The organism is Erysipelothrix sp. HDW6B (assembly GCF_011301115.1).
GTDB classification, from domain to species: domain Bacteria; phylum Bacillota_I; class Bacilli_A; order Erysipelotrichales; family Erysipelotrichaceae; genus Erysipelothrix; species Erysipelothrix anatis.
This window is the reverse complement of sequence record NZ_CP049860.1, coordinates 230,686-461,371: the sequence shown is the minus strand read 5'-3', so window position 1 is coordinate 461,371 and position 230,686 is coordinate 230,686. Positions and strand designations below refer to the sequence as shown.

At 38.3% G+C, this 230,686-nt stretch carries 209 protein-coding genes, 1 tRNA gene, 1 other RNA gene, 1 pseudogene, 1 riboswitch and 2 other annotated features (1 of these 215 cut by a window edge); of the genes and pseudogenes, 59 read left to right on the top strand and 153 right to left on the bottom strand.

All coding sequences use genetic code 11. The annotated features are described in order from the left end of the window. Positions 1–103 precede the first annotated feature (103 nt). From G7061_RS02135 to G7061_RS02095, 9 genes are all read right to left on the bottom strand, one after another. Entirely contained in the window at positions 104–808 is a 705-nt protein-coding gene (locus tag G7061_RS02135; protein ID WP_240914424.1) for a metallophosphoesterase, read from the bottom strand. Positions 809–885: 77 nt separating this feature from the next. Next, on the bottom strand, positions 886–1,461 hold the full coding sequence (locus tag G7061_RS02130) for an ECF transporter S component (protein ID WP_166118309.1): 576 nt from the start codon (positions 1,459–1,461) through the stop codon (positions 886–888). Continuing rightward, positions 1,458–2,210: a type III pantothenate kinase gene (locus G7061_RS02125; protein WP_166083518.1), complete on the bottom strand. Its 753-nt coding sequence runs from the start codon at positions 2,208–2,210 to the stop codon at positions 1,458–1,460. The genes G7061_RS02130 and G7061_RS02125 overlap by 4 nt, the downstream gene beginning before the upstream one ends. Positions 2,211–2,295: 85 nt before the next feature. Then, positions 2,296–2,631: a hypothetical protein gene (locus G7061_RS02120; protein ID WP_159639649.1), complete on the bottom strand. Its 336-nt coding sequence runs from the start codon at positions 2,629–2,631 to the stop codon at positions 2,296–2,298. Next, a complete protein-coding gene (locus G7061_RS02115) occupies positions 2,628–2,774 on the bottom strand; it encodes a hypothetical protein (protein WP_166083462.1) in 147 nt (48 codons plus the stop codon). The genes G7061_RS02120 and G7061_RS02115 overlap by 4 nt, the downstream gene beginning before the upstream one ends. After that, positions 2,771–3,475 carry a hypothetical protein gene (locus tag G7061_RS02110; protein ID WP_166118306.1) on the bottom strand — a complete coding sequence of 235 codons (705 nt, stop codon included), beginning with the start codon at positions 3,473–3,475 and terminating at the stop codon, positions 2,771–2,773. Before G7061_RS02110 ends, G7061_RS02115 begins: the two co-directional genes overlap by 4 nt. Next, positions 3,465–3,914 carry a hypothetical protein gene (locus G7061_RS02105; RefSeq protein WP_159645543.1) on the bottom strand — a complete coding sequence of 150 codons (450 nt, stop codon included), beginning with the start codon at positions 3,912–3,914 and terminating at the stop codon, positions 3,465–3,467. Before G7061_RS02105 ends, G7061_RS02110 begins: the two co-directional genes overlap by 11 nt. A 230-nt stretch (positions 3,915–4,144) precedes the next feature. Then, the gene (locus G7061_RS02100) at positions 4,145–5,131 is read right to left on the bottom strand and encodes a CpaF/VirB11 family protein (protein WP_166118303.1); all 987 of its coding nucleotides are present in this window, start codon (positions 5,129–5,131) and stop codon (positions 4,145–4,147) included. Next, positions 5,121–5,456 (bottom strand): hypothetical protein, encoded by a 336-nt coding sequence (locus tag G7061_RS02095; protein WP_166118300.1) that lies wholly within the window; start codon positions 5,454–5,456, stop codon positions 5,121–5,123. The genes G7061_RS02100 and G7061_RS02095 overlap by 11 nt, the downstream gene beginning before the upstream one ends. 141 nt (positions 5,457–5,597) lie before the next feature. Here G7061_RS02095 and G7061_RS02090 point away from each other — a divergent pair, with 141 nt between their 5' ends. Continuing rightward, positions 5,598–6,710 carry an FAD:protein FMN transferase gene (locus G7061_RS02090; protein ID WP_166118297.1) on the top strand — a complete coding sequence of 371 codons (1,113 nt, stop codon included), beginning with the start codon at positions 5,598–5,600 and terminating at the stop codon, positions 6,708–6,710. Positions 6,711–6,785: 75 nt separating this feature from the next. Here the strand turns inward: G7061_RS02090 and G7061_RS02085 are convergent, their stop codons facing one another. From G7061_RS02085 to G7061_RS02065, 5 genes are all read right to left on the bottom strand, one after another. Further along, positions 6,786–7,682: a UbiA family prenyltransferase gene (locus tag G7061_RS02085; protein WP_159639655.1), complete on the bottom strand. Its 897-nt coding sequence runs from the start codon at positions 7,680–7,682 to the stop codon at positions 6,786–6,788. A gap of 3 nt (positions 7,683–7,685) precedes the next feature. Continuing rightward, positions 7,686–8,624 (bottom strand): polyprenyl synthetase family protein, encoded by a 939-nt coding sequence (locus G7061_RS02080; protein ID WP_166083523.1) that lies wholly within the window; start codon positions 8,622–8,624, stop codon positions 7,686–7,688. A 12-nt stretch (positions 8,625–8,636) separates the two neighbouring features. Continuing rightward, on the bottom strand, positions 8,637–10,733 hold the full coding sequence (locus G7061_RS02075) for an FAD-dependent oxidoreductase (protein WP_159636119.1): 2,097 nt from the start codon (positions 10,731–10,733) through the stop codon (positions 8,637–8,639). Between the two features lie 173 nt (positions 10,734–10,906). Continuing rightward, positions 10,907–13,309, bottom strand: coding sequence for a leucine--tRNA ligase (gene leuS / locus G7061_RS02070; protein WP_166118294.1), 2,403 nt, complete (start codon positions 13,307–13,309; stop codon positions 10,907–10,909). A 33-nt stretch (positions 13,310–13,342) separates the two neighbouring features. After that, positions 13,343–13,553, bottom strand: a binding site (T-box leader). A 101-nt stretch (positions 13,554–13,654) separates the two neighbouring features. Continuing rightward, entirely contained in the window at positions 13,655–14,464 is an 810-nt protein-coding gene (locus G7061_RS02065) for a putative RNA methyltransferase (protein WP_159639658.1), read from the bottom strand. A gap of 104 nt (positions 14,465–14,568) precedes the next feature. Between G7061_RS02065 and G7061_RS02060 the strand changes: the two genes are divergently transcribed. Further along, on the top strand, positions 14,569–15,096 hold the full coding sequence (locus G7061_RS02060) for a thioredoxin (RefSeq protein WP_159636127.1): 528 nt from the start codon (positions 14,569–14,571) through the stop codon (positions 15,094–15,096). A 65-nt stretch (positions 15,097–15,161) separates the two neighbouring features. On the opposite strand, the gene G7061_RS02055 is transcribed toward G7061_RS02060, so the two are convergent. From G7061_RS02055 to G7061_RS02040, 4 genes are all read right to left on the bottom strand, one after another. Next, positions 15,162–15,569, bottom strand: a complete 408-nt coding sequence (locus tag G7061_RS02055) for a GNAT family N-acetyltransferase (RefSeq protein ID WP_159636130.1) — start codon at positions 15,567–15,569, stop codon at positions 15,162–15,164. A gap of 38 nt (positions 15,570–15,607) precedes the next feature. Continuing rightward, entirely contained in the window at positions 15,608–16,222 is a 615-nt protein-coding gene (locus tag G7061_RS02050) for a LytTR family DNA-binding domain-containing protein (protein WP_159639660.1), read from the bottom strand. A 164-nt stretch (positions 16,223–16,386) separates the two neighbouring features. Continuing rightward, on the bottom strand, positions 16,387–16,989 hold the full coding sequence (locus G7061_RS02045) for a LytTR family DNA-binding domain-containing protein (RefSeq protein ID WP_159639661.1): 603 nt from the start codon (positions 16,987–16,989) through the stop codon (positions 16,387–16,389). A 159-nt stretch (positions 16,990–17,148) separates the two neighbouring features. Next, positions 17,149–19,221: a copper-translocating P-type ATPase gene (locus G7061_RS02040; protein WP_370456904.1), complete on the bottom strand. Its 2,073-nt coding sequence runs from the start codon at positions 19,219–19,221 to the stop codon at positions 17,149–17,151. Positions 19,222–19,710: 489 nt separating this feature from the next. Here G7061_RS02040 and G7061_RS02035 point away from each other — a divergent pair, with 489 nt between their 5' ends. Further along, positions 19,711–20,175, top strand: coding sequence for a CopY/TcrY family copper transport repressor (locus G7061_RS02035; protein WP_159636139.1), 465 nt, complete (start codon positions 19,711–19,713; stop codon positions 20,173–20,175). 77 nt (positions 20,176–20,252) lie between these two features. On the opposite strand, the gene G7061_RS02030 is transcribed toward G7061_RS02035, so the two are convergent. Then, the gene (locus G7061_RS02030) at positions 20,253–20,756 is read right to left on the bottom strand and encodes a hypothetical protein (protein WP_159639662.1); all 504 of its coding nucleotides are present in this window, start codon (positions 20,754–20,756) and stop codon (positions 20,253–20,255) included. A gap of 107 nt (positions 20,757–20,863) precedes the next feature. Here G7061_RS02030 and G7061_RS02025 point away from each other — a divergent pair, with 107 nt between their 5' ends. Both G7061_RS02025 and G7061_RS02020 read left to right on the top strand, forming a co-directional pair. Beyond that, positions 20,864–21,745, top strand: coding sequence for an RluA family pseudouridine synthase (locus G7061_RS02025; RefSeq protein WP_159639663.1), 882 nt, complete (start codon positions 20,864–20,866; stop codon positions 21,743–21,745). 13 nt (positions 21,746–21,758) lie between these two features. Then, the gene (locus G7061_RS02020; protein WP_159639664.1) at positions 21,759–23,537 is read left to right on the top strand and encodes a glycerophosphodiester phosphodiesterase; all 1,779 of its coding nucleotides are present in this window, start codon (positions 21,759–21,761) and stop codon (positions 23,535–23,537) included. A gap of 36 nt (positions 23,538–23,573) precedes the next feature. Here G7061_RS02020 and G7061_RS02015 read toward each other — a convergent pair whose 3' ends face one another. From G7061_RS02015 to G7061_RS02005, 3 genes are all read right to left on the bottom strand, one after another. Beyond that, complete coding sequence (locus G7061_RS02015; protein ID WP_166118291.1) at positions 23,574–24,512, bottom strand: IS30 family transposase; 939 nt, start codon at positions 24,510–24,512, stop codon at positions 23,574–23,576. Positions 24,513–24,627: 115 nt separating this feature from the next. Next, positions 24,628–25,482, bottom strand: a complete 855-nt coding sequence (locus G7061_RS02010; RefSeq protein WP_159639665.1) for a Cof-type HAD-IIB family hydrolase — start codon at positions 25,480–25,482, stop codon at positions 24,628–24,630. A 55-nt stretch (positions 25,483–25,537) separates the two neighbouring features. Further along, the gene (locus tag G7061_RS02005; RefSeq protein WP_159639666.1) at positions 25,538–25,924 is read right to left on the bottom strand and encodes an HAD family hydrolase; all 387 of its coding nucleotides are present in this window, start codon (positions 25,922–25,924) and stop codon (positions 25,538–25,540) included. Between the two features lie 190 nt (positions 25,925–26,114). Between G7061_RS02005 and G7061_RS02000 the strand changes: the two genes are divergently transcribed. Beyond that, positions 26,115–28,034: a heavy metal translocating P-type ATPase gene (locus G7061_RS02000; RefSeq protein WP_166118288.1), complete on the top strand. Its 1,920-nt coding sequence runs from the start codon at positions 26,115–26,117 to the stop codon at positions 28,032–28,034. A 42-nt stretch (positions 28,035–28,076) separates the two neighbouring features. Here the strand turns inward: G7061_RS02000 and G7061_RS01995 are convergent, their stop codons facing one another. The 16 genes from G7061_RS01995 to G7061_RS01920 all read right to left on the bottom strand — a co-directional run bounded on the left by G7061_RS01995 (position 28,077) and on the right by G7061_RS01920 (position 44,872). Further along, on the bottom strand, positions 28,077–28,430 hold the full coding sequence (locus tag G7061_RS01995; RefSeq protein WP_166118285.1) for an MmcQ/YjbR family DNA-binding protein: 354 nt from the start codon (positions 28,428–28,430) through the stop codon (positions 28,077–28,079). Continuing rightward, positions 28,427–28,804: a VOC family protein gene (locus G7061_RS01990; RefSeq protein WP_159645576.1), complete on the bottom strand. Its 378-nt coding sequence runs from the start codon at positions 28,802–28,804 to the stop codon at positions 28,427–28,429. Before G7061_RS01990 ends, G7061_RS01995 begins: the two co-directional genes overlap by 4 nt. A 43-nt stretch (positions 28,805–28,847) precedes the next feature. Further along, entirely contained in the window at positions 28,848–29,642 is a 795-nt protein-coding gene (locus G7061_RS01985) for a helix-turn-helix domain-containing protein (RefSeq protein ID WP_370456899.1), read from the bottom strand. A 1-nt stretch (position 29,643) separates the two neighbouring features. Beyond that, positions 29,644–31,095, bottom strand: a complete 1,452-nt coding sequence (locus G7061_RS01980; RefSeq protein WP_159639671.1) for a DEAD/DEAH box helicase — start codon at positions 31,093–31,095, stop codon at positions 29,644–29,646. Between the two features lie 94 nt (positions 31,096–31,189). Further along, positions 31,190–32,206, bottom strand: a complete 1,017-nt coding sequence (locus tag G7061_RS01975) for an acetamidase/formamidase family protein (RefSeq protein WP_166118278.1) — start codon at positions 32,204–32,206, stop codon at positions 31,190–31,192. A gap of 196 nt (positions 32,207–32,402) precedes the next feature. Continuing rightward, positions 32,403–33,077 carry a DNA alkylation repair protein gene (locus tag G7061_RS01970; protein WP_166118275.1) on the bottom strand — a complete coding sequence of 225 codons (675 nt, stop codon included), beginning with the start codon at positions 33,075–33,077 and terminating at the stop codon, positions 32,403–32,405. Between the two features lie 90 nt (positions 33,078–33,167). Continuing rightward, entirely contained in the window at positions 33,168–34,289 is a 1,122-nt protein-coding gene (locus G7061_RS10820; RefSeq protein WP_205700105.1) for a MucBP domain-containing protein, read from the bottom strand. 126 nt (positions 34,290–34,415) lie between these two features. Further along, positions 34,416–35,387, bottom strand: a complete 972-nt coding sequence (locus G7061_RS01960) for a tRNA-dihydrouridine synthase (protein ID WP_166118272.1) — start codon at positions 35,385–35,387, stop codon at positions 34,416–34,418. Between the two features lie 152 nt (positions 35,388–35,539). Then, positions 35,540–35,737: a YwbE family protein gene (locus G7061_RS01955; RefSeq protein ID WP_159634224.1), complete on the bottom strand. Its 198-nt coding sequence runs from the start codon at positions 35,735–35,737 to the stop codon at positions 35,540–35,542. Next, positions 35,737–37,275, bottom strand: coding sequence for a DEAD/DEAH box helicase (locus tag G7061_RS01950; protein WP_166083261.1), 1,539 nt, complete (start codon positions 37,273–37,275; stop codon positions 35,737–35,739). The genes G7061_RS01955 and G7061_RS01950 overlap by 1 nt, the downstream gene beginning before the upstream one ends. A 228-nt stretch (positions 37,276–37,503) precedes the next feature. Further along, positions 37,504–38,913 carry a 23S rRNA (uracil(1939)-C(5))-methyltransferase RlmD gene (rlmD, locus tag G7061_RS01945; protein WP_166118269.1) on the bottom strand — a complete coding sequence of 470 codons (1,410 nt, stop codon included), beginning with the start codon at positions 38,911–38,913 and terminating at the stop codon, positions 37,504–37,506. 159 nt (positions 38,914–39,072) lie between these two features. Further along, entirely contained in the window at positions 39,073–39,273 is a 201-nt protein-coding gene (locus tag G7061_RS01940) for a hypothetical protein (protein ID WP_166083200.1), read from the bottom strand. 446 nt (positions 39,274–39,719) lie between these two features. Further along, positions 39,720–41,216, bottom strand: a complete 1,497-nt coding sequence (locus G7061_RS01935) for a hypothetical protein (protein ID WP_166118266.1) — start codon at positions 41,214–41,216, stop codon at positions 39,720–39,722. Further along, positions 41,209–42,069, bottom strand: coding sequence for a hypothetical protein (locus tag G7061_RS01930; protein WP_166118263.1), 861 nt, complete (start codon positions 42,067–42,069; stop codon positions 41,209–41,211). Before G7061_RS01930 ends, G7061_RS01935 begins: the two co-directional genes overlap by 8 nt. Before the next feature lie 88 nt (positions 42,070–42,157). Continuing rightward, positions 42,158–43,876, bottom strand: coding sequence for a DUF262 domain-containing protein (locus G7061_RS01925; RefSeq protein ID WP_166118260.1), 1,719 nt, complete (start codon positions 43,874–43,876; stop codon positions 42,158–42,160). A 21-nt stretch (positions 43,877–43,897) separates the two neighbouring features. Beyond that, positions 43,898–44,872 carry a PD-(D/E)XK nuclease family protein gene (locus G7061_RS01920; protein WP_205700104.1) on the bottom strand — a complete coding sequence of 325 codons (975 nt, stop codon included), beginning with the start codon at positions 44,870–44,872 and terminating at the stop codon, positions 43,898–43,900. 630 nt (positions 44,873–45,502) lie between these two features. Between G7061_RS01920 and G7061_RS10980 the strand changes: the two genes are divergently transcribed. Further along, on the top strand, positions 45,503–45,853 hold the full coding sequence (locus tag G7061_RS10980) for a DDE-type integrase/transposase/recombinase (RefSeq protein ID WP_370456903.1): 351 nt from the start codon (positions 45,503–45,505) through the stop codon (positions 45,851–45,853). 304 nt (positions 45,854–46,157) lie between these two features. Here G7061_RS10980 and G7061_RS01915 read toward each other — a convergent pair whose 3' ends face one another. The 3 genes from G7061_RS01915 to G7061_RS01905 form a co-directional block, all read right to left on the bottom strand. Then, entirely contained in the window at positions 46,158–49,184 is a 3,027-nt protein-coding gene (locus G7061_RS01915; protein WP_166118257.1) for an ATP-binding protein, read from the bottom strand. Positions 49,185–49,267: 83 nt separating this feature from the next. After that, positions 49,268–50,632 (bottom strand): 23S rRNA (uracil(1939)-C(5))-methyltransferase RlmD, encoded by a 1,365-nt coding sequence (rlmD, locus tag G7061_RS01910; protein WP_166118254.1) that lies wholly within the window; start codon positions 50,630–50,632, stop codon positions 49,268–49,270. A 5-nt stretch (positions 50,633–50,637) separates the two neighbouring features. Then, a complete protein-coding gene (locus tag G7061_RS01905; RefSeq protein WP_166118251.1) occupies positions 50,638–51,153 on the bottom strand; it encodes an HNH endonuclease in 516 nt (171 codons plus the stop codon). A gap of 164 nt (positions 51,154–51,317) precedes the next feature. Here G7061_RS01905 and tpx point away from each other — a divergent pair, with 164 nt between their 5' ends. After that, positions 51,318–51,800 carry a thiol peroxidase gene (tpx, locus tag G7061_RS01900; RefSeq protein ID WP_159639681.1) on the top strand — a complete coding sequence of 161 codons (483 nt, stop codon included), beginning with the start codon at positions 51,318–51,320 and terminating at the stop codon, positions 51,798–51,800. A 68-nt stretch (positions 51,801–51,868) separates the two neighbouring features. Here tpx and G7061_RS01895 read toward each other — a convergent pair whose 3' ends face one another. The 5 genes from G7061_RS01895 to G7061_RS01875 form a co-directional block, all read right to left on the bottom strand. After that, entirely contained in the window at positions 51,869–52,015 is a 147-nt protein-coding gene (locus G7061_RS01895; RefSeq protein WP_159639682.1) for a hypothetical protein, read from the bottom strand. 141 nt (positions 52,016–52,156) lie between these two features. After that, positions 52,157–52,630, bottom strand: a complete 474-nt coding sequence (locus tag G7061_RS01890; protein ID WP_159639683.1) for a hypothetical protein — start codon at positions 52,628–52,630, stop codon at positions 52,157–52,159. Between the two features lie 195 nt (positions 52,631–52,825). After that, positions 52,826–53,116 carry a hypothetical protein gene (locus tag G7061_RS01885; RefSeq protein ID WP_159634260.1) on the bottom strand — a complete coding sequence of 97 codons (291 nt, stop codon included), beginning with the start codon at positions 53,114–53,116 and terminating at the stop codon, positions 52,826–52,828. A 102-nt stretch (positions 53,117–53,218) separates the two neighbouring features. Further along, a complete protein-coding gene (locus tag G7061_RS01880; protein WP_159634263.1) occupies positions 53,219–53,758 on the bottom strand; it encodes an NADPH-dependent FMN reductase in 540 nt (179 codons plus the stop codon). A 93-nt stretch (positions 53,759–53,851) separates the two neighbouring features. After that, a complete protein-coding gene (locus G7061_RS01875) occupies positions 53,852–54,394 on the bottom strand; it encodes an NADPH-dependent FMN reductase (RefSeq protein WP_159639684.1) in 543 nt (180 codons plus the stop codon). 147 nt (positions 54,395–54,541) lie between these two features. On the opposite strand from G7061_RS01875, the gene G7061_RS01870 reads away from it, so the two are divergent. Next, on the top strand, positions 54,542–55,936 hold the full coding sequence (locus tag G7061_RS01870; protein ID WP_166118248.1) for an MATE family efflux transporter: 1,395 nt from the start codon (positions 54,542–54,544) through the stop codon (positions 55,934–55,936). 47 nt (positions 55,937–55,983) lie between these two features. On the opposite strand, the gene G7061_RS01865 is transcribed toward G7061_RS01870, so the two are convergent. From G7061_RS01865 to G7061_RS01855, 3 genes are all read right to left on the bottom strand, one after another. Next, entirely contained in the window at positions 55,984–57,039 is a 1,056-nt protein-coding gene (locus tag G7061_RS01865) for a chromate transporter (protein WP_240914432.1), read from the bottom strand. A 130-nt stretch (positions 57,040–57,169) separates the two neighbouring features. Continuing rightward, positions 57,170–58,762 carry a hypothetical protein gene (locus G7061_RS01860; RefSeq protein WP_159639686.1) on the bottom strand — a complete coding sequence of 531 codons (1,593 nt, stop codon included), beginning with the start codon at positions 58,760–58,762 and terminating at the stop codon, positions 57,170–57,172. Positions 58,763–58,853: 91 nt separating this feature from the next. Continuing rightward, a complete protein-coding gene (locus G7061_RS01855; protein ID WP_159639687.1) occupies positions 58,854–59,552 on the bottom strand; it encodes a DsbA family oxidoreductase in 699 nt (232 codons plus the stop codon). 99 nt (positions 59,553–59,651) lie between these two features. On the opposite strand from G7061_RS01855, the gene G7061_RS01850 reads away from it, so the two are divergent. From G7061_RS01850 to G7061_RS01840, 3 genes are read left to right on the top strand one after another with little or no spacing between them, the layout of a single operon-like run. After that, positions 59,652–60,398 (top strand): NADPH-dependent oxidoreductase, encoded by a 747-nt coding sequence (locus G7061_RS01850; RefSeq protein WP_166118242.1) that lies wholly within the window; start codon positions 59,652–59,654, stop codon positions 60,396–60,398. 9 nt (positions 60,399–60,407) lie between these two features. Then, on the top strand, positions 60,408–60,710 hold the full coding sequence (locus G7061_RS01845; protein ID WP_159639689.1) for a hypothetical protein: 303 nt from the start codon (positions 60,408–60,410) through the stop codon (positions 60,708–60,710). Position 60,711: 1 nt separating this feature from the next. Next, positions 60,712–60,987, top strand: a complete 276-nt coding sequence (locus G7061_RS01840; RefSeq protein ID WP_159639690.1) for a hypothetical protein — start codon at positions 60,712–60,714, stop codon at positions 60,985–60,987. Between the two features lie 176 nt (positions 60,988–61,163). Here the strand turns inward: G7061_RS01840 and G7061_RS01835 are convergent, their stop codons facing one another. The 10 genes from G7061_RS01835 to G7061_RS01790 form a co-directional block, all read right to left on the bottom strand. After that, on the bottom strand, positions 61,164–61,979 hold the full coding sequence (locus tag G7061_RS01835) for an alpha/beta hydrolase (RefSeq protein WP_166118239.1): 816 nt from the start codon (positions 61,977–61,979) through the stop codon (positions 61,164–61,166). An 11-nt stretch (positions 61,980–61,990) separates the two neighbouring features. Beyond that, entirely contained in the window at positions 61,991–62,761 is a 771-nt protein-coding gene (locus G7061_RS01830) for an inositol monophosphatase family protein (RefSeq protein WP_166118236.1), read from the bottom strand. Continuing rightward, positions 62,758–63,525 (bottom strand): inositol monophosphatase family protein, encoded by a 768-nt coding sequence (locus G7061_RS01825; protein ID WP_159639693.1) that lies wholly within the window; start codon positions 63,523–63,525, stop codon positions 62,758–62,760. Before G7061_RS01825 ends, G7061_RS01830 begins: the two co-directional genes overlap by 4 nt. 126 nt (positions 63,526–63,651) lie before the next feature. Beyond that, positions 63,652–64,668, bottom strand: a complete 1,017-nt coding sequence (locus tag G7061_RS01820; protein ID WP_159639694.1) for a LacI family DNA-binding transcriptional regulator — start codon at positions 64,666–64,668, stop codon at positions 63,652–63,654. Positions 64,669–64,765: 97 nt separating this feature from the next. Then, complete coding sequence (locus G7061_RS01815; RefSeq protein ID WP_166118233.1) at positions 64,766–65,785, bottom strand: LacI family DNA-binding transcriptional regulator; 1,020 nt, start codon at positions 65,783–65,785, stop codon at positions 64,766–64,768. A gap of 8 nt (positions 65,786–65,793) precedes the next feature. After that, entirely contained in the window at positions 65,794–67,647 is a 1,854-nt protein-coding gene (locus G7061_RS01810; RefSeq protein ID WP_166118230.1) for an alginate lyase family protein, read from the bottom strand. Positions 67,648–67,695: 48 nt separating this feature from the next. Beyond that, a complete protein-coding gene (locus G7061_RS01805) occupies positions 67,696–68,514 on the bottom strand; it encodes a PTS system mannose/fructose/sorbose family transporter subunit IID (protein WP_159634303.1) in 819 nt (272 codons plus the stop codon). Beyond that, the gene (locus G7061_RS01800; RefSeq protein WP_159639698.1) at positions 68,501–69,280 is read right to left on the bottom strand and encodes a PTS mannose/fructose/sorbose/N-acetylgalactosamine transporter subunit IIC; all 780 of its coding nucleotides are present in this window, start codon (positions 69,278–69,280) and stop codon (positions 68,501–68,503) included. The genes G7061_RS01805 and G7061_RS01800 overlap by 14 nt, the downstream gene beginning before the upstream one ends. 14 nt (positions 69,281–69,294) lie before the next feature. Beyond that, positions 69,295–69,786 carry a PTS sugar transporter subunit IIB gene (locus G7061_RS01795; RefSeq protein ID WP_159634307.1) on the bottom strand — a complete coding sequence of 164 codons (492 nt, stop codon included), beginning with the start codon at positions 69,784–69,786 and terminating at the stop codon, positions 69,295–69,297. Positions 69,787–69,802: 16 nt separating this feature from the next. After that, positions 69,803–70,999 carry a glycoside hydrolase family 88 protein gene (locus G7061_RS01790; RefSeq protein ID WP_166118227.1) on the bottom strand — a complete coding sequence of 399 codons (1,197 nt, stop codon included), beginning with the start codon at positions 70,997–70,999 and terminating at the stop codon, positions 69,803–69,805. 283 nt (positions 71,000–71,282) lie between these two features. Between G7061_RS01790 and G7061_RS01785 the strand changes: the two genes are divergently transcribed. The 5 genes from G7061_RS01785 to G7061_RS01765 are packed head-to-tail and all read left to right on the top strand — an operon-like array spanning position 71,283 to position 75,459. Then, on the top strand, positions 71,283–72,248 hold the full coding sequence (locus tag G7061_RS01785; RefSeq protein ID WP_166118224.1) for a bifunctional 4-hydroxy-2-oxoglutarate aldolase/2-dehydro-3-deoxy-phosphogluconate aldolase: 966 nt from the start codon (positions 71,283–71,285) through the stop codon (positions 72,246–72,248). A 14-nt stretch (positions 72,249–72,262) separates the two neighbouring features. After that, positions 72,263–73,285: a sugar kinase gene (locus G7061_RS01780; protein ID WP_166118221.1), complete on the top strand. Its 1,023-nt coding sequence runs from the start codon at positions 72,263–72,265 to the stop codon at positions 73,283–73,285. Between the two features lie 19 nt (positions 73,286–73,304). After that, complete coding sequence (locus G7061_RS01775; protein ID WP_159639701.1) at positions 73,305–74,099, top strand: gluconate 5-dehydrogenase; 795 nt, start codon at positions 73,305–73,307, stop codon at positions 74,097–74,099. 31 nt (positions 74,100–74,130) lie between these two features. Beyond that, positions 74,131–74,769, top strand: coding sequence for an RpiB/LacA/LacB family sugar-phosphate isomerase (locus tag G7061_RS01770; protein WP_159639702.1), 639 nt, complete (start codon positions 74,131–74,133; stop codon positions 74,767–74,769). Between the two features lie 18 nt (positions 74,770–74,787). After that, positions 74,788–75,459, top strand: a complete 672-nt coding sequence (locus tag G7061_RS01765; RefSeq protein WP_159634324.1) for a DUF6198 family protein — start codon at positions 74,788–74,790, stop codon at positions 75,457–75,459. 102 nt (positions 75,460–75,561) lie between these two features. On the opposite strand, the gene G7061_RS01760 is transcribed toward G7061_RS01765, so the two are convergent. From G7061_RS01760 to G7061_RS01725, 8 genes are all read right to left on the bottom strand, one after another. Next, positions 75,562–78,630, bottom strand: a complete 3,069-nt coding sequence (locus G7061_RS01760) for a polysaccharide lyase family 8 super-sandwich domain-containing protein (RefSeq protein WP_166118218.1) — start codon at positions 78,628–78,630, stop codon at positions 75,562–75,564. A 187-nt stretch (positions 78,631–78,817) separates the two neighbouring features. Continuing rightward, positions 78,818–82,594: a DNA-directed RNA polymerase subunit beta' gene (rpoC, locus tag G7061_RS01755; RefSeq protein ID WP_159634330.1), complete on the bottom strand. Its 3,777-nt coding sequence runs from the start codon at positions 82,592–82,594 to the stop codon at positions 78,818–78,820. A 14-nt stretch (positions 82,595–82,608) separates the two neighbouring features. Then, positions 82,609–86,742 (bottom strand): DNA-directed RNA polymerase subunit beta, encoded by a 4,134-nt coding sequence (locus tag G7061_RS01750; protein WP_166118215.1) that lies wholly within the window; start codon positions 86,740–86,742, stop codon positions 82,609–82,611. Positions 86,743–86,839: 97 nt separating this feature from the next. Next, positions 86,840–87,421 carry a class I SAM-dependent methyltransferase gene (locus G7061_RS01745; RefSeq protein WP_159634336.1) on the bottom strand — a complete coding sequence of 194 codons (582 nt, stop codon included), beginning with the start codon at positions 87,419–87,421 and terminating at the stop codon, positions 86,840–86,842. A gap of 24 nt (positions 87,422–87,445) precedes the next feature. Then, positions 87,446–87,817, bottom strand: coding sequence for a 50S ribosomal protein L7/L12 (gene rplL, locus G7061_RS01740; RefSeq protein WP_159634339.1), 372 nt, complete (start codon positions 87,815–87,817; stop codon positions 87,446–87,448). A 20-nt stretch (positions 87,818–87,837) separates the two neighbouring features. Next, a complete protein-coding gene (rplJ, locus tag G7061_RS01735; RefSeq protein ID WP_159634342.1) occupies positions 87,838–88,431 on the bottom strand; it encodes a 50S ribosomal protein L10 in 594 nt (197 codons plus the stop codon). A 38-nt stretch (positions 88,432–88,469) separates the two neighbouring features. Continuing rightward, positions 88,470–88,587, bottom strand: a sequence feature (ribosomal protein L10 leader region). Between the two features lie 95 nt (positions 88,588–88,682). Next, a complete protein-coding gene (locus tag G7061_RS01730) occupies positions 88,683–89,537 on the bottom strand; it encodes a metallophosphoesterase (protein ID WP_166118212.1) in 855 nt (284 codons plus the stop codon). A 79-nt stretch (positions 89,538–89,616) separates the two neighbouring features. Next, on the bottom strand, positions 89,617–90,006 hold the full coding sequence (locus G7061_RS01725; protein WP_159634350.1) for a helix-turn-helix domain-containing protein: 390 nt from the start codon (positions 90,004–90,006) through the stop codon (positions 89,617–89,619). A 141-nt stretch (positions 90,007–90,147) separates the two neighbouring features. On the opposite strand from G7061_RS01725, the gene G7061_RS01720 reads away from it, so the two are divergent. The 3 genes from G7061_RS01720 (at position 90,148) to G7061_RS01710 (ending at position 94,718) form a co-directional block, all read left to right on the top strand. Continuing rightward, positions 90,148–91,293, top strand: a complete 1,146-nt coding sequence (locus G7061_RS01720; protein WP_166083181.1) for a TraB/GumN family protein — start codon at positions 90,148–90,150, stop codon at positions 91,291–91,293. 70 nt (positions 91,294–91,363) lie between these two features. Beyond that, positions 91,364–92,203 carry an aldo/keto reductase gene (locus G7061_RS01715; protein WP_166118209.1) on the top strand — a complete coding sequence of 280 codons (840 nt, stop codon included), beginning with the start codon at positions 91,364–91,366 and terminating at the stop codon, positions 92,201–92,203. Positions 92,204–92,378: 175 nt separating this feature from the next. Then, the gene (locus G7061_RS01710; protein ID WP_166083179.1) at positions 92,379–94,718 is read left to right on the top strand and encodes a pullulanase; all 2,340 of its coding nucleotides are present in this window, start codon (positions 92,379–92,381) and stop codon (positions 94,716–94,718) included. Positions 94,719–94,752: 34 nt separating this feature from the next. Here the strand turns inward: G7061_RS01710 and G7061_RS01705 are convergent, their stop codons facing one another. Continuing rightward, a complete protein-coding gene (locus G7061_RS01705; protein ID WP_166118206.1) occupies positions 94,753–95,952 on the bottom strand; it encodes an MFS transporter in 1,200 nt (399 codons plus the stop codon). Positions 95,953–96,016: 64 nt separating this feature from the next. Beyond that, the gene (locus G7061_RS01700) at positions 96,017–96,916 is read right to left on the bottom strand and encodes a sugar phosphate nucleotidyltransferase (RefSeq protein ID WP_159639711.1); all 900 of its coding nucleotides are present in this window, start codon (positions 96,914–96,916) and stop codon (positions 96,017–96,019) included. A gap of 172 nt (positions 96,917–97,088) precedes the next feature. Here G7061_RS01700 and G7061_RS01695 point away from each other — a divergent pair. After that, positions 97,089–97,162, top strand: a tRNA-Thr gene (locus G7061_RS01695). A gap of 368 nt (positions 97,163–97,530) precedes the next feature. Here G7061_RS01695 and G7061_RS01690 read toward each other — a convergent pair. Continuing rightward, positions 97,531–98,289, bottom strand: coding sequence for a hypothetical protein (locus G7061_RS01690; protein WP_159639712.1), 759 nt, complete (start codon positions 98,287–98,289; stop codon positions 97,531–97,533). Positions 98,290–98,983: 694 nt separating this feature from the next. Between G7061_RS01690 and G7061_RS01685 the strand changes: the two genes are divergently transcribed. The 3 genes from G7061_RS01685 to G7061_RS01675 all read left to right on the top strand — a co-directional run bounded on the left by G7061_RS01685 (position 98,984) and on the right by G7061_RS01675 (position 101,159). Further along, positions 98,984–99,721, top strand: coding sequence for a recombinase family protein (locus G7061_RS01685; RefSeq protein WP_166118203.1), 738 nt, complete (start codon positions 98,984–98,986; stop codon positions 99,719–99,721). A gap of 198 nt (positions 99,722–99,919) precedes the next feature. After that, a complete protein-coding gene (locus G7061_RS01680; RefSeq protein WP_159639715.1) occupies positions 99,920–100,699 on the top strand; it encodes a hypothetical protein in 780 nt (259 codons plus the stop codon). 13 nt (positions 100,700–100,712) lie between these two features. Further along, positions 100,713–101,159 (top strand): hypothetical protein, encoded by a 447-nt coding sequence (locus G7061_RS01675; protein WP_166118200.1) that lies wholly within the window; start codon positions 100,713–100,715, stop codon positions 101,157–101,159. A 636-nt stretch (positions 101,160–101,795) separates the two neighbouring features. On the opposite strand, the gene G7061_RS01670 is transcribed toward G7061_RS01675, so the two are convergent. Further along, positions 101,796–102,317 carry a hypothetical protein gene (locus G7061_RS01670; RefSeq protein ID WP_159647031.1) on the bottom strand — a complete coding sequence of 174 codons (522 nt, stop codon included), beginning with the start codon at positions 102,315–102,317 and terminating at the stop codon, positions 101,796–101,798. A gap of 220 nt (positions 102,318–102,537) precedes the next feature. Here G7061_RS01670 and G7061_RS01665 point away from each other — a divergent pair, with 220 nt between their 5' ends. Then, entirely contained in the window at positions 102,538–103,092 is a 555-nt protein-coding gene (locus G7061_RS01665) for a hypothetical protein (RefSeq protein WP_166118197.1), read from the top strand. A 290-nt stretch (positions 103,093–103,382) separates the two neighbouring features. Continuing rightward, positions 103,383–103,586: a cold-shock protein gene (locus G7061_RS01660; RefSeq protein WP_159634380.1), complete on the top strand. Its 204-nt coding sequence runs from the start codon at positions 103,383–103,385 to the stop codon at positions 103,584–103,586. 72 nt (positions 103,587–103,658) lie between these two features. On the opposite strand, the gene G7061_RS01655 is transcribed toward G7061_RS01660, so the two are convergent. From G7061_RS01655 to G7061_RS01605, 11 genes are all read right to left on the bottom strand, one after another. Beyond that, positions 103,659–104,273 carry a V-type ATP synthase subunit D gene (locus G7061_RS01655; protein WP_166118194.1) on the bottom strand — a complete coding sequence of 205 codons (615 nt, stop codon included), beginning with the start codon at positions 104,271–104,273 and terminating at the stop codon, positions 103,659–103,661. Position 104,274: 1 nt separating this feature from the next. Next, a complete protein-coding gene (locus G7061_RS01650; protein WP_255466695.1) occupies positions 104,275–105,648 on the bottom strand; it encodes a V-type ATP synthase subunit B in 1,374 nt (457 codons plus the stop codon). Then, positions 105,635–107,401 carry a V-type ATP synthase subunit A gene (locus tag G7061_RS01645; protein ID WP_159639720.1) on the bottom strand — a complete coding sequence of 589 codons (1,767 nt, stop codon included), beginning with the start codon at positions 107,399–107,401 and terminating at the stop codon, positions 105,635–105,637. Before G7061_RS01645 ends, G7061_RS01650 begins: the two co-directional genes overlap by 14 nt. A gap of 11 nt (positions 107,402–107,412) precedes the next feature. Further along, positions 107,413–107,724 (bottom strand): V-type ATP synthase subunit F, encoded by a 312-nt coding sequence (locus tag G7061_RS01640; protein WP_166082677.1) that lies wholly within the window; start codon positions 107,722–107,724, stop codon positions 107,413–107,415. Further along, complete coding sequence (locus G7061_RS01635; RefSeq protein ID WP_166118191.1) at positions 107,714–108,379, bottom strand: hypothetical protein; 666 nt, start codon at positions 108,377–108,379, stop codon at positions 107,714–107,716. The genes G7061_RS01640 and G7061_RS01635 overlap by 11 nt, the downstream gene beginning before the upstream one ends. After that, entirely contained in the window at positions 108,369–108,944 is a 576-nt protein-coding gene (locus G7061_RS01630; protein WP_159647019.1) for a hypothetical protein, read from the bottom strand. Before G7061_RS01630 ends, G7061_RS01635 begins: the two co-directional genes overlap by 11 nt. Continuing rightward, positions 108,944–109,423, bottom strand: coding sequence for a V-type ATP synthase subunit K (locus tag G7061_RS01625; RefSeq protein ID WP_159634392.1), 480 nt, complete (start codon positions 109,421–109,423; stop codon positions 108,944–108,946). Before G7061_RS01625 ends, G7061_RS01630 begins: the two co-directional genes overlap by 1 nt. Before the next feature lies 1 nt (position 109,424). Next, positions 109,425–111,350: a V-type ATP synthase subunit I gene (locus G7061_RS01620; protein ID WP_166118188.1), complete on the bottom strand. Its 1,926-nt coding sequence runs from the start codon at positions 111,348–111,350 to the stop codon at positions 109,425–109,427. After that, positions 111,337–111,657 (bottom strand): hypothetical protein, encoded by a 321-nt coding sequence (locus tag G7061_RS01615; protein WP_166118185.1) that lies wholly within the window; start codon positions 111,655–111,657, stop codon positions 111,337–111,339. Before G7061_RS01615 ends, G7061_RS01620 begins: the two co-directional genes overlap by 14 nt. A 16-nt stretch (positions 111,658–111,673) precedes the next feature. Further along, positions 111,674–112,279 (bottom strand): TetR/AcrR family transcriptional regulator, encoded by a 606-nt coding sequence (locus tag G7061_RS01610; RefSeq protein ID WP_159634398.1) that lies wholly within the window; start codon positions 112,277–112,279, stop codon positions 111,674–111,676. 337 nt (positions 112,280–112,616) lie between these two features. After that, positions 112,617–113,771, bottom strand: a complete 1,155-nt coding sequence (locus tag G7061_RS01605) for a hypothetical protein (RefSeq protein ID WP_166118182.1) — start codon at positions 113,769–113,771, stop codon at positions 112,617–112,619. Between the two features lie 266 nt (positions 113,772–114,037). Here G7061_RS01605 and G7061_RS01600 point away from each other — a divergent pair, with 266 nt between their 5' ends. Then, positions 114,038–114,751: an ankyrin repeat domain-containing protein gene (locus tag G7061_RS01600; RefSeq protein WP_205700103.1), complete on the top strand. Its 714-nt coding sequence runs from the start codon at positions 114,038–114,040 to the stop codon at positions 114,749–114,751. Positions 114,752–114,967: 216 nt separating this feature from the next. On the opposite strand, the gene G7061_RS01595 is transcribed toward G7061_RS01600, so the two are convergent. The 14 genes from G7061_RS01595 to secG form a co-directional block, all read right to left on the bottom strand. Then, complete coding sequence (locus tag G7061_RS01595; protein WP_166082671.1) at positions 114,968–115,531, bottom strand: nucleoside triphosphate pyrophosphatase; 564 nt, start codon at positions 115,529–115,531, stop codon at positions 114,968–114,970. A 30-nt stretch (positions 115,532–115,561) separates the two neighbouring features. Beyond that, a complete protein-coding gene (locus G7061_RS01590; RefSeq protein WP_159634407.1) occupies positions 115,562–116,284 on the bottom strand; it encodes an NYN domain-containing protein in 723 nt (240 codons plus the stop codon). A gap of 5 nt (positions 116,285–116,289) precedes the next feature. Then, positions 116,290–117,573 (bottom strand): cell wall metabolism sensor histidine kinase WalK, encoded by a 1,284-nt coding sequence (locus G7061_RS01585; protein ID WP_236262174.1) that lies wholly within the window; start codon positions 117,571–117,573, stop codon positions 116,290–116,292. Positions 117,574–117,608: 35 nt separating this feature from the next. Continuing rightward, positions 117,609–118,265: a response regulator transcription factor gene (locus tag G7061_RS01580; protein ID WP_159634410.1), complete on the bottom strand. Its 657-nt coding sequence runs from the start codon at positions 118,263–118,265 to the stop codon at positions 117,609–117,611. 10 nt (positions 118,266–118,275) lie between these two features. Further along, complete coding sequence (gene glmM / locus G7061_RS01575) at positions 118,276–119,598, bottom strand: phosphoglucosamine mutase (protein WP_159647009.1); 1,323 nt, start codon at positions 119,596–119,598, stop codon at positions 118,276–118,278. Positions 119,599–119,627: 29 nt separating this feature from the next. Further along, on the bottom strand, positions 119,628–121,019 hold the full coding sequence (locus G7061_RS01570) for a YbbR-like domain-containing protein (protein WP_159639729.1): 1,392 nt from the start codon (positions 121,017–121,019) through the stop codon (positions 119,628–119,630). Further along, positions 121,012–122,445, bottom strand: a complete 1,434-nt coding sequence (gene cdaA, locus G7061_RS01565) for a diadenylate cyclase CdaA (protein WP_159639730.1) — start codon at positions 122,443–122,445, stop codon at positions 121,012–121,014. The genes G7061_RS01570 and cdaA overlap by 8 nt, the downstream gene beginning before the upstream one ends. A 109-nt stretch (positions 122,446–122,554) precedes the next feature. Further along, the gene (locus G7061_RS01560) at positions 122,555–124,243 is read right to left on the bottom strand and encodes an ABC transporter ATP-binding protein (RefSeq protein ID WP_166118179.1); all 1,689 of its coding nucleotides are present in this window, start codon (positions 124,241–124,243) and stop codon (positions 122,555–122,557) included. Continuing rightward, positions 124,212–125,927, bottom strand: a complete 1,716-nt coding sequence (locus G7061_RS01555) for an ABC transporter ATP-binding protein (RefSeq protein WP_166118176.1) — start codon at positions 125,925–125,927, stop codon at positions 124,212–124,214. The genes G7061_RS01560 and G7061_RS01555 overlap by 32 nt, the downstream gene beginning before the upstream one ends. Positions 125,928–126,004: 77 nt before the next feature. Then, complete coding sequence (locus G7061_RS10815; protein WP_205700102.1) at positions 126,005–127,879, bottom strand: DUF2207 domain-containing protein; 1,875 nt, start codon at positions 127,877–127,879, stop codon at positions 126,005–126,007. 43 nt (positions 127,880–127,922) lie between these two features. After that, entirely contained in the window at positions 127,923–128,477 is a 555-nt protein-coding gene (locus tag G7061_RS01545; RefSeq protein ID WP_159634431.1) for a LemA family protein, read from the bottom strand. A gap of 83 nt (positions 128,478–128,560) precedes the next feature. Continuing rightward, positions 128,561–129,007, bottom strand: a complete 447-nt coding sequence (gene smpB / locus G7061_RS01540) for an SsrA-binding protein SmpB (RefSeq protein ID WP_166118173.1) — start codon at positions 129,005–129,007, stop codon at positions 128,561–128,563. Continuing rightward, complete coding sequence (gene rnr / locus G7061_RS01535) at positions 128,970–131,084, bottom strand: ribonuclease R (protein WP_159646999.1); 2,115 nt, start codon at positions 131,082–131,084, stop codon at positions 128,970–128,972. The genes smpB and rnr overlap by 38 nt, the downstream gene beginning before the upstream one ends. Before the next feature lie 40 nt (positions 131,085–131,124). Continuing rightward, a complete protein-coding gene (gene secG, locus G7061_RS01530) occupies positions 131,125–131,349 on the bottom strand; it encodes a preprotein translocase subunit SecG (protein WP_159634440.1) in 225 nt (74 codons plus the stop codon). A 172-nt stretch (positions 131,350–131,521) separates the two neighbouring features. Here secG and G7061_RS01525 point away from each other — a divergent pair, with 172 nt between their 5' ends. Both G7061_RS01525 and G7061_RS01520 read left to right on the top strand, forming a co-directional pair. Next, a complete protein-coding gene (locus G7061_RS01525) occupies positions 131,522–131,908 on the top strand; it encodes a MerR family transcriptional regulator (RefSeq protein WP_159639735.1) in 387 nt (128 codons plus the stop codon). Continuing rightward, positions 131,905–132,201 (top strand): hypothetical protein, encoded by a 297-nt coding sequence (locus G7061_RS01520; protein ID WP_166118170.1) that lies wholly within the window; start codon positions 131,905–131,907, stop codon positions 132,199–132,201. The genes G7061_RS01525 and G7061_RS01520 overlap by 4 nt, the downstream gene beginning before the upstream one ends. An 11-nt stretch (positions 132,202–132,212) precedes the next feature. Here G7061_RS01520 and G7061_RS01515 read toward each other — a convergent pair whose 3' ends face one another. Then, entirely contained in the window at positions 132,213–132,599 is a 387-nt protein-coding gene (locus tag G7061_RS01515) for a VOC family protein (protein ID WP_159646995.1), read from the bottom strand. Positions 132,600–132,706: 107 nt separating this feature from the next. On the opposite strand from G7061_RS01515, the gene G7061_RS01510 reads away from it, so the two are divergent. Further along, positions 132,707–133,867 (top strand): MalY/PatB family protein, encoded by a 1,161-nt coding sequence (locus tag G7061_RS01510; protein WP_166118167.1) that lies wholly within the window; start codon positions 132,707–132,709, stop codon positions 133,865–133,867. On the opposite strand, the gene G7061_RS01505 is transcribed toward G7061_RS01510, so the two are convergent. Next, a complete protein-coding gene (locus tag G7061_RS01505; protein ID WP_236261678.1) occupies positions 133,844–134,050 on the bottom strand; it encodes a helix-turn-helix transcriptional regulator in 207 nt (68 codons plus the stop codon). The genes G7061_RS01510 and G7061_RS01505 overlap by 24 nt on opposite strands. A 165-nt stretch (positions 134,051–134,215) precedes the next feature. On the opposite strand from G7061_RS01505, the gene G7061_RS01500 reads away from it, so the two are divergent. Then, a complete protein-coding gene (locus G7061_RS01500) occupies positions 134,216–136,543 on the top strand; it encodes an anaerobic ribonucleoside triphosphate reductase (RefSeq protein WP_159639739.1) in 2,328 nt (775 codons plus the stop codon). Continuing rightward, a complete protein-coding gene (gene nrdG, locus G7061_RS01495) occupies positions 136,540–137,085 on the top strand; it encodes an anaerobic ribonucleoside-triphosphate reductase activating protein (protein ID WP_159634458.1) in 546 nt (181 codons plus the stop codon). The genes G7061_RS01500 and nrdG overlap by 4 nt, the downstream gene beginning before the upstream one ends. 50 nt (positions 137,086–137,135) lie before the next feature. Here nrdG and G7061_RS01490 read toward each other — a convergent pair whose 3' ends face one another. Next, positions 137,136–137,873, bottom strand: coding sequence for a tyrosine-protein phosphatase (locus G7061_RS01490; RefSeq protein WP_159639740.1), 738 nt, complete (start codon positions 137,871–137,873; stop codon positions 137,136–137,138). 273 nt (positions 137,874–138,146) lie between these two features. On the opposite strand from G7061_RS01490, the gene msrA reads away from it, so the two are divergent. Beyond that, positions 138,147–138,671, top strand: coding sequence for a peptide-methionine (S)-S-oxide reductase MsrA (msrA, locus tag G7061_RS01485; RefSeq protein ID WP_328597886.1), 525 nt, complete (start codon positions 138,147–138,149; stop codon positions 138,669–138,671). A gap of 379 nt (positions 138,672–139,050) precedes the next feature. On the opposite strand, the gene G7061_RS01480 is transcribed toward msrA, so the two are convergent. Together G7061_RS01480 and G7061_RS10860 are read right to left on the bottom strand one after the other, a co-directional pair. After that, positions 139,051–140,322, bottom strand: a complete 1,272-nt coding sequence (locus G7061_RS01480; RefSeq protein ID WP_236261685.1) for a glucose-6-phosphate isomerase — start codon at positions 140,320–140,322, stop codon at positions 139,051–139,053. A gap of 192 nt (positions 140,323–140,514) precedes the next feature. Continuing rightward, positions 140,515–140,685, bottom strand: a pseudogene (locus tag G7061_RS10860) (S1 RNA-binding domain-containing protein); the annotation flags it as partial. Positions 140,686–140,760: 75 nt separating this feature from the next. Between G7061_RS10860 and G7061_RS01475 the strand changes: the two are divergent. Next, complete coding sequence (locus tag G7061_RS01475; protein WP_159634470.1) at positions 140,761–141,219, top strand: divergent PAP2 family protein; 459 nt, start codon at positions 140,761–140,763, stop codon at positions 141,217–141,219. A gap of 5 nt (positions 141,220–141,224) precedes the next feature. Continuing rightward, positions 141,225–141,464, top strand: coding sequence for a NifU family protein (locus tag G7061_RS01470; RefSeq protein WP_159634473.1), 240 nt, complete (start codon positions 141,225–141,227; stop codon positions 141,462–141,464). Positions 141,465–141,585: 121 nt separating this feature from the next. Here G7061_RS01470 and G7061_RS01465 read toward each other — a convergent pair whose 3' ends face one another. The 20 genes from G7061_RS01465 to G7061_RS01370 form a co-directional block, all read right to left on the bottom strand. Then, positions 141,586–141,816, bottom strand: coding sequence for a hypothetical protein (locus G7061_RS01465; RefSeq protein WP_159639743.1), 231 nt, complete (start codon positions 141,814–141,816; stop codon positions 141,586–141,588). Between the two features lie 110 nt (positions 141,817–141,926). Continuing rightward, complete coding sequence (locus tag G7061_RS01460) at positions 141,927–143,600, bottom strand: AAA family ATPase (RefSeq protein WP_166118164.1); 1,674 nt, start codon at positions 143,598–143,600, stop codon at positions 141,927–141,929. A 31-nt stretch (positions 143,601–143,631) separates the two neighbouring features. Next, positions 143,632–143,838 (bottom strand): hypothetical protein, encoded by a 207-nt coding sequence (locus tag G7061_RS01455; protein WP_159634482.1) that lies wholly within the window; start codon positions 143,836–143,838, stop codon positions 143,632–143,634. An 8-nt stretch (positions 143,839–143,846) separates the two neighbouring features. Then, on the bottom strand, positions 143,847–144,530 hold the full coding sequence (locus G7061_RS01450) for a YjjG family noncanonical pyrimidine nucleotidase (protein WP_166082664.1): 684 nt from the start codon (positions 144,528–144,530) through the stop codon (positions 143,847–143,849). 103 nt (positions 144,531–144,633) lie between these two features. Beyond that, a complete protein-coding gene (locus G7061_RS01445) occupies positions 144,634–146,436 on the bottom strand; it encodes an ABC transporter ATP-binding protein (protein WP_159647391.1) in 1,803 nt (600 codons plus the stop codon). Next, complete coding sequence (locus tag G7061_RS01440) at positions 146,423–148,579, bottom strand: ABC transporter ATP-binding protein (RefSeq protein ID WP_166118161.1); 2,157 nt, start codon at positions 148,577–148,579, stop codon at positions 146,423–146,425. The genes G7061_RS01445 and G7061_RS01440 overlap by 14 nt, the downstream gene beginning before the upstream one ends. A gap of 277 nt (positions 148,580–148,856) precedes the next feature. Further along, positions 148,857–149,573 carry a CAP domain-containing protein gene (locus G7061_RS01435; protein WP_159639748.1) on the bottom strand — a complete coding sequence of 239 codons (717 nt, stop codon included), beginning with the start codon at positions 149,571–149,573 and terminating at the stop codon, positions 148,857–148,859. A gap of 266 nt (positions 149,574–149,839) precedes the next feature. Next, a complete protein-coding gene (gene nadE, locus G7061_RS01430) occupies positions 149,840–151,594 on the bottom strand; it encodes an NAD(+) synthase (RefSeq protein ID WP_166118158.1) in 1,755 nt (584 codons plus the stop codon). Next, entirely contained in the window at positions 151,591–152,304 is a 714-nt protein-coding gene (locus G7061_RS01425) for an RNA methyltransferase (RefSeq protein ID WP_159639750.1), read from the bottom strand. The genes nadE and G7061_RS01425 overlap by 4 nt, the downstream gene beginning before the upstream one ends. Continuing rightward, the gene (locus G7061_RS01420; protein WP_166118154.1) at positions 152,301–152,897 is read right to left on the bottom strand and encodes a hypothetical protein; all 597 of its coding nucleotides are present in this window, start codon (positions 152,895–152,897) and stop codon (positions 152,301–152,303) included. The genes G7061_RS01425 and G7061_RS01420 overlap by 4 nt, the downstream gene beginning before the upstream one ends. A 63-nt stretch (positions 152,898–152,960) precedes the next feature. After that, positions 152,961–153,299, bottom strand: a complete 339-nt coding sequence (locus G7061_RS01415) for a hypothetical protein (protein WP_159634506.1) — start codon at positions 153,297–153,299, stop codon at positions 152,961–152,963. Continuing rightward, positions 153,296–153,802 (bottom strand): hypothetical protein, encoded by a 507-nt coding sequence (locus G7061_RS01410; protein ID WP_159634509.1) that lies wholly within the window; start codon positions 153,800–153,802, stop codon positions 153,296–153,298. Before G7061_RS01410 ends, G7061_RS01415 begins: the two co-directional genes overlap by 4 nt. 12 nt (positions 153,803–153,814) lie before the next feature. After that, positions 153,815–154,840, bottom strand: coding sequence for a tRNA preQ1(34) S-adenosylmethionine ribosyltransferase-isomerase QueA (gene queA, locus G7061_RS01405; RefSeq protein WP_166118152.1), 1,026 nt, complete (start codon positions 154,838–154,840; stop codon positions 153,815–153,817). 25 nt (positions 154,841–154,865) lie between these two features. Continuing rightward, entirely contained in the window at positions 154,866–155,336 is a 471-nt protein-coding gene (locus G7061_RS01400) for an NUDIX hydrolase (protein WP_166118149.1), read from the bottom strand. 60 nt (positions 155,337–155,396) lie between these two features. Next, complete coding sequence (locus G7061_RS01395; protein ID WP_159634518.1) at positions 155,397–155,876, bottom strand: PTS glucose transporter subunit IIA; 480 nt, start codon at positions 155,874–155,876, stop codon at positions 155,397–155,399. Positions 155,877–156,038: 162 nt separating this feature from the next. After that, complete coding sequence (locus G7061_RS01390) at positions 156,039–157,664, bottom strand: alpha,alpha-phosphotrehalase (RefSeq protein ID WP_166118147.1); 1,626 nt, start codon at positions 157,662–157,664, stop codon at positions 156,039–156,041. After that, positions 157,654–159,063: a PTS system trehalose-specific EIIBC component gene (gene treP, locus G7061_RS01385; RefSeq protein ID WP_159639757.1), complete on the bottom strand. Its 1,410-nt coding sequence runs from the start codon at positions 159,061–159,063 to the stop codon at positions 157,654–157,656. Before treP ends, G7061_RS01390 begins: the two co-directional genes overlap by 11 nt. Before the next feature lie 109 nt (positions 159,064–159,172). Then, entirely contained in the window at positions 159,173–160,018 is an 846-nt protein-coding gene (locus G7061_RS01380) for a PRD domain-containing protein (RefSeq protein ID WP_166118144.1), read from the bottom strand. 98 nt (positions 160,019–160,116) lie between these two features. Next, on the bottom strand, positions 160,117–160,560 hold the full coding sequence (locus tag G7061_RS01375) for a hypothetical protein (protein ID WP_159634530.1): 444 nt from the start codon (positions 160,558–160,560) through the stop codon (positions 160,117–160,119). Positions 160,561–160,636: 76 nt separating this feature from the next. After that, complete coding sequence (locus G7061_RS01370; RefSeq protein WP_159639761.1) at positions 160,637–161,263, bottom strand: YitT family protein; 627 nt, start codon at positions 161,261–161,263, stop codon at positions 160,637–160,639. Between the two features lie 83 nt (positions 161,264–161,346). Between G7061_RS01370 and G7061_RS01365 the strand changes: the two genes are divergently transcribed. Continuing rightward, positions 161,347–162,165 (top strand): MerR family transcriptional regulator, encoded by an 819-nt coding sequence (locus tag G7061_RS01365; protein ID WP_166118141.1) that lies wholly within the window; start codon positions 161,347–161,349, stop codon positions 162,163–162,165. Between the two features lie 10 nt (positions 162,166–162,175). Here G7061_RS01365 and G7061_RS01360 read toward each other — a convergent pair whose 3' ends face one another. The 4 genes from G7061_RS01360 to G7061_RS01345 all read right to left on the bottom strand — a co-directional run bounded on the left by G7061_RS01360 (position 162,176) and on the right by G7061_RS01345 (position 167,770). Then, entirely contained in the window at positions 162,176–163,483 is a 1,308-nt protein-coding gene (locus tag G7061_RS01360; protein ID WP_166118138.1) for a PTS sugar transporter subunit IIC, read from the bottom strand. A 143-nt stretch (positions 163,484–163,626) separates the two neighbouring features. Then, complete coding sequence (tgt, locus tag G7061_RS01355; RefSeq protein ID WP_159634539.1) at positions 163,627–164,781, bottom strand: tRNA guanosine(34) transglycosylase Tgt; 1,155 nt, start codon at positions 164,779–164,781, stop codon at positions 163,627–163,629. A 22-nt stretch (positions 164,782–164,803) separates the two neighbouring features. Then, complete coding sequence (gene typA / locus G7061_RS01350) at positions 164,804–166,615, bottom strand: translational GTPase TypA (protein ID WP_159639763.1); 1,812 nt, start codon at positions 166,613–166,615, stop codon at positions 164,804–164,806. 213 nt (positions 166,616–166,828) lie between these two features. Continuing rightward, the gene (locus G7061_RS01345; RefSeq protein WP_159634545.1) at positions 166,829–167,770 is read right to left on the bottom strand and encodes an L-lactate dehydrogenase; all 942 of its coding nucleotides are present in this window, start codon (positions 167,768–167,770) and stop codon (positions 166,829–166,831) included. Positions 167,771–167,881: 111 nt separating this feature from the next. Here G7061_RS01345 and G7061_RS01340 point away from each other — a divergent pair, with 111 nt between their 5' ends. Beyond that, positions 167,882–169,126, top strand: a complete 1,245-nt coding sequence (locus G7061_RS01340) for a hydroxymethylglutaryl-CoA reductase, degradative (protein ID WP_166118135.1) — start codon at positions 167,882–167,884, stop codon at positions 169,124–169,126. 63 nt (positions 169,127–169,189) lie between these two features. Beyond that, the gene (locus G7061_RS10975) at positions 169,190–169,819 is read left to right on the top strand and encodes a prepilin peptidase (protein WP_159639765.1); all 630 of its coding nucleotides are present in this window, start codon (positions 169,190–169,192) and stop codon (positions 169,817–169,819) included. Between the two features lie 10 nt (positions 169,820–169,829). On the opposite strand, the gene G7061_RS01330 is transcribed toward G7061_RS10975, so the two are convergent. Further along, positions 169,830–171,080, bottom strand: a complete 1,251-nt coding sequence (locus G7061_RS01330) for a hypothetical protein (protein WP_159639766.1) — start codon at positions 171,078–171,080, stop codon at positions 169,830–169,832. 172 nt (positions 171,081–171,252) lie between these two features. On the opposite strand from G7061_RS01330, the gene G7061_RS01325 reads away from it, so the two are divergent. Beyond that, positions 171,253–171,633 (top strand): DUF805 domain-containing protein, encoded by a 381-nt coding sequence (locus G7061_RS01325; protein WP_159639767.1) that lies wholly within the window; start codon positions 171,253–171,255, stop codon positions 171,631–171,633. A 39-nt stretch (positions 171,634–171,672) separates the two neighbouring features. Here the strand turns inward: G7061_RS01325 and G7061_RS01320 are convergent, their stop codons facing one another. Beyond that, entirely contained in the window at positions 171,673–173,013 is a 1,341-nt protein-coding gene (locus G7061_RS01320) for a polysaccharide deacetylase family protein (protein ID WP_166118132.1), read from the bottom strand. Positions 173,014–173,412: 399 nt separating this feature from the next. Between G7061_RS01320 and mutY the strand changes: the two genes are divergently transcribed. After that, positions 173,413–174,417, top strand: coding sequence for an A/G-specific adenine glycosylase (gene mutY / locus G7061_RS01315; protein ID WP_240914423.1), 1,005 nt, complete (start codon positions 173,413–173,415; stop codon positions 174,415–174,417). Positions 174,418–174,445: 28 nt separating this feature from the next. Here mutY and G7061_RS01310 read toward each other — a convergent pair whose 3' ends face one another. Both G7061_RS01310 and G7061_RS01305 read right to left on the bottom strand, forming a co-directional pair. Further along, positions 174,446–175,258: a Cof-type HAD-IIB family hydrolase gene (locus G7061_RS01310; RefSeq protein WP_159639773.1), complete on the bottom strand. Its 813-nt coding sequence runs from the start codon at positions 175,256–175,258 to the stop codon at positions 174,446–174,448. A 67-nt stretch (positions 175,259–175,325) separates the two neighbouring features. Further along, positions 175,326–175,778: a hypothetical protein gene (locus tag G7061_RS01305; protein WP_159639775.1), complete on the bottom strand. Its 453-nt coding sequence runs from the start codon at positions 175,776–175,778 to the stop codon at positions 175,326–175,328. A 172-nt stretch (positions 175,779–175,950) separates the two neighbouring features. Between G7061_RS01305 and G7061_RS01300 the strand changes: the two genes are divergently transcribed. The 3 genes from G7061_RS01300 to G7061_RS01290 are packed head-to-tail and all read left to right on the top strand — an operon-like array spanning position 175,951 to position 177,862. Further along, positions 175,951–177,126, top strand: a complete 1,176-nt coding sequence (locus tag G7061_RS01300) for an SIS domain-containing protein (RefSeq protein ID WP_159639777.1) — start codon at positions 175,951–175,953, stop codon at positions 177,124–177,126. After that, positions 177,126–177,560: a PTS galactosamine/N-acetylgalactosamine transporter subunit IIA gene (agaF, locus tag G7061_RS01295; protein ID WP_159634575.1), complete on the top strand. Its 435-nt coding sequence runs from the start codon at positions 177,126–177,128 to the stop codon at positions 177,558–177,560. Before G7061_RS01300 ends, agaF begins: the two co-directional genes overlap by 1 nt. A gap of 11 nt (positions 177,561–177,571) precedes the next feature. Continuing rightward, positions 177,572–177,862 (top strand): preprotein translocase subunit YajC, encoded by a 291-nt coding sequence (locus G7061_RS01290; protein WP_159634578.1) that lies wholly within the window; start codon positions 177,572–177,574, stop codon positions 177,860–177,862. A gap of 25 nt (positions 177,863–177,887) precedes the next feature. Here G7061_RS01290 and G7061_RS01285 read toward each other — a convergent pair whose 3' ends face one another. Then, on the bottom strand, positions 177,888–179,111 hold the full coding sequence (locus G7061_RS01285; RefSeq protein ID WP_159639779.1) for an AraC family transcriptional regulator: 1,224 nt from the start codon (positions 179,109–179,111) through the stop codon (positions 177,888–177,890). A 193-nt stretch (positions 179,112–179,304) separates the two neighbouring features. Between G7061_RS01285 and agaV the strand changes: the two genes are divergently transcribed. The 3 genes from agaV to G7061_RS01270 are packed head-to-tail and all read left to right on the top strand — an operon-like array spanning position 179,305 to position 181,530. Then, a complete protein-coding gene (agaV, locus tag G7061_RS01280; RefSeq protein ID WP_159634584.1) occupies positions 179,305–179,781 on the top strand; it encodes a PTS N-acetylgalactosamine transporter subunit IIB in 477 nt (158 codons plus the stop codon). A 20-nt stretch (positions 179,782–179,801) separates the two neighbouring features. Beyond that, positions 179,802–180,614: a PTS sugar transporter subunit IIC gene (locus G7061_RS01275; RefSeq protein WP_159634587.1), complete on the top strand. Its 813-nt coding sequence runs from the start codon at positions 179,802–179,804 to the stop codon at positions 180,612–180,614. Beyond that, a complete protein-coding gene (locus G7061_RS01270; RefSeq protein WP_159634590.1) occupies positions 180,604–181,530 on the top strand; it encodes a PTS system mannose/fructose/sorbose family transporter subunit IID in 927 nt (308 codons plus the stop codon). Before G7061_RS01275 ends, G7061_RS01270 begins: the two co-directional genes overlap by 11 nt. Before the next feature lie 88 nt (positions 181,531–181,618). Here the strand turns inward: G7061_RS01270 and G7061_RS01265 are convergent, their stop codons facing one another. From G7061_RS01265 to G7061_RS01250, 4 genes are all read right to left on the bottom strand, one after another. Further along, positions 181,619–182,305 carry a WxL domain-containing protein gene (locus G7061_RS01265; protein WP_159639781.1) on the bottom strand — a complete coding sequence of 229 codons (687 nt, stop codon included), beginning with the start codon at positions 182,303–182,305 and terminating at the stop codon, positions 181,619–181,621. A gap of 141 nt (positions 182,306–182,446) precedes the next feature. After that, positions 182,447–185,050 (bottom strand): hypothetical protein, encoded by a 2,604-nt coding sequence (locus G7061_RS01260; RefSeq protein ID WP_166118129.1) that lies wholly within the window; start codon positions 185,048–185,050, stop codon positions 182,447–182,449. Between the two features lie 25 nt (positions 185,051–185,075). Next, on the bottom strand, positions 185,076–186,107 hold the full coding sequence (locus tag G7061_RS01255; RefSeq protein ID WP_159647313.1) for a DUF916 and DUF3324 domain-containing protein: 1,032 nt from the start codon (positions 186,105–186,107) through the stop codon (positions 185,076–185,078). Between the two features lie 256 nt (positions 186,108–186,363). Further along, positions 186,364–187,665: a class II D-tagatose-bisphosphate aldolase, non-catalytic subunit gene (locus tag G7061_RS01250; protein ID WP_166118126.1), complete on the bottom strand. Its 1,302-nt coding sequence runs from the start codon at positions 187,663–187,665 to the stop codon at positions 186,364–186,366. A gap of 195 nt (positions 187,666–187,860) precedes the next feature. Here G7061_RS01250 and G7061_RS01245 point away from each other — a divergent pair, with 195 nt between their 5' ends. Beyond that, on the top strand, positions 187,861–189,075 hold the full coding sequence (locus G7061_RS01245) for an amidohydrolase (RefSeq protein ID WP_166118123.1): 1,215 nt from the start codon (positions 187,861–187,863) through the stop codon (positions 189,073–189,075). Between the two features lie 131 nt (positions 189,076–189,206). On the opposite strand, the gene G7061_RS01240 is transcribed toward G7061_RS01245, so the two are convergent. From G7061_RS01240 to G7061_RS01210, 7 genes are all read right to left on the bottom strand, one after another. Beyond that, positions 189,207–190,568, bottom strand: a complete 1,362-nt coding sequence (locus G7061_RS01240) for an NCS2 family permease (RefSeq protein WP_159647319.1) — start codon at positions 190,566–190,568, stop codon at positions 189,207–189,209. Between the two features lie 65 nt (positions 190,569–190,633). Then, positions 190,634–190,736: riboswitch (purine riboswitch) on the bottom strand. 68 nt (positions 190,737–190,804) lie between these two features. Beyond that, a complete protein-coding gene (locus G7061_RS01235; protein WP_159634604.1) occupies positions 190,805–191,218 on the bottom strand; it encodes a GNAT family N-acetyltransferase in 414 nt (137 codons plus the stop codon). Between the two features lie 117 nt (positions 191,219–191,335). Next, positions 191,336–192,328, bottom strand: a complete 993-nt coding sequence (locus tag G7061_RS01230) for a 2-hydroxyacid dehydrogenase (RefSeq protein ID WP_159634607.1) — start codon at positions 192,326–192,328, stop codon at positions 191,336–191,338. A gap of 18 nt (positions 192,329–192,346) precedes the next feature. Continuing rightward, complete coding sequence (locus tag G7061_RS01225; RefSeq protein ID WP_159634610.1) at positions 192,347–193,390, bottom strand: AEC family transporter; 1,044 nt, start codon at positions 193,388–193,390, stop codon at positions 192,347–192,349. A gap of 213 nt (positions 193,391–193,603) precedes the next feature. Beyond that, positions 193,604–195,436 carry a heavy metal translocating P-type ATPase gene (locus G7061_RS01220; protein WP_166118120.1) on the bottom strand — a complete coding sequence of 611 codons (1,833 nt, stop codon included), beginning with the start codon at positions 195,434–195,436 and terminating at the stop codon, positions 193,604–193,606. 241 nt (positions 195,437–195,677) lie between these two features. After that, positions 195,678–196,484, bottom strand: coding sequence for an aldo/keto reductase (locus G7061_RS01215; protein WP_166118117.1), 807 nt, complete (start codon positions 196,482–196,484; stop codon positions 195,678–195,680). Positions 196,485–196,490: 6 nt separating this feature from the next. After that, a complete protein-coding gene (locus tag G7061_RS01210; RefSeq protein WP_159639797.1) occupies positions 196,491–197,387 on the bottom strand; it encodes a patatin-like phospholipase family protein in 897 nt (298 codons plus the stop codon). 67 nt (positions 197,388–197,454) lie between these two features. Between G7061_RS01210 and G7061_RS01205 the strand changes: the two genes are divergently transcribed. Continuing rightward, positions 197,455–198,609, top strand: coding sequence for a DNA recombination protein RmuC (locus G7061_RS01205; protein ID WP_205700101.1), 1,155 nt, complete (start codon positions 197,455–197,457; stop codon positions 198,607–198,609). A 39-nt stretch (positions 198,610–198,648) separates the two neighbouring features. Here G7061_RS01205 and G7061_RS01200 read toward each other — a convergent pair whose 3' ends face one another. The 5 genes from G7061_RS01200 to G7061_RS01180 form a co-directional block, all read right to left on the bottom strand. Further along, complete coding sequence (locus tag G7061_RS01200; RefSeq protein WP_159634622.1) at positions 198,649–198,861, bottom strand: hypothetical protein; 213 nt, start codon at positions 198,859–198,861, stop codon at positions 198,649–198,651. 16 nt (positions 198,862–198,877) lie between these two features. Continuing rightward, positions 198,878–199,774: a CPBP family intramembrane glutamic endopeptidase gene (locus G7061_RS01195; protein ID WP_159639799.1), complete on the bottom strand. Its 897-nt coding sequence runs from the start codon at positions 199,772–199,774 to the stop codon at positions 198,878–198,880. Positions 199,775–199,844: 70 nt separating this feature from the next. Continuing rightward, entirely contained in the window at positions 199,845–200,909 is a 1,065-nt protein-coding gene (gene alr, locus G7061_RS01190; RefSeq protein ID WP_166118114.1) for an alanine racemase, read from the bottom strand. After that, positions 200,909–201,319, bottom strand: a complete 411-nt coding sequence (locus G7061_RS01185) for a hypothetical protein (protein WP_159639803.1) — start codon at positions 201,317–201,319, stop codon at positions 200,909–200,911. The genes alr and G7061_RS01185 overlap by 1 nt, the downstream gene beginning before the upstream one ends. Positions 201,320–201,378: 59 nt before the next feature. Further along, the gene (locus tag G7061_RS01180) at positions 201,379–201,882 is read right to left on the bottom strand and encodes a GNAT family N-acetyltransferase (RefSeq protein ID WP_166118111.1); all 504 of its coding nucleotides are present in this window, start codon (positions 201,880–201,882) and stop codon (positions 201,379–201,381) included. Between the two features lie 50 nt (positions 201,883–201,932). Here G7061_RS01180 and G7061_RS01175 point away from each other — a divergent pair, with 50 nt between their 5' ends. The 10 genes from G7061_RS01175 (at position 201,933) to ssrA (ending at position 216,351) form a co-directional block, all read left to right on the top strand. After that, a complete protein-coding gene (locus G7061_RS01175) occupies positions 201,933–202,787 on the top strand; it encodes a YitT family protein (protein WP_159634634.1) in 855 nt (284 codons plus the stop codon). A gap of 14 nt (positions 202,788–202,801) precedes the next feature. Then, the gene (locus G7061_RS01170) at positions 202,802–203,455 is read left to right on the top strand and encodes a hydrolase (protein ID WP_159639807.1); all 654 of its coding nucleotides are present in this window, start codon (positions 202,802–202,804) and stop codon (positions 203,453–203,455) included. Positions 203,456–203,531: 76 nt separating this feature from the next. Beyond that, complete coding sequence (locus G7061_RS01165; RefSeq protein WP_159634638.1) at positions 203,532–203,816, top strand: HesB/YadR/YfhF family protein; 285 nt, start codon at positions 203,532–203,534, stop codon at positions 203,814–203,816. 61 nt (positions 203,817–203,877) lie between these two features. Beyond that, complete coding sequence (locus G7061_RS01160; protein WP_159639809.1) at positions 203,878–204,570, top strand: GTP pyrophosphokinase family protein; 693 nt, start codon at positions 203,878–203,880, stop codon at positions 204,568–204,570. A 134-nt stretch (positions 204,571–204,704) separates the two neighbouring features. Then, a complete protein-coding gene (locus G7061_RS01155) occupies positions 204,705–205,976 on the top strand; it encodes a DUF1576 domain-containing protein (RefSeq protein WP_159634642.1) in 1,272 nt (423 codons plus the stop codon). 64 nt (positions 205,977–206,040) lie between these two features. Then, positions 206,041–207,342, top strand: a complete 1,302-nt coding sequence (locus G7061_RS01150; RefSeq protein WP_159634644.1) for an AAA family ATPase — start codon at positions 206,041–206,043, stop codon at positions 207,340–207,342. A gap of 319 nt (positions 207,343–207,661) precedes the next feature. Further along, complete coding sequence (locus tag G7061_RS01145) at positions 207,662–214,411, top strand: SpaA isopeptide-forming pilin-related protein (RefSeq protein WP_166118108.1); 6,750 nt, start codon at positions 207,662–207,664, stop codon at positions 214,409–214,411. Positions 214,412–214,653: 242 nt separating this feature from the next. Continuing rightward, positions 214,654–215,424, top strand: coding sequence for a pyrroline-5-carboxylate reductase (gene proC, locus G7061_RS01140; protein WP_159639815.1), 771 nt, complete (start codon positions 214,654–214,656; stop codon positions 215,422–215,424). 100 nt (positions 215,425–215,524) lie between these two features. Next, a complete protein-coding gene (locus G7061_RS01135; RefSeq protein ID WP_166118105.1) occupies positions 215,525–215,935 on the top strand; it encodes an SRPBCC family protein in 411 nt (136 codons plus the stop codon). 65 nt (positions 215,936–216,000) lie between these two features. Beyond that, positions 216,001–216,351: a transfer-messenger RNA gene (ssrA, locus tag G7061_RS01130) on the top strand. 384 nt (positions 216,352–216,735) lie between these two features. On the opposite strand, the gene G7061_RS01125 is transcribed toward ssrA, so the two are convergent. The 4 genes from G7061_RS01125 to G7061_RS01110 form a co-directional block, all read right to left on the bottom strand. Next, positions 216,736–217,296, bottom strand: coding sequence for a hypothetical protein (locus G7061_RS01125; protein WP_166118102.1), 561 nt, complete (start codon positions 217,294–217,296; stop codon positions 216,736–216,738). A gap of 12 nt (positions 217,297–217,308) precedes the next feature. Beyond that, positions 217,309–217,608, bottom strand: a complete 300-nt coding sequence (locus G7061_RS01120; protein WP_166118099.1) for a ribonuclease domain-containing protein — start codon at positions 217,606–217,608, stop codon at positions 217,309–217,311. 44 nt (positions 217,609–217,652) lie between these two features. Beyond that, entirely contained in the window at positions 217,653–217,952 is a 300-nt protein-coding gene (locus G7061_RS01115) for a hypothetical protein (RefSeq protein WP_159639821.1), read from the bottom strand. Positions 217,953–218,247: 295 nt separating this feature from the next. Further along, a complete protein-coding gene (locus G7061_RS01110) occupies positions 218,248–219,834 on the bottom strand; it encodes an ABC transporter ATP-binding protein (protein WP_166118097.1) in 1,587 nt (528 codons plus the stop codon). A gap of 2,279 nt (positions 219,835–222,113) precedes the next feature. Between G7061_RS01110 and G7061_RS01105 the strand changes: the two genes are divergently transcribed. Continuing rightward, positions 222,114–223,598: a MucBP domain-containing protein gene (locus tag G7061_RS01105; RefSeq protein ID WP_166118095.1), complete on the top strand. Its 1,485-nt coding sequence runs from the start codon at positions 222,114–222,116 to the stop codon at positions 223,596–223,598. 68 nt (positions 223,599–223,666) lie between these two features. On the opposite strand, the gene G7061_RS01100 is transcribed toward G7061_RS01105, so the two are convergent. The 3 genes from G7061_RS01100 to G7061_RS01090 all read right to left on the bottom strand — a co-directional run. Beyond that, complete coding sequence (locus G7061_RS01100) at positions 223,667–223,894, bottom strand: hypothetical protein (protein WP_166118093.1); 228 nt, start codon at positions 223,892–223,894, stop codon at positions 223,667–223,669. Between the two features lie 207 nt (positions 223,895–224,101). Continuing rightward, positions 224,102–228,466 carry a hypothetical protein gene (locus G7061_RS01095; protein WP_166118091.1) on the bottom strand — a complete coding sequence of 1,455 codons (4,365 nt, stop codon included), beginning with the start codon at positions 228,464–228,466 and terminating at the stop codon, positions 224,102–224,104. Positions 228,467–228,516: 50 nt separating this feature from the next. Then, positions 228,517–230,686: the 3' portion of an SdrD B-like domain-containing protein gene (locus G7061_RS01090; RefSeq protein ID WP_166118089.1), read on the bottom strand. Its footprint extends 11,840 nt past the window's final position; the window shows 2,170 of its 14,010 coding nt (coding positions 11,841–14,010); its start codon lies beyond the right edge, outside the window; the stop codon is at positions 228,517–228,519.

The window sequence follows — 230,686 nt, the reverse complement described above, 5'->3', positions numbered from 1 at the left end:
GATGGGAAGAATGTCATTAAGCATAGCATTTATGTCACGAATATAAACTTTTTATTAAACTATGAATAATAATTAACAAATAAAAAGGATACGTTGTATCCTTTTAGAAATCTAAAATTACAATTTCTGGACGAGCAAAGAATCGGATAGGCAACATTCCCACAGTTCCTCCCACGCCCGACGATACGTACATTGAACCCTGTGGTCGACGAATCATTCCATGAACGAGTGTTTGGTCAAATTCAGAATTTGTAATTGGCGCATATAAGCCAAATAGTGTTACCTGTCCCGCATGGAGATGACCAGCTAATGCCATATCGACGTAAGTGGACTTCGGTAATTTTTCAAAGTAATCCGGATTATGCGTTAGTAAAATTGATAAATTGTCTTCGTGAATTGGAAACACTGGGACACCCTTTATGGCATCATCAACCCCAATAATATCGAGACCGTGATAATTATAAATTTCATTAATGAGTACTGTTACACCAATATCTTGTAGCATCGTAACCGATTTTTCATATTCTCGATAATCATGATTTCCGAGAACTGCAACCTTGGGTGCATTGATACTATTTATGTATTCAAAGATAGGGGTATTCTGTTTTCCTTCTTGATGGATATAATCTCCACCTAATAGCACCAAATCCGGTTTGAGAGCATTTACTCTTCGAACAAGATTTCGGGCAGCTCCATGCAAAAATGGTCGTCTCTTGTGATCAAACTGTAAATCGGAAATAAAAATAATTCGTTTTCCCTTTAATCCATCTGGAATCTTATGTTTTGTATCAAAATCTATGGGTTTCAAATATACATTCTTTAGCCAACGGTATTCGATAAACGAATAAATGAATATTCCCAGTAACGCAATTAGCAGATATTTAATCAATGGTTTTTGACCTTATTCAGGGCAACTGAAGTCGGTACTGCAATAACCACGCTGGCAATGATTTCGAATATACCATTTGACAAGAGAACAGATCCAATCAATACAAGTGCGCTTGTCGGTGCTGCAGCTAAAATTTCTGGGCTTGTAGAACCTGTTGCCGCAATAAACATCGCAAGCAATACTGCGACCGTATGAACAAGAGTAGCTACGACTGAGGTAACAGAAGCTACCACGACAAAGTTTTTTGTGATCCGCTTCATCAAACCAGCCACCACTACGATACTAAGTCCAAAGATAATTCGCGGTAGTACTGACACTAAAGGATTCACGAACAAAACATCGAAGACGCCTACTGGTCGTGTTGCAGCAATAAACATCGCAGCAACACCAAATGCAGTTGCGTTAATTAACGCCGCTTTTGCTCCGAGTACAAGCCCGGCAATAATTACTGGAATATGCATGATCGTTATCGAAACAAAACCAATATTGATCATTCCTAGACCTGGCACTAATGCCAAGATAAGTGTGATTGCAATGAACATTGCGTTCATTGTTATGTCTCTAACTTTCATCGTTTAAATGCTCCTTTCTGATAGATCTCGTAGAGTCCATCATTTAGTAAAAATTCATCATATATAAACGCTTCTGTTGCTCCATGAATAATTGAAGCATAGCCACCTGTTATAATTTTTGTACAAGAAGTTCCCAGTTCTTTTTCCATTCGCATCGCCAATCCTTCGATTTGCGATACAAGTCCATACAAGGCTCCCGATTGAATTGCATCAATAGTCCCAGAGCCAATCACTGTTTTTGGAAATTCTAATGCAACTTCTGGTAGGTGGGGAATATAATCCGCAAAAGCTCGCATGGATGTCCCAATCCCAGGTATAATGGCACCTCCTAAAAACGACCCTGTTTCATCAACAACCGTTAATTTTGTCGCACTTCCAACATCCGCAATAATCACTGGTGTTTGATACTTTTGAATTGCACCCCATGATGTTGCTATGAAATCCGCCCCAATATCATTTGGATTATCCAATTTAATCGTTAGGCCATCAATGGAAGTTGCGTCAATCATAATTGGTTTCTTTTGATATAGTAATTCAATTGTTTCAATAAACTGATCTTTAATCATTGGTACAACGCAGGATACGATAATATCCTCCGGAATTTCTTTAATAATTTCTTTAAATTTAATGGTATAGTTTTTAATTACATCTTTTTTGTAAGTGTCAATACGCGCTTCTAAAACTCGCTTGTTATCTTTATAACCGACAATGACCGTATTGGAATTACCGATGTCTATCGTAATAATCATACATTCACTCCTAGCGTTTGTTGCAATATTACAATACACGATATTTCACTTTTTTGCCACTAATACGACATTTATGGAGAGGCGCTCATTGCGCCTCTTGACTGTTATATGCGTACCCATAGGCAGATATTTCAACTGTTTGCGGAATATAACTAAAGTTATGTACATATTGAATCAACACTTTGAATTTTCTGTCTTCATTTTTCACAAAATATGTACAATTTTGACAGCTGTTTTTCGACTGTATTCTTTCTTTCACCACCGAATCGTATCGATCATGGACTTCAATCTCATGAACAATTACATCACGGAGTGTGTGAACTTGTTGAATACCAATAATCAAGTTACAAAAATCCAAGGTAACCAATACTCCAAGTCCAAAGAAAACCATCAATACATAAAATTCAATTGATATCTTCATTTACGTACTTCTGCCATTCCATTCCACTTCCCGACGAGTGTAGTTCTTAAAATATCCTTGAACTCGTTCGAAAAGACAATCATCCCTGTCGCAATAATTGTTACAACAAGGACCATACCAAATTCTTCAAAAAAAGACTTCAAATGCCCCACCCCCTTTCCATTAAGCCAACGATTACTTGCGTCATCAAAACCAAAAACAAACACCCAACCGATATCAACGGAACTAAACCCAAAGGGGTATACATTTCGACATTCTCCGAATATGCAAGTAAGCGTTGCTGTCTCAACCTTCCATTATTGATTTCAATAATACGCTGCAACTGGCGGGTCGCATCAACAGTTGATTCCACGCAATATCGGTACAAATACTTCATTGTTTGACGTATTTCTGGCGTTGATGCTCGCACCATGAAACCAACAAACGCCTCACGATCTTCTGGATTTGCTTCAATTTTTTTAATTAGTATTTCCACATCATGTTCTAAATTCCTAGGTACCGTTTCTAAACTTAATTTCAATGCATGAAGGAGTGTATTTGTCTGAATGAATGCCAAAATTGATTGAATCCAAATTGTGAACGAGAATTGAAGTGTAGCGCGTGTTTTGCGATATACTGAGTTCAATTTTTTTTCATAAAATGTAATAAACAGCGGAATTACGATTAGAACTCTATTGGAGAAACAGGCGCACACAAGGCACATGCACACAACGAGATACACAGTCCTTTCATAGGATACGCCAATTAAATCATTTCTTGCTTTAATGGAATGCCACAAAAGACTCCGTATAAGTTTGGACCCAAAAACAATCCAGAACATTAATAAAAGAACATTAACAAACATGTTCCCTCCTTAGAGTCAGGTCATGACGTAGAATTCTAAAAACGACGCATACAAAACTATTAATTAGAACTAAGAATATGAACAGCAGTATTTCGTAGTTAGGAAGCATTAGTCGTTGAGTTGCTTGCAGCAACATTTCGCATACAAAATATGTCACTAAAATACTTATTGATGAAAGTAGCACTAACATTTTAACTGTTTGAATCAAACGTTCACTATACCCATTTACAGCATCGTACCAATAGTCAACTTCAGCTTCTAAATCATAAAGTTTATCGTCGACACCCTGGTCCCCATGGATAATGTCCACAGCTAAAACAGAAATCAGCGTTTTCCATGAATAATGAGTATGAATCAAAGCGAGTTTTTTGAAGTCAAAATCTCCCCTTTCAAATTCTAAGAGGGGAAGTTCCTTAGCATTACATTCAATATTTCTCATGCTAACTAAAATATTGTGTGTAAAACGATATCTTACTATCAAACTTAATGTCATTTGATATTGCGCCGTAACCCTTTCTTTGTTTACTTCAAAAGTCGCAAGAGATGCAACTATATCTTTTATAAAAACTATTAAAACAAGCAAATACACACCATTTAAAACTATCGAAAACTTAAACATCATGAGTATGATTAATTGTGCGCATGCATAAACACAAATACTCTTTAGCTTTACCACTGGACACCATAAAGGTCTGCTCGACTTTTGATTTTCTCAGGAAGTTTATTCAAATCAACAACTCCCCCATGTTGATAGATTGTCACTGTTGATCCCTGATTAAAAACGACAATTTCTCTTACACGCCGCACAATGCCCTTACTCGTGTGCAGTAAATCAATATGTATTCCAACATCAAACAGTGTCTCTATCTGCGCTAACATGCTTACACTATCAATTGATGCCCCATTCATCATGAATAACAGACGGTTGGGTATCTCTTTAGCACTTCGAGCATGAATAGTACTTATTAGATGTAGTCCTGTTGAAACACATTTTAATAGTTCGAATGCTTCAGAACCTCTTACTTCACTTAATAGCAACCAATCAGGTCTTTGGCGCAATGATGCTTTAATCGCATCATCATACGACATCACTTTACTCGTTTTCAGCGCAACGCAATCACGACGTGGATGGAGCACACCATAGTGAATTTCCATACTGTCTTCGAGCGTAATCACGCGTTCTTTGTCACCAATAAACTGTGTTAAAAATTTTAACAACTCCGTTTTCCCCGATCCTGGCAATCCACTTATCATTACATTGCAACGACACCGTATGCTACTCACCAGAAAGTCCAAAGCCGCTTGCGATATGTATTCTTTTTCAATTATTGATTTGACATCGTAACGGCATTGTCCACTTGTCTTACGAATTGAAATACAAACATCTTTAGAAATTGTTGGATGAAGAACACTTATTCTTAGTAAACCAATTTCTGTTTCAAAGATTGGATTACTCACTGTATAGGGAAGATTCACAGCATTTGAAAGCCGCAAGACTAACCGGTAAATGGCGTCTTTATCACTAAAACCTTTAACGACATAACGCCCCTTATTTAGGTCATCAACCCACAAATCTTTGCCATTGTAATTGAGATCAGTCACATCCGCTTGATCTACATACATCTGGAACATCTCGAAATCAAATCTACGAAGCATAATACTCCTCAACCATAAGTCTATCTAAAGAATATGTATAGCCGCCAATTTTTCTTTCAATCCCAAAGCGCATCGCATTAGGAAATAAAGATGTTTCAAATCTCTTAACTGTGATTTCTCCACCATAATTCTCATAAAATACCTTCAGAACATTCACAAGTAATGTCTCTTTAGGATAGTCACTCGCTATATTTCTTCGCATTGCTTGATGGTGGGCAAAACGAATTTGAAAATGATGAGATGCCAATATAGCCACAAACATTGCGAACCCACTTATACACGCAATAATCATGATAAGACCAACACTCCAAAATATATGTTTCATAATTTCAACCTTTCGTTAGTTCAGTTCCATTTTTCACAGAATTGGATTCAATTTCACTTTTTACCAATCTTCTTTCCCTGACATAACTAAGTATGAAGTGATACCTAAATATCCTAAAAATATCTATGGTATAATACACATATGAAAAAATTCGCATTCATCATGGCGACTCTATTGATCTTAACGGGTTGTTCAATAAAGTCTGGTGATAACTACACAAAATACGAAGCCCGTACCTCCGAAGTTGGATTTGATACTGTCATGACCTTCGTCGCTTATACAAAAGATGAGGCAACTTTCAACGATTACTTTAGTAAAGTTAAAGCAGCTTTTCTGCGCTATAATGCCTTATTTGATAAGTATAATGACTATGAAGGAGTCGCAAACATTAAAACTATCAACGACAACGCTGGAATTGCACCCGTAACCGTTGATCCTCTAATTATAGAAATGCTTGAACGCTCGCGTGACTATACTGAAGTTTCAAATGGTTATTTCGACATTACCTATGGTTCTGTTATGGAAATTTGGCATGACTATCGAGAGGATGGTATTGAAAAGAATGCATCTGGTGAACCTGGAGAAATCCCAACACAAGATGTTCTTGAAGAAGCAGCACGCCACGCTGGGTGGCAATTTGTCGAAATTGACAAGGCAAATAACACCGTCTTTCTTACCGATGCCAAAACAAGACTTGATGTAGGAGCAATTGCAAAGGGCTATGCAACGGAACTTGTTGCTTTGGAACTAGAAGAAGCCGGATTAGAATACGGTGTTGTAAGTGGCGGTGGAAACGTTCGTACAATCAATACCAAACCAGATGGTGAAGCATGGGCAATCGGTGTTGAAAAACCATCAATGCTTGTCAAAAATGAAAGTCTTGATGTATTCCGTATTCCACATTCAATGTCAATTGTTACATCAGGTGATTACCAACGGTACTATATTGGCCCAAATGATGTTACTTATTCACATTTAATCAACCCAAAAACATTACAACCACAATCAGTATTCCGTTCAGTAACAATATTTACACCAGATTCGACCATGGCTGACGCACTTTCAACTGCTGTCTATATGATGTCATATGAAGAAGCACAGACTTTCATTCAAGACTTCAATACAAAATACCCTGACAAGTCAATTGATGTGTTGTGGGTTTCGGAAGATCATCCTGAATGGTATCAATTGGAAGACTATGACTTTACTTTCACTGACAACATTAAACAATACTCCGCATTCGCAAATAAATAACTCAAGCAAATCTAACCGAACCACCAATCTTTGTTCAAGATTGGTGGTTCGGTTTTTATATAAAAAAGAACTTCTTTATAAGAAGTTCCCAATGATGACCATCAAATCATAAACAAACATGATTGTTATAAAATTTTTGATGATATATTTAAATGATAGACGTTTTACCAAATCTTTGGTATATGCATTGTAATTCTTTAAAACACGTGGTGCTGTTGCTAATGTCAGCAATGCAAGCCAAGGTATCACACCAAGTGCAACGGCGGCTACAATCGCTGCATACACACTTATATAAAGTATTTTCATCAAAACTACAGCATTTTTCTTACCAATATAATACGGCAACGTATACCGCTTAACAAGCACGTCTGCCTCAATATCACATGTATTGTTCGCGAGCATGATACTTGATGTCAGAAGTGTCGGTGGCAAGAAAATTATCAAGAAATAGATAATATTCACTAGATTAAAGTGCATCGTGACATTTGGTGCTACAAAGTTGAAATCGACCAGTAGCCCTGGATTGTTAGCATGAATCAAGATAAATGGAATAACATAACCATAGAGTACGCCAGAAATGATTTCTCCGTACGGTTGGCGAGAAATCGGAACCGGACCCCATGTATACAAAATTCCAATCCCAAAACAAATCATTCCCAAAATCAAGATGACAAAATCAGTCAAGTATACTAAATATAAACCAGATATAGTAGCAATTGTAAGCATTGTATAAATGATTGCACGTCCTTGGTTTCGCGTATAGCCAATATCTTGGCCATTTTCTTTTGAGTCAATGTAATTATTGATAGCAGTTGTCGTTAAATCAAAGACAAACATACCAACAAAGAAAACAAGTGTTGCATCCCAACGGATCTGTGATCCATTAAATACCATAACGCCAAGCGTTAAGGCAAAGGGAAACAAACTTGTTATTTTAGTTTGTATTTCAGTATATTCTAATATTTTTTTCATGTATTACTTTCTCATTGCTAAGTTTAAGATACGCATGAGTTCCTCTCGTTTGGTATCTATGATATCAAGATTTTCAATTGCTGTCTTGGCTGTTGCATAATATGTTTCAGCTTTCGCAATTGTTATCGCAACACCCTTGGAATTGCGAACATACTGATTCACTTCGTTACGTGTGAGCGCATGTTGTTCCGCTTTTATTAATGCTTCTGGATATATACTAAAAGCATGAATTAATGGTAGTGTAATAACGCCTTGTTCAAAATCTGATTGTACAGGTTTTTTTGCAACAGATTCATTTTCATCAAAGTCCATCACATCATCCAACAATTGGAAAATCATACCTATCGCATGTCCAATTGTTTGGTAGGATTCTTGTTGTTCACGAACATCATCCGATGTTGCGACTCCCGAGTACATTGCTGCCTCAAAGAGTTTCGCTGTTTTACCATCAATAATCGATAAATAATCTTTTACTTTTAATTTGTAATTTCCATTATTAATATGTTGATTAAGTTCGCCCAATGCAATGGCTTCCATATATGTTGGTAAACTATAACCAAGATAGGTTTCTTTTTTCTCTGTTTTATTAGCCAATGACATTGACGCTGCCATTAGGTAATCTCCACAAATAACAGCTGTTTTACGCCCATATTTTTTATGGAGTGTTGTGACGCCGCGGCGTGTGTCTGCATCATCCATGACATCGTCATGAACCAGTGTTGCTAAATGTAGCAATTCAATCGATGCGGCAAAAATCACAGCATCGTGATGGATTGTTCCATCTTTGTTTTGTGCAGCAGCAAGGACTGCCGCTGCGCGGATGTATTTTCCTTCGGATTTTAAAAGGTGTTCTATATACTTTCTAACTATTAAAGGAGAGGTTGATATTGTTACACCAACCTCCCGTTTAACATATTCTAAGTATTCTTCAAATATGTTCATTAAGATTACCTACTAATCGTGGTAGATGTACCACTTCTTAACAAACGGTATTCCAGACCACCATTTTTTGAGTTTTGGCATCACCCAGTAATCTAAGCTTAATGTGTTTCCACCGAAGATTAATGCGATACCTGCTACTACCATCCATACAGTATTTAAGTATAAACCAGTTGTCATTAAGAACATCATTTGTAATACAACAGACATTCCTGCTGCCATCGTTGTAAAGAGTCCTACAATTAATGCTAAACCAATTCCAATTTCCATAACAACAACCATTGTTTGCATAAATACTTGTAATTGTGGATTAGGGATAATGACGTCATTTACGAACCATGTCATCAAGTTGAAGTCAATCTTAAATGCAAAGTCTTCAAGACCTGATTCTAATAATGGTTTTCCAGTTACAAAGATTGGTTGAATAATATTTAAGAAGTTCCAGTGTAATAAGACAGATCCTGCAGCTTCGCCACCACCTGCTCCTGTTGCACCTGCGACTGCATCAGCAGCACCTGTAGCACCTGCTGTTACATCAGCAGCGATTTTACCAGCACCGTTAACGACAGAAGCTCCAGCGTTCACAACAGTTGTTGTAGCCGCTTGAGTTGCTTCAACGACTTTACCAATAACGGATGATCCGGCATTGATATCGGCTCCACCGGCACCAAGTAAGCTATCATACCATTGTTGTGCACCACCGAAGAATCCTGAAAGTTTAGGATCTCCCGCTAACCAGCCTTCGTTAACTTTTTTAATTCCTTCAAATAACCAAATTGCTCCTAACCACACACGAAGTGGGAAGAGTAAGAAACTTGGTGTACGGTTTGAGAAGTTTCCACCGACAAAACTACGACGGTTACGGATTGTAAAGATTTCATGTTTCAAGTAGCTAAATACTTTGTTCCAACCTAAAACCTGGAGGAAGTAAACACAGTTCATCATGTGTTTTGCAAACATTGCAAAGAATGATACAAGATTAAACTCAAGTTTTCCAAGTTTAATATTTGCAGTTCCCCAACGTCCACCGATACATACCATTGTTCCGTGGAATGCTGGTTTATATGCTGTTAGGTTTTTACCACCACGAATTTGTTCTGCGATATTCTTCGCAACGAGACCACCACTTTGTTCAGCATTTTCAACCATTTGTGGCAATGGTCGTTCTTCACCTTCAAGTACGAAGTATGTGTTATCACCGATAACATAAACGTCTTCGCGACCTTTTGCACGTAAGTATTGGTCTGTTTCAATTCGGCCACCACGTTGTGCAGCTTCAAGTTCTGTACCTGATTGCGCCGTAATATCTGTACTTTCAATACCAGCTGTCCAAATAACTGTGTGTACTGGGTTTTCTTCAATATTACCGTTGATGTCTAAATGAATAGCATCTTCAGTGACTTTGATAACTTTTGCGTTCAGTTTAATTTGTACACCCATTTTTTCTAAACGGTTTTGTACTTTGTTTGCGAGTTTTTCTGGCAATGTCATAACTGTACGTGGCATTGCATCGACTTCAACCATTGTGACATCACTTGGGTCGATTGAGAATTTATCACATAATACAGGAACGTATTCAGCAAGTTCCCCCATCATTTCTACACCAGTGAATCCTGCTCCTACAACATAGAATGTTAGCAAGAAACGACGTTTCTCAAGGTTTGGTTCTTGTGATGCTTTTACAAATACATCATTGATATGGTCACGTAAACGAACTGCATCATCGTATGACCACAATGTAAATGTATTTTCTTTAGCGCCTTCAATTCCAAAGAATGTTGGTTTTGAACCTGCTGCGATTACAACATAATCGTATTCGTAGCTTTCGTTCGCACCTTCAACGACTTTTTTGTCAAAGTCAATTTTTTGAACTGTATCAAGTTTTACGTTGACATTACGTCCAGCAAAGATTTTTTTCAAATCCATGCGGATTGAATATTCATCAACACGACCTGCAGCAACTTCATGAAGTTCTGTCAACATCGTACTGAATGGATTGCGGTCTATAATAGTGATTGATACTTCTGGATCCTTTTTGAATTTTTTAGCTAACTTTTTCGCAGCTAAAATCCCAGAGTATCCTGCTCCTACAACAACTACTCTCTTTCCCATTTTCTATTTCTCCTTTAATTACTTTTGCCTTCATATTATAGCGTATCGCTAATTTGTTCACAATCTTGGGGTTTGTTACATCGAGATGTTTCATGCCCCAAAAGAAAACTCATGCAGTTTCCTTTCGAAAAAGACATGAGTTTGTGAAAGTTGTGTATTTTGTTCACAAAACCTTAGGCAGGTTTCACAACTATATTTACGATTTTATTCTTGATAACAATTTCTTTTAGAATTTGCATTCCTTCAAGGTTCTTTTGAACTTGAGGTTGCTCGTATGCGAGTGCTTTTAGAGCATCATCATCGAGTCCAGTAGCCGCCATGAATTTCGCGCGGACTTTACCGTTGATTTGCACAACAATTTCAGTCTCTGATTTCACAAGTTTCGTTTCATCAAATGTCGGCCATTCGGTATAACTAATTCCCGTTTCTTCCGTTAATATTGTATACAATTCTTCACCGATATGAGGTGCAAATACAGCTAGCATTTTAACAAATCCAACCGCATATTTTTTATAAATTGTTTCGGCTTTGTAAGCATCATTAATGAATGTCATTAATTGTGCCAATGCTGTATTCATTCCAAATGATTCAATATCTTCAGTTACTTTTTTGACTGTTTGGTTATATGAGAAATCTAGGGATCCATCATTTGTATCTACAATTTTTCCTGATTCGACAAACAAACGCCATACGCGATCTAACCATTTACGGTTTCCATCAAGTCCTTGTGTACTCCATGCAGTTGCTCCATCAAGCGGTCCAATAAACATTTCGTAGACTCGCAACGTATCTGCTCCGTGACTGCGAACAATATCGTCAGGATTAACAACATTTCCACGAGATTTACTCATTTTTTCATTATTAGCACCTAAAATCATACCTTGATGGAAGAGTTTCTTGAATGGCTCTTTCGTATTCACAACTCCAATATCATAAAGTACTTTATGCCAGAAACGTGCATATAGTAAGTGAAGCACTGCATGTTCTGCACCGCCCATGTAAAGGTCTACTTCCATCCAGTGATTAATAAGTTCTGGATCAGCGATTGCTCCTTCATTGGTTGGATCAATATAGCGTAAGTAATACCAGCAAGACCCCGCCCATTGCGGCATAGTATTGGTCTCACGACGGCCTTTTGATCCATCCGGGAATGTTACATCTAACCAATCACCGGCATTAGCGAGTGGTGATTGACCATCTGGTGCTGGTTTGTAGTTCTCAACCTCGGGAAGCTCTAGTGGTAAATCCTCAAGGTCAACTGTACGCATTGTTCCATCTTCCATATGAACAATAGGAATTGGCTCTCCCCAGTAACGTTGACGTGAAAATAGCCAATCACGTAGTTTATAAGTAACTTTCGCTTCGCCGTATTTGTTGTCTTCTAACCATTTATTCATGATTACAAGGGCTTCTTCTTTATTTAAACCATCAAGGAATCCTGAGTTTATATGATTGCCATCTTCAGTATACGCAACTTCCGCGATACTTCCGCCTTCAAGAACTTGAATCATCTCAATGTTGTATTTTTTCGCGAACTCATAATCGCGTTGATCATGTGCTGGTACCGCCATGATTGCTCCTGTACCATAGGCTGCTAGTACATAGTCTGCAATATAGATAGGTACTTGTTTACCATTAACAGGGTTAATCGCATAGGCACCCGTAAAGACACCTGTTTTGTCTTTATTTAGCTCGGTACGTTCTAAGTCTGACTTATGCATCACTTGATCTACATACGCATCAACTGCTGCTTTTTGCTCAGGAGTCGTAATCTGACTTACGAATGGGTGTTCCGGAGCAAGGACTGTATATGTCGCACCAAAAAGTGTATCTGCACGTGTTGTAAATACCGTGAATTCTAAATCATGGTTATCAACTTTAAAGATTACATTTGCACCTACTGATTTCCCAATCCAGTTGATTTGCATTTCTTTGGTTGATGCTGGCCATTCGACCAAATCTAAATCTTCAAGTAAGCGTTCTGCGTATTCTGTAATACGTAAAACCCACTGACGCATTGGGATACGGATAACATCAAATCCACCAACTTCAGTTTTACCGTTGATAACTTCTTCATTTGCAAGAACCGTTCCCAAATCAGGACTGAAGTTTACGGGTTTCTCATCAACATATGCTAGGCCCATATCGTAGAGTTTCGTAAAAATCCATTGTGTCCACTTATAGTAGTGAGGATCTGTCGTTGAAATTTCACGAGACCAGTCATACGAAAGTCCTAGTGACTTAATTTGTTTCGTAAAGTTTTGGATATTTTCTTTCGTAAAGGCATCTGGGTGATTTCCTGTTTTTAATGCAAATTGTTCTGCTGGCAAGCCAAAAGCATCCCACCCGATTGGGTGTAAAACGTTGAATCCTTTCATACGTTTGTATCGTGCCAACACATCTGTGGCGGTATAGCCGCGTGGATGTCCAACATGAAGTCCATTCCCTGATGGGTATGGGAACATATCAAGGACGTAATATTTTGGGATATCAAAATTACGAATGTCTGTTTTAAATGTTTCGTTTTCTTCCCAGTATTGTTGCCATTTTTGTTCAATTTTTAAATGGTTATACATCGTTTTTCCTCCTGTAAAATAAAAAAAGCACCTGCAAAGGACGAATGTCTCGCGGTACCACCTTAATTTCTCATCTCATGTTTGAGACAAGCGCTCTTTCCCTTAACGCGGGGCTACGGAATCTCTTACTGAATTCAGAAATTCTGCTCCAAGATGAGTTCTTTATTGTCCACTTACTGATTCACACCACCCATCAGCTCTCTTATAGTTTTCAATAAATACTATTTCTTTTCATCGCTATGCCTTTATCTTATGTGTTTTGCTTTGAATTGTCAATTTCCAAACGCAAACAAATCTAAAAAACCACGCTGATTATCAACGCGGTCTGAAATATCGGTATCATTGTTACGCAACATCACATTTCTTTTTATATATTGCGAATCCAAATTGAATCGGTGTACTTAGGGTTTCTAACGTCTCTAATGTCGCAATGGCATGTTTCGGTGTTCGATGATAATAAGGTGTCATCGCTAAAAGATTGTTGATGGTCGTTTGTCCTGTTAAATGAATGGTATGTTCAACACGAATGAGCGTTTCCAATTCAAATCCCTCATATGTAGGTAACACAACCTCGTTCTCATAGGGCTTATCATAGAGGATTGATTTCAGTCCCCATAAATGTTTTTCGAGTGGAAAAACCACGACGAAATGTCCATCATTTTTCAGAATTCGATAGACCTCATCAGATGAAAACGGTGCAAAAATACTATATGCGAGATCAAATGCACTATCCATCAGTGGTAACTTCGCAGTCGATGCAACAGCTAGCTTCATATTCTTATTTCGTTTCGAAGCACTGGTGACTGCTTGTTTTGAAATGTCGATTCCATAGACAGTTTTTTCCTGTTGAAGCAACGGTTCGGCATACCAACCCTCGCCACAGCCGACATCAGCCAAGCTATTCGCTGAATATTTTGTTACAATGTCTTTAAGAGCTTCTCGAAATATATCGTAGTATCCGTCATTAAGGAACTGTGTTCGCGCCTGAATCATTTTGGCATCATCACCGTGTTGTTTAGATTTAGAACTTTGTGATTGTAATAGGTTCACATATCCAGCCTTGGCCATATCAAATTGATGACCGGTTTCGCACACATACGATTTGTTTTGGAGTACCAGTTGTTTTTTACAAACCGGGCATTGAAATAAGCTCATAGTTTTACCTCATCTTGTCTTCACAATTATATCACACAATTTTACTTTGATTTAGTTGAATTTTGTACCACTTTACTTATAATAAACACAAGGAGAATTAATTTATGAAAAAAATATTGCTTACAGCAGTTGTATCGTTGTTGGTACTTGTCGGATGTACATCGGCAAATACAAACATTATGAAAGGTTACAAAGGCTTTGATAAAAAAGACCACCATTACCAAGCAATGAGTGCTAGTGATATGGCAACAGCACTTGAAAATAAAACTGAAGGTATTTATTATTTAGGATTTGAAACATGCCCATGGTGTGTCGCTCTTGTTCCTGTTATGGAAGAAGCTGCAGCAGCAGGAAACCACACAATCAACTATGTTGATACACGTGGCAACGATTACACACAAAATGCCGATGCTCAAAAACGTATTGAAGCATTCTCAAATTCATTACCTGAAGAACAACGCATGACTGGTGTTCCTTATGTTGTCATTATTGGTGGCGATGGCTCAATCCAAGTTAACATTGGAACCGTTCCAGGACACAATGCACCAGTTGACCCATTGACAGAAGATCAAGCGAAATTCTTACAAATCAGACTTACTGAGATGTTTAGTTCAGTTAAATCAAACGCCTAGTTTGTCCATTTTATATAAGCACCTAAACAGGTGCTTTTTTTATTAAAAAGATAGCAGCTTAGCTGCTATCTAATAAGATTTTTAATTAAGATGAGTTCTAGATTTTCTCCCGGGAAGAGTATATTTCCCGAATCTTGATAGCCAAGTGCTCGGAAAAAATGCTGTGCATCTTGGTCCGCTCTTCCGGAAGTCATAACTAGGTAATTCCCTAATGCCATCATTTCTGTTTCCCAGTAATTAATCATTTCAGTACCATAACCGCGGTGACGGTAAGGCTCTAGAATCTTAAAGTAATTGAGGAATGGATACTGATCCCAGAACATATTGTATCGAATGATACCTACAATTTTATCGTCGACTTCATACACCAGAACGCGTCCAAGTTCGAGTTTTGATTCAAACTCTTCACGTTCAACGTGTGTGTCCAATTCCATTAGAATATCAATGTCTTCTACTGTAGCTCTACGGATCATATCAGCCACCTCCATGTTAATTCTATTGTAATGAGTAATTATTTTTTGTGCAAGTTTATTTCTTGAATAAGGCCCAACCTTTTCTGTACTTTTGTGTAACGACGTCGCGCTACCGGTAGTCTTATCCCATTTTTTAGGACTAGAAAATCTGTTTCTAGACGCTCAACAGCCGCTAAGTTAACAACGACACCGCGATAGATTTCTATGAACGGCGATTTTCGTAATAAATGAATCCAGTGATGAATCGGTCGTCGATCCTTGTAATCTCTTGTTTGTGTTCGAATCAGAAGATGGCGTTTGCACGTTTCAATTGTACAAATTTCAGAAACATCCACAACCGAGCTTTCCCGTCGTCCCACTTGGACAAACTCCGGGTTATAAAGTGGACGTTGAATCAGGCGCGACACAACCCGTAAGGTCATTTGGCAGTTATCTAAGTTCTTTAGACAATGATGCCTTGGTATTTTAAAACCAATGAGGAGCGTTTTGCGGCGATCATAACGGTGATTTGCATAATCAACAATATATAAACCTACCGGTGGCTCTTTGGTATATGTTATTGCTTCTTCATTAAGTTCGGAATATAAGTCAAGTACTTCTTTTACGCAACGACGCGAAAAGCGGTCACGCAAATCAACATGGACATGAATCATTGGACTCCTTTCAAAAGTTCATTGACATCAAAAAGTTCGTATCCAGCAAGTTAATTAAATAGGTTTACTATGAACAATCCGCTATTTCAGCACCTAACATACTGTAGTATCCTATGTTCCCGATAGTAGTATTGTAATGAGATTCCACGTGAGACGCAATATTTTTATTCTTTCATCAAATAGCGCATTTTCGTTAGTATTTCCTGATAGCGACGGCGTGCGACTGGAAGTTTTAAGCCATTTTTTAGAATGACATGATCCTTGTTTACGGTTACAACTTGGCATAAATTCACAAGAACTCCTCGATAAATTTCTAGAAACGGCCATGCTTCAAGATAACCTTGCCAATATGAGATTGTATTCGTATCAAGATATTCATCAGTCGCTGTTTTGATTGACAGGCGGCGCCCTCTTGTTTCGATAACACAAATCATTCCGACATCAATACGCACAACACGACGTTTACCAAGCGTGATTTCTTGGGGTTCATACTTCGGTCGATCAATAATTTTTCGGATTGCTTTGAGTATCTGTTCTTTGTGGTGGCAGGACTGAATGCATTGATAAGATGGAACATCAAACCCTATTAAAATTGTCTTACAAGGGTCATGATATTTCATAATGCAATCTGCAATCATTAAATCTACATTTTCTGGTGAATCAATAACGGTGAAGGGCTGATTGAACAAATCTTGATACAGCACTAAAATTTCTTTAACACGTATGTTTGAATTCCGATTTCGGATGTTTAATTGAACTCGAATCACTGGCATCTCTCCTCGATTTTTGCATAATTTAATATGAACCAGTTTTATTGTAAAGATTCTTTGTATTAGCGGTCGTTTATGTATGGCGAACGGTCTTATTTTTAAATAAGTAACCGTTCGCAACATTCCTATCTCATAAAAAAAACTCGCCGAAGCGAGTTATTTTATTTTAAGAAGCATTGCATTAATCGCGACGATAACTGTTGAGAGCGACATTAATACGGCTCCAACTGCTGGAGATAGAATAAACCCAATGCCCGCTAGTATACCAGCTGCCAATGGAATAGCAATGAAGTTATATCCAGCTCCCCAAAGTAGATTCTCTTTCATCTTACGTGACGTGTTACGTGCTAATGACACGAAATGAAGAATATCCGAAGGATTACTCTTAACAAGAATAACATCCGCTGAATCAATTGCAACATCCGTTCCAGCACCAATTGCGACACCAACGTTGGCACGCGCTAAACTTGGCGCATCGTTAACACCATCGCCGACCATGATGACAGTTAGCCCTTGATCTTGATATTCACGAACAATACGTTCTTTGTCTTCTGGCATCAATTCCCCATGAACATCATCGATACCAAGATTCTTAGCAATCACTTGAGCTGCTTGTTTATTATCACCCGTTAGCATTACTGGTTTGATGCCAAGTGCTTTGAGTTGACGAATCATCTCGCGAGAGTCGTCTTTAATTTCGTCTCCTTGAGCAATCCAACCTGTGTTGCGATCATCCACAAGTAAGAAACTAATGGAATAACCTTCACCCGATAACGCCTTAAATGCTGCATCATCGTATGGAATTTTATTGTTTTGAAGATATTTCACACTTGTTATTTTTACATCATGACCTTCAAGCATTCCTTCAAGACCTATCCCTGCAATTGTAGTGACATTTTCTGCCTTCAAGAGCGTGATGTTCTGAGCTTCTGCTTCATCAAGAATTCCAACCGCTAATGGATGGGATGATGATTGTTCTAAGGTTGCGAAGTATTGGAGTACTTTTTCTTTGGAGTATGACTCATCAAATGAACGATAATCTGTAACGATGAAGTTTCCTTCTGTTAATGTTCCGGTTTTATCCATCATGATGACGTCAATATTTTGTGCAACTTCAAGCGCTTGGCGTGATTTGATCAGTAACCCATTTTGAGCTCCTAATGATGTTGAGCGTGCCGTTACGAGTGGAATTGCCAATCCCAATGCATGAGGACACGCAATCACAAGGACGGTAACCATGCGTTCAATTCCTGTATTTACATTGGTTAATATTGACCAAATAATCAATGCTAAGATACCCACGACAACGGCAATATAGAATAACCATTTTGCAACAACATCAGCCATCGATTCTGCTTTAGATTTATCTTTTGACGCTTGATCGACCAACGTCATTACTTGTGCAAGGAAACCGGATTCACCAGTTCCCGTTACTTCGACGGTAAGCGTTCCAGATCCATTAACAGATCCCCCAATAACCTTATCGCCTGGTTTCTTTTGAACAGCTCGTGATTCACCGGTAATCATTGATTCGTTGACGGATGTCTTTCCATCTACAATCACACCATCTGCTGGCATATTTTCTCCTGCTTTAATGATGACTTTGTCTCCGATAGTGATATCTTTCAACGAACGAACTTCTGTTGCCCCGTTTTCAAGGAGTACGGTTGCATCACTTGGAAGTAATTCAGCCATGCGTTGTAAGGCATTACCGGCATTCGAAATTGCCTCCATCTCAATCCAGTGACCAAGTAGCATAATGAGAATTAAGCTCGCAAGTTCCCAAAAGAAGTCCATAATGTGCACGGGACTACCGAGCACCGTATTCATTACGAATGCATACATACTATAGATATATGCGACGGATATCCCCAATGAAATTAATGTCATCATTGCTGGATTTTTAGATTTTAACTCTGATTTCGCTCCCGCTAAAAACGGCTGTCCACCATAGAAGTACAGAACGGTCGCTAAAATTGCGACAACCCACTCGCTTCCTGGAAATGTAAATTGGAAAGGAAGGGTTACCCCCATCATTGGTGCAAGAAAGAGTATTGGTACACCAAAGAACAGCGAAACGATAAACTTTTGTTTAAATGCTGTACCGTGTCCCGAATGGTCGTGTCCTGAATGATCTCCATGTCCTGAATGATTTCCATGTCCTGAATGATCTCCATGTCCTGAATGATCTCCATGTCCTGAATGATCTCCATGTCCTGAATGATCCATATGTTTCGAATGATCCATATGTTCCGAATGATCCATATGTTCCGAATGATCCATATGTTCCGAATGATCCATATGTTCCGAATGTTTCGAATGATCCATATGTTCTAAATGATTATCATGACTCATAGTTCCTTTTCCATCGCTTGAATGGTCATGGTGGCTATGATCGTGCATTGCTTCTTTGTTTTCACTCTTATTTTTTTCTGTCATATTAATCCCTCCACTTTCTTATAGTTTACAACTGTAAACGATATATGTCAAATTACTTGCATTTTCGTCATGTAAATGGCTCGTTACCACCCTCATCGTAGCAAAGTACGAATCATTAATTGTGACTTAAGTATGACATTTCGGATGGAGTCTATGTTTGATCAATACAACCTTAGCAATAGTTATAATTCACGGTGAATATAGAAGGTTAGGAATTAAAGTGAATTTCTTGACACATTTTGTCTACAACTGTAAACTAATAGTAAGGAAGTGATAACTATGGAAGATATAACAACAGCATCCTCAGCTGAATGGGAAGTAATGCGTGTCATTTGGAGCCTTGATGAAGCAACCAGCCGCAGCGTTTCAGAAGTTCTCAAAGACACACAAAATTGGGAAGTAGCAACGACCAAAACACTTTTGGGACGACTCGTTAAGAAAGGCTATTTAGATACGCGTAAAGATGGTAACCGATTCATTTATTTGCCCCTTGTTACAGAAGAGGAAAGTGTATCCAATCGCGTCGACAAACTATTTACATCAATTTGTAATAGCGCTGTTGGTGGCGCAATCGCAAAAGCAATTGACACCCACAACCTGTCAAAAAAAGACCGAGAAATTATTCTTGCAGCTCTCGAAGCAAAAGAGTTTGTTGATTCTGTGCCCTGCAGTTGCTTACCGAATCAAACAACAAAATGTAACTGTGAAACTGATAATTGTAAGTGTGGTCACAATAATAACTAACAAAATTAAAAAACACCCCGATTGGAACTTTTCTCCAATGGGGTGTTTTTTTGGGTGATAGGGCCCAATTATAATCTTTACTGTGCAACTTTAAATGTATTACTGATCGCTAATGTTTCTTTAACATTGACGTCAAATGTAAGTTCTTGATTTAAAACATCTGTAGGAACTTGGGCTGCAAATTGAATTACAGCATCTGCTTTTGGTTGTAATCGTTCAAATTGACTGAATTTTTCTTGATTGCTAATTTCGAAAAATGTTGTCGTCTTGATGACTTCTGAACCAACTTTTAGTGTTCCTAAAATATCTGTTTTTGAATCCAGCTCATCTTTAGTATTGTTGGTTACTTTAGCTTTTACACTAACCCATACTTTACCCTCTTCTTTAATTGGATATTCCAATTTATCTGAAGGTGCTGATGTTGGTTTTAAACCTTTGTCAGCTTCAATAGAGATTATTTCATAAGATAAAGCATTTCCCTCAACCGCTTTACCGATTTCTGCAGGTGACGTTGTTACTGTCTTTGATCCACAACCGACAAGTACAAACATTAATGTCACCAAGGTCACTAATTTTTTCATTGTATTTCCTCAGCTTTCCTCAACTATTGTACACAATTATTGCTTTGATGACTACCTTGATTCACTGACTTTCTTAAGATAAAATAAAGAGAAAACGGAGTCGAACTATGAATCAATGGACAGTAACCACACATGACGTTGGCAAACGCATTGATGTGTTTATCAGTGAAAAACTTAACCTTTCACGAAGTAAGGCATCAGAAATGATTAAAGATGGCATTGTATTTGGTAACGATACATGCTTAAAATCGAAGTATAAAGTTAAATTGAATGATATAATCAAGGCAGAAGACTATCATGTCAAAGCCTCAACACTTGAAGGCGTTGCAATGGCTTTGGATATAGTTTTTGAAGACCGCGATATTTTGGTTCTCAATAAGCAACGTGGGCTGGTTGTTCACCCAGGGAAAGGTGTTCATGAACCCACACTTTTGCATGGCTTAGTTCATTACTTGAACCAAGGTGATGAGGTTGTAAAACCTGGGATGGTGCATCGCATTGACCGCGATACTTCAGGACTTCTTGTCATTGCAAAAAATGATAAAGCTCATACATTTTTGGCTGACCAACTTGTAGATAAAACGATGGCCCGTACCTATCTTGCTTTGGTCCATGGTGTTATTGAAGACGCTATGATTACAATTGAAGCGCCAATTGGTATGGATCCCTTAAACACAAAGAAAATGAGTGTTACTGAGAAGAACAGTAAATATGCTAAAACCGATTTTATTGTGAAGCAACGGTTTGATACGATGACGCTAGTTGAATGTCATTTGTATACCGGTCGCACGCATCAAATTCGTGTGCATGCAGCATATTCTGGTCATCCTTTGTTAGGCGATCCTTTGTATGGAATCGATGATGACAAATCATCAGGGCATTATCTTGTTGCTTATCAACTCCAGTTTATCCATCCGCGAACACACCAACGTGTATCGTATCAAGTCGATATTCCTGAATATTTTGAACAGGCATATCCCCTAAAGTAGAGATGAGGTAGCTATGAAGCAGAAAATAAAAGTGCGCGACATTTTTAAATCAACATTTAAATACATACGTTTTGATATGTGGCGTTATTTGGTCGTTGCAATTTTAGCAGAAACCATGGTTATATTATTAACCAAACAAATTACAAATCGACTCTTCGACCTGGCACTTGTCAGTGCGAAAGTTCACGGAATCAACAATGAAAACTTTTTAGGTATACTTTTCAATCCGATTGCCATTACCCTCTTACTGATAATGGTCGTCGTTCTAGGAAGTATTGGTGTTGTTCAGTTAATTGCAATTCTTGCATTTGCTGATCGAAAATACCACCCTGAACCCCTTACGATTCAATCAATCTTTGCGCCCTTAAAACGACTCCGCGCTAAAGATATCCCGATTTTCTTAATTTATATCTTTATCATTATGCCGTTTGGAAATATTGGATTGACTTCTACGGTAACATCCAGTTTACAAATTCCGCTTTTCTTAATCGATTTTATTTATGAATTTGCCTGGATGAAGTATGCATATATTACACTAGGATGGATTCTTTTCTATCTTAACTTGCGTCTATTTTATGCCATCATCATTTTCTACAATGAAGATGTCAATTTCTATGAAGCACTCAAGAGTAGTTGGAAGATGACCCGCCGCCAAGAGTTTACCATTCTTAAAATCGTGGCTGCGATTGGATTCCTCTCTGTCTTATCGATTTTAGTTGGATCCATGGTATTACTTGTTTCCGGTGCCTTTATCGAAACAGTCTTGCCACAGTACCAATTTATCATTGAAACCATTACAAACACTTTAGTCATCTTCTGGACTTTCACCACTATTGCGTTCGCAAGTGTCTGGCTCATTCAAACTGTTACAGTGAGTTATCATGAACTAAAAGGCACACAGATTCACATCCATGCATTAACACCCAAATCGCGTCGACGTCTCCAACTTATTAATGTTGGCGTTATCTTTGTTTATCTTGGATTTTCTGCACTTCTTTATATGGACATGCCCAATAACGAACTTCGCAATGACACACAAATTGTCGCACACCGTGGTGATACGAAACGTGCCGTTGAGAATTCACTAGAGTCACTTAAATATGCAAATGAATTTAAACCTGACTATGTGGAGATGGACGTTCAAGAAATATCAGATGGTACGATTGTTGTGTTTCACGATCCTGATTTAAAACGTATTGGCACGAACTCGAATGCGATTTATCCTTACACATGGGAAGACCTCTCTAAAGAAACAATTACAAGTAAAGGTCATGAATCAACCATTCCAACATTCAAAGAATATATGGAACTTGCTCGTTCTTTAAACCAAAAGATTATGGTAGAAATTAAAGCACATAAAACTGACAGTCCCGAGTATCTTGCAAATATCATGCAGATTATCCGTGACGCAGACATGGAACACATGGTTTCTTTCCAAAGTCTCGATAAAAATGCGATTGTAAACTTTAAGGCAATGTACCCTAATGCTTACACTGGCTATATTATTGGTTTTAATCTTGGCGGTATTGAACCGATGCCCGTTGATTTCTATTCGATCGAAGATACATCAATTACAACACGTGTCGTAAACGATATCAAAAATCAGAAAAAAGCCCTGTACGCATGGACGATTAATACCTCTGACCTTATGGAAGTATATATTCGAACCAATGTTAATGGTATCATCACCGATGATCCCGAAACAGCAATCCAGGTTAAACAAGATATTAAAAACGGACCTTTGGATCGCCTCTTTTGGTCCCTTGAATCCATTGTCGATAGTATCAACTAAGTAAAAACGCCATGATAATCATGGCGTTTTCTTTTATCAAATCTCAACCGCACCACTATTCATTTTTAAAAATTCTATCTCATAAGCAGTTTTAAAGTCAAATATTTTACGCGGCATTGAGTTGATTTTAAAGGCAATGTCATCTAGATATTGTTGTCCAATGCTGTAAAGTGACTTTCCTTTCGGTATAAATCTTCTAACTATCGCATTGGCTCGTTCATTGGAACCACGCTGAAAAGAACAGTAAGGATCGCATTTATAAAGTTTGACACCGAGTCGTTTTGCAGTAATTCCCATTGTGTTAAATTCTAATCCATTATCAACGGTTATTGATTTCGTTACTATTTTGTTTTCTTCTATAAATTTTCTAATTAATGAGGATGTGTAATAGTCTAATCGATACTCAGCCTTTATCAGCCAATTCATTCTGGAACATCGATCTACGATTGATATTATTGCTGCACTTTCATTTTTCTTTCCGATTATTGAGTCAATTTCAAGGTGACCGATTTCATCTCGGGCCTCTATATAATTGGGTCTCAGACTAATTGGTAGCACAGTTCGATTTTCCAAATTCCATTGAAAGTGGTTCATCATTCCACTCATTCGCTTCTTTCGTCTACGTCTTTTGTAACACATCCTAAGAGGGTCAATCGTAAGTTTTCCTTGGTTGATCCAGTTATACACTTGTTGAACGGATACACAGGGTTTATGAGGATGATACCTTCTATAGTTGTTGAGGCAGACATCGATAGAACGGACTTTCGGATCATAACGAGAATTGAGGTAATCGATTAAGTGGTTATATTTATGTTGAATATCTATTTTTCTTTTCTTATAATGATTGCTTTTATACCTCGAAACAGTTGAATGCGAAATATTCAGTTCGCGTCCAACTTGTCGCATCGAATATCCTACACTCAATAAAATATCGATTTGGTCTTTTATTTTTCTATTTAATTGCTTATACTTCATATGGGAGCTCCTTTTAGTCGGGTGGGCTCCTTTTATTATACAAAAACAACCGCACCTTGGTGGTGCGGTTGAGATTTGAATTTAGGAAAACGCCATGATAATCATGGCGTTTTCTTTAGTCTTGATGGAGGACATGCGTCGCAATATAATGTGCAACACCATCTTCATCATTCGAAAGTGTTATTGCATCAGCAATTGTTTTGAGATTCTCGCGTGCATTGGCCATCGCGACACCACATCCTGCTTTCGCAATCATCGTTAGGTCATTATCGCTATCACCAAATGTCATAACTTCTTCAGGTTTGATCCCTAAAGATGCAGCATAGTTTAGAATGGCATCCCCTTTGTTCACCGAGCGTGGCATAATCTCTGCCCATCCATCTCCAACAATCAATAAATTGTAACGGGAGTCAAATTCTTTTGCAATGCGTTCTTTTACCAATTCGGTATAATCACCATTTTGGATATAAACCATTTTTAGAATCTGATGACCTGTTTCAAAAAGATGTTTGATATCCTTCAGTCCTGTTATTTTTTCTGCATTGAGAGACTCATTAAAGAACTTAAATTGTTGTTCAGAAATTCCCAACTGGTAGTCTTGGAATGCTACATCATCCATATGATAATAAATCTTATCTTCAAAACAATAGAGCACTCCCATAAAATATTTGTTTCCGATTGCTTCTTTTAGCTCGCAATCTTCATATGTCATGGTCGGTGCATGGTAATGGTAGTCTCGTGAATCATTATCAACACGTAGACCGTTTAAGCAAATTATGGCAGTATCATCACCTTCAATACCCAGTTGTCGTGCAATACCACTCGCACTTTCATGGTCACGTCCGGTTGCAAGCGCAAATTGAATGCCTTGCTTTCGTGCTTCATGAACTATTTTTTTCGTATAATCACTCACTTCATGATTGCTGTTTATTAAAGTTCCATCAATATCACTTGCTATTAATTTAATCATTGCCTTACCTCCCTATGCAACAAAACCAACATTGCGATGCAATGCTGGTTTATGATTATTTCATTTTTTCGATTGCGTCTTTTAATTTTGGATGTGGATCTTCCCACCCTTGTGGTTTAATCGTTTTCCCGTCTTCATTATAGTGAGGTTTCCCGTCCTCCCAAAGTTTCGACATATTTGCATGCTGAACTATTTCAAATAATGCTTCCGGCTCAACGCCCATTTCAACCAATGTTCCCAGCGCAAAATAGATTGTGTCAATCATTGCATCTGCTTGTTCAACAATTTCATCGGCTTCCAAGAATTCATTAATTTCCTCAAGCATCCACTTATAACGTTTTTCAGCACGTTCTTTTGCCATGAATGCAGGTTTTTCGGAAACGGGGTGGTTAAACTTTTCGTGGAAAAGTTTTACATCATTCCATTCTTTATTCATTCCCATATGTCATAATCTCCAATCTTAAATTTGTTTGTTAAATTCTTATATATTATAGCATACTCGCGATTTTAACCCGATGCTTTTCAACGATTATGAAAAACTTTTAACAGATTTTCGAGAAAAGTTGCAATTTCTGGAATTGTCGTTTATAATGAACATATGAACACACACTCATATGTAAGGAGGTAAACATATGGCACACAAACATTCACACGAACATGGACACGATCACAATCACGATCACAACCACGGAAACCTTCCAGTAATTATGTTCTTTATTGGACTCGGTTTCTTTATCGGGGCATTATTCTTACAAGCAGGGATGCTCCAGAATACATTCTACTTTGTTGCAATGTTGGCATCGGGATACCACATTATTATCGAAGGATTTGGAAGTACAATTACCGAAACACGGCGTTTAAAGAAATTTGCACCAAACATCCATATATTAATGACACTTGCAGCATTTGGGGCATCACTCATTGGTAACTTTGAAGAAGGTGCATTGCTGATTGTTATCTTTGCTGCAGCTCACTTCCTTGAAGACTACGCAGAAAATCGTAGTAAACGAGAAATTACAAACCTTCTCAAAATGAATCCTACCGAAGCACGCAGAATGCTCCAAGATGGAACCATTGAAGTCGTAGCTGTCGATGAACTAAAAGTTGGGGATCAACTTCAAGTTCTAAACGGTGACCAGATTGCTACCGATGGTGTGATCATCTCTGGGGTCGCAACCATTGATGAGTCATCCATTAACGGAGAGAGTATTCCACGTGAAAAAACAACCGGTGATACAGTCTTTGGAAGTACCATTAACGGAAACTCAACATTTATTATGGAAGTTACGAAAGACAGTTCTGAAACCGTCTTTGCTAAAATTGTGGAATTGGTTAATCAATCACAATCCAACCTTTCTAAAACGGCTACAAAAATTAAAGAACTCGAACCAATCTACGTTACAATCGTTCTAATTATTGTTCCAATCTTTATTCTTCTCGGAACATTTGTTCTCGGTTGGGGTTGGGATACAAGCTTCTACCGCGGCATGGTCTTCTTAACAGTTGCATCACCTTGTGCTCTAGCAGCTGCTGCGATTCCTGCAACACTATCTGCTATTTCAAACTTAGCAAAACGTGGTGTTCTCTTCAAAGGGGGATCATTCTTATCAAATCTTAGCGAAGTTAAAGCTGTTGCTTTTGATAAAACGGGTACATTGACAGCTGGGAAACCTGTCGTTACTGACATCTATTTTACTGAAGATATCGATCAAGAAACAATGACTCTGTACGAAGATGTGATTGTTGCAATGGAAAAAACAGCAAACCACCCATTAGCGAATGCAATCTTAAATTACTACTCCGCAACATTTGATTATGAACTTGAAGTTGAAAATGTCATTGGAAAAGGACTCATTGCGCGTCATGAAGGTATCCACTATCGAATCGGTAAACCCGAAACATTTGATAATGTTCCAGATGCCATTGAAGACCACAATGACCGTTACTCAAATGACGGTAAGACTGTTGTCTACTTCTCTGCTGATGACCTTGTAGTTGGAATGATTGCAATGATGGACGTTCCAAATGAGAAATCAGTTGCTGTTATCAAATACTTACGCAGTCAAGGCATTCATACAGTTATGATTACTGGTGATTCTGAACTGACAGGACAAGCTGTTGGACGACAAATCGGTATCGATGAAGTTATTGGGAACGTCTTACCAGAAAACAAATCAGCAATTGTTGAAGCGTTGCAAGCTAAATATGGTGTTGTCGCCATGCTTGGTGATGGCGTTAACGATGCACCTGCACTTGTAAAAGCAGATATTGGAGTTGCAATGGGTGATGGAACTGATATCGCTATCGATGTCGCTGATGCCGTACTCATGCAAAATGATATGACAAACTTCGCATATGCACACCGTGTCTCCAAACGACTTGATAAAATCGTCATGCAGAACATATGGTTCTCAATGTTGGTTGTTTTAACCTTAGTTCTCTTGAACATATTCGGCAAAATGACATTACCATTAGGTGTCCTTGTTCACGAAGGTAGTACCTTAGTTGTTATCTTCAACGGCTTACGCCTACTTGCGAACACCAAAGAATAACGAACTTAAAAAAAAGAGACTCCCACCATGGAAGTCTCTTTTTTACAATGTTTCCCTAATACGACGGGGTAATTTATCCGCAATGAGATTGTATGAGTTTAAAGCAAGTTGTTGTACGAGTCCATCGTCATGAATTTCATCCAAACGAATCGATATCCAATGACGTTTATTCATATGATAACCCGCTGTAATAATGCTCTCATAGTTCTGTCGCAAATACTCACCATCCTCTGGTTTTGCTTTTAACGTTAAAATCCGATAATTTTCTTTATCAAAACCATGAAGTGCAAAGAGCTTATCTGCTACAAATGCAACTTCGGTTTCCCATTCGATTTTAAATTCGAAACGCGCACTTGGAAATGATTCACAAAGCGCTTTTACTGCTTGCGGGCTCATTGTTTTTCACCTGAGAGTGTTAATACATAACCATCCGGATCAACTAAATAAGTTTCCAACGTTCCATAAAACGTTTCGTAGATATCTGGCATTTGATAGCCTTTTTCCTTTAAGGTTGCTACGAGTGCTTCAATGTCATCAAATCGAAAATAGAGCGCAATACTAGCCTTTAGGTCGTCATGTTTGAGTACTGGATACTCCTGGACCATTGCTTCCATTGATTCCATCATAATCAAGACATCGTCACGCCCCAAAATGACAAAATTATTCTCGACACGATCCACAACTTCAAATCCAAGCGTATTATGATAAAAGTGAATGCTTTGTTCAATACTGCTTACCATTAAATTCGGTGTCATTCGTTCTAGTTTCATCGTTTTCCTCCTTAATATTAGTATCGCAGTTTACTATTAAATTCTATTGGAAAAAATGGACATCTTCAAGCCGTTTTAATACGGCGTAAGGAGTCATTCCTAAATTTAGCTTTAAGTCATTAATGAAATGGGATTGATCGTAGTAGCCCATCTCTAATGCTAATGTCGTTAACGCTTCGGATGGGTCATTGATTAGATGAGACAGTGCTTTTTGCATTCTGATAACCATCACCACCGCCTTAACGTTCATCCCATAATATTGTAGAAACAGACGATTCATATGCTTGGAGCTATAACCAAAATGTGCTGAAATTGTATCAACACTACACAAGTAAAGATCATTGAAAAGTACCTCAAACCATTCGAGTGCTTGATGCGATGTTGTTTTAATACTTAGCGTTTCAAGATTTGTCGTGAGCACACCTTCTTGTTCTTGAACACTAAGATTCCAAAAAGATGAGTCTACAAGACGATCTGTCACGTCAAACGGTTTATCCATGGCTTCAGTTGCATGGATACCAAAAAGCGCATGTGCAGCCCCTGGACGCATTCTGATGCCAAATGAATCGCCCGGGTGTTCGGTAATGACATCATGATACATAGTCGATAAACCAGACAAAAAGATTGTCTGGTTTTTTTGATCAACAATACAATCTATACAGGCATCCGCAACAATGATATTTGTAACGGAATGGCCTTTAGGTATTGGCTTGACTTGATGAAAATGCCACATACAAATAACCCACGCATCGAATGACGGCAATTCGGTTTCGTAGTAATTAATATATTCCGAGAAGGTATCATGAAGATACGTAGGTATTTGAACAGGCGTATACATATTATCGCAAGGACGCGTTGACCGCTTTTTGAACGCGACGTGGTTTCCCTTTAATAGAATGTGTTTTAAGGTGTTTGAGAACTTGTTCTCCTTTACCATTATGAATATCAACATACGAAGAATCTTCCAACACTGAAATAACGCCAATATCATCCGCATTCATTCCTGCAAGGCTTGTGATTGCACCAACAATATCGCCTGGACGAATTTTTTGATTTTTTCCACCACGAATATGAAGTTTCATAATTTCAGCATCAAAATTTGCTGCTTTTGTTTTTCGTGGTTTTTGTTTACGACTTTGTTTATTCAAGAACATTTCTTTACGTGCTTCCACAAGAGATGGACTTGGATGCTTCATATCTAAAATTTCATAGGTTGAATCTGTCCCGTTCTCTTGAATCCAATATTGATCATCACGACTCAACAATGAAACTGCAAGTCCCTCTTTATCCAGACGAGCTGTTCGCCCAATACGATGGGTATAAGTTTCTAAATGGTGTGGTGTATCAAAGTTGACGACAATTTTAACATCATCAATATCAAGTCCACGTGAGGCAACATCTGTCGCAACTAAGAAGCGGAATTGACCCGTCTTAAATGCATGAATTGTTTTGGTTCGTTCTTTTTGGTCCATGCCACCATGAAGCTTACGAATATCAACACCTGCTTCGTGAAGTTGTTGCTCAATTTGATCTACTTTTTCTTTTGTGTTTGCAAAAATCAGACCGTGATCTGGGTTTTTCACAATCAACAACGTTTCTAAAAGCGCAATTTTATCATCCTCGTCGACAGTGTATGCTTCCTGAACAATTCGTGTGCTAACATCGTTTTTGGCATCGATACTTACTGTGATTGGATCGTTTAGAATACTCTCAGCAAATGTTTTAATTGCTTCTGGGAATGTTGCAGATAACAGAATAATTTGGATTCCCTCAGGCATATATTGTAAAACATCATCAATTTGATCTAAGAACCCCATACTGAGCATTTCATCTGCCTCATCCAAAACAACTGTCGTAACTTCGGAGACGTTAATTGTTTCTTGTGTTAAGTGATCAAAAAGACGACCAGGTGTTGCCACAACAATATGGGTTCGTTGTGCCAAGTCACGACGTTGGTGCTCAAAGGAGTCTTTCCCGTATACTGCCTGAACTTTAAGGCGTTTATTACGGCCAATATTAGTGAGTTCATCACGGACTTGTAATGCAAGCTCACGGGTTGGTGTTAAGACAATCGTTTGGGGTGTTCGAATATCCCACGATGTTCTATCTACAACGGGAATACCAAACGCCGCTGTTTTTCCACTTCCGGTTTGTGATTTGATGAGTACATCACGCTTTTCAAGAATCGGTTGTATTGTTTCTAATTGTACGTCGGTTGGCTCTGTATAGCCTAATGTTTCTAGTGCTTGTAATGTTTTTGGATCCAGTCCAAATTTATTAAATGATGTCATATTTATACCTCTTGTACGTATTATAACCTATCTCAGAAAAAAACACGCAATTTTGCGTGTTTAAAATAAATCCGTAATTATGATTCGGTCAATTTCATTGGAAGATGTCTTTTCGAATCCGGCAATGAACGCCTTTTACACCATTCGCCACTTGGCTAATATGAAAGTCCGCATGAACACTCAAAATCGAATACGCCAAAGTGCGAGATACACCATAATGCTGGGCTAAAAACTCAACACCTTCTAATGCAGCTTGGTGCGTTGCTTTATCTAAATCTGCATCAAATCCGTGGACCATCCAATGCGTATCAGTTTCTAATATTGGATTCTCTTTAAGTTTCATATCTTTATGAAGAACGAGTTGAATACGACCATTAACACTGCCTTCTATCGCCGTTCCGCTAAGCTCAGCGTCCCCTTGAGCAAAATGGCTGTCTCCAACATAAAAACCCGCTCCGGGATTATTCACTTCATAATACATGGACGTACCAACAACAAAGTTTTTATTATCCACATTCCCACCAAAATACTTGGGATGAGTTGTATCGACTTTCCCAGTTTCTTTAGGTGTCACTCCTGCAATACCAAAATGCAAGTTAAGCGGCACCTTGATGGCATCAGTGACTGTAATGCGTTCAACTTCATGTTCATGGCGTATTTGTCCAGGCTTTTCAATTTTCCCAGGGTATGTATACATAAATTCTGGGGATGCCGTAACGCCATCATCATTGATCTTATAGATATAGATGTATTCAGTTTGGTCGAATGCATCTGCCAATTCTCCCCAGTTCGCAAGAACATTCGAACCATGGGGCATGCGAGGCTGTAGGTCAAGTATTTTGGCTTCCAACACATCTCCAGGTTCTGCACCTTCGATATAAATTGGACCCGTCACAATGTGATCTCCCATATTACGATCTGGGAATGCATCATAAATTGCAGTAATTGCTTCATCCATCAAGAGTTCGGGGGCATCTCCTGATTGATGGCATATTGCTTCAATTTCTACGATATCGCCTGATTTCACAACAAGTGCCGGTTGCCAACTCTTGTCATAATATCCCCAATGTACCGTGTGGGGAGTTGCGGGTAGTTTGTGTATTTGACTCATAAGTATCACCATGACTTTGTATAGGTTTGCGACTATACTCCTTGTACTCTTATTATAATTTGCATGGGTTCAGAACGCTTTTACCATATTGGACAAAGAAAAAGGGATAATTTTCGAAGTTTTATCCCTTTTTGCTATCCGTGTCTTTTCACGTATTTTGCGTCATTGTATAAGAATCTGTCAGATTGTTTTTTCATTATTTCCGTTTCCGATTTACGACAGCTTCGATCCATGCCGGAGCATACGCTGACGTACATCCTGGCGCAACTTTCATATCACGGTAGACACCTAACGTCTCACCAATTGTAATACACTTTTGAGTATAGTCCGAAAAACGAAAGCCAATTTCACTTAAAGCTCGATTCATCATCCATTGCGTTTGTGGTGGTGATGCTACAAGTTCAGCTTCAACAGTCTCCAATATACCTTCAATCCGAGCTGAATCAATCATCTTATCGTTGCCAATTTCATACACAATCATACTCCAATACGCACGTTGAAATGCATCCCGAGAATCAGCTTTAAGTTCTTTTTTTAATAAATCGTAGTCAGGGATTGCTACAAGTGTTCGAAACATGAGATCATCTTGTAACGGTTCATATGCTGCTTGACCGATCATTGAGATGGCTGTTACTACCGATATTTGTTTCGGGTCCAGAAGCATGACCGCTAAGAGTTGCGCATCCACGACTTCACTTTTCCATAACTGAAGGGCGAGTTCATGATTGATTCCCATTGTTTTTGCGAGTTTTCGAACTGGGCCCAACGTTACACCTAATGTTGTTTCAGGTGCTCCTTGTTTGATCATTGATTTTCGGCGGGATGGACTTGCATGTGTCTTAAGGAATTCCATCGTTTCTTCATAGGTCATAGTGATTGCCTCCATTTGCAACATTATAAAATAGATTGGTAATTCAAGCCACTGCAGTGCATAGAAAAGCTCGGATAATCCGAGCTCATTTTATGATTCACGTTTTTTGTAAATGATGATTCCTGTACCTACAACAACGAGTGTTGCTCCGATATTAAGCAGTTTATCGCTCATTCCTGTTTTAGGAAGCCCTTCTTGTGGGTCCTTCGGCACTACCGGTTTAACTGGTTCAACTGGTTTCACAGGATCAACTGGTTTGACAGGGTCAACTGGTTTGACGGGGTCAACTGGTTTGACAGGGTCAACTGGCTTGACGGGATCGACTGGCTTGACAGCATCTTTCTCGAAAACAATCGTATATTCGCGATCAACACGATCATAAATACCACTTAGAATATTACCTGCTTTTAGTTTAAAACCATCTATCTTCGGTGCGAGTATCTCATAGGCACTTGCAACTTTACCTGTGATGGTGACATCTTCTATCAATGCATTACCTTCCTCATCAACAAACTTAAATGTATTAACAGGTTGACGTAATTGAACATTGTATGTCTGGTCTCCTTCAACAAAGTCAATGGGTGTTTCTCCAAATGGACCAACTACGATGTAGTCACCCACAATACTATTGAATGCCATTGAATCCGCTGGAACATCAATTTGCATCGCAGGTTCACTGTCATCATAAAAGCTAACTAAGTGACGACCTGTCATTGTTTCAGTTAAAAGTACTTCTTCACTACCATCAGCATTTATCAAGGTATAAGTCACTGTGTTCGTTGGTGCGAGTGCATACATCACACGAACACCATCTATAACTAATCCCTTTGCATCGGCATCGGCGACGATTTCGTTATAATTTACAGTTGTGCCATAATAAGCAATTGCTGAATCATCTGTAAATGTTATCAATGTGTAATAGAATGCATACGTACCGTCGGCTGGTGTCGGATAGAAGGGATTCGCAACTGTTTCCATCGGACTTATCACTTCTGAGCTTTTTGCAGTAAAAACTGGATTGGATGGGCTTAGGGTTCCTGAATCCTCAACCAGCGGATTCACAACCATAATTTCTTCACCTTTGCTTGCTGCTATTAAATTCGTTTTATACTCGATAATCGGAATCTCATAATTTGAAGATTCTGCTTTAGTGTAACCAACGCTTCCCAATACGAGTATAACCATCATCAATGATGCTAAGATTTTTTTCATAATAATCCCCCCGGTTATGTTTATAATCGAAGTCTACCATACTTTCTTATTCTTAATCAATAATTTTAATACATAGTTAATAATTAAGAAAAACCTGTGAATGTCTCCATTCACAGGCTCTAAATCTTAAAAGAAGTCATGAGATGCTTCAAAGGCATCGATCATTGCACGTGCTTCATCTGTTGTGGTAGTTTCCATGAGTTGAACACGAAGGTCACTTGCTCCTGGAAAATCACGAACATAAATTTTAAAGAAGCGACGAAGTGGTTTGAACACACTTGGTTCATCCTTTGCATATTTATCAAATTCATCTAAGTGGAAACGGAAGAGGTCAAGAAGTTCTTTCGGACTGTGGTCTTTCGTATCTTTTTCAAACGCAAATGGATTGTGGAAAATTCCACGGCCAATCATCACCCCATCAACACCATACTTTTCCACAAGTTCCATCCCAACTTGATAGTTAGGAATATCACCATTTATTGTTAGAAGGGTATTTGGCGCAATTTCGTCGCGGAGTTTTTTTATTTCTGGAATTAACTCCCAGTGTGCATCAACCTGACTCATCTCACGTTTCGTTCGTAAATGGATGGATAAGTTCGCAATATCTTGTTTGAAGATATGGGTTAACCAGTCGCGCCATTCTTCAACACGAGATGTTCCCAAACGTGTTTTGACACTTACAGGTAATCCACCAGCTTTAGCCGCTTGAATTATTTCCGCAGCGACTTCTGGTCTTTTAATCAGTCCTGAGCCACGACCATGTTTGAAAACATTGGGCGCTGGACATCCCATATTAATATCGACACCTTTGAATCCCATTTCTGCCATTCCAATACTCATTTCTCGGAAAAATTCAGGACGATCACCCCAAATATGTGCAACCAGCGGTTGTTCATCTTCGGTAAATAAGAGGCGGCCACGTAAGCTATCACGCGCTTGGGCATGGCAATAGCTTTCACTATTCGTAAATTCTGTAAAGAAAACATCGGGGCGAGCTGCTTTCGCAACAACATGGCGAAAGACCACGTCAGTAACGTCTTCCATTGGTGCTAAGATAAAAAATGGTTTAGGCAAATCTTGCCAAAAATTATGCTTCATGGGGAAATCCTCTCATAACAGGACTTCATCATGCCTGTTGCTTCTCTTCTTTGTATTTTATACTAACTCTCGCGTGTTATTGTCACATTTTTTTTGATTTTTTTCAAGCAGTTAACCCTCGCATTAAAAGAGATGCCGTGGCATCCCTTCTTTTAAGATTCTAAAATTTCGCAAACGCGGCCGACAATACCACTTTCCAACATGACTTTGATACCATGTGGATGATTTGCGGAGTTTGTAAGAAGACGTTGAACGATACCCTCAGTCGTCTTACCCGTACGTTGGTCTTGTTTTTGTACCACCAACACACGGAGTCCGGGTTGGATGTTTTTACGAAGTTTTGGATCCATTAACGTTTACCTCGTTTCGGGCCGTTTCCTTTTTTTCGATCGGCATAGAATGGTTTCTCTGTGAATGAGCGGGAGGCATTTTTTGTACGTGCTTCCCCGCGCATATTGAGATCTTTCGGTTTCCCAGTACCTTTTACTTTTTTCGGTTTAGCGGGTTGGCTATCACGACGGTCATATTTTTTCTCACCGTTCGCATCAAAGCGTTTATCGGAGAAGCGACGGTCAGATTTCTTACCTGATTTGCGTGCATTGACCTTGGATGCCGACTTATCGGATTCAACCCGTGGCGAATCATCAAAACGACGACGTTTGGCACGTTTGGCTTCTTGGCGTTCAAGATCGCGTTTGCTTGGATTTTTTTCACTCTTACGTCCACCTTGACCCGGTTTAGCTTTCGGTGTTTTATCTTCCAACGGGAAGTCGAGGTTTTCAAGGACTGTAATTTTTTGTTTCGTCAATGCTTCAATGTCTTTAAGCAACGGAATCTCATTATAACTTACATATGAAAGGGAGTTCCCGCTGTGACCAGCACGTCCGGTACGACCAATCCGGTGTACATACGTTTCTGGAACATCTGGCATATCATAATTAATGACATAGTTTAATTCATTGATATCAATGCCTCGTGCAGCAATATCTGTTGCAACTAAGACTTGGGTTTCGTAATTTTTGAAATTATCGAGAGCCATTTGACGCGCATTCTGTGATTTATTACCGTGAATAGCTTGTGCTGATACACCTCGACGCATCAAGTCACGAACGACACGGTCTGCTCCACGTTTTGTTCGTGTAAATACAAGCACTGGACCAGGATTTGCTTTCGTGAATCTTTCGAGCAAATGTATTTTGTTGACCTGATCAACATATTGTACTGTTTGCGTTACGGTCTCAACCGTAGAAGATACAGGAGCTACAGATACATGGACCGGATCAATTAATAAGCCGTCCACGATATCCGTAATCTCTTTTGGCATTGTTGCAGAGAAGAAGAGTGTTTGTTTCTTTTTTGGAAGCAGTTTTACCAAACGACGAATATCGTGAATAAATCCCATATCTAACATTCGGTCTGCCTCATCAAGAATAAAAATCTCAATTGATGATAGATCAACATAACCTTGATTGATTAAGTCAACCAAGCGTCCGGGTGTTGCGACCAGAACATCGACCCCTGCACGCAAAGCACTGACCTGCTTTCCTTGACCAACGCCACCAAAGATGACGGTTGATTTGAGGGGCAAGTGATGGCCGTATGTTTCAAAACTCTCGTAGACTTGCATCCCTAGTTCTCGTGTCGGTGTCAAAACCAAAGCCCGAATTGGGCGACGACGATCTTTGCGTGGGTTTGTAGCAAGAAGTTGTAGTGTTGGTACAGCAAACGCTGCAGTTTTACCTGTTCCTGTTTGTGCCAACCCTAAAACATCACGACCTTGTAATGTGACCGGGATAGTTTGCTCTTGGATTGGTGTTGGCTGTGTATAGCCTGTATCCTGCAGTGCATTTAAGATTGCAGGCATAATTCCTAATTCTTTAAATTCCATAATTTCTCTTTCTTTTCTAATTGTGATATCTTTCGGTAATTATTCCGACCAAAAGAAAAGAGTGTGACCACTCTTATTCATCTACTAATGTTTTTGTACAAATGAATGACTCAATGCATTAATAATACGTTTTTTCACGAAGAAAGTAAACTAAAGCGTCTTTTTAGAGAACGAGTCTTTCGATACTATCCGCATTTATGATGCATCATCTTGTAATTCTTTCTTGGATTATTGTGCAGTTTGTGTTTTTTGAAGTAAGACTACAGTCTCCACATGTGCGGTATGTGGAAATTGATCAACGGGCTGAACCGATACCAGTTCATATCCAAAATCTCGTAGTGATTTAATATCTTGTGCTAAACTCTTCGGTGCGCACGAGACATAGATAACTTTATCAGTACCAAAACGACCAATACTTCGCATAACTTTTCCACCAGCACCACTACGTGGTGGGTCTAAGAGTAGAATATCCGGTTGTCCCCATTCTTCTTTGAGTTTGGGTAACCCACTGCGGGCATCACTTGTCATAAAGTAGGTATTCTCCAGGCCATTATCATGGGCATTACGACGCGCAGATATTATAGAGTTTTCCACAATCTCAATTCCCGCTAAAGATTGGCTCTTCGCCGCAAAAGGTAAACTAAAGGTACCAACACCACAGAATAGATCCAACATTTTCATTGAATCATTCACGTCTGCCATCTCAAGTGCCAAGTCAACAAGTTTTTCTGCTTGGACTGGATTTGCTTGAAAGAAAGTATCGGGCCAGATTCGATATTTAAAGCCATTAAGGACATCTACCAAATAATCGCGACCATGCAAGATATGAACGGCATCTGCTTGGATACGTTCTACCGCTTCCGCATGTTCAATCCATTGCAGACTGACCAATGAATCAAATTGTGTGGTCATGATTTCAACAAGTTCTTTGATTGCCTTTGGAAAATTCTCTGGTGATTGTGTTGCATAGAAAACAACCATTAACTCTTGGGTCGTGAATGAGTAACGCATCATGAGATTTCGCAGCAAACCTGTTTCTGTTTCTTTATTGTATCCAGAAAGTTCATATTTATGTTGCCAAGCACTAACGGCATGTTTCACCGTTACCATAATTTCCGGCATTAAAACCGAATCTTTAAGGTCAATAACTTTGCGGAAGTTTCCTTGTTGCGTCATGCCTAACTCACCATTCACACCAAACGTTAACTCCATCTTGTTACGATAACGCTCCGGTTGTTTCATTCCAATGATTGGTTGAACCAATGATGTATCAAAACCTTCCTCGTCCAGATACTGTTTGACCATATTTTCTTTGAATTGGAGTTGTGCATCATATTGCATGTACTGTAGCGGTGTACCACCAGAAACCGATTCATCGATGGGAACATCCATATTACGAGTTGGCCCCGGTTGGAGCAATGTATCGTAACCAAGTGTAGCCTTTCCTCGTCCCTTTGCATTCGGTACACTCACCCGAACAACATCTCCAGGAACAACATTTGTAATAAAAAGATTCAAACGTCGACCCTGTGATCCTTTTTCCGGCGCATGTGTATAACGTGCGTATCCATATCCATATTCATCTATGTGATCAATCGTGACATCAAGAACTTCAGTTGGGTATGTAATTTTCTTCATTGTTTCACCTCAATTTTGTAAATTTAATCGTCTATCATTATACGATAAATTATGTAAATTAACACCTATTAGCTTTTTTGTTTACCTTAATAACTAAAAAGAGCGCCGGAATTCGACGCATTTTAGATTAGAAACTATTTTTCAATAAATCTTGTATTTCTATACACTCAATAACTCAATTATTTTTGCGTATGCATTTTTATAATCTCGTATCATTTCAGTAAATCTGGGGTCCACTTTATATCCATCCACGACTCTAACTTTTTCATCATACTTAAAGGGACCAAAGTTCTTCTTATTACCAGTTTTTATTTTTACTTTACGTTCTTCATCGATATCTGGCATCCTGATTGTTTCCACGCTTCCATTTCCTAAAACTGATTCTCAATCTCCTGATACATCAAAACTTCCAACAACTTCAAACCCATACCGATTTGTTAAATATACAATTACCAAATCATGTGCAATTTGTTCATTAGAAATCATTTATCTATCCTCTTTCTTATTTTATATTAGTTCTGCTTTCACGCCATACGCAATTAACATATTTAAACAGTCGACTGACTGAGTTCGTAACATAAAGTAAACACTAATATATTTAGAATGATATAAATTAGTGACCACTATAATGTGGTCCGTTCAATATTGTAGTTTATTTACTTTAATTCTGCCACTTCTTCCATTTTTAGCAATACCACCGTTTCCACGTGTGTTAAGAGGAAGTCATAGCTATCAAACATTAGTAACCTGAATATTATTCTTTTCGAGTGAAGATATCAACTAAGGGCTTCGTATGTGGGAACATGTCAACATAGAAAGTATTTATCAATTTCATCTTCATTTTTGAGAATGCTTATCTCCGGAACTCTTACGTACTTCGCTATATTAATAGAAGAAACAAATCTTAACTGAACATTGATATTGAAGTCAAACGAGAATTGCTGCAATTCCCCAAGTTTGTGATATTTATTCAAAAGCTCATCGAGCTTCACTTGGTATTCTTTGTCCAATTTATCAACAAATGCATTAATTCTTTCTTGATAAATATTGATAACTTCGATTTCGTGCTTGTTTAGAACGCCTTTTCCAAGACTTAGTGCTATGGTTGCAACAATTGAACCAACCAAAGCACCAGCAACTGGAATTGGAATAACTGTTTGTCCTATTGCAGCACCAATAGCAGCACCTGTTGCATCAATAGCATTTAATACTACTAAATCTATAAATCCATCTGTGTCAACATCGCCATTTCTATATTTGATGATGGCATTGCTTAACCCAAAAGTTCCTGAGGTAATTGCTCCAGCACTTGGTGCAGAGAGGTGACAAATGTTGGTTAATCCATATATTGCATATCCAGAAACTCCACCTTTAATAGTGCCTTTAGCTGTACTTAGTCCGCATTCTTTCCAATCTTCAATATCGAAATCCCAGACTTCTTTTCCTTGCTTGTGTTTTTGATAGACAAATATTCCTAGATTAAAACCACCTTGTACCATTGCACCTATCCCAGCAACTTTGGATGCTTCTCCAAAGCTTGGTTCTGCTTTTTGTTTGGCTTTTAATCTATCGCTATCCGCTTCCTTTTTAATATCAGTTTTTTGTTGAGCCGTTTGCTTATTTATGTTGGTTGCTTCCCCTGATAGCGTCTTGTTAATTCTTCCCTTTTGAACGTCCTCATATTTAAGAACTGATGATTTCAACCATTCATAATGAGGAACACCACGTAGAGCACTCTCGTCTTCAATGGCTTTTCTAATATTATTAACTTGGGAGTTAGACAAGATATTTCCATTAATTTCCACAGATTTTGCGCCACTCATAATTTCTTCTATGACTTCCACATGGTCCTTTGGAAAAATCATAATCATCTTATCATAATTGGATGCTTGCTTAATCTCACTTTGGATATTAGCATAAAATTTCATTTGCATTTCTTTGCCTTGTAGTAGAATATCCGCAGGTCCATTATCATTTAGTAGTACTACGCTTTTTTGCAGTCCTTGAAAAACATCTCTTGCATTTCTTATACCAGTTTCCGCAAACTCCGAAATAAACCCATGTACTCCCGTATCTCCACCACGATTAATATTGATAAGATTATCGATTTCTGCTTTCGCCCAATCTAGATTTGATAATGCATTTGCTGATTTAGTAGCTAGGTCTGATAATTTATCTGTTTCACTGGTAAGAATTGATTCTAATGTATTCATCAGATCTGTTAATCGGATATTATTTAAATAATCGACATATGAAGCAAAACCTTGTTCAACATTTTTATCAATAATCTGTTCACTAATCATCTAATTTCAGCTCCTTATTAATAAGTTGTGCCAAAGTTAAAGTTGAATTCACAAGCAATCCAGCTTGAATTTTCTCATCCTTGGAGAATTGACTATAATCACTTCCTATCAAATCTTTTTCTGCTTTAATTACTCCAGTAAATTGAGTGTTGGTAGTTTCCACCAATGCTTTGACTTCTGAGTTCATAGTATTAAATTTTCTAATTATTTTTTCGAGATTTTCTCTCTCAACAATTAGCTCATTCGCTGTTTCTTTATTTTTATGACTAGCATACAGACCTGAGCCAACCGAACCTGCGAGCATAACACCAGCAATTGTCCAACCTACTGGTCCTGCTAGTGCGAGGAGTGCACTACCGGCACTTATTCCTCCACCACCAGCTGCTAATGCACCACCACCAAGCCACGCCATTGCAGCATTTGTCGCAGCGGCTCCCGATAAAGTAGAGATAGCAGTACCTGTTGATGCAACACCAAAAGTAGTTGCAATGCCCATTGCTGCTGTTGGACCCATTGTTGCTACGGCAACTCCAAGAGCACTTAATGTTGCACCAGCTCCTGAACCTCCAGAAGCTGCTTTTGCTTCAATTTCTGCCTTTTTAATTTCTTGCTGTTTTATCTTGAAGTTTTTCACTTCAATTTCAATTTTTAGAAGGGTTACTTTGAATTCCTTTGGAGTGTTTACCAATTGATTAATTCGTTTTTCAATTAATTTAACAAGTTTTAAAGCTTTCTCGCGTTCTTTATAAAGAACATTCGTGTTTTCAACTAAATCATTGGTGACTTTCTCATAGCGTTCAACCGCTGCATTAAAATTGTCGATTGCATTTTTTCTTAACTTTGCATTAAACATGTGATTCCCTTCCCCATAATTTATTATCGTAGTAGAGTTTTAATCTCCTTTGCTTGAGCCAAACCTAAGTGCCTTACCTATATACCATTTAAAGCAATATTGCTTTCAAGGCATCACTCATTAATTTTTGCCGTTTAGCCATAAAATCTTCAAAGTGAGATAGTTCAAAAGAAGAATCACTCGGCATATATTTAGTATTCTCACTATTAGCTTTAACCTTAATCCAATCTACTAAAGGTGTCGCATTTTTTCTCTCATTCTCGCGCCCTTCTAATAATTGTAGATTCGCCAATGTATTTCTCCTGCGTCTCCATTCTTCTTTTCTAACATCATCAATAACCGAGCCATCAGGAAGCTTGAGGTTTGCAATCTTACTTTCTTCAAAACCAGTATATGGATGCATGTGATCTTGATGAAACCCCTTCTGGCTGTATTTTAAATTTGGATACACTAAGGATAACAACATAAATGTATATGCACCAATTTCATATGTATCAAACATTGCATCTATTTCTTCAGAGGTATAGCGTAATGTTCTTTCACCGGTAAAGCGTACTTTTAGTAAATTACCCATCTTAAACGAATCCTTTGGAGCTGCTTTCAAAGCTTCTCGTATGCTTGCAAGGGCTGAGTTTGTAGCAGCACCAAACACCTGTCTTACCTGCGATATAACTATATACTTTCTCAATTCAGACTTACTTTCAGCATCAAAATTTCCACCTTTAAAACGATAATATACCATTGGCGATACAGCCACATAGGATATAATGTTTTCTGAATTAAATCCAAATTCATTAAGTAAATCTACTGTGTCCTTAATGGCCTTACGAATGTTTTCCCAATTACTTTTTATCTTTAATACGCTTTCCTTCTTGAATGTCTCAACTTTAAGCGTAACAGACATATCAAGGACATATAGGCATGTACGCATTATAAAATCATTGGAAAACTTATACCCTTCACCAATCTTATTAATTTCTGCAAGCAATTTATCTATTTCATCTCTAGCTTTGTCCCAATGCGAAACAATGGTAGAGAACAACAAATCACTCTTCGATAAAACTGTACCACCAGAATTAACACGAACGAATATATCGAGGACACTATCGATAGAGTCCGTCTGAACTTCGAAATAGTTAATTATTTCATCACCAACAAGTCTGGTATGTAATAAAGATAAATTTTTCATTGCAACTTTATCCGATGACCATTCGTTCGGAATAATTAAATCTGTTACAAGCTCATCCTGAGAATACTTTAATATATCTTTAACCAGATACCATAGCTTATCATCTTTTTGTTTTTTAGCTTCTTCTTGTGTCAGAAATTTAAACTCGTAAGAAATATCTTCTTCTTCATTTCTCTGACTGTGTAGGTCTAAATACAATTCTTTTATAGGGAATGCATCATCGTTTTTCCAACGTTTGTTTGGTAACTTCCTACTCATACTACCTTGCAAAGCTATATATAGTGAGGTTAACCTCTGCTGACCATCAAGAACAGCCCATATTGTTTCTTCATCACTTCCAATAGGAAATGGCTGTGGTGCAGATGGATTTTTATAGACATCTCTTTCATGGAAATCCTTTATAAACTCGTACATTGAATACTCTTTTTTATTAATTATTGACTTTCTAACCTTCCAGAAGAGAAAAGTTCCTATGGGATATCCAAGCATGATAGAATCCATTAAACGTGTTATTTGATCATCATCCCAAACATATTTTCTTTGTATTGCCGGAAGATAAATCTTGCGACTATTTATTTCTTCGATTACAGCTCTTATATTTTTCTTCTCATATGTCATAAGTTTCTCTCCAATTTCCCTTTATTTTGTTTTTTTCTTCCTATAATTCTTCGGGAAGTAATCCTTCCCAAGCTGCCAAACGTACTGGTCGATTTGCTTCAGATTATACTTATCTAAACCATAGAAGACACGGAAATCTATCAGTATACATTTGAATTTAACATAGTCTTTCAAATCGCCATCTTGAAAATCTGAGAAGTTATCACGATTTCTAAAATATCGTAGAACCTCATCAACGTAGCTATCATATATAGGATAATCAAGTGGATTGTGATGGCTACAATATTTGGTGGCAAAAGAATAAAAACTTCTCTTTTTATTACTAATCGTCACATGCTGGATATCTCTGACTAAAGTAACATCGCCAGCATCGAGTCTCGTATCAATATTTAAAGAGAGTATATGTTTAGCTACCGGATAGATCGAGAAAATGTTCGTACTGTAAAAATCATTAAGTGTTGATGCTTTTAACAAAATATCTACAATGTCTGTATTATTTGAACACAGTTCTAGAAATAGTTTATTGAGAGCATCTTCTTGTAAATGATAATTTTCAAGACCTTCCCACTTAGTAAGATAAATCCCAACTTGCTCAACCGTTGGAGAAGGGATGACAATATCTTTGTTTGTTCTTCGTAAGTTTGTGCTTTTTTCTGTTTTTACTTGATTGTTTTCATATTGCTCCAAAGCACTATCAGAATTTATATACGAACGAAACTTTCTTAGGTGAGACAAATAGCCACTTACCAGAGCATTAGCATTACCTGACGAGTGTTCAGAAAGAACTTTCAATAATCTTGACCTAGCTTCAGTCTCAAAATCATTAGATAAGACTGTATCCCAGAAAAGGATTTTACTATCCTTTCTCCATAAATAGAAGGTATCTACGGAAGAAGTATTTATGGTTGCTTTTGAAATGTTCAAACTATGTAGATGCTGCTTGTACAAAACACGTAACTCATCATATTGCATTTCTTTCAATTTGATTATATCCACTAGTTAACCTCCTTATTGGTACTATACTGTAAATATGGACAGTAAACAGGAAAAACACTCACTATAAGAAACAAATGAAAAACCTATCTATGTCAAACAAAAGAACCCGATATTCTGAAGGTTTTATGAAATCAATTGTTGTTCTCTATCATTATGGTCAAACTTAGCTTCGCCTCTTCGAAGGTTATGGTGTTGCTCCCTACACATTTCATAAATGGATTAAACTCTATTCAGAAGTCGAAACAGATAGTAGAGCGATTCCACTCTCTAAACAAGTTTGAGAACTCAAAAAACAAGCTGCATTATTCAAGGAAGAGAACCTCATCTAAAAAACAATTGCCATATTCACGACACACTCAAACAACGACTAAAAGCTATCGAGTTCCTTAAATCAGGACACAAAATATCACGTCTTTGTATAGCTCTAAATGTTAACCGTTTTACCTACTACAACTCTTTAAACGTGAACCTTCAAAACGCGATAATAGAAATCAGAAGAAAAGGTCTCATCTTTTGGATCTTTACATAAAATACAATAAGCAATTAGGTGCTATAAAGCTCAATCGTCGTCTTTTTGTTGAATATGGCATATCCATTAGTTTTAGACAAGTTTGCAGACTCTTAAAGTCTATGTCTTTACCTCGTACGTCAACTGATAAACCTTCATTCAAAGCTTCTCAACATACTAATAATGGAGAGAGTATTAATTGTCTTAGTCAAGAATTCAGTCCTTCAGAACCAAATAAACTATTCGTTAGTGATTTTACTTATATTAAAACGTCTAAAGGATTTCGATATCATTGCGTTATTATGGATTTTTATTCTCGTAAAATCATTGTATTGAAGCTTTCTAATCGAATGAATTCGACCTTAAACTTAATGTCTTCTATGATACGTACAAAACAAGAAAGCCTCAAGGAAAATTGCTCTTCCATTCGGATCCCGTTTTACAGTATCACTCTTTCAATGAAAGAAAAGTAATGGATGACTATAACATAGTACAATCCTTCTCAAAAAAATCATATCCTTGGGACAACGCAGTTATATATTTATTTTTTAAATATTTAAAACATGAAGAAACAAATCGACGTTCCTCTATAGAAATCGAAGATTGCCAGAAATGTCTATTCAACTATATCAATGATTTCTATAATCCGTTCAGACCTCAATCGTACAGCGATTGGTTATCACCTGATTAAAAAACTTAAATTTATTCAATTAGTTTCATAAATGCTGTCCAGTTTATTGACATCGAACCAATGTGGAAACTGTTCAATTATTATTCTTACTTAGCACTAGTCTGCTGTGACTTATCAAGAGCGACCAAAGTTTTTTCTACAACTTCCGAGTTAAATGATTTGTACAATTGCTTATCACCAATGATATAGAATTTTTTCTTGGCTCGTGTAGCTGCAACGTTCATCAAGTTTGGTTCAGAAATAGCCCAACGAGCTGCGCCTATCTCATCCGTGCTTGCGCCTAAGACGAGATAAACAATATCTGCTTCTTTTCCCTGAAACGTATGAACTGTTCCTACATTTGATTTTTTAAAACCAATTGTACTTAACGTTTTTTGTAATTGAATAACTACGTTTTTAAATGGAGATATAATGTAAATGCTCGGTTGTTCTTCTTTCTTATCTTCAAGTATGCTACTTATCTTAGATTTTAGAAATTCACCTTGCTCTCTAACAAACTTGTTATCTGATTTTCCTTTAATGTCAATCCAACTCCCTTTTCCGGGATTAGTCATATTTGGGGGCAATACCATCTGTCCTCCATAAGAAATTTCGTTTGAAATGCTAAACATAGGGTCTAGACAACGGCGATGCACCCACAGTGGCATTCCAATCCACTCCTCTTCTGTTTTTCGATAACCAAATTGACTTGCTTTGTCTACTAGAGTTTGAACAGATGAGTATCCATTTACAATATTTTCCGAAGCAGTATAGCGAGAAGCAATTAGTCCAATAATACCGTTACTCAACGGTACTACCGGAGTTATTTGAGAAGGATCACCTACCGCCATGATTCGTTTGCTACGTATAACTGCACCAACCGCTGACTGTGGCGTTGCTTGACCCGCTTCATCAATAAAGAGGTTGGCAATTGATCCTATGCCCATATGTCTAAACATCCCACCAAAGCTTGCAAATGTAGTGCTTATTACTGGAATTGCAAAATTTATCCAACTCCATGCCCATGTAATTAAATATTTCTTCTCGGGAGTCGCATAATCTTGAATTTTATTCCAAATTATCCAACTACCATTCAAACTTTTCACATTTTCATATAGAAACTGTTTCCTTACAGCAATTGCTGCTATAAACAAATTTGTTTGTTCTACTCGATATGATTCGTCAAACCATGGATTATCTAGTTGCAAATTTGAGTATGGTTGTGTCAAATCGAGCGGTTTAAAGTTTGACGTGTTTATTTCTTCTTTCAATAAACTTATTCTATATTTCAATTCGGTTAATTTTTCCCTACTTTTATCTTTCCAAGTCCGGAACTTAGTATTGAAAGATTCCATTTCTTCATCGCATTTCCCCTTCAAATTTCGCATCTTCTCTAACTCTCTAAATTCATTATTATAGCTTTCCTCTATATTTTTATAATTTATAAGTAACTCAGTTAACAAGTTAGAAGCACTTGAAAGTTGTTCTAAATAAGTATACGTAGATTTATGATTTATAATTTTTAGTAACCAAAACAGAATTGGTTTTTGCTGCTTTACAGCCTCCAAGTTCAATTTTGACAATTCTAATTGCTCCATGATATTAGCTTTATCAACATCCAAAGAGTGCAATTTAGTTTCTATCAATTCAATTACATCATCTATCTCCTGCATCAACTCTTCTCTTCGGGCTTTTTTTTCGTTTAACTCAGATATTTTCTCAGAAAGTTCTCGCTGAAATTTTTTTGTTTTTTCATTCAGTTTATCTTCTAATGGAAGAAGTTTCTTTTGAATATCTGCAATTTTTTGTGCATCTTGCCGCATGGCATTCACGAGTTTATATTGTTTAGTAAAATTATGATATACGTCCTCATTTGAAACAAAATCAGCGGACTTTAGTACTTTAGCCATCTGCTTTACTGTCTCGATCATTTTTTTACGGTTTTCACTTTTTCCACCTTCAATCGCAAACATCCCCCAATTTCCATTATTCGCAAAATAGTCAGTATCTAGAATACTGTTTAGAAATTGATTGTCTATTTGTTCTTTCTGTGGAAGCTCATTCACAATATTTTGAACTGCTCCATTATTAGAACTCGCAACCAAAATATTCTTGTCCATTATATGATTTGGCATTTGGGCAATTTTACCACTCATATAGTAAGTAGCAGTTTCATTTAAATGCTTATCGTTTAATTCGCATATTTCATATGCCTGACGCACAACTAGCTCTGCAAAAATATCTTTCAGAAGTGTTGTTTTCCCTGTTCCTGGCGGCCCATTTACACCGATAATGTTATTTTTATCATTGATTGCTACATTAACAGCAACTTGTTGCATTAACGACAATCCCCACTCTGGATTAGATGGAAAACGTCCTAATGGATAGTTTTTAGGTTCAAGAGTTTCAGTAATGTCTTTTGCATTGAATAATTTACTCTCCTTGTTGCTATCTAAGTTAGTTCCTTTTCCCGAAAATCCAAATAAGTAACGATTTATATTATCCGATTCATTGCCTTTTGCTAGATTTAAGTCGTCAATATAAAATGAGTGTAAAAAAGGAGCTCTTTTTGTTACATCTTCTTGAATTTCATAATAGTTTTGAGTTGATAGTCTAGCCTCTTGTTCAATTAACTCGAACATCCCTTTTTCAAAATCATATTCAAATAATTCCGCCATACGCTTATTTAGATCGTCTTCTTCGTTTGAAATTTCAACTGGAAACTCTCCATTACGATGCGCATATCCACTTATTGTGTAAAATATTGATTTATCAACTAACTTGAAACTATCACCTGTAGTTATAAACGATAAACAATACGTAAATTTTTTTAAATTATTATCGTCTCTATACTCTTCAGGCAACCGAAATTTATCAGACAACTCATTTATTAAATTATCAAATTTAAAAACATCAAAAAAAATAGTGAAGCCTAAATTTTTTACTTTTTTCTCTGGTAGTTTTCTATGTTCCTTGAATTCGTTTAGTTTATTTGCAAAGAAAGTAGTCCAGTTTTCACATGAAGTTGGCAATTGTTTATACTTTACATTTCCTCCTTCCTTTAAATCAATATCTCCTTCAGAAAATTGCTCAATTGAAATCCATGCATCCAATACATTTTGTTTTCCGTTCATCGTAATTGCTCCCCCCCTATTTAAAGTCGCTAATGAAATTCATTAAGTAAAAACTCTTACATCAACTATTTAAAAGCGCTACTTTATTTCTTTTTCGTAAGCAATACCACCGTTTCCACGTGCACCGTTTGCGGAAACATATCCACGGGTTGCACCTCTACTAGCTTATATCCTGCATTCGTATAACTCACGAGGTCACGTGCAAGTGTCGCAGGATTGCAGCTTACATATACAATTCGCTCTGGATTTGATTTTATGGATGCTTGAATGAACTGGTCGTCCAAGCCTTTTCGCGGTGGATCAACAACTAACACATCAATGTTTAAGCCATCGGCAACCCACTGTAGCATGACATCTTCTGCTTTTCCAACTTCAAAATCAACATTATCAATGCCATTCTCCATCGCATTAAACTTAGCCATTACAATTGCGTCGGGAACGATTTCTACAGCATAAACATGCTTCGCGTGGTCCGCAAGATTGAGCGAGATTGATCCAATTCCGCAATAGGCGTCAATCACATTATCTTTTTTGCTTACATTCGCAAGTTCAATTGCAGTTTGGTAGAGGACTTCCGTTTGTTTTGAATTAACCTGATAAAAAGACTGTGATGAAATACTAAAGGTTTTTCCCATCAATTTATCAGTATAAAAATCATTACCGTAGAGAACATTATTTTCACGCCCCATAATCGTATTTGTTTTTTGATCGTTTACGTTTTGGACCACGCTTACAACATTATCAATATTTTCTACAATATCTCGAACTATTGCTTCCCCTTGGGGAAACTCGCGACCATTTGTTACCAAAACAATCATCATATCGTTCGTTATTTGTCCACGTCTGACAATAACATGACGGATGAGACCTGTGTGTGCTTCCTCATTGTAAGCGACACTCTTATGTTTACGAAGAATATCACGTACTGTAACAATTGCCTCATCAATTTTCGGATCTTGAATATGGAAATTTTCAATTGGGATCAAATCGTGAGACCTGCGTTTGAAAAATCCTGTTTCAAGGATTCCATCAATTTCACGAACCGGTATTTGTGCTTTATTGCGATATCCCCAAGGATTCTCCATCCCAAGCGTTGGTTTTACTTCAAGATGCGAAATATCAACCATTTTCGACAACGCGTCATGCACAAGCTTACGCTTAAATTCAAGTTGATATTCATAAGACATATGCTGCAGGGGCATTGTACCAATTCGAGTCCCTACTTTATCAGTAATCTCGACACGATGTTTTGACGTTTCATAGAAATTAATAACGCGACCATATGCAAATTTCTTGAGTACTTTCGTCACACTCATCTTTACTTTTTCACCAGGTAGCGTATTTTCAATGAATATGGGGAACCCTTCTATTTTCGCAACACCAAAACCTTCGTGAGTGATGTCGATAATTTCCACATCATATGTATCGTTCTTTTTTAATTTAATCATAAATTTCACCTTCTATTCTCAAGAGAATCGAGCGCTCGCTTTATAGCACCCGCAACAGTCGCACGGTTATAGCGTGGTTGTCCAAAATGGTGCGTCATTAAGGTCAATTGGTGTTTAAATGCAAGATCAAATTCGTCACGATCAAAGTAGCCTTTGGTTTCAAGCATGGCATCCAAACTACTTCCATAAATGAACGTAAATTCACGTTGGCCTTGGTGGTACCAAAAATCAACACCATCTGGCAATTTGTACGCCTTGATCCAATCCCAAACGATTGTGCTATCGTCAATGTTGGGATTATCGATATGACAAAACTTACACAGTAAGACAAAATTTTCGGGACTATCCGAGCCACCTAACGCATGAGCAAGAATATGACAGCGGTCCAGACGTCGCTTTACACCACAGCGCCAGCAATGAGTTGTGGCTTGTTTCAAGCTTACATTTGTATCCGAAAAATCTATCTGTGTTTCCCAGTAGTCTACGATTTGTTGCTTCGTTGTTTTAATACGTTTTGTCATAATGTGCCTCACTGTTTTCATTATAGCAAATAATGAACCCAATCGTTCATTCATTAAACTTTGTGGAAAAATGATCGAGCGAAAGCGAAAAGATTAATGTATATGCTTTGAGGCAGTCCCCTTTTCAACGTATAATGAAACTAGAAAAGGAGTTGTGATTAAATATGGAAATTACTCGTAAAGGCGTCCCAACAACAATTGAAGGGGTTCAACCAAAAGTTGGTGATACTGCTCCCGCATTTGCACTAACTAACCTCAATGGTCAAACAGTTACTGTCGATACTCTAAAAGGGAAGAAAACTATTGTTTCGGTTTTCCCAGATATCAATACGCGTGTCTGCGATTTACAAACGCGCCGTTTCTTCCAAATTGCGAAAGATCTACCAAACGTTAATATCGTGAATATCTCAAACAATACAATCGATCAACTCGGTGGTTGGTGCGCAACTGAAGGAATTGAAGCTGAAATGCTAAGTGATGCAAATCTTGAATTTGCGAAAGCATACGGACTCTTCATGCCTGAATTTAATGTCTTAGCACGATCAATTTTCGTCTTTGACGAAACAGGAACTATTACATATGTCGAAATTGTCCCAGATATGGCAACTGAGCCAAATTACGATGCCGCAATTGCTGCATTAAACTAGACGTATTTCTAAATATTAAGAAGGCGTGAACATATGTGGTTCACGCTTTTTTTATAATAAACTCATATTTATTCTGTAATTGTTTTTACTTGAATCTGCTGTCTCAGGTCACTCAGTTCTTTGCGAACCTTCTGAAGGTCACGTTCAATCTTAACTAAGTAACTAATAACGGTAACGATAATGCCAAAGACTGCTCCAAAAATCACTGCTTCCATATCAAATCCTCCTCATTCTATTATATGAAAGCAAACCTGAAGAAGATGAGATTCGGTTTAACTTGTCCATATCTTGGATCAAAACGTCATTGAAAAGGCCTATTTCTTACTTTGCAACAAAAAGAACGATCGCTCGTCCTCTTACTGCACATAGATTTTTCTAAAGTAGGTCGCTTTGATGTATTTCCCATCATCAAAATGAATTGCGGTATACATGTCTCCACTTTCCATAAGTTTGCGTTCAAAACTAAACACATCCATCTTACTTTGCGCTAAATGTGACGTATCAACCGAACCGACATAGTCAACCTGTACACACGGTGAAACTTCAAATTTTTCAAATTGTTGAAATTGGGATTTAAAAGCTGTTGCCATCGTTGTTTCTACATAAAAAACGTAGTCCATATATACTGTGTCATTTTCTGCAGAAACGTTACCACATGATTTGACCCACAATGGACCATCTACAACCACCTTCAATGCCTTTAACCGACTTAGAAAACGGTATATGACACCTTGAAGGTCATTCACATCTAAACCTAAGTGTGTTTCTTTGATGCCACTTTTAAGGCTAAGACGCGCAGGATAATGGAGTGGCAGTTTCTGTTCAATCATGTTGGAACACAACCTTTTTCGGAAAACGAACTAAACGAATTAAGCTATGCACCCAAAAGATGTATATCTGTATTGATCCAAACAACGATAACCCAAAGCAATGGCCTTCTTGATAGTGTACCCAATTAATTAAGATAGCCAGAACACTCAAAATTGTATACACTGCAACTTGAGCGACTAAAATTGCAAAGTCATTTAGGTGATGTAGTCGAGAAACTTCCACGCGACCCCCATTGAAACACCACTAGCTGCTGCGATAACACGCATTACGGCATTAATTCCATGTTTGCGAACAACATACCGAACGGAGTGTCCTAACATTCTCGCCGCAAGCCAATATTGTCCATAAACAAGGGCGGCTCCAATAGCAACCGATCCAGCAATCACTGCGCCATACAATGCTGCACGTTCCCAACTTCCTCCGTTCACCTCTTGTGATTCTATCTCATTCAACATTGTATAGTGCTGAGGTAAAGCAAGTTCCATTAAATCAAACCTTTCTTGAGATTAAGTTCTCATAACTAAGTACGTCAAACTTTGCATTAAACCTAAAAAAAAAGACCAGCATTTGCTGATCTTTTTTTCAAACTACTTAACTTTATTATAGTATTCAACAAAGTTATCCATAACCATGTTGATAAACTTTACGGTTCCTTCGTCATTCAAGTTGCCATTCTCATCAAATTTTGTATGTGATGCAGCCAACAGAATGTCGTTACCTGGAAGAATACGCATTGGTAAACGATTCAAAATACTATGTAAACTTAAGAATCCACGTGCACCGCCGGTCATCCCCATTGATTGCGCTGCAATCAAACCAGGTTTGTTCGCTAAATAGGGGGAACGACTTGCCCAGTCAATGGCATTTTTTAAAACACCAGAGGTTGAGTTGTTGTATTCTGGTGTAATAAAGAATACAGCATCAGCATTTTTCATTGTTTCCAAGAATTCCGTCACTGCTTCTGGACGGGTATCAGGAGTATCAAAGTCGCCATTATAATGCGGTAAATTAATATCTACAATCTCGATATCAAATTTATCGCGATGCGCATTTTGAATATACTTTCCAAGTTTAAGCGACGATGAATCCTTTCGCAAACTTCCTACTAACATTGCTACTTTAATCATATTATGCCTCCTTCAATTCATTTACATTATACCATGCCTATGAATGTTGTCTTTATTTATGCTTTTATGAAAAAGCCAGCTTTCGCTGGCATCTTATGCTTTGACCATATGATAATGTGCGATAAAGGCATCTATAACGCTATCTACAAGTTCAATTGTTTCTTGATCCGTTAAGACTCCCTCATCATTAATTTTTTGGTGTATGCGTGATACCAAGATCTCATTTCCTGGTAACAAATGCATTGGAATGCGTTGGAGTATTTCGTGCAAATGGGTGTAAGCCCGTGCACCACCTGTCATTCCCATTGATGTCGTCGCAATCAAACCCACTTTTTCCGGGAAATGTGGAGAACGACTTGCCCAATCAATGGCATTTTTAAGCACACCTGAAACGGAGTTATTGTACTCTGGTGTAATCATCATGAATGCGTCAGCACTTTCCAACTCTTTGTAAAATGCTTGGATTTTTTCAGGACGTTTTGCGTCGTTATCGACATCACCATTGTACAAAGGTAAGTCCAAATCAATAATCGTAACTTGAAGTGTGTCTGCATATCGTTTTTGAATATGATGTGCGAAACTCTTACTGCTATTCTTCTCACTGATTGAACCAACCATAATTTTCAGATTTATCATTTCTAGCCTCCTGCCAATTATTATAACGAATAAATTGATAATTGCATTATTTATGACCCGTATTAAATATATTTAATCGCGTTTGAATTGCTTATTGACAGCAATTTCTATAATATTATCGTAGTGGTTTAAGGAGGAGAAATTGCCATGGTTTTAAGTAAGTTTTTTGGCGATCGTGATTTCTTCAAAAAAGCGCTTTGGATTGCAGTTCCTTTGATGCTTCAACAACTCATCAGTACATCTGTAAACCTCTTGGATAATCTTATGATTGGACAACTGGGAGATCACTCTTTAGCAGGTGTTGCAACGGTTAACCGTTACTTTATGATTGCAGTTTTTGGAACAAATGGAGTGATTGCTGCCGCGTCAGTATTTATGGCGCAATTCTATGGCGCAGATGATAAGAAACATATGCAACAAACCTTCCGGTTTGTGTTGATCGCCTCCAGTGTTATCATGACAACTTTTGTGGTTATTGCATTACTATTCCCTGAGAATATTATAAGATTTTTTGTTAAGGATGATTTGGTCATCCAAGAAGGTCTCAGCTATATCTATATTGCTGCACTGACTTTTATTCCAAATATGATTACATTAGCAATTGCAGGCTCGATGCGTGCTACCGGTGACTCAAGAACACCTTTAGTTGCAAGTGTGATTTCAATGTTTACCAATGCATTCTTCAACTATGGATTTATCTATGGAAACATGGGTTTTCCAGCATTGGGCGTTGCTGGGGGTGCTTTAGGGACACTCATTGCACGTATTGTTGAATTAGCGTTTATCGGTTATTTCTTAGCTACGGGAAGCTATGCATTTAAAACTCGAATTCGCGAATTATTTCAAATTTCTAAAACGCTTGTTAAACGAATTGTTGAAAAAGCATTACCCCTCGCACTTAACGAGGTTTTATGGGCTAGTGGAATGGCACTCTTGCTCAAATTCTATGCAACACGTGGTGCAGACGTTATATCTGGATACTCGATTGCAACAACCGTTTCTGATATGTTCTTTACGATGAACGCAGGAATGTCAGTTGCGACAACAATTCTCGTATCACAAGCACTTGGTGCTAACCGTTTGGATGAAGCACGTGAAAACGGCTACCATCTCATGGGCTTCGGCGTTGTTCTAAGTATTGTGTTTGGTACCTTATTAATGTTATCAACATTTATTATCCCCCATATCTATTCAGTGTCTGATAATGCAATGTGGACTGCGCAGTCATTCCTACGCATTCAAGCACCGTTATTTAGTATTTATGTTATGAACACAACCTGTTACTTTATCCTTCGTGCAGGTGGCGACACACGCTCGACACTCATGCTCGATTCTGGTTACATGTGGACTGTTAATTTAGTAGCTGTCGGACTTGCAACACATTTTACAAGTCTTGGTATTATTGGACTCTACCTTGTTGGCCAATCAACCGATATCTTCAAGATGTTCATCGCGTATCGTTTTGTAAGCAAAGAAAAATGGCTCACGAACCTTGCTGCTGAAGAAGTACGTGAGGAAGCCCAATTGGAAATGGGCCTCTAGTCATAACCTTAATCAATAAAAAAGTAGCGATCATGCTACTTTTTTTGTTATCCACCGATTAATTGAAGCATACTATATAAAAATGGCATACCAATGATGAGATATAATGTATTCACTTTGAACCTCAAGACAGCAATGGCACTCACTATAAAAATAATGATGAGTGACACTGAACCCATACTTTGAGATACGAGGGTTAAAGCAACGTAGAACATTAAACCCAAGGAGGCAAAAGCAATTCCTTTGAGTGCTTGTTTGATCCAAACGTTCGCGAGTAGGCGATGGCTTATTGGCATGACCAGTATCATAAGTAAAAATGATGGCGCAAAGATGCCCAATGTGGCAAGAATACCACCAGGAATCCCACCTAACATTGTTCCAACTGAAGTTGCAGTTGTGAAGACCGGACCGGGAGTTAATTCACCGATTGTGAAAGCTTGGATTATTTGGGGGTAGGTGAGCCATCCCAATTGGTGTACAAATGTAGTTTCTAAATATGACAAAAGGACATAGCCACTCCCGTACAATGTTGCCCCTATTTTTAAGAAAGCCAAGGTTAACATGCCCAGACTGAACGGTTCCACACTGTATAGCTTGGTGCCAAGATGATTCCATATACTAAACATTAGAGCTCCAAAACCTATGATTAAAAACTCATCAACATTAAAATATTTTAAAATCAATGCAGCGACAAGTATCGTAATTCCTTTGACATCCAGATCTTGTTTTTTAATTAGATTTAGCAATGCTTTTAAGATTATAATCGCAATTACAGGCGTGAGGGCTACACCAATATTGGTCAGTAAATTAAAATCAAACCATGATAGTGACACCGTTATTGCAATAACCATCATCATAGCAGGGAGTAAAAATGATATACCGGCTACAAAGAGTCCCTTCATGCCATAGCGTCGATAACCAATCGCCATCACCAACTCACTTGAATTAGGCCCCGGTATAAGATTCGTAATCGACATTAATTCAAGAAATGAGTCGGCACTGAGCCAATTCCGCTTTGCTACAACCTCTGTTTCGAGCATGGCTGTATGTGCTGCGGGTCCACCAAACGCCACGATTCCCAATTTTAAAAACAACAAACTCATCGATTTCACAGACAGTCCTCCAATAGTCTACAGTTTATCAACATAATGTTTGCAATCCAACAAGCATGCATTAAGATTGTGTAAACTTAGCAAACCCAAAAACAGTGCCCTTATTGGACACTGTTTGCAATTATTGTAGTGATATAACTTTTGTAACTTTTGTTTGAGTTGCTTCGAACGTAATGGTTGTTCCAGCATTCATAAATGCAAGACGATCATCAAGGATTAAACTTGCTTGATAGATTGTATCTTTTCCTTCAACCTTAAATAAATAGTGTGTATTACCATCAATCATAACTTGACGAACATCCGTCAGTGTACCCGTGATTGTTTCCACATCACTTGGCACTAATCCTGTTTGTGAACCCATGACACTTAGGTAAACCTTCTCCGTTTGTGCTGGCGTATCACCCACAGCCGATTTGGTATAATCTTGGTAATTGACATAGGCTAGCCCACGAACCACACCCGATTGATCTTTAAGTGACATGACATACGTAGGGAATCCACCGACGTTTTGAAGCGTTGGTGTCGTTGGAACATATCCTTTTTCCTGAATTGATCCAACAGCTGTATCTTGAGCACTGGTTAATGACACACCTGGAAGCGACAATTCCATCGCTTCACCGGTTCGACGATTCATGAACAACAAGCCAGTTGTAGACGATGAATCCAGTTTGATTGGACGAATTCCTGCAAAAATATAAATTTCATCATCAATTGAAACATAGTTGTAGGCACCTTCATCGCTGTCGACAGCCATCACCCCTTGTTGTTGGAAAATCGAATTGAAATAACCGCCCTTAAGTGTGTAGTGTGACTTGGCTTGATCCATCAACATATCCGTTGGATACACCGAATCGACCCACTCGGGAATTTCATCGAGACCATAGTTTGTGGTTTCGCCAGTAACAGCATCCACGACAATTAAATTATTCATGTCTTTGGCACCCCAAAGACCCACTCGTTTCGTAATTCCTTGGACCACCCAAAATGGATGTCCTGCATCATCAATTTCGAAGAACCAGTCATCAATGTAGCTAAACTTATGACGCATCGCTACATGACGGTGCAGGTCATATTGAAGCGGTGCTCCTGGGTAATACTTCATCGGCTCATCCAACGTTACGATTTCAGCTTGAGCATTGAGATTGCCTTCACCGGTATTCACAATAACATAGTACGGTACACCTGCACCAAAATTTAAGTACTCTTTAAAGATATCAGTATACTGGAATGGTGCTATTCGAACCATTTCGCCTTGATAATTAATCTGAGAGAACTCAGCTACATCCAATTCAAATCGGGATGATAGATCCGACAATTCACCGACTTTCTTTTCAGCTGCAAGAATCGCTGACTCTTTATCAACATATGACATTTCGATTTGATGGTCACTGCTGTATAAGTCCGCAAATTCTACTTGTTTAACCGGCCCAATAACATTCGCATATGACTTCGCATTAAATATTTTGGATGACATCAAGCCTCCAATGATAAAGACAACAACGAATCCAATTGCAATAACACTAAAAGACGTAGTGAACTTCTTATAATTTTGTCGGTCAAGAAAGAGTATTCCTAAAATGACCAAAATAACAAATGCTAAATAGAGCATTGATGCAACATTTGTGTAATGGTACGTGTTTCCATTCCATAAGTCGATTGCGACAAATGCGAGGAGTACAACACTTATCCATTTAATTTTATCTTTTTTATCCATAAACCCTCCAAATATGACAATTTTACCACGAAATTGCCGTAAAAAATTGATTTCATAAAAAAAGCACCACCGAAGTGATGCATTTTATCATTTAAATTGTGCAAGAACCATCAGTGCATGAAACATCATCATTATTGGATGTATCCATTGCTTCAACGGTAGGTTCTAAGTTATCCACATAGTCCATTGCTTGCATAAATGTATCGACAGGTTGAGCTCCTGATAACGATACTTTATTGTCAAACACAAAATGTGGAACACCTTTTGCTCCAACCATTTGAGCAAACTGTTCTTCTTGGCGCACAGAAATTGCGAAATCATCGGAATTTACTGCGTTTTCAATCGCAATGCGTTCAAGTCCAACAGACTCTCCCATCGCAATTAATGTCTCAAGATCTGATAGATCTTTTCCACTTTCGAAATGACCTGACATTGCAACTTCCACAAACTCATTTCCAACACCTTTTAATTTTGCGAGTTGGAATACTTTGTGAGCAACAAATGTATTCACATCAATTAGCCGGTCAAAATCATAGTTTAAGCCGGCGGATTTTGCCATAGAGACAACACGTGCGTTATTCTCTTCAGCTTCAGCGACACTAATACCATATTTGTGAGCTAAATGTTCTGCCATTGATTCATGCGCACTTGGCGTGTGGTCTGGATCCAATTCGAAACTCATCATTTCAATTTGGACATCACGACCTGATTTTTGAATTGCTTCTTCTAAATGTTTTTTCCCAATGTAGCAAAATGGGCATCGGAAATCTGACCATACTTGTATTTTCATAGTTTTCACCTCGGTGATATTGTACGACTTTTTAATTTTGATTAAAAACCTTATGCTCTTATCTATGATATAATCCCTATAGAAAAGAGGCTTCAACTTATGAATTCAACTATCCAAAAACAATTATCACATCGCTCAATTCGTGCATTCAAAGATACTCCTATTTCCCATGAAATAATTGATACGCTTGTTGAGGTTGCACGTCACACGGCGACGAGTAGTTTCTCGCAATCAGCAACATTGATTAGTGTGACTGATGCGAACCTAAAAGATGAGATTGCACGTGTTTGTAAACAACCGTATGTTGCGCAAGCTTCGCACTTATTCATCGTTGTCTTAGACATGTATCGAAACCACGCAATTGCTACAGAAGCACATACGGATACAGAAGTCTTAGGTAGTACTGATCGGTTCTTAGGAGCAGCGATGGATTGTGGATTAATGGCACAAAACATTGTAACTGCTGCCGAGAGCCTCGACTTGGGTACTGTTTACCTTGGAAGTATCCAAAACGATGCTCAAACAATGATCGATTTGTTGAACCTTCCTGAGTATACTTTCCCCCTTTTAGGAATTGCGATTGGCGAACCAGATCAACAACCACAACTTAAACCAAAACTCCCTGAATCCTTCATGCACTTTGAAAACAGCTATACTAAATTCGAGAATTACCACGATGCATTGAAAGATTATGATGCTGTAGTAACTACATACTATGACTTACGCAATAGCAATACTCGGGTTGATTCCTTTACCAACCAAATGACTGCACGCATGAATGTTAAGGGTCCCAATCGTATGAAGAACCTGGAAGTTCTCAATAAACAGAAATTGTTGAAATACTAGGAGCTGTCTATGATTACAATCGTAAAAGATATTTTAATTCCCGTAGGTGCGGTAGCGTTCTTAATCTGGATCCAAGTGTTATTGTCAAAAGGCACAAATCCTAAGATGGGGTATATTCTTCCTGGCATAATTACGTCGATGAGCTTGTTTTGGATTCTCTTAGTCTTAACGCTTGTACTACCTTCTATGTCCACTGCAGATCGGGCTAATTTCCAGTATTTTGATTTGGTCAAACTATTCCTCATCACAAATATTCCCTCATTAATTCTCTTGGGAATCCATATGCTCGTCGTGAAAGTGAGAAAATCATAAGATGCTTATTCCAATTCTCAGTGTACTCGTTATGGGTGCCGCAATATTTCTTCAAACCAAGTTAGCGAAGGAAGACAATGGACGGTACAGTTTAATGTTGCCATTATTGTTTTTCATTTCTGCTATTATTGTAAGTGTGTTCATGATTTTCATTACATTTGGTGGCCCACTTGAAGTGGTGCTCACATTTGCACTCTCTGCCTTTTTTATGGCAAACATTCCTACACTTATCATGCTTCTTACACGCTATATTGTGCGCAAGCATTACAAGTTATAGACAATCCCTCAGGTGTATTCATCTGAGGGATTTTTTATTCAAATCGACGTTGCTGTCCGCATTGTATCTCATAGACTAACAAAGTCATGAGCAATGTGACTCAGCTAATAGCATACACCTGCGAATCATTGTCAAAAAAAGAACCCACGATTTGTGGGTCCTTTTCAATATTTTGCTTATAGATGTTTATCCATCCATAGAATCATATCATCTAAGATGGTATCTTTCTCATTTTCGTTTAAAATTTCGTGATACAAGTTCGGGTAGATCTTTTGGGTTTTATCCTCAGACGCAATGTTTTGGAATAAATAATCCCCAACAGCAACGGGAACAATTTTATCCGCTTCACCGTGTGCTAAAAACATAGGATACGAATAAGTATGAATATTCATCCGAACAAAGCTAGGTGCTTCAATCAAGAATTCTTTCAAGAAACGGGTCGTTGCTTTTTTCAAGACCATCGGATCATTTTTATATGCTTCAACAACTTCTGGCACTGAACAAACATCATCTTCGACCGGATTTGCTATCTTAAGTTTGGGGAACAGTGTTCCTGCCATCTTAAGAATATAATTATTGATACCCTCCGCTTTCGGTAACGTATTCACTGCAGGACCGGAAAAAATTTGACCTCGAAGTGTATCGGGATGTGTAATTCCGTACATTGCAGTAACTAAGCCACCCATACTATGTCCAAGCATGAATATCGGTAAGTCAGGATTTTCTGTACGTGCAATACCAACAATTCGATCTGCATCATTAATGAAATCTCGGTATGAATCCAAATCTCCTTTAGGTCCAAGAGTACGCCCATGACCGCGAAGATCATAACGGTAAACACTATACCCTGCATTGTTAAGACGGTGCGTTACGTAGTCGTAACGGCCCGTATGCTCCGCAAACCCATGATTAATAACAACCACTGCTTTTGCATTTGCAACGGCGTCAACTTGATACCATAGGCTTACTGTGTTGTCTAATTTTAAATACATATACTAACCTCCTAGCGAAGTGCAATGAGTGATTCAAGAATTGTTGCATTGCTTCCACTCATGAATACTTCATGTTTATCGGCATAAGCAATTGCATCATGATGTTCACCAAAGTACCATGTGCCACCAACTTCTTTAAGAATAATTACAGCCGCGGCAATATCCCATGGTTTTAAGCGACGGCTCATATAAGAATTGGTTCGCCCTGCAGCAACTGCTATAATCTCAAGCGCTGCAGAACCCAGATAACGTTGAACCATAATGTGTTCATCCAAATCTACTTTAAAAGTTTTGAACATTCGATTATCTGCATTCACAATAGCGTCTTTAAGGACGACCTTAGGATCCAAAGGCTCAAGCTGTTGCTCATTGAGATATGCACCTTCACCTGTGATGCCCACATACATCTCATCACCCACGACATCATAGACAATGCCAAATTGTGGTTGACCATCCTCATAATAGCCTACTGAAATTGCGAAATTTCGTTTTTGGAAAATGAAGTTTGTGGTTCCGTCAATTGGATCGATAATCCACATATCGTGTTTCACTTCATTATCAATCATTTTTTCTTCTGTAATAAAGCCTTGATCTGGATACATCGCTTGAATTGCTGCAACCATAAACTCTTCTGCTTGTTTATCTACATTGGTTACAAAATCATGGGCATTCTGCTTTGTATCAATGTTCAAATTTTGAGACATCAGACTTTGTATTAAACGTCCGGTATCGCGAACGAGTTCTTTTGTAAATTCTAATTTTGTTTCTGGAACTTCTATCATAAAAAACTCACCAATCTATCTCGTACATGTTGATTGCTTGCAGCAATAATAACTTTAGGATTTTTATCTATCGGCAGATGATCAATCTCACCTCCGAAATACCAGGTTCCCCCAGCTTCTTTTAGAATTATCAATGCGGCGGCGATATCCCATGTCTTAATTTTAGGAAAGACATAAGCTTGGGCCCGACCGGCGCCAACTTCAGCAATTTCAATCGCACCTGAACCGTAGAAACGGTGTGTAATGAACTCTTTCTTTAATTCTGCTGGACTTAATTTAAAGAAGTCTGGACGGTATACATCCCCGAAAATTACAGAATCTGAAAGCAATTGGTCTTGATTCAGTTGTGGTAATCGCTCTCCATTCAAGAACGACCCAACCCCCGATATACCCACAAACATCTCATCTGCCATCACATTGTAAACAATTCCAAAAATAGGTGCCCCTTGATGGTAATGTGCGACCGAGATTGAGAAATGCTGTTTCTGATAAATAAAATTAGTGGTTCCATCGATTGGGTCAATTATCCACAAATGATCAGAGCCATGCATATCGACTGTTGATTCTTCTGTTAAAAAGTTTTGGCCTTCGTACCGCTCCTGAATCTTTGAAACGATAAATGCTTCTGTTTGTTTATCCACATTGGTGACAAGATCACTCTTTGACGTTTTTTCTTCGACTTTTATGTCTTCTTGCATCATATGGCGTATTCGTTTACCTGCCTCATAAACGACATCTATTGCGAATTTTACATTTTCTTGCATAAACGAACCTCCGTAGGATTATTATACCACCAATCATGTGATATTTTAGGCAATACCATAAATCCACAAAATATCATTTCATAAAAAAACGAGATCCATCATGGCATTGATGCATCTCGTTACAAATTATGATTTAAGTTGGGTTGATTCTTCCCAATTGACATCACACTTGAGAATTTGGGTCGGAACCATTTCATTTTTGCCTTCAATTTTGTCAATTAAAATTGATGCCGCAACTTTTCCTTCCTCGTAGGATGGTTGTACGATGGTTGTGACCGTTGGCGACGCAAATTTGGTCCACTCTAAATTATCAAATCCGAGCAATCCAATTTGTTCTGGAATTTTTTCACTTTGTGCTTTCACTGCCATGAAGACATTTCCAAGCAACCAACAGTTTGCTGCAAAAATTAATGTTTTGCGATTGGGATCAATCATATCATTGAGTGATGTTTCAATGACTTCAGCGCTCATATCGTAATCGACGATATGAGTACGGTGGCGTTGCTCTCGAATTGTCAGCGCGTCGGTAAAACCGCGACTGCGTTCCATTCTGGTACTGAGGACGCTGGGATCAGCTGTAAGAAGGATAAAATCATTGTAACCTTTGTCCACTAGTTCAAATGTTGTTTCGAGCACTGCCTCATAATTATTCGTTTTAACCCATGCATTGCTTTCCATATCTGTTTGCGAATCGATAAATACTAACGATTTACCATTAGCTCTAATTTTAGGAATCAAAGCTTTAAATTGGATGGTTGGTTGCACAATAAAACCGTCAACACCCATCGACAACATCCGATCAATATAATCCGATTCACTCTCAAAGGTATAATTTGAATTACCCACAATAAGTTGGTAGTTGTGAGTTTTCGCAATCTCGTCAATTCCTTTGACGATTTGGTTTGCGAAATCATTGGTGATATCTCCAATTAAAACACCAATGAGCTTCATACTTTTAGCATTCAATGATCGCGCTGCGACACTTGGTCGGTATTGTTGTTCTTCGATAACCGTGGCAATACGGTCTTTTGTTTCTGCACTCATTTTGTCAAACTTGCCGTTTAAGTAAAAGGAGACGGTTGTCTTAGATGTTTGTGCTAAGCGTGCAATATCATTAATGGTAACTTTTGGCTTTTTAGCCATAAATAGGCACCTCCCATAAAACATAAGTTAGCTTAATTATAATGTTTCAAAAAGGGAGAAACAAGTTGATGTCTTCTAATGCACGATATTTGTACATTTAGTCACATATTTTTGTAGAATCTTGCCAATTTACGGTACATTGTAGGGTCGTATGCTCTCGACCCCGAGTATTATTTTCAATTGATGCGATCAGCAAATCAGCAGCACGACGCCCTTCTTTATAGGCAGGTTGCACGATTGTTGTGATGGATGGTGTTGCATATTCTGTCCATTCTGTGTTATCAAATCCGATTAATCCAACATTTTGAGCAAGTGGTAATTCTAAGGCACGCGCCACTAAAAATACTTCTGGAAGGAGCCAGTAGTTCGCAACAAATATTAGGGTCTTTTTACGTGTATCTACGGATTTTTTTATGACCATTTCTAACTTATCTTGGTTATATTCGGCCTCTTCAATGATATGGATTTGATGATCGACATTCAGCTCTTGAACCGCCTCCGTAAACCCTTCTACCCGTTCAATCCGGGTACTTAGAATTTTCGGATTAGCAGTTATCATAACAAATGATTCGTACCCCATCGTAGCAAGCATTTTGGTTGTGTCGTAGACTGCTTCTTTATGGTTGGCTTTGATAACATTAAGATTTAAGGTCTCAACTTGAGAGTCAATGAACACAAGAAATTTTCCACTTTTATGGATTTTTTCAATTAAATCACCAAACAGCACGGTTGGTTGAACGATGAATCCATCAACACCCATTTCGAGCATCCTTGATACATAGTCAACTTCTGTTTCATGGTTATAGTTAGTATTTCCAATGAGAACTTGATAATGATGTTGTTGAACAACATCATCAATCCCTTTAACAATCTTGTTCGCAAAATCGTTTGTAATGTCCCCAATCAAAACGCCAATAAGCTTTGTACTCTTGGAGTTCAATGACCGAGCAACAGGGTTTGGTGTATAGTTTGTTTCTTCGATGACCTTGCGAATACGCTCTCGTGTTTCATCACTCATCTTTTCTGTTTTGTTATTTAAATAGAATGATACTGTCGTTTTGGAAGTATTGGCCAATTTCGCAATATCATTAATGGTTAGTCGTACATTTGATTTCATATCCCCACCTATGTTTTCATTCGATAGTATTTATCTGGTGTGAATACTATCGCTTTTGCGTGGAATGGTCTTCCCGCACTATAAAGTATTTTATTACCCTTAATAATCTCTTGATGACCCATCACAAACGTCAAATCACCAATCTGATACGCTGAAATAACGGTGGCATCCGCAATTGTTCCAGCGCCTTGAATGATTTCCGATTTTTCAAATGTCTTTTCACTTGGATACAGGAACGTTGTAAGAATACAATGATTTTCAAACGTAACACTGCCTCTCAACACATCATGCGTCGTGAGTTCATTGTAGTGATACGACATCTCAGTTTTTTCGGCTTGGAGTGGCACGTCACTTTGAATCGCTATCGTATGGTGCTGCTTGGTAGTTATAATACCATCCTGATACGTACATGTTGGGTCAAGGTGCCAACGAATGGTAGCAGTGTGAGTTCCTTTAGCATGTATTTCGTCCACGATTTGCCAAATTCCAGAGTCATGAATTTGCAACTTCCGTGTATGACTGTATCCATCCGCATCATAACTGCTTTCATAATAATGAACGGCGTCTTCGTGACGCACATAAGTTTTATGTGGATTCACAAATTGACGGTAGGTCCATGATCCTGTTGGAACCGATGCGTCCTGATCATCAAGAATAACGCTATTATGAGCTGCCATTGCTTTGAGTTCGATACGTTGCGGATCGTCTTCTCGATATGTATAACGGCCCGAATCAATAAGTACCGGATCGCCGTTATATACCGTAGAGATATGTAAGTTATCGGCATGACCATGTGCGCTGCCAAGGGAACCATTGGTAAACATTGTAAAGTTAGCATCAACATCCCAATTAGATCGGGTCGTAAACATACCACTCGCAATTCCATCAAAATTCACTGACTGTGGATAAATGAGATGGGTTTGTAATCCGTCCAACTCCAAATACTCATAGAAATACGAATATGTCTCGATCTCGATATTGCCAAAATTTAAGAACGTTCCATCATGCAAAAACAATCCACAATACGTAAACATTTCTGTCAGTGAACTGTTGTCACTATCCCCAAACATTTCCATCTTATTCTGAGGCGTACGTTGCATGAGTAAAGCATGGGCCATTTTAACGATACCTTCGTAAAGCCATGGCTCTTGGTGCCCTTTATATGCTTTCATTAGGTACATCATGACTTCGACATGATACATTGTCGATTGTTCCCAATGCAATCCATCCTCATAAATTTGAATCGCTACTTGTGTTTCAAGCTCAGACAATGCCCACTGGAATAGTGAGTCATTCTTGTGGTTTGTTTGACCTAACAGATAGATGATTGTGGCTGTCTGGATGCTTCCCCAATTACTGAGTGTATATTTGGGAATATACCGCGTCCGCAGTGACTCTAATTGCATTGATACACTGGATGCAATCGTTTTTTTATGGTCTATGAAGACATAATAATCAAAGAACTTCTGAGCATCATGCCAATGGACAAGACGCATCGCTGTATCCAACGTACGAGTGCTTGGACGTTCATCAATTTGAGGATGCGCATCAATCCAATCAAGAATTAAGTCCCATGCTTTGGCGATGAAACGACGATCGTCTGTTAAGACTGTTGCATTAATCAGTGTCGGCATGAATGTCATGCGATTCAACATAAAAGTCCACTCATCATCGCCGTTAGGAGTAGCATCCCAATCGATATCCTTTAACTGATATGGCGTCGCACAACGTTCCATATCCCATGTTCCCACAAAATAATAAATATCGTCTAAGATATCTTCAGCTTGTGTCAGAATTGACTCACGATGGTGCATCAATAACGTACGATATTGCATGAGTAATTTTTCTGTAAGTTTTTCCATAAATCCTCCAGTGATAAAAGGAACTACCGTGGTAGTTCCTCTGTATAATTATCCTAAAATACCAAAGAAGCTCAAGACAACTCCGATGACAACTGTTAAGATAACAAGTTTGTATGTGTTCCAACCTTTTTTCTTAATTAGGTAGTACATTAAACCTGTGTATAACATTGGAAGTAAAGCAGGTGCAACTTTATCTAAAAGTGCTTGAATATTAACCGTTGATTGTTTTCCACCTTCAATAACTTCTCCCGCTGCAAATGAAATTTTAACGTTCATTTTTACGAATGTAGCAGCAAGACCTGCGATAACAGTAACACCGATAATGTTTGCGGCATTTGAGATAACTTCCATTTTTTCACTGAGTTTATCAATGATTGAAGTACCAACTTTATGACCGTAGTATCCCATGAAATAACGAATTGAGAATAAGACAGCATTAATTGTAATTAAGAACAATACTGGAGCAATTGAAACACCTTCCATTGCGAGTGACGCAAAGATGGTTGAGAAAAGCGGTGCAATCGCAAATTGTGATAACGAGTCACCAATTCCTGCAAGTGGTCCCATAAGCGCCATTTTAATACCACGAATTTCTGATTCAGGACGCCCTTCATCAGCCATTACCAAGTGTAATGAAGTAATAAATGGTAGTAATTGTGGGTTTGTGTTATAGAACTCTGTATTTGCTTTCAATGCTTCTGCAAAGTCAGCATCATCTTTATGAATTTTACGTAATCCAGGGTATAGCACTAATGCATAACCTAACCCTTGATAGTTACTGTAGTTAAATCCATTTTGTAGATAGTATGAACGCAATGTTGTTTTAAAATAATCTTTTTTTGTTAGTTGTGTATTAGATCCAGTCATCGTTTCCTACCTCCGTATTAGCTGCAGCAACTGATTTGTTTGATGCTTGGTTGTATTGTTGTAGTGCGAAAATTGTTGCAAAGAGTGCGATACCAATAACTGGTAATTTGAAGTAAGCAGCAAGAACATAACCCATTAATACAAATGGTATTAATTCTTTCTTAACCATGACAGATAAGATCATTGCAAATCCAATTGCAGGTAACATTCCACCGGCTACGTTTAATCCTGTGAGTAACCATGCTGGGATGTATCCAACAAGTGTTGTTAACATTTCCATGCTATATGCACCTAGGAATCCAAGAAGGAAACCAACTAATGCAAACAACCAAATTGTCATATTTGCATGTAATTTAAAGCCACGGAAATCTTGTTTGTCTAAAGCACGTGTAGCACCTTCAGGAGCACCCGCACGAACTGTATAGATTGCTGTTTGTAAGAACTGAATTGCAACAGCAAATGGCATTGATAATGCTAATGCACTTTCTGGTGTAACTGCTGGGTTTGTTATTGCCATTAATGTACCGATAATACCAGGACCAATTGGGTTAGGTGGAACTGTACCACCAGCACCAACTCCGAATCCCATAAATGCTAATTCAGCAATAGCACCAACTTGTAATGCTGTTTGAATATCTCCTAAGATAACACCAACACCAAATGCGAGGAAAATTGCGCGGTTTGTATATACACCCCAGAGCATCCCTGCATAACATGCTGCTGTCCATAGACCGATTAATACGGCTTGAATAAATGTTATTTCCATTTTCTTTCTCCTATTTAAATGTGTTTTCTAATGTCTACTTCAACGGATCCATCGTCTCCACGAGGGGTCGTTTTAGTATTAAATTCAATGTTGTATTCGTTTACGAGTTTATTTAAATGCGCTTTATCGTCAGCACCTAAGAAAATTGAGCGTGTAATCTTTTCTTTTCCTTCAGTGTTGTGGATGTTACCAATGTTGATGGTTTTGATGGGAACGCCACCTTCCACAAGACGTAATGCATCTTTACAATCTTTAATAATGATGAAGATTGATTGTGCTGGAGCCGCTTTGTGAATTACTTCAATTGTTTTTTCTACAGTAAAGAAACGCATTGCAATTCCGCTTGGAATGACAGCTTTCATCAGTGTTTGCGCCATCGGATCATTGCTTGCTTCATCGTTTGCAACGATAACAGTGTTTACACCGAGCGTTTTAATCCATAATTGACCTTGTCCGTGTACAAGACGTTCATCAATACGTGTCATTACAATATTTGGTTGTGTCATAATATTCTCCTCTTATCTACCAATATGGGTTCCAATCTTTGTATAAGCGCATGAGGGCTTCAAGGTAGAAATAATCTCCCCAGATATTTCCTTCATCAACACCTTTACCGCTATGCCATGAATAAACACCATGGTAGAGCACTGGATTTCCCGGTTCGTGAGTTTCCTCTGTATAGTTATCAATCAATGATCGCATCATCGTTTGAATAGCACCTTCATAAACAGCTTTATCAGCATCGTTTGGAAGGTATTTATTCATTTCATCCATACCGCAAATTGCAATTGCTGCAGCACTGGAATCACGGGATTGATCATCACCGTCATTAAAGATGAGGTCCCAGAATGGAACATTATCTTTCGGTAAACGATTGAGGAAGTAGTGGGTCATACCTTTATACAGTTCGGTAACATCATTTGTTTTTGTGTATCGAATGTTTAATGGAATTCCATAAACACCCCATGCTTGACCACGTGCCCATGACGAATCATCATTGTATCCTTGACGTGTCGCACCGCGTACTGGTGCACCCGTTTTTGGATCCATGTAATACGTATGATAAGCACTTGCATCATCGCGAACAACATACTTGATACTTGTTTGGAAATGGCGTTGAGCCATGTCTGCAAACTTTGGATCGTTTGTGACTTCTGTTGCCCAATAGAGCAAGGGAATGTTTAGCAAGCAATCGATAATAAAACGATAGTGTTCAGGATTGTTATATTCACCCCAAGCTTGGATGAATTCACCCTTTTCTTGCCAACGTGTAATCAATTTTTCTGCTGCAAGAACCGCTGTTTCTTTTGCAAGCTCATTGCCTGTTAATTTATAGCCGGCAACGCATGATAGCGAATATAAGAAACCCAAATCATGATGTTCAAGTTCGATATTGTTATCAAGACGATGTCTGAATGACACAACATGCTCCAACGCAAGATTTTTGTACTTCTCATCTTGAGTATATTCATAAGCGAGCCAGAGTTGTCCGGTCCAAAATCCTTCAGTCCAATCAGTGTTTTCGATGATTGGATATTTGAGGTCTTTTGTAGCACTCCATGGGAACTTCCCATCGAAGTAAGCAATGTTTTTATCAATCTTAGCGATTGAATCTTCGATTGCTTTTTTCAGCTCTGCCTCTGTCAATTTAGGTGCATTTAGGTATTCGTCGCGTCTTGAAATTGACTCAACATTTACGTACTTTACTGTGTTAAACATAATTCCTCCAAATTCATATAAACTGGTTTACTGGACACCCACATACTAGACCTGAAATTAATGAAAGTCAATAGATTTTCGAAAAAATGTTAAACGCTTACAAGTGATGAAAATCCATTTTTTCACAAGATAGAAAATTATCAACCTTATATAATGGCGAAATTATTATCGGTAAAATTTGGTTCAGTAAACCGGTTGACAAAACCGGTTTACTGCGATATTATGGGTTCACTGGTACTTAAATACACAGTTTCACTGGACAAAGTTATTAAGGAGATTTCTTATGAATGATATTTTAAACGCAATACAAAATATTGGAATTGTACCGGTTGTTAAGATTCAAAAAACGGAAGATATTCTACCCATGGCACACGCCCTCAATGAAGGCGGCATCAACTGCATGGAAATTACCTTCCGCAGCGAATTTGCAGTTCAAGCAATTCATGAAATTCGCAACGCTTACCCAGATATGATTATTGGTGCAGGAACTGTCACTTCCGTTGACTATGCACAACAGGCACTTGAAGCTGGCGCACAATTCCTTGTGACACCAGGATTCAATCCTGACGTTGTAAAATGGGCTGTTGATCACAACATTCTCATTGTTCCTGGAGTACAGACAGCATCAGAAATTGAAGCTGCAATGGCATTTGGTCTAACAACACTTAAGTTCTTCCCAGCCGAATCAAGTGGCGGTGTCAAGAAACTCAAAGATTTCAGTGGGCCTTACAGCCATATTAAATTTATGCCATCCGGTGGCATCAACAAATCGAATATGCACAACTATTTGGATCTCCCTAATGTTGCTGCAATTGGCGGTAGCTTTATGCTTCCGAACGATTTAATTGCTGCAGGAGATTGGGACGGAATTGAAGCCCTCTCCAAAGAAGCAATCAAATTTATGCTCGAGTATAAACTTATGCATATCGGCGTCAACAGCGAATCCAAAGAACAAGCACAAAAACTTGCTCAAGATTTAGCAACATTCTTTAATTTTAAATTTTACGAGACAGCAGTTGGTTCAAAATCTGACGCAGGTTTTGAATTTCTACATACACCAAACGAGAACTTAGGATACTTCGGGATTCAAACACGTTATCCCGAACGCGCCCTTTACCAACTTGCAAAACAAGGCATCCATGCCAATGAAGCAACAATCGCACGTAATAAAGCACAAGCAATTACAAGCGTCGCACTAAACCGTGACATTGCCGGCTTCAACATTCGTCTTGTAAAATCAGAAATTTAAGCTTAGGAGGATTTATGAAAAAAGTAATTACATTTGGTGAGATTATGCTTCGTTTAGCACCACAAGGCTATTACCGCTTTTCACAAGCGGATGTCTTAGAAGCAACTTATGGCGGTGGTGAAGCAAACGTTGCAGTATCCCTAGCAAACTTTGGGATGGATGCTTCCTTCGTTACAAAACTTCCAGCACATGCAATGGGACAAAATGCTGTTAATTCACTACGCTACTTTGGCGTGGATACAACATCCATTGTTCGTGGTGGTGATCGTATCGGAATTTACTACCTTGAAAAAGGCGCTTCACAACGACCAAGCCAAGTTATCTACGATCGTGCCCATTCCGCAATCGCTGAAGCACAACCAGAAGATTTCAACTGGCCAGAAATTCTAAAAGGCCATGATTGGTTCCATTTTACAGGGATCACACCAGCCTTAAACCCTGACGTTGCAGCAATTACTTTGGAAGCACTTAAGGCAGCAAAAGCTTTAGGAATTACCGTTAGCTGTGACTTAAACTACCGTAAAAAATTATGGACACAGCAAGAAGCAAACGATACGATGTCAACACTTATGGAATATGTTGATGTCTTGATTGCTAACGAAGAAGACGCAGAGAAAGTATTTGGCATTCATGCTGATGCAACGAACGTTGATCAAGGTGAAATTGACCACGAAAACTACATCAGTGTTGCAAAACAACTAACAGAGCGTTTTAACTTCAAGAAAGTTGCAATTACACTCCGTGAATCAATTACAGCCAACGATAACATTTGGTCAACCATGCTTTATGCAGACGGTACGGCATATTTTACACCCCGTTACAATATGCATATTGTCGACCGTGTCGGTGGTGGCGATAGCTTTGGAGCTGGGCTTATTTATGCACTAACTCATGAAATGAACAACCAAGATGCCATTAACTTTGCGACAGCAGCAAGCTGCCTCAAACATTCAATCGAAGGCGACTTCAACCGCGTTACCGTTGAAGAAGTCATGACATTAGTTCAAGGTGACGGATCAGGACGCGTACAACGCTAAAAAGGACAGGACAATTATTATGACAACATTTAAAATGGATAACTTCCGTTTAGACGGAAAAGTAGCACTTGTTACAGGTGCTTCATATGGTATTGGTTTAGCATTAGCTACAGGATTTGCTGAAGCTGGTGCAACAATCGTCTTTAATGACATTAATCAAGACTTAGTAAACAAAGGACTTGCAGAATACGAAGCAATCGGAATCAAAGCACACGGATACGTTTGCGACGTTACGAACGAAGAACAAGTTCAAGCAATGATCAAACAAATTGAAGCAGAAGTTGGTTCTGTCGACATTCTTGTAAACAACGCTGGAATCATCAAACGTATTCCAATGGTAGAAATGAGTGTTCAAGACTGGCGTCAAGTTATCGATATCGACTTAACAGGTCCATTCATCATGGCTAAAGCAGTCTTACCAAGCATGATTGAAAAAAATGCAGGTAAAATTATCAACATTTGCTCAATGATGAGTGAATTAGGCCGTGAAACAGTATCTGCATATGCAGCTGCTAAAGGTGGTCTTAAAATGTTAACACGTAACATTGCTTCAGAGTACGGCGAGCACAATATCCAATGTAACGGAATTGGCCCTGGTTACATCGAAACACCACAAACTGCACCATTACGCGTTGATGGACATCCATTCAACAGCTTCATTATTTCAAAAACACCAGCTGCACGTTGGGGAACACCTGAAGACTTAATGGGACCTGCAGTATTCTTAGCATCCAATGCTTCAGACTTTGTTAACGGTCACGTATTATACGTTGATGGTGGTATCTTAGCGTATATCGGTAAACAACCCGAATAGTATTCGTCATTTAAATATCTAGGAGGATTCAATGAAAATCGCATTAATTAATGAAAATTCGCAAGCATCAAAAAATGAAATTATTTATACTTCTCTCAAACAAGAAGCAGAGAAAAAAGGACATACTGTTGTAAACTACGGTATGTACTCAAACGAACAAGATCACCAACTCACTTATGTACAAAACGGTCTTCTTGCATCAATCCTACTTACAACAAAAGCTGTTGATTTCGTCGTTACGGGATGTGGAACTGGTCAGGGTGCAATGCTTGCAGCCAACTCATTTCCAAATGTCTTATGTGGTCATGTAACATCACCACTTGATGCATACCTCTTTGGTCAAGTAAACGATGGAAACTGTATTGCAATGCCATTCGCACAAGGTTTCGGATGGGGTGGTGAAGTAAACCTAAACTACACATTCGAAAAATTATTCTCAGAGCCTTTTGGAGGTGGATATCCAAAAGACCGTGTTATTCCTGAACAACGTAACAAAAAGATTTTAGATGGCGTTAAGGCTGTTACACACCGTCCTTTAATTACCATTCTTAAAGAAATCGATCAAGATTTCCTTAAATCAGCAATCAATTACCCTGAATTTAAAGAATATTTCTTCGAAGCATCACAAGATCAAGAAATCTCTGATTACCTTAAATCAATTTTAGATTAATGAAAATCGTAAGCGCTCATGTCTAAAAAGAAATTTAGTGGAGAACTCGCACTCTTAATTGCGATTGTTTACAACAGTATTAACTTGAACTTATTAGTACACGGAGGATTTGGGATTTCCACCCTTTCCTCCGTACCCTATGTCTTATCCGTTGCGTTTCCAATTACATCACTTGGGACTTGGACGATTATCATTCAAAGTCTCACACTGCTTGTGATGATGCTGATTACTCGACGTTTTAAGATTGGGTATATTCTCTCCTTCTTTGTTGCAATTCTATTTGGTTACTCTGTTGATCTAACAGCACCATTAATTGCACTCATCCCTACTTCACTTCCGTTCCGCGTATTATGCCTGGGAGTGGGCCTTGTAGGAACCGCTATAGGAGCTGCATTCTTCCTACTCTGCAAGCTTCCTATCCAACCTTTTGATTTATTTGTACGTGAAGTTGTTGACGCCTCCAAGAAGTCAGTACACTTCGTTCGTATGCGTTATGATGGTGTATCCTTGACCATTTCCCTAGTGGTCACACTGTTATTTATCAAACATTTAGATGGAATCGGAATTGGAACCGTACTTGGGTTCTTATTCACCGGGAAGTTGTCTCAAATCTTTGTAGACTTCCTGACATCACGTTTTGAATTTACGCAATTCACAAAGGTTGGCGCGTTCCTTGAAAAAATATCATAATAAAAAGAGAGCAATGCTCTCTTTTTTTTGTTTCTCATCAGAAGTATTTTGCAATTATAAAACCTCCTATCTGATATGATAGGAGGTTTCTTTATCGTTATATTAGTGTTTCATTTGTTTTCTACGATTTAGAATAACTGCAAGTGCTCCTGTTACCACCAGAACCGCACCAATCATCACTAAACCACTATTACCAACTCCAGTTCCCGGAAGATTTCCTTCTTCCTTAGGACCTGTTTCTGGACCTTCTGGAGTCGTAGGATCGACTGGATCCACGGGATCAATTGAATCTATTATTGTTCCCACAAGGAAGTTTCCAAGTTCATTAGCTGTAAATTGAATTGTTTGCTCACTAACTTCAAAAGTAATGACATCTTTAAAGTCTTGACCACCCAATACTCTTAACGATTTTGCTTGGCTATCAGTAGGCAATACTACAGTGACTGCTTCATTCAATACAACATCTACACCATCACGTTGGAGTGAGATTGCATATGTTGTGACATCACTAAGCCCTTCATATGTTCCTGCTTCTTTGGAGACAATGAGTTCTAGACCTTCTTTAACTTGAGGCGTTGCGAATTTTATACGAACACCAGTTGCTGCATCTACAAGTTCAGTCACTGTTTCTGGAACAACTTCTACTTCAGTTAAATTGATTGTCTGAGTCACACCGTTTTTGTTATGTGTATTCACTGTGACTGTTGTTGTATCACCGTTGATGACTGCAGTTGCATCACCACTCGCTACATCGAAGTGACCGTTTACTGTAAAGGAAACGGTTGCTTGTGCCTGCGTCGGATCTTGAATTCCATATGTATTTCCTTTACGCATCATAATGAGTTTGTTATTTGCAGTAACGTCATTTGACGTTGCAGCTTCAAAGAATACATATCCTTCTACACCAAGTCCGTCATGAGCTACAGCATGAACATTATCACTATTTTCAAGAATGCGAACCGCATCGTTGTTTGTACGAGTTTGCATTGCTGCGGCATTAACGTTTGGTAAAATGCTGTATGCGTATGAAGATGTTTCACTTCCATCATGGTTGTACATCACAGTTGCATATTGTTTTGTTATTTCTTTATCAGCAGTTCCTGTTGTTTTGTTACGAACATCAGAGTATTTCCCTGTACGGTTTGTAACATCAAAAGATACTGCATTATCATCATAGAATTTATACGTTACATCACGTTTCGAATCATCCGATGCAACACTAATCCACTCAAGTCCTTCATGAGATCCATTTGATAGGACCCCTTTATTGGAATCGACCTGTAAGGTATCAGTGACATCATACATTCTATTATCGACTGTAGTTTTCATATCACGACCTTCGATATCATGAATGTTTGATCCTAATACAACAATCTCATCATCAAACATGAACCATGATTTGTTTGCTTCCGCATTTTTATAGGTTACAAAATCTGCAGGTAAGCTATCACGATCTTTGTACGATTCCTCATCACCCAATTGCATTCCAGAAACTGCAAGATTATCTAAAGTTGCACTTCCTGAAAACTCATTGGTTCCTAGTGGGAAGTAAACATACTTATTCTGTGTTACAGACCCTGATGTAAATTCAGGTTCATGGAGATAGAAATCAGTGCCATAAAGTTCAGGCATTGTTTTACGCTTTGCATTCACGGTTGTGGTTCCCGGAAGTTTGTAATGATCAACGGTTGCAAAGAAGTCAATGCCATATACATCGGTTTGATCTACACCACTTTGATAAAGATAGTAAGCACCATCTCCTTGGAACCATGAACGCAAGTTTTCTCCAGACATGTATTCATATTTCGATACACGTGTTGAACTGCGTGCCAGTGAGAATGCATAATCGTCACGTAAATGAACGGATTTATCCATCAAGTTAAAAGCGAAGTGAGAATTTGCATCGATAGGATTCACACCAATAATTGAACCATCTTGCTTAATATGTTCATAGGCAAAAATATTACTTACCGATACGAAACTATTTGTATTTACTTTAAATTCGGGAATTGTAATTAAATACTTAACATAACTTTGCATCTTAGATTTTGATGCATCATTCATGCCTAATGAGAGCTGAACAAGCGCTTCAACGACACCAGCACCATCTGCATAACCAGTACCTGTTCGGGATACTGCACGTCCTTTAACAATTTCCATCATATACCCTTCGTACATGACAGGACCAAAGCCACGATAGACCCACTCTTCAACAGTATTCATGAGTGTATCATCTTGCCATTGTGTATTGTTCAAGACAGTTACTAATTGCGCAATACGACCGAGAAGTACTTTTCCATATGATCCTGTATAGGCAACGGTTGAGTGTTGAATAAATGATCCATCTTCATAGAAACCATCAGTAACGCCATGTTGGAGATCATTGGGATCTATAGTATTAAATACCGTCATCATATCTTTAACGGCTTTATCTACACGTTTTACATCACCAGTAATTGCACCTTGGATAATACGGTTAAATGTAATATCTGTAAGGTTCGCTCCGGTATGTTGACGTGCATCGAGATTTACATCACCAATTAGTGATGAACCTAATTGTTCATCGCCACGGATATACGCATCCATCATTGTAATTGAATCGGTGATAAATTCAGGTGCAATTTCATCACGAAGAATAAATAGAATTTTAGTTAAGTTCATCGGCATTCCGATTTCCCAACTATACCAGTTTCCGTAGTATCCATTATCGGTATCTTTTAAATATTTATCATGAATCCATGACAACGTATCTACCAATTCAGCATAGACTTCGGGGTTCTTATAGAGTGTATTTCCTTCAGCTTCTGTACCATAAGCTAAAGCAACTGCATATAAGTTCTTATAGGTTGTTTCTAAGTTTGCTGACAGTTTCGCAACAACGTGCTCAGTCCCACCAGTATTATCTAATTCAACACCTGGATAAACCGCATTCTGCGATTTATCAAAGGATGGACGGTTTGCAGTCCCTTTTTTGATAATATCATTAATTTTATTTTTACTCATTGGATCATTATTGATCGTTGCATTTCCTAAGAGATAAATTTCAAAGTTCTCTACGATCTGATCTAAATCGCCAGTAGATTGTTCCTGTGCTTTCACAGGAATCGGTTGTAGTATGGTAACACCTAAAAGAATTGCGATAAACATCGCCATTAATTTTTTGATTTTCATATTTTACCTGTAACCCTTCCTTAGCGTCCACTAAACCGGTTTACTCATACATTATATGATAACGCTTTCACTTTTGCAAGGTTCTAATCGCAATTTTCATATAACTTATCGCAAGATAGCATAATATTCAGAGCATTTACTTGAATATATAAAAAAGACAACCGAAGTTGTCTATTTTTGTATTATGTTAACGAATAAATTCGCTCATCATTGAATCTTCTTCTTGAACTGCATTTCGTTCTTCACGTTCTTCTTTCAAGCGTGCTGCCAATTCCTTGACGCGCTCTGTAGATTCACGGTAGAGAACTGATCCAGTACCAGCCGGAATTTTCTTACCGATGATAACATTCTCTTTAAGACCCATAAGCGGATCAATTTTCGATTTAATTGCTGCATCTGTAAGAACTTTTGTAGTTTCTTGGAATGAAGCAGCTGATAAGAAGCTTTCTGTTTCAACAGAGGCTTTTGAAATACCGAGAAGGACAGCGCGGTAACGTGCTGGGTTTTTACCTTCCATGAGGATTTCTGTATTGATATCTTGCATACGTTCAACGTGCATTTGTACACCAGGAGAGATTCCTGTGTCTTGTCCGTCGATAACGATGATTTTACGCATCATTTGGTTAATCATAACCTCGATATGTTTATCTGAGATTTCAATACCACCACTTTGGTAAACTTTCTTAACTTCTTTAAGGATGTATTGTTGAACTGCGAGACGTCCAGCATATTCCATAAGTTTCTTAGGATCAACTGATCCTTCTGTCAATTTATCTCCAGCTTCAACTTCTGAACCAACTTTCAACCATGAACGAGCAGGTTGGTGTGGTAATGTTAAGTGTTCTACTGTACGAGTTTCATTGGTAACAGTAATGACATAACCCAATCCATCTTCGGCTGGATGAATATCTGTAATGTTTCCATGAATTTCTGAGATAACTGCAGGTAACTTCGGTGAACGTGCTTCGAACAATTCTTCAACACGAGGAAGACCTTGAGTAATATCTTCTCCACCTGCAACGGCAACCCCACCGGTATGGAAGGTACGCATTGTAAGTTGAGTTCCTGGTTCCCCAATTGATTGCGCCGCAACGATACCAATTGCTTCTCCAACTTCAACATCTTCACCTGTAGCCATATTACGTCCATAACATTTTACACATGATCCATGTTTAGATTCACATGTAAAGACTGAACGAATACGTACTTGCTTAACGCCAGCATTAACGATGCGTTTTGCAGTTAATTCATCAACAAATTCGTCTTCTTCAATGATTACTTCACGTGTCATTGGATCAACGATTGTTTCTTTAATGTAACGTCCTACAAGACGGTCGTGTAATGACTCAACGACTGAGTTAGATTTACGATCGACAATTTCTTGAACGACATATCCGTTATCTGTGTAGCAATCTTCCTCAACGATGGTAACATCTTGAGCAACATCGACAAGACGACGTGTGAGGTATCCTGATTCAGCAGTTTTAAGCGCTGTATCGGTTAGACCTTTACGCACACCGTGGGTTGAAACGAAGAATTCACTAACGTTCAATCCCTCACGGAATGAAGAATAAATTGGAACCTCAATAATTGATGGTTGATAACCAGCTTTTGATTTAGATTGTGTTGGTTTCCCCATCAGACCACGCATACCAGCAAGCTGCGTAAAGTTAGAAACGTTACCACGAGCTCCTGATGTCGCCATCATGTTGATAGGGTTTTGGCGTGGTAGGTTTTCCATTAACTCAGCACCAACACGGTTTTTGATTCCATCCCACAATGACATGAGTTTTCCTTCCCATTCTTGGGCAGTCAAACGTCCACGTTTGTAAAGAACCATAAGGCGTGCAGCTTTCTCTTTACCTTCTTCAACGTATTTTGCTTTATTAGGCGCAACGTTGATATCGCTAAGTGAAACTGTAATACCTGCAATTGTTGAATATTTGAATCCGAGGTCTTTGATGTTATCGAGGATTTCGGATGTTTTGGTTAATGAGTAACGATCAAAGATTTCTTTGATGATTTTCTCTAAGTCTTTTTTCTTGAAGTCGTTATTCAATGGCATTGCTGCAATGACTTCACGAACATCTTGACCTGGCTGCACAAAGAATTTATCTGGTGTAGCCTTGAAGTTATCTGCTGTAACTTCATTGAGGTATGGGAAGTCACTTGGGAACATTTCATTAAAGATCAGTTTTCCAAGTGTTGTCACTAAGTACAAGTCGTTTTGTTTTGCGCTAAATGTTTTCTTCGATAACGATGATGCACGAACACTAATACGTGTATGGAAGTGAATTACTTCGTTTTCGTATGCTAGGTGTGCTTCTGAAGTATTACGGAATGATTTCCCTTGGTTATCACCGTAACGACGCCATTTCGCAGCTTCCGTTAAGTCGCCACGTGCTTCAAATTTGTCTGCCTTTTCATAGAATTCTTCTGGCGATTGTTCCATGTTAAGGTAGAAGTTTCCAAGAACCATATCTTGTGATGGTGTAACGATAGGTTTTCCATCTTTTGGTCCAAGAATATTGCGTGATCCAAGCATGAGTAATTCTGCCTCAGCTTGTGCCATTTCTGACAACGGAACGTGGACCGCCATTTGGTCACCATCAAAGTCCGCGTTAAACGCAGGTGTTACAAGAGGGTGAAGACGAATTGCACGACCTTCGATCATTTTTGGTTTAAAGGCTTGAATACCAAGACGGTGAAGTGTAGGGGCACGGTTCAAGAGAACTGGGTGATGTTGGATAACTTCTTCAACAATATCCCAAACACGAGGGTCTTGACGCTCGATAAGTTTTTCAGCTGCTTTCGCGTTGTTGCTGATTCCACGAACTTTCATTTCGTTGACGACGAATGGTTTAAAGAGTGTAATTGCCATCTCTTTTGGAATACCACATTCGTACATTTTTAAGTCCGGTCCAACAGCAATAACTGAACGACCTGAGAAGTCAACACGTTTTCCAAGCAAGTTAGCACGGAAACGTCCTTGTTTCCCTTTAAGACTGTGTGATAGTGATTTTAATGCACGTCCACCAGCACCTGTAACAGGTTTTGAACGACGTCCGTTATCAATAAGTGCATCCACAGCTTCTTGAAGCATACGTTTCTCGTTTTGAACGATAACTTGTGGTGTTCCCATTTCTAAGAGACGTTTTAGACGGTTGTTACGTGTAATTACACGACGGTAAAGGTCGTTAGCATCAGATGCTGCGAAACGGCCACCATCAAGTTGTAACATTGGTCGTAAATCTGGTGGAATGACTGGAAGCTCAGTGAGCACCATCCATTCTGGTTGATTGTTTGAATTTACAAAAGCCTCAACTGTTTCAAGACGGCGAATTAAACGTTTACGTTTATCCCCTTTTGCTGATTCAAGTTGCGCAAGAACATCATTACGTTCTGCTTCTAAGTCCATTTCTTCAAGTAATGTTTTTACCGCTTCAGCACCTGCCTGCGCGACAAAACCATTGTGTCCAAATTCATTAACATAATCGCGATATTCGCGGTCGTCAATGATTTGTTTGTATTGAAGTGTTGAGTTTTTTGGATCTGTAACAACCCATTTTACAAAGTAAACAACTTCTTCCAATACTTTTGGTGTGATGTTTAATAATAAACTCATACGTGAAGGAATTCCACGTAAGTACCAAATGTGAGCAACTGGAGCTGCTAAAGTAATATGACCCATACGTTCACGACGTACAGCTGATTTTGTTACTTCAACACCACAGCGGTCACAAATTACACCGCGGTAACGTACTTTTTTATATTTTCCACAGTAGCATTCCCAGTCCTTTGTTGGACCGAAAATGCGCTCGCAGAATAAACCGTCACGTTCTGGTTTTTGTGAACGGTAGTTAATTGTTTCAGGTTTCTTAACTTCACCGTGCGACCATTCAAGGATGCGTTCTGGTGAAGCCAAGGCCAATTGGATTGAGGCAAACTCTTTATTACTACTCATCAACATCAGCCTCCTTAAGCTTCTATGCTAAAGTTTTCATCTTCAGCATTTGTTTCGTATTCTGAAATTTCATCTGCTGTATCTTCTACAGGTTCTTCTTCAGGTGCAGTGCCGTATTGTGGCGCAATTTTTCCATCCTCAATACGTTCTTCACTTTCGATAATTTCTTCTTGATTCTCATCTAAGAATTTAACATCAAGCGCCAATGCTTGGAGCTCATGTTTAAGCACTCGGAATGATTCTGGCATTCCTGGTTCAGGAATATCTTCACCATTTTGGATTGCGGCATAGGTCTTCGTACGTCCATTGACGTCATCAGACTTGATTGTAAGGATTTCTTGAAGTGTGTTCGCTGCACCATAAGCATAAAGTGCCCAAACTTCCATTTCTCCAAATCTTTGTCCACCATTTTGTGCCTTACCACCAAGTGGTTGTTGTGTAACAAGTGAGTATGGACCTGTTGCACGAGCATGTAATTTGTCATCGATCATGTGTGATAGTTTCAACATGTACATTACACCGACTGAAATACGTTCATCATAACGTTCACCAGAACGTCCATCATAAAGTACCATCTTACCGTCAGGTGCGACATTTCCTTCTTCCATAATACGGAAGAGCTCATCTGTTTCGATACCATCGAAGACACTTGTTGCAAATTTAACGCCTAAGTTCTTCGCTGCAATACCTAAGTGTAACTCAAGAATTTGACCAATATTCATACGGCTAGGAACCCCTAATGGGTTAAGCATGATGTCAACTGGCGTTCCATCTTCCATGAACGGCATATCTTCTTCAGGTAAAATACGAGAAATAACCCCTTTATTACCGTGACGACCCGCCATCTTATCTCCTTCAGAGATTTTACGTTTTTGTACAATATATACTTTAACAGCTTCACTCACTCCAGGTGGCAAATCATGTCCATCTTCACGACGGAAGATACGAATGTCTTGAACAATTCCTGATCCACCATGTGGAACTTTTAATGAGTTATCACGAACTTCACGTGATTTCTCACCAAAGATAGCAAGTAATAGTTTTTCTTCAGGTGAAATTTCGCTTTGGCCTTTTGGTGTTACTTTACCGACCAAGATATCGCCTTCTTTTACTTCAGCACCAATCATTACGATTCCACGTGCATCAAGATGACGACTTGCGACTTCACTTACGTTTGGTATATCGCGTGTAATTTCTTCAGGTCCGAGTTTTGTTTCACGGACTTCAATTGTATATTCTTCAATGTGGATTGATGTATAAACATCTTCTTTTACAAGACGCTCACTCATGATGATCGCATCCTCGTAGTTATATCCATTCCATGTCATGAAGGCAACAGTAACGTTTTGTCCTAATGCCAACTCTCCATTTTGCATTGAAGGTCCATCAGCAAGAATATCTCCTGCAAATACTTTTTCACCAATCTTAACGAGTGGTTTTTGGTTAATTGCAGTTCCTTGGTTTGAACGACGGAATTTTTGCATTGTATAGGTGCGAGGTTTTCCTTCTACACTATTAACAATGACTTTATTTGCGTCAACATATGAAACCATACCATCTGTTTTACAGATAACAGCAGATCCAGAGTCTTTCGCAATACGATGCTCAATACCTGTTCCAACATAAGGTGAATTAGGGATTAAGAGTGGCACCGCTTGACGTTGCATGTTGGCACCCATGAGCGCACGAGACGCATCATCATTTTCGAGGAATGGAATCGCTGCAGTCGCAACCGAAACAATTTGTTTTGGTGAAACGTCAACCAATTCAACAGTCTCACGACGTGCAAGAATGTTTTCTCCTTGGTAACGAACAACAACTTCATCATTTACAAGTTTGCCATCAACGATTTCGTTCGCTTGCGCAATAACATATTCGAATTCATCATCAGCTGATAAGTAAACAACATCTTCTGAGACGTCACCATTTTCCGAAACGATTCGGTATGGTGTTTGGATGAATCCATAACGGTCTAGACGACCATATGATGTTAAGTTAGAGATCAAACCAATGTTTGGTCCTTCAGGTGTTTCAATTGGACAGATACGGCCGTAGTGTGATGTATGAACGTCACGAACTTCGAAACCGGCACGATCACGTGTAAGACCACCCGGTCCTAACGCTGAAATACGACGCTTGTTGGTAAGTTCTGCTAACGGGTTTAATTGGTCCATAAATTGTGACAACTGGGATGAAGAGAAGAACTCTTTTACCATAGCAGTCAATGGACGTACGTTTGTGAGTGTTTTTGGTGTTAAGTTCGCTGAATCTGATGAGATTGACATACGTTCTTTAACAACACGTTCCATACGGCTTAATCCGATGCGGAATTGATTTTGAATTAATTCTCCAACGGTACGAATACGACGGTTTCCTAATTGGTCAATGTCATCTTCGTTTCCTAAACCATCTAAGAAGTTTAAGAAGTATGAGAATGTTGAGTAAACATCAGACGCCACGATTGTTGTTTTATCCAACAATGGGTCCATTCCGACAATTTTAACTTGGTCTTGAAGATCTTCTGATGTCGAAACATACATTTCTTGCATTGCTGCACCAACTAACCAAAGTGTTAGTGGGCCATCATTTAATGATTCTGTGACCAATTTTTCGTTTGTTTTATTTAAACGTGGGTGGTTAACATTTGGTACGAATAGATCAACAACAGGTGTTCCTTTTGCTGACATCAATGTCTCACCAGTTGCCGTTTGAAGACGACCAAATGTGAAGAGACGTTGTCCGTAGTTTAATACTGACCATACGTTATCTGCTGTTACTTGAACAGGTTTTGCTGCAATTCCTGTATAGATTGTAATTTCAAATCCTTTAAGAGTTGCGATATCTTGCTCTGTTAAAACTGTTCCACGATCAAATTCAAAGTTATCTTCGTAGATATCTTTTGCAAGGATACGTCCGACTAGGTTGATATTTTCTGTAACTTCAAATGTATCAACACCTGGAGCTGAGAAAATATTACGAAGTGGGAACACGTTCATGTATCCACCATGGCGTAATACATCACGAACTTTATTGACATCATCACGGTGTGTGATGTGTGTTCCTTTTGCAAAAATTACATTTCCTTGAAGATCTACTAAATCTTCTGTTAGATATGTATCTTTAATACGGTTAAAGATTTCAAGTTTTTTATGAAGTTTGAAACGTCCCGCTTTGTTAAGGTCATAACGACGTGGATCTAAAAACTTCGCGTTCATCAAGTTAATCGCACCATCCGTTGTTGGAATCTCATCTGCACGTTGGTTTTCGTACATTGATCGTAATGAATCCTCGAATGTTACGGTTTTGTCTAATGCTAATGTATTTACAAGTTCAGGATAGTTTCCAAAGTATGCAGTATAAAGAAGTGCATACAATGTTAAGAACTCACGACGTTCACTATCTAACTCTTCCCACTCATCATGAACTGGTAAGTCCAATGTTCGTAAGAATGTTTTGAATGATGAAACATCAAATGTATCTTCACCTTCTTGTAAGTCTAAACTTAGACCAAATGCCTTAAATAGAATTGTAGAAACGATTGTACGTTTACGGTCAACTTTCATGTTTAAAACACGTCCGTTAGCAGCCTTACGATCGTCACTCATAAATTCTAACCATGTACCACGGCTTGGGATAAGTTCTGACATGAATGTTTCACGTCCAGTCTTATCATCTGTTTCGGACTTGAAGTAAGCCCCTGGTGAACGAACGATTTGTGATACGATAACACGCTCTGCACCATTAATGATAAATGTTCCGTTATCTGTCATTAAAGGAAGATCGCCTAAAAAGACCTCTTCTTCTTTTTCGATAACTTCACCTGTTTGTTTGTTAATTATTTCAAGACGCATGACAGCACGTAAAGGCGCGGCATAGTTTGCCTCGCGTGATCGACTCTCTTCTACATCATATTTCGGCTCTCCGAATGAGTAACCAACAAATTTCAGTTTTACATTTTCGTTATAACTTTGAATAGGATAGATTTCATTGAAAACCTCATCGAGACCTTCATTTTTAAACCATTCATACGCTTCCGTTTGAATTTCTACTAAATTTGGCAATTCCAAAGTTCCACTAACTTGTGAGTAGTCACGACGTGTCGCTTTGTTACCAAATTTCTTTACACTATATACTTGGTTTTTTCCCATTTATGCCATCCTTTCCTGTACTTTTACAACAACCAAAAAAACGCGCATAAATCCACTATTATGCAATTTTATATGTTATCACTTCGTGACCCATAAGTCAATCTTTTTTGGCTTGATAGACATAAAAACCTTTGTCCTTTTTTAATAGTTCACAATTACCAAATAATTCGATACATTTTGCCTGCGCACTTTTAGCACCATGAGATTTTCTCATTACAAATATGAATGACCCACCGCGAGTAAGTGATTCGTACGCTGAATCGAATAATTCGTATAATTTTTCTTTTCCAACACGAATTGGGGGATTACTAATGACTGCATCAAACGCTCCCGTCAACCCATCTTGAACGATGTTAATTCCTTTTACATCGTGTCGTTTAAAATTTAAGTTTGCGAGTTCAACTGCACGTGGGTTAACATCAACCCCTGTGATATTGATATCAAAGTACGATGACAAGATAACGCCAATCACACCAATGCCACTTCCTAAATCCGCAACATTTCCCGTTAATTCTTGATTTGTTACGACTTTTAGAAGAACTTCGGTTCCTCGATCAAGACCACTCTTAGAAAACACACCATCATCTGAATGAACGACATATTCAATGTCTAAAAACCGGAAAGGAACTTCTTTCCGGTTTTGCTTTAGATCTGAATTGTCTGTAAAGTAATGACTCACAGATTATCTTCAATCAGTTTTGAATTATTTAACTTCAACAACTGCGCCAGCTTCCATGAGCTTAGCTTTAAGCTCTTCAGCTTCTGCAGGTTTGATGTTTTCTTTGATTGCTGCTGGTGCGCTATCGACTAATGCTTTAGCTTCCATCATTCCAAGACCTGTGATTTCACGAAGTGCTTTGATGACTCCAACTTTTGAACCGCTGATTTCTTTGATGTAAACTGAAACTTCGCTTGGTCCTTCTGCTTCTTCTTCAGCACCTGCTGCTGCAACTGCTACTGGAGCTGCTGCGCTAACTCCGAACTCTTCTTCGATTGCTTTTACTAATTCGTTTAATTCAAGAATTGTCATTTCCTTTAGGGAAGCGATTAATTCTTCTGATGTTAATTTAGCCATTGTAAATTTTCTCCTTCTAATTAAGCTTCAGTTGTTTCTTCAACAACTGCTTCTGTTGCTACTTCTTCTGTAGCTTCTTCAGCTACTGCTTCAGCAGCTGTTTCTTCAACAACAACTCCTTCAGCTTCTGCACGTTGTTCTGCCACTTGTGACACAGCATATGCAAAGCTTCGGATTGGTGATTGGAACATACCAAGTAACATTGAAATCATGCCATCGTGGTTTGGTAATGCTGAAAGTTCTTTAATTTCTTCAGCGTTAACGATGTTTCCGTCAACTACACCAGCCTTGAGGACTAATTTTTTGTTTTTCTTAGCAAATTGTGCAAGTACACGGCTAGGTGCTACTGCATCAGTACCGAACGCTACAGCGTTAGGACCGACTAATTCATCTTTCAAGCCTTCAAATTCTGTACCTTCAACTGCTCGTTGGAATAATTTGTTCTTGTAAACTTTGAACTCAATTCCTTCTTCACGAAGTTGGCGACGTAATGTTGTAATTTGTACAACGTCTAATCCGTGATACTCAACAATAATTGATGATGCTGAATTTTTAACCTTATCTTGAATCTCTGCTACAACTGCTTTCTTATTTTCTAAGACTTCGTTACGCAAATGATTCACCTCCATTCGATCTCGCGGAAATCAAATTATAACCAAATAAATAAACCCACATCAAAGACGTAGGTTTAAAAGTTTTTTATACTTTTACCTCGGCAACATGATTAAGCGCTAGGCCGTTGCTGTCTTTGGCATATTTTGATAACACTAGTATTTTACCAACATTTGAGCGAATGTCAATCTTATCGTGACATTTTTTCTAATTATTTTAGGAAAGTATTACATATTTGTTGGTGTGCCGTTTTTTAGAGACTCTTATCAAGCTTTTTGGGGACACATCGGTGTTTTGACTTACAATGACGTTTATTATAGAGCGCGAACGTAAGTTGCCATCGATCGTCCAGATTTAGATGCGTGTAGGATGTCGTGATTTCATGAAAGCATCCCCAAAACTTCGGACCAAAATCTTCACTTGTAATTATATTGCGCAGAATGAGTGACGCCCACAATGGATTATCGCGATAGTACTGAGACTGTTTATAGTCTTCCGCAATCGCAGATAAATTATGGTGCGTTTGTCTATTGTAGGTTGCTATCGAAAGTTTGGGCGTAAAAGACACGATTTTATATTGATAACCGGCTTGCGTGATTGGTATACCTACCGAACCTGGATTGATAAAGTATTTTCCACGATAATGATAGTTCTGCGCATCATGTGAGTGTCCAAATAGACAGATATCAAAGGTATAGGATTCGATAAGGGCATCAAATGCCTTCTCAATCGATGCATAGTGTTCAAAGCCATCCCCATGGATTACAAGAACACGATAGCCTCCCAATTCTATTTCTTTTATTCGCGCGAGCGTTTTAATGTACTTTCGATTGGCTTGAGTTAAGTTCGCATATGTCCAGGCAATCGGTTTCATATTAATTGGAACACAGTCAAAATCAAATGTTTCAAAAATTCGCTCACGATTCCCAGAGATGAGGATATCTCCATATTCTCTCACCAAATCCAGTACCTCATTATCTTGATAGCCGTCAGTGATATAATCTCCAAGAAATATGTAGCGATCAACATTGCGATTTTCTGCATCACGTAGCGCCCACTTCAATCCGTGCAAATTCGAATGAATATCACTAATTACTGCAACCCTCATAAATAAAGCCTCGTTTCTACTATCTCGATTTTAACACAAACAAAGGAGCTTTCGCTCCTTCCATCAAACACTTATGTTGTTATTCTGCTGTGTTTCTTGCGATTACCGAACTATTGACGAGACAATCGAACAATTCATCGACAAGTAAAAGCTTGTCAGCTTCATCCAGGCTATATAAATCAACACCTAGTTCTTCGTGTGAACTCACGTTGTTAACAACGTGGAATAAATTTCTCTTAATACTCACTGCACAATGCTTTTGATCGATTGCGTCGGGTACCTCTCGAACCAGGGTATCAATCGTTACTTTCAATTCATTTGAAAGACGAATGAGGTTCCTCATATCAGGATTCGAGTTCCCACTTTCCCATTTCGCAACAGCTTGCTGCGAATAGTTTATACGTGAAGCTAATTTATTCTGTGTTAGACGGAGTTCTTTTCTAATTTTTCTTAAATTAAAATGTAACATCTTTCCATCACCGCGTTTCATTATACATGATTTTACGCATTTTAATATGGTTTTTCACAAGTTTATTCATACTTTTCGCAATTTATTTAAAAATTCCAATTTTGAAGTATTTTTTGGTATCATATGGCTAGAGGTAATTGCATGAAAACGATAAATTTTGAAAATAAAGTGATCCATTTTGTTTCTACTGCCCACGTATCGAAAGAATCCGTTGAAGAAGTAAAAATGGTAATTGAAACTACGCAACCCGATGCCGTTTGTATTGAGCTCGATGCCCAACGTGCACACAGCCTACAACATCGTGACGAACAAAAAGATATTGACATTAAACAAGTCATTAAAAATAAAAAAGTCGGGTCGTTTGTAACCAACTTGATTCTATCGTCCTATCAGAAGCGAATGGCCGATGACCTTGACACTCAAGTTGGCCAAGAAATGCTTCAGGCGATTGAAAGTGCTCAAGCGATTGGTGCTCGAACACACATGATCGACCGTGATGTCCAAATAACTTTTCAACGCATCTGGCGTAATCTGACATTTTGGAAAAAGCTAAACTTGATTGCCACGTTAATCACCAGTTTCTTCACAGATGATACTGTGGATGGTGCGGATATTGAAGCATTAAAGCAAAGTGACTTACTTTTTGAAGCAGTGCGAGAAATGGATGAACATTTGCCGGATGTCTCATTACGCCTTTTGCACGAACGTAATTACTACATGGCTGAGAAAATTAAAGCCGTTTATGGTGATACAATAGTTGTTGTTATTGGCGCTGCACATACCGAGGGCATTATCGAAGCTTTATATGAAACTCATTCGCTAAGCGAACTCAATGTTGTTCCTCCTAAGAAAAAGAATTCTTGGGTTCAATGGCTTGTTCCTGGAATCTTGATTCTACTTGTAACACTGCTTACTTTTAGAAACCCTCAAGTAGGGCTACAGCAATTTCTTGTTTGGATGGGTCTTAGTGCTGGACTTGCAACACTGGGGGCTATCATTGCTGGTGCGCACCCACTCACCATCCTTACAACGCTAGTTACTGCACCAATCGGAACATTAAGCCCATTTCTTGCAGTCGGGATTTTTGCAGGTCTCATGGAGGCCTATCAACGCCCACCGACCACCAAAGATTTTGACGCATTGTCAGATGACATCACAAAGCCAAAACGTTGGTTTCAAAATAAGGTCTTACGTATTTTACTTGTACTGTTACTCACCAACTTGCTCAGTTCAATCGGAACGTTTATTGCTGGTGGGAATATCATTAAAACCCTCTTCAACTTTTAGCCTCTTCAAAGAGGCTTTTAATTTATCTCTGTTTGAATATAACGTATAATTACATGTAGGAGGATTACACATGAAAAACTATACATTAACAAATGGCGTTGAAATACCTGCAATTGGTTTTGGAACCTGGCAAACCCCCGATGGTGACGTTGCTAAAGCGTCCGTTCTCAAAGCACTGGATGTCGGATATCGTCACATCGATACCGCAACAATATATGGTAATGAACAAAGTGTTGGTGATGCACTTGTAGAAAGTGGCATTGATCGCAAGGACCTCTTTATTACTACAAAATTGTGGAATGATATGCGTCATTATGATGAAGTAATGAGAGCAATTGACGCATCTTTAGAGAAATTACAAATCGATGTCATTGATTTGTATTTGGTCCACTGGCCAAATCCTGTTGCGTATCGCGATGACTGGAAGGGTATCAATAGCGAAACATGGCGTGCGATTGAAGATGCTTATGAGCAAGGCAAACTTCGTGCGATTGGCGTTTCAAATTTCCACCAACATCATCTTGAAGCATTGTACGAAATTGCACGCATCAAACCCATGGTTAATCAAATTTACTTAAATCCAAGTGACATGCAAGCAGATTTGGTAGCGTATAATACAGATCATGGCATGCTTACGGAAGCGTACAGTCCTTTGGGAACCGGTAATCTTTTCGAAGTTCCGGAGCTCATTGCGATCGCTGCACAGTATAACCGTACTGTTGCACAGATTACACTCCGTTGGTCTTTACAGCATGGTTTCTTGCCATTACCGAAATCGGTAACACCATCACGAATTGAAGAAAACTTCCAGATCCATGATTTTGAACTTTCTGACGAAGATATGGCACGCATCGATGCGTTACATGGCGTTGCAGGAACTGCACCCAACCCCGATACTAAAAATTACTAATTTCGTTGCGAATTCAAAAAAATCAACACTTAGCCAAATAGGCTTGTTGATAACTTTGGATTCGCTTTTTATGTCATAACTTGCAAGAATTGCAAGTCTTGCCTTATACTTTAATGGCTTAATTTTATTCAACCACTACACTTTTCAAGTTGAATAAACTAGAAAGGGTGATTTTATGATGTATCCCGAACCCGATCACAACTCTGATTCAATAATAAAAAGTGCACTACTGGTTAATGACAGTGTTGTTATTCTCCAGTTCACAACGACCGCAGGTTTTACCACTGACAATATTTTAGAGAAGCTTATGCTTACAAACAAATCCATGCAATTCAAACCTGTCGATGTTCAAATCGAATATGATCAACATACTGTGTATTTGATCGGCGATTATGATGTTAATTATCCAACACATGTTTCCCTTGGTGGCGCGACATATCCCGTTATCATGGCATGGCAGCTCAAAGATGAACTTTATCAATATGATGGACCTTTGGGGGCTTTGTTGTATCCTGACGGAACCGCAGATTTTTATTTGTGGGCACCAAGCGCAGAAATGGTAACCCTTGTTCTTTATGATAAAGATAATCCTGAGCTTGTCTTTGGACGTTTTGCGATGGATAGAAGAACACATGGGGTATGGCATGGTCTTCTTAATAGGGAAAATACATCACTCACCTCAGTTCGCGGGTTCTTTTATCAGTTTGAAATCCTTCGTGATGGTCAAACTTATCTCACTCTAGATCCTTATGCTCAGTCCATGTCGGCATGGACAAGCGATACCGGTTCTACAATTGGTAAAGCTGCTATTGTAAATGCGCAACAGCTAGGTCCAGAGCTTGATTTTGCATCCATTCAAGGGTATGAAACACGAGAGGATGCCATCATTTATGAGATCCATGTTCGTGACTTTACTTCAGACCCCGATATTTCGGAAACGCTTCAAGCTGAGTTTGGAACTTTCGCAGCTTTTATTGAAAAACTTGATTATATTAAAAATTTAGGGGTAACCCACATCCAACTTCTGCCTGTCATGAGTTACTACTTCATTGATGAACTCAACCGTGATCGTATTCTTAACTATACGTCCGCAAACAACAACTATAATTGGGGGTATGATCCACATAGTTATTTCTCACTAACCGGAATGTACTCTCAAGACCCACGCAACCCCGAGCTGCGCATCATCGAATTCAAGAATCTTATTCAAGAAATTCACAATCGTGGCATGGGTGTTACCATGGATGTTGTCTACAACCATACGGCACAAATACACATCCTCGAAGACATTGAACCCAATTACTATCATTTTATGAATCTTGATGCATCACCTCGTGAGAGTTTTGGTGGTGGCCGTCTTGGAACGACTCACGCAATGAGCCGACGCCTCTTAATCGATTCAATTTGTTATTTTACAGAAGTATTTAAAATTGATGGGTTCCGATTCGATATGATGGGTGACCATGATGCCACCACAATCCAAAACGCCTTTGACGCAGCAAAAGCCATCAATCCCAATATTTTAATGATTGGTGAAGGTTGGCTTTCCTACGCAGGTGATGAAGGCATTCGAATTGATCACGCCGCTGATCAGCAGTGGATGCAATATACTCAAGCCGTCGGTTCATTTTCCGATGAAATGCGCAATGAATTAAAGTCAGGTTATGGGAGCGAAGGGCAACCACGTTTCCTCACAGGCGGAGCGCGAAGCATTCATACTATTTATGATAATATCATCGCAAACCCAAGTAACTTTTACGCTGATGATCCCGGGGATGTTGTTAATTATATTGCAGCACATGATAATCTCACGCTACACGATGTTCTCGCACAATCCATTCGTAAGGATCCTAAATTTTTCGAGACGGAGATTTTACAACGCCAACGGCTTGGTAACTTGATCATCCTCACATCGCAAGGTACTGCTTTCCTGCATGGCGGGCAAGAATACGGACGTACCAAACAAATTCTGGATGACATTAACGCACTTCCTTACAAATCAACAATGATGCGTAATGAGGATGGAACACCCTTCACAAATCCATATTTTGTCCACGACTCCTATCAGGCTAGTGACTTAATAAACCGCTTTGAGTGGCGCAAGGTAACAGACTTTGTGAATTATCCCGAACACGTAAAAACGATGAACTATACTGCAGGGCTAATTGCCTTACGTCGTAGCACACACGCATTTACACATCCAACACGTCAAGCGATTCACGATAATGTACGACTGATTAATTCCTGTTGTATTGGTCCAAACGACCTCACAATTGCATACGCTTCGTATGACCCAAGATGTCAATGCGAATATCTTGTCGTTGTGAATGCCGATAATCTCGAGCGATATATAGATTTATCAGGTTATGCGCGAAATCTTTCCGAAGGCGTCATCATTGCTGATCGATCGAACGTTAATCTTAATGGCTTGAACTTTTTTGATGGGGTCATGATTAAAGGCCAAACCCTTATTCTTGATCCACTCACAGCTACAATTATTCGTTTCCATGATTAACAAAAAAAGTAAGTGTCAGAAGACACTTACTTTTTTAGTGTTGTATTGTGGGCGTTTCTTTAGCCATTGCAATAATCACAAAGGCGATCAAGAATAATAGACCCGAAACTACAAAACTTAAAATTGGATTAATCGTATAGACAACACTCGTTACAAGTGCCCCAAAGATTTTCCCAAACATCATCAAAGCATTATACAAGCCTGCTAATTGATTTCCTTCGGTTGCATTTTGTTTCTTCGATAAAACTGCATTCTGCAGTGCTGGAATCATGACTGTATAGGACCCGAACCATAGTAATGAAACACCAACAAATCCTGATTCTGTTGGTAACCACGCTACAATCGCAGCTAGCGTCGCCATCCCAATGAAGAGATTGCGTAAGAACACGCGACCAAAAACTTGTTTCCGTCGGATTAAAATAATATTAAGGACCACCGCAAACAATCCCGTAATAAATTTGATAATCCCGTTTTGACTTGGTGCAAAATTAAAAATATCTTTTATATAATAATTAAAACTTTGATCAAACAATGTTGATCCAATCGATGTAATAAAAACCGTGACCAATAGTGGAATCATAAAACCAATCATTAAGTGTTTGGAGTTATTGACAATCTTGATTGGATTCGATTCTTTGAGGACATTACGGGTATCAATTTTACGTTCCTCAAACACTTCTGTCGGCACAAGAATAATGTAAACAAGAATCCCCAAAATTATATGCATAGCTGCTTGAATCATAAATGTCATTCGAACGTCAACATCTCCCAAGAATCCACCGATAAAGAATCCAAGTGCTGCACCAACACTTACAATAACGGATGATATCGTTATATAGTGAGCCTGTTCCTCAACCTTTGCATTGTTGACAATATAGCTCATAAACCCGACTTGGAACCCTCCAGCAAAGACACCACTAATCAACCGCGCAATATAAATTTCAACTTCGGTATGCGCAATACCAAAGAGGATTTGCGCTAACGCGTAACCAATTGATGAAATCGCCAGTATTTTAGACTTTTTCATACTATGAGCCATATTCGACCATATCAGCGCAAAAATAAAGTTGGTCGTACACATCGCTGCAAACGAAACACCAAATACATGTGGGGGTAGGTTTAAATCTTTTAGCAAGGATGGTGTGACGGGGTGTGCTAAGTTCATTCCCACCGTTAGTATTAAGTTTAAGACAATAAATATTGTCATTTTATGTTTTTCAATAAATCCGCGCATAAGCCCTCCATAATTAAAAGTAGGCAATTGCCTACTTTAGTTTAGATGTTTTTATGTGTTTTGTCTATTTCCATAAGTCGGATGGGTATGTTCCATCTGATTGGAATGTTTCAAATTGTTTTAGTACCATTGGCTTGTCATCTTGGTAAGTAACACCAAACCAACGATCTGGGGTGTCAAGAATACGAACTTTGAGTTTGCCTTCTTTAATTAATGCTCCAACGTCATTTGGAAGTAGCGCTTCTGATTTCATTGGATTTGCAGCCACTTCATCTTTGAGGAATGCTTCGAATTTGCCTTCCATCATTTCAAAGATAGCTGGTGTAAAGCCCCAGAAGTTCATAGATACTTGTGTTCCATCTGCAATAAGATGTTGATCGTCACCACCAACAACTCCCGCTTCAGTACGACGAATTCCATCAACTTCGACGATATCTGTTAGGTATCCACCTTCGTTTTGGCATACACCACGTGTTACTGTTCCATTATCGGTAATTGTATTGTCCACGATGTAACCCATCATGGATGCGTTTGTATCTGTAACTTCTTCGTTGAGGAAACGCGCCATTTCAACAAATGCGTGTTTACCATAGTAGTCATCAGCATTGATAATGACAAACGGTGTATTCACGGTATTACGTGCTGCAAGGAGCGCATGTGTTGTTCCCCATGGTTTTTCACGGCCTTCAACACCTCCAAACCATTCTGGAACATCCGTAATGTTTTGGAATGCATATTCAACTTCGATATGTGGGCGTACTTTCGATACGAGAACTTCTTCAAAAATATCTTTGTGTTCTTCTCGAATGATTAGTACTAATTTTTTGAATCCTGCTTGGATTGCATCGTAGATTGAGAAATCAATGATAGCTTCACCACTTGCACCAAATTTATCAATTTGCTTTAACCCACCGTAACGGCTTCCCATTCCGGCTGCTAGAATTACTAAAGTTAGATCTTTCATAGTATCCTCCTATTGTCTTGTTCATTGTATCATAGTTCAACTTTTGATTCTTATAGTATTTTGTTTTTGACTCATGAATCATTGTCTTTTCGGTCAATCACGAAACTTCATTTTTTTGTTTAATTCTCATCTTGCTTTTTATTGTTAATTTGAGTATCATTGAAATGCACATGCCGCCATAGTTCAATGGTAAAATAGAGCAATGGTAATGCTCAGTTCCGAGTTCGATTCTCGGTGGCGGCACCATATAGAAATTAACCCACTATTTAGTGGGTTTTTTAATGATTTTATTGACTTGGGGATACAGTGGGTATACATCTTTTACTATTCTGCATTTTTTCAACTTCAATGGTTCAATATACTAAAGACACGATTTCTCGTGTCTTTAGTATATTGAACCTTGGTGCTCATCAAGTTAGCTTCGCAAATTAACTAAAAGATTTATTTTCGAACTATGTCATTTAGTAGTTTATATTCGATGCCGGTGATACAAATAACAGCAATTGCTATATAATGAGGAATCATCCCTTTTAAGTTGGCTAAAAATAGTAGCCAAATTATTGATGAATTCCCTACTAGTATGAGTATTTCAAGCACAATCAATTTACTTTTCATTACTTCGAACTACTCCAATGAATAGTTGTTGATTCTGTTGTTGTGACATGTGCATTCCCACTTGACCCATTTCTTGAACGAACAGTACGACCATTCCAACCTAATACCGTTCGACTTGAACCTTGACTACTTCTACTTAGACGAATTTCAACAGGATTTCCATTAGTGGATAAATTGGCAATTTGACTATAAAAGTGTGCATCTAAGACATCTACCACCGCCAGCGCAACTGAGATAACTGGTCCATATTTGGGGATTGCAGAAAACGCAAGGTCAAATAAATATTTTAAGGCAGTTTCTGATCCAGATGATTGGTTTTGAGCAACATATTTATTTGCCAGTGATGCGGTTAAGTATAAAGTTGTAACTTGTTGACCATACCCCCTTGTTTTGACTTCCCAATATGTCGTTGCTGAATACTTCCCTGAAGGAAGAGAAACATATGTTTCAGTTATCGCTCTTTTACTTCGCTGTTTCGTTATCAAATTTGACTCGTCTAATGAAGCTATGTTTATCGTATAATCTGATTTCATGTTCTTTTTATAAATCACGTACTGTTCTAAAATCATTATTATTTCATCACTATCAAGTTCTTCATACAATCGCTCACTGTTTGGAGTAAAAACTGTATTTACTAATAACTCCATATCATCATCAGTTATATTACGCGACCCTTCCGCATTAACTGGCACAACTACAACCATAAACATCAAAAGAGATAAAACGGAAACACTAAACATCTTAAATAATTTATTCATTTTCATTTTCTCCTTCTACCTTTCGGTTTATAGGAAAAACGTAACATATGTGTTATTTGTGAAATAGTATACTTGATTAAAATGTTGTATTTGATGTCTAAAACGCAAAAAAAACAAGAACAAAAATGCTTGCACATAAATTATATCATAAAGAAATCGTATCCCACCCCCTGAGATACGATTCTTTTCAAATGACCCCCACCGATCATTTGAGTTGTGCTACCCCTGCCATATATAAATAATACGCACTGTATAGTGCGTTTTTTATTGTTTTCATTTATTTAAAACCGTACAAATGCTATTTTCACTACATCACTAAACCAGAAAAATTAATAAGAAAAACTCGGATAAGGAAATAATCAGAAAATCATCATCACTCCGAAAATCTATTTCAACAGATAAAAGACATGATTTAACATGTCTTTTATCTTACAATCTCTACAAAGAACAATCCCTCAGAGAAGTAAATCTTCTTCTGTTTGCCATCAATCGTTGCGAGGTACATTTCGCATGTGTATCCAGTTTGGCTCTTCACGAAAGATCTAGATTCAAATTCAGTTATCTCAAAGCGCTTATCACCCCAGTACATAGCGAGCAAGTGTATTTTGCCGCTTGCATTATATATTAACTCTACATCTACATTTACGCGTTTGTAATAGCCTTCCATATGTTATACATTAATGACGATGAATCAATGGTTGTTAAACTAATCCATAATCTGTATGTAGAAGATGATATGTCTATACTAAAAGTTGTCGAGTACTTAAGAATTAATGGATATATGAATGGAAAACTAAATTGGAATGTACATAGTGTTCGTCGAATTCTAGAGAATACAGTGTACATAGGAATGGATTATAGAAAAGACTTGGATAAAACATTCTATAAAATAGCCCCACCTTTGGTTAGTGTAGAATTAAGAGAGAAAGCTATTAAGCTATTAGGTACAAGAAAACGCAATAGTAAGAAATCAACTAAACACCTCTATTATCAAAAAGTACGATGTTTTGATTGTGACAATATTTGTATTAACGATAAATCATCAAAAGGATGTCGCTACTACCTATGCTCAAAGTGTTTAAAAAGATATAGTGAAATAAAACTTGATGATGAATTAGGCTTTGAGATTACAACAGAAATATTAGTGAGAACCAACAAAACTCTTTCGGAAGAAGCTAAAAAAGAATTTAAGAAAATTCAGCAAAAAGAAAAAATAGTTCAAGAATTGTACGAAGAAGAACAAATCAGTAAGAATGCATATAGAATTGAAAAGAAGTTCATTAGCCAATCTCGTAGGCTGTATCTCCAAGAGTTAGCATCTAAATCAAATCTGCCTATAGACTGGTTTCATTTGTCGATCGTTCAAAAAAAGAAGCACATCAAAAAAGTCGTAATCGAAGTGTCTGTAAATATGAGAAAAAGTATGTTATAGATACTGAATATAAGTAATAATGTCTTCGAATTGTTCAAGCGACGAATATTTTTTATTGGATAACAAGTTTATCGGAAAATGAAAGCGTTTACTTCTTTCTTGAAATTGATATAATGACAGTAATATAGCCATAGAAAGGAATACAAATATTTAAAAACTGAATAAGGATTTCTTTTTCAAATCAAGGAGGTATAACCAATGAAAAAGATTTTGAAATTAGTTAGTGTATCAATTTTATCTTGTATGATGGCATTGTGTTTGATAGTTCCTGTAAGTGCTGAAGAACAACCAGGATTATATGAAGTCACAATAGCAGATATAAAAGAAGAGTTATCAAATGAAGAAATTATTCAAGAATTAATAAATTACACCACCGAAATAAAATACGAATTGTCGATAACGTCTGATTTTGAAAAGAAAATTCAACTTACGCAAATGATTGAATCTTTATCAGAATTATTAAACTATGTAGAAGTTCCAGAAGAAGATAAAACAATCGAAAGTGGATTTCGACGTTCTTCGCAGTATGACGATGAAATACAACAGCAAGGATATGCTACAGGAAAATCAAATGCCGCTTTAATAATTGCTTATTTTAAAAACAAGGGGTATAATTTGTCAGCTGAATTATTAACATATGCTACTGTCAATAAATCAAAAAATAATACTTACTATCCAACGAATGGTTCAAAAGTACGAAGTTCAGATTTTTTTAATAATTTAGTTTCTACAAAAAACCACAGTGGGTCGTCATCATTTACAGGATCAAACTCAAATATGGATTTGTATTATGCAATCCATCGTTTTAATTATACGTACACCGCATCAAATAAATTATTAGTAATATCTGATTATTATGATTTTGCATACGAGGATAATTATGGAGGATTAGCAGGGGTGGCAGTTCGAGCTATGTATAATGCTCAATATTATGGAGCAATTGTTCCATACAACGTAAGAATTCAACAATATAAATAAGAAATAATTTAATATGAAAAAATCATTTATAAAACTTACAGCATTTTTTTTACTTTTATCACTTTCTGCATGTAACCAAAGCAATGAAACAATGCGATTTAATCAGTGGAATTTACTTAAGCCTACTTCAGAGTTATTATATAGCTATTCTGATAAAGAACGAGGCATACATGGTGATGGTGTTGACTGCTATGTTTATAGACTATCTCCAGAGTATAAAGAGTATGTTACTGATTTTTTAAAAGACAGCGATATTAGTATAACTAACCCAAAATCTATATTAAGTTTTCCTAGTGATATAAGTGAAGAAATATTTAAAATTAAAAATACTGAGATAATCGAGTATTTAAATACTTTGGACAATTTATATTTAGCATTAGTTCCTAATAAAAATGACAAATTGTTAATTATTGTTGATGAGAGCAATGAAAGAATTAGTTTTGTTTTTTCCTTTTATTAAACAGATGACAAGCCACTTTATTACAAATGGTGCTTGTCATCGCTATGAAATAGTGCCATAATTATAATGCAAAGTTCAATTACTTAAGCGTATTTGAACAGAAACTAATCAAGACCCTTTACACAATCGGCACAAAGTTCGATTATGTTAATAGGGGTGCCACCATTCAAAGAAAAGCAACTTCTGATTTTAGCTAAATCAGAAGTTTTTTAATGATATTGCTTCAGTAATTCGAAAAAATAATGAATTAGATTTTTACTTTTCAGATAATCTCGTTCATAAATGTCGCAAACAACTCAGTATAAAATCAGAAGCTAAACATTATCAATATAAGAAACTAGGCGATAGATTTAGGGCATAGATAATTGTATAACGTCTATTTCTTATACATAGGGGAAAGGAATAAACACACTTTTCCATATAACAACCAGTAAAAATAGAATTATAGGAATGAGTTTTCGATATGTTTTGTTTGATTTCCTCTCTTTTGATTGACCTCTTATGTCTATTAATAAGATTAGAAAAATAATCATAAATGATGCAATATCTACATCTATTGATTTGTATTTAAAGAGTATTCCGAAGAGTAGATTTACAATTACAATTGCATAAGAGGATCCTGTGAGATTTTTGAAATCAGTCATTAATAGTATACTCACGTGTAAGAGTTGTACCATAAACCCAAACAGAATAATCAGCATTTCGATAGACATCGATTTTAGCCTTTAATCTTGTTACGCCGTCAACTCTTGATTGAGTTCTCGTGATGGTATAGTACAAATCAGTCCCGTACGAAACTCTTTGATATACTGCAGCTGAAAAACCTAATAGTGCTGGTATTGGATTACCAAATGTTAGAAGACTAGCGGCCATTCCAGCAGCCATTGAATATACCGATGACCCGTTGTAACTACCATAACTGATGGTAGTTCTTTTCGGATAGTCATATCTGTCTCTTTTTATTCTTTTGAAGTCTGTTCCAAACAACTCCATATTTATTAGATCCATCTCCGTTTGAGTTATAAAGACTATTTCTGTAGTCTCAACTGTGGCATCAGCTCTTATGATATCTTCATCCGCGCTCACAGGTATTGCTATTCCTATTATCAATAATGTGGATAGAATGGAAATACATAACAATTTAAGTAGTTTACTCATTTTCATTTTCTCCTTCAACCTTTCGGTTTATGAGAAAAATATATCACAGGTCTTTTTTATGAATACACGGTATCTGTTTGAGTGGTATAACATACGTTTTTAAGTGGTATAACTTACGCATCAGATGCATTTTTTAAAGACATAAGATACGTAATTCATGCCATTATTCCGATGTATGTTTCACCATGATGTATAATACGCAAATACAAAGGGGAACATTATGAAATCAAAATATACTATTGTTATCGGACTTTTATCCGTGATCATTTTACTTTTAATTATCGTGATAATGGGGTCGGGAATCTACATTTTCAAAATTTTGCCAGAACACAACGTAACAGAGTCTCACATTCAGACACCACTGCAAACAAACTCCGGTAAGCCAAGTGATTCTAACACTATTACCCCTACACCTGACACCACCGCATCTGCATCACCTGATGCAACAAGCCTAACTATTGACACAGTTGATGCATACCTACATGACTATGCAAATTATCGATACACATATAAACAACAACATGGTTACATCAATGATTTTTCAATGACAGAAATCGGTGCAAGTCAAAGTGCCAATAAAGTAGGTAAAGTTTTTCAGGTTACTTATGACCGATACGGACACAAAAAACAAGAATTCTATTTTGTCGGAATTGATTTCCAACAAAACGCACGCCAACTCATCATTTCTGATTTGGTTGACGAGAGCGGCGACACTTTGAAAGACCTCGTTGAAGATGTACAAGATGAGGGATTTATCATCGTATTAAACCAATAGTACTTCACACTACATCATAAATTGTGGATAATTTTGTAATCGCTACAAATGTTCATTTCCGTTCATTTTTGTTTAGTCTTAAGCAAGTTCGAACAATCTCATGCTGTACGATTGCGACCAATTAAACAAACTCCACCATTTATTCTTATTTACTTTATAAAAGAAACCGCATTCATATCTTTACTCATGGGATAAAGTGTGATAATATTTAAAAAGAATATGACCAAAACATTCAATAATACTTTACGCTATTATTACATGCTTCATATTTTAGAGGGAGGTATTATTCTATGGAATCAGGAAAAGTAAAATTCTTTAACGCAGAAAAAGGCTTCGGCTTTATCATCGTTGACGGATCAAACGAAGAAGTATTCGTACATTTTTCTGCAATCGTTTCAGAAGGTTACAAAACATTAAACGAAGGCCAAGCAGTATCATTTGATATTGTTGAAGGTCAACGTGGTAAACAAGCTGACAACGTACGCGGTTTATAAGAACTGAATACAACAAAAGGAGCCTCGGCTCCTTTTTTATTTATCTTTGAATCAAGCGACGCTTGATTCTTTTTAGCGATTTGTGACTTTCATCACACGTGCTTGTTGGCTTCGTGTTTGGTCATCAATCTTCAACTCAATGTATCGAATTGTTTCTTTGATATCTGGAATTGTTTTATATTCGAGAGCATTAACTCTACGGCGTGTTAATTTAATCTCTTCCGACAGCATGAAACATTTTTTCTCAAGGGATGCCAGATCTACGATTCGTTGAAGACTCTGAGCGCCCTCTTCCTGCATCGTATTAACATGGGAATTCGTTAGAAGCACCGAAGTTGTTTTGGCTGGTGCTTCCCCTTGAATCAGTTCATAATGTGGAATATCAATGCCCATAACGGATTGAAATTCCATTTTTAAACTTGGTGATGATTGATTGTTTCTTAATATCGCATTCAAAGTTTGATTACTTAATTCTAATGATGCGTAATTATATTCTTGATTCAGAACATCAAATTCATAGTCAACTTGCTTGCGAAGATTTAATGCATCTTCATAATACTCCATAAAATTACGAATCAAGGCATCCTGCTTTTGTTTCAATAAGCGGTGTCCTTTTTCTGCAATCAACAAGCGTCGTTGTAGATTTTTAAGTTCCATCCGTGTTGGGTTAACTTTTAAACGAGCCATATCAATCCACTTTCTTATAGTATTTATCAAGATAGACATCACGAACACGTTTTAACTCAACTTTGGGTAATATCGAAAGCAAATTCCACCCCAGGTCTAATGACGCTTCTATGCTTCGATTTGTATAAAATCCTTGACCAATAAACTCACGCTCAAAACGACGTGCAAACTCTAGGTATTTTCGGTCAGTTTTCGAGAGCGACCCTTCTCCAAGAATTGCTGCCAACTCTGCCGTTTCCTTACCACGTGCATAGGAAGCAAAGAGTTGATTCATTACATCAGCATGATCTTCACGGGTTTTACCTGTACCAATTCCTTTATCTTTGAGACGGCTCAAGCTCGGTAAAACATCAACGGGTGGTGTAATATCTTGTTGATTTAAATCACGAGACATAATGATTTGTCCTTCAGTGATGTATCCCGTCAAATCGGGAATTGGATGCGTCTTATCGTCTTCAGGCATTGATAAGATTGGAATCATTGTAATGGATCCATTTCTATTTTTTAGTTTACCTGCACGTTCATAGAGGGTTGCAAGATCGGTATACATATAACCTGGATACCCTCGACGTCCTGGAATTTCACGTCGCGATGCTGAAATCTCGCGTAACGATTCTGCATAGTAGTTCATATCACTCATGACTAAAACGACATGCATATCTTTTTCAAATGCGAGATACTCTGCTGTGGTAATCGCCATGCGTGGTGCAAGAATTCGTTCTATTGCTGGATCATTCGCAAGGTTCACAAACATAACTGTTCGATCAATTGCTCCAGTTCTTTGGAATTCATCTTCAAAGAAACGTGACTCTTCAAAGGAAATTCCCATCGCACAGAAAACAACTGCAAAATCAACATCGTCATCTAAGACTTGGGCTTGACGTACGATTTGAGCTGCAAGTTCGTTGTGTGGCAAACCTGATCCAGAAAAAATCGGCAATTTTTGTCCAACAACCAGGGTATTAAGCACATCAATTGATGAAATACCTGTTTGAAGAAATTGGTTGGGATATTCGCGAAGTAACGGATTCATGACACGTCCATTTACGTCTCGCTCCGCATCACCAAGTAACAGTGGTCCATTGTCACGAATCACCCCTTTTCCATCAAAAACGCGACCTAACATCGTTTCCGATACTTTCAGACTCATTGGTTTCCCTTGGAAGTGAACCCGTGTTTCGTCTGGACGAATTCCCATACTTGATTCATACAGCTGAATAATTGCTTTGTCATCCTCTATTTCAAGAACACGTCCAATTCGACGGTCGTGTTTATCGATGATGATTTCCACATGTTCATCAAACTGCACATTTTCAACATTTTCAACAACGAGAAGCGGACCAACCACTTCGTTAATGTTCTTATAACCCTTCATGATTGTCCCCTTCCTTTAATGTCATAAATTCTTTTTCTGCTGCGTCTAATATTTTTAAAAGTTCTGGTGTTTTGTCACTTGGTTGATATTTCATACGTGAAATATCGTAGAGTATCTCCATATTTGTAATATCTCCAATTAGAATATGATCATGAATGAGATATTCTTTTGCAAGGGCATAGAATCCTAAAATGACAACCATCATATTGGCTTGCTTTTCATAGGAAGTATACGTATCTTCTTCTTGGAAGGCATTTTGTTGTAAGTAGTCTTCGCGTATCATGCGTGCTATTTCCAATTTTAAGATGTCTTGGTCTGATAGCGTATCTTTTCCTACGAGTTGTACAATTTCTAACAGTTGTTGCTCATCCTTAAGAATCGACAAGGCTTCTTGACGATTTTTTACAAAATGCTTATGTACATTTTGTTTCAAAAACCGTTCTGTAGGTTTTTGGTATAGCGAGTAACTTTCAAGCCAATCGATAGCGGGAAAGTGACGCATGTGAGCGAGTGATGCGTCTAAGGCCCAGAATACCTTAACAATTCGAAGTGTAGCTTGTGTTACCGGTTCTGACAAATCTCCGCCAGCCGGGGATACAGCTCCAATCATTGTCACAGATCCTTGTTGTTTGTTTAATGTTTGGACCATACCCGCACGTTCGTAAACATCAGCCAACCGTGAACTTAAGTATGCAGGATACCCTTCATCTCCTGGCATTTCTTCTAATCGTCCACTCATTTCTCGAAGGGCCTCTGCCCACCGAGATGTTGAATCAGCCATGAGCGACACATCGTAGCCCATATCGCGGAAGTACTCAGCGATCGTCATTCCTGTATAGATTGATGCTTCTCGTGCCGCTACGGGCATATTCGAGGTGTTTGCAATAAGAATTGTTTTATTCATAAGGGGTTCTTTAGTACGGGGATCTTCAAGTTGTGGAAATTCATTCAAAACATCTGTAATTTCATTCCCACGTTCGCCACATCCAATATAAACAACCATGTCCGAGTTGGACCATTTCGCAAGCTGGTGTTGAACAACTGTTTTTCCAGACCCAAAGGGCCCTGGAACACAAGCGGTTCCACCTTTAGCTACAGGAAAGAACGTATCAATAATTCGTTGTCCTGTAATCAACGGTTCATTTGGCATTTCTTTTTGCAAGTAGGGACGCGATTTTCGAATGGGCCAATAGGACATCATCACAATGTCATGATTTCCTTCTTCATTTTTAATGACAACTACGGGTTCTGTAACATCCTTCATTCCTGGGTAGACATGGATGACTTCACCCTTTAATCCGTGAGGAACCATAATACGATGTTCAATGCCATTCTCCATGACATGTCCGACAATCTCGCCTTCAGTTACAAAATCAGCGATGGCAACCCTTGGGATGAAGTCCCATTTTTTTGCTTTATCGATAGCATCATAATGAAGGCCACGGGCAAGAAATTCTCCAACATTATTGGCATACGTTTCAAGATTTCGTCCCACCCCATCTAAAATTTGCGACAAGATACCTGGTCCTAAAACGATACTGAGTGGACGATGTGTTGAAACAACTGGCTCACCAATTTTGATGCCTGATGTTTCCTCATACACTTGGATAGATGCTTTATTGCCGCGTATTTCTATTATTTCACCGAGTAAATTCTTATCTGATACATAAACGGTGTCGTACAAGCGCGCACTTGGGATATCTTTCGCGACCACTAAGGGTCCTGATACTTTGGTTATTGTTCCATAATTCAAACTAATTCCTCCTAAACTTTAAGCGTTCCAATCGCTTGTTCAATTGATTCGTGGAGCCGCTTCTGTGCTTCTTTATGGGACCCAACGCCATCCGATAACATCACGATGGTTAAAAGTGGGTCGGTATTATAATTGTTAATAGTTTCTTTGTGGTCGCGATAAATCGTTTCGTCCACAAGGATAAGTTCTTTTTGGTTTTGTTTCAGTTCGCGTAGTAATGGTGCTATTGATTCATGACGTTTAACGCGATACACTGCGATGCCCATACTCTCAAGTAGCGCGTGACCATCGTCATAGGAAAGATAGAGTATATTATGCATCATATCTCCTTATATATTTTTCAATCGGCGTATCTAAGTACGGACGTTTTAGATAAATCTTAAGATTGTTGAGGCGCAACATATACTGAATTGCCAGTACAAATGTTGCATCTTCAGTCGTTAGATCTCTAAGCATATCATCAAAGAAATGAAATACCGTCTCATCAAAATATCGCATGATGTTATTGATTGTTACAGCACGCATCGTCGTGTGATAGGGACTGTGACTCAATAAATGATTCACATCAGCATACCGTTGGTATGCTTCCGCTGGAATTAAGCCAACTGCACTTGTATCAATTTCCTGCTTTTGCATATGTCGAAGTATATTCGCATAATCAAGTAACATTGCAGCGTAGCGATTGGCAGTTTTAAGGTGAAACGATTGTTGGCATACCTCACGCAACATGTAGTCAAGTTGCTGATCAACCTTTTTTGATGTCTCGAGATCATAGGTTAGTGTAATCAGTTGGATATACTGTGCATCAATTCCGTGACGGACAAGCATACTTTTAAGATCCGAAACATGCTCATTGATAATCGCATCGGCAGCATACATATTGAGTCCTTCTTGACCTGATGCGCGTTGAATTTCTTTATTCAAGGATGCGATTTCGCGATTCAGGAGCACATTAAGCATTGAAACACTAGCATTCATGATGGTCACCAAACAAAATTTGATATATTTTTGTCGTGAATAATTCCCGATTCATTTCAAAATATTGTTTGTACTCTACATTCACATCATAGTTATCGTAATTGAGTACAAAACCATTTTGAATGGATGAATCACAGACAACTTGGTATCCTTGGCCAAATGTTTCCAAACACACTTGATAATGCGCTTCGCAGATCAAAATACGAGGTTTTTTCGTTTCGTCTTTGCTCAAAGCATTATTCATCAAGAGCATTGTTTGTTCTGGGCTTAAGGCTTCAAATGTCGCAATCACATCATCATAAATTCGTGACACAAATTCATGTTTGAGATTCTCAACCCGCTCATGCTCATGTTTCTCGATATTTCGAAATGTTCGTTTCTCAAGTTGCTTGGCTTCCGCTTCAATTTTTTTAAGTCGAAGTGATTGGCGTTCATTACCTTCTTGAATCATCTGATCATAGAGTTTTTGACCTGCTTTATGAGCCTGTTCTACCGTTTCTTGAAATGATGCATCTGCAGATTTTTGAATCGATGCTAAGATCAATTCAAATCCTGTTTGAGTCATTAGAACGTCACCGTACTTAAGATAATAATTGATGATACAAATGCTAACAATGCGTAAGTTTCAACCATAACTGCATAAATGATATTCTTTGTCATTTCATTTTCGTTACGCGCTAGCAGATGAACACCTGATACGGCAACACGAGCTTGTGCAAGTGCGGTAGGCCCACCAACAATAATCATTGGCAAACATGCCATAAAGATGTATAAGCCTTCTTGTAAGCCCATCCCGACGTGCAGACGGCTTAACGTCATGATTGCAATAACAAAGCCATACAAACCTTGCGAAGCAGGCATCATTTGAAGTAAAAGACTCTTACCAAATTTCTCTGGCTCATCAACAATTAAACCGGTTGTTGCTTCACCAACCATACCGACTCCTTTTCCACTATTGTATCCTGGAATTGCAACGACAAGCCCCATTCCTAAGACCGCAAATATGAGGCCTCCGTATTCCATAAAATATTGCATGAATGACATATTAATACTCCTTTTCTAATTTAATGTATGTTGGTTCTTCAATAAAGTTTTTAAAAGGTTTTCCCCCACCAATGAAGAATTTACCGAAGAATTCGACGTATGTAAGTCGTGCTGAGTGAACATACGAACTCAAGCCACTTATTAATAAGTTAAAGGTATGGCCAAAGATAAAGATGATGACTCCGGCAATAACACCGATAATGCCCATGCCACTGACCATATCAACCATCATGTTGAAAGCAACACCAATTGATGCGCCCGCTAATCCTAATGCCATTAAACGAGAGTAGGAAACAACATCACCCAGGTAATTGGTAAGGCCATATAAACTGTAGAGTCCTCCGGCAGCTTTACCTCCAAGAGATTTTGCATTACGCCCATTTGTGAGGACAATACCAACCATCCCGATGAGCATCGCAATTTGGGCATATCCCATATAAGCCACATAAGCATCGGTAAAGAGTTGCGTCACAAAAATACCCACACCTGAAAGTGTCAAGTACCAAAAAATGACATCGTATAAAATGTAACGTTTTTTATAATCACGGTAATAGATATACCCTTTTACCCCTAATCCTACGAATAAATGAACAACGCCAAACATAAGCGCCATAATCAACACACGATTGTATTCACTGTTTATATCAATAACTGGTGTCAGTGGAATTAAACCACCAAAAAACGAGCCATACATAAGACCCCAAAACATAGTCGGTGCACTTACGTACAGCAAGAGGCGAACCATATTTTCCACACTTGGTTTAAGTGTTATTTTTTTGAGTACAATTGATAAAATTATTGCCATTACCAAACCATAACCAGCATCAGCCAGCATCATTCCGAAGAAAAATGCATAGAACGGTGCCAAAATCGGTGTTGGGTCTAATTCATTATATTGTGGTTGAGAGTACATGTTCGTAATCGGTTCGAATGCTCGAGCAAACCGTTTATTTCTCAATTTAATGGGGACCTCACGCGAATGAATCGGAGCCGCTTCGAGACTTAAGTCATAAGCCCCTTGCGTTGCCGCATCAATCATGGTTCGAAAGACACCTTCGTCATCTGTCTCTACCCAACCCCGAATTAGTGTAACGTGAGATGATGTTTGAAATTTCAATTTTTCAGTTTCGCGAAGTGCCTCATTTCGTAGCGCTTCATAATGTGCTTGGAGAATTTCCATATAGAGACTTACCTGTGTTAAAATCTCATATTCATTCTCCCGTTTATCTAAAATATCTTGAAGTGTATTTTTCATCTTCTGGACAATATCTTGGATATGAAGTGATGTGGATGATCGATATTCCATATCATATTTTTCTGTAATAATTGATACTCTTTCAAAGTTCTCAGATGATGGAATGATAACAAAGACACCATAGTGGTCACCTTTTTCAAATTTATGCATATAATACAACGAATCAATCGGGTTTAATTCATCAAGGATTGCAGATACGTTCTCCGCTGGAACATTACCAATAATCGGTTTTTGTTGAATTAAACTACGGATTTCTTGTGTTGTTAGTGATCCTTTACGAATCGGACTGTGATGGATAAATTGCTTAAAAGTTTTCTTATCGTGTTCATTAAATTCCAAGAATAAGTCAGTAATCGCACCCAAACTGTGTTCCTCAATGACAGCATTGAGTTCACTCAATGACATTGATTGGATGCCAAGTTGGTTCATACGATCCTTCTTCTTATTTTTCTTATCAAGTTCTTTGATTTTTTTTAATACAGTTTGAATATGTTCTTGTTTTTCAAGATTTCGGTCGAAATCATAGGTTGAGTTATAGTGTGAGAAACCTTCGTAGACTTCTGGGTTTTCTGCAAACATCACTGTTTGAAATTTTTGCATTTCGCTCATTATATGATCGACATTTTCCGAATTTACAAAGAGTTTGTATTCACTCATTTTAACAATCGCCAAACTCAAACACCTCCTCAATGATTGAATTTAATGCAACGTCTTTTTTGGCTTCATAATATGCCGTAATCTGTGCTTCTGATTCTTGCGACTTTGCATGAAGCACCTGACCTCGAACCTTGGCATTGTGAACTGCTTGAGCATTGCGTTGCTTTTGCACCTCAGTTTGCACTTTCTGTTGCTTGGCACAGTCTTCTTGTGCCTTGTGCCTGTAGTCACTCACAATATCGTCATAAACCTGGGATAGGCTTTCGATCGTGTCTTGATATGACTTTTCGACAGTCTTTATCGCTTCTATTTTTTTATTCAATAATCTTCACCCTCTCTTATGAAAAACTGGTCAATACCTCGGCACTGCGTTCATACAACGCATTATGTGGTATCGCTAGTGACTGCTCGACAAGATCAGTAATTTCCCGTTTACTGATTGGGTATACTTTGGTTAACCCATAGATTCCTTCAAGCGTTACAACGAACATAAGTTTTGGATGTTGAATTTGAAAGTATCCTTGAGCCTGACCTTCTTCAATAATTTGCTCGACAATCTTTTCCGCAAACTTAAGATAACGTTCATGAAATGATGTAATTAAATAAGCATCTTCTTGGTTTGGATGGATTGGTCTTAGCCCGTAGTATGGATGAATTTCATAGAAAGTATCGAGTAGAATCAAAATTTTATCTAAAACGTCGTGTCCATGATTGGATAAGCGTTGACTCAAAATGGATACCTGTTCTTCACACAGACTATCGACTACTGCATCTAGAATTTCATCTTTGGATTTAAAGTAGTAGTACAACAAACCTTTGGCCACACCAACTGCTTTCGCAATTTGTGTAATCGATGTTTTGTCCACACCATACTCTGTAAAAAGCTCATAGGCTTTTGCTACGATTTCTTTCTTTCTTACTTCCGGTAATTTATGTTCTGCCATAGTTTCACTCCAATTTTCTAGATTATATTTCAATATTGACCATTAGTCAATTAAGACAATTGTATCATATTTCAAAGATTCCAAGGACCATTCTTTAAAATATCATCTAATCTTTTGAGTGCAGCGAGCGTTCTTAGATGTCTTGTTTAAGGGACGATATTATATTTCAGCGATGATCTCTATGCTCCTTTTTGCGGAAATCTTAACAGACCCTTAACCTTCCAAATATCACGGAAACACCACAATCATTTCACGTCATTTTCATATTGGAATTGCTTTTTTTTGAATCGAATGAAAAAAAAAAGAAAAAAAAAAACAGACCGGAGTCTGCTTTTTCTTATTTGAATTCTTTAACTTCGTTTGTAATTCGCATTTTCGACATTGTATTTGTTTCTTTATCGAATGTGAATGAGATACCCGCATTATATTCACCGTACTCTAAAACTGTACGGTAACTTGATCTATCATCAATAATTCCTTTACCATATGCTGCTTCAACCTCTTCAATTGTTGATGCTTGAGTAATACCACCTGGTAATTCAAATTTTAGTGGTGTTGTATCTTTATCATATGTAAAGTTAACAACGAATGAGTTTGAATAGTAGTTCGCATTGTTATCGTAGTTCAAGACACCCATGCGTGTTGTGTAGTTGTCGTAGCGTAGATCTACTCCAGATTTACTATCGCCAGATGCTAAGACTTCGTCATTTGAGACTAGTGTCCATGAGTTTTTAACAAATTCAGGAACTGGTGCTGGTAAATGATAAACGACATCATTTATTTTAATGGTAAAGCTATTCCACTTTTCACCCAATGCACTTGGTGTTTTATATTTAGCATGAATTGCTGGCGCGTCTTTTGAAACTTCACCATTGATTTCATTTATAACGGTATCGTCTAGTTCTGAATTAAAGACACTTATTTCGATTAAACGCATGCCTTTACCATCATAATTGATGAATACAAAACGGTAACCACTGTCTCCATATTTGTCTTTATTATATGTTAGGGATTCGTAGTCTTTGTCTTTACCTTCGTGACTTTCAGATGGTTCTCCAAATTTCGCAATAATGTCTTCTTTTTTCGATTCAAAACTTAACCCACCAGAAAGTTGGACATTGGCTATTTTGTCGTCCGATTGATAGGCTCCTTCCATCGTTAAACTAAAGATGTATCCTTCTTTAGCTGTGATAACACTGTTACTTGGATTTATAACCCTTGCAGATACCTGTAGATCATCTTTTTTGAACGTAATCAGTTCTCTACGATCTGGTTTGATTTGGATTGACGTATCATCAATTGGTTTCCAACCTAAGGCCTCAAAATCTGAGAACTTCATTGGTAATTCAATCTTCTCACCTTCAAGTGCAAAGACCAATTCATATTTGTCTTCTGGCAACTCTACCTTTTTCGATTTACCAGATGTTGTACATCCTGATACAACACCTAAAACTAAAAGTAGTACCAGAAATTTTCGCAGCGTGTGCTTCATATTATTTCCCCCCGAGTTTCACAAGCCTTTTAAATAGTATCTGTTTTGCTTGATATACATAGTTTATCAAGGAATTTCACACATATCGCACACACATTCCTAACTCACCACTACATTCTTCATTACCGCGATACATTGGAAACACTTCGCGAGTTTTTAGCTTAGGCTTGTACAATACCTGCTTTTACTCACAATTATTCGCATGAGCACATCCCATCCCGATTTCTTGAGAGTGTGCTATTCTTGGTTTTAGAGGAGGTCTACCCATGAACAAAACATTTCGAAACATAAGCATCGTGATTGTAGGCATTGTTTTAATCGTTACAGTGATCATGTATGCACAACGACATACATCACCCAAAAAACCACAAGGAGAACCAACTATGATTGATGTATCAACCGAAACACTCGTAAAAAGCATTACCGATTCTGACCTTACAACTTTACAGTCAATCCTGAACACAGGAACCTACGAAATCAATGCCACGAACTCTAAGCAAGAACCCCTTATCCTTATCGCAACTCACAACAATAATATAGAGATTGCGCAACTGTTAATCGATAACGGGGCCAATGTTAACCTTCAAGATACAATTCAAGACTCAGCGTACCTCTATGCTGGTGCACAAGGACGGACTGAAATTTTGGATTATATGTTACAGCATGCTGATATCGATTTTTCCGTAGTTAACCGATATGGCGGCAACACACTCATTCCTGCAGCTGAGAAAGGTCATATTGATACCGTACGCTTGCTGGTCGCAAATCCGAACATTGATATCAACTTTCAAAATAATTTTGGCTACACGGCACTTATTGAGGCCGTAGCACTTACCGATGGAAGCAAAACTTATCAAGATATCGTCCAAATACTCGTTGACAACGGTGCAGATACCAACATCCGCGATAAAAGCGGCAAAACAGCCCTTGACTATGCCCAAGAGCGTCAGTTTGATGCGATGATAGCAATCCTCCAATAAATATAAAAAAAGATATCTGATGGCCCAGATATCTTTTTTTTGTATACATTAACCGGTATACCGGTATCATTATAGTTTTATTGCAGTTTCTTCTTCATTGAAAGGCGTTACCCCATATCCGGTAACAAAACTATTATAGTTTTTTTCTTTATGATTCGGTTCAATATGTTACGAACACCTTATTTGATGTTACAAACGTAAAAAAAAAGTGGTAAATTACCACTTTCCTTCTTTCAACTCTTGATAGACACGTGAGATTGGGAGTCCCATTATGGTGTAATAATCACCGACAATAGACTCAACAAACAATGCCGCATGTCCTTGGATACTATAGCTACCAGCTTTATCCATTGGATCTTTAGTTGCTACGTAATTCTTAATTTCTTCGTCACTCAATTCAAAAAACGTTACTGTTGCTTTGACTGAGAAGACACGTTCAAGGTTGCTTGAAATCAACGCTACGCCAGTAATGACTTCATGCGTACGACCTGATAATGATCGTAACATGCTACATGCGTCTTCTTCATCTTTAGGTTTACCCAGTACTTTTCCATCCAACACGACAACTGTATCAGAACCCAGGACAATATTATCCTGTGAACCTTCGAATACTGATTTGGCTTTACGGTGGGCCAAATCTTCGATTTGTTGTTCAATCGAAAGTACTGTGTTTAAGACTTCATTTGATGTTGGTGATTCAACACTAAATGGTATTCCTAAAAATGTAACCAATTCGCGACGACGTGGGGATTGGCTCGCTAAAACTAATTTCTTATGCATAAACTTCCTCTTTCCAAATAGTATTATAAACTATTTGTTCCGAATATACACATGTTTCACGTTAGTATCTGGAATTCGTCGTTCTTCAATTTCGAATGCATTCATCGATTTAACGAGTGGTGTTAACTGATGAAAGCCAAAACTACGTGGGTCAAAGTCTGGTTGCTTTTTGATGATATGGTTTCCTAAATCACCCATAAAGACATATCCATTATCGTCAGCGAGGTCATTGACCGATTCTGCAATAAGATCGTACAGTTTTTGATCCGCGGTTTGTTGTCCATTTACAGATGGACGTACAGCTGGCACATCTTTCTCAATATTTTCTATATAGACAAATTTATCACACGACGCAATAAATGCAGTCGGTGTCTTTTGCTCACCCATACCGATGACATATTTGCCTGACTCACGCAAACGAACTGCAAGACGCGTGAAGTCTGAATCGCTCGACACAAGACAGAAGCGCTCCACATTTCCTTCATAGAGTATATCCATAGCATCAATAATTAGCGCCGAGTCTGTTGCATTTTTACCTGTTGTATAGGAGTACTGTTGAATCGGTGTAATAGCATGTGATAGCAAATGGCTTTTCCATCCTGATGCAGTTTGACGGGTCCAGTCTCCATAAATTCTTTTAATGGTTGGTGTTCCATAACGTGCGACTTCGCGCAAGACACCACCAATGTTACTATACGGGATATTATCGGCATCGATTAATACCGCAATTCGTTTATCATTTTTTGTTTGCATAGGTTCTACCTCTCTATTTTAAAGATAACGCCATGTTCTGTATTGATTGCGGATACATGGTAACCATAATTCGATGTAACTTTGTGGACAATTGATAAGCCCAAACCAAATTGCCCACCTTCGCCCATTTCATAAGCTTTGAACAACTGTTCAATTTTTCCTTCAGCTATGTGACTTCCATCATTATATACAGAAATCATGTGATCATCGGTTTCAATAACTATTTCTGTTTGTGCGTACCGTAACGCATTATCTAATAAGTTTTCAATCACGACACGCCATGGCTCTTCGGATCCATAGATTAAGCTATTGTCTCCAACAACTACAATACTGACATCTTGGCGCAACTGATTCGATGATACAATTACTTGCTCGATAATTTCCTTTACTTCAAATTCGTGATTCTGATCAATTTGTTCAGACGTTAAATAATCCATTCGGTTTAAAGTTAGTAGATTGTAGACTTTTTTCTCCAAACGATCAGCATGTTCAATAATAACATCGACACTCTTTTCCAGTGTTTCATAAGGATAAACACCATCTTTGATTGCTTCTCCATATGATTTAATGGTTGCGATTGGTGTTTTTAAATCATGAGAAATGTTTTGAATCATCTCTTCTTTAACTTTCTCTTGATGTCGGATAACATCATTCATTTCAACCAAAACTTCTGCTAACTGGCCAATTTCATCCTCACGGTTTATAACCAGTGTTGCATCTTCATTCCGTTTTACTTTTTCAATATAGTTTCGAATTACATTGAGGGGGTGAATAATCGACGATACCCAAATTAAGAGAGTCATAAATACCAATGCAATTAATACCATTAAGATATTAACAACACTATTCAACATCATGTCTTTAAATGCATCATTATAGTCGCGAGATATAATGGTCGCAATTGATGCATTTTTTGAAGGGATATTGGTTATTGTATACAATCTTGAATCGGAGTAAATATAATTTACTGAGTCACCATATTGATTATTATCCATTTGGATCTCGATTTGTCTGAGAAGACGCTTATCGAGGGTTTCCATACCATTGGACAAATACTTCCCATCTGGAGTGCTAATAATATGTATCATATTTGGATTGGGAGCGCCAAATAAGTACGGGTCTTCGATATCATTTGTATAATTGTAAATGACATCTTGTTGTTTGAGTTTAATAACATCATAAATCTGATAATCAACGAGAACATCCATGTTCTTCGAAATAGTTCCAAAGATAAAGAATAAAAAGAAAGTCATCGTCAAAACAACAATCAATACTAATTGCTGCGTCAACGATAACTTTCTTATGTACTGCCCGAATTTTTTCACTATCCGAGTCGGTATCCAAAGCCATAAATTGTTTGGATATTAAGATCTGGCATCTTCTTGCGAAGACGGCGGAGTGTATCATCAACAACACGATCTGATCCGAAATAGTTGGTTTCCCACACATGGACAAGAATTTGTTCACGTGTAAAGGCAACACCTCTATTTTTGACAAACAGCATGAGGAGATCGAACTCCTTGGTTGTTAATTCTAATTCATAGTTATCTTTGGATGCTTTTCGTTGTTTTTCATCGATGACATAGCCGTCAACTTCGGTTTGAATATCTTGGCTATAGACACGTTTGATTATATTATTAACTCTTAAAACAAGTTCTTTTGGGGAGAATGGTTTTGTGATATAGTCATCACTTCCTTTTTCAAGCCCAATAATGCGGTCAAACTCTTTATCTCTTGCTGACATGAAAATGACGGGGGTGGATGGATCATGAGATTTTACAAGCTCAATGAGATCATAACCACTCTTGTCATCCAACATAATATCTAATATCCAGAGATGGACATCATCATCTTGCGCATGAATGCGCGCTTCTTCATAGGTAAAATATGAGCGCACTTCGTATCCAGCATTTTCTAAGTAGCTTTTTACAAGTTCATTCAAATCTTTTTCATCTTCAACAATGTTAATAACATGTTTCATAGGATCACCTCTATTGAATAGTTTTGATTACATTCATCATATCATTCACGTAATGATTACACAATTCGTTTGTTTCTGCTTCAACCATTACACGAATCAGTTGTTCAGTTCCGGATGGGCGTACTAAGATACGGCCTGCATCACCAAGTTCATTTGTAATACGTTCAATTGCTGATTGGACATCAGGATGATTCATAATAACATTTTTATCTTCAATTTTTAGGTTTTCAAGGAGTTGTGGGAATTGGACAAAGTCTTTACCAAGGGTTCCTAATGATTGTTGTGCTTTTGCGACAACTTCTGCAATAACAAGAGCGGTTAAAACACCATCACCAGTTGTTGCATAATCTTTAAGGATGATGTGTCCTGATTGTTCGCCACCGAGCTTATAGTCATTTTTAACCATTTCTGCAAAGACGTTCTTATCTCCAACATCAGTCGTGATAATGTTAAGTCCAATCTTTTCACAGCACTTCATAAAGCCAAGGTTAGCCATGACTGTTGAGACCACTGTATCCTCTTTAAGCATCCCTTTATCACGAAGGTATTGACCCAAAATAAAGAGAATTTCATCACCATCGACAAGTTTACCGTGCTCATTAACTGCTAAACAGCGGTCAGCATCTCCATCGAATGCAAATCCCATATCAGCGTTCAGTTCTTTGACTTTTTCGATGAGAGATTCTGGATGTGTTGAACCGCAGTTAGTATTGATATTAATACCATCTGGATTTCCATGCATCACTGTAACATTTGCACCTAATTCTTTGAACGCACGTTCTGCTGATGATGTTGCAGACCCATTCGCAAGATCAAGTACAATATTTAATCCATCAAAGCGTGCGTCAATAAGGCCTTCAGCGTAGCTCAAGTATTTTTCAAGACCTTCATGGTACTCAATAACTTGGCCAATCTCTGCACCTGTCGCGACATCAATAGCGATTTCACCATCAATGTAGGATTCGATTTCTAGCTCTAACTCGTTTGGAATTTTCATACCATTCGATGCGAAAACCTTGAGACCATTGTCATTAAATGGGTTATGGCTTGCGGAAATCATGACACCACCTTCAAAATCACCCTTGCTGACTGTATAGGCTAATGCAGGAGTTGCACATACACCTAACATGTATACATGAGCCCCAGTTGAAGTTGCTCCAGCTGCGATGGCACTTGCAAACATGGTGGAGGACAAGCGTGTGTCTTGTCCAACAACAATGTTTTTTCCTTTATGAAGGTGTCCGAGATATGCTCCGACTTTCATCGCGATCGCGACATCGAGTTTCTCATTCGCATTACCACGAATTCCATCTGTTCCAAAATATTTTCCCATTTTAATCTCCTTCATTTATGACCTAAGCATTACTTGATAATATCTACTGTAATTGTTTCTTTTTCGGGTACGATGCGGTAAACAACTCCTGATTTTGGATAGTTGTATTCAATGAATAATGGTAATTGTTGGCCATCACCCACGACTGCATTGCGTAAATCAATATATACTCGTAAATTTTCGCGTTTGAATTCTTTAATGTTTTCTTCTGTTGAGAAGACTTCGAGTGAAATTACGGCCTGATCAAGTCCGTTAACACTTGGTTTCAGATCGTTCACATTTGAGGTAAAGAGTATTTCTACATTATCAACTTTTTGTGAGACCACTGGTCCAAGTTGAACTTCAATGTTAACTTTAGATACCGTACCATGACGAACACCTGCTGGTAAACTTACAGTTTGTGACAACTTGTTGGTGTCGGATGTCAGTGCCGATGTTGGAATTGGAACACGAACTTCATCGATGTTATCGAGAATTTCTTTTGGTGCATAAATCGTAATTGACTCCGCATCCATCTTCCATTGGCTGACAGCTTTACCAGCTGGCATGTCACCTTCAAAGATTGGACGAATTGGCACGGATTTATATGTTTCATTAACAGCTACTTTCGCTTTAACCGTTTGTGGAATAATATCGACTTTATCGAGTTTTTCTCCTTTTTGGTTATAAGCGACAATTTGTGCATCGGTTTCAAAGTTTTGTGTTTGACCACTTACATCGATTAATGCTTTTACGAATGCTACTTGATCCAATGTTTCACGTGATCCACGAATCGAAACTTCACGAAGTTCGAGTTCTGGTTCACCCAATACATATTTCGGATTGAGTTTGTCCATATTAATAAAGTCTGATGATAGTTCTTTCTTCTCAGCTTCTTTTGTCATGATTTTGACATTTGCTGTGGATGGTTCAATCATCGTTTTAATGCGTGGAGAAACACCATCAATTTTATATTTAACTTGGTGTGTTCCTTCCGTTAAACCACTTAAATCAAGTTCTACTTTGAGGGCACTGTTGACATTCAAGAGTCCAATATCACTTTGTGATCCAATAAAGGTTACTTTAACTTCTTCGTCAACACCTTTTAATTCATACATTTCTGCATTGTATGTGACAGATACTGGCACAACAACATCTGGTTTTGTATATTCAAGTGGTGCCGTCATGATACCTTGGGAATTGAATCCGAGGTATACGACAAGGGCAACGGCAAATGCGACAAGTTTACTGTGGCGTGGGTTGAATAGGAAACGGTCAAACCAGTCACTCATCCAACGAAGAACACGCATCGTTCCATTCGCTAATGCTTCTGTTCGTTTTGAAATTTTCTGCGACTTATCAGCGATATATTGTGCAATTTCGACTTTTTCTTCCGAAGAATCAATCGGCTTTTTTTCATCTTTTTTGTTATTGTTACTCATTGTCATTACCTCCTTCCGTTTCTGAAGGGATTACGGTTTCGGATGCCTCTTCTTTGACTTCTTTAACGACAGTCTTTGTATCGGTTACTTTTTTTGTTTTTGTACTTTTGGTCTTTGTTGTTTTTGCAACATCACCCGCTACATCGAGGGTTGTTTCTTCTACTTTTTCAACATCGACATCATCTTTTTTTGTTGTTGATGTTTTTTTCTTGCTTGCTTTTACTTTTGTTGGCGTTTCTTCGATTGTCTCTTCAACGATTGTTTCGATTGGCGCTTCAACTGCTGTTTCGACAGGCGTTTCTAGTGTTGTATCTGGAGTAGCTGATACTTCATCTTCGACTTTGTGTTTCTTAAAGAGTTTGCGAATGGACTCATCCGGTGCCTTTGGTTTTTCCTCGGCTGGTTTTTTCGCCGATTCTGATGCCTTAGGTGTTTCTTCTGTCGCCTTCTTAACTTTTGGTTCTTTTGGCTTACGTTTAAAGATATTCATGAGGCGTGATACATCCATGTTGTCCTCTTGCTCTTCATCAAAATCTTTAATCATGATGTCATCAGCATTGATTTTTTCAATCTTAATTGGATCGATGTTGAGTTTTGACAAGTTTAATCGACGCGCACGGCGTGTTGAAACGGCATGACTTACTTCTTTTTCCATATTTTGGATAACAAGATTTAAGTAGTCACGTAGGCTGGATTCATCCATTTCACGAAGACGTCCGCCTTCCGCAATTGAGATTGTTCCGGTTTCTTCTGAAACAACAATTGTGATTGAGTCTGTCATTTCGGAGATACCAATCGCAGCACGGTGACGTGCACCGTATTTTGTAGGTAAATCAACCGTTGTTGGTGGGAAGTATGCAGATGCAGCAGCAATGCGGTCCCCTTGAATAATTACCGCACCATCATGAAGTGGTGTTGAAGTTACAAATATCGAAGTTAAAAGATCACTTGTGACTGCTGAGTTTAAAACTTTACCAGTTTTAATATAGTCTGTGAGTGAGTGACCTTGTTCAATCGTAATTAAAGCACCTGTCTTACGTTGTGACAGGATTCGTGTTGCTTCGACAAGTTCATCAACAAGGCGTTCTTTTTCATTTCCTGAAAGTGAATGCAATGTTGAGAAAACTGATGTCTTTCCAAGACGTTCGAGCATGTTGCGGATTTCCGGTTGGAAAATAACCACGAATGCAAGTAGTCCGTATTGTAAAGCAATGCCTAATAAGGATGCAGTTGTTGTTAGGTTCATCTTCGTTGCGATGAAGTGCATAACAACAATAAGGATTATTCCTTTAAATATCTGTACTGTTCTTGAATTATTACGAACAATTTTGAGTACGTAATACACGAGAACCCATATAATTAAGAAGTCTGCAACGACTTTTAATTGTTGAATAATCGTCTGTAATGTTTGTAGGGTAAACTCCATAAGTACCTCCCTGGTCTTTTTATTATATCACTTTCGTAATTTGTATATGTACGTCTTATAGAATATCATATTTCACAAACAATATGTGATTTTTTCATGACATTATCATTTAGAACTGGCTCATATAGAGCTTGTGATAGAAGCCTTCTTGAGCCATTAATTCTTCGTGGTTTCCTTGTTCAATCAATTGCCCATCTTTCATGACAAGAATGACATCGGAGTCAATCACCGTTGAAAGGCGATGTGCTACAAAGAAACTGGTTCGTTTTTCCATGATTTTAACAAAGACACTTTGAATATGTTGTTCGGTAACAACGTCCAAACTACTTGTTGCTTCATCAAGAATAATTATTGGTGCATCGACGAGCAGTGCCCGTGCGATTGTAATCATCTGACGTTGCCCTAACGAGATGTTCTTGGACTCTAACGCGATCATCGTGTCATATTGTTTATCGAGGCTCATAATGTAATCATGACATCCTGCCTGTTTCGAAACTTCAAACATTGCTTCATCACTGGCATCTACTTTACCGTATTTAATATTGTCTCGAATCGTTCCTTCAAAGAGCCATGGATCTTGAAGTACAATTCCCATTGTATCGCGAATCGACTGTTTGCTCACTGATTGTAAGTCAACCCCATCAATTTTAATGCTTCCTGAATCAATGTCATAGAAGCGCATTAAGAGGTTGATCAATGTTGATTTTCCCGCACCTGTAGGACCAACAATCGCCACTTTAGAGAGCGGTTTAATATCGAGACTTAAGTTTTTAATTAAAGGTTTTCCTTCAACATAAGAGAATTGAACATCTTCGAAGGAAACAACCTTACCGTCTAGTTTTTGTTCATGATCGTTGTTGCTCTCAAGTGGCTCCTCAAGAATCGCATTAATTCGTTCTAACGATGCACGACCAGCCATTACTTGAGCTACTACCGCACTAAATTCGTTAAAGGGTTTTGAGAACATCATTGAATAGCTAATAAAACTTGTGAGTAGTCCTACTGTTAGTCCCCATTCACGAACTGCAAAAGCACCGACCAAACCAATCAAGAGATAACTAATATTGTTGACAACGCGTGTTGTTGGATTTGTAATTGCCGAAATAAACTGAGCCCGTTCACCGACATCATTCAACTCTGCATTTAGGGCTTCAAATTTAGCAATGGCGTCTTCTTGATGATTGTATGCAAGTAACAGTGTGTTATTGGCAAAGTATTCATTCACCGTACCACTTATTTCACCGGCAATGGCTTGTTGTTTTTTATAAAGTTGCAAAGAGTGTTTTGCGACTAATCGTGATGTTATGTACATAAGGGGTACAAGTGCAATTACAATTACTGTCATCATCACATTGATTGAGAACATAAAATAGGCGGATATAACAACAACAAATATACCTCCGATTAACTGGGTAATCAGTTGATACATACCGTCCAGAATTAATTCACTATCCATTGCAAATCGTGATTGAATATCCCCATGAGAATGGGTATCTAAATAACCGACAGGAAGTTTATTGATGTGCGCAAAGAGCTTCTCACGAAGACTACCAACTACCCCTACTGAAACTTGGTTCGCAAAGAGTGAGACGAGCCATGTAAGTATAAAGTTGGCGCCATAAAGCATTAGCGCAATCTTCAACATTTCCACAACACCAACCATATCGACATTGTCTTTTCCGATCATAAAATCAATCGCTTTCCCTAGATAGAATGGGGTTAATACTAATGTGATTGCTGCCAAAAGCGAGCAAATAATCGTGATACTAAGTAAGAGATAGACTTTCGTTTTTTTCATTTGTCTGACCTCCTTCAGTTTGAATACGGTGAATTGTCGCATACAACTCACTCGCTTGCATGAGTTCATCATGGGTCCCAGATGCAACAATTTTCCCATCATCTAATACGAGAATTTTGTGAGCGCCCATCACTGATGTCGTTCGCTGGCTGACTATAATCTGAGACATTGAGGCATAGTTTTTTGCCAAACTATCACGTAAATTTCGATCGGTAAGAAAGTCCAAAGCGGAAAAGCTATCATCAAATACAAGAATTTTTGGTTTTTTAGCAAGAGCGCGAGCAATGCTGACCCGCTGGCGTTGTCCACCCGAAAGGTTTTTCCCTTCCATTTCGATAACACTATCCAAACCTTTATTGAGAATATCTGCCCCTTGAGCATCAATTAGAGCTTGTGATGCATCGCCTGACCCACCTAACAAAATGTTGTATTCGAGGCTTCCCTTAATAAATTGTGCACTCTGTGATACAAATCCGATATTATCGCGTAAATTTTTAAGTTGATAATCTTGTATCGGTTGGTTATTAATACGGACCGTTCCCTGCGTTGCATCCGCAAATCGTGGAATTAATTTAAGCAGTGTTGATTTTCCACTCCCCGTTAATCCTACAATCCCCATGACTTCACCAGGTTTCAGTTCAAAACTAATCGCTTGAATGACATTTCGTTTTTCTTCAGGGTAGTGATAGTAAACGTCATCAAACTGTAATATCATTGAATCTTTAATTGTTTCAGTTCCTGTGTCACTCACAACAACTTCTGTTTGCATAATGTCACGTACACGAATTGAGGATGTATAGCCTCTGGAGAATATCATCATAATATTCATGGTTACAATTAAAGTCAGGACAAGCTGTGTACAGTAATTAATAACCGCAATAATTTCACCTTGCGTCATGGTCCCCACTTGAATTTCCATTGCCCCAACATAGATAAGAACAACCAGTACGAGATTCATAATTAATGTCGTCACGGGGCTTGATAACGTTGTAATTACACCCACCTTACGTTGATATTTTTCTAACAGTTCATTTTCTTGATCAAATGTTTTCTTAGAATCGTCTTGTTTTGAGAATGCACGAATAATTCGAACACCACTTAACGATTCACTAACTTTTGACACCAATCGATCAAGTTGGGAGGCTGCTTTTTTATGTCCAAACATGGACATAAACATAAATCCAACAACGACAAGTACAAAGAGGGGAAATGATGCTAGCAAGAGTAACGATAGTTTCCCACTAATTGCCGAAAGTGCGACAAGACTCCCAATCATCAAAATTGGGGCGCGAACGCCCAAACGGATAACACGAGCAATCATATCTTGAATCAAGTTTATGTCCGTCGTAATGCGATTGGCAAGTGTTGCGCTGGGGTATAAATCATACGACTCTTTGGAGAATCCCATGATTTTTGCAAAAACTGCCGTCCGAATTCGACCACCAACACGCTGTGATACGTGAGATGCCAAGTATTGACATACCAATGATGAAATGTATCCAAACAATGTGAGTACAAACATCCAAATAACCATGCGATACACGACATTCATATCTTGGCCTTTAATCCCTTGGTCAACAAGTGTTGCCATGAGTAACGGTAAGATAAGTTCAAATATCGCTTCCACAAGTTTTGCAGTTACAGCTGCAACTGATTTAAATTTATAACCTTTAAAATAATCCATAAGTCACCCTGTTTCTTTCACAATTATACACCACTTCGGACGTTAAAAAAACTCTATCCCTATGGATAGAGTTTGAATTACCAGCTTCCGCCACCGCTTCCGCCAAAGCCACCGCCGCCGAAGCCGCCGCCACTTCCGAAGCCACCACCGCCAAAGCTACCGCCACCCGAAGATCCTTTCGGTGCAGGAACACTGACCATAGCGCTATTAATTGTATTCATCGAACGACTTAATGTACTCCATAAATAGAGTGATGTGAAGGTCGATGGGTTTGTCGATACATACCAATCCGGTTGTGGGATTGCGATTTTCTCGAATTTTTTAATCCACGTATCAGTTATTCCAAGGACATAAGCATAAGGTAGCACATCGTAGAATATCTCCGGAGATTCCATCGCTAATGCTTTAATACGCTCTTCTTCAGCAACTTTAATGAAGCGCTCAAGTCCTTTAATTTGGCCATACCATCGTGCTCCTTGTGGTGTACGTCGACCTGTATTTGCACCACAATAGACGGTAATTGTATAACTAACAAAAATAATAATCATAAACCCTAAAGTTTTGGCACTGAGCCCTAAAATACTAATGGAACTCAATGCGAGAACAATAACACCTAGTGGAAAGATGAACGATACACCTTTCTTTTGACTGCCATTAATGCCATCAAATGCTAAGAGATAAAAACCTCCTGCTGTGAGTACCAGTATAAGGACACCACTAATGACAGCTGCTAAAAGGAAATCCATCGAATATCCAGAGTCCATAATTGCAAAGGTTCCGTAGCTTGCGGCCATCAGAATTACTGCGCTTAACCCGACAATGAATTTCATAAAGCTGGATTTAGTTTCATAGACTTTCATCTCAGGGTTATGTTTGAAGCGCCCACTGATATTGCCAACAGCCTGTGCTACAGTTGCCCCAAAGGTTTCGTTTAGCTCATTTGTTGTGATTTCTTCGCGACCTGCAAATAATGCACCAAACAAGCGACGTTCTTCTTCATTTTCTGATTCTAATTTCCTAATTTTAGTAAGACGAATATTATCCCCAATAGGATCCAATTCTTCAATGATAAGATATCCTTTAGAAGCCCAATAAATAATCAAAGAAATGATATCTTTATTGTTACTTGAACCACGATAAATATAGCCTATTTCTCCACTGGATAATCCTTGTGGCGCGCCAAACTCAACCGAGTCAACAACCGGATGTTCAACCCCAAATTTGAAATAGATTGCAATAGCGAGAAGTGCTAGTACTACCGCCGCAATCGTTGGATAGATTGTATAGTCAAAAACAGGGTATGTAAAATATCCGTTTGGAACTTCCAACCAAATTGACAAACCTTGCTGATTCAAGGTTTTATCATAAGACCCAGTGATTACATTCCCGTCGACCGTATAATCGACCGGTAAGTTTCGTGTTGTCGCATACAATTGTGGTTCGAGCTCGAATGGTTTTGGCATGGTCACTTTAAATGATGTATGTTCAATTGGGAAATCCCAACCCCGACCAACAATATTCCAGTAAAGAATTTGACGATCTACATCTTTGAGTGCACGCGTATGAACTTCATAGGAATATTTGTATTCTTTAGTCCCACTGATATACTCACCTTTTGTTCCAACGCGAATAACTACACCTTCACGGCTTTCATCGGTAGAATATTCATCATCGCTAATCATTTTAAAGTTTTTCATGGGGAAAAAATACGTATTACGATTGCCATCAAAATCCATTTCCATTTCCTGGGGAATGTTTATATAGATTCCTTGGCGCGGCTCTTTAAAATTCATTCTAATGGTTTCTTCAATTTCTAAAACACCATTATCATTAACGTTTATCTCCACATGCATATCTTCTATAATATTTGGATCTTGAGCTGCATGGACCGGTGTACTCCATAGCCCCAAGAGTACAACCATCATGACGAGCATGCGTTTAAAATGTTTCATAGCATTCTCCTTATGTTAAAAAAAGGGAGAATCTCCCTTTTTCTTAAAACTGAACTTTAACGTTTTCGCGTTCTTCCACATTTGTTACTTCGTAAAGTGGTTTCGCTGTAAAGTTAAACATTCCAGCAATAATATTCGATGGGAATGATTCACGTTTCGTATTGTATTGACGTACGGTACCATTGTAGTACTTACGTGATTGTGCAATTTCTGTTTCAATTGTCTTCAATTGTCCCTGTAGATCCATGAAGTTTGTGTTCGCTTTTAAGTCTGGGTAGCTCTCAGTTAATGCGAAGAGTCTTCCCATTACTTGACTAAGGTCACCTTCTGCTTGCATACGTGCTTCTGGAGTTGACGCATGTCCTGCGGCATTACGAGCTGCAATAACACCTTCTAGTGTTTCTGATTCGTGTGCTGCATAGCCTTTGACTGTTTCCACTAAGTTAGGAATTAAGTCATAACGTTTTTTGAGGTAGACATCCATTGTTGAGAATGCTTCTTCCACAAGATTTCTAAGTTTTACAAATCCATTATATTGCGCAATAGCATAGAATGCCACAATAACAACAATTCCTATTAATACGTATAATCCAATCATATCGGATACCTCCTGTATTACATTAATAGTACATCGTTCGCATTTGATTGTCAATTAAAGGAAAAGAGCCGCTTTCGCGGGCTCTAATACTGACCTTTCATGGCCTTTTGGATATCTCGTTTTTGGCTGCGTTCTTTCTCTGTTTGACGTTTGTCATAGAGATGTTTTCCCTTCGCTAAGGCTATTTGTAATTTTGCACGGCCTTTACTGAGGTGAATGTTCAACGGCACAATGGTGTACCCTTGTAGGGTTTGCCCTTTTTGTAATTTTTCAATTTCATGACTATGCAAGAGTAGTTTGCGATCTCTAAGTTCTTCGTGATTAAAACGATTCCCCTGTTCATACAAACCAATGTGCATGCCCTTAATCCACGCTTCTCCATCCTTGATGGATATAAACGCTTCTTTTAATTGTACTTTACCGTCACGGATGGATTTGATTTCAGTTCCAAGTAAAACCATGCCAGCCTCAAATTCATCTTCGATAAAGTAATCATGATATGCTTTTCGATTTTTTGCGACGACGCTCATTTGGTTTTCGACGCCCCTTTCGTACTCGTGGTTCAATAAATTCAAAATTCACAACATGCTCCAACATGTCGACGTTCATAAGTTTAACTTTGACTTTCTGTCCAATCGCATAGGTTTTCTTGGTGCGCTCACCAATCATTTTCTGTGCTGTTGCATCGTATTGATAGAAGTCGTCTTTAAGATTGCGAACATGGACCAATCCTTCAACTGTATTTGGAAGTTCGACGAATATTCCGAAATTTGAAACACCGCTGATGTAACCCATATAGACTTCACCAACTTTATCTTCCATAAATTGTGCCTTCTTAATTTTCTCAACTTGACGTTCAGCTTCAAGAATGGATCGTTCTTTGGATGATGCATGTTTCCCCGCTTCGATTGTGAATTGTTCGTCTTTCGCTTCGTGACGACGATCTTGATGTACGAGATACTTTTTCAAACGTTGGTGCAAGAGTAAATCCGGGTAACGACGGATTGGTGATGTAAAGTGTGTATAGTCTTCCAATGCTAGTCCAAAATGACCTAACGGTTCCTCACTATACTTCGCTTTACTCATCGAACGTAACATTAGCTTCGAGACAACTGGCATCTCAGGTTTTCCTTCAAAATACTCAAGGGCTTTTTGAAGTGTCTTGGGATGAATTTCTTCCAGATTCCCTTTCATGACATATCCTAAGATACGCAGTGTGTGGGACAAATCCTGCATCTTTTCTTTTGATGGGTGTTCGTGGACACGGTATAAAATAGGAATGAAGGCATAACGGGCTTGTTGCGCTACAACTTCATTAGCTGTAACCATAAACATTTCAATCATTTCCTCGGCTTCGCCTGTTTGACGACGGTATATATCTAAGACTCGCCCATCATTGTCAATCACAAACTTACTTTCATCTGAATCAAAACCAATAGACCCTGCTTGTTCGCGTTTGTATTTAAGACGGCGTGCGCATTCCATCATTAAATCTATCATTGGCTGCACACTTCCCAAATCTTGACCTGAGTTAACTTCTTGATAACTCATACGTCGTTTGGAATGAATGACAGATTCATAAATATTATAGTCAAGAATTTCTCCGTTAAACCCAATATCAATTTGGGTTGTCATGGTTAGACGATCAACATTGGGATGGAGGGAACAGATTCCATTTGACAGTACTTTTGGTAACATTGGCACAACACGATCCACCATATAAACGGATGAACTGCGGTTATAGGCACTTGTCGCAATAGCACTTCCTTCAGGCACATAATGTGCAACATCGGCAATATGTACATACAAGCGATAACCATTCGCAAGTGTTTCCATATAGATTGCATCATCTAAGTCCTTGGCATCTTCACCATCGATCGTGATGACGAACTGATCACGATGGTCCATACGGCCCTTCGTTTCGTTTTGATCAATACTTTCTGGTACAGCTTTTGCCGCTTCAATGACTTCATCATCAAAAGGTACATCAATACCATACACAAAGAGGACCGAACGCACATCCATTCCGGGCTCATCTGCTTGACCCAACACTGACGTAATCTTTACATGAATGCGATCATCAATTGATGTGATATCCCCAATAACCCGTTGATCAGCCTCAAGGTTATGTCCATTCGCATCATAATCCACCAGTTTTGAAATCTTATTATCATAGGGAACAAAGAAAATACGTTTCCCTTTTTGTTTCATTGTACCTAGAAGGACAGTTCTATTGCGTTGGAGGGTCTTTCGAATAATTCCATATTGTTTTTCAGCACTCTTAATCTCAACAAGCACTGTATCGGAATCCAATGCATCTTTAAAATCAGCACTTCCGACATAAATCGAAACTGCCTCATTTTCTACGAATCCAAATGTATCACGGACCGCTTTAAACGTTCCAATCGCATAATGGATATTATCAATGACAAAGACGATGCCCTCATCCAACACAATTTCTTGTGCTTCTATCATTGCTTCTAATTCTTTATTAATCTCTTTTTCGCTTAAATTGAACATTGTTTTGAAGCTCTCTATTAAGACTTCCAATGTTCTCGGTTCTTTTACTTTAATTAAGCCTTCGCGTATTTTATCGTAATGTGTCATCTAACGAAATAAAAACCGCTTATCGCGGTTTCTTATCCTCTTACTGATTTAAAAGTGTAACGATCACAAGTACAATAAATAATGCACCTGAAACAAATGTTGCGTTTGAGAGAACTTTCTCTGCGCCACGCTCTTTAGAGTTTGAAAATAAATCTAACCCTTTGCTTCCTGAGAATGCCCCTGTGAATCCTTCTGTTTTTCCACTTTGTAATAGAGATAAAATAATAATAACCGCGGATACAATAAGTAATAATATTCTTTCCATAATATCGCACCTTTTCTATTTTTCTGTTTATATTCACTCAACATTTTATCAAAGTATCAGGTAAAACACAATGTTTGTTGTTGCGAGACTTTCATTTATAGAAAGACTTTGGTGTTATCAGCTTGACATGGAGTGCACTCTATATCATAAAATCAAGACAGAGGTGACCCTTATGAAAATTGGCGAATTATCAAAACGAACTGGCGTTCGTGTAGACACACTCCGTTTCTACACCAAAGAAAATCTTTTAAGCTATACACAGATGCATCATTATTGGAACTTTGATGATGATCAAATCGTGCTTGTCGAACACATACAATTACTTCGAAGCCTGGGATTTTCGATTCGAGATATCCGTTTTGTCTTCCAGGCGAGTGAGGATTTGCTCGACGGCACCCGTGTAAACCATGAAAACCTTGCTATATATAAGGATTTTTTCGAGGCGAAACAATCTGCCTTACGCATCCAAAAACAACATATCGAAATTGCGGAACAACGCATCAATAAAATACTTGGAAAATTAGACCACATGGCGACTCAGGAGACTTTTTCATTATGAAATACATCCCAATTCTAATCATTGCTGTACTTCACGGTATTTCCGCAATTACGAACGTACGTCTGAACCATATTGGTCCATGGACCATGCTTCTCGGTTCGATACTAATTATTCTTGGTTCAATTCAAGGAATTCGCAACAATACTACAGAATGGTGGCTGTTGCTGGGTGGGCTCGTACTTATAATCGATAGTGCTATCTATAACGGGTACAAACAAGGACACATTCACTGGGTTCACCATGGAATTCGGATGATGCTCTGTGTCGTGGCAGTGCTACCACTTTTTCACTAAATTAGAACCTGTTATTCGCAAGCAACAATTTCTAGCTTGATGCGGTCAGGATCTTCAAAGAAAAATGTGTATGCGTCGGCGCCACCGGCGTGTGGGTATGCTTCTGGATACAATTCCACAACACCCATACTACATAAAACATCACGAATACGATCGACATCTTGCGGTGTAGTAACGCCAAATGCAAGATGGTTAAGCCCTATTCGTTTGCGATGATAGCCTGCACTTTCGAACGGCTTTTCCACTTGCACAAAGACGATATACGTCCCATGTTTTCGGTAGCTGAATCCTTTGTCCCACGTTTGATACAACTCATAATCTAGCAGTTTGAACAACTGATCATAAAACAACCGGGTTCGCTGCAAATCATTTACATAAATTTCGAGATGGTGAATCATCGGCACCTCCTTAAACCTTACCTTTTGAGTATAGCATGATATGCGAATTCCTTCCGATTTTACCTCAATATTTGTTATGATAAAGATACTATGGAGGATCGATAACAATGAACTTTAATCATAATGCTATTAAGCGCTTTGGGCGTAGTTACAAGTGGGACGCAATGTTAGAAGCTTTTCCAGAAACTGAAGCAATGGACATCATGCCCTTTACGGTTGCTGAAATGGAATGGCAAACAGACCCCATCATTACGCAAACCCTACAGACTTACCTGGCTGAAGATATATTAGGATATACGAAAGCATCTGAAACGTATACTAAGGCTGTCTGCCAATGGATGCACAATCACTATCACCTCGATATTCAATGTGATGACATTATCACAACACCAGGTGTCATTACTGCGATTAAAATGGCTTTAGAGGTTATGACAACTGAAGGTGATGGGGTTATTTTATTGACACCTGTCTACCATTCTTTTTTCAAAATGTTGGAAGCAGTTCATCGCATTCCAGCGACATCGGACCTTATCAATCACAACGGTATCTACAGTATTGATTTTGATGATCTTGAAGCGAAGTTTAAAGACCCTGCAAATACTGTCATGATTATGTGTCATCCTCATAATCCAATTGGCCGTGTTTGGACACGCAATGAGCTTGAGCGCATCCACGCGCTTAGCCTAGAATATAATGTCCCAGTAATTTCTGATGAGATTCATGCCGACTTAACACTCTCTGGACACCAACATGTGAGTTATGGGACTCTTGACCCACAGGCTATCATCTGTACATCGGTCAGCAAGACTTTTAATCTCGCAGGATTAAAAATTTCTAATATTATTATTAAAGATGAACGACTTCGTCACCAATTCGTCAATCATGGCGAGCGCTACGGAACCATAGGAGCAAATGCGCTTGCGATTCAAGCTGCTGAAGTTGCATATCGAAAGGGACAACCTTGGTTAGATCAAGCCCTTCAGGAAATTGAAGCAAATGCCGCAATTGTTTCCGATCGTTTTGCCGCAACTGATATTATTGTTTCTCCCCTTGAGGCAACATATCTTATTTGGATGGATTTCCGAGAAGTCATAAAAAAAGACCCTACGTTATTACAACGACTAGAGTCTGAAGCGTATTTCTTTGCAAGCGATGGTGAGGCATTTGGTGCCAACGGTGCAGGATTCCTACGAATGAACCTTGCAGGCCCACAACGATACATCGTCGAAGCATGTGACCGTGTCTTAGATATCGTAAACAAACTCTAAGATGTCACGAGGCTGACATTTCAATTCTGTACAAATCGAATTCAAAGTCGTGAAGCGAATTGCCTTCACCTTTGAATTTTTTAATTTCGAAAGATTGACCTCAGAAATTTGGGTTCGCTCTGAGAGTTCCCGCAGTGTCATTTTACGATCTGCCATGACCCGATCTAACCTAACAATAATCATAAAAACCCCTCCTCTTTAACAAAGTATAGCACAAGTTTAATTTTTATCGTTAAATATTTAACTTTAAAGTTTGTGAAATGATGTACTAACGATTTACACCCGAGATTTGATAGCCTTTTTATTTTTAATTATTTATGATAGATACATTAGGGAGGGTCGCACTACATGACTAACATAATTATCTTAAAACGTGACAACCAAAAGGCCAAATTTAATGGTGAAAAGATTGCAGTTGCAATCAAAAAAGGCTTTGACTCATTAGAGTCTGACAAGTATAGCGGCGATGATGTTAACCACGTCTATAATGCTGTATTGACACAAATCGAAGAACTATCCAAACGTGAAGAGTATATCTCGATTGAACACATTCAGGATTTAATTGAGCGTGAATTGTTGCGTCAAAACTTTACGGATGTTTACGAGTCCTTTGCGTCCTATCGAAACCGTCGTAACGAATCCCGTAAGATTTTTATTTCAAAACAACACAAATTTCTCAAAGCGATTGAAAAATTGAACCAAAAAGAAGCCATTGATAATGACGATAAACGTGAAAATGCCAACGTTGATGGAAACAGTCCAATGGGCATGATGCTCCAATTTGGCTCGACCATTTCTAAAGAATTTGCGAAAGCCTATCAAATGGATGAAGATTTTTATGAAGCCCATGACTCTGGTCAAATTCATATTCATGATATGGACTTCCTTCCAATGGGAACAACTACCTGTAACCAAATCAACCTCGAACAACTTTTCGAAAATGGATTCTCAACAGGACACGGTCATCTCCGTTCGCCACGAGACATTATGTCGTATACCGCACTTGCAGCTATTGCGATTCAATCAAACCAAAATGATCAACATGGTGGACAAAGTATCCCTGCCTTTGATCATTACATGGCGCCTGGCGTCCTTCTCACTTTCAAGAAGCAACTCAAACAACGTGTTTATGACTTCCTTGAAATTGCCGATTTACTTGAAGCTGCCGACATTAAAGGCATCATTAAACATATCGACAAATTAGATTCACTCACAATTGACACCAAAGATTTCAGTAAATTCGTTAAAGATGACGAAAAGTCTCTTCAAATTATTGATAAAGCGTATGATAAAGCGCTACGTGTTACAGACCGTATTACCTTCCAAGCCATGGAAGCATTTATCCACAATTTAAATACCATGCATTCACGTGCAGGTGCACAAGTACCATTTAGTTCAATAAACTTTGGTACAGATATTACTCCTGAAGGTCGGATGGTTGTCGAGAATTATCTTAAAGCACTCGACAAAGGTCTTGGAAAAGGCGAAACACCAATTTTCCCAATTGCCATTTTCAAAGTAAAAGAAGGTGTTAACTACTTCCCAGAAGATATTAACTATGATCTTTTCAAACTTGCTATTAAAGTTTCCGCTAAGCGTCTATTCCCTAACTTCTCATTCATCGACAGTCCCTTCAATAAACAATATTATAAAGAAGGCCGCTATGAAACAGAGATTACGTATATGGGATGTCGTACCCGTGTCATGAGTGATATCAATGACCCCGAAAACGAAGAAGTAATTGGTCGTGGTAACCTGAGTTTTACCTCCATTAACCTTGTTCGCTTAGGAATCAAACACGGAATTCTTACGCATGAAACTCCAGACATTGAAGGCTTCTATGAAGAATTGGATCACCTCATTGATCTTACAAAGTATCAACTTCTTGAACGTTACCGTATTCAATGTGGAAAATCAGTCGCAAACTTTAAGTTCTTATTAGGACAAGGCGTTTGGAAAAACTCAAAATCACTAAAACCAAAAGATAACTTACATAAAGTATTGAAACATGGATCGCTCGCGTTTGGATTCATCGGACTTGCTGAATGCTTGAAAGCATTAATTGGGCAACATCACGGAGAAAGCGCAGAAGCACAGCGTCTTGGATTAGAAATCATTCAACATATGCGTGATCGTGCCGATGCCTTTACCGAAGAAACACACCTCAACTTCTCATTAATTGCAACGCCTGCTGAAGGTTTATCCGGACGTTTCGTAAGTATTGATCGTTCGATTTTTGGAAGTATCGAGGATGTAACAGATCGCTCCTTCTACACCAATTCATTCCATGTACCCGTTTATTATGACATTTCAATCAAAGACAAACTCGCAATCGAAGCACCGTATCACGCACTCACAAACGGCGGTCACATCAGTTATGTGGAACTCGATGGCGATACGACACAAAACCTTGAAGCATTTGAGGAAGTTGTACGTATGATGCACGATTCTGAAATCGGTTATGGTGCGATTAACCACCCGGTAGATCGTGATCCAGCATGCGGTTATACTGGAATTATTAATGACGAATGCCCAAGCTGTGGCCGTCACGAATCTGAGGGAGATTACGGTTTCGAACGCATCCGTCGTATCACCGGATACCTCGTCGGAACACTGGACCGTTTTAATGATGCGAAACGTTCAGAAGAAAGTGAACGTGTAAAACATAGTCTATGAACATAAGACTTTCATCCTTCATTTCAGATTCAATTGTTGATGGGGAAGGCATCCGTTCTGTAATTTTCACACAAGGATGTCCTCACAATTGCCCTGGTTGCCACAATCAAAAATCGATACCGTATGATGGTGGTGAACTTATCGCAGTTGAAGATGTGATTACTCAAGTTTTAGATGCTAATCTTGGTAAAGTTACATTTTCCGGCGGTGAACCCTTTATTCAAGCAGAGGCATTGTATCTAATTGCAAAAAGACTCAAAGAAGAAGGGTACAACCTTTGGTCCTACACAGGTTTTAAATATGAAGCCCTTATGCGACATCAAGATCCTTATGTTCAAAAATTCCTAGGCTGTTTGGATATTCTAATTGATGGACGGTTTATGATTCGTAAGAAAAGCATGGCTGCACTCTTTCGTGGTTCGTCAAATCAACGAATTATCGATGTCCCACAATCTCTTGCAGCTGGAAAAGTTGTTGTCTCAACAGTCTTTGTTGATCCCGTTGAGGATGAATCAGACCGCGACCATGATATCTTTATTTAACACTCCTTCGGGAGTGTTTTTATATAAGAAAAGACATCCGAAGATGTCTTTTAACGTGTTTCTGTGAAACGTTCACGAAGTACCGCGATTTTTTCTGCTGTTAATCCATACTCTGCTTCGAAGTATGCATCATAAGTTCCATGCTTTGCTTTGATAGTATCAAGTGCTGCATTTAAGTACGAAGGTTTCACAATTAAGCCTGGCATTTTGTGATATAAAGTTTCAATGCTACGACCATATTTCAAGCGACGGACTTCGTTCTCCACAATCGCATCAAAGGCTTGAATTGATTTCAAGAAATCAAAGAGGACATCTTCTTCACTCATTCCAAGCGCTAACTGAATGAGTGCCGTACCAACACCTGTCCGATCTTTACCTGCTGTACAGTTATGAAGATAAGGAACTGAATTGTCTTCTTGAAGTATTTTGAAGACATTGATGTATGCCGGATTATCAAATACTAATTTAGTATAGAAGACTTCCATATCTTCCGATGACAATGCTGTGTAGGGAAGGTTCTTATCATCTTCAAAACCGCCAAGATGTTCTGATGCTGAAATAGTATAAACTTTCTTAGCAAACGTTTCGCGAAGTTCGTCGCGATCAAGTTCGCTCACTTCTCGGTAGTCACATAAGTTTTGTATATTTAACGAACGGATATAGTCACGATCTTCCTCAGTGAGATCACGATACGACCCACAACGGAAAAAGATTGCTTCTTTAATAAAACGGCCATCCTGTGTCGGATACCCACCAAAATCTCTAAAATTGATTAATTCACTTTTCATAGAAAACCTCCAAGTTGTTTCAAATTGTATCATAATTTATCCAAATTAACCTAAATTTAACGAATCATTGACGAAAACTAGATACTTAAAGGATAGTATAATACCAAGAGCGCATGCTCGGCAAGTACCTAGGATCTCCATCACTGGTATTTGAGAACGGCCAGCCTAGACCACTGAGCCCTCATTGAGGTCATTGCGACCTCTTTTTTTATGAGCGAAATGTCTATGCAAGGGTTGCCTTTGTGCTACAATCTTTGAAAAGGAGGATACATGATGTCCAATACAACACAAAAAATTTATTTAGCTGGTGGTTGCTTCTGGGGTGTGGAAGAATATTTTAGACGCCTCAAAGGTACAGTGAATACCAAAGTTGGATACGCCAATGGTATCCGTGATGGTGTATCATATCGCGACGTGTGTTCAGGTACAACTGGACATACAGAAACGGTCGAACTTGTTTATGATCCCACTATTCTTCCATTAAATGCAATTATTGACCACCTCTTCCGAATTATCGACCCAACATCCATAAACCGCCAAGGCAATGACATTGGTACTCAATATCGTACTGGTATTTACTATACTGATGATAACGACCGAAACATTATAGAGGCGACAATTGCGACGCTTGCATCATCAATTGATGGTCCACTTGCAGTTGAAGTTCAGGCTCTCGAAAACTTTACAATCGCGGAAGATGAGCATCAACTTTATCTAAATGTAAACCCTGGTGGGTATTGCCATGTTGACTTTAGTGTCGCAAATGCCGATGAGTTGAAAGATAATTATATAAAGTAAGGTATATTTTTCACAAAGTAACGTTGAAACGTTGCTTTTTTTATTATTTTAGACCATTTTTAATAAATTATTATCAAACCATAGTCATTTGTTATGTTTTCTCTCAAATATTGTGTATAATAATCATGTAAGTTAAATCGTATCTAATGTTTTGGTAGGCGTTAGAACAATAACTTTCGGAAGTCTTATAATAATATCCATGTAAGTGCCATTACATGCATAATAGAATCAATCTCCAATTGAACTTCCGCTTAGTCTATCTTCTTCATATCAATCTTTATTGATAGACTAACTATAAAAGCAAGGAGTCGAACTCCTTTTTTTATGTCATGACATAAAAAGAAACCCTCTATTGATAATAGAGGGTTTTTATTTTGACTTATTTTCCGAGTAAACGGAACATGTTCTTTTTGTAAACTTCAACGCCTGGTTGATCAAATGGATTCACATCCAACATGTAAACTGACATTGCAAGTGCCGTAAAGAAGAAATAGACCATATATCCAAATGTATAGGCATCGGCTTTCTCAATTGAGATCAAGATGTTAGGAACTCCACCTGTAACTTCATGAGCCTCAAGCGTTCCTTCAAATGCTTTTTGATTTATCCAGTGTAGGCTCTTGCCTGCGAGATAGTTCATTTGGTCAAGATCATTTAATTCTTCAGGTACTAACATATCTTCGATTGGATTATCGATGAGTACGACCGTTTCAAATATATTTTTTGTTCCGTCTTGGATGTGTTGTCCCATTGAATGCAAGTCTGTTGAAAAGTTCACGCTTGCTGGTAATATACCCTTGCCTTCTTTTCCTTCAGATTCGCCAAAGAGTTGTTTCCACCATTCAGCAACAAAAAGCATGTGAGTTTCATAACTCACAAACATCTCTGTAACCTTCCCTTGTTTTTCTAGCATACGGCGTGCTACTGCATAAGTGTATGCAGGGTTTGCTGTAAGGTCAGGCGTATTAAATTCAAATGTAGCGTCTTTGACACCTTGCATTAACGCATCAATATCAATCCCTGCAGCCGCAATTGGTAAAAGTCCTACTGGTGTAATAACTGAGAAGCGACCGCCAATATCATCAGGAATCACAAATGTTTCATACCCTTTGGTGTCGGCAAGTGGTTTTAAAAGACCATTCTTTGCATCGGTTGTAGCATAGATGCGTTGTGCTGCTTCTTCTTCGCCATAGACTGCTTCCATGTGCTGACGAATCATACGGAATGCGAGTGCTGTCTCTGTTGTTGTTCCAGATTTGGAGATGACATTCACTGCAACACGTTTGCCTTTAATATAGTTCAAAATACGAACTATTGCAGTTGATGAGAATGTATTTCCCACATAAATTATTTCTAAGTCTGATTGTGCATAAGGTCCTTGCAGCATTTCAATCGCTGCACGAGCGCCTAAGTATGATCCACCAATACCACATACTAAAAGAACATCAGCTTGTTCTTGTATGCGTTTAGCAGCAGTTTTGATACGTGCAAACTCATCTTTATCATAACGGTTTGCCCAGTCTAACCATCCTGTATAGTCGCTTCCTTTTCCAGTACCTGCATGTAACATTTCATGAATACGATTCACGTCTTCTTGATAATCTAACACATTACCTTCTAATAGTGCGTGGCTTAAATCTACTTTAACCATATCTTTCTCCTTTTGCTTCAACCATCGAGGCATTATTGTCTCAAGCGTTTCAAAACCCAACTCAGCGTCCGGTACTAAAGGTCGTTTATTGTCTTTATCGGTGCGATCTTTTCGCGAAGAATAGTTCAATGCTTTCAATGATAAGCGCAATTGACTGGGTCCTTCACTCACATCAATAATCTTCGCAATAATATGTTCCCCTTGTGTTACATATTGACGAATATCACGTACAAAATCATCCGAAACTTCTGAGATATGGATAAGACCTGTGGTCTCTTCATCTAAGACAACAAAAGCACCGTACGGTTGGATTCCGGTTATGACACCTTCAACTATCTGTCCATTTGTATACTTATGTTTCATTTTCATACCTCAATATCCTATATATTATAACACATCCTTTTTTGTATGATATAATAAAAGTCAGAGGTGGATCCTATGAGTTCAAATTTTTATCCAATCATTTCAGCAATCTTGGCGAATGTGCTCGCACAGCTCTTGAAGCCATTGTTTTACTATTTAAGAACCGGGGAGAAAGACTTAAGTTCAATCTTCGAAAGTGGTGGTTTCCCAAGTTCACATACATCCTTGGTTGTTGGTCTTACGATGTCGTATGGGTATCTCTCAGGGTTCCAATCACAGTATTTCTTTATTTCGCTGGTATTTTCATTAACTGTTATTTATGATGCTGCGAATGTTCGCTATTATGCTGGTCAAAACATTAAGATGACCAAACAACTTATCCAAGATATCGAAATTTTGACACAAACTACATTGGAAAATCCTGTGTATCGTGAAAAAATTAAAGATGTTTTAGGACATAAATGGGTTGAGGTAATTGGTGGTTTCCTATTGGGATTAATCACAGCATCTGTTCTGTATTTCTTTCAGGGGTGATTAACATGACATTAGAAGAACGTATAATTCAATCGTTAGATAAAATCAGACCATATATTCAACGTGATGGCGGTGACATGGAATTCGTAAGTGTCAGTGACAAAGGCGTTGTAACGGTACGACTTCTTGGAGCTTGCATTGGGTGTGGCTTAATTGACTACACACTACGTGGCGGTGTTGAAGCACTGCTCATGGATGAAATTGAAGAAGTCACAGGTGTTATTGCCGAGGATTACGATTTATAATCGCAATACGATTTGGGATTGACACAAATCTAGTAGAAACAGTAAAAAAAGCATCTTCTATTTGTATCTTGTCTTAGCACAAGTGTACGAGTAGCGGATGCTTTTTAGTGCTGCATCATCTTTATGTTTTTGTATGGGTATTTTTAACCAACCATGCGATAATCGCAATCACCAAAATAACGATAAAAGTCACGACAATATCAACCGTCATAAAACTCATGAAATCAAGATGTTGTGCGGCCGCATCATCCATGTTTTTGATAATCAAAAAGAGGATTACTTTAAATCCCATATAGCATGCGATTGTTGCGACAATAATACTTAGAACGAGACTGGACTGTTTTTTCTTCATAGATATACCCCACATTAGTTCAAGTATAGCAACCCATGAAGCTTCCTACAGGTTTCTTGGTTTAGGTGGTCAATTTTTATGTTTATCTGGTACAAAGAAAAACGATAAGTTTACTTATCGTTGTCATTAATAGGTGACCATGACCGTGTTGTTCTAAACTGTGACGCCAGTTCGTCTGCTACAGCAACCAATTCCGGATCATATCCATAGTGCTCAAGTAATCGAATTGCATTGGTTGTGTTCGACGGGCCTTGGCGAAGTTGATAATCAAATTCGATACCGTAGTTGGTGATCGTTTCGCGGAAATGATAATTCGTATAGATGGTCCCCAGCATTTCCGTAAGTTCAATATCGTGTGTCGCTGCAGCCACAAAACATGATTCATGAGCAAGAGCCGATAGCACTGATGCTGATGCTGCAATCCGCTCGATTGTATTGGTTCCTTTTAAAATTTCATCAATAAACACAAGTGTGAATGCTTCATGTTTTACAGCATCTAATATTCGTTTTATTGATTTTGTCTCGGTCACAAAGTAGCTATCTCCCGATTCAATGTTATCCCGCATAGCCATCGATGTAATGACTTGAGCATGTCGCAATTCAAACGAATCTGCAGTACATGTATTGAAGTTTTGTCCTAAAATTGTATTCAATGCCAATGCACGGACAAAGGTCGATTTACCACTCGCATTCGACCCCGTTATCAGGCATCTTTGATCCATTTCAGCCGTATTCGCAATCGCTGCTTCTTCAATCAACGGATGGACAATGTTTTTAAATTTTGGTGCAGAACGATCCGATATGATTGGAAGTGAATAACTTTGCAATGATTCACGATATGAAGCTGTCGCGACATAGACTTCAAGCATTCCCATTATTTCTATAGCTTCACGCATGGCGTCTTGATTCGAATTATAAATCTTGATGACGCGACTGTAGGCTAAGGGTGTTATCAAAAAATAAGTTGATAGTATCGTTGTAAAGAAACTGACACCCATTATATCACTTTGGTTGGTCGGCATCGCAAAGCTTAGCATCGCGGATACACCATTAAAAGGTTTTAACGATAATCGCAAACGCTCCATTTCTTCTTCAAAAGATTCATGTTCAAACTTTGTAATTTTGTGGCCACACTTGATAACATCGGTAAAATAGGCTGCACTGGTTATGTTGGCTTTTATTTGATCGGTAACTTTTTCATTAAGTGCAAACATGGCAATGAATGAAAAGGTAACCCCTAATATTCCTGCCGTGACATCGATAAAAAGCATGAGAATTGATCCAATTGCGAAGGCTCTGGCTAATATAAGTATTATATTAAAGTTATGATCAATGGGCTCATAACCATCAAAGTATGCTTGCATCATTTTCTCACGCGGTTTTCCAATGCGGTTGAGTGGTAATAGCACTTTGAGTCGTGTTGCCTCATCTTCCATTGCTGTGACCTTTAATTCGAAATCATCGCGATTATGCTCGCGCATATCCCGTAACCGATAATAGAGCATGCTTTCTCCTAATGAAGACTGTGTTACATTCATGCGGTGAAACAATGCCTCCATATCCAAATCTTGGAACGTTGTCTCATCAATTGCCTGTACGGGTGTAAAACGATCAAAAAGATACCGTGCATTAGCCATTTCAAAAAACCGCGAATCAAACTCCGGTTTCTCTCCGTACTGTTGTTTAATCATTTGGATTGTTTGTTCTCTTTGAAATTTAGCAATCAAAAAGATAATAACTAACACACTTACTACAACACTAACTGCTACGATTATAACGCCCATAGTTTCCTCCTCATAGAAAAAGAAACAAGCACTATTTATTGGCTTGTTTCGTTAGTTTTATAAACTTTTGGATGATAAGCACGACTGCCGCAATCATTAATACATAATTAATAATACGTAGCATTGGCCATCCGCCAAAAGGATATAAGATGCGATCTGAAATCCACATTAAGGTAACAAGTATTCCTAATCCTACAATACTTGTATATGTCGATTTATCTTTACTCTTCTGTGCCATAGATCCTCCTATTCCACAATACTGAGTAGTTCCATTAAGTCCGCAATTTCATAATCCGGAATAATGTTACTGGTGTTTTCGATTTGTTTTGGATTGTACCATACGGTCGTTATTCCCGCAAGATTACCCCCTTGAATATCTGCACTCAATGAATCACCGATAATCAATGTTGTTGTTTTATCCGCCTGCGGTAATTGTTTGAATGTATAATCGAAGAAAACAGGACTTGGTTTTGTTGCACCAACATCACTCGAAATAACAATGGCATCAAAAATATCATGAATACCAACGTTATGCAAGCGTTTGTGTTGTGTTCGACTTATACCGTTAGTCACTATTGCTAGTGTATACTTATCTGTAATTTTTGCAAGCAATTCCTTTGCATTGGGCATTAGAATGGGATGATTTTCTACATGTTGTCGAAATTTATCATCCATTTCATATCCGCTCATGCTGACTTCATAATCTTCAAATGAGCGCGCAAATCGCTGTTCCATGATTGTTTCTTTCGGAATCTGGCCCGCTTCATGGTCGTGCCATAATTGATGATTTATGGCTAGATATTTTTCTTTGAGAGCATCGCTGTAAGGAATGCCCACATCGTTAAGTAACTTACCAAAAGCAATGTCTTGTGATGCTGTGAAATCGAGTAATGTATTATCGATATCTAGTAATATAGTTTTATACTTCATCTTAAACCCCGCTTATTTCATACTTCTAATAATACAACATTCTAAACGTTTTGTATCGCTTACTTGAAAAAAAGTCCATGAGCTAAGCTCACGGACTTTAGGATTAGTCTTCAGAAAATTGGCTATTGTAGAGGGTTGCATAGAAACCATCTTTGGCGATGAGTTCTTCATGATTTCCCACTTCAATAATATCTCCTTTGTCCATAACAAGAATCATATCTGCGTTACGAATTGTCGAGAGACGGTGTGCAATAATAAAGCTCGTACGTCCTTCCATCAATTTATCCAATGCTTGTTGGATCAGAACTTCGGTACGTGTATCAACAGAACTTGTGGCTTCATCAAGTATCATTATTTTCGGATCGGCAAGAATTGCACGAGCGATTGTTAATAATTGTTTTTGCCCTTGGGAAACGTTGGATGTTTCTTCATTAAGAACTGTATCATAACCATCAGCTAAGGTTCGAACAAAGTGGTCGACCTGTGCTTCTTGAGCAGCGGTATAAACTTCTTCATCCGTTGCAGCGAGATTACCGTAGCGAATATTTTCTTTAATAGATCCACTGTATAACCATGTATCTTGAAGAACCATACCAATGGTCGAACGTAAATCTTCACGTTTGAAGTTTCGGATATCAATACCGTCAATCATAATTGATCCAGAAGTAACATCGTAGAAACGCATTAACAGTTTAACAATGGTTGTTTTACCAGCACCTGTTGGACCAACAATCGCGACTTTTTGGCCTGGTTTAACGTAGGTACTAAAGTCATTGATAATTGTCTGTCCTGGAAGGTATCCAAAGTTTACATTCTCAAACATAACAGAACTTTGCAGTGTTTCCAAATCGTAGTCAACGGGTGTTTCTGCTGGTTCTTCGTCCTCTTCTAAGAATTCGAACACGCGCTCTGCAGCCGCGATTGATTGTTGGAATTGTGCGGAAATACTTCCTAATTGTGCAATCGGATTTAAGAAGTTACGCATATATTGGATAAAGGATTGAATATCCCCAACACTAATCATTCCTTGCGTTGCGTACCAACCTCCAAGAATACTAATTACAACATAACCAGCATTCCCAATAAAGTTCATCATTGGTTGTGCTAAGCCTGAGAAGAAATTACTTTTCCATGTTGAGTCGTAAAGACGGTTATTGATTTCATCATGTTTTGCTAATGAAATGTCTTCCGCATTATAAGCTTTAACAACAATTTGGCTTCCGTACATTTCCTCAATATGACTGTTCAACTCTCCCAAGTTGTCTTGTTGCGCTTGGAAGAATTTTTGTGATCGGCTAAAGATAAAGACCATGATTCCAAATGATACCGGCATAACGAGCAATGCCGCAAGCGTCATTTGCCAGTTAATTGTGATCATCATATATAAGACCCCAACAATGGTCGTTACCGATGTGAGAATCTGTGTAATACTATTGGTCAAGTTTGTATCAATAACATCAATATCGTTCGTTACAATTGAGAGTGTATCTCCAACTGTTGTTTTGTCAAAATAGCTAAGGGGTAGGCGGTCAATTTTAACCTGCATATCTTTACGCAATTTGAATGTAATATCACGAGAAATTCGTGCCATCACAAATCCTTGAATATAACTAAACAGGAAACTAAAACCGTAAATAGCTGAGAGGAAGATAAGGATTTGTCCAATCTTCTCAAAGTCTACACCACCAAGTCCTTGGACACGAGAGACCAATCCTTCAAAAAGAACGGTTGTCGCTTGTCCTAAAATCTTCGGTCCAATGATTGCTAAAACCGTTGAGATGAGTGCTGCAATCAGAACAAAGATGAATTTCACCATATGAGGTTTAATCAACCCTGCTAATTTGCGAATTGTTTGCTTCATATCTTTTGCTTTTCCAGATGGAGCTGAACTGTTATTTTTTGCCATAATTCAATTCCTCCTCTGATAATTGTGACGCAGCAATTTCATAGTATGTGGCGCTGGATTTGAGGAGTTCTTGGTGAGTTCCAATTCCTACCATTTTACCTTCGTCCAATACAATGATTTGATCCGCATCGATAATTGTATTAACACGTTGTGCAACAATCATCAGTGTTGCATCTTCATAATTTTCGTGAATTGCTTTTCGTAAAAGTTGATCTGTTTTAAAGTCTAAAGCAGAGAAACTATCATCAAAGATATAGATTGACGCATCACGTACTAAAGCACGTGCAATACTGAGTCGCTGGCGTTGTCCACCAGAAACGTTTGTTCCACCTTGTGCAATACGATATTGGAGTCCTTCTTCTTTATCAAGAATAAAGTTTCCTTGCGCAATTTCTAATGCTTTGAGGACTTGTTCATCACTTGCCCCTTGATTTCCGTATTTCAAGTTTTCTTCAACCGTTCCAGACAGTAAAATTCCTTTTTGAGGAATATAACCGATGTCTTCGCGAAGCGTCTTCTGATCGATATCACGCACATCGACACCATCAACACGCACAACACCTTCACTTGCGTCATAGAAGCGTGGAATCAGGTTGATTAAGGTTGATTTCCCAGACCCTGTAGACCCAATAAAGGCCGTTGTTTGTCCTGGTCGTGCAGTGAAACTAATGTCTTTGAGGACATATTCATCTGCTCCGTCATATTTAAACGAAACATTGTCAAACTCAACAACACCTCGTTTTGTATCATCAAACGGAAGGCTTGTTTGCGGATCCTCAATTGAGTTTTCCGTTTCAAGAATTTCGTTAATACGGTTTAATGATACCATCGCACGCGGAATAAAAATAAACATCATCGAGATCATAAGGAAAGCCATAATAATTTGCATTGCATATTGCATGAAGGCCATCATATCTCCGATTTGGATGATTCCATTTGAAACTTCACCTGCACCAAACCAAATGATTCCCACAACTGTCATGTTCATTATTAACATCATGATTGGCATCATAATCGACATGACACGGTTCACAAATAATGTAAGGTCTGCAACATCAACGTTTGCTTTTTCAAATCGTTTGTTTTCAAAGTCTGTATTTCCAAATGCACGCATAACCATGACACCACTTAAGTTTTCTCGGAAAACTAAGTTTAAACGGTCTACGAGCGATTGTCGTATTTTAAATTTCGGCATTGCAACAAAATAAATAAAGAGAAGAACAACGAAGAGAGCGGCGCATGCTGCACCAATTAACCACGTCATGGAATCGGCTTTATTTTGAATCATGACAATCCCACCTATAGCCATAATTGGCGCATAGAAGAAAATTCGAATAGACATCATGATCATCATTTGTACTTGTGTAACATCATTGGCTGATCGAACAACCATTGATGATTGTGAGAATTTATTAAATTCTGCACTTGAGAAGCCTTGGATTTTTTCAAAGACTTCACGACGTAGATTACGGGAGAATCCTGCCCCTGTACGTGTTGCGGATAGTCCGACTAACACAGCAGCAATAACCCCAACAAATGTTATTCCTAACATTTGTAATCCGGTCTTAAAGATATAGTCACGTTGTAACGTTGATATATCCGTTCCTTGTTCTTCATAAAGCATTTTTGCGACCATGACGCCTGTTTGTGCTTTTAAAGAATCTTGAGTTTCTTCAGCCTTTGCAAATGCCGTTTCTTTGATTGAATTGTCTAAGGACTCAAAGAGTGGAATTGCAGGGTAAAGATCTGTGATATTGAAATCTTCGGACATTTGACCGTTCATCGGTTCGGTTCCGGGAATTTCGTAGTTCATCAATGTCCAAATGGATTCTCCCACTAACACATCGATTTCTTTGCGATCTACATCATCGTTGATGACTGCTTCATTACCAGATACTGTATATGCATTTTTAAATGCATTTGATTGTGTTTCTGGAAGTACAGCAGCGATTAGATCGTAGCCATTCTTACTCATTACTTCTGGACTTGCATGTTCGATCCCCGACTGTTGGATTCCGACGTTTACGATATCCGACATATAATTCGGAAGTTTTAGGTCGGCCCACGCCTGAACAAACAAGAGCGATATCGCTACCAGAACTAGTAGTATGAATGGTTTCATATTCTTAAGAATACGTTTCATTCATGTACCTCTCTCTCATAATCTTCACATAAATTTCATAAAATGAACCATGTTCAGTTACTATTATATTACAAATTATCGGCCATGACAATTTTAATGGTTCGATTTTAACAAATCTTCACGTTCCCATAGAAAAAGTTGTTATCACAGGATAACAACTTTCGTAAATTTAGAGCCTTAGCTGTAACACATTTGATTTCTAGAAAGATACGTCATAAATAAAATACCGCACTGGTCCCCACACAGCGCGGTATTTTATTTCGGTTCAAGGGCATTACTAATAACCAAACAGTTGTACGTAGTAATGCATGCCTCGAACATCTCGAATTACGGCAGTTCCAACCGTCCCAAAATCTCCATAGAGAATATTGTCACGATGTGATTCAGATTGCATGAAGCCAGCTTGTGCTTCTTCAGAGGTCTTTTGTCCGTATGCTATATTTTCAGCATAGACATGGCTACTCACGGTATCCCATAAGCGTCCATCCGGACGTTTATGATCAAATGTAATAAGAAGCTCCTTAGCCCTTGTTTTAGCAGCTTGCGATAATTCATCCGACCACGAAAGCTCTGTTAAATAAACATCACGTCGGGATTGATTAATTGATTCGAATAATGCACTTGCAAGAGCATCATCATAAACACCTTGTGTCACACTCTCCAAGGTTTTAACCCCAACTTCTATAATTTCTGCAGTTGCAGGAACTGTCTCTGCAAGATTTTCATATGTCGTTATGTCGCCATTATGTTCTAACTGAATGATTTCATAACGATAATACCCATCCGCTCCCGATTCAACAATTCGCGAATCACCAACAAACAATAATCCTGAAGGTCTTTCAATTGTTTCATAGTAGATAGGTTCAATTCGCTCATCAATTACTTTGGAATAACTGGTCACTGTGTCACCAGTCATCACCATGCCCAGTTGCTGATTTGAGGCACAACCCGTGATAAGTAAAACTACTATAAGTAGCAGTAGTATTTTCTCCACATAATCACCCCTTCAAAAAAAATTACTAAGGGTTGTTTTATACAACACGGCATCCTATCATGAACATAGGATTATAATACCATTGTGTCTGACACATTATAAGGTTTATCGCACAATTATTAAATCATGTTCGTTGTATATTGACTAACATGCTGTATTTAGTGGTTATTTGGTAACTATTTTTCAATTGGTGTGTGTTTTTCTTGTGATTGAGGAATTAAGATTTAGAATTAAACATAAAAAAAAAGATAACCTCAGTTATCTTTTTACATTTTAAGAATGGATTCCATAAGTGCACGTTGTTTCTGTGTGTAAGTCTGTGGAAGTTGGCTCTCACGATACGTCATGCCATATGCATAGTCACTCACTGAAACAATCGGCGGCATTTGAATGCGCTTGTAGACAGCGACATTCATCGTTCGAATAACCCATTTCAAATCATCGATAAACGCTTCAGGTTTATCCAATTGATAGGTTTTGAGATAACTACCGAGTTTCGTATTGTAAATGGTACCATCTCGATATGATGTAAGCAAATCTTCCAAAGAGTCTTTTTGTAAGAATTCGATGAGAGCATCATGATACCCCCATTTCATGGGATCAAATTGATCATCCTTTAATTCTGCACTTGGCGCAAATTCCCAAGATACATGTGTTGCTTCGTCATGAGGAATAAGGTTTTGTGGAACGAGTTCTGCCTCAGCAATTTCGTTCAGTGATTGCGCAACTTTTCCAACTTCCATCTTAGTAAGATCTCCAAGTATCGCAAGCGCACCAATTGCATCGCCATAAAGCGTTGCATAACCCAATGCAACCTCTATTTTATTTCCATTATTTGAAACTACAGCATTTTCTAGGCTCGATACGCTCATCAATGTATGGCCTCGTAGACGCGCTTGAATGTTTTCATAGGATAAACCTTCGACCGTTTCGTAACCACCGTGACCTAAACTTTCAAGTGTTGCATCAACCATGGAAGCAATTGGAATCTCCAATAATTTAAAGTTTAGTTTTTCACTGAGATGATAGGCATTACTCTTGGTAATGTCACGTGTGAATTTACTTGGCATTGTAACACCCAATACACGATCTTCTCCCAGTGCTTTAACTAAGAGCGATACCGTTACACTGCTATCAAGACCACCCGATACACCTACAACCCATTTTGGACCGTATGCAAGTGTTTCCTCATCAAAATAACGAATTGCGTGGATGAGTGCTTCATAAAGTTTGTGCTCGACTGAATTTTGATGTGCCTCAAGGGCCATCAAATCAATCACGGTTTCTGATTGCTCAAAATTTTGTGGTAACTCATGAATTGTGTTAGGCGTCACAACCAATGACCCACCATCAAATACTACGACATTTTTACCATTGTTTTGCATTCCCGTGGCATTCACATAAACAAATGGCATTGATAGATTGTGACGACGGATTGTGTCAAGGCGCGATGTCTCTTTGCCTTTAACCCATGGTGATGCGGAAATATTAATCATGACATCAGGGTTATAGGCTTTCATTTGTGTCGTAGGTGACATATCATGCGTTTCATCCCACATATCTTCGCAGATTTGAATTGCAACTTTTTGACCTTTAAATTCAAACGGTTCAAAATTACCATGGCCCGCATGGAAATAGCGTTTATCATCAAAGAATGTATAGTTAGGCAATAAGTGTTTGAAATAGATACCCCGATCGGTTTGAGATGCACGTTGTGCCCAATCCCCATCAACTGCAAAATACGCAGCATTGTATAAATGCTTTCCATCATGATGCACATTTCCCCAAATAACTGCGGTTCCTTCAGAGAGTACTTTTAATTGATCGTTATACTGCATGAAATCATGAATTGTATCTAGATTATTATATTTATCCCCCAACATGTAACCACCGACGGCCATTTCTGGGAAGACAATGATATCTGCTTGATTCTTATGGGTTTGAATCGCTGCTTTCATTGCTTCAAAGTTTCGTTGTGGATTATTTGAAAAAATACGTTGTTGTATAATTGCTAGTTTCATTCGGATACTCCTTTTTGACGATAGTGCTCATAGGCAAAGGATGTTGCTGCTCCAACCGTACTCAACGAGACACGTGCATCATAATCGATTCGAACATGATCATCACTTAAATCAAGGAGTGAGCGCGAAAGCCCACGAAGTGCGCCTCCTAAAGCAATACAGACACGGTTAGGCATCGTGTAGTGATGAAGCGCAACACTCTCATCACCACGGTATGCAGCAACAATGCGAACATCGTTTTCTTTTACAATAGTCATATCGTGCGCTAAATCATCAGATTTTAACCACCATAACGATTCACTTGCACCAGCACTTGCACGAATCAATTTTGCTTCATTATCATAAAAATCATAGTTTGGCGTCACAATACCATCAAATCCCAAAGACGCCACCGTACGGCAAATCTCACCAAGGTTAAAAGGATCAGTGACCCCTTCAATACACATAAGCGCAAGTTGTCCTTGCTTTAGCGTATCAAAACCATCCGAAATTCGTGGTCCACATGCAACTAAATATCCACCATGGCTCGTATTTCCTGCTAATTGATCCATAGCCTCACGATCTAACCGTTCAATCGGTAGTCCCTGCGCAATTCCCAAAACATAACGCGACTCTTTGTCATGATGTTTATCAAGAATATAGACGGCACTAATTTCTCGTTTTCGTTCTTTTAGAATTGCTTTAACACTTATTTTACCTGATACAATCATAGAATACTCCACTCTTTAAATTTATCCAAAATCGCAGTTTCTAGAACGCGAATACCTTGTTTTTTCAACTGTAAACCATTTGGTTTAACAATATTATAAGCTCCGGTATCGAATGCCGCTTGATTCAGCAAGCCATCCAATGTAATTAATTCAAACCCATACGATTTCGCCATTTTACGGGTGATGTATATTTTATCCTGAATATCGTAGCGAACATGATCACAGATTGTATAACGAGATACATAAAAAGGCTCAATCAAGACAACACGTTTGAGTGTCATAGCATCCAGTTTACGGGCTAATTCATGATACTGGTTTTCAAAATTAAGCATGGATGCAGTTGTTCCCGATAAAATATCGCGTCGTAAGCTCAAACTATCTTCATTACCAATACTCACAAAAACGACGCTTGGTTTCAGTGTTGTGCAATCGGATTGAAAATTATTCAATACATCCTCCATAAGATAGTGCTTTTGTGCACTGTTATGAATGTTATAATTTTGCAATGATTTCGTTAATGATCGTGTTAATGATGTACTCACAAACGTATTATCACCCAACAGTACGATGTTCGCATTTTTCTTTAATCTCATATTCAGTCACCCCATTTATTTTATTATACATGTTTAAACGAAAAAAAGAGTTCGAAAACTCTTTTAAACTTGGAAAAATGCCCATCCACAGTACAATAAGAGCAAATCGAGGAACCCACCGGTAATTCCTACGGTTCCAAGTAATTGGCGAAACTCTGGTACTTGTAGAATATTTAGTTGGAATCCAAAGATAAAGACAACGATGATTGCGATGACAACTTTTCCTAACCAACGGTTATTCGCTTTGCTGTGCGGGGACATAAAGTGTCCAATCACTAGAAGCATAACCATCCAAATAAATGTTAGAAACCATGTAAAGGTTCCAGGTATAAATTTTAAAAGCAGACTGTAAATTATTGCGGATGCAACAATTGCCAGTAATGCGGTCCAATGACGTTTCAAACTTTCACAACTCCTTCTTGTTTAAGGCGTACAAACGCACCAAACAATATTCCCAATCCCGGAATAATTGTCGATGGTAACCAGACAAGATTCATAAACGATCGAATCTGCATCGTATCGTACATTAAATTCCCAAAAATTGGGTTCATAAGACTATAGAATAACCATGGCGTCTTCAGGTGTAACACGTAACTGTATCCAAAAATAATCAAAAACGTTGCAAGTAAGATACCCGTTAGTACAAGAACTGCTGAATCAATGGTTGCGATAAGGTTACGCTTATTAGATTTTGAAATAACGAGCAGATAACCAGGAATCGCATAAATAATAAATCCTATAATACTAATTATAATTACTTGGAAACCAACATGAATCCCTCTAATATATTGAATTAAAGGGTGACCGTTTCCATACATTAAGAGCGTTATTGTTGCGACAATGAACTGAATTCCTATCACAATTAGAATCATTTTTAACCGCTCTGGATTTTTATTGATTTTCATAAGACTCCTCTTTTATTTTTTATGGGTCAAGATCATGCTATCGCCAAAGGAGAAGAAACGATATTCAGTTTCAACTGCGTGGGCATATGCGTGGTCAATTTCCGCTTTACCAGCAAAGGCGCTGACAAGCATAATGAGTGTAGATTTTGGCAAGTGGAAGTTCGTAATAATTGCATCCACTGCTTTCCATTCATATCCTGGATAGATAAATATTTTACTTTCACCTTCTGTCTCAAGAAAGGTTCCATGTTCGCTCATAATCGTTTCCAAAGTTCGGACTGATGTTGTTCCAACAGCTACAATACGACGACCTTCGGCACGTGCTTGATTTAAAACATTTGCTGTTTCTTGGGTCATAAAGTATGATTCGGCATGCATCGTATGCTCAAAAATATTATCTACTTTGACAGGTCGGAATGTTCCTAAACCGACATGTAATGTTACAGGAACAATCATAACACCTTTTGCTTTCAATTGGTCAAGGATTTCTTCAGTAAAGTGTAATCCTGCCGTGGGTGCCGCAGCACTTCCTGCAACTTCCGAATAAACTGTTTGATAACGCTCTTTATCTTCAAGACGTTCATGAATATACGGTGGCAACGGCATTTGTCCCAGTTCATCCAGCACCTCTAAGAATATCCCCTCAAAAATTAGGTCAAAGAATCGAATGCCTTCTTCGCCAATTTTAGTACAGATAGCTTTCAGTTTTCCACCACCGAAACTTAGTTCTGTTCCCAGTTTCACAACCTTAGCGTTTCCAACTAGGCATTCTGCAGTTGTCCCTTCAAATTTAAGAATCAACAACTCAACATGTGCACCTGTCTCAGGTTTTTCTCCGAAAAGACGAGCAGCAATAACGCGAGTGTTATTAACCACCAAGACGTCCCCTTCATGCAAGTAGTCAGTTATATTGTAGAAGTGTTTATCTTCAAGATTCATACCGTCCACAACCAATAAGCGCGACTCACTGCGTTTGGCGGCAGGTGTTTGTGCTATCAGTGACTCTGGAAGGTAAAAATCAAAATCATTTACGTTCATAAGTGTTCTCCTAAAAAGTTCTTTACTATTTTAACACATTCCCTTTTGTGATTGCGAACTCTTGGAATTCTTGAATCATTCGTAAGTGAACGGGAACCATTAATTCTGGCAATTGATCCAGTGGATAAAAATGAACACCTAGGGATTCATCAGGATTATGTTGCAAATCTCCATCATAGTCCATTGTATAGAAAACCGCGGTTACAACGTACATCTCATCCCCATTTTCGAGTACAACATGATGCGACGGTCCTGAATAATTTTTAAAAAATTCCAGTGTTCGAATCGTTAGGTTTGTTTCTTCTTTGACTTCTCGAAGGGCAACTGTTTCAAAACTTTCGCCAAGATCCATCATTCCTCCAGGAAGGCCAAAATGACCTGAAGTACGCTGCTCCAAAAGAACTGCCCCAGCACTATCAAAAACAAGTACAACTGAACCTGGCAATATAATTGGACGGTGCCCAACAAATTGTCGTAAGTATTTGTAGTATTCCATAAGTAACTCCTATCTATCCTTTGATATACAAAAAAGCTTAGGATATCCTAAGCTTTAAAATTATGCGTTTACTGAGAAGATATCCTCAGTTGTTGGTGTTACTGTTTCACCATCACGATGTAATGTTATCGCTTGGCCTGATGTTATAATCATTGGACTGATAATTGATTTTCCAGCCGCCTTGATGAGGTCAAGATCCATCGTTGCAAGTTTATCTCCACGGGATACTTTATCACCGACTTTAACGTGCGATACAAATCCTTTGCCTTCAAGTTGAACCGTATCAATTCCTAAGTGAACAAGAATTTCAACGCCATCTTCTCTGACAATACCATAGGCATGGCCCGTTGGGAACACAACCGTTACTTCACCTTCTGAAGGTGCAACGATTGTTCCTTCGGTTAATTCAATGGCATAACCATCACCCATCATTTTTTGGGCAAAGACAGGATCAGGAACTTGTTCTAATGATAAAACAGTTCCAGTTCCGAATGCTCCATATGATTCATCTGTTATTTTCTTTTTACGTTTAAAAAACATATATATACCTCCAAGTGGCGCTACGCCGCATCAAGTCATTATTAGTTGATTGTTGGCGCTTGTGTATCTATTTTATCATTTATTCACGCGGAATAGATACGTTAACGACTATTTATTATGAAATTACAATGACATTTGTGACGTATTCATCTCTAGTTTACATTACGCAGTGATGGCGTAGACACATGCTTCATACGGTTTCAATTCGCATGTTGCAGTTAAAGTCGTACGTCCCACATTGGAAAGCAAGATTTCTTTAACGTTTTGTTTCGGTTGATATGCAACGGTATTGCCATAAAAATTAATGACCACTACCATCGTTTCTCCGTTATATTCGCGGGTATAAATCATAAGCTCCGGATGATCCATTGCTTCAAATGTTATCGATCCCGATTCAATAATTCTCAAAGTCTTTCGTAACGCAATCAGTTTGCGGTAATAATGGAAGACTGAATTCGGATTATCAAGGTTATCTGCAACTGTTTGGACATTTGGATATTTGGTCAACCCTAACCACGGGGTTCCTGTCGTAAAACCATGATGTATGGTATCATCCCAAGGAATGGGAGTTCTTGAGTTATCGCGCGAGCGTTGGCGTAAAATTTCAAGTGCTTCATTATCTGACATCGATGTTCTTAGAATTTCATAATAATTAATCGACTCTACATCACGATAATCGTCAATGCTATCAAAGTATGCATTCGGTAACCCAATCTCTTCACCTTGAAAAATATAAGGCATTCCGCGCATTAATTGCATCGCGGTTGCCAGCGCAGTTGCCGATTCAAATGGATATTCTTGATCATTTCCGAAACGAGATACAGAACGGGGTTGGTCATGATTATTTAAAAATAACGACATGTTCGCATTATTTGCTGCCATTGCATCTTGCCATGTTTTCATCAATGTTTTGAATTGCAAGAAATCAAATGGCATTAATTCCCATTTCTTTCCATCTTTGTAATCCACTTTTAGATGATGGAAGTTGAAAATTGTGGATAACTCTTTGTTTTCTGGAGTTGCATAAGCAACTCCATTTTGAACATCTGTCGACGAGAGTTCACCAACAGTGGTGATATTGGGATATTTTCCGAATGTTTCTTGATTCAAGCGGTGAAGGTGTTCGTGAATTCGCGGGCCATCGGTATAGAATCGACGTCCGTCCCCTTCAAAATCATCTTCAAAAGTATCGGGATTAGGTTTAGAGACCAGATTAATGACATCAAAACGAAGTCCTTGAATTCCCTTATCCAGCCAGAAATTCACAACATCTACGAGTGCTTGGAAAACAGGTTCATGTTCCCAGTTCAAATCCGCTTGGGTTACATCAAAAAGATGTAAATAATACAGATTGAGCGATTCAACATATTCCCAAGCATTTCCTCCAAACTTTGACTCCCAATTGGTTGGTTTCTCGCGGAAGAAATAGAAGTCTTGATATTGTGGATCCTTGAGTGCTCGTTTGAACCATGCATGTTCTGTTGAAGTATGATTTAAAACCATATCAAACATAATACCAATATCACGTTTTTTTGCTTCTTGTATCAACGTTTCAACCGATTCCATTGTCCCAAAAACAGGATCAATTGCAAGATAATCCGCTACGTCGTATCCATTATCACGCTGTGGTGATGTAAAAATCGGAGTTAGCCAAATCATATCGATACCTAAATATTGGAGGTAATCCAACTTTTCAATAATTCCTTGAACATCTCCAATTCCATCCCCATTTGTATCATAAAATGACTTTGGATAAATCTGATAAACTATCGGTAACTTATTTTGCATTGCCCTCAACCTTTCTGCCATATGCGACAGTAATTACAAACGGAACAATAATGACAACGAGGGCAATCATAAAGAATAATGGCCAACGGTCAATATTAAATGATAAGAATCCTGGCAATCCACCAACTCCAATTGAGTTAGCCATCAATCCAAATCCAACCGAGATGACAGCCGCAATTGATGAACCAATCATCGCAGCAATAAATGGATAGTTATACTTCAAGTTAATTCCGAACATTGCTGGTTCCGTAACACCAAGATATGCTGAAATAATGGAAGGAATTGATACTTGCTCTTCTTCGGTATTGCCTCGATGGAGCCACCAAATTCCAAGAACTGCACTCCCTTGAGCAATATTACTAAATGCAATCATTGGCCATAAGAGCGTTCCACCAAAGTCATTAACGAGCTGCATATCAATCGCATTACTCATGTGATGTAATCCTGTTAAGACTAGGGGTGCATAGAAGAAACCAAAGATTCCTGCAAAGAGAATTCTAAATGATGATGTTAGACCTGAATAGACGACATTTGAAATCCATGAACCAATTGTCCATCCAATAGGACCTAAAACAACGTGTGCAATTAAGACTGCAGGTACTAATGCGAAGAGTGGTACAAAAATCATTGAGACAGCACTTGGGATGATTTTCTTCCAGAACCGTTCCAGATATACCAGAGTAAATCCAGCAAGCATTGCAGGAATGACCTGTGCTTGATACCCAATCATTTGAACTTGTGCAAATCCAAAATCCCAGAAAGGAATTGCTGTTGCGCCGGCTACCTCATAGGCATTCATTAATTGTGGTGAAACTAAAGTAATCCCTAAGACAATTCCTAAGATTTGTGTTGTTCCCATCTTGCGTGAAATTGACCATGTGATTCCGACTGGTAGGAATTGGAAAATTGCTTCTCCGATGAGCCATAAGAAGTGGTTAATCCCTGCCCAGAATTGTGAGTTATCGACGATTTTACCCCACTCGCCCCATGTAACACCTTCCAGAATATTTCTAAACCCAAGAATGAGTCCCCCAATAATTAATGCAGGAATAAGCGGTGCAAAAATTTCTGCCAAGTTGCTCATGAGTTGTTGAACTTTACCCTGATTCGTTTTAGCGAGTGTTTTGACACCTTCTTTTGTGGTCCCTTCAACTCCAGATATTTCTACAAAATCATTGTAGAAAAGATCGACATCATTTCCAATGATAACTTGAAATTGACCAGCTTGTGTAAACGTTCCTTTGACTGCTGGAATCTTTTCAATTGCTTCAATCTCAGCTTGGTCAGGATGATTTAACACAAAACGCATCCGTGTGACACAGTGTGTTACAGCCCCAATATTATCCTTGCCACCCACGTGTTTTAGTAAATCACGTGCGTCATTTTGATATTTTCCCATCTTCTTTCCTCCTTTGGAATGGGGTTTAAAGAAGAAAACATAAAAAGCCTCCCAAGACGCCATAAAAGACGCACTTGAGAGGCTTGCCCATAATTCCGGTAACAAATCCTCACTTGCCTTTATTCATCATCTCCAAACGGTTTAGATGAATTGTAAGATAGACAAGTTCTTGTGGGTTTAGTTTTTTCTTTAAACGATTTTCAATGTATTCCTGAATTTGTAGCGAACATTTGTAAGCACTATCAAATTCTTCAATAACATTGTACAAGATATTTTCTTCGAAGTCAATTTGTGTATCGCTCAGTGCCCGCTGGACGAGCATTTTTATATGAATTGTGATGCGTTGTGTTGCTGCTTCTTCAAGTTTTAATGAGATTAAATAGTAATCACGAACAATATTCAAACAGTTTAGAACCGTGTCCGTTAGAATCGAGGATTGGTTTTTAATATCCGCATGGGCACCATTCACAATATGCATCGTCAGGAATCCAATTTCATCGTCAGGCATATTAATTCCATACTTTGTGTTAACCATTTCAAGCAATCGAGTTCCAAATTGGAACTCATCACCATAAAGAATTTGAAGATCATAGTTCAATAAATTTTTAATATCTTGACCACTTCGATGACGTTCCATCGCAAAATTAATATGATCAATCAACGTTACATACGCATGAGCATCCAAATTGATTCGCGTTTGCTTCGACACATTATCAATCAGACGATACATGTCATAGAACATACTTTCAGGAATATCGCGAACAAGCTGAGACGTCTTTAAAACATCTTCTTGCTTGAGTTCGAAGACTTTTTCAATTTTTCGGTTATCAACTTTGGCATGAACTTTCCCCTGAAAGCCAACACCCATCCCAACTATAATAACTTCCTGGAGTCCACTCATGGCACTCACAACGTTATTGTTGAGTATTTTTTTTATTCGGTACGTTTTTTCCATCGTGAGTTCTCCTGTGTGCATTGTACCGTTTAAATGAATTTATTGTCAAATCTTTAACAAAAGAAAACTCGCGGTTTATGAACCACGAGCTTTTGGATTTAGTATAAGTCGCCATGGACTCGAATATAGTCCATGAATGATTTTTGTACATCGTCATAATACTTGCAAATAACACGTTTTGAAAAAGCATCTATGTTTTCTGGAACGTCATACATTGGATAAAAGGTCTGACTGCCATTGGGTTCAAAATCTTCAGTATAGTAAATTGTATGAACTTCTACGAGCCACTTACTTGGGCTAAACTCAGAATCTGAGTACACATTCATCAATGATAATGTTCCTACTTCCAAATTATGCACGTCTTTCATATCCATACGTACTGAATTTTCTAATGTTTGCTTTTGTTTTAATTCTATATTGGGTAGCGAATATACCCCTCGTTCGTTTTTTGCGAGAAGGACATTTCCTTCTTTATCTACGGCCAATAACGTTGCAATTGGCACTACTTTTGGGGTCTGCGTTTGTCTGAATTTTTTGGACATCGTTACCACCTCCGTAAATCCATTATGCATTATTTATGTGTAATTTGAGCGAAATAAGTACTAACACACAATCTCACTAAGTTTGGGGAATTGTTGTTTTGATAGGTTGAACACGGTAGGTACTAATCATATCAATTAAAACTGATGACACTGTTACCGTGATTAATGAGTAAACTATTCGCGACATCGGAATATACGACAATGATAGTATTAGCACTGAAAAATCTGTAATCATGTACGCTTTCGCAAGTTTCCAACCTGTACGTTCAGAGATGATGAGTGCAAGTGCGTCATCACCACCACTCGATCCCCCACTTCTAACAATAATTCCGACCCCAATACCTACAAACATTCCTGCAGCGATTGCAGCGACGAACTGATTCGTAAATAGATGGGTAATTAATGGAGGTTGAAGTTCCCACATTCTTAAAAATGCAGCAACAAAAAATGATGTGATCACCGATTTTTTAATGAAATCGAGACCTAAGAATTTGAATGCAAAGGCATAACACAATAGATCCAATGCAAAGGAAATGTAGGAAGCGTTAATCCCTGTCCAGTGGTTGATGAGTAGAATCCCACCAATAACTCCACCTTCGGTGATTTGTAGGGGTTGGTGAATATTATAAAGACCGAATGATAGGATCAGAGATCCTAGTAACATTGCCCCAACAGTCTTCCTATTTTCTTTATTGCGAAACATTGTATTTCTCCTTTTTCTATATATTGACCATTTTAAACCCTAGTACTATACTAGAGTCAAACAAAGAACTTTGGAGGATACCCATGAAACAACTTTATACGATCAAAGAAATTTCGCAGTTATATGGTATTGGTGTCGATTCCATTCGCTATTATGAAACCAAAGGACTGATTTCACCGCAACGCGGCGACAACAATTATCGCTATTATTCCCTTAATGATATTTTCATTCTCAACATCATTCGCGACCTCTTGGCCTTAGATTTTTCCACTGAACAGATTAAAGACTATTTAGATGCTTTTTCACTCAGTCATACAATTACACTCTACGAAACCGAGAAAGAACGCGTCCAAACGGAAATATCAAAACTAAATGAAATCTATGAATCTCTAAACTATCGGAGTGATATGCTACGCTTTTACCGTCATTTAGACGCCACCACGATCACCATCAAAGAGTATCCAATTCGCTACGGTTATGAACTCGAATCACAAATGCGAAGCGACGAAGAAACTGATTTTGTAATCAAACAACTACATCGGAAACACCAAGAAGAATTGGATGAATTAGGTGATTTAGACATTGGTGCCATTCCTTCCTATGATGATATAAATCAAGGAATCTTAAATACTATGCAATCAGTCTTTTTTATTGGTGATGAAGAAACCGACGATTATGACTTTATCCTTCCTGCTGGTACCTATATCTCTATCTTCTATCAAGGTTCGTATAAAAAAAGTGTTGCGAATTTGAAAAAAATTATTAATGTTGCACATGAGCACGGCTATACATCCGACAATCGTCCTTTTGAAATTTATCGTATCGATAACCGCTACACTCAAAATGAGTCCGAGTTTTTAACGGAGGTACAATTAAAATTAAACGATAAAAAAACCGCTTAATAGCGGTTTTTTATTGTTCTGATGTTTCCGAAATTGCTTCAAGCTCACGTTCTAGCTGTTGTTTCTCGAATACTTTAAAGAATGGATAGTATATGAGTAACGAGATTATGAAGTTTATGATTACTAGGATCGCAGCCATTATTGTCCAATCAGTGCTAATCCATGCAGCAATTGGCGAGAGGACAGTAAACGGTAACTTCGCAACCATCATCGGAATCAAATTAAGTTTCAAAAAGATGTATGAAACTGTCGTCATAACCAATGGAGCAACAATAAATGGAATCGCAAGAATTGGGTTCATAACAATTGGAGCTCCAAAAATAATTGGTTCGTTAATATTGAAGAGTCCCGGAAGAATCGACAGTTTTCCCAATTGCTTCAAATATTTAGATTTTGAGAACATAAAGAGAACAACAAGTGCCAACGTTGCTCCCGACCCACCAATCCATACAAACCATTGAATAAATTGTTCCGTAAATATATTGGGGAGTTGGGATGCAGGTACACCATTAGTGAATGCTTCCATATTTTCAGCAATCGACATGTCCCAAAATGGACGAATAATGGGACCTAGAATTGCCGGACCATGAATTCCCATTACCCAGAAGATGCAGATTAAGAATACCGTTAGTAATCCTCCAATTAAACTATTTCCCGTTAATAGGCCTTTCAACGGCATTAGGATGGTTGTGAGGAAACCATTAATATCAAAGCCTAAGAGATAGCGTATCGTCCAGAAGAATAGAATTACCACGGCTGTTGGGAGTAGCGCAATGAATGAATTCGCGACTTCAGGTGGAACGCCATCAGGCATTTTTATCGTCCAATCTTTTGCTTTCATATAACGGAAAATCTCGACAGTAATTATCGAAGTAACAATTGCAGCAAATAATGATGATGAACCTAAAGCTCCGATATTGATGTAACGACCTGAACCAATCACACCATCAACAGCTTGTGTGACATGAACAGGAACAACTGTCGAAATAAGAAAGGCCAAGACTGCAAGTAATCCCGTTGATACTTTATCCAATTGGTAGGTACCTGCTAAATGTTGGGCAATGGTAAACGTACAATATAGTGACATCGTTCCGACAGTAAAACGGAAGGGAATATCAAGCATTGCTTTGTACGGCTCGATGACCGCAGCAATTTCGGGTACGGGAATATTCAGCAAAATTGTAAAAAACGATCCTACAATCGTTAACGGAAGGGTGGCGATAATACCGTGACGGATTGCGGACATGTGGCGCTGTCCACTAATTCGTGTCGCATAGGGCATAATCTTGGCTTCCAAAAATGTCATTAATGCATTCATAGTGAATCCTCCTATATAAAACATTATAACATTATATTCATTAGATTCAATACAAATATGTATGCGTTTTCAATATATGGGTATTCTCCCTTCTATTAACAATAAAAAAGCTTCGACATATTGTGTCAAAGCTTTTTTCTGAATTAGAAACCAGAAGTGTTACTTCCATCCGCAATTCCATACGCTTCATAGACTTCATCACGAAGTGCAAGGAGACGATCGTCTTTAATTGCTTCTCGAATATCTTCCATTAGTTTTAATAAGTAACGTAAGTTATGGATTGATAATAAACGCATTCCAAGACCTTCGTTTGTACGCATTAAATGACGTAAGTAGGCTTTAGAGTATTTAGTACATGCCTCACAATCACAATTTGCATCGAGTGGTGAGAAATCACGTTCATATTTTACACTCTTCATGTTGATACGACCGACACTTGTCATCGCAGCACCATGACGTGCGATACGTGTTGGTAAAACACAGTCAAACATATCAACACCGCGCAACACACCTTCAAACAATCCATCAACACTTCCGACACCCATTAGGTATCGTGGTTTGTCTTCTGGTAAGTGTTTGATTGTATCTTCAATCATTTTATACATTACATCTTTAGGTTCACCAACACTGGTTCCCCCAATTGAGTAACCTGGGAAGTCCATATCAACGAGTTGTTTTGCGTGCCATTCACGAAGATCAGAGAATTCTCCCCCTTGGCAAATCCCAAAGAGGGCTTGGTCATGCGGACGTTGGTGTGCTTCTTGGCCACGTTTCGCCCAGCGAACTGTTCGCTCGATACTTTCTTTCATATACTCGTAAGTTGCAGGATATGGAGGACATTCATCAAAGCTCATTATGATGTCTGCTCCTAAATCATTTTGAACTTGAATTGAAATTTCTGGAGTTAAGAAGAGGGCATCGCCGTTAAGATGGTTCTTAAAATGAACGCCTTCCTCAACAATTTTACGAATTTTCCCTAAAGAGAAGACTTGGAATCCACCACTATCTGTGAGGATTGGTCCGTCATAATTCATAAATTTATGCAATCCACCTGCCTCTTTAACAATATCGGACCCAGGGCGAAGCCATAGGTGATAGGTATTACTCAAGATTACTTGTGAATTGATATTGTACAAATCTTCAGGTGATAAAAATTTAACAGTTGCAAGTGTTCCGACCGGCATAAACATTGGCGTTTGCACAACGCCGTGTGGCGTTTCAATGGATGCGAGTCGGGCACCTGTATCTTTTTCAGTTTTCAGCAACGTATATTTTAGTGGTTGGTTATCCAATGCCATAGTACGACACCTCTCTCATTAATTATTCTTGGACGTTTCGGATTGCAGCTTTACGTTCGTGTGGTTTTAAGAAACGTTTACGTAGACGAATATTTAGAGGTGTAACCTCAACCAATTCATCATCGCGAATGAACTCAAGTGCATATTCAAGTGTTAGTTGGATTGGTGGTGTAAGCTTCATGGCTTCATCACGTCCTGAACTACGAATCGCTGTTTGTTTTTTGTTTTTTGTTGGGTTAACATCCATGTCGGTATCACGTGCGGCAATCCCGACGATCATTCCTTCATAGACATCTGTTTGTGCACCAATAAAGAATTGGCCACGTTCTTGTAAGTTAAAGATTGAGTATGCCATCGAAACACCTTGTTCTGTTGAAACCATTGAACCGTTTTGACGTTGTTGGATAGCACCTTTGTATGGTTCGTAACCGAAGAATTGGCGGACCATTGTACCTTCACCACGTGTTGAGTTAATAAAGTCTCCACGGAAACCAATTAAACCACGCGTTGGAACACGCCAGTATTGTTTAACCATACCACGGTCTTCAGTCATGTCAGTCATTTCCCCTTGACGAAGGCTAATTTGGCTGATCATTGTTCCTGAATATGCTTCTGGCACTTCAATGATTACAGTTTCAATTGGCTCATGTTTTTTGCCATCGATCATTTGTGTGATAACTTGTGGTTTTGAAATTGCCAGTTCGTATCCTTCACGACGCATGTTTTCAATAAGGATTGATAAGTGAAGTTCTCCACGTCCAGAGACTTTGAATGAATCTGCTGACCCCGTATCATCAACGCGTAATCCCACGTTAACTTCGAGTTCTTTTTCAAGACGTTCTTTAATGTTACGAGATGTTACGTATTTTCCATCACGACCTGCGAATGGTGATGCATTAACCATGAAGTTCATGGACAATGTTGGTTCTTCGATAATAATTGGTGGCAATGGATCAATGTGATCAACATTGTTTAATGTGTTACCGATTGAGATATCATCAACACCAGCAACCATTACGATGTCACCAGCGTATGCAACTTGTGTCTCCACTCGTTTTAGACCTTCGTAGACATATACTTTTGAAATTGATTGACGCTTAACGTTTCCATCATTATCAACAACAGCTACTTGTTGTCCTTTTTTAACTTGTCCTTTAGTAATACGACCGATTCCAAGACGTCCAACATATTCATCATAAGCTAATGATGATACTTGGAATTGAAGTGGATCATTATCGTAATCTGGATAAAGTGGTGTGTGTTCAACAATTGTGTCAAAGAGATCTTTAATGTTTGTTGCATCTTGATCTAATGATTTTTGAACAATTTGTTTTTTCGTAATTCCGTAAAGAATTGGGAATTCAAGTTGTTCGTCGGTTGCATCAAGATCCATAAAGAGTTCGTAAACTTCTTCAATGACTTCTTCAACACGACGGTCTTGTTTATCAATTTTATTTATTAGTAAGATTGGTTTTAAACCATTTTCAAGCGCTTTGTTTAGAACAAAACGTGTTTGTGGCATAGGTCCTTCTGCACTATCAACAATTAAGATAACTGTATCAACCGTTTTGATGATACGTTCAACTTCACTTGAGAAGTCAGCATGGCCAGGAGTGTCCACAATATTAATTTTAATGTCGCCATATTCGACACTACAGTTTTTGGAATAGATTGTAATACCACGCTCACGCTCGATATCATCACTATCCATAACTTGGTCCACGACCACTTGATTCTCATGAAATACACCTGCGGACTTTAACATCGCATCTACGAGTGTACTTTTACCAGCGTCAACGTGAGCAATAACTGCTATGTTTATTATTTTTTTCATATATTACATTTTCCTTTTCTACAACTGGTCTATTATACACGAATTCGTAGTAAAAGTGTAGAAAATGCAATCATGAGTGCGTTTACAGACGAAAAAAGTTCCATTTTCAAGCAATTTGCTCTGTTTTTCTCGTGTTCATCACCCTTCATTAAGATTTGCACCTGTGCTTTACTACGAAAATAGCCCACCATGAGGGCGGACTATTCGTATACTTTATAGATTTGACTGGTTGATAATTTCTTTAAGCATATCTGCAGATTCTCGAAGTGCTGATACTTCGTTTGTGCTGTATGGAACTTCAACGGTATTTAGAACTCCTTGACGACCCACAACTGTTGGTACTGAAATATAAACATCTTCGATTCCATAATCACCACTTTGTAATGAGGAAACGGTTAAGATTGATTTTTCATCACGAAGAATTGCTTTAACAATGTGCGTAACGGCAAGTGCAACCGCATAATTGGTATAACCTTTACGATCAATAATTTCGTACGCAGCCGTTTTAACATCATGCGTAATTTGATCACGCATCGCGTCATTAAACTCAATGTTCATATTGCGTGAATACTGCTCGATTGTAAGTCCAGCAATGGTTGCGAGTGACCATGTTGCAATCTCACTATCACCATGTTCACCAATAATATTCGCATGGATATTACGAGGATCGACAGCAAACTTGTTTGCTAAAATTGATTGGAAGCGTGCGGTATCAAGAACTGTACCTGAACCAATCACGCGATTCGCTGGGAAGCCTGAAAGTTGGTAGGTTATTTGTGCCAAAATATCTACTGGATTTGAGACAACCAAGAGGATAGCATCTGGATTGTATTCAACAATACTTGGAATTAATTGCTTATAGATCTCAATATTACGGTTTACAAGATCAATCCGTGTTTCACCAGGTTTTTGTGCCAAACCGGCAGTGATAATTACAATATCGGATCCTGCTGTTTCTGGATAGTCACCAGCAACAACCTTTACGGGAGAAACAAATACTTGGCCTTGATCCAGATCCATTGCTTCACCTTTCGCTTTATCTTTGTTGATATCAACAATTACAATTTCGGATACGACATTACTATTCATTAACGCAAATGCAGTGGTTGAACCAACAAAACCTGCACCAATTATTGAAACTTTATTTGCTTTCATAGAATCTCTCCTTTTGTCTGTCTTCATCATACCAAAACTGCGTTAAGAAGCGGTAGAGTTTGCTTGCATTTTCATCGTGATAAGTTATTCTTAATCTATGAGGTGATTCACATGTATACAAAGTTTTATAAGAAAGATATTGCAGCTCGGAAAGCTGTCCTTGCTCAAGACCATCGTTACGATGAGTCCTTGGATACGCCTTTACCGGAATCTGTTTACGACAATATGATTGAAAATGCAATTACAACCTATGAACTTCCAATGGGAGTTGCTCCTGGATTTCTAATCAATGGAAAAGATGTTGTGATGGCAATGGTCACAGAAGAACCATCAGTGATTGCTGCTGCGAGTAATGCCGCAAAGATATTCCAACGTAATGGTGGTATAACAAGTCATGTAGAAAGTCGTTTCATGCGTGGTCAAATTGCATTTGCTAATCCAAAGAATCCACAAGAAATGATGGAATTTGTTGAGAATAATTTCTCAGAACTACAGCATATTGCACACACTGCTTACCCGTCTATTGTGAAAAGAGGTGGCGGTCTTCACAAAATAGAAACCAAGTATGTGATGAATCCCGATAAAACACACTTCCTGATTGTCTATTTAATTGTAGACACGCAAGAGGCAATGGGTGCAAATATGATGAATACTATGCTTGAGGCCGTTAAGAGTTACTTAGCCGAAACATTCTCAACAGAAGCCTTAATGGGGATTTTATCAAACCTAACAACGGAATCCGTTGTTCATGCTTCCGTACGTTTGAATCCAGATACGCTTAAACATTCTGATCTCATTGCCTCACGCATTAAACAGGCATCCGATCTTGCGATGGTAGACCCATATCGAGCAGCAACACATAATAAAGGGATTATGAACGGTATTGATGCTGTCGTCTTGGCAAGTGGGAATGATTGGCGTGCAATCGAAGCCGCAGTCCATAGCTATGCTTCACTTTCAGGCACATATCAACCCTTAACTAAATGGTCTATAGCAGATAATGGTGATATTCTCGGTTCCATAACCTTACCCATGCCCATTGGCGCTGTTGGCGGTTCAATGGGTATTCATCCTAAAGCACAATTAGCACGTAAAATTATGAAATTCGAGAATGCTCAAGACCTCATGATGATGATTGCAAGTGTCGGCCTTGCACAAAACTTCGCTGCCATTTACGCATTAACTACTGACGGCATTCAAAAAGGGCACATGGCACTCCATGCCCGGTCGCTCGCATTACAAGCTGGGGCTATCGCTGAACATCTCGATGCAATCGTGACTGAACTGACACAAACCCAACCCATGAATCTTGAAGCAGCTCATAAAATTGTTTCAAAATATGAAGGTAGAGAGTAATCTCTATCTTTTTTATAGGATTTATAGCGCACGCTTCCTATTTAAAAGATAGAGGTGAAATTGATGTATTCTATATTAACTTCTATTTTTTGTGTACTACTGACATTTTTAATATGGTGCTGGGGATTTCGCGTTATTGATGCAATCAAAAGTAATCAATATGTCCAACGGCGCGTCTCTGTCTTTATTTTCATGGTTTTCAATCACTACATTATTTTTCGACAATTGATGCAAATGGAACTCCCAACGATGCTTCGAATTGTCCACGGTTTGTTTATATCGCTTCTGTTGTTGATGAGTTTAATTGATACATACACCTGTTGTATATCGAATCACCACTTAATAATCTGCTTAATTTTAGCACTACTTCAGCGTTGGCTAAATCCACTGACCCAAAATCACTTTTTCTTGTTAGTCTGTGTTGTTCCGCTAACATTAATAGGTTTAAGACACAAAGAATATCTCGGTTTTGGCGATGTTATCTTACTTATTATTTGTGCGACTTACTTAAATGTACTTTCGTTTTACATAACACTTGCGATCGCGGTGATAAGTGCTTCGTGTGTTTCTATTTTGTTAATTGTGATGGGGCGACGATCGCTGCAAGATGCTATCCCATTTGTTCCATTCATCACTTTTGGGTTCGTTATGACCTTACTTTTTGACGCACCAATTTGGTTTGGATTCCCATAAAAAAAAGCTCTTACGAGCTCTTTGACGTATATATTTTTTTCTGAATTACACCAGATCCAGGTTTTTTTAGTTGGCTTTCAAGATACTCATAATAAGCACCGGGAGTTGCCACACCACTTATTTGTATTAATCGCATTCCACTTGATTCAATTATTTGATCAGCAACCAGAACGCAATTGGTCGTAAACACGTTGTATGTTTTGAACTTACCGCGCTTAAACTTATAGAAATCTACTTTTAGATTTGCTTGACGGAGTCGTGTTAGATAGTTTTCGCCTTCTGTATCTTGTTGATATGGGTAATCATAATAAAACGCATCTTCAAGAATTGTATCAATACGTGCTTCTATTTGACTCGCTTGCTCTTGTGTTAAATGAATAAAGAAACGAAAGACTGTTGTGCCCGTATCGACTGCATATTGGACAAAATCTTTCTCACTTCCAATAATCATGACACCGTCGCCATAGGCCATTGATTTTGCGCGGTTGAAGTTATCATGGGCACCATAAGAATAAATACTGCCACGATATCCTATATCAAGGTGGCCGATTCGACTATGTCCTTCATCTTTAGCATAAAGGTATACCGATAACATTGTACCCGTTGATGGCTCAACCTCGCTTGAAAAACTGCCAGGATTTTCCAACTCAATACGATTAATACTCTTTATTAAAAAATTCGGAATTAATGCAGCAAAAAAGACTGGCAAGGAAAAACTAATCTTGATTTTATTACGGAAAAGAACTTGAACTGCCGAAAATCCCTCCACTATACCATATAGAATAATGTATGATCCAACTTGTAAATTAATAATAAAACGGTTTTCAACACCACTGAAAATCAGTAATAAACCCATGCCAAATGAAATTAGAAACGCAATAATTTTTCCAAACTTTCCGGGTTCGTTGTCCTTAATTTTGACATAAAGTTCAAGTCCGTGGACTGCTGCATTAAACATTGCCCACATCCCAAAAATAATTGCAATGATCTCGATATAGAGGTACTCCGTTAGTCCCAGCAATATAAATAGACCCAGTGCACCTAAACCAATTAACCCATTGAAGATATTCCGATTTCGGATACTTTGATAAATCGAAACCACAAACGAAGCAATTAATGCAATACGGATAGCGAGATAAATGAGTGACCACATGAGATTATCACGATAAATAAAAAGTACCCCTATTACGATTAAAACTACAGACACGAGTATCTGTATCCATAAAACTGATTTTTCTTCCCGTGAAAACACATGTTTCATATAATACCTCTTTGCTTTATTATAACACTGAAATATAGCCTCGTCGTCGAAAAACGCATGTACATTTTCGATACACACTCTCATATTCTCATAAATTTTCAAATATTGTATACATATTACTGTTTTTCTGTTCGTAGATATTATAGAATAGGACAATAAAGGGGGAAAACTTATGAACTATTTAAAGAAATTTGTAGCTAACATGGCAATCATGGATGGTCGCACATCACGTCGTGAATTCTGGTTTACAATCTTATACATTTATCTCTTTGCAGCACTCTTTGGCGTTGCTGTTGGTTTAATTGGATTAATTGTTAAATTACCTACACTCTTGGGCGCAGCTATCATCGTTATTCAAGCCATCATTTTCATTGGAACAATCTCGATGCAAGTTCGTCGTCTACATGACACAAATAAATCTGCATGGTACCTACTCGTAAATATGATTCCAGTTATTGGTCAATTCGTATTTATCTTCTTCTTAGTAAGTCCTGGTGATGACCACATGAACAACTATGGTTACCCAAACAACTCACAAGAAACAACATTCTAGTAGATTAAAAGGCACTCGACCTACGTCAAGTGCCTTTTTTTATGTTCTATAGTAAATTTTCTTTGGTTCAATTGGGATGTTACGTGATTCGAGTAATTCTTCGACCGTGACAAATTTATAACCCTCAGCCGATAATTTTTCGAGCGCACACTTAGTTCCTTCAACAGTACTTGAATACAGATCATGCATGAGAACAATTCCACCATCATGCGCATATTCTACAACTGTATCGCAAACTGATTTGCCATCTTTATAACGCCAGTCATTTGAATCAATTGACCAGTTAATAAATGTGACATTTGAATTTTCACGAACATACTCATTAGCATTCCCGTATGGCGGGCGGACCATGATTTGACCATCATATCCCGAAGCATCGCGGATTGCTTGCTCTGTACTCGCAATTTCTTGCTGGATTTGCTCTGGAGTCGCTTTATTCAAATTTGGATGTGAAAAAGTATGACTCGCTATTTGATTTCCGGAATCAAGAATTTGTTTCACAATGTCTGGGTAACTTCCTACACGACTCCCAACTGTAAAGAATGTCGCTTTTCCATTATACGTTGCAAACAAATCGATTAATGCCAAGGTATTATCACCGTGTGGTCCATCATCGTATGTGAAAGCAATCAATTTCTCATTGCCATCGATTCCTTGATCAAGGTAGGCTGATGGAACATCGGCTGCAGTTTTATCAGTCTCATACGGTGGTTCATCAAAGAAATGGGCAGACTCTTTTAAATCGTACTCGACCTTACGATCATTCGAAAACAGACACATTTTCTGATCGTTGAGCAGCCAATTTGTTTTCCCATCCAACGTCGATGATGCAATAACTTGATCACGCGGCATTACTGGTTCTAAAATCTTACGGTAGTCACTCATGACCTTTCGATCTGCTTTGTCAACGAGCAGATCTTTGGGACTTACTTCCGTATCTGAATTCATGTCAAAAACACGACTTTCCACATTGGTGAGTGCACCATCAAGTTGTTGGTAGAATGTAACACTCAAATATTTATCTTTATACGTCGATACCGCGTAGTCTTGGAGAAATTCGACATCGGTTCGTTCACTGTCGGTAAACACCTCTTGGTTTCGAGTTTGGGTATTTGTAAGCACATTGTCCACAAATGTATCTGCAGATTTGTATCCCGTCTTTGGATAATGATACGCAAAATATCCTTGATCCATTGATTTTAAATCCTTAACTTGGGTTCCAATTTGCTTATTATCTGTATCCACATTCTTTAAATGACTTGGATATTTGGGAAACATACCACTTATAATATATATTCCTAAACCTACTACAAGTAGGATTGATAATGCAAAAGGAATCGCAAATTTATAATTAATTTTATAACGTCTTCGCTTTGCCATTTATCTTTACCTCTTCTTAATAATCCTATCACACTCATCGTTTAAATCTAACCCCTTCCAATTGATTATCTTTTGAAATTTTCGGGAGTTCACCATCATTTCATGAACTCTTCCGGTAGTGTTAGGTTTCTTCACATTATCTTTACAATATAGTCAAATACCAAAATTACACATAATGTTATCGATGGTAATTGGTTGATTTTTTATTTACAAAAAGGTATTATGTTAGTAACAACTTCAAATAATAGATAAGTTGTTACTGCATCCGTCGTAGATGACTTCATAATTTCCTTCTTAACCACTTATGAAGAACACTACGATGTTACGCACTATCTCTCTTAAAAGAAATGGGTTCCCGTCCATTTCTTTTTTTGCGTTCAAATACCCAAAGTCGCGAATATGGGCTATACTATACGCATGACATTTACAGATAGATTAATAACATGGTATCGCGCAAATAAACGAGACTTACCGTTTCGTCGTGAGCGTGATCCCTATAAAATTTGGGTCAGTGAAATCATGGCTCAACAAACACAAATTGCAACGATGCTCCCTTACTATGAAAAATGGGTTGCGAAGTATCCAACTGTTCAAGCTTTAGCAGCAGCTGATATTGATGAAATTCTCAAAATGTGGGAGGGATTGGGTTATTACCGCCGTGCTCGCAACTTACATGCCGGGGCACAGTTTGTTATGGAACATTTTGACGGTGTTCTGCCCGCGGATAAACAGGCACTTATGAGTATTCCTGGCATTGGTGACTACACTTCTAGTGCGATTGCCTCAATTGCTTTTAGCTTGCCGGAAATAGTGATTGACGGTAACGTCAAGCGTGTCATGGCACGATATCTTAATTATACCGAGAACGTAAATGCACGAGCAGCCCATAAGGTCTTTGATGCGTTTCTTAAAGAAGAGCTTATTAAGGATGGTGCGGATCCTAACGAATTCAATCAAGCATTAATGGAGTTAGGGGCCCTTGTATGTACTCCTAGTAACATAAACTGCGAAGGGTGTCCTTTTGAGGAAATGTGTGCTTGTTGGCGTGGAGAAGTCGTGGGTCAGGTTCCCTTTATACCCAAAAGCAAACCTGTGAAAGCGTATGATAAGTCGGTCTTTATCCTCGTTAAAGATGGAAAATTGCTTATTTCGAATGAGCACGATGATGGTTTGATGGAAGGTCTCTTCCGTTTACCACAAATTGATGGTCACCAAGATTTAGAACCTGTCACTACACTTGTCCATAAGTTTTCTCATTTGCATTGGAATATTGAAGCTTATCACGTTGATTCGTTAGACATTGGAGATCACAATTGGTTCTTTGTGCCTCTTCAAGAAATTGTGGACACTTATCCTCTCGTGACAGCGCATCGCAAGATTCTCCAAAATCAGAAGATATTATAAAAAGAGTTCACCATTGGTGAACTCTTTTCTAAATTATTTTTAACGTTTCAAGGGCATAGGCTATTCCCGATTCATCGTTTGAACGAGTAACAAAATGGGCCATATCTTTAACTGCATCGACTGCATTCCCCATTGCGACAGCATGGCCAACATAGGATAAGAACGATTTATCGTTATGACCATCGCCAAACCCGATCATCGCATCAGGATGGTATCCTAAAGGTTCTAATGCTTGCGCTAGTGCATTTCCTTTATCAATCCCTTGCGCTGTATACTCAAGGTAAAATGGCGCGGAGAAAACACAATTGAGTTTTCCTGAAAATGGTGCAATAAGGGCGTCGTGGTGTTCCTGAAGATACTCAGGTGTAGCGCTCACCAAAACTTTACTGAGGGTAAATGTTGCGGCTTCACGTAAATCTTTAATGGGTTTGAGCTTCAGATAGCACATTTCTGCTTCGTGTTGAACCATATAACCATCTTCATTATTCGTATACAAGTATGTCCCGTCATCAAACATCATACTGACGTCAAATTGTTCCAGGTGATCAATAATTGAAAGCACTTCTTCATGAGATAGTGGTTGATGAAAGAGAACTTCATCCGTTGCTGGATTTAAAACCTTGCTACCATTATAAGAAACAATCATGCCACCAAAGTTTGCAAGATCGAGTTCCGCTGCAAGTGGAAGCATACCGCTTGTCGGTCTTCCCGACGCTAAAACAACACGCGTTCCCTTTTGTTGAGCCTTAATCAAAGCTTTTTTTGTAGTCTCATCCAGTGTTCCATCGGACGAAATTAGTGTACCATCAATATCTGTAACGATTATTTTAATATGTTCCATAGATCCTCCACATAATGCATCTATTATAGCTTATTTTGCATATAAAAAAAATCATGGTTTCCCATGATTATTTACTTGATAAATATGTCAGCAAATAGGTTCCACTCAAACCTAGGGACCCAACACCTAAAGCAAGAAGGCCCCACTTTGATGCTTCTTGTGTAACGCCTGTTAATGCATAATATGTTAGCAGAACGCCGAACAATGCATACAAACCAATATTCATCATCAATGCTTGTGGTTTTAGATTATCATTCATCACAAAACGTTCTTTTGGTACAATCGTAAGCCCTTGTAAAAAACGTTTACGATAAATGATTTCCATTATAATGAGTGTCGCAAGACCGAACACCATGGATGCAGGTGTATCAAAAAACAGGCCATTCACAACAACTGCAAGTGCTAAAGTAATTGCAAAACGGCTCTGAAATACCTTTGCAAGTGCCTCTTTATCTTTGGGGACAAGATATACATTCTTATTAAAAAAATCAATAAACATAGTTTCTTCTGTTTTTGCCATTCGATGATTCTCCGTCTCTATATACCTATTCTACCTTATATTTTATAGTGTAGCACCAATTCATTTGTCTTTTTCAGTTTGCTTTTTGCATCTTTAACCAATTTGGTTGAGGCACACCCTTTCCAATCCTATAATGAAGATGATAAAAAATATAAGAAACGGAGATTTGTATATGTTTAAACAAGATAAAGCCCACTGGGAAGCACTTGCTGGTTTCCACACGGCAAATGAAATTGCACAACAACCTGAAACATGGTTGAAGACTTTGGACATCGTAACTTCAAAACGTTCTGAAATTGAAGCGTTCATCAACCAAGTTACAGGCCAAGAAGATTTTGATGTTATTTTTACAGGAGCTGGAACTAGTGAATTTGTTGGAAACTCACTTGCACCAATCCTTCAAGCAGCGTATGGACGCAACTTTAAATCAGTTGCAACTACAAACATTGTAGTTACTCCTGAAGTCTATGTTCACCCAACACGCCCTACATTACTTGTATCATTTGGACGTTCAGGAAACTCACCAGAATCCATTGCCGCAGTTGATGTTGTGAACGAAGTCAACAAGAATGCAAAACACTTAGTCATTACATGTAACCATGAAGGTAAATTAGCGTTACGTGATGACGAAAACATCTACTCAATCAAACTACCAAAAGAAACAAATGACCAATCATTTGCTATGACAAGCAGCTTCTCAAATATGTTCCTTGCAGCTTACCTATCATTCAACATTGATAAATTAGAGAGCTACACAGATGCAGTCAAAGAAGTTGTCCGTGTTGGAAAACATATCGAATCCGATCGTTTCCAAATTGTTAAAGATACAGTTGATAGCTTTGATTTTGACCGTATCGTTTATCTTGGAGATGCAGACCTTAACGGTTTTGCCCAAGAGAGTGCATTAAAAATGTTAGAACTTACAGCTGGTGAAACAGTAACAATGCATAACTCACCACTTGGTTTCCGTCATGGACCTAAATCAATTGTCAACAACAAAACTTTAACTGTTATCTACATGAAAGAAGCAGAATATGTTCGTAAATATCAAATCGACTTAATTCGCGAAATGAGCGGACAACGTGCAGGCAACAAAATTATGGTTGTCGATACACGCCACGATTCACAAATTAAAGACTTAGTTGATGTCTACGAAGTCATCGAATATAATGAAACTATGAATATGGACCTTGTTGGTTTAAATATGGTGATGTATGCTCAAATCTTCTCACTGTACCAATCAATCAAGTTGAATAAATCACCAGACAACCCATGGCCATCAGGACTTGTAAACCGTGTTGTTCAAGGGGTTATCATTTATCCATATCATAACGGAGGCGCAAAATAATGATCGGTATCGTTGTAACAGGACACGGCGAATTTGCTTCTGGTTTAACATCAGCAGTCGAACTCATCGCTGGACGTCAAGAACAATATGAGGTTGTAACATTCAACCAAGATAAAACACCGGAAACTTTATCTGAAGACTTAAAGGCAGCAATCGAACGTGTTAATACAGGCGAAGGTGTCTTAGTGTTCACAGATTTAAAAGGTGGAACACCGTTTAAAGAATCAGCAATGTTATCTGCTTCATTCAGTAACATTGAAGTTTTAACAGGAACAAACTTAGCGATGTTGTTAGAAGCAAGTTTAATGCGAATGGGTGATGTTGAAGTTCAAGCATTCTCACGTTCATTAGTTGAAACTGGCGCATCACAAGTAGATTTCTTTGAATTAGTTTTAGAGACATCAGAAGATGATTTTGATGGAGATGGTATCTAGGGAGGCTAACTATGACACCAATGTCAGTAGTTTTATATTCAAGCTTAACTGTTGGAGTGCTCTTAGTTTCATTCGCAATCATTTACTATATTACAACTGCGCGTAAGATTAAGCAGCAACACAGCCGTATGCCTGATATTCTTAATGAATTGAAACCAGGGGTAGAGATTGTATTCGCTGGTGGATTCGTCGGAAAACTTGTAAGTACCGATGATGAAAAAATCTTTGCAAAAGTACGCCTCAGTGATAACACTGTAGTCGAAATTGCAATGTATAGCATTACCAATATTTTAGATCGTTAATAAAAAAGCTGGAGTCTTCACGACTTCAGCTTTTTTTGTGCTCTGATTTATTTTCTTCTGTAATTGATTCAATGGATTCTTTGTATATCGATTGTGAGAATTCACTAGGTGCTAATCCAAAACGTTTTTTGAATTTACGTGAGAAGTAGTGGATTGAACTAAACCCAAGCTTTAACGCAATTTCTGTAATTGGATAGCGTTCTTCCAAGATCATGTGTTGGGCTTTCGCCATTTTCAATTCATTAATATACTGCTTCGGCGGCATATTGAGATTTTTCTTAAAAATACCCTGTAAGGTTGAACGGCTAATTGAAAACTGATCGCAGATGTCTTCCACCGAGATGGGTTCAAAAATATTATTATGAATATAAGTACTAATTTCATTCATTAACTCATTTTCAAAGTTTTCTTGAATTGGATTGTTTGTCGTAACTTTTGTTTGATCTTGATTCTCAAGTTGGATCAAAAGAATGACTAATTCTTGAAGATATGAAACCATGAGATCACGCGAGTATGGTACGTTATGCGACTCCATAATGGTCGAGTGGCGAATGAATTTATCCGTCAATTGATACAACTCCGGAGTACAGTCAATGATTCGATCTTTAAGATGTGCCATATCCTTCGTGCGAATGTTCATATCAAACATAATGGTGAGGTATGATGACGATTTGTCACCTCGAATATACTGTTTATGAAATTGTCCTGGAAAATAAAGCATGATTTGTTGACTGGATAGGATATGTTCAACACCATCCACTTCAACCCCTAACTCTCCCGTATCCACATACGTTAATTCCCAGAAATAATGGGATTCGCCATCAAAGTGATAGTCCTTCCCTTTTACACTATAATAATATGAATAAATGTCGGTAACAGCAAATTTTGGACGAATCGGCTCATACGCCAACTGGTTGGGTAAATCGATCCGTTTCAACTCTTGAGCCATCGGTGTTTGATATGAGAAATCCACAACAACGCTTTGTGTTAATGGAATGACTGTATAAGGCGTATTCTCTTTCAGCATAATTGGACGGTGGATAACAAATTGTTCGCGGCTTCCAAACTCTTCTTGAACTACCAAAATCGCAATTCCTTCTAATAACTCAATACGAATTGGCACTTCACTTACTTCTAGATAGTCTGGATTTTTTCCTTCAATAATCCTACGATGTGATACATATTCTGACGGCTCTTCAGCAATCGAACCAAATTTAAGAAACTGTGGACTTGTTGTCTTTAAATACATAATTCACCTACCTAAACTTCTCTCTATGCCTCTATTATACAACATTGTGCTTTTTCATTAAATAATTACCGCCGATTAATCAAAAGTGCAAAGGATATGTAAAATAATGCAAATAAAAATGTACCTATCTATTGTAATATTACACTATAAGAGCGCTTACATCTCTTATGGGTATGAAAGGAGAGCATGAATTATGCCAAATATCGTATTAACTCGAATTGACAATCGTCTCATCCACGGACAAGTCGCAACACAATGGTCAGGAGTTATTGGTGCTAACTTACTGTTAGTTGCTAATGATGAAGTTTCTACCAACAAGATGCGTCAAGGCCTTATGGACATGGCTGCACCAGGATACGCACAAACACGTTACTGGTCACTTCAAAAGACAATTGATACAATTCACAAAGCATCTGATCGCCAAATGATTTTCATCATTTGCGAATCACCTCAAGATGTCTTAACACTTGTTGAGGGCGGTGTTCCAATCAAAAAGGTAAACATCGGAAACATGCACATGGCGGAGGGGAAACGCCAAGTAGCAACTGTTGTCGCAGTTGATGACAACGATGTTGCTGCATTCAAACGTCTCCAAGAACTTGGAGTTGAGCTTGAAATTCGACGCGTTCCTCAAGAAGGTACAGAAGACGTCGCAAAATTATTTAAATAATACTCAAGGAGGAAAAGATTATGGATTTTGGAATTATTCCAATCATTCTCGTAATGATCGTTACATTTATTGCAGCGATCGACCAATTTAGTTTCCTAGAATCCCTCTACCAACCAATCGTATTATGTACAATTGTTGGTGCTATTCTTGGAGATATTAAGGCCGGAATGGTTGTTGGTGGTACATACCAATTAATCTCAATCGGTAGTATGCCAGTTGGTGGAGCACAACCACCTAACGTAATTATCGGTGGTATCATGGCTACTGTGTTTGCTATTTCATCAAACATGGCACCTGATGCAGCTGTTGGTTTAGCAGTTCCATTTGCTTTATTTGGACAATATGCTGTTACATTGACATTTACATTAATGTCACCAATGATGGCATTAGCAGATAAAGCTGCTGAAGACGCAAACCCAGCAGGAATTACACGCGTTAACATTATCTCAATGGCAATCTTGGGATCACTCTTCGCATTTATCGTCTTACTTGGAATGTTATCAGGACAAGTTATCGGTAAACAATTAGCAGAAGCTTCCTATAACCTTAGCTGGTTAATGGCTGGTCTTGATGTTGCTGGTGGTATGATGAAATATGTTGGTTTCGGTATCTTGATGAAGATTATGCTATCTGGCGAACTATGGGGATTCTTCTTCCTTGGTTTCGCATTTGCTACAATCGTCAACATGGTTCCTGGACTTTCAGGAGCAGCATTGCTCATCCTTTCAATGATCGGTGGCGCTATTGCTATCTATGACTTCCAACAAAATACAAAACTACGTAAATTAACACAAAATGCAACATTCGGTGGAGGTGAAGAAGATGGAATCTAATGTAACACACTACAAAGATTTAACTCCAGCACAACCGCTGGACAAGAAAACTCTTAACAAAATGGTTTGGCGTTCACTCTTCTTGCAAGCATCATTTAACTATGAGCGTATGCAAGCAGCTGGATGGCTCTATGGAATTCTTCCTGGATTAGAAAAAATCCATACTAACAAAGAAGACCTCTCAGCATCTATGACGCATAACCTTGAGTTCTTCAACACTCACCCATTCTTAGTTACATTTGTTATGGGTATTGTTCTAAACTTAGAACAAAACAAAGCTGATATCCCAACAATCCGTGCCGTACGTGTTGCTGCAATGGGTCCTCTTGGAGGTATTGGTGATGCTCTATTCTGGATGACACTTGTTCCTATTACAGCTGGTATTACAGCTAATATGGCAATTGGTGGACAGATTATGGGTCCAATCTTGTTCTTATTAATCTTTAACGCTGTACAATTTGCACTTCGTTTCTGGTTAATGAACATGTCATACCGTCTTGGTGCACAAGCAATCGATGTCTTTACAGAAAATGCTAAAGAATTTACACGAGCAGCTGGTATCCTTGGGGTATTCATTGTTGGTGCGATGGTTTCTATCTTCGGTGGAACACAAATTCGTATCTCAGTTGTTGATGGTGACATGGTAACAAACGTTCAAAAAATTATGGATGGAATTTTACCAAAACTCTTGCCATTACTCTTAACAATGTTAATGTACTTCTTACTCAAGAAACGTAACTGGACTCCTACAAAATGTATCGTACTATTATTAGTAATCGGTATTGGTGGAACTGCAACAGGAATCTTAGCTGGTGATTCAAAAGCTATTAACCCTGAAACAGGAGAAGCAATCCCTGGTGGCTATAACCCACTTCTAAACTGGTATGAATACGGTGTAGAGAAACCAAAAAACTAAAAACATAGTATTTCAGAAACTCTCCTTTCAAAAATACTAAAAAAAGAAAGCTACAGACTGATGATCTGTAGCTTTTGTTTTGACAATTTTAAGGTGTTTGGATAAGATTCCATGTAATTGTGGCATTATAGTTTCCAACACGGGCATCGCGAGTATCAAGGTTTAGCGTAACTTTATCATTTGACTTTGAGTCTTGTGCAAGCCATGTTGTAATCCAGGTACCCATACCATGATCGGTATCGGCATTCATAATGTCAACAAAGTTGTTGTCTTTACTTGAAGTGAGTTCAATTTTATTTGATGTGACAGGAGCATTTTTATCGAGCGTATCTCCAGTTTTAACTGCACCATTTTCAAGCACGAGTTTGGCATTTGGAAGTACATGCGTACCATTGGTAAATTCACCAAGGCTTGCTTGAAGATTCCATCCTTGCCCTGTTCCACGAACGTCTGTAACCTGTACAAATGGTTTCTGAGTTGTTGAATTCATCGTTGTCACTTTACGTGTTAACTTTTGTTCACCGAATGAAATCTGCGGTACATAGTCAATGGTTAAAGGACCAATATTCCCTGTACCTTCACCCCCATCGCCTGGTTCGAGCGGTTTCGTTGGATCGGTAGGATCGACTGGCTTCACAGGCTCTGTTGGTGTTTCAGCAACAAACTCAACGCCAACATTAGATGTGGCCGTTGTTGCATTGTTTTCATCAGCGAAGACCGCGGTTGGCACCATTAAAGCGATAACCAACGCTGGTATAAGTAATTTCTTTTTCATATTTATTTCTCCTCTATCGTTTTACTATCATAATTTAATGCTAAGTTAATTATAATTTTTATCTGTTTTATATGTGGTATATGTCATGAACCGATTTGTATTTGTAATGAAACATTGTTTTCTTCACAAGTGATTTGTTCATTACTTATATGTCAAAATCCACTCCAATTCGGCAGTATATCCGGTATTCGCGTAAATACCATTAGGACCACCCAATTGCATAAGCACACCTAAGTCGTTAGCAAAATCCAGTTCGGTTACAGCATCGTAATTTTCAGGTGTTTCATAGACAACAATCGGTCTATTATTGATGACATTGCCGTTATGTTGGGCATTCTTTTTAAAGATTAGGCTATCATGAAGGACTGAATTACGTCCGGATGTATCTGTGAGTTCTTGTTTTGCACGAACTTCAAGTTTCCATCCTGTTCGTTCATACCGAGTATCTTCGACTCGTAGCGTCATTGTATCGTGACGTGCATGCGTTCCAGCAGTATTTCGAATATCAACGTCACCGAATTGAATGGTCTTTGGATAGTGTGTCAAATCAACACTTCCGTAAATGGTATAGTCAAGTACCTCAACGATTTCAAAGTGTCCATCTTTGATAGTTATCGTATGATAATCAACTCCTAATGGCTGATCCAGTTTTGCATAGTATCGGCCGTTGGTATCCGCATTCCCTTCAATGACTTGGTTACCATTGTAGTTGAAGGTGATCGCAGCATTTGGATTTGTTTTGAAATCTATGATGTTTTGGTCATCACCACTTTGATTTTGAAACATAACATGACCCATTGCATAGGTGGCACGACCATTAAAAATACCTGTTTCAATCTTATTTGAACCTTCGTGAGGAACAAATGTGTTACGAATGATATTTATGCTGTTATCGGTTCCGACTGTAAATTCTAAGGTACCCGTACTGTTATCCTTGTTAAAAATCCGAATATCAGCGGATGTTGTTGAATCAATGTCATTCCACAAGTTAATTTGTTGCGTCGTAACTTCAATGGTTGGTGTTTTCTTAGTATTTAATAAAGCCATTTTGTGATTTCCATCAGCAATAAACCAACCTGGTTTCGTTCCATCATTCACAATTTTTATATGCTTTTCCACATCGAAGATGCCGATTATTTCTTTATCATCAATAATTAGATTGACTCTTGCATTTTTGGACTCAAACTCTTTCGCTGTAATCATATGGTATTTTGAAACGGTCCCAGCATTACCTTCTGAGTCAACCAGAATGTCTGAATCTTCAATCATGAATTTTTTTGCGACACTGACTGCACCGATTCTAGAATCATTCGAATCTGCCCAAATGTTACTATTGGTTATCGTTAGATTTCCCATTGTGCTAATGGCTTCTCGGTTTATTTTTGCAGCTTGCATATTAACTGTGGAATTGTTGATGATCATATCACTGCGGGATTTCATCATACCAGCATATGCGTAGTCAATATTAAGGTTAACTGTTGAGTTGTCAATGACAAGACCTTGAGAGTAAGGTGTTGATTCTGAAGTTTGATCGATAACATCAGGAGATGTGTAATCGGCTTCAATTGTAACCGTCGAACCGTCGATAATTTCGATACGATTTTTGGCTGTCAAAGCTTGCCACGAGCGGTTACTGCTTATGTAGACATTTGACTGACTAATAATCATTTCATCCGTTAGAACAATCGCAGATGTTCGCGTGTACGAGTTTATGACAACATTCAGATTTGCACCCTTCATCGTCAAGATTCCTGTTTGAATAATCGAAACTGTACTTGCATCATATGCTGTCACAATTTCGACATCTAAACTTGAATTTGGTTTTAAATCCATTGATTTCGAGTATATGGCACGGTAGTCTGAACTTATTTTTGTACTTGAGCCTTCTTCAAAGACAAGTGCTGTTGTAGCTGAATTAAATGTAGGGCCATTCTTGGATGAGAAGTCAGTAATGACATTATCACCATAGAAGTTAATCTCAAGTGCACGAGCTAACTCCTGGGAATAACCAGATTTCATTGTTGCAGTAAAGTTGTTTAAGACAACTTTACCTTTTAAGTTATGTACTAAGGTGGTTCCAGTAAATGAAACATTTTCATATATAAACGTTGTATTGTCATAACCCGAATACATTAATCCATATTTATTGTATGTTGAGATGTTCATATTTTGAAAGTGCATTGTTGTAGGCGTTGCATTCTTTGCTTTAAATGCGTATGTAAAGAAATCGTCATTTTCACGAGCAGTTAGGCTATGATATTCACCCGTTACCGGATCTCTTCCATCAAGGACAAAGCTATAGCCTTCAGGAACCGTCAAACTCTTGCTCACTACAAAGTCTTGACTCATATAGTAAGTATCATAGACTCCATTTCCACGGTTTGTCACTAATGTATAAAGTTCGTCGAATGAGTTCACTACTACTTCATTTTCTTTTAGCGTCAGTACTTCTATTTCCGCTGATACAGGAGTCTCCACTTCATGATTTAGAATATCTTGTTCTGTCACTTCAACATTATCAATACTATCTTGCGATACTTCTTGGTCAACTGTAATGGGTGCCTCAGGTTGTGGCTCAGTAGGTGCTAAAGGTTGAGATGTCACATCTCCACTATTTATAGTCGTTGTGTAGACTTTAGTCTCTTCGGCACTAATGTTTGTCGTTTGCCCTGCTGTAAATATGAGGGTGAGAACTAAAGTTGCACTCAATGCTAAAAGTGTAATTCGTTTTAGAATTTTGTTCATATGACATCTCCTTTTTCAATATTTATCAATGTGATGTTTGATTCTCCTTGTCATTATGGCGTTTCCATAATAGGAAGAAGATAATCATGAGCATGACGCCCATAATACCTAGTAAAATCCATGTTAGTATGTTTGCATTTTGTTCAAAACTGACGACATCGTCATTGATTGACGCTGATGCATCTTCAGATACTGTAAATGTATCTTTAAAGTGCCATACATCAGACTCATGTTTAATCTCTAAATCAATGGCATAAGTACCTGCATCAATCGTTTGGCGATCTCCAGTGTATACAACATTAAAGTTCGTATTGGGTGCGATAGATCCATTCTTCTTATCAACCATACCAACAACTTTTCCCGTTTTTGTATCACTGATACTTCCATGAAGCGAAACACCATTCATCAAGACTGGTTGATCGTTTTGAATAACGGACACAAAATGTGCATCCAAATCAATCACATCAATATCTGTCTTTACATAATTTAAATTTGATTTAATTGGTGTGTCGTGCATTCTCGTTTGTAATCCAAGTGTATACGCAACCCGGTTGTTTAACGTAACACCTGAGGCGTTTGATGTATCCTTATTATTTAAGGTATCTGCAATGACTGTAATGCCTCCCAGACGAATTCCTTCAAAATCTACGTCTGTCGTGTCAATGTCAATGTAGATATTTTCTGTTGCATGAGGTGCAACTTCAATCTGTTCCTCACGTAGTGTTGCAAAGCTTGTAAGTGGTGTGCTTAATGAAGCATCTGGCGCTTTTACTGTACTAAACTGTTTCATAGCATTGTTGTTTGTTGTTGCATCAACCAGACTAACAGTCGCATTCATCGGTTCATCACCTTGATTTATAATTTCGATTGTGAGTGTTTGTTTCGTGTTTGGTTTTAAATCGAGATCGAAATAACCAACATTTTGATTTATTTGATTTTCAGGAATGATTGGATTGATGCTAAATTTATCGTATGCATCTGCGCGTACAATGTTAATTTGGGTGACCATAATGAGCATCGTTAGAATCATTGCCATTATTGTTTTATTTTTTTTCATATTCGTTACCTCGACCTTTCAATTGCTCTCCATTCACGAAACTTTAATATGTTAATATTTCGTTCACTAAATCGATTGCAAGCACATAATATCAATTTATACGGTTTTATGTAGTCGATGTCATTAATGCACGCATTTATGTAATTAATGACAATATTTTTCTTATGTAAGCGCAACTCAATATTTTCCAAACAAAACACACCATATTTGAATTAAACAAATAAAAAGGACTTCCCGAAGGAAGTCCTTGATTATACTAAGCTTCTAATTCATCAACGTGTGTTGCGAATTGGTAGTCATCTAAGTAAAGTTTAACGTAGTCTTTAATCAATGACAATGGATCGTTAGATACTCTACCATCTTTAATACGACGGTATTGGTATGGCATGTATTGTGATAACAATGTCATTGGGATTGGTGTTGCTTCTAAGTTTGCAACTAGTTTATTGATGGCAGCTTGAACTGCTGGTGTTGGCAAGTAGTAACGTGCACGGTCTGAGTAGCTATATTTACGTTTGATTGCAAGTTCAGCGTCTGTTCCGTGGTAGTGTTTTTGCCAGTTTCCTGGGCTTGCTAACATCGTTTCTTCAAGAACATCAATGAAACGTGAAGGGTCTGTTGTAATTTGATCTTCAATGTGTGAAAGGGCAAATAACGCTTCACGTAAAGCAAATGTCAATGCTGGTCCTACTTTGAGGATTGCAATTCCATCTTCAACCATTTCACGTAAGTGTTCTGGTGTTTGGTAATCTGTTGAGTGTCCTTCGAATACAAAGTTATCAAACTCATCACGTAATGTTGCAGTTAAGACTTTTGCATTTTCGCGGTTATATTGGAAGAGGTCTTCATCTCCAAACTCAACTCCAGGTTGAACAACAATACCAATTACAGCATCAAATACTTTTTCAACACCATATTCTGTAAATGTTTCTTTAAAGACACGGTATGTCTCTTTAAAGTCTTCTGGGCTTGTAACTGCTAATGTTTCTTCTTTTTCTTGAGCTCCTCCTGGGATTGGAACTTCACTACCAATAATGAATGCTGGGAAGATTGCATCTGGGTTTTCTTTTAAGAGTTCATCATAAGCTTCTAATGATGCTTTAGCCATGATTGCAGAACGACGCGCAATCGTTTCATTTGATAACATTTCAGTTGTGCTATCATCCGCAACACGCATTGATGTATCCAAGTGGATTTTTGTAAATCCTGCACGAACATAGTCATAAACAAGTTCAACTGCATTTTTCATTGCTTCGTCTTCGTTTAAGTCTGTCCATGTTAGAGGACCTAAGTGGTCTCCACCTAAGATAATACGTGACTTGTCATAACCTACTTTGTCCGCTAAACCGTAAACAAATTCACGGTAATCTGCAGGTTTCATGCCTGTATATCCACCAAATTGGTTAACTTGGTTCGCTGTTGCTTCAATAACTACTGATGAGTTGTGTTCTTTTGCGAATTCTAATGTAGCTTCAAGTACAAGATCACTCGCTGTACATGCTGAATAAACCCCAACTGGGCGTTTATTGCTTAATAAAAACAATGGATTTTTTTTCATACTTTCACCTCGTACTTTAATTTTAGCACAGTTCAATTTGCACTATGTTGTGGTAAATAATAGGGTTGTTGCATTTTTCGACATAAAATGCGATTTTGTCATTAAAAATTCAAAAGCGTGAATCTTTTTTACTATTTCGGATAATGCATTTAATTCAGTGACATGATATAAATAAGTTAGAAATGGAGTGATACTATGTTATGGATTAAAAATGTTTTACTGGAAAAAGGCTATGTTAAGCATGCTTCCCTCGGTTACAAAACTAAGACAACACTCAGTGTCTTGGGAATTGAGAATGGAAAAATTGCTGTCATTTCTGATTGCTTGCCAGATGATGCAACGGATGTTGTAGATGCACAGGGATATCTCGCAATTCCCAGTCTTGTGGACAATCATATTCACTTAGATAAAGGTCATCTTGGTGGTCCATGGCAAGCAGTGGTCCCCATGCATTCGGTCGCAGACCGAATCCGTGAAGAAGAAGCCTTCTTGGAATCTTTTTTGGTAGATACGCCTCAACGAGCACAAGCTTTAATTGATCTTGTTGGTGGTTATGGTGCAACGTTTCTTCGGGTTCAAGTCAACGTAGATCCAGTCATTGGACTGCAAAATCTGCAGTGCATTCGCGAAGTATTAGAAAACAATGCACACCGTTTGGACTATGAACTTGTCGCTTTCCCCCAACACGGTACACTTGCAACTGAAAATGACAAATGGTTAACACAAGCCATGCAAGCACCCGGTGTTAATGTAATTGGCGGTCTCGACCCTGCTACAATTGATCGTGATATTGATGCATCGTTACAGGTGTTGTTTGACCTTGCACAAACATATAATAAAGAGATTGACATCCATCTACACGATCACGGCACACTCGGTATTTTCGAAATCGAAAAAATTGCAGATTTTACCGAAAAATATGGCTTAGCAGGACGTGTTCAAGTTAGTCATGCCTACGCATTGGGTGATGTTCCTCTAGAAATAGTTGCAACACTGGCACAACGGTTGGCGACATTAGACATAGCAATTAACACTACTGTTCCGATTGATACTTCAGCGCCACATATTCCGACACTTCAAAATGCTGGAGTTCGGGTTCATGTTATTAACGATAATATCAACGATCATTGGAGTCCCTTTGGAACCGGTGATCTTATTCAGCGTGCAAGCCGTGCTGCTGAGCGTTTTAATCTCACTGATGAAATCGCACTGTCTCAATCATTAGGGCTTGTAACAAAAGGGAAAACACCGCTCTCGCCTTCTGGTGAGATGCTTTGGCCTAAGATTGGTGATTACGCAAATATTCTCTTTATCAAAGCTGAATCTTCGGCACACGCTATCGCACGGATTCCTCAAGATCGTGTATTGATGTTCAAAGGAACCCTTATGACGCATCATTTCGAGAAATAATACCCTCATCCAAAGAGTATCTACGGATACTTTTTTATTGTCATTTTTAATAATAAAAAAACCTCTAATGTGGCACCATTAGAGGTTTATGTTTTTATAAGGAATTAAGACATGCTAGCAACAAAAGAATATTATTTTAATGCCTCTAGAATAAAGTTCATCATGAATAGCGCAGTTGAGATGTAGACAATTGGATGGACATTACGTGCTCGACCTTTCGCTACTTCAACAATAATATAAGCCATAAATCCAAATGCTAAACCATTTGAAATACTGTATGTAAGGACCGTCATGACAACTGTAAAGAATGCAGGCACTGCCGTTTCGAAATCACTCCATTGAACGTCCCCAAACGAAGCACTCATTAAGATTCCGACAACAATCAATGCTGGTGCAGTCGCAGCAGCAGGTATTAACGAAACAACGGGTGCAAGGAAAATACTGAGCCCAAAACATATAGCAGTAACAACTGATGTTAGACCAGTACGTCCACCCGCTTCAATTCCAGCAGAACTTTCTACAAATGTTGTAGTATTTGAGGTACCAAAGATAGCCCCAACTGATGTTGCGATGGCATCAGCAAACATCGCTTTATCCATTTTTGAAGAAAAACCTTTGCCTTCTTCAAGTGCACGCTCATCTTCAGCTGTGAAGATACCTGAACGACGACCTGTACCAATAAAAGTTCCGATTGTATCAAAAGTATCAGTAAGACTAAATGCAAAGACAATTGGGAATACTGTCATTAAACTATGGTTTGTAAAGAGGCTTACAATCCCTTCATTTCCCAACGCTTTACCAAAGATACTGCCAAACTCTGTGAAGATTTCTCCAAAGCTCACAGTTTGCGCAGCGCCACCAAGATTAACAACTCCCATTGGGATACCAATTAATGTTGTAAGTACGATTCCAATAAGCATTGCGCCTTTAACTTTGCGAAGCATTAAGACAAGGATCAAGACCAATCCAATTAATGCCAACAAGATGCTTGGGTCACTGAAATTTGAGAGTGCCGGAACGCCAGCTGTAAAGTTTACAAAGTTAATGTTCAAAAGGCCAATATAAGCAATGAACAATCCAATACCAGCACCGATTGCTTGTTGCAATGTTTCTGGAATTGCTTTAATGATGTGTTTACGAATACGGGTGACAGTAATCAAGATATTAATGACACCACATACAAATACAAGTGCTAATGCTTCGTAAGGTGTGAACCCCCCGATAATAACAACAGTATAGGTGAAGAATGCATTAAGTCCCATACCTGGTGCTTGTGCATACGGTACGTTTGCAAATAACCCCATAACCATGGTCCCTGTAATTGCTGCAAGTATCGTTGCAATGTAAACTCCGTTGATCGGTAATCCCGCTTCGGATAAGATCTGTGGGTTTACAAATAAAATGTAGGCCATCGTAAAGAAGGTTGTAATCCCTGCTAATACTTCTGTACCTACGGTTGTATTATTTTCTTTGAGTTTAAAGAATTTTTCCATTTATTCTTTCTCCCTTTCGTCTCAAATGATTAAAAAACCAAATAAAAAAGATCGGGAGAAAACGATCTTGAGAGTTTTCACCACGATTGTCGATACATTTACGGTGTATCGGTAGAGACTACCCGACCATATTTCGGGTATTAAATTCGGCTAATTAATACACTTACAGTATATGAACACAACTATTGATTGTCAAGTGAACCTTTGAGAATGACTAAAAAAACTGCCGAAGCAGTTTAGTCGAGATATAAAATGTAAAAGTGTGTTGTGATTCCGACGGCAGGAACATTTTCAAGAACCGCATATTGTTTGAACCCAAGTTTCTCGTAGAATTCAGGACCTTGGAAGTTCAATGTTGAAACTGTAACAGATTTACAGTTATGTGCTTTCGCATAATCAATCGCCGATTTCACTAATTTTGAGCCTATACCCTGACCACGATACCCTTCCTTAACCGCTAACATACTTATTTTGAGGCGTTGATAGAAAATTTTTCCAGTAATACCACCGATGTATTCGTTGTCGATTGAATATACATTTGAGAGAGCTTCCTGTTTTTGTGATGGAAAAACTGACAATGCGGCATTGTGCTCATCAAGAAGGACATTTAGCAGTGCTGAATTTGTATCATAGTCTATAGATTTAATCATAGTAACCACCCCTTATATAACTATTGTAGGCAATCTTTTCATTAATTTCCATGATTTACGCATATATTTCACATGAATTTTTATACATCAAAAAAGAGAGCATTCGCTCTCCTTTCATTACGCTAATTCGTTTTTTGATGTTCCGGTATTGATAAACTCTTGTAAGTTTTCATATGAGTATTCAACCATATTGCTGACGGCTTCATCTGTATATGATCCAACATGTGGTGTTACAAGTACACGTGGGTATAAGTTCATGATACGTGTCATCAACGCATCAACGTCAGTTCCACGTAAGTCTTTATTAAAGTAAGCTGTTTCGTTTGCGAGGACATCTGTACCAAATGCTTGAACTTTTCCTGATTCGACAGCATCTAAAATTGCATCTATATCTTGGAGTTCACCACGGGAAGTGTTGATTAAGATAACGCCATCTTTCATTTTAGAAATTAAGTCTGCATTTAAGAATTCGTCATTTGAACCTTTAAAGTAAGGCATATGCATTGAGATGATATCAGATTCTTTAAGAAGTGTTTCAAGATCAACTTGTGTACATGTATCGCCTAAGTAATCTTTTTCCACAACATCATATCCAATAACGTTTGCACCAACACCTTTGAAGATTGTTGCTGCTGTAAATCCAATTTTACCAAGTCCGATAATTCCAACAGTTGATTTACGGATTTCTTTACTAAACATGAAGTCATCAATTTTGAAGTTTCCTTGTTGAGTATTGTTTGTTGTATAAGATGTATGGCGTGCAAGTGTCAATGCCATGGTTAATGCAAGTTCAGCAATCGCATTAGGTGAATAGAAAGGTACATAAGCAACTTTCAATCCGAACTCTTTTGCTGCTTCTAAATCAACATGGTTGTATCCAACTGTGCGTGTTAAGACATATTTAACGCCATAGTTTTTATAGATTTCTAAATTTTTACGATTTCCTGGGCAATTTCCACGAAGCATAACTGCATCACAACCTTCTGCAAGGTGAACAGATTCATCGTTTAACATTGCTTCAGTTAGAACTAAGTCATAACCAAATTTTTCATTCAATGATTCAAAGAATGGTTTTTCTACTGGGCGTACCCCATAACATAAGAGTTTCATAATTTTATCCTTTCAAAATTAAATAATACCTGCTGTACCAAGAGCTGTTAAGATAATTAACCAAACAATAATAGCAACGATTGATAAGACGGTAGCAACTAATGATGCATTCGATGCAAAGAGTGCTTCTTTATCAAAGTTGATTGCGTAGCTAACACAGACAGTTGCTGGTGGTGTTGCTAACATAATGATAATTCCTGTAATTGCGACAGAGTCTAATGGTAAGAATCCGATTTTCTTGAAGATGATCATCATGACTAATAGGATTGCTGGAATAATGACAAGTTTTACTGCTGAATAAATCCAAACTGCTTTGTCTTTCACAGCATCTTTTAATGAAATTTTTGCAAGTGTCATCCCGATTGCTAACCATGCTAATGGTGATGATAGTGATGCTAAGTAACCGACTGATTTCATGAACCATGGTAATGTTTTATCTAAACGTAAGAATGCACCAGTCCATGCTTTATCACCAGTACCAATTGTTACTTGAGGTAAGCTACCTTGGAACATCCAAATTGCAAATCCAATAAATGTTGCAAGAATGATTGGGTTCAAGATGATTTGTTTTAAGTTTTTCTTTTCGAGTTTTAAGCCAGAGAAGAGAATAAATCCATATGAGTATAAGAAGACACGGTAAGCAATATTAAATAAGTTTGCATAAAGTGTTCCTTCTGTACCTAAGAATGCTGAAATAATAGGAATTCCGAAGAATGTTGTTGATCCAAAAATTGTGATTCCACGAATAGCGTCAAGTTTATCCCCTTTATAAATAAACATGTAGCCAAATGTGATGATGATTAAGATTACGTAAGCGACAAAGCCGAAGATAAATGTATTGAGTCCGACTGTAAATGTCTCAGGTTTAATTTCAGTCATAAATGCTTGGAATGCTAACGCTGGTAACGCAACATTCAGCAAGACTGCTGTTAATGCTTTAGACGCTTGGTCTGTAACTTTATTTGATTTTTTCAAGTAGTATCCTAAAAGGATAATTGAAATTGTTGAAAAAATCGCCCCTAGAAATGCTTGATCCGAAAGGACCTGTTTCATAATTTCCATATTCTATTTCCTCCATTGTTCTCATCGCACTTCAAGTTCCGCTTCGAAGTGCTTCGAGATATTAATCATAAGAGATAAATATGCATATATATAGGGTGTTTTATCGGTTTTTATCATTTTATGTCATTTTTAGTGCATGAGTGGTATCCATATTATATAGTATGTGAAATATTTAACTAAGATAACAAGTGCAACCCTTTACAAAAAAAGATACTATTTTACAGTATCTTTCATCACTAATGGTTTCAACAAGCGAAGGCTGTTGAGAATAACAAGAATTGTACTTCCTTCATGACCTACAACTCCAAGTGGTAATGAAATATCGCCCATAAAGTTAGCAGACACAAGGAGTAAGATTACGCTGAACGAGAAGACAATATTTTGAATTACAATTCGACGGAGTCGTTGAGACAAGGTATATGCGTAACGAATATTCTCGATATTATTGTGAACGAGAATGATGTCTGCTGCTTCAATCGCAATGTCTGTTCCGCCTCCCATGGCAATTCCAATGGTTGCATTCGCAAGTGCGGGTGCATCGTTAATGCCATCCCCTACCATCGCAACATCACCATATTCTTCAATTAAATTGTTGATAATATCCGCTTTTTGATTTGGAAGTGTTCGTGCAATCACGCGTTGGACACCTACCGCTTCGGCTATTTTGTTTGCCGTTTCTTGGTTATCACCGGTAATCATAACGGTTTGGATATTTTGTTCGTTTAACCATGAAATTAAAGCGATCGCATCGGGACGTAACGTATCAATTAAGCCAATAATACCAACAATTGTTTCTTCCTCTTGAATGTAGACCAGTGTTTTTCCTTCTGCCATCCAAGCAGCTTCTAAGGCGATCATTGGTTCGCTAAGAGCTTGTGATGATTCATTCCGTCCAACTTTATACAGTTTGCCTTGATACAATCCACGCACACCAAAACCCGGAAGTTCTTCGATATCTTGAACAGCAACAGCACCAGTGTGCATTTCTTTAACAATAGCCTGTGCAAGTGGGTGAGTCGAATGGCGCTCTAATGCAACAACAATGCCGCGAAGTGTTTCATCGTTTAAATAGACATCGGTTACACGCATCTCGCCTTCCGTTAAGGTTCCTGTCTTATCAAAAGCAATCGCTTTTAAGTCCATAAGGTTTTCAAAATGAATACCACCTTTAACTAAAATACCATGTTTGGCACCGTTAGATATTGCTGCCAAAGTTGCTGGTGTGACGGAGGCAATTAATGCACACGGTGAAGCAACTACAAGTAAAATCATGCCTCGATAGAAGGCTGCTTCAAACGGTACATTCATCAACAATGTCGGAATCGCAATAAACAATGCAACAACAACTAAAACTCCTGCTGCATAATAGCTTTCAATTTTATCGATAAATCGTGCTGCTTTTGACGGATAGTTTTGAGCATCATCAACCATTTTGACGATTTTCTGAAGCATCGTATTTCCGGGTTCTTCGTCTACTTCTATGGTAATTGGACTTGACACATTCAACGTTCCACCAAAGACACGATCTCCGATTGTTTTATTACGTGGAACTGATTCACCCGTAATTGCAGCTTCTTCAAGTGCAGTTTCACCACTAATGATTTTTCCATCAATTGGAACACCGGCACCACGGGCAACAATGACTTTGTCGCCGATGTTAAGTGTTTCAACTTGTACAGTACGTGTGCTTCCATCTTCAAGCAATTGTTGGGCTGTTTCTGGTTGCATCGCCATCAATGAGTTGATTTCGCGTTTACTTTGATCCAATGTCATTGCTTCAAGAGCACCCGATACCGCAAAGATAAAGATTAATACAGCACCTTCAGAGTAGTAACCAATTAAGCAGGCCCCTAATGCGGATAAAATCATCAACAGTTCAACGTTTAAATGTTTATTTTCTAGCGTATCTTGAATCCCTTCAAGCGTTTGTTTGTATCCCCCGATTACAATTGCCAATACAAAAAATACGGGACTATTGGTAACAAATCCTAATACAAGGAGTATTCCACATGTAATCGTATCCCAAAATTCTTTTATATAATTCATACATATACCTTCTCTCACAAATGATATTGATAATGATTATCACTATATGTAGATTGTATCATACGTTCTTCCGCTTTTGAAGTGCGAACCATTAATTATTCAACTTCACAAAGTATTTGCTTCATGGACGCCATCGTTTACGATTCACTATGTATGAACATTTGATTTTTGTATTAGTGAATTACAGGTTTGATTCTTGATTCAGCATTATGAACAAATAAAAATAGGAATCTGATGATTCCTATTTTTCAATGATAATATCACTTGCTGGTGAATTCTCTTTATGCAACCCAGAAATTTCGTCACACTCTGATGGTGATAGTTCAAAATCAAAGATATCAAAATTTTCTGCTTGTCGACACTCATTCGCCGATTTTGGAAAAACAACAAATCCAGTTTGAATTTGCCAGCGCAACACAATTTGCGAGACTGATTTTCCATATTTTTGTGATAATGTAACGAGAATGGGTTCTTCTTCCAAAGCACCTCGTAGTAAGGGGCGCCATGCTTCCATAACAATTCCTTGATTATGATTATATGCATATGCTTCCGCTTGAATCATATATGGATGACGTTCCAACTGATTTACCATTGGCATCACAACCGCATCTTCCATTAAAACTTCGAGTTGGTGATTACTGAAATTAGAAACACCAATTGCTTTGACTTTACCTTGATCGTACAAGTATTCCATCGCACGCCATGTTGCTTTTGATAGCGCGTGGGGCCAATGAATCAGATATAAATCAAGATAATCAGTTTGTAGATTTTCGAGTGTATGTTCAAACGCTCGAAGTGTTGCATCATATCCTTGATCAGTTTCCCACACTTTAGAGGTCAAGAAAAACTCTGATCGTGGAATACCACTGTCTTTAACAGCCGTTCCGATGATTGTTTCATTGTCATAATATGATGCAGTATCGATATGGCGATAGCCTGTTTGAATTGCATGCTTAATGGCAACAAGACCTTCGTCACCTGTTAATTTATACGTTCCTAGACCAAGAACTGGAATAGCAACCCCATTGTTTAATGTTTGATAAAGCATGATAACTTATCTCCTTTTCAAACGATCGAACCACGTTTCCTTTTTTGTAAGTTTGCGGATATCGTCCATGTGATATCGTATCACGCGAGCGCCTTGAATCATCGTAAATTGCCCACGACCTATTTCAAAAATACCAACTTTATCAAGGGGAATGTTGATATGGACATCGGCTTGTTTTTGTACTAATTGGTCTGCTTCAATCCGCATAATATCCATGACCCGAGTTCCCAATCCAATCATCGAATCAAAGTCTTTAAAAGGCTCGTTCGAATGCATTGTTATCGCAATGGTTCGATCAACACCGTAGTCTTTAATCGGAACAAGGGGTAGATTCTGACGCACCCCACCATCGACCAGCATCATCTCTTCAAACGGTGTCGCAGCAATCACGAATGGAAACGAACACGATGCCCGTACGGCCGTCGAAAGTTTAATGGTGTCAATCACAATCGTTTCAGGATCGGAGTTTTGGTAAAGCTCTGGATGTGATACAAACATAATCGTTCGCCCTGTAATAATATCAACGGCATTGATTGCTAGGGGGATTTTGGCATCTTGGATCATATGGAGTCCCAGTTTCTCTAAATAGACATCCAGCACATCCTCTAAGTCTTGACCATCGACAAGACCGCCTACTAATTTGTCTTTTGAGAAGGGCAGAAGCTTCATCGAAGGACGACTCATAATTTTCTTGTCTTGAATTTCTTTCTCCAATTCCAAAGCGATTTCCTTAACCGTTTCAATATCTGCACCACTGGCATACAATGCAGCGATAACAGAACCCATGGAAGTTCCCGATATCGCATCAATTTTAACACCTTCACGATGTAGAGCCGCTAGAATCGGCAACTGGGAGAACGCTCGGATTCCACCACCCGATAATGCAATTCCAATTTTTGTCATGTTTATCACCTCTGCTTTTAATTATACCGTATCTTCTATGATACAATTACAAAAAGGATGTGAAACTATGACACTGACACTTGAACTTGTATTACTTATTTTAATCGCGTTGGGAATCCTCTTACTTCTAATCCGCAGTTTTATTAAAACTGATAACACACACAATCAGCAGGAACTACTCAATCGTAATTTCAATAACCTAACTGACCGTTTGGATATAAAAATTAATGATTTGAATCAACGAAATTTAGAATTTGAACGGACCATTACGTCAAGTTTAATCCAATTTCATGACCGTACCACAACAACCATGGGTACACAATTCGATAAACTGCAAGAGTCTGTTGAGAAGCGACTAATGTTGATGGATCGTCGTATGTCTGAAAGTCTTGAAGAAGGATTTAAAAAGACAAATCAAACCTTTACCGATATTGTTGAGCGACTCAGCAAAATTGATGAAGCACAGAAAAAAATTGATGCGCTTTCGTTTGAAATTGTTTCATTACAAAATGTTTTGACCGATAAGAAAACACGTGGCGCTTTTGGTGAAGTGCAACTTGCCCACATTCTCGCTTCCATCTTTGGTGAGAAAAACGACAAAATTTACCAACTTCAGTATACATTCTCTACAGGTTCCCGATCTGATGCCGTCTTGTTTGCTCCGGAACCTTTGGGAACACTAGCTATTGATTCTAAGTTTCCGTTAGAAAACTACCGCCGGATGGTCGATGTGAACCTCAGCCCTGAGGCGCGAACACTCGCCACCAAGACCTTTGTGAGTGATGTGAAGGCGCATATTGATGCGATTGCCAACAAATATATTATCCCGAACGAAACATCCAACCAAGCTATAATGTTTGTTCCTGCAGAGGCTATCTTTGCAACCATCAATGCTTATCACGAAGATATTATTGACTATTCCCAAAAACGTCGTGTCTGGCTCGCGTCACCAACAACATTGATGAGCACCTTAACCACAATTCAAACAATTCTCATTAATCTTGAACGCGAGAAGTATGCAGCTGAAATTCATGACCACTTACGCAAACTATCCGTTGAATTTGACCGTTACCGGAGCCGTTGGAATAATTTATCGCGCCATATGGATACACTCCATACCGACTTCAAACAACTTGACATTACCACCGAAAAAATCACCAAACGTTTTGATGATATTTCCAATGTGGATGTTCAAAATACAGCCGCAATTTCCAACGAATAGTAAAAAAAAAGCTTGCTTCAATAACGAGGCAAGCTTTTCTTATCCAAATATAGCAAATAATAAAACGACATACCCAACCATTACGATAGGGGCAACGATAAATTTGATTTTTGAACGTTTTAATAACGCTTCATCTTTTTCATCTTTCCCTTTGAGACGATCACCGTATGCGGATATCATAACAGCAATACATGCCATAAATATCAAATATCCCGCTGTCGACATATAATTATAAAACGTAACACGATCCATATTTAAACCCTCTTATCTACATTGCAATCAGCACAAGGAATGAAATACCATTCATCAATGCGTGAAGCAGAATACTATACACCATACTATCTGTTTTGGCATAAACCCATGCCATCACAAGTCCAGCCCAAATGTAACTCAGCGACATAATCCATTCAACTTTTACACCTGCAAGAAGCCCTGGGATAATGTGAAGAAGACCAAAGATGACGCCCGTCACAACATAAGCAAGAATTTTATGCTTTCCATATATTTGTCGGAAGTAGATTCCACGATACGTAATCTCTTCAACGATTGGTGCTTGAAGTACAACCATAAAGAATCCATAGATAGGTACCGAACGGATAATTGTTTCCACCATTTGTTGGTTTACAGTTGATTCTGTTACACCCATAGCTTGGGTTACCATTGCTGTTCCAATATTACCCAAATAAACAAGTCCTAAACCAATAAAGACATAACGGTATTTCTTATCACTATTTTTAAAGTTTTGCCACGATTCATAAATGACCACGCGCATCTTGTACACCAAATAGTAGATACTGATGAGACCCATCACAATTTGCGAATATAAGCCAATAACTTCAGTACCACCAGCGGCCATGGATATCGTTACAAACATCAAACTGAGTACAACCTCAAATAGAAACAACTGCAAGATTGTGAGTGCTGCACGCCCCAAGCTAAAGTTTGATCCATCTTCAATATGTTCATAGACTGGAACTGTCAGTGGATCCTGAAAAAGGCGCATATACAGCTCGTATCCGCCGAAAACCAAAAATACCGAACCTGCAATAATTGTACCTAAGAATGCGCTCATGTCAGCATTGAATGGTAACAGTGCTGCTAGCATCGCAGCACCAACATAAAACCCAATCATGTAAATCCAGATACTTCTTGTTCTTTTTTTCATCATAAGCCCCCTATTGTTATTTTGAAAAAAGTGTTTGTAGTCAAACCTGAGTTAGCCTATAAACACTTGTTTAACGCACGATTACGGATACAACGTGTTGATTACGAAGATAGCGCCGTTCAATCCGATCACTTAACGTTGACAGTTGAATATACGGCATAATGCCTGTTGCTTCATGAATCAATTTTGCAGGTCGGTTAGGACCTAGTAATTGTATCGTATCACCAAAATTTACCGTTTCATCCACACGTATCATCGTCTGATCCATACACACTTTACCAATGATTGGATAATTACGATTGTTGATTGATACTGGAACAACTTGATTGCGAACATCAAAGCCATCTGCATACCCAATCGGCATTGTTGCGAAAGTTTCGTCCGTTGTTGCCGTGTAGGTATAATCATACCCAACAGTTTCACCTGCATGGATGTGATCCAAATGAGTCACTGATGCATTGAGTGTAAGGATGGGTTCCAAATCTGGCATATCAACGCGATAACCATACAATGCGATTCCCAAACGTGATCCATTAATCCACGCTTTATCTGCAATCAGCGCGGTTGGTGCATTTCCTACATGAATCCATTTCACCGTTTTCTCTAAAGATGTCACGATCGCTTCAAATGCATTCAGTTGGCGTTGTCCTATTTCAAGATTTTCAGGACTTTGGAAATGCATATATATTCCTTCAACCTCATGATTTGAAACAATATCTCGAATGACCGCAGCATCTTTAATGCCATAACGGTTCATCCCTGTGTTCACTTCGATATGCAAACGAAGTTGCATATTTAATGCTTGAATTGATGCATACCATGCTTCTGATGGCACAGTATACACAAATTGCGGGTGATGATGTTTCTGAATCACCGACGCAGAAACATAGCTGAAGATAAGGATATCTTGCGTAATTCCAGCTGTTTGAAGACGAAGTGCTTCATCAAAGGATGATACGCATAAAAAAGGTGTTCCCAACGCTTCCAGTTCGCGTGCAATTGTAATATCACCGTGACCATATGCATTGGCTTTCACTACCCCAAATACTTCTGTATTTGTATAAGCTTGGATCCGTTTATAATTACGTTCCAATTTATCCAAATCTATTTCTGCCCATGTTTCTCTAAATCCCATTAAACAACCCTCGAATATATATAAGATACATACAGTGCTAACGCACGGTATAAAAACCATAAAACTGATGAAATACTTTCTTTTAACATTGAGCTAAATGTCAAACGAATGGATTCCATATTAATAAGTCCCACAATCCCAAACTCTGAAATAATATCAGAAAGGATGATTGCAAGTAATGTTGATAATACCGCTACAATTGCGAATTTTAATTGAATGCCTCGCCCTACGCGATTGATTAGCATTGCGATAAGTAAGCCAACACCTGTAAGAACGATTGCATGGTTAAAGACATATTGTCTGAAGTAACCACTAATCACCCCTAAAAGCACTGCCGAAATCACACCAGCAATGATGGACATCGTAAAACGATGTTTTACAGATGCTGCTTGATTGTTGAATAGTACCATAAGCGCCTCTTTCCTTGTGTTTTCATTGTATATTTTACACTATTTTTACTGCAGTGACATCATTTCACGATTAACTTGTCATATGCGATGCGTTTACTGCCATTTAATAGGGTTATTTCCCCACGTTCGATATATCCGTTACGCTCTAAGAAGCGACGCATTTTTTTATTTTGAACATGCGTATCGATGCGATAGTAAGGCATTCCAATTTCTGTTTCGATTGCTTGAAGAAATTGGCTTCCAAGACCTCCACGTTGATGTATTGAAGAAACGACAAAGCGATGGATGACGGCATACGGTTCGTCATAGCCCCAAGCACCATCAATATTCTCATATGTTGCCTCACCCATTGTGGATATCATGCCACTGGCCAGTATGATCTTGTCCTCAACATAAACAAATGAAGTTTTTGCATCTATATCATGTGTCAGTGTTTCTATATTAGGATACCCATCTTGCCACTGATCAATTCCATCTTCTCTCAACATCGTTGCGGCATTGCGATACATTTCTACGATAGCATCTCGATCAGAATAAGTTGCTTTTCGAATTTGATATGTCATTTTTAACCTCGCGTAAAGACATTCGTCACTTTGATTGTTATAATAAGGACATGAACAATATTAAGAGAATTTCCTATGTCATTGTAGGATCATGTTTATTTGCAATGTCCGTTAACTTATTTTTGATTCCTGCCTCCATTTATAATGGTGGGATAACAGGTATAGCCCAGTTGCTTCGTGATGGGATCATGAATACATTCAATATTCATCCATCATTCGATATCTTTGGCCTCATCAATTTAGGTCTTAACATTCCAATTTTTATCTTTGCTTGGAGTCGTTTATCCCCTAAATTCGTTCAATTAAGTTTACTCAGTATTATAACACAAACTGTAGCGCTGACGTTAATACCCATACCAAAATCGCCATTAGTGGAGGATGTCTTTATTGCGATTGTATTAGCAGGAATTATTGGATCATTTGGTGCATCACTTGCCTTTCGTGCAAAAGCATCAAGTGGAGGTTTGGATGTTATCGGATTCTACTATTCCCAGAAGAAAAAGGGAAGTCTTGGTAAAATCTACTTAATTATTAATAGTATTATTTACTTAATCTGTCTTGTCGTTTACGATGTTCAGACTGCAATTTATTCGTTGGTGTATTCCTTTGTATTTTCGTGGGGACTTGATCGTTTCCATGAACATAACTTGGAAGCCAGTGTCATGGTCTTTACGAAGAATAAAGATATCAAAGCACATGTTATCTCTGAAATTCACCGAGGAGTTACTCACTGGGAAGGTTTTGGAGCCTATACAGGAACAAGCATGGATGTCTTTGTTACGATTGTTGCACAATCCGAGTTGAGCGATGTTAAACGCTTAATTCGTCACCATGATCCGAGTGCCTTTGTTATTGTAACCAAAAACCTTAAGGTTGATGGTGGATTCGAAAAACGTCTTATTTAGAAATGGAGCGTATTATGAAAAATATTCCAGAATATAATGGTAATTTAAGAAAACACATTCTCCGTGTTCCTGACATTATTGATACAGCAAGCGGCATTCGTGTCTTTGGCCGTGTTATTAAGTCGCTCGTTTTCACAACGGATATCGCCATTATTCGTAATTGCAATGCTGATGCTGTCATGGCTGTCTATCCATTCACACCGCAACCTATTATTACGGATGCAATTGTTGCTTCGTCTGACAAACCCGTCTTTTCTGGCGTTGGTGGTGGTACCACACGTGGTCCTCGGGTAATTGGACTTGCTATGGATGCGGAACGTCAAGGAGCACACGGTGTCGTCGTGAATGCGCCAACTTCGAATACAATTATTCGTTTGGCAAAACAAAGTCTCGAAATTCCGATCATTATCACAATTACCGATATTGATACGGATATCTCAGCCCGCATTAACGCAGGTGCAGCAATCTTAAACGTATCTGCTGCCTCAAAGACTCCAGAAATTGTGCGTCACATTCGTGAGTCTTATCCGGATGTTCCGATTATCGCAACTGGTGGTCCAACCGAAGAATCTATTCAAGAAACAATTGATGCTGGTGCCAATGCAATTACTTATACACCGCCTTCAACTGCAAGTCTCTTTAAAGGTATTATGCAATCGTATCGTTAGTGTACCTCCTGTGCACTTTAAACCCGTATAATTGATTATTATGCTATGATGATATTAGAAATTAGGAGAGATTGATATGAAACTAACAATTACAAACGAGGCCGCAAAATGGTATATCGAAGAAATGGGATTAGTTCCTGGTGATAGCATCAAATTCTTCGGTAAAGTATACGGTCCACATGGTGGATTTTCATTCGCGATAGCTAAAGAGGAGCCTACCAACCCACTTATGCTTATCACGGAAGAAGGCGTAAATTTCTACGTCGAGCAATTTGATGAGTGGTTCTTCAATGATAAAGAAGTCAACATCAAAATGCGTGCAGATGGTTACGAACCAGAATATGAAGTTATTGTAAAATAAGGGCTCACGCCCTTTTTTATTTATACCTATTTGGTACAATGTTGGTATAAGGAGTTTTACTATGACACAACAGACTTTACAAGAAATCATAATTAACCGTGACCAACGTTTTAATATCCCGTCACTCTTTCTTCAACAAGCCAAACGCTTTCGTGAGATGATGTTGCTCTACGAATGTGCCGTTGACGAAATCACAACCAAATTAAATATTTTAGATAAAGAATTAGGATTTGTATCACAACGCAATCCCATCTCGGCCATCAAATCACGCGTCAAGCGTCCACAAAGTATTGTAGATAAACTTATCCGTGACGAAAAACCCGTGAATGTCGATTCTGTTCGCGAAAACCTCAACGACGTTGCGGGGGTTCGTGTCATTTGTTCCTACATTGATGATATTTTTGCACTTGCCGAAATGATTAAGAAACAAGACGACATTCGAATCATTGAAGTCAAAGACTACATTACACACCCCAAAGATAATGGATACCGTAGTTTGCATATGATCGTCGAAGTTCCGGTCTTCCTTTCCTCAGGTAAAGAATATGTGCGTGTCGAAATTCAAATCCGCACGATTGCGATGGATTTTTGGGCGAGCCTCGAACACGAAATTCGCTACAAAAAATCACACAAGCACTTAGAAAGTGTTGCTGAAGCATTAATGGATTGTGCCAATACCATTGCCGAAACGGATCAGAAAATGCTTGATATTCGTTCGCTCATTGACGATGGTGATGAAAAACACGAAGAATAACAATCAATAAACCAGAAAGATAACTCACTTTCTGGTTTTTTTCTGTTATTTTTACTGTCTCGATTGTTTTTTTAGGGTTTATGAATTGTAAGCGCATTGCAATATTATGTAGAATAGAGAAAAGGAAGTGATTTATGAAACGCCATACCCTAAATTTCTTATTATTCTCAAGTATTTTACCGATTGTACTTGCGTTTTTGATAGCTTCGCCTACGGAGCTTTTTAATGGTATTATCGCAATTATTCAGGCACAAGACATTCTTATCACAGATTACATAGCAATTGGAGGGTTGGGAGCCAGTTTGCTTAATGTAGGGTTGATATCATTACTTGCTGTTTGGATGATTCAATACTCGGGAGCAGAAATTAATGGTACCGCGATTGCTTCAGTCTACCTAATGGGAAGTTTTGCCTTTTTTGGAAAAAACATCTTCAATGTCTTACCGATTTTGCTTGGTACCTATCTTTATTCTAAAATAACAAAAGAGCGCTATTGTGACATTGTCCACATTTCGCTACTGGCTACGAGTTTTGCGCCAATTGTTACGGAATTGCTGTTTTATATTCATGCACCGTTATCGATTCGCTTATCACTGAGTATGGTAGTCGGTATCTCTGCTGGTTTTATTATTAAACCAGTCTCACGACATCTGTTTAAAGTTCATGAAGGGTTTAACCTTTACAATACAGGATTTTCAGTTGGTATCTTAGCGACGCTCTATGTTTCAATTATGAAGTCATATGGCTATGAACCGGTGAAACGTTTAATACTTGATACAGGCAACACCTTCCCGTATGCTCTGTCCCTTTCCGTTTTATTACTAGCAATGTTTATGTACGGGTTTTATCTTGATGGTTTCTCATTTAAAAACTATCGTCAACTTTTGAAGGAACCTGGTTATCTGGATCATGACTATCTCAAAATGTACGGTCTTTCCACAGTTCTAATCAATATGGCTATTAATGGCTTTATTGTAATGGGGTATGTCCTCTTTGTGGCTCGTGCTGGATTAAACGGTCCTTACATTGGCGCCATTCTCACCGTTGTCGGATTTTCGGGTCTGGGAAAACATGCTCGGAACATCTTACCTATTCTTGTGGGTGTTGTATTGGGAAGTTTAACCCAAAACTGGACTTTAGATACACCAACGATTGTCTTTGCCGCATTATTCGGAACTGCCCTTGCACCGATTGCTGGTCACTTTGGTTGGGGTTGGGGTATTCTTGCAAGTTATATCAATTCCTCAGTCGCCTTGAACTCTGGACAGATGCATGCCGGTATGAATCTCTATAACACTGGATTCTCTGTTGGTATCGTTGCTGCCGTTTTGGTTCCAATCATGCACCGCTTCGCACCAGTACCACCAGATTTGGATAAACAACTTGAATACGATTTAGACGCATAGACATGATAAATGTCGTGCGTTTTCTTTTGATAATTGGTATCATACTCGTATGTGAGGTGATGAAATGTTTGGTTCTGTTTATTTAAAAAACTTCCGTTGTTTCGATGAAACTACTGTTTCTTTGAAAAATAAACGCGGATCGTTCAAACAACAAGTCAGTGTATTCGGAGAAAATTCAAGTGGCAAGACATCGTTTCTTTTAGCTTTTGGATTTCTAAGACGGCTCACCGATGGATATCGTGTCAATGATATTTACCGTACCCGCACTCACTTCCGCTATACACCGAAAGTAGATCCATTCGATTTAAAACGTGAAGTTGCAAAGCACTATCGAAAACTAGCATGTGATGACATGGTCTTGGCTTTCGAAGTCTCCATTAAAAACCAAATATTTGTTTATACAGTACAATTTGACAACAGTCATAATCTCATTCAAGAGTCACTCATGAAACGTGTTAACAATAAAGAAAACATTATCTATAAAGCCGACAGCACCGGGATTGTCTTTGGTCGCAGTATGGTCTTAGTCCGCGATATTGATACTATCAATGCTTTCCACCAGAAAGCCTTTGGTGAGTATACAATGTTATCGATTCTTAATTATATTTGTTATGAACACAAAGACATTGTCTTTAAATCAACACTTTCTGACTTCATTGAATACATTGCGCATATGCGCGTTGTAATTCCAAACCATTATATGCAACTAGACTTCCATAACTTTATCTGGAATTCCAATATTTCAGTTTTCGGTGGCCGCGCAGATATTGAGTTGAAACAGTTTATTCTAAGTTCTTTACCCGTATTAAATAATACAATTAAAAGTATTTTTCCATTGGTTGATTCTGTGGATTATACATTCGTTGAAATTGAACCTAACTTATGGCAATACGATCTCGTTGTTTCTAAACGAACCGATTTAGGCATCGTAAGTGTTCCTGCGAATGAACTTCCATCAGGATTGACACATGTTTTATCGATGTCGATTAGCTTTGTTGAACTGATGTTGGGAAATACCGTCATCTATGACCAATTTGACCACTATCTCCATCAAATACCAATGCTAAACATTATCGAAAATATTGTTTCTAAATTTTCTGGACAAAGTATTCTAACCCTTGATTCTTTGGATACTATGAATCATTTAGAGCCCCCTTCAGTCTATGTAACCAATATCAAAGACTATACGTTTACGGTTACCGGAATTGAAGAGATTTCACCAACCCAACCGAACCATAACGTACGCAGTCGTTACGAATCGGGAGTGTATGGGCACCCATTAAAAACAGAACCGAATACGTTGTACGTACTGATGGACGACTATGCTAAAGTGGTCCGATGGACACGTAACAAAAACAATTACTAATCATTGGGAACGTTTTATTTACCGTTGAGAACATCAACAATCGACATTTCCGAAAGTGGTGTAAACTTAAGCTATCATCGCAAGATGACGTTTTACCCCACCATTTATATGACTTAGTACAGAACGTCTTCGACATCTGACATGTATTAAGCTAAAAGATCCGCCCCCGGATCTTTTTCTGCGTTACCCCATTTAATATGTTTATTTCCTTACATTATGTATGAATAACACATTTTTGACTGTGGAAACGAGACACTTCACTACTTTTGTATTCATCAATTAGATATAATGAGCTTTGTGTCTAAAGGAGAAAATACAAATGAAGAAGAATAGATTTCTGGCGCTAGCCTTAGCGCTACTTGTCGCATTCTCTCAAGTATCCGTACTTGCCGAGGATAAAACAACCCACGAAATCGCCCCCACAGTTCTTTCTGAAACTAGTCATGATGCAAACAAAAACAATACATCAAATATAGATTTAGATCCTGCTGTGGGCACACCCCAACCACAGAAGGGTGAGATTTCTACAGAAGTCGACGCAGCGCAAAACGTAACCGCACTGTCGACTGAATCCGTGAAACCTCAGCAAGCCGCACCACGTACCCAACGCGGGCCTAAAGATTGGTCAAAAGCAATCTTACCAGGAACTGCACCAATGCTGACGTTATTACATACTAAGAAAGACAATGTCATCGATAATAATGGTGATATCACATATCGAGACAGTCAAGAAATCACTGATTTCGATCAGCCTCTAAACATTGAAAATGGCGATGTCCTTAGTTTCAAAATCAATTGGAAAATTGATGAAACAATCGCAAACTCTGACGACCCCGTATTACCACAAGATTATCTCGAATTTGATTTACCCAAACATTTTGCAAGTACTGCAAATCTGTTTATAACTGAATATGGTACTTATAAGGTTGAAGATGGTAAAGTACGCTTTACCTTTAACGAAGCACTCAATTCAGGATCAACATCGAGTGGTTTGCCAGAAGGAAAACTCAATTTAAATTTACGAGCAGATCTTAATAATGTTGATTTGAATGTTCCATTCGATATCACAATTCCTTATACTGATGAAAAAGTCTTAACCTTAAATCCTCGTTTGGATGTTAAAGACGATGTTACCAAAAAAGTACTTTCAGCTGAAGCAAATGGCCAAACAATCACATGGGAAATTGATATAAACCGTAGTAGTACATCAATAACCAATGCCAAGCTTCTTGAAACACTCCCCGAGCATAGTTCATTAGTATCTGTAACGAAAACCGAATTAAAACCAATCTTAAAGAATGGTAGTTTATCATTAGAACCCGTTTCTAATACAACAACATCCCTTGATGTAGCGTCTCAAACAGGACGCAATGTCGAGATTAGCTTAGGTGATATCGATAAACCCTATCGAATTCATGTTACTACCAAAACAGATGACTCATCGATTGACCAAAGCAAAGAATTTGAAACACTCATTAACCATGCCAAACTTACTGGCGAAGGAATCAAACCTGGATCCAAAACTGAAGATTCAGCATCATTCACTTATACACTTCCTGAGAAAGTAACCAAAGAGCATATAGCAGGTGTAGAAAATTCTGGTAAGGATTCATGGGCAGTTGCGATAAATCCTCATAAAGTCTCTTTAAAAACTGGCACAGTCTTCAAAGATACACTTTCAGGCATTGCAAGTACCTATGATTCATCCAGCTTCAAATTTAAAGTTGGATCAAAAACTTATACTCTTGCTGATTTAAAACAAGATAGCACAAACCCTAATAAATATACGTTCGAAGGCTCAGATGCTACATCACGTTTCAGTTTTGAATTGAACAATAGCAGTAAGAACCCCCACTTCGAGCTAACCTACCTTAGCAATTCATCAGAACGTGTAGATATTACTTACGATACAATTGTGACGCTTCCCGAAAAAGGAAATAGTGACAATGTAACAACCCAACCTGATGGCAATGTCACCAACCGAATTATTGGTAAAACAGGTGATACAGTCATTGGTAGTGGTGGCGGTACCGGTGCTGGATACCACGGTCGAATTATTTCAAAATCAAGACCAGTGATTGATTATGCAACAGAGACAATGACATGGACCGTCGAAATTAACAATAAAGAATATCTTCACGATAAGATTCTTGTGAGTGATATGCTTCAAGGAACCCATAACATCTTCTCGATCGATACGGATTCTTTAAAACTGGATGGCGTCGCAGTTTCTACAACAACGCACAGTTCTCTTACATTCACCAAAACAGGTGACAATGTAACAGGATTCTCGTTCGAAATTAACCCACCTAAACCAACCAAACAACGTTATGTACTCACCTATACAACGAAGTTTGATGCTCGTCAATTTGAAACAAGTGAAGCAATTGGTATTGCCAATAACGCCGCAGTAGAATTATCAAATGGCAGTACAACATTAATTGATACAACACGCGTCTCAGAATCAATCAGAACGACAGTTTCACACAACGGTGAGAAACGTGGTCATTTTGATTTCAACGATCCGAAGAAGATTATCAAATGGGAAAACTATCTCAACTTCAACAATCGTCCGGTTAAAGATGCGATTGTATTCACAGATGTTCTTCAAAACAATCAAGTTTATCATCGTGAATCACTCAAATTCTTCCGTTATACGGTTGACGCGAATGGTCGCACTGTTTTAGGCGATGATATCACCAAAGATCTTTCGATTACCCCCACTGTTGATATCGCTAAAACAATTAATGATGACCAAACAGAATCACAAACAACGACACTAACTGTTCGAATCGATGGCGATAACCTAAAGGCATTAGGTTCCGACCAACGTATCGCAATTATATTTGAAACCGATATTAAAGATGTAGAAGCACCCCAAGAAGTCATCAATACCGCTCAGGTAACATATGATGACTACAAAACCGAAATTACTGCGAAAGTTAAGGTTTCCGATGGACAGCATGTTGTAAAGTCCAGCCCAGGAGCGATTGATATCGATGCGTCTGGAAATGTTAAAATTCCATGGCAAATTGACATCAACCAACGACGTTCAAAGTTACAAGAAACTATCCAAGTCCAGGATTTATTGAATGACACACACCTTTATCTTCCTGAAACCTTGAAGGTTTATAAAGTCGTTTACGACAGCACGGGACAAGAAATTCAAGAGAAATCTGAATTGCTTGAACCCAACCAATACTCTGTAACCTATCTAAACTACGCCAACGATGGTAAGACAGTTTTAGATGGGCCTATTAACGAACCCCACAGACAAGGATTTAAACTCGAAATACCCGTAACCAAAGGCAATGAATACGCATCATTCAAAGTAACATACCAAACAGAATCAATCGTTTCTGAAGGTCGTGTTGAATGGACAAATAATGTATCGATGGCAGGAATTATCACGGACAGTGGAACAAAAACTGTAACGGACTCCAGCCATAACTCCTATACATATGGAAGCGGTAGTTCTGGTGTTGTGAATCTCGAACTCGAAATTCTCAAAATATCAGAAAGCAATATTACCGACAAGTATGGTAAACCCCTCAATGGTGGCGACCCACTTGAAAATATTCAATTTAAATTGATCACACCAAACGGACGTACAATCCGTGAAGCAACAACCGATAGAGATGGAAAACTTGCATTTAAGGGACTTTATCCAGGAAAATATCGTATTGAGGAAGTTGCTCCGTATCCGGGATATGTTTCAATTGCACCACGTGACATCGTACTCTCAGCAAATACTGAAGCAGAGCGTAAAAAGCACGAAACAGTTGTTAATTACCCACTATCGATCGAAGTTCTAAAAGCATCCGTAGATGGCACAGCACTTGCGGGCGCTACATTCGAACTCTATACCCACTCTGAAAGTGACGGCTATACGTTATTCCGTTCAGCACAAACATCGGATGCACAAGGCCGTATCGTCTTTACAAACGATATTAATCCTGCTTCAGGAGTCACAGCAGATCGCAACAACTTGCTTGAAGATGGCGTCACTTATTATCTTAAAGAAACACAAGCTCCTGATGGATTTATCCGCAATGATGCATACATCCCAGTAACAGTCAGCGTCAACAATAACGGTCTCACCACCGTAAATGTCGTTAACCACAAAGCAAAACTTAGCTTTGCGAAAACTGATGCTCTTGGCAACACACTAAATGGTGCAACATTCGGATTATTTACAGATGCTAGCGCAACACAACAAGTTTACGAAGCAACATCAAATACACAAGGACTTGTATCCTTCGAAAATGTCGCTGTTGGCAACTATTATTTTAAAGAGACCCAAGCAGCACCTGGCTATGTTCTTGATAATACAATTACACCAGTTGTTGTCGACCTTCACTCACCGCTTCAAGTTGAACTTGATTCACGAATCAACTACCAAGGATCCGTTACATTAACAAAACACAATGCGAACAGTGATGTCCTCGAAGGTGCTGTCTATAAACTCTACGATGCATCTAACAACCAAATTGGAGATACATACACAACGGATATCAATGGCTTGATTTCTGTTACAGATTTAGCTCCAGGTTCTTATTCATTTGTAGAAGTAGTTGCACCAAATGGTTATCTCTTAAATACCATTCCTGTTACCTTTACAATCGCATCAAGTGCTTCCGGTGAACCAACCCCTGTCGTTACAAACCATATCAACTACAAAGGTTCAGTTTCACTCATAAAAGAAGCACCAACAGGTCAAACGCTTGAAGGTGCGGTGTATAAATTGTACGATGCAGCAATGACCCAAATTGGAGATACGTATACAACGGATGTCAATGGCATTATCTCTGTATCCGATTTAGCTCCTGGATCATACTCATTTGTTGAAATTGCAGCTCCAAATGGCTACCTCGTCAACACAACACCAGCGGTCTTCACAATTATGGCTCAGGCTGAAGGCAACTTAACAAATACAGTAGTAAAACATGTGAACTATCAAGGTTCCGTTTCATTCACAAAAGAAAACATGAATGGCGATGTCCTAGAAGGCGCTGTTTATAAACTTTATGATTCCAGCAACAACCAAATTGGAGATACATACACAACGGATATCAATGGCTTGATTTCTGTTGAAAACTTAGCTCCAGGTGCTTATTCATTCGTTGAAGTCACAGCACCACTTGGTTACCTCATTAATACTGTACCAGCAACCTTTACCATTGCTTCTGAGGCGATTGATACACCAATCGCTATCACAGCTCACCATATCAATTACAAAGGCTCTGTTACACTCACTAAAGAAAACAAAGACGGAAACGTCTTAGCAGGTGCTGTTTACAAACTCTACGATGCCGATAACAACCAAATTGGAGATACATACACAACCGATATCAATGGCTTGATCTCTGTTGATAATTTAGCTCCTGGTACCTATTCATTTGTAGAAATAACTGCACCACAAGGTTATCTACTTAATACTGTTCCGGCAACCTTTACGATTGCTTCTGAAGCTGTAGAAAATCAAACAGCTACAGCAGTAACTCATATTAACTATAAAGGAACTGTTTCCTTAATTAAGGAGAGCCCAAATGGCACTGTTCTTGAAGGTGCAGTCTATAAGCTCTACGATGCTCAAAATCAACAAATTGGGGATACGTACACAACGGATGTTAATGGTATTATTTCGGTTGCTGATTTAGCACCGGGTTCTTACTCATTTATTGAAGTTCAAGCACCACACGGGTACCTTATTAATACAGCACCTGTTTCATTCACAGTTGTGGATGAAGCTGTAGATAACTTAACAAATACCATTGCACGACATGTTAACTACCAAGGTTCCGTTTCACTAACAAAACAAGATGCAAATGGAGATCTTCTCGAAGGTGCAAGCTATCAACTCTACGATGAGACAATGAATCAAATCGGGGACACGTATACAACAGATATCAATGGCTTGATCTCTGTCGAAAACTTAGCTCCTGGTACCTATTCATTCGTGGAAATTTCAGCACCTCAAGGGTATGTCATTAATACAACACCAATTACTTTCGTGATCGATGCTGAAGCAATGGGCGCACCAACACGTGTTGAAACATCTCATATCAACTACAAAGGATCCGTTTCATTCGTGAAACAAGATGCAAGCGGCCATGTACTTGAAGGCGCAACATATAAACTCTACGATGCTACAATGAACCAAATTGGTGATACCTATGTTACGGATGAATCAGGCTTAATTACTGTATCTGACCTTGCACCTGGAACCTATCAATTTGTGGAAGTTGCAGCACCTAACGGGTACATTATCAATACCGTTCCTGCTGAATTTACAATTCAAGCTGAATCAAAAGGTGAACCAGCCTCTGTTGTTATACACCATATCAACTACAAAGGATCTGTTTCTCTTATCAAAGAAGACGCTCATGGCAACCGTCTTCAAGATGCTGTTTACAAACTCTACGATGCAGATAAGCAACAAATTGGCGATACATATACGACTGATACACAAGGTACGATCGTAGTTTCTGATCTTGCCCCTGGAACTTACACCTTCGTTGAAGTAACAGCACCTAACGGCTTTATGATCAACACGCTTCCAGCAACATTCACGATCAAATCTGAATTAGCAGGTGAACCATCTCTTGTCGTTGCACACCATATCAATTATCAAGGATCATTGACAGTCACAAAAGTTGATCCTAAAGGAAATATTATTGGCGAAGCTACCTTTGAACTATTGGATGCATCTTTAAATCCTGTCGCAACATTAACTACGGTTAATGGTATTGCTCATTTTGAAGATTTAGCTCCAGGAACATACAGCTTACGCGAGACAGTCGCACCGCAAGGCTATGTACTTTCGAAGGAAATCATTACCATCGAAATCCCAGAAACTTATGCGGGCGCATTCGAATCAATTGCTGTCGAATTTGAAAATGATGAAGAACCAATTGTTCTTGGCGAAAGCAAAGAACCTAAGAAACCATCTGAAACACTCCCACAAACTGGTGTTTCTAATTCAGTTCTTTTATCTGGTACTGCACTAACCTTAATGGGGCTCTGTGCTTTAATCATTGCGAAACGACGCAAACATACCAAAAATTAATCATTTTGAGACTTACACCCTAGTGGTGTAAGTTTTTTTAATCACTTGATGATATTGGTTATCACTTCACTTTCATTCTCGAACAAATAAGTGCATAATAGATATAGGAATGAAGGGTTGTAGCGTTTAACGACATTCCAAACCTTGGTAAACCAAGAACCTTTCAATGAAGCGAAAATAAAAAGCAAGATATCTTGCTTTTTATTTGTATTCGGAACACAATGAAATAAAGGAGTGATATCATGAAAATAGGATTTATTGGAATTGGAAACATGGCACAGGCAATCATTCACGGAATGCCTAACAAGGAAGATATCATTATTAGCGCACGAACGCATGATGATACGCTGTTTAAAGCAAATAAACTGAACGTTACCCCCGCTGCCAATCATCATATGCTGGTTATCGAGTCAGATATTATTGTGATGTCGGTCAAACCTGAAATGTTTAGTACTATTTTTGATGAAATAGGCCCTTACTTGCGGGGAAAAACAATTGTGTCTATCGCAGCAAAACTTACCATCGAGATGATACAGGAACAAGTCGGCGACATTCCCGTGATTCGCGCAATGCCCAATTTAAATGTAGCCATTCAACAGGGCATCACGGCCATCACGGCATCAGACAATGTCGAAAATCAGGTTGCAACATATGTTCGCGAAATGTTTGATAATTTGGGTTCAACGGTCCTCATCCATGAATCACAAATGAGTGGTTTTATCGGACTTGCAGGAAGTTCTCCGGCATTTGTATTTAAGTTTATTGATGCAATGGTTAGTGAAGCAATGCAAGAAGGGTTTGCTTACGACGATGCATTAAGCATTGCCAGCCACGCTGTATCCGGAAGTGCAAACTACTTACGTATTAGTGGTGTCGATGCCCAAATTTTAACGGAACGTGTTTGTTCCCCTGGCGGCACAACGATTGAAGGTGTACGTTCGCTCGACGCCAATCATTTTGAAGATACTGTCCGTAAAGCAGTACGCGCAACCATTAACAAAGATAAACAATAAACAAAAACTCCTATGATGGGAGTTTTTTTGTTGAATCCGGTGCACTTTGCAAGTCATCGTTTATCTCTAAATGCTAGAATGAAGATAAAGGAGGATACTTATGGAAAAGATTTCAATCACAACTCGGGTTAATCAACCTATTGACCTTGTTTGGGAGGTTTGGAATGACCCACAACACATTATGAAGTGGAACCAAGCATCTGAAGACTGGCATACTGTCCGTGCCTCGAACAATCTTACCGTTGGTGGACAATTGTTGTCACGAATGGAAGCCAAAGACGGTAGCATGGGATTTGATTTTGGTGGCACATATACCGCGGTAGAACCGCTCTCACGTATTGACTACGTGTTAGATGATGGGCGTGAGGTATCGGTTATATTTTCAGAAAACTATGACTCCACTACCGTAACACAAACATTTGATCCAGAGGCAACAAACCCCGTCGCCTTTCAACAAGCAGGATGGCAAGCGATTCTTGATAGCTTTGCCCACTATACTGAAAAACTTTAAGGTTTTTCAGTATGATATGCATACTTAATTGTGTGCTTTATTATCTCATGATATAATAGCCCTACGGGGTCGTCATGGTTTCGACAGGATTTCGTTTGATCTCAATTGCAGTGGTGTGGCTACCTAAAGGCCAAAAAACTTATAACTGGAAACAACAGTTTACAATTCGCTGCTTAATTAGCGTTTAACGCTGCAGCCAGATACTATGCGTTTTAGCCTTTGGGCAAATAGTATCTAACAACCTACAAAGGATAAGGTGTTGCATTGCTCGGTGTACCACACGAAAATCTAAGAGCGCATCAAGGTTAATGGTTTGTCTTATGTCCTTGCCTTGATTATTAACACGAGACTAAACTGTAGACGTTGAGATGTGGGACACTTTCTGGACGCGAGTTCGACTCTCGCCGACTCCACCATATAAAAACAACCGAAGCACTTATCAGTAGTTACTACTCATAAGTGCTTTTTTGTTATCTGAGGTGCATAAAATACCATATGCCACTTGTCATTTATATTACGAAACTTGTTTAGAACGAGTTTTCAGTCTCTGATATGAGTGTAAATGCGTTTACAGTATCGGTACGTTCTTGTTCTGCGACATAGGATAAGATTTGTAAGATTAAATTACTGATGAATGAACCCAGTAAGTCCTTATTTGTGGTTTTACGGGGTACAATCGTAGCATAAATTGCTTGTGTGCAACTTTAGTTATTTTTCAGTACAAATACTCATTCAAAAGAAAAATGCTGGTTAAACCGCTTAAATCTAGCAAAAAGAAAAACGGTTATATTTCAAACCGTTTAATCATAGATTAAATTACTCCAAAAGGGTATGTTCTTACAATCAGCAGAGTTGTCAAATTCTTTTATTTTAAACTCAATTTGCAAATAAGACTCTAAATTATCTGAATAACAGATAATATCACTGCCTGCAATGGATAGAATTTTCATATTTTTATCATTGGCTACGCCCACAATGTATCTATGAGAATAGAACGGAATTATTTTCGGAGCCCTTTCATATTCACTATTATAAATTTTTATTGCCTTTTCAAGATCATTGGGTTTCTCCCCCCAATTTTCACACCAATAATTCTCGTTTTCAATCTCTTTTAAGATATCTAGAAAAGGCCGTTCAATCATTTGTTTTATTTGTTCGATATTCTGATTACTTAAATCTTTCCAATTATAAAACCCTTTTGAAATAGGCACGCCACAGCTCAAGAACTCTTTCAGTTGACTGGGAAATATTACATTAAGTTTATCTTCAATAATTTTGAAGTCATATTCTGACATACCCTCTGCAAAGATAATACCTTTATTAGTTAAATTTGCTATCAACTTTTTATAATTACTTTTCATTAGTGTTTCTCCTTATTCAAATGGTATGAAAGTTTCGTAATGGTCGTTCGTATACCACATAGAACCATCACTACCAATTATAATACGTTCACCCCCCCTGTTTTGACCAGAAATATTTGGATGAACATCATATTCTTTGTAGGTTGGACCTTCAGGGATTTTTTGACCTGTTCCTCTTGGCTGATTCTCATAAACTTTTCCACCTTTATACCCATCTGGAGGTGTTCCATTTCTAGATTTAACTTGGTCAGCTACATCTTTTGCTTCTTGCGGAGCATTTCCCGTCCTCTTATGTTTACTGAAACATTCCATTGTCTACAAAGGGACATCCTAATACAGGGTGTCCTATTATGGAATTAAAATAATGCTTTTATTTTAATTTCAAACCAACAATTAATAATATATTGGCTAGCAATTGTCCCCCTAGTTACAATATTCAAAGCATTTTCAAAACTTTGAACACTTTTACCACCGCTTAGTATGTACTTATTGTCTAACCTTGTGATACTGAACAACTCTTCTAGATAGTAAAACTCAATTTCTCTCCCCATTTCCAACAACATGATAAATGCAGCTATTGAGTGATAGTTTAAAAGTTCATTTGTTATTAATTCGTGCAAGTTGATATTATTCTCAATTAAAGTTTCTTTTTTCATATTAATTAGTCCCTTGGACTTCCTCCATTTGTCCAATCCCAATAATGTTCTTGAGGGAAGGTATGTGTATTATGTGGGTCATTGTGTTGGTAATCAATATCCTTGATTGCTCTCCCATTTTCATCGAAAAATCTACTTTGTATGTCTGGCTATCGCAAACTCATTTTATATACATGTTAGTGTAGTAACACATTGGTCTCTAATTCTTTGATTCTAGACTTTCCACCTTAAGATATGTTTGACTCTTTCAAGTTCAATTATTACCGTTAACATCCTATAGCTTATAGTATTTATATTACTCAGATAAATTTACATATGTTTCAACATTCTTGTTTTTAACCTTCAATACCTTGTCAAATTTAGATAAATTATCTTTTGATGTATCATGAGTTACAAGTAATACCGCATTTTTTTGCATACACAAAAATGTGGTAAGTGTCTCAGACAATATTGCATCGACGGATGAAAACGGTTCGTCGAATAAAAGTAAGTCTTTGTTTGAATTTAGCGCTCTAATAAATGCGATGATTTGTTTTTCACCCCCACTTATTTTCTTAGGCTTAATAACCTCACATGTTTCTTTATGCAAGATTTCTTTTGCAAGGTCTGCATACTCTGTATTTAATGGATAACTACCAAAAATCGTTATATTATCCTCCAGGGTTTCGCTAAAAATCACTTCTTGCTGACTGCTATAAAATGAATTCAATGTAATATATGATTCACCAGAACGAATGCCATCAATGAAAACCGGATTTTGATTATCTGCTAACAAAAGTGCCTTGAGCAAACTACTCTTTCCAGATCCCGTTTCTCCAATGATCGCAATCTTTTCACCATTCTTAATTCTTAAATCGACCTTATCGAGAATCAAATTGTTACCATAATTTACGGATAAGCCCTGTACTAAAATCTCTTCAAAATCAACACTATCGGTTTCTTTAAGTGCATATGTTTCAAAAGCGAGTAAATCTTCAATTCTTATTCTCGTTTGTTTTACAGAATGGATCATATTTATATCCGTTAATATATACCTGATAGGATAAATAAAATTTTCGATGTATGAAAATGACGCAACTGCTGCACCTACCATAATCTCACCCTTTAGTAACAGTATGGAAATTGTGGTAAAAGAGCTGAAACTTACCATGAGCATCACAAAACCATTTGTAACATTTGCGAATGTTTTAAATTCACCATAGTTAAATAAACTCTGTTGAGCTTCATCTGAAGATATTTCATGCCTACGATTGATCCCCTTAAGTGTAAACAAAGAAACAAGGTGCTTTGAACATAAAAGTTCATTCAGTTTATCGAAATATTTCTCATAGGAGCGTAATTGCGCTTTCCGCCTTATAGAAAGTTTATTTGCAACTAAATAAGGGACGCATACTGCCCCTAGAGTCACGAGAATTACCACACATGCAACACGCCAATCTACAAATACAACTAAAGCAACTGCATAGACAGTAAACTGAACCAATGACCGTGCAATGTCTACAATTGGGCTTAAATAGTCTGAATCCAATGCTTCCACATCATTATTGAAAATAGCAACATATTCGCTTTCTGTTTGTTTTTGAAACAATTCAGACGGCAGTGTAATTACTTTAAGAAACAAATCTTTTTGAAGATCTCTTCGAAATGTCGCAGACATTTTCCACTCTAGTCTTTGATATATGTATTGAAACAAAGAATTCAATGCAATCAACATAAAATACATCAGGATTAAAGAAGTAACAAACTTCCAACTCAGCGCCTCTAAATTATTGAAGAGCATAATATTAATATAGGGAATAAACACATTTGTAAATGTCCACAACAGAGAGAACAAGAATTGCAAAAAAAGATTAAGTTTTAACTTCTTTATGTATTTTCTCATTTATAGATCCTTTCACTTAAAAGGTTTACATTTCTGTAAACATTAAAAAAAAACAACTAATTACTTTCCATTACATGCACCTTATATTCTCACCCTTTGCAGCAAATATTTGTTCTTCAAAGCAAAAGTGGCAACCAACTCACCTATAATGTAACAATCGAGAACAATGGCATGAATTCCCGTCTCCACTTTTCATTAATCGACGGCACGTACCGTGCTGGAACTTATTCACGTAATGCAGGCTCTTATCTTTCACAGCCTCCAGGATATTTTATGGATGACCTTGATGATTACTCACAATGACTCATACTTCAGAGTACGATGGCGTCAATAAACAGGAGTATCATGTAGATGTTGAGATGTGGGACACTTTCTGGACGCGAGTTCGACTCTCGCCTGCTCCACCAAATACAGAATAACCCACTATTTAGTGGATTTTCATTTTAATTGAGAAGATTTTCGAGAAGAATAGAATATATTTAGTATTCAATGAGATATTATTTCAGTCCTTTTACCTCAACACTTCTACAAACAACAATCCTTCAGAGAAATATATCTTCATTTGCTTACCGCCAATCGTTGATAAGTCTTTACTTCGTATCAGAAACCGAAACACTTATTTTGATTAATTTAGAAGATGCTTCACTTTTTGTTTTTGACGTAAATTAATACAATAATTGTGAAGATAAGAAATATTAGTGCACATATTTGCAATATTGTTGAAAACGTACCTGGCATGAAAAGAGAAATGGTCATAATTATTAATGGAATGAATATTATGAAGAGATTGAAGTTTCTATTCTCACTAGCTTTGATAATATGTTTAATCATTACAGTATTCTTTCTTTGATACAGTAACTAATTCATTTTCGAATATTTTTACTGAATTATCTTCCTAAGCACTAGCGGGAATAATAGTGACCAATAACATCAAAAGAGACAAAACAAAAATGCTAAACATCTTAAATATTTTACTCATTTTTATTTCCTCATTCTACCTTTCGGTTTATGTATAGAATATAACACGTTACTCATTTGTGAAATAGTATACTTGATTAAACCGTTGTATTTGATGTGCAAAATGAAAAAAAGCCCCCCAATCTGAACTGCGCCTTGTCAAGTAGACAGATGAAATAAATAAAATGTGTAAGATGATTTATCACTTAATGATAAATCATCTTTTCTTATATTCGAATTGCTTGTATTTTTTTTCTCTAATGTTTAACCAGTACGTCTTAATCTTCTTGTAAGGTGCCATTGCGTTAGTCAAGCAAAATTACAACAGTAGGGTTGAGTTTGCATAGACCTGATTCGGTGGGTTTCCATTGTTAAATGTATGGAAACGTTTGGAATTGTACAAATTTTCTTCAAAATCGAAAATCGTCGAATCCATCTATCTTTTGTCATAAATGAATAATTATAGAAAACGAGTATGAATACCCTTGATTGTCACAGTAGTAACGCATCATTCTGATTCCTAGCACTTATCAGTAGTTAATACGAATGGGTGCTTTTTTGTTGCTTGGACATAATTCATTCACAATCTCAACATTCATTGATGATACGTTTCTATATTAAACCAACACATAATAGGCACATTTATTATAAACAAAATTGTCTATGCTATAATGAACATACTATCTAAGGGGGTAATTCATGGGATTGGTGTCTTTTCTTGACGAAAATCAACTCTTTTCCGATACGGAACTTAATCAGAAATATAACCACTATTGGTTAAACTTACTTGATGTACATAATACTCCACTACCTCATAATATTAAGGTAGACTTCTCATGCACCATACAAATCAGCCAACAAAATATAACTTTATATTTCAAATTTCCTGATTTATTGATGCCTGAATCACATTTTTACGATCATTTACCGGAGGTTCCACTGTCTTTCTTTAAGCGTTACGGAAGGGTTTCAACTGTAAACCCTTCGCAAAAATCTCAATCAAAAGGCGATCTACTAAGTTGCTACTTTCCCATCAATGATTCATTGTTACTGCTCATTGATGGAAACCACCGCTATCATAGGTCTATCGGAGGACCGGATATGCCCAAAATACGATTCATTCCTGAATCTCTTTTAATATCCAACAATTGCTTTTCTGACAGTAATAGCTTATATTGGTACATTTTCTTGGTTGAGTTAAATACAATTCAACGCATCAAAAAAGAACTAAAGCTCACAGACGCTGAAACATGGAATAAACTCTACTGTAATACAAACGAACTTTATTTTACTTACAACAAACTATTCAAGGGGAGGATACGATGAAGCATAAAATTTTAAAAGTTTCGCAAGTTGCATTAGCTGCTCTGGTGTTATCACAAAGTAATTCAACGATTTTTGGAGAGACAGCACGTGATTGGAATTTAGACAATCGCCTCATCGATTACATTGCCACAAAATATTTTTGTGAGCGATCAAACCGTGGGAAACCAGGATGTGCTGAATTTGAAATTCATCCCAATGATTTAAAACCTTCAGATTTAGTTGGCGAATACGTTGCTTTTGATTTCAATTGGCGTACCGTCAAAGATATATTTGTCAATGCTCCTGTGGAAAGAATTTCTGATAAATTAGACGTTTTAAATGGTTTGAGGTACAATTTTGACCTCATTGATTCTGACTTTGTGTTTCCTTATAGCGCACAACAGTTACCCAATACCAACATTAACATTGGTTTTACCAATGCTGATATCCGTGAACCTTTAGACTGGGAGTCCATCGAAGGAACTTGGAATTTACCGTCTATGTTTGATGAGAATTTACTTATTGGAAATACTAATATATCAATCGATTATGTTCAGTCTTCTTCCACACCACCGGAAAAGATGCTTGCTCTTTACCAAGAAACAATAACTGAAGAGAATTATACATCTTTCAGTATTCCTCTAAGTCAACAATATCAACCTTTAAATACCGACGCAGATGCAGTAATGGATATATACTTTAGATATTCTCAACCTTTGGAGCAAATATTTGTACTTCAAAGCAAAAGTGGCAACCAACTCACCTATAATGTAACAATCGAGAATAATGGCATGGATTCCCGTTTCCACTTTTCATTAATCGACGGCTCGTACCGTGCAGGAACTTATTCACGTAATGCCGGCTCCTATCCTTCACAGCCTCCAGGATATTTTATGGATGATCTTGATGACTACTTCACAGTGACTCATACTTCAGAGTACGATGGCGTCAATAAACAGGAATATCATTTTGAGGGTAACGGTACCTTTATGCTTAACGCGCCCAGTGCACTATTTGTCCATTACGTTGATGATCTTGGAAACATTCTTCACGAAGACCTTACGAGTAGTGGGTTAGTAGATGAAAACTACACTACCGAAGCATTAGATTTCGATGGTTATACCCTTGAACGCGTCGAGGGTAATCCGAAGGGTGTTTTCGCAGAAACAGATACTCATGTTACCTATGTTTACACAAAAACAAAGCCGGTTGATCCAGTTGATCCGGTTGATCCTGTTGACCCTGTTGATCCTGTTGATCCTGTTGACCCTGTGGATCCCGTTGACCCCGTTGAACCTATTGGGCCTGTGGATCCAATTGATCCAATTATTCCTATTGTCCCTGTTAAACCTACAGAGCCAAATATCGAAAACGAAACGATACCAACATTGCCGCAAACCGGAATACAAACAAATCAAACATCACTTATCGGTGCGATTGTTACATTACTTGGGAGCCTCGCATTACTAGGCTCGCGAAAACGAAAGAACACGAGATTATAAAATGCACTAAAAAGGGGATCCCAGCTTAAGGACACCCCTTTTTTAGTTTGGTGTTATTTTTCTTGCGACTACAAATAAAACCACCATTTTCCATCACATTCATAGAGTTCATGTTTCTCACCATTCATCAGTATACAGTATTGCGTTGTACGGATTGATACATCGCGATGATGTGCGATACTTAGCACTTTGGTTACTGTATTTTTTATCATACCAATTACTACAAATAATGGTATATAACTCCCATCGAGCTTATGGAGCACCACGACTTCAACATATTTCCTACTTAATGTCATCTCTATCACCTGACTTCATTATAAACTTAGTTTCGGACATTCCTTGACCGATACTATAGATATACTCGATCCTTATACTTTGCAATAATAGTTTCACATTGTACAAAAAATTATAAACTACGACTCTTAACTTGTATATAACTGAGTTATCAATGGAACGAATAAAAAAGGATCAGAAATTTCTGATCCTTTTCCAATGCGTCCGTTTTACACGCGACGTCTCATTTTTTCAAGTAGTAATGCAATCACACCCATAAATGATATGAATAGACCAAGTTGAGCAATCGAATTATTGATTCCGGTTGCTGGTAGTTTTTCTCCACCATCAACTGTTCCAGTTCCATTGTCCGTTTCCCCAGTTGTTACTTTCACGTCAAATGTTGCGCTTGCACTCTTTTCAAGTCCTTCTGGACTTGTTTCTGTGAAGACGACTGTATATGTGCCTGCTTCAAGATTATTTAACGCTCCATCAATAACTAAACCTGTTCCTGATTTGATATCACCAGTAGCTGATGTGATGATCCATTTCATTGCAGATTCTGTAATTGCTGGTGTTGCTTCAATCTTAGTAGGATTTACAGCTTTATCCACAGAAATGACAGGGTTTGGATATCGCATCGTAATCGTAGATGATACTTTTGATACGAGTCCTGTCACACTTGTTTCTGTAAAGCTAACTTCATATACTCCTGCAGGTAATGTATCAATAAGTGATTGTGTCACTATTTTTCCTTCACCAGTATGGAGTATTGCTGTTGCATCGCTAATTGCCCATTCTAATTTTGAATCTACAAGTTTTTTATCACCTGTGATACTTCTTGGATTAATTGGGCGATCAACGCTGATTTGTGCTTGTGGCACGAGTACAGGATCTTTTTTAATGGTAATGTTTATTGAACCATCTTTAGTTAATCCTTCTGGACTTGTTTCAGTAAAGGTTACTGTATACGTTCCATCGGCGAGTCCTTGTAGGTCCTCTACAATCACTGAACCTGTTCCTGATTTGATGTCACCAGTAGCTGATGTGATGACCCATTTCAATGTTGATTCCGCAATTGCAGGTGTTGCTTCAATCTTTGTAGGATTTTCCGCTTTATCTACAGTTACTGTCGGATTTGGATAACGTACTTCAAACTCATCCAGTTTTCGTGAAGTTTCTCCTGTAGCACTACGTTCTACATAGGTTACAAAATATCTTCCGGCGTCTAATCCTTCAAGAATGTCTTGAGGAATTGCTGCACCTGTACCGGTATGAACAGTTGTTAATCCGTATCCGATTGTCCATTCTAATGTTGAATCGGATAATTTTTTACTTCCTGTAATACTTGTTGGATTGTAGTAACGATCTATTGTCATTCCTACTTCCGGTAAGACAACATCTGTTTTTGTCGTAAATGTTGCGTTTGCATCTTTGGTTAGTCCTTCTGGACTTGTTTCAGTAAAGGTTACTGTATACGTTCCATCGGCGAGTCCTTGTAGGTCCTCTACAATCACTGAACCTGTTCCTGATTTGATGTCACCAGTAGCTGATGTGATGACCCATTTCAGTGTTGATTCTGCAATTGCAGGTGTCGCTTCAATCTTTGTAGGATTTTCTGCTTTATCTACAGTTACTGTTGGATTTGGATAACGCATTGTAATGGTTTCAGATACTTCTGATTCCAATCCTTTGACTGTTGTTTCTTTAAAGCTCACTTGGTATGTTCCTGATGATAATGCATCAACGAGTGATTGTGTCACTGTTTTTCCTTCACCAGTATGGAGAACTTGTGCGCCATTTTTGATTGTCCATTCCAATTTCGAATCAACAAGTTTTTTATCACCTGTGATACTTCTTGGATTAATTGGACGATCCACAAGAATTACGGCTTGTGGTAATTCGACAGGTGCTTTCACTGTGAATTCTTTTTGAGCATCTTTGGTAAGATCCTCTGGACTTCGTTCAGTGAACACCACTGTATAGCTACCATCTGCTAATCCTTTTAAATCTTCAGTGATGATTGAACCTGTTCCTGATTTAACTTCAGTTGTGCCAGATTTAATCACCCATTTTAAGCTTGACTCAGCAATTGCAGGTGTTGCTTCAATCTTTGTAGGATTTTCCGCTTTATCTACAGTTACTGTTGGATTTGGATAACGTACTTCAAACTCATCCAGTTTTCGTGAAGTTTCTCCTGTAGCACTACGTTCTACATAGGTTACAAAATATCTTCCGGCGTCTAATCCTTCAAGAATGTCTTGAGGAATTGCTGCACCTGTACCGGTATGAACAGTTGTTAATCCGTATCCGATTGTCCATTCTAATGTTGAATCGGATAATTTTTTACTTCCTGTAATACTTGTTGGATTGTAGTAACGATCTATTGTCATTCCTACTTCCGGTAAGACAACATCTGTTTTTGTCGTAAATGTTGCGTTTGCATCTTTGGTTAGTCCTTCTGGACTTGTTTCAGTAAAGGTTACTGTATACGTTCCATCGGCGAGTCCTTGTAGGTCCTCTACAATCACTGAACCTGTTCCTGATTTGATGTCACCAGTAGCTGATGTGATGACCCATTTCAGTGTTGATTCTGCAATTGCAGGTGTTGCTTCAATCTTTGTAGGATTTTCTGCTTTATCTACAGTTACTGTTGGATTTGGATAACGCATTGTAATGGTTTCAGATACTTCTGATTCCAATCCTTTGACTGTTGTTTCTTTAAAGCTCACTTGGTATTTTCCTGCTGGTAATGCATCAACGAGTGATTGTGTCACTGTTTTTCCTTCACCAGTATGGAGTACTTGTGTGCCTTCTTTAATTGTCCATTCCAATTTCGAATCGACAAGTTTTTTATCACCTGTGATACTTCTTGGATTGATTGGACGATCGACAAGAATTACGGCTTGTGGTAATTCAACAGGTGCTTTCACTGTGAATTCTTTTTGAGCATCTTTGGTAAGATCCTCTGGACTTCGTTCAGTGAACACCACTGTATAGCTACCATCTGCTAATCCTTTTAAATCTTCGGTGATGATTGAACCTGTTCCTGATTTAACTTCAGTTGTGCCAGATTTAATCACCCATTTTAAACTTGACTCAGCAATTGCAGGTGTTGCTTCAATCTTTGTAGGATTTTCTGCTTTATCTACAGTTACTGTTGGATTTGGATAACGCATTGTAATGGTTTCAGATACTTCTGATTCCAATCCTTTGACTGTTGTTTCTTTAAAGCTCACTTGGTATGTTCCTGCTGATAATGCATCAACGAGTGATTGTGTCACTGTTTTTCCTTCACCAGTATGGAGAACTTGTGCGCCATTTTTGATTGTCCATTCCAATTTCGAATCAACAAGTTTTTTATCACCTGTGATACTTCTTGGATTAATTGGACGATCCACAAGAATTACGGCTTGTGGTAATTCGACAGGTGCTTTCACTGTGAATTCTTTTTGAGCATCTTTGGTAAGATCCTCTGGACTTCGTTCAGTGAACACCACTGTATAACTACCATCTGCTAATCCTTTTAAATCTTCAGTGATGATTGAACCTGTTCCTGATTTAACTTCAGTTGTGCCAGATTTAATCACCCATTTTAAGCTTGACTCCGCAATTGCAGGTGTTGCTTCAATCTTTGTAGGATTTTCTGCTTTATCTACAGTTACTGTCGGATTTGGAAACCGCATTTTAAACGTTTCCGTCTTTACTGATTCCTTGCCAGTCTTGCTTATTTCTTTAAAGCTCACTTGGTACGTTCCTGCTGGCAATGCATCAACGAGTGATTGTGTCACTGTTTTTCCTTCACCAGTATGGAGTACTTTCGCACCTTCATTAATTGTCCATTCCAATTTAGAGTCTACGAGTTTTTTATCACCTGTGATACTTTTTGGATTGGTTGTTCGATCAATAAAGAGGCTAACTTCTGGGTCATCTTCAACTTCACCAGTTACTTCGAAATTTTTGAATTCTGAGTGTTTTTTTGGCGACCCTTCCAACATAGCTGTGAATTTAACTTGGTACTTACCTTTCTCTAAAGAGTCAATCGTCTTCTTAGGTACTTCACTTCCTAGATCTCCAGCAACCAATTCTCCGGAGTTCTTAGTGATTTCCCATGAAATCCACGCTTCTTCGACTGGGCTTTCTCCCCACATTCTTGTTGGATTAATTTCCTTATCAATATTTGCTTTAACGGACATTAGAACTACTTTGAAAGAATCTTCTAGTTTATATTTTCCACCATCAAGCTCATATTCAAATGCAACATGGTATTTTCCAGCGGGTAGATTATTTAGCGTTGAATTCGAAACAAATTCGGTACTTTTAGTTTCTACTACTGAACCGTCTTCTCGAGTTAAAATATAGCTCGCAGCATCAACACTGAACTTCGGAAAGAGTGTAATTTCCGTCGGGTCAATCTTCGAGTTTGAAGGAACTGGTCCTACAAAATGAATCTTAATACCATTGACATCTTCTGCACTTCTAACAACTTGCGATATAGGCGCATTGCTTTCTTCTGCCGAAATACCGATACTTGCACCACTTAGTGCCAACGAGATACTAGTTGCATATAATAATACTTTTTTAACTTTTCGCATATTTCCCCCATTTGTAATTGAGCTAGTGGAAACCACTAGCTCAACTCTTATTACTCAGTCTCTTCTTTTCGTCTTTTAATGAGACTAATCAGAACAACTAACAATCCGCCCATAGCAATTTGCATTCCTAGTGGATTTGTACCCATACCAGTTTGTGGTAGTGTAGGTTTTTCATTTCGGATTGGATGTTTAACTTCATTGGTTGGTTTAAATTCGCGTTCTTTTTCAGACTTACCATAAGCGACGTTGATAATTTCAGCTTCTTTTAGATCTTTAACATCTTTGACCTTAACTTCAAAGCTTACGTTGACACGTTCTCCTGGTTTAATCTCTGGTATGATCCAGTGAATTTCAGAACCTTCAGTAATCTGAGTTCCTTCAACACTTGAACCAACACTGTTTGCGACATATTCAGTTAACTCTGGAATCGTATCTTTGACTTCAAAGTTAGTTAGAACTGTGCTTCCTGTATTTTCTACATTAATTGTATACTTAATCGTATCTCCAGTTTTCACTTGAGTACCACTCACAGGATTACTTTCTTTACTGATCTTGTAACTTGATGTTGTTGGGTGAATTATTTCTTCCGTAGGAACTTCTGGTTCACCAGGAAGTTTAGTTGTCGCAACGTTTCGAATTGTCGCATTTTCTTTCGTTAATGCCACAGTTACTTTGAAGCTAACAACAATTTCTTCACCAGATTTAAGTTCTTTAATTGTCCAGTTGATGACGCCATTGGATTCTGTACTTGTAACAACATCTGGATTGCTCGATGTGATACTTGATGCAACCAACTTAGTATTCGCTGGGACAGCATCCGTTACGAGCATATCAAACAATGTATCACTTCCAGTGTTTTTAACTGAAATTGAATATGTAATCACATCGCCATTGTTTACAACTGTTCCAGATTTTGGATCACTTGATTTGTGTGCTTCATACGATGCACTTTGACGGTGAATTGTTTGATTTGTAGGTGTGTATTCTTTATCGGCTGGTAATTTTACATAACCGATATTTGTAATATCACGTGTACCTTTTTCAACCATTGGATCAACTTTGACAGTGAAGCTTGCTTCTGCAGTTTCACCTACTCCAATTTCACCAATTGTCCAGAACAAGTCATCACCTTCCACACTCATTGTTGCAGTATGGCTAGACTGTTGTGTACCTTGAACATATTTAGTAAATGTTGGAACAGTATCTTTGACCATTAAGTCTTTAAGAACTTGATCACCTGTATTTTTAACTTTAATGGTATACGTAATGTCATCTTTTCCATTAACCATTGAGCCACTAATTGGATTTGATACTTTCTCAATTTCATAGCTTAGTTTTTGCTTGTGATTTGTTTCTTCACTTGGAACTGGTGGTTCTCCAGGTAAGTTCGCAAACGCAACGTTTCGAATACTGTTTGAACCTTGTGTACTTAGTGGGTTCACAGTTACTTTGAAGCTCAGAGTAATTGTTTCGCCAGCTTTGAGTCCGTCGATGACCCAGTTCACTTTGCCATTTTCAAATGATGGAGTTGTTGTTGCACTACTTACATCATCTGCTGCTTGGCTATTTTCAACAAAAGTTGTTCCTGCCGGAATTGCATCACTTACATTGAGTTTGTTCAATGTTTCTTCACCTGTATTTACTACAGATAAGAAGTAAGTAATTTCATCGCCAGCTTTAACGATTGTTCCATTTTTTGGATTCGATGTTTTGTGGAATTCATAGGAACGATCTTGTTTGTGGATAACTTCTTCTGTTGGTACTTCTGGAATTTCAGGGAAATTTGCATACGCAACGTTCTTAATAGTACGTGTGTTGTCATTTCCTAATTCATTAACGGTTACTTTGAAGCTTAGAATCATTGTTTCATCTTTCTTCACACCATTAACTTCCCAGTAGAGTGTGCCATCTTCAAGTTTCATTGTTGCGGTTCCGCTGCTTTGATCATCGAATGTTTGGCTGTTTTCTACATACGTTGTTCCTTCAGGGATAGCATCTTTAACATTTAGTTTACTCAATGTTTCTTCACCTGTATTCACAACTGTTAAGCTATATGTAATTTCATCGCCAGCAGTTACGAAACTTCCTGTTACTGGTGTTGATGATTTGTGGAATTCGAATGAACGTTTTTGTTTGTGTTCAACCTCTTCCGTTGGTACTTCTGGAATTTCTGGGATTTCAGGGAAGTTTGCATACGCAACGTTTTTAATGCTGCGGTTA

Excerpts from the sequence above, each read along its gene's own strand:
- G7061_RS10975 (WP_159639765.1), top strand. The coding sequence starts at position 169,190 with ATGTATTCTATATTAACTTCTATTTTTTGTGTACTACTGACATTTTTA.
- G7061_RS02000 (WP_166118288.1), top strand. The coding sequence starts at position 26,115 with ATGGCACACAAACATTCACACGAACATGGACACGATCACAATCACGAT.
- G7061_RS10980 (WP_370456903.1), top strand. The coding sequence starts at position 45,503 with ATGTCTTTACCTCGTACGTCAACTGATAAACCTTCATTCAAAGCTTCT.
- G7061_RS01290 (WP_159634578.1), top strand. The coding sequence starts at position 177,572 with ATGACACCAATGTCAGTAGTTTTATATTCAAGCTTAACTGTTGGAGTG.
- G7061_RS01980 (WP_159639671.1), bottom strand. The coding sequence starts at position 31,095 with ATGACATCATTTAATAAATTTGGACTGGATCCAAAAACATTACAAGCA.
- G7061_RS02105 (WP_159645543.1), bottom strand. The coding sequence starts at position 3,914 with ATGAGAAATATTGAATGTAATGCTAAGGAACTTCCCCTCTTAGAATTT.
- G7061_RS01830 (WP_166118236.1), bottom strand. The coding sequence starts at position 62,761 with ATGATAGAAGTTCCAGAAACAAAATTAGAATTTACAAAAGAACTCGTT.
- G7061_RS01865 (WP_240914432.1), bottom strand. The coding sequence starts at position 57,039 with ATGAGTTTGTTGTTTTTAAAATTGGGAATCGTGGCGTTTGGTGGACCC.
- G7061_RS01590 (WP_159634407.1), bottom strand. The coding sequence starts at position 116,284 with ATGCAAACAAAAAATGATAAACGAATTGCGGTATTAATCGATGCCGAT.
- G7061_RS01665 (WP_166118197.1), top strand. The coding sequence starts at position 102,538 with ATGAAATCAAAATATACTATTGTTATCGGACTTTTATCCGTGATCATT.
- G7061_RS01475 (WP_159634470.1), top strand. The coding sequence starts at position 140,761 with ATGAGTTCAAATTTTTATCCAATCATTTCAGCAATCTTGGCGAATGTG.
- G7061_RS01560 (WP_166118179.1), bottom strand. The coding sequence starts at position 124,243 with ATGAAAAAAACGAAAGTCTATCTCTTACTTAGTATCACGATTATTTGC.
- G7061_RS01155 (WP_159634642.1), top strand. The coding sequence starts at position 204,705 with ATGAAACGCCATACCCTAAATTTCTTATTATTCTCAAGTATTTTACCG.
- G7061_RS01095 (WP_166118091.1), bottom strand. The coding sequence starts at position 228,466 with ATGCGAAAAGTTAAAAAAGTATTATTATATGCAACTAGTATCTCGTTG.
- G7061_RS01610 (WP_159634398.1), bottom strand. The coding sequence starts at position 112,279 with ATGGCAGAACATAAATTACCGGAAGTAAGAAAGAAAGAAATCGTAGCA.
- G7061_RS01380 (WP_166118144.1), bottom strand. The coding sequence starts at position 160,018 with ATGGAAAAAACGTACCGAATAAAAAAAATACTCAACAATAACGTTGTG.
- G7061_RS01320 (WP_166118132.1), bottom strand. The coding sequence starts at position 173,013 with ATGGCAAAGCGAAGACGTTATAAAATTAATTATAAATTTGCGATTCCT.
- G7061_RS01715 (WP_166118209.1), top strand. The coding sequence starts at position 91,364 with ATGAAAAACTATACATTAACAAATGGCGTTGAAATACCTGCAATTGGT.
- G7061_RS01300 (WP_159639777.1), top strand. The coding sequence starts at position 175,951 with ATGTTTAAACAAGATAAAGCCCACTGGGAAGCACTTGCTGGTTTCCAC.
- G7061_RS01635 (WP_166118191.1), bottom strand. The coding sequence starts at position 108,379 with ATGAATGCTAGTGTTTCAATGCTTAATGTGCTCCTGAATCGCGAAATC.
- G7061_RS01820 (WP_159639694.1), bottom strand. The coding sequence starts at position 64,668 with ATGGCTAAAAAGCCAAAAGTTACCATTAATGATATTGCACGCTTAGCA.
- G7061_RS01515 (WP_159646995.1), bottom strand. The coding sequence starts at position 132,599 with ATGATTCACCATCTCGAAATTTATGTAAATGATTTGCAGCGAACCCGG.
- G7061_RS01915 (WP_166118257.1), bottom strand. The coding sequence starts at position 49,184 with ATGAACGGAAAACAAAATGTATTGGATGCATGGATTTCAATTGAGCAA.
- rpoC (WP_159634330.1), bottom strand. The coding sequence starts at position 82,594 with ATGAGTAGTAATAAAGAGTTTGCCTCAATCCAATTGGCCTTGGCTTCA.
- G7061_RS01825 (WP_159639693.1), bottom strand. The coding sequence starts at position 63,525 with ATGCAAGAAAATGTAAAATTCGCAATAGATGTCGTTTATGAGGCAGGT.
- G7061_RS02080 (WP_166083523.1), bottom strand. The coding sequence starts at position 8,624 with ATGAACATATTTGAAGAATACTTAGAATATGTTAAACGGGAGGTTGGT.
- typA (WP_159639763.1), bottom strand. The coding sequence starts at position 166,615 with ATGAAAAAAATAATAAACATAGCAGTTATTGCTCACGTTGACGCTGGT.
- agaF (WP_159634575.1), top strand. The coding sequence starts at position 177,126 with ATGATCGGTATCGTTGTAACAGGACACGGCGAATTTGCTTCTGGTTTA.
- G7061_RS01525 (WP_159639735.1), top strand. The coding sequence starts at position 131,522 with ATGAAAATTGGCGAATTATCAAAACGAACTGGCGTTCGTGTAGACACA.
- nrdG (WP_159634458.1), top strand. The coding sequence starts at position 136,540 with ATGAACATAAGACTTTCATCCTTCATTTCAGATTCAATTGTTGATGGG.
- G7061_RS02040 (WP_370456904.1), bottom strand. The coding sequence starts at position 19,221 with ATGGATCATTCAGGACATGGAGATCATTCAGGACATGGAGATCATTCA.
- G7061_RS01100 (WP_166118093.1), bottom strand. The coding sequence starts at position 223,894 with ATGACATTAAGTAGGAAATATGTTGAAGTCGTGGTGCTCCATAAGCTC.
- G7061_RS02050 (WP_159639660.1), bottom strand. The coding sequence starts at position 16,222 with ATGATTCATGTCCATGTTGATTTGCGTGACCGCTTTTCGCGTCGTTGC.
- G7061_RS01250 (WP_166118126.1), bottom strand. The coding sequence starts at position 187,665 with ATGAAAAAAAATCCATTGTTTTTATTAAGCAATAAACGCCCAGTTGGG.
- G7061_RS01765 (WP_159634324.1), top strand. The coding sequence starts at position 74,788 with ATGTCTAAAAAGAAATTTAGTGGAGAACTCGCACTCTTAATTGCGATT.
- G7061_RS01360 (WP_166118138.1), bottom strand. The coding sequence starts at position 163,483 with ATGAATGCATTAATGACATTTTTGGAAGCCAAGATTATGCCCTATGCG.
- G7061_RS01545 (WP_159634431.1), bottom strand. The coding sequence starts at position 128,477 with ATGATTGGATTATACGTATTAATAGGAATTGTTGTTATTGTGGCATTC.
- G7061_RS01890 (WP_159639683.1), bottom strand. The coding sequence starts at position 52,630 with ATGATTGAACAGAAACTGCCACTCCATTATCCTGCGCGTCTTAGCCTT.
- G7061_RS01185 (WP_159639803.1), bottom strand. The coding sequence starts at position 201,319 with ATGGTACTATTCAACAATCAAGCAGCATCTGTAAAACATCGTTTTACG.
- G7061_RS01420 (WP_166118154.1), bottom strand. The coding sequence starts at position 152,897 with ATGAGATTAAAGAAAAATGCGAACATCGTACTGTTGGGTGATAATACG.
- G7061_RS01700 (WP_159639711.1), bottom strand. The coding sequence starts at position 96,916 with ATGAAAGATCTAACTTTAGTAATTCTAGCAGCCGGAATGGGAAGCCGT.
- G7061_RS01600 (WP_205700103.1), top strand. The coding sequence starts at position 114,038 with ATGAACAAAACATTTCGAAACATAAGCATCGTGATTGTAGGCATTGTT.
- G7061_RS01510 (WP_166118167.1), top strand. The coding sequence starts at position 132,707 with ATGAACTTTAATCATAATGCTATTAAGCGCTTTGGGCGTAGTTACAAG.
- G7061_RS02030 (WP_159639662.1), bottom strand. The coding sequence starts at position 20,756 with ATGAAAAAATTAGTGACCTTGGTGACATTAATGTTTGTACTTGTCGGT.
- G7061_RS01120 (WP_166118099.1), bottom strand. The coding sequence starts at position 217,608 with ATGGAATGTTTCAGTAAACATAAGAGGACGGGAAATGCTCCGCAAGAA.
- G7061_RS01800 (WP_159639698.1), bottom strand. The coding sequence starts at position 69,280 with ATGGAAATAACATTTATTCAAGCCGTATTAATCGGTCTATGGACAGCA.
- G7061_RS01105 (WP_166118095.1), top strand. The coding sequence starts at position 222,114 with ATGAAGCATAAAATTTTAAAAGTTTCGCAAGTTGCATTAGCTGCTCTG.
- G7061_RS01880 (WP_159634263.1), bottom strand. The coding sequence starts at position 53,758 with ATGATTAAAGTAGCAATGTTAGTAGGAAGTTTGCGAAAGGATTCATCG.
- G7061_RS01795 (WP_159634307.1), bottom strand. The coding sequence starts at position 69,786 with ATGACACAACCAAATATTGTAATGACACGTATTGATGAACGTCTTGTA.
- secG (WP_159634440.1), bottom strand. The coding sequence starts at position 131,349 with ATGGAAAGAATATTATTACTTATTGTATCCGCGGTTATTATTATTTTA.
- G7061_RS01240 (WP_159647319.1), bottom strand. The coding sequence starts at position 190,568 with ATGGAAAAATTCTTTAAACTCAAAGAAAATAATACAACCGTAGGTACA.
- G7061_RS01640 (WP_166082677.1), bottom strand. The coding sequence starts at position 107,724 with ATGATGCATAATATACTCTATCTTTCCTATGACGATGGTCACGCGCTA.
- glmM (WP_159647009.1), bottom strand. The coding sequence starts at position 119,598 with ATGGGAAAATATTTTGGAACAGATGGAATTCGTGGTAATGCGAATGAG.
- G7061_RS01145 (WP_166118108.1), top strand. The coding sequence starts at position 207,662 with ATGAAGAAGAATAGATTTCTGGCGCTAGCCTTAGCGCTACTTGTCGCA.
- G7061_RS01670 (WP_159647031.1), bottom strand. The coding sequence starts at position 102,317 with ATGAGTAAACTACTTAAATTGTTATGTATTTCCATTCTATCCACATTA.
- G7061_RS01785 (WP_166118224.1), top strand. The coding sequence starts at position 71,283 with ATGAATGATATTTTAAACGCAATACAAAATATTGGAATTGTACCGGTT.
- G7061_RS01625 (WP_159634392.1), bottom strand. The coding sequence starts at position 109,423 with ATGTCATTCATGCAATATTTTATGGAATACGGAGGCCTCATATTTGCG.
- G7061_RS01985 (WP_370456899.1), bottom strand. The coding sequence starts at position 29,642 with ATGTATACGCCTGTTCAAATACCTACGTATCTTCATGATACCTTCTCG.
- G7061_RS01275 (WP_159634587.1), top strand. The coding sequence starts at position 179,802 with ATGGATTTTGGAATTATTCCAATCATTCTCGTAATGATCGTTACATTT.
- G7061_RS01835 (WP_166118239.1), bottom strand. The coding sequence starts at position 61,979 with ATGTATTTAAAATTAGACAACACAGTAAGCCTATGGTATCAAGTTGAC.
- G7061_RS01220 (WP_166118120.1), bottom strand. The coding sequence starts at position 195,436 with ATGAATTATATAAAAGAATTTTGGGATACGATTACATGTGGAATACTC.
- rlmD (WP_166118254.1), bottom strand. The coding sequence starts at position 50,632 with ATGATTAAATTAAAAAAGAACGATACATATGATGTGGAAATTATCGAC.
- G7061_RS01260 (WP_166118129.1), bottom strand. The coding sequence starts at position 185,050 with ATGAACAAAATTCTAAAACGAATTACACTTTTAGCATTGAGTGCAACT.
- G7061_RS01875 (WP_159639684.1), bottom strand. The coding sequence starts at position 54,394 with ATGATAAATCTGAAAATTATGGTTGGTTCAATCAGTGAGAAGAATAGC.
- G7061_RS01710 (WP_166083179.1), top strand. The coding sequence starts at position 92,379 with ATGATGTATCCCGAACCCGATCACAACTCTGATTCAATAATAAAAAGT.
- G7061_RS01390 (WP_166118147.1), bottom strand. The coding sequence starts at position 157,664 with ATGCAAAATAAGTTACCGATAGTTTATCAGATTTATCCAAAGTCATTT.
- G7061_RS02130 (WP_166118309.1), bottom strand. The coding sequence starts at position 1,461 with ATGAAAGTTAGAGACATAACAATGAACGCAATGTTCATTGCAATCACA.
- G7061_RS01440 (WP_166118161.1), bottom strand. The coding sequence starts at position 148,579 with ATGAAACGTATTCTTAAGAATATGAAACCATTCATACTACTAGTTCTG.
- G7061_RS01990 (WP_159645576.1), bottom strand. The coding sequence starts at position 28,804 with ATGAAACTAGAACGAATGACACCGAATTTAATGGTAAGCAGTATTGAA.
- G7061_RS02100 (WP_166118303.1), bottom strand. The coding sequence starts at position 5,131 with ATGCTTCGTAGATTTGATTTCGAGATGTTCCAGATGTATGTAGATCAA.
- G7061_RS01790 (WP_166118227.1), bottom strand. The coding sequence starts at position 70,999 with ATGTTTAACACAGTAAAGTACGTAAATGTTGAGTCAATTTCAAGACGC.
- G7061_RS10815 (WP_205700102.1), bottom strand. The coding sequence starts at position 127,879 with ATGAAACATTTTAAACGCATGCTCGTCATGATGGTTGTACTCTTGGGG.
- G7061_RS01150 (WP_159634644.1), top strand. The coding sequence starts at position 206,041 with ATGTTTGGTTCTGTTTATTTAAAAAACTTCCGTTGTTTCGATGAAACT.
- G7061_RS01970 (WP_166118275.1), bottom strand. The coding sequence starts at position 33,077 with ATGACCTATGAAGAAACGATGGAATTCCTTAAGACACATGCAAGTCCA.
- G7061_RS01165 (WP_159634638.1), top strand. The coding sequence starts at position 203,532 with ATGAAACTAACAATTACAAACGAGGCCGCAAAATGGTATATCGAAGAA.
- G7061_RS01675 (WP_166118200.1), top strand. The coding sequence starts at position 100,713 with ATGAAAAAATCATTTATAAAACTTACAGCATTTTTTTTACTTTTATCA.
- G7061_RS01650 (WP_255466695.1), bottom strand. The coding sequence starts at position 105,648 with ATGAAGGGTTATAAGAACATTAACGAAGTGGTTGGTCCGCTTCTCGTT.
- mutY (WP_240914423.1), top strand. The coding sequence starts at position 173,413 with ATGGGCTATACTATACGCATGACATTTACAGATAGATTAATAACATGG.
- G7061_RS01925 (WP_166118260.1), bottom strand. The coding sequence starts at position 43,876 with ATGACATATGAGAAGAAAAATATAAGAGCTGTAATCGAAGAAATAAAT.
- G7061_RS01235 (WP_159634604.1), bottom strand. The coding sequence starts at position 191,218 with ATGATTAAATCTATAGACTATGATACAAATTCAGCACTGCTAAATGTC.
- agaV (WP_159634584.1), top strand. The coding sequence starts at position 179,305 with ATGCCAAATATCGTATTAACTCGAATTGACAATCGTCTCATCCACGGA.
- G7061_RS02085 (WP_159639655.1), bottom strand. The coding sequence starts at position 7,682 with ATGAAAAAAATATTAGAATATACTGAAATACAAACTAAAATAACAAGT.
- leuS (WP_166118294.1), bottom strand. The coding sequence starts at position 13,309 with ATGTATAACCATTTAAAAATTGAACAAAAATGGCAACAATACTGGGAA.
- G7061_RS01905 (WP_166118251.1), bottom strand. The coding sequence starts at position 51,153 with ATGACAAAACGTATTAAAACAACGAAGCAACAAATCGTAGACTACTGG.
- cdaA (WP_159639730.1), bottom strand. The coding sequence starts at position 122,445 with ATGGAGTTTACCCTACAAACATTACAGACGATTATTCAACAATTAAAA.
- G7061_RS01870 (WP_166118248.1), top strand. The coding sequence starts at position 54,542 with ATGGTTTTAAGTAAGTTTTTTGGCGATCGTGATTTCTTCAAAAAAGCG.
- smpB (WP_166118173.1), bottom strand. The coding sequence starts at position 129,007 with ATGAGCGTCGTCGCAAAAAATCGAAAAGCATATCATGATTACTTTATC.
- G7061_RS01895 (WP_159639682.1), bottom strand. The coding sequence starts at position 52,015 with ATGGAAGCAGTGATTTTTGGAGCAGTCTTTGGCATTATCGTTACCGTT.
- proC (WP_159639815.1), top strand. The coding sequence starts at position 214,654 with ATGAAAATAGGATTTATTGGAATTGGAAACATGGCACAGGCAATCATT.
- G7061_RS01955 (WP_159634224.1), bottom strand. The coding sequence starts at position 35,737 with ATGGATCCAAAACTTCGTAAAAACATCCAACCCGGACTCCGTGTGTTG.
- rplL (WP_159634339.1), bottom strand. The coding sequence starts at position 87,817 with ATGGCTAAATTAACATCAGAAGAATTAATCGCTTCCCTAAAGGAAATG.
- G7061_RS02075 (WP_159636119.1), bottom strand. The coding sequence starts at position 10,733 with ATGGGAAAGAGAGTAGTTGTTGTAGGAGCAGGATACTCTGGGATTTTA.
- G7061_RS01210 (WP_159639797.1), bottom strand. The coding sequence starts at position 197,387 with ATGACAAAAATTGGAATTGCATTATCGGGTGGTGGAATCCGAGCGTTC.
- G7061_RS01325 (WP_159639767.1), top strand. The coding sequence starts at position 171,253 with ATGAACTATTTAAAGAAATTTGTAGCTAACATGGCAATCATGGATGGT.
- G7061_RS01425 (WP_159639750.1), bottom strand. The coding sequence starts at position 152,304 with ATGATTGTATCAGGTAAAATAAGTGTTAAAGCAATTCTAAAAGAACGA.
- G7061_RS01470 (WP_159634473.1), top strand. The coding sequence starts at position 141,225 with ATGACATTAGAAGAACGTATAATTCAATCGTTAGATAAAATCAGACCA.
- G7061_RS01500 (WP_159639739.1), top strand. The coding sequence starts at position 134,216 with ATGACTAACATAATTATCTTAAAACGTGACAACCAAAAGGCCAAATTT.
- alr (WP_166118114.1), bottom strand. The coding sequence starts at position 200,909 with ATGGGATTTAGAGAAACATGGGCAGAAATAGATTTGGATAAATTGGAA.
- queA (WP_166118152.1), bottom strand. The coding sequence starts at position 154,840 with ATGAACGTAAATGATTTTGATTTTTACCTTCCAGAGTCACTGATAGCA.
- G7061_RS01860 (WP_159639686.1), bottom strand. The coding sequence starts at position 58,762 with ATGGATAAAAAAGATAAAATTAAATGGATAAGTGTTGTACTCCTCGCA.
- G7061_RS01580 (WP_159634410.1), bottom strand. The coding sequence starts at position 118,265 with ATGAAACATGTTATTAACATTGTTGAAGATGAAAAAGATTTGAATGAA.
- tgt (WP_159634539.1), bottom strand. The coding sequence starts at position 164,781 with ATGGCATTGGATAACCAACCACTAAAATATACGTTGCTGAAAACTGAA.
- G7061_RS02005 (WP_159639666.1), bottom strand. The coding sequence starts at position 25,924 with ATGGGAATGAATAAAGAATGGAATGATGTAAAACTTTTCCACGAAAAG.
- G7061_RS01570 (WP_159639729.1), bottom strand. The coding sequence starts at position 121,019 with ATGAGTAACAATAACAAAAAAGATGAAAAAAAGCCGATTGATTCTTCG.
- G7061_RS01975 (WP_166118278.1), bottom strand. The coding sequence starts at position 32,206 with ATGAGTCAAATACACAAACTACCCGCAACTCCCCACACGGTACATTGG.
- treP (WP_159639757.1), bottom strand. The coding sequence starts at position 159,063 with ATGGGAAAATATCAAAATGACGCACGTGATTTACTAAAACACGTGGGT.
- G7061_RS01395 (WP_159634518.1), bottom strand. The coding sequence starts at position 155,876 with ATGTTTTTTAAACGTAAAAAGAAAATAACAGATGAATCATATGGAGCA.
- G7061_RS01960 (WP_166118272.1), bottom strand. The coding sequence starts at position 35,387 with ATGAAGCATAATTTTTGGCAAGATTTGCCTAAACCATTTTTTATCTTA.
- G7061_RS01690 (WP_159639712.1), bottom strand. The coding sequence starts at position 98,289 with ATGAATAAATTATTTAAGATGTTTAGTGTTTCCGTTTTATCTCTTTTG.
- G7061_RS01845 (WP_159639689.1), top strand. The coding sequence starts at position 60,408 with ATGATTACAATCGTAAAAGATATTTTAATTCCCGTAGGTGCGGTAGCG.
- G7061_RS01705 (WP_166118206.1), bottom strand. The coding sequence starts at position 95,952 with ATGCGCGGATTTATTGAAAAACATAAAATGACAATATTTATTGTCTTA.
- G7061_RS01215 (WP_166118117.1), bottom strand. The coding sequence starts at position 196,484 with ATGCTTTATCAAACATTAAACAATGGGGTTGCTATTCCAGTTCTTGGT.
- G7061_RS01750 (WP_166118215.1), bottom strand. The coding sequence starts at position 86,742 with ATGGGAAAAAACCAAGTATATAGTGTAAAGAAATTTGGTAACAAAGCG.
- G7061_RS01730 (WP_166118212.1), bottom strand. The coding sequence starts at position 89,537 with ATGAGGGTTGCAGTAATTAGTGATATTCATTCGAATTTGCACGGATTG.
- G7061_RS02120 (WP_159639649.1), bottom strand. The coding sequence starts at position 2,631 with ATGAAGATATCAATTGAATTTTATGTATTGATGGTTTTCTTTGGACTT.
- G7061_RS02025 (WP_159639663.1), top strand. The coding sequence starts at position 20,864 with ATGAATCAATGGACAGTAACCACACATGACGTTGGCAAACGCATTGAT.
- G7061_RS01340 (WP_166118135.1), top strand. The coding sequence starts at position 167,882 with ATGTATACAAAGTTTTATAAGAAAGATATTGCAGCTCGGAAAGCTGTC.
- G7061_RS01200 (WP_159634622.1), bottom strand. The coding sequence starts at position 198,861 with ATGGATCGTGTTACGTTTTATAATTATATGTCGACAGCGGGATATTTG.
- G7061_RS01850 (WP_166118242.1), top strand. The coding sequence starts at position 59,652 with ATGAATTCAACTATCCAAAAACAATTATCACATCGCTCAATTCGTGCA.
- G7061_RS01855 (WP_159639687.1), bottom strand. The coding sequence starts at position 59,552 with ATGAAAATACAAGTATGGTCAGATTTCCGATGCCCATTTTGCTACATT.
- G7061_RS02055 (WP_159636130.1), bottom strand. The coding sequence starts at position 15,569 with ATGATCCGTAGAGCTACAGTAGAAGACATTGATATTCTAATGGAATTG.
- G7061_RS01555 (WP_166118176.1), bottom strand. The coding sequence starts at position 125,927 with ATGGATTATTTTAAAGGTTATAAATTTAAATCAGTTGCAGCTGTAACT.
- G7061_RS01930 (WP_166118263.1), bottom strand. The coding sequence starts at position 42,069 with ATGTTTAATGCAAAGTTAAGAAAAAATGCAATCGACAATTTTAATGCA.
- G7061_RS01245 (WP_166118123.1), top strand. The coding sequence starts at position 187,861 with ATGTTATGGATTAAAAATGTTTTACTGGAAAAAGGCTATGTTAAGCAT.
- G7061_RS01365 (WP_166118141.1), top strand. The coding sequence starts at position 161,347 with ATGAAACAACTTTATACGATCAAAGAAATTTCGCAGTTATATGGTATT.
- G7061_RS02125 (WP_166083518.1), bottom strand. The coding sequence starts at position 2,210 with ATGATTATTACGATAGACATCGGTAATTCCAATACGGTCATTGTCGGT.
- rnr (WP_159646999.1), bottom strand. The coding sequence starts at position 131,084 with ATGACACATTACGATAAAATACGCGAAGGCTTAATTAAAGTAAAAGAA.
- G7061_RS01655 (WP_166118194.1), bottom strand. The coding sequence starts at position 104,273 with ATGGCTCGTTTAAAAGTTAACCCAACACGGATGGAACTTAAAAATCTA.
- tpx (WP_159639681.1), top strand. The coding sequence starts at position 51,318 with ATGGAAATTACTCGTAAAGGCGTCCCAACAACAATTGAAGGGGTTCAA.
- G7061_RS01230 (WP_159634607.1), bottom strand. The coding sequence starts at position 192,328 with ATGAAACTCTTATGTTATGGGGTACGCCCAGTAGAAAAACCATTCTTT.
- G7061_RS01330 (WP_159639766.1), bottom strand. The coding sequence starts at position 171,080 with ATGAAACATGTGTTTTCACGGGAAGAAAAATCAGTTTTATGGATACAG.
- G7061_RS01490 (WP_159639740.1), bottom strand. The coding sequence starts at position 137,873 with ATGAAAAGTGAATTAATCAATTTTAGAGATTTTGGTGGGTATCCGACA.
- G7061_RS01780 (WP_166118221.1), top strand. The coding sequence starts at position 72,263 with ATGAAAAAAGTAATTACATTTGGTGAGATTATGCTTCGTTTAGCACCA.
- G7061_RS01375 (WP_159634530.1), bottom strand. The coding sequence starts at position 160,560 with ATGTCCAAAAAATTCAGACAAACGCAGACCCCAAAAGTAGTGCCAATT.
- G7061_RS01370 (WP_159639761.1), bottom strand. The coding sequence starts at position 161,263 with ATGTTTCGCAATAAAGAAAATAGGAAGACTGTTGGGGCAATGTTACTA.
- G7061_RS01460 (WP_166118164.1), bottom strand. The coding sequence starts at position 143,600 with ATGGGCGTTATAATCGTAGCAGTTAGTGTTGTAGTAAGTGTGTTAGTT.
- G7061_RS01505 (WP_236261678.1), bottom strand. The coding sequence starts at position 134,050 with ATGATTATTGTTAGGTTAGATCGGGTCATGGCAGATCGTAAAATGACA.
- G7061_RS01680 (WP_159639715.1), top strand. The coding sequence starts at position 99,920 with ATGAAAAAGATTTTGAAATTAGTTAGTGTATCAATTTTATCTTGTATG.
- G7061_RS01605 (WP_166118182.1), bottom strand. The coding sequence starts at position 113,771 with ATGAAGCACACGCTGCGAAAATTTCTGGTACTACTTTTAGTTTTAGGT.
- nadE (WP_166118158.1), bottom strand. The coding sequence starts at position 151,594 with ATGAAACTAGCAATTATACAACAACGTATTTTTTCAAATAATCCACAA.
- G7061_RS01465 (WP_159639743.1), bottom strand. The coding sequence starts at position 141,816 with ATGAAGAAAAAACAGTCCAGTCTCGTTCTAAGTATTATTGTCGCAACA.
- G7061_RS01660 (WP_159634380.1), top strand. The coding sequence starts at position 103,383 with ATGGAATCAGGAAAAGTAAAATTCTTTAACGCAGAAAAAGGCTTCGGC.
- G7061_RS01175 (WP_159634634.1), top strand. The coding sequence starts at position 201,933 with ATGAACAATATTAAGAGAATTTCCTATGTCATTGTAGGATCATGTTTA.
- G7061_RS01305 (WP_159639775.1), bottom strand. The coding sequence starts at position 175,778 with ATGGCAAAAACAGAAGAAACTATGTTTATTGATTTTTTTAATAAGAAT.
- G7061_RS01840 (WP_159639690.1), top strand. The coding sequence starts at position 60,712 with ATGCTTATTCCAATTCTCAGTGTACTCGTTATGGGTGCCGCAATATTT.
- G7061_RS01195 (WP_159639799.1), bottom strand. The coding sequence starts at position 199,774 with ATGAAAAAAAGAACAAGAAGTATCTGGATTTACATGATTGGGTTTTAT.
- G7061_RS02020 (WP_159639664.1), top strand. The coding sequence starts at position 21,759 with ATGAAGCAGAAAATAAAAGTGCGCGACATTTTTAAATCAACATTTAAA.
- G7061_RS02060 (WP_159636127.1), top strand. The coding sequence starts at position 14,569 with ATGAAAAAAATATTGCTTACAGCAGTTGTATCGTTGTTGGTACTTGTC.
- G7061_RS01445 (WP_159647391.1), bottom strand. The coding sequence starts at position 146,436 with ATGGCAAAAAATAACAGTTCAGCTCCATCTGGAAAAGCAAAAGATATG.
- G7061_RS01115 (WP_159639821.1), bottom strand. The coding sequence starts at position 217,952 with ATGAAAAAAGAAACTTTAATTGAGAATAATATCAACTTGCACGAATTA.
- G7061_RS01160 (WP_159639809.1), top strand. The coding sequence starts at position 203,878 with ATGACACAACAGACTTTACAAGAAATCATAATTAACCGTGACCAACGT.
- G7061_RS01630 (WP_159647019.1), bottom strand. The coding sequence starts at position 108,944 with ATGACTCAAACAGGATTTGAATTGATCTTAGCATCGATTCAAAAATCT.
- G7061_RS01265 (WP_159639781.1), bottom strand. The coding sequence starts at position 182,305 with ATGAAAAAGAAATTACTTATACCAGCGTTGGTTATCGCTTTAATGGTG.
- G7061_RS01885 (WP_159634260.1), bottom strand. The coding sequence starts at position 53,116 with ATGGAACTTGCTTTACCTCAGCACTATACAATGTTGAATGAGATAGAA.
- G7061_RS01995 (WP_166118285.1), bottom strand. The coding sequence starts at position 28,430 with ATGAGCCCGCAAGCAGTAAAAGCGCTTTGTGAATCATTTCCAAGTGCG.
- G7061_RS01180 (WP_166118111.1), bottom strand. The coding sequence starts at position 201,882 with ATGACATATCAAATTCGAAAAGCAACTTATTCTGATCGAGATGCTATC.
- msrA (WP_328597886.1), top strand. The coding sequence starts at position 138,147 with ATGTCCAATACAACACAAAAAATTTATTTAGCTGGTGGTTGCTTCTGG.
- G7061_RS02090 (WP_166118297.1), top strand. The coding sequence starts at position 5,598 with ATGAAAAAATTCGCATTCATCATGGCGACTCTATTGATCTTAACGGGT.
- G7061_RS01815 (WP_166118233.1), bottom strand. The coding sequence starts at position 65,785 with ATGAAATCAAATGTACGACTAACCATTAATGATATTGCGAAATTGGCC.
- G7061_RS01520 (WP_166118170.1), top strand. The coding sequence starts at position 131,905 with ATGAAATACATCCCAATTCTAATCATTGCTGTACTTCACGGTATTTCC.
- G7061_RS01170 (WP_159639807.1), top strand. The coding sequence starts at position 202,802 with ATGAAAAATATTCCAGAATATAATGGTAATTTAAGAAAACACATTCTC.
- G7061_RS01270 (WP_159634590.1), top strand. The coding sequence starts at position 180,604 with ATGGAATCTAATGTAACACACTACAAAGATTTAACTCCAGCACAACCG.
- G7061_RS10820 (WP_205700105.1), bottom strand. The coding sequence starts at position 34,289 with ATGAAAAAAATCTTAGCATCATTGATGATGGTTATACTCGTATTGGGA.
- G7061_RS01205 (WP_205700101.1), top strand. The coding sequence starts at position 197,455 with ATGACACTGACACTTGAACTTGTATTACTTATTTTAATCGCGTTGGGA.
- G7061_RS01775 (WP_159639701.1), top strand. The coding sequence starts at position 73,305 with ATGACAACATTTAAAATGGATAACTTCCGTTTAGACGGAAAAGTAGCA.
- G7061_RS02015 (WP_166118291.1), bottom strand. The coding sequence starts at position 24,512 with ATGAAGTATAAGCAATTAAATAGAAAAATAAAAGACCAAATCGATATT.
- G7061_RS02065 (WP_159639658.1), bottom strand. The coding sequence starts at position 14,464 with ATGAGCTTATTTCAATGCCCGGTTTGTAAAAAACAACTGGTACTCCAA.
- G7061_RS01455 (WP_159634482.1), bottom strand. The coding sequence starts at position 143,838 with ATGGCACAGAAGAGTAAAGATAAATCGACATATACAAGTATTGTAGGA.
- G7061_RS01720 (WP_166083181.1), top strand. The coding sequence starts at position 90,148 with ATGAAAACGATAAATTTTGAAAATAAAGTGATCCATTTTGTTTCTACT.
- G7061_RS01480 (WP_236261685.1), bottom strand. The coding sequence starts at position 140,322 with ATGGTTAAAGTAGATTTAAGCCACGCACTATTAGAAGGTAATGTGTTA.
- rlmD (WP_166118269.1), bottom strand. The coding sequence starts at position 38,913 with ATGAAGAAAATTACATACCCAACTGAAGTTCTTGATGTCACGATTGAT.
- G7061_RS01450 (WP_166082664.1), bottom strand. The coding sequence starts at position 144,530 with ATGAAGTATAAAACTATATTACTAGATATCGATAATACATTACTCGAT.
- G7061_RS02010 (WP_159639665.1), bottom strand. The coding sequence starts at position 25,482 with ATGATTAAATTAATAGCAAGTGATATTGATGGAACTTTAATAAACAGC.
- G7061_RS01110 (WP_166118097.1), bottom strand. The coding sequence starts at position 219,834 with ATGAGAAAATACATAAAGAAGTTAAAACTTAATCTTTTTTTGCAATTC.
- G7061_RS01135 (WP_166118105.1), top strand. The coding sequence starts at position 215,525 with ATGGAAAAGATTTCAATCACAACTCGGGTTAATCAACCTATTGACCTT.
- G7061_RS02095 (WP_166118300.1), bottom strand. The coding sequence starts at position 5,456 with ATGAAACATATATTTTGGAGTGTTGGTCTTATCATGATTATTGCGTGT.
- G7061_RS02110 (WP_166118306.1), bottom strand. The coding sequence starts at position 3,475 with ATGTTTGTTAATGTTCTTTTATTAATGTTCTGGATTGTTTTTGGGTCC.
- G7061_RS01595 (WP_166082671.1), bottom strand. The coding sequence starts at position 115,531 with ATGCATAAGAAATTAGTTTTAGCGAGCCAATCCCCACGTCGTCGCGAA.
- G7061_RS01345 (WP_159634545.1), bottom strand. The coding sequence starts at position 167,770 with ATGAAAGCAAATAAAGTTTCAATAATTGGTGCAGGTTTTGTTGGTTCA.
- G7061_RS01225 (WP_159634610.1), bottom strand. The coding sequence starts at position 193,390 with ATGGAAATTATGAAACAGGTCCTTTCGGATCAAGCATTTCTAGGGGCG.
- G7061_RS01410 (WP_159634509.1), bottom strand. The coding sequence starts at position 153,802 with ATGAAAATCAATAAAAATCCAGAGCGGTTAAAAATGATTCTAATTGTG.
- G7061_RS01770 (WP_159639702.1), top strand. The coding sequence starts at position 74,131 with ATGAAAATCGCATTAATTAATGAAAATTCGCAAGCATCAAAAAATGAA.
- G7061_RS01310 (WP_159639773.1), bottom strand. The coding sequence starts at position 175,258 with ATGGAACATATTAAAATAATCGTTACAGATATTGATGGTACACTAATT.
- G7061_RS02035 (WP_159636139.1), top strand. The coding sequence starts at position 19,711 with ATGGAAGATATAACAACAGCATCCTCAGCTGAATGGGAAGTAATGCGT.
- G7061_RS01810 (WP_166118230.1), bottom strand. The coding sequence starts at position 67,647 with ATGGAAAAACTTACAGAAAAATTACTCATGCAATATCGTACGTTATTG.
- G7061_RS01400 (WP_166118149.1), bottom strand. The coding sequence starts at position 155,336 with ATGGAATACTACAAATACTTACGACAATTTGTTGGGCACCGTCCAATT.
- G7061_RS01805 (WP_159634303.1), bottom strand. The coding sequence starts at position 68,514 with ATGACTGGATCTAATACACAACTAACAAAAAAAGATTATTTTAAAACA.
- G7061_RS01255 (WP_159647313.1), bottom strand. The coding sequence starts at position 186,107 with ATGAAAAAAAATAAAACAATAATGGCAATGATTCTAACGATGCTCATT.
- G7061_RS01125 (WP_166118102.1), bottom strand. The coding sequence starts at position 217,296 with ATGAAAAGTAATTATAAAAAGTTGATAGCAAATTTAACTAATAAAGGT.
- G7061_RS01950 (WP_166083261.1), bottom strand. The coding sequence starts at position 37,275 with ATGGAATTTAAAGAATTAGGAATTATGCCTGCAATCTTAAATGCACTG.
- G7061_RS01725 (WP_159634350.1), bottom strand. The coding sequence starts at position 90,006 with ATGTTACATTTTAATTTAAGAAAAATTAGAAAAGAACTCCGTCTAACA.
- G7061_RS01935 (WP_166118266.1), bottom strand. The coding sequence starts at position 41,216 with ATGATTAGTGAACAGATTATTGATAAAAATGTTGAACAAGGTTTTGCT.
- G7061_RS01685 (WP_166118203.1), top strand. The coding sequence starts at position 98,984 with ATGGTTGTTAAACTAATCCATAATCTGTATGTAGAAGATGATATGTCT.
- G7061_RS01760 (WP_166118218.1), bottom strand. The coding sequence starts at position 78,630 with ATGAAAATCAAAAAATTAATGGCGATGTTTATCGCAATTCTTTTAGGT.
- G7061_RS01285 (WP_159639779.1), bottom strand. The coding sequence starts at position 179,111 with ATGTATTTAAAGACAACAAGTCCACAGTTTCTTAAATTTGGTTCGATT.